This window comes from Alcaligenes sp. Lyrl_28 (genome assembly GCF_051948705.1).
In the GTDB taxonomy this organism is placed as follows: Bacteria; Pseudomonadota; Gammaproteobacteria; order Burkholderiales; family Burkholderiaceae_B; genus Alcaligenes; species Alcaligenes ammonioxydans.
The window spans coordinates 401424-596847 of sequence record NZ_JAYJLG010000003.1; the positions used below are offsets into that span (position 1 = coordinate 401424).

At 55.9% G+C, this 195424-nt stretch carries 208 protein-coding genes, 2 tRNA genes, 2 pseudogenes and 2 riboswitches (1 of these 214 running past the window's edge); of the genes and pseudogenes, 140 read left to right on the forward strand and 72 right to left on the reverse strand.

From position 1 onward, the window contains the following. Positions 1–3104, reverse strand: partial view of a TonB-dependent receptor domain-containing protein gene (locus VF694_RS09555; protein WP_301607303.1) — the 5' portion only. It extends 64 nt beyond the left edge of the window; 3104 of the gene's 3168 nt are visible here — the first part of the coding sequence; its start codon is at positions 3102–3104; its stop codon lies beyond the left edge, outside the window. A 316-nt stretch (positions 3105–3420) separates the two neighbouring features. Next, positions 3421–4398, reverse strand: coding sequence for a helix-turn-helix domain-containing protein (locus VF694_RS09560; protein WP_003801269.1), 978 nt, complete (start codon positions 4396–4398; stop codon positions 3421–3423). A gap of 176 nt (positions 4399–4574) precedes the next feature. Between VF694_RS09560 and VF694_RS09565 the strand changes: the two genes are divergently transcribed. The 10 genes from VF694_RS09565 (at position 4575) to VF694_RS09610 (ending at position 15931) form a co-directional block, all read left to right on the forward strand. Beyond that, on the forward strand, positions 4575–5609 hold the full coding sequence (locus VF694_RS09565; RefSeq protein WP_440164183.1) for a class I SAM-dependent methyltransferase: 1035 nt from the start codon (positions 4575–4577) through the stop codon (positions 5607–5609). Between the two features lie 5 nt (positions 5610–5614). Next, complete coding sequence (locus tag VF694_RS09570) at positions 5615–6850, forward strand: MFS transporter (protein ID WP_440164184.1); 1236 nt, start codon at positions 5615–5617, stop codon at positions 6848–6850. Positions 6851–7010: 160 nt separating this feature from the next. Continuing rightward, the gene (moeB, locus tag VF694_RS09575; RefSeq protein ID WP_003801264.1) at positions 7011–8183 is read left to right on the forward strand and encodes a molybdopterin-synthase adenylyltransferase MoeB; all 1173 of its coding nucleotides are present in this window, start codon (positions 7011–7013) and stop codon (positions 8181–8183) included. A gap of 19 nt (positions 8184–8202) precedes the next feature. Beyond that, complete coding sequence (locus tag VF694_RS09580; RefSeq protein ID WP_003801262.1) at positions 8203–8610, forward strand: Mov34/MPN/PAD-1 family protein; 408 nt, start codon at positions 8203–8205, stop codon at positions 8608–8610. Between the two features lie 73 nt (positions 8611–8683). Further along, entirely contained in the window at positions 8684–8956 is a 273-nt protein-coding gene (locus VF694_RS09585; RefSeq protein WP_003801260.1) for a MoaD/ThiS family protein, read from the forward strand. Between the two features lie 83 nt (positions 8957–9039). Next, positions 9040–10851: a CoA transferase gene (locus tag VF694_RS09590; RefSeq protein ID WP_440164186.1), complete on the forward strand. Its 1812-nt coding sequence runs from the start codon at positions 9040–9042 to the stop codon at positions 10849–10851. Further along, the gene (locus VF694_RS09595; RefSeq protein WP_440164187.1) at positions 10848–12509 is read left to right on the forward strand and encodes an AMP-binding protein; all 1662 of its coding nucleotides are present in this window, start codon (positions 10848–10850) and stop codon (positions 12507–12509) included. The genes VF694_RS09590 and VF694_RS09595 overlap by 4 nt, the downstream gene beginning before the upstream one ends. Next, positions 12506–13699: an acyl-CoA dehydrogenase family protein gene (locus VF694_RS09600; protein WP_003801254.1), complete on the forward strand. Its 1194-nt coding sequence runs from the start codon at positions 12506–12508 to the stop codon at positions 13697–13699. Before VF694_RS09595 ends, VF694_RS09600 begins: the two co-directional genes overlap by 4 nt. Continuing rightward, positions 13696–14886 (forward strand): MFS transporter, encoded by a 1191-nt coding sequence (locus tag VF694_RS09605; protein ID WP_202801529.1) that lies wholly within the window; start codon positions 13696–13698, stop codon positions 14884–14886. The genes VF694_RS09600 and VF694_RS09605 overlap by 4 nt, the downstream gene beginning before the upstream one ends. 4 nt (positions 14887–14890) lie before the next feature. After that, the gene (locus tag VF694_RS09610) at positions 14891–15931 is read left to right on the forward strand and encodes a hypothetical protein (RefSeq protein ID WP_440164189.1); all 1041 of its coding nucleotides are present in this window, start codon (positions 14891–14893) and stop codon (positions 15929–15931) included. Between the two features lie 207 nt (positions 15932–16138). Here VF694_RS09610 and VF694_RS09615 read toward each other — a convergent pair whose 3' ends face one another. Beyond that, the gene (locus VF694_RS09615; RefSeq protein WP_003801247.1) at positions 16139–16513 is read right to left on the reverse strand and encodes a DsrE family protein; all 375 of its coding nucleotides are present in this window, start codon (positions 16511–16513) and stop codon (positions 16139–16141) included. Between the two features lie 22 nt (positions 16514–16535). After that, the gene (locus tag VF694_RS09620; RefSeq protein ID WP_131071645.1) at positions 16536–16880 is read right to left on the reverse strand and encodes a carboxymuconolactone decarboxylase family protein; all 345 of its coding nucleotides are present in this window, start codon (positions 16878–16880) and stop codon (positions 16536–16538) included. 117 nt (positions 16881–16997) lie between these two features. Between VF694_RS09620 and VF694_RS09625 the strand changes: the two genes are divergently transcribed. The 4 genes from VF694_RS09625 (at position 16998) to VF694_RS09640 (ending at position 18533) form a co-directional block, all read left to right on the forward strand. Next, positions 16998–17309: an ArsR/SmtB family transcription factor gene (locus tag VF694_RS09625; RefSeq protein ID WP_003801242.1), complete on the forward strand. Its 312-nt coding sequence runs from the start codon at positions 16998–17000 to the stop codon at positions 17307–17309. 98 nt (positions 17310–17407) lie between these two features. Next, positions 17408–17605 carry a YgaP family membrane protein gene (locus tag VF694_RS09630; protein ID WP_003801241.1) on the forward strand — a complete coding sequence of 66 codons (198 nt, stop codon included), beginning with the start codon at positions 17408–17410 and terminating at the stop codon, positions 17603–17605. 198 nt (positions 17606–17803) lie between these two features. Continuing rightward, entirely contained in the window at positions 17804–18352 is a 549-nt protein-coding gene (locus tag VF694_RS09635) for a zeta toxin family protein (protein ID WP_440164192.1), read from the forward strand. Further along, the gene (locus tag VF694_RS09640; RefSeq protein WP_003801236.1) at positions 18345–18533 is read left to right on the forward strand and encodes a hypothetical protein; all 189 of its coding nucleotides are present in this window, start codon (positions 18345–18347) and stop codon (positions 18531–18533) included. Before VF694_RS09635 ends, VF694_RS09640 begins: the two co-directional genes overlap by 8 nt. Before the next feature lie 67 nt (positions 18534–18600). Here VF694_RS09640 and VF694_RS09645 read toward each other — a convergent pair whose 3' ends face one another. Beyond that, a complete protein-coding gene (locus VF694_RS09645) occupies positions 18601–19473 on the reverse strand; it encodes a LysR family transcriptional regulator (protein ID WP_059317717.1) in 873 nt (290 codons plus the stop codon). 143 nt (positions 19474–19616) lie between these two features. Here VF694_RS09645 and VF694_RS09650 point away from each other — a divergent pair, with 143 nt between their 5' ends. From VF694_RS09650 to VF694_RS09705, 12 genes are all read left to right on the forward strand, one after another. Beyond that, positions 19617–20792 carry a muconate/chloromuconate family cycloisomerase gene (locus tag VF694_RS09650; RefSeq protein ID WP_193353489.1) on the forward strand — a complete coding sequence of 392 codons (1176 nt, stop codon included), beginning with the start codon at positions 19617–19619 and terminating at the stop codon, positions 20790–20792. Positions 20793–20860: 68 nt separating this feature from the next. Continuing rightward, positions 20861–21796, forward strand: coding sequence for a catechol 1,2-dioxygenase (gene catA / locus VF694_RS09655; RefSeq protein ID WP_003801229.1), 936 nt, complete (start codon positions 20861–20863; stop codon positions 21794–21796). 124 nt (positions 21797–21920) lie between these two features. Then, a complete protein-coding gene (locus VF694_RS09660) occupies positions 21921–22616 on the forward strand; it encodes a 3-oxoacid CoA-transferase subunit A (RefSeq protein WP_003801226.1) in 696 nt (231 codons plus the stop codon). Then, positions 22613–23311 carry a 3-oxoacid CoA-transferase subunit B gene (locus VF694_RS09665; RefSeq protein ID WP_003801224.1) on the forward strand — a complete coding sequence of 233 codons (699 nt, stop codon included), beginning with the start codon at positions 22613–22615 and terminating at the stop codon, positions 23309–23311. Before VF694_RS09660 ends, VF694_RS09665 begins: the two co-directional genes overlap by 4 nt. Next, positions 23308–24111: a 3-oxoadipate enol-lactonase gene (gene pcaD / locus VF694_RS09670; RefSeq protein WP_219235958.1), complete on the forward strand. Its 804-nt coding sequence runs from the start codon at positions 23308–23310 to the stop codon at positions 24109–24111. Before VF694_RS09665 ends, pcaD begins: the two co-directional genes overlap by 4 nt. Positions 24112–24144: 33 nt before the next feature. After that, positions 24145–24420 (forward strand): muconolactone Delta-isomerase, encoded by a 276-nt coding sequence (catC, locus tag VF694_RS09675; RefSeq protein WP_003801221.1) that lies wholly within the window; start codon positions 24145–24147, stop codon positions 24418–24420. 288 nt (positions 24421–24708) lie between these two features. Further along, positions 24709–25890 carry a benzoate/H(+) symporter BenE family transporter gene (locus VF694_RS09680; RefSeq protein WP_440164194.1) on the forward strand — a complete coding sequence of 394 codons (1182 nt, stop codon included), beginning with the start codon at positions 24709–24711 and terminating at the stop codon, positions 25888–25890. Next, entirely contained in the window at positions 25887–27149 is a 1263-nt protein-coding gene (locus VF694_RS09685) for a GTPase (protein ID WP_440164195.1), read from the forward strand. The genes VF694_RS09680 and VF694_RS09685 overlap by 4 nt, the downstream gene beginning before the upstream one ends. After that, positions 27149–28690 carry a dynamin family protein gene (locus VF694_RS09690; RefSeq protein ID WP_440164197.1) on the forward strand — a complete coding sequence of 514 codons (1542 nt, stop codon included), beginning with the start codon at positions 27149–27151 and terminating at the stop codon, positions 28688–28690. Before VF694_RS09685 ends, VF694_RS09690 begins: the two co-directional genes overlap by 1 nt. A 365-nt stretch (positions 28691–29055) precedes the next feature. After that, positions 29056–29898, forward strand: coding sequence for a ZIP family metal transporter (locus VF694_RS09695; protein WP_426345843.1), 843 nt, complete (start codon positions 29056–29058; stop codon positions 29896–29898). A gap of 291 nt (positions 29899–30189) precedes the next feature. After that, the gene (locus VF694_RS09700) at positions 30190–30804 is read left to right on the forward strand and encodes an ABC transporter ATP-binding protein (protein WP_059317711.1); all 615 of its coding nucleotides are present in this window, start codon (positions 30190–30192) and stop codon (positions 30802–30804) included. 201 nt (positions 30805–31005) lie between these two features. Then, positions 31006–32115, forward strand: coding sequence for a class II histone deacetylase (locus VF694_RS09705; RefSeq protein WP_131071656.1), 1110 nt, complete (start codon positions 31006–31008; stop codon positions 32113–32115). A gap of 42 nt (positions 32116–32157) precedes the next feature. Here the strand turns inward: VF694_RS09705 and VF694_RS09710 are convergent, their stop codons facing one another. The 7 genes from VF694_RS09710 to VF694_RS09740 form a co-directional block, all read right to left on the reverse strand. Further along, positions 32158–33093, reverse strand: a complete 936-nt coding sequence (locus tag VF694_RS09710; RefSeq protein ID WP_131071657.1) for a helix-turn-helix transcriptional regulator — start codon at positions 33091–33093, stop codon at positions 32158–32160. Between the two features lie 249 nt (positions 33094–33342). Further along, positions 33343–33954, reverse strand: coding sequence for a superoxide dismutase (locus VF694_RS09715; RefSeq protein ID WP_440164199.1), 612 nt, complete (start codon positions 33952–33954; stop codon positions 33343–33345). Between the two features lie 54 nt (positions 33955–34008). Further along, positions 34009–34488 (reverse strand): hypothetical protein, encoded by a 480-nt coding sequence (locus VF694_RS09720; RefSeq protein ID WP_440164201.1) that lies wholly within the window; start codon positions 34486–34488, stop codon positions 34009–34011. A gap of 298 nt (positions 34489–34786) precedes the next feature. Then, positions 34787–36220, reverse strand: a complete 1434-nt coding sequence (locus VF694_RS09725) for a hypothetical protein (protein ID WP_426345756.1) — start codon at positions 36218–36220, stop codon at positions 34787–34789. 243 nt (positions 36221–36463) lie between these two features. Then, entirely contained in the window at positions 36464–38425 is a 1962-nt protein-coding gene (locus tag VF694_RS09730; RefSeq protein ID WP_440164203.1) for a PIG-L family deacetylase, read from the reverse strand. Between the two features lie 132 nt (positions 38426–38557). After that, entirely contained in the window at positions 38558–39721 is a 1164-nt protein-coding gene (locus tag VF694_RS09735; protein WP_003801197.1) for an NnrS family protein, read from the reverse strand. Positions 39722–39798: 77 nt separating this feature from the next. Further along, positions 39799–40278, reverse strand: a complete 480-nt coding sequence (locus VF694_RS09740) for a MarR family winged helix-turn-helix transcriptional regulator (protein WP_003801195.1) — start codon at positions 40276–40278, stop codon at positions 39799–39801. 411 nt (positions 40279–40689) lie between these two features. Here VF694_RS09740 and VF694_RS09745 point away from each other — a divergent pair, with 411 nt between their 5' ends. Both VF694_RS09745 and VF694_RS09750 read left to right on the forward strand, forming a co-directional pair. Continuing rightward, on the forward strand, positions 40690–41829 hold the full coding sequence (locus VF694_RS09745; RefSeq protein ID WP_003801194.1) for an FAD-dependent monooxygenase: 1140 nt from the start codon (positions 40690–40692) through the stop codon (positions 41827–41829). A 277-nt stretch (positions 41830–42106) separates the two neighbouring features. Further along, positions 42107–43423 carry an MFS transporter gene (locus tag VF694_RS09750; RefSeq protein WP_003801191.1) on the forward strand — a complete coding sequence of 439 codons (1317 nt, stop codon included), beginning with the start codon at positions 42107–42109 and terminating at the stop codon, positions 43421–43423. 138 nt (positions 43424–43561) lie between these two features. Here the strand turns inward: VF694_RS09750 and VF694_RS09755 are convergent, their stop codons facing one another. After that, positions 43562–43831, reverse strand: a complete 270-nt coding sequence (locus VF694_RS09755; protein WP_003801188.1) for a hypothetical protein — start codon at positions 43829–43831, stop codon at positions 43562–43564. Further along, positions 43828–44631: a YggS family pyridoxal phosphate-dependent enzyme gene (locus VF694_RS09760; protein ID WP_003801186.1), complete on the reverse strand. Its 804-nt coding sequence runs from the start codon at positions 44629–44631 to the stop codon at positions 43828–43830. The genes VF694_RS09755 and VF694_RS09760 overlap by 4 nt, the downstream gene beginning before the upstream one ends. Positions 44632–44708: 77 nt before the next feature. Here VF694_RS09760 and VF694_RS09765 point away from each other — a divergent pair, with 77 nt between their 5' ends. Next, positions 44709–46016 (forward strand): aminotransferase class I/II-fold pyridoxal phosphate-dependent enzyme, encoded by a 1308-nt coding sequence (locus tag VF694_RS09765; RefSeq protein ID WP_003801184.1) that lies wholly within the window; start codon positions 44709–44711, stop codon positions 46014–46016. 71 nt (positions 46017–46087) lie between these two features. Here the strand turns inward: VF694_RS09765 and VF694_RS09770 are convergent, their stop codons facing one another. Continuing rightward, on the reverse strand, positions 46088–46990 hold the full coding sequence (locus VF694_RS09770; protein ID WP_440164204.1) for a DMT family transporter: 903 nt from the start codon (positions 46988–46990) through the stop codon (positions 46088–46090). Positions 46991–47074: 84 nt separating this feature from the next. On the opposite strand from VF694_RS09770, the gene VF694_RS09775 reads away from it, so the two are divergent. The 3 genes and pseudogenes from VF694_RS09775 to VF694_RS09785 all read left to right on the forward strand — a co-directional run. Beyond that, positions 47075–47590, forward strand: coding sequence for a MarR family winged helix-turn-helix transcriptional regulator (locus VF694_RS09775; protein ID WP_240208754.1), 516 nt, complete (start codon positions 47075–47077; stop codon positions 47588–47590). Between the two features lie 39 nt (positions 47591–47629). Next, positions 47630–49297, forward strand: a complete 1668-nt coding sequence (locus VF694_RS09780) for a VRR-NUC domain-containing protein (protein WP_440164206.1) — start codon at positions 47630–47632, stop codon at positions 49295–49297. Positions 49298–50094: 797 nt separating this feature from the next. Continuing rightward, positions 50095–51471: pseudogene (locus VF694_RS09785) on the forward strand (ATP-dependent DNA helicase); the annotation flags it as partial. Here VF694_RS09785 and VF694_RS09790 read toward each other — a convergent pair. The 10 genes from VF694_RS09790 to VF694_RS09835 form a co-directional block, all read right to left on the reverse strand. After that, positions 51416–52777: a D-amino acid dehydrogenase gene (locus VF694_RS09790; RefSeq protein WP_440164208.1), complete on the reverse strand. Its 1362-nt coding sequence runs from the start codon at positions 52775–52777 to the stop codon at positions 51416–51418. The pseudogene VF694_RS09785 and the gene VF694_RS09790 overlap by 56 nt on opposite strands. A gap of 49 nt (positions 52778–52826) precedes the next feature. After that, positions 52827–52907: riboswitch (glycine riboswitch) on the reverse strand. Between the two features lie 4 nt (positions 52908–52911). After that, positions 52912–52999, reverse strand: a riboswitch (glycine riboswitch). Positions 53000–53090: 91 nt separating this feature from the next. Next, the gene (locus tag VF694_RS09795; RefSeq protein WP_415302307.1) at positions 53091–54161 is read right to left on the reverse strand and encodes an ABC transporter ATP-binding protein; all 1071 of its coding nucleotides are present in this window, start codon (positions 54159–54161) and stop codon (positions 53091–53093) included. Beyond that, the gene (locus VF694_RS09800; protein ID WP_301607333.1) at positions 54158–55924 is read right to left on the reverse strand and encodes an ABC transporter permease; all 1767 of its coding nucleotides are present in this window, start codon (positions 55922–55924) and stop codon (positions 54158–54160) included. Before VF694_RS09800 ends, VF694_RS09795 begins: the two co-directional genes overlap by 4 nt. Before the next feature lie 70 nt (positions 55925–55994). Next, positions 55995–57080: an ABC transporter substrate-binding protein gene (locus VF694_RS09805; RefSeq protein WP_003801165.1), complete on the reverse strand. Its 1086-nt coding sequence runs from the start codon at positions 57078–57080 to the stop codon at positions 55995–55997. Positions 57081–57195: 115 nt separating this feature from the next. Next, positions 57196–59709 (reverse strand): sensor histidine kinase, encoded by a 2514-nt coding sequence (locus tag VF694_RS09810; protein WP_440164210.1) that lies wholly within the window; start codon positions 59707–59709, stop codon positions 57196–57198. Beyond that, complete coding sequence (locus VF694_RS09815) at positions 59709–60383, reverse strand: response regulator transcription factor (RefSeq protein ID WP_440164211.1); 675 nt, start codon at positions 60381–60383, stop codon at positions 59709–59711. Before VF694_RS09815 ends, VF694_RS09810 begins: the two co-directional genes overlap by 1 nt. Before the next feature lie 81 nt (positions 60384–60464). Continuing rightward, positions 60465–62123, reverse strand: coding sequence for an L-aspartate oxidase (gene nadB, locus VF694_RS09820; RefSeq protein ID WP_440164212.1), 1659 nt, complete (start codon positions 62121–62123; stop codon positions 60465–60467). Then, positions 62123–63256, reverse strand: coding sequence for a quinolinate synthase NadA (nadA, locus tag VF694_RS09825; protein ID WP_440164213.1), 1134 nt, complete (start codon positions 63254–63256; stop codon positions 62123–62125). The genes nadB and nadA overlap by 1 nt, the downstream gene beginning before the upstream one ends. A gap of 198 nt (positions 63257–63454) precedes the next feature. Continuing rightward, positions 63455–64501, reverse strand: coding sequence for an NADP(H)-dependent aldo-keto reductase (locus VF694_RS09830; protein WP_059317702.1), 1047 nt, complete (start codon positions 64499–64501; stop codon positions 63455–63457). Between the two features lie 71 nt (positions 64502–64572). Further along, entirely contained in the window at positions 64573–65067 is a 495-nt protein-coding gene (locus VF694_RS09835; protein WP_440164214.1) for a YkgJ family cysteine cluster protein, read from the reverse strand. A gap of 381 nt (positions 65068–65448) precedes the next feature. Here VF694_RS09835 and VF694_RS09840 point away from each other — a divergent pair. Next, a tRNA-Val gene (locus tag VF694_RS09840) sits at positions 65449–65525 on the forward strand. Between the two features lie 160 nt (positions 65526–65685). Here the strand turns inward: VF694_RS09840 and VF694_RS09845 are convergent. Both VF694_RS09845 and VF694_RS09850 read right to left on the reverse strand, forming a co-directional pair. Next, positions 65686–66906: a tyrosine-type recombinase/integrase gene (locus tag VF694_RS09845; protein WP_440164215.1), complete on the reverse strand. Its 1221-nt coding sequence runs from the start codon at positions 66904–66906 to the stop codon at positions 65686–65688. 16 nt (positions 66907–66922) lie between these two features. Next, positions 66923–67147, reverse strand: a complete 225-nt coding sequence (locus VF694_RS09850) for a helix-turn-helix transcriptional regulator (protein ID WP_440164216.1) — start codon at positions 67145–67147, stop codon at positions 66923–66925. A 431-nt stretch (positions 67148–67578) separates the two neighbouring features. Between VF694_RS09850 and VF694_RS09855 the strand changes: the two genes are divergently transcribed. Beyond that, entirely contained in the window at positions 67579–67725 is a 147-nt protein-coding gene (locus VF694_RS09855; RefSeq protein ID WP_155274651.1) for a hypothetical protein, read from the forward strand. Positions 67726–67790: 65 nt separating this feature from the next. Beyond that, on the forward strand, positions 67791–68153 hold the full coding sequence (locus VF694_RS09860; protein ID WP_123794725.1) for a hypothetical protein: 363 nt from the start codon (positions 67791–67793) through the stop codon (positions 68151–68153). Between the two features lie 81 nt (positions 68154–68234). On the opposite strand, the gene VF694_RS09865 is transcribed toward VF694_RS09860, so the two are convergent. Both VF694_RS09865 and VF694_RS09870 read right to left on the reverse strand, forming a co-directional pair. Next, a complete protein-coding gene (locus tag VF694_RS09865) occupies positions 68235–68867 on the reverse strand; it encodes an adenylosuccinate synthase (RefSeq protein ID WP_440164217.1) in 633 nt (210 codons plus the stop codon). 527 nt (positions 68868–69394) lie between these two features. Continuing rightward, complete coding sequence (locus tag VF694_RS09870; RefSeq protein WP_440164218.1) at positions 69395–70294, reverse strand: recombination-associated protein RdgC; 900 nt, start codon at positions 70292–70294, stop codon at positions 69395–69397. A gap of 50 nt (positions 70295–70344) precedes the next feature. On the opposite strand from VF694_RS09870, the gene VF694_RS09875 reads away from it, so the two are divergent. Further along, positions 70345–70962, forward strand: a complete 618-nt coding sequence (locus VF694_RS09875) for a hypothetical protein (RefSeq protein WP_440164219.1) — start codon at positions 70345–70347, stop codon at positions 70960–70962. Positions 70963–71282: 320 nt separating this feature from the next. Here VF694_RS09875 and ssb read toward each other — a convergent pair. The 6 genes and pseudogenes from ssb to VF694_RS09905 form a co-directional block, all read right to left on the reverse strand. Further along, positions 71283–71627: pseudogene (gene ssb, locus VF694_RS09880) on the reverse strand (single-stranded DNA-binding protein); the annotation flags it as partial. Continuing rightward, complete coding sequence (locus VF694_RS09885) at positions 71628–72263, reverse strand: lambda exonuclease family protein (RefSeq protein ID WP_440164221.1); 636 nt, start codon at positions 72261–72263, stop codon at positions 71628–71630. Further along, positions 72263–73027 carry an ERF family protein gene (locus tag VF694_RS09890; protein WP_440164222.1) on the reverse strand — a complete coding sequence of 255 codons (765 nt, stop codon included), beginning with the start codon at positions 73025–73027 and terminating at the stop codon, positions 72263–72265. The genes VF694_RS09885 and VF694_RS09890 overlap by 1 nt, the downstream gene beginning before the upstream one ends. A gap of 7 nt (positions 73028–73034) precedes the next feature. Next, positions 73035–74102: a hypothetical protein gene (locus tag VF694_RS09895; protein WP_440164224.1), complete on the reverse strand. Its 1068-nt coding sequence runs from the start codon at positions 74100–74102 to the stop codon at positions 73035–73037. Positions 74103–74281: 179 nt separating this feature from the next. Continuing rightward, positions 74282–74551 carry a hypothetical protein gene (locus VF694_RS09900; protein ID WP_440164225.1) on the reverse strand — a complete coding sequence of 90 codons (270 nt, stop codon included), beginning with the start codon at positions 74549–74551 and terminating at the stop codon, positions 74282–74284. Positions 74552–74642: 91 nt separating this feature from the next. Further along, entirely contained in the window at positions 74643–75002 is a 360-nt protein-coding gene (locus VF694_RS09905) for a hypothetical protein (RefSeq protein ID WP_440164227.1), read from the reverse strand. A 1082-nt stretch (positions 75003–76084) separates the two neighbouring features. On the opposite strand from VF694_RS09905, the gene VF694_RS09910 reads away from it, so the two are divergent. Further along, complete coding sequence (locus tag VF694_RS09910; RefSeq protein ID WP_440164229.1) at positions 76085–76495, forward strand: hypothetical protein; 411 nt, start codon at positions 76085–76087, stop codon at positions 76493–76495. Beyond that, a complete protein-coding gene (locus VF694_RS09915) occupies positions 76488–76832 on the forward strand; it encodes a hypothetical protein (protein ID WP_440150269.1) in 345 nt (114 codons plus the stop codon). Before VF694_RS09910 ends, VF694_RS09915 begins: the two co-directional genes overlap by 8 nt. A 571-nt stretch (positions 76833–77403) precedes the next feature. Here the strand turns inward: VF694_RS09915 and VF694_RS09920 are convergent. Then, complete coding sequence (locus VF694_RS09920; RefSeq protein WP_440164230.1) at positions 77404–77535, reverse strand: hypothetical protein; 132 nt, start codon at positions 77533–77535, stop codon at positions 77404–77406. 271 nt (positions 77536–77806) lie between these two features. Here VF694_RS09920 and VF694_RS09925 point away from each other — a divergent pair, with 271 nt between their 5' ends. Both VF694_RS09925 and VF694_RS09930 read left to right on the forward strand, forming a co-directional pair. After that, positions 77807–78112 carry a DNA-binding protein gene (locus VF694_RS09925; RefSeq protein ID WP_252605327.1) on the forward strand — a complete coding sequence of 102 codons (306 nt, stop codon included), beginning with the start codon at positions 77807–77809 and terminating at the stop codon, positions 78110–78112. After that, entirely contained in the window at positions 78112–78435 is a 324-nt protein-coding gene (locus VF694_RS09930) for a BrnA antitoxin family protein (protein ID WP_042480141.1), read from the forward strand. Before VF694_RS09925 ends, VF694_RS09930 begins: the two co-directional genes overlap by 1 nt. A gap of 548 nt (positions 78436–78983) precedes the next feature. Here VF694_RS09930 and VF694_RS09935 read toward each other — a convergent pair. The 3 genes from VF694_RS09935 to VF694_RS09945 all read right to left on the reverse strand — a co-directional run bounded on the left by VF694_RS09935 (position 78984) and on the right by VF694_RS09945 (position 81230). Continuing rightward, a complete protein-coding gene (locus VF694_RS09935; RefSeq protein ID WP_427973702.1) occupies positions 78984–80108 on the reverse strand; it encodes a helix-turn-helix domain-containing protein in 1125 nt (374 codons plus the stop codon). After that, positions 80095–80796: a hypothetical protein gene (locus VF694_RS09940; protein WP_427973705.1), complete on the reverse strand. Its 702-nt coding sequence runs from the start codon at positions 80794–80796 to the stop codon at positions 80095–80097. Before VF694_RS09940 ends, VF694_RS09935 begins: the two co-directional genes overlap by 14 nt. A 179-nt stretch (positions 80797–80975) precedes the next feature. Beyond that, the gene (locus VF694_RS09945; protein ID WP_440164232.1) at positions 80976–81230 is read right to left on the reverse strand and encodes a hypothetical protein; all 255 of its coding nucleotides are present in this window, start codon (positions 81228–81230) and stop codon (positions 80976–80978) included. A gap of 249 nt (positions 81231–81479) precedes the next feature. Between VF694_RS09945 and VF694_RS09950 the strand changes: the two genes are divergently transcribed. Next, complete coding sequence (locus tag VF694_RS09950) at positions 81480–81743, forward strand: transcriptional regulator (RefSeq protein ID WP_440164233.1); 264 nt, start codon at positions 81480–81482, stop codon at positions 81741–81743. Positions 81744–81806: 63 nt separating this feature from the next. Further along, positions 81807–82073 carry a hypothetical protein gene (locus VF694_RS09955; protein WP_440164234.1) on the forward strand — a complete coding sequence of 89 codons (267 nt, stop codon included), beginning with the start codon at positions 81807–81809 and terminating at the stop codon, positions 82071–82073. Between the two features lie 243 nt (positions 82074–82316). Here VF694_RS09955 and VF694_RS09960 read toward each other — a convergent pair whose 3' ends face one another. Beyond that, on the reverse strand, positions 82317–82481 hold the full coding sequence (locus tag VF694_RS09960; protein ID WP_207874322.1) for a hypothetical protein: 165 nt from the start codon (positions 82479–82481) through the stop codon (positions 82317–82319). Positions 82482–82514: 33 nt separating this feature from the next. Between VF694_RS09960 and VF694_RS09965 the strand changes: the two genes are divergently transcribed. The 6 genes from VF694_RS09965 to VF694_RS09990 all read left to right on the forward strand — a co-directional run bounded on the left by VF694_RS09965 (position 82515) and on the right by VF694_RS09990 (position 85953). Continuing rightward, positions 82515–82826: a CII family transcriptional regulator gene (locus VF694_RS09965; protein ID WP_153229998.1), complete on the forward strand. Its 312-nt coding sequence runs from the start codon at positions 82515–82517 to the stop codon at positions 82824–82826. Between the two features lies 1 nt (position 82827). Then, positions 82828–83259: a hypothetical protein gene (locus VF694_RS09970; protein WP_440164236.1), complete on the forward strand. Its 432-nt coding sequence runs from the start codon at positions 82828–82830 to the stop codon at positions 83257–83259. 373 nt (positions 83260–83632) lie between these two features. Next, a complete protein-coding gene (locus tag VF694_RS09975) occupies positions 83633–84460 on the forward strand; it encodes a hypothetical protein (RefSeq protein ID WP_440164237.1) in 828 nt (275 codons plus the stop codon). After that, a complete protein-coding gene (locus tag VF694_RS09980) occupies positions 84444–85112 on the forward strand; it encodes a hypothetical protein (protein WP_440164238.1) in 669 nt (222 codons plus the stop codon). The genes VF694_RS09975 and VF694_RS09980 overlap by 17 nt, the downstream gene beginning before the upstream one ends. Beyond that, complete coding sequence (locus tag VF694_RS09985; protein WP_440164240.1) at positions 85109–85444, forward strand: DUF1064 domain-containing protein; 336 nt, start codon at positions 85109–85111, stop codon at positions 85442–85444. Before VF694_RS09980 ends, VF694_RS09985 begins: the two co-directional genes overlap by 4 nt. Positions 85445–85593: 149 nt before the next feature. Then, positions 85594–85953, forward strand: a complete 360-nt coding sequence (locus VF694_RS09990; protein ID WP_257113422.1) for a hypothetical protein — start codon at positions 85594–85596, stop codon at positions 85951–85953. A gap of 350 nt (positions 85954–86303) precedes the next feature. Here the strand turns inward: VF694_RS09990 and VF694_RS09995 are convergent, their stop codons facing one another. Then, positions 86304–86684, reverse strand: a complete 381-nt coding sequence (locus VF694_RS09995) for a hypothetical protein (RefSeq protein WP_440164242.1) — start codon at positions 86682–86684, stop codon at positions 86304–86306. 170 nt (positions 86685–86854) lie between these two features. Here VF694_RS09995 and VF694_RS10000 point away from each other — a divergent pair, with 170 nt between their 5' ends. The 17 genes from VF694_RS10000 to VF694_RS10080 all read left to right on the forward strand — a co-directional run bounded on the left by VF694_RS10000 (position 86855) and on the right by VF694_RS10080 (position 98675). After that, positions 86855–87481: a putative metallopeptidase gene (locus VF694_RS10000; RefSeq protein WP_440164244.1), complete on the forward strand. Its 627-nt coding sequence runs from the start codon at positions 86855–86857 to the stop codon at positions 87479–87481. 30 nt (positions 87482–87511) lie between these two features. Beyond that, on the forward strand, positions 87512–87985 hold the full coding sequence (locus VF694_RS10005; protein WP_440164245.1) for a DUF2280 domain-containing protein: 474 nt from the start codon (positions 87512–87514) through the stop codon (positions 87983–87985). Then, positions 87975–89462, forward strand: a complete 1488-nt coding sequence (locus VF694_RS10010) for a phage terminase large subunit (protein ID WP_440164247.1) — start codon at positions 87975–87977, stop codon at positions 89460–89462. Before VF694_RS10005 ends, VF694_RS10010 begins: the two co-directional genes overlap by 11 nt. Then, complete coding sequence (locus VF694_RS10015) at positions 89463–89687, forward strand: hypothetical protein (protein WP_207307411.1); 225 nt, start codon at positions 89463–89465, stop codon at positions 89685–89687. Further along, a complete protein-coding gene (locus tag VF694_RS10020; RefSeq protein WP_440164248.1) occupies positions 89684–91054 on the forward strand; it encodes an anti-CBASS protein Acb1 family protein in 1371 nt (456 codons plus the stop codon). Before VF694_RS10015 ends, VF694_RS10020 begins: the two co-directional genes overlap by 4 nt. After that, positions 91017–91946 carry a phage minor head protein gene (locus tag VF694_RS10025; RefSeq protein ID WP_440164249.1) on the forward strand — a complete coding sequence of 310 codons (930 nt, stop codon included), beginning with the start codon at positions 91017–91019 and terminating at the stop codon, positions 91944–91946. The genes VF694_RS10020 and VF694_RS10025 overlap by 38 nt, the downstream gene beginning before the upstream one ends. Further along, the gene (locus VF694_RS10030; protein ID WP_440164251.1) at positions 91924–93237 is read left to right on the forward strand and encodes a hypothetical protein; all 1314 of its coding nucleotides are present in this window, start codon (positions 91924–91926) and stop codon (positions 93235–93237) included. Before VF694_RS10025 ends, VF694_RS10030 begins: the two co-directional genes overlap by 23 nt. A gap of 3 nt (positions 93238–93240) precedes the next feature. Then, positions 93241–93684 carry a gp53 minor capsid family protein gene (locus tag VF694_RS10035; protein ID WP_219236042.1) on the forward strand — a complete coding sequence of 148 codons (444 nt, stop codon included), beginning with the start codon at positions 93241–93243 and terminating at the stop codon, positions 93682–93684. Between the two features lie 15 nt (positions 93685–93699). Continuing rightward, complete coding sequence (locus VF694_RS10040) at positions 93700–94791, forward strand: major capsid protein (RefSeq protein ID WP_440164253.1); 1092 nt, start codon at positions 93700–93702, stop codon at positions 94789–94791. Between the two features lie 10 nt (positions 94792–94801). Next, a complete protein-coding gene (locus VF694_RS10045) occupies positions 94802–95170 on the forward strand; it encodes a hypothetical protein (RefSeq protein WP_440164255.1) in 369 nt (122 codons plus the stop codon). A gap of 156 nt (positions 95171–95326) precedes the next feature. After that, on the forward strand, positions 95327–95827 hold the full coding sequence (locus VF694_RS10050; protein WP_125277541.1) for a BRO family protein: 501 nt from the start codon (positions 95327–95329) through the stop codon (positions 95825–95827). A 36-nt stretch (positions 95828–95863) separates the two neighbouring features. Further along, positions 95864–96265 (forward strand): DUF7370 family protein, encoded by a 402-nt coding sequence (locus VF694_RS10055; RefSeq protein ID WP_440164257.1) that lies wholly within the window; start codon positions 95864–95866, stop codon positions 96263–96265. After that, entirely contained in the window at positions 96265–96582 is a 318-nt protein-coding gene (locus tag VF694_RS10060; RefSeq protein ID WP_440164259.1) for a hypothetical protein, read from the forward strand. Before VF694_RS10055 ends, VF694_RS10060 begins: the two co-directional genes overlap by 1 nt. 35 nt (positions 96583–96617) lie before the next feature. Further along, the gene (locus tag VF694_RS10065) at positions 96618–96989 is read left to right on the forward strand and encodes a hypothetical protein (RefSeq protein ID WP_440164262.1); all 372 of its coding nucleotides are present in this window, start codon (positions 96618–96620) and stop codon (positions 96987–96989) included. After that, complete coding sequence (locus tag VF694_RS10070) at positions 96967–97341, forward strand: phage tail termination protein (RefSeq protein WP_219236053.1); 375 nt, start codon at positions 96967–96969, stop codon at positions 97339–97341. Before VF694_RS10065 ends, VF694_RS10070 begins: the two co-directional genes overlap by 23 nt. Before the next feature lie 9 nt (positions 97342–97350). Then, positions 97351–98094 (forward strand): Ig-like domain-containing protein, encoded by a 744-nt coding sequence (locus VF694_RS10075; protein ID WP_440164263.1) that lies wholly within the window; start codon positions 97351–97353, stop codon positions 98092–98094. Then, positions 98091–98675: a DUF6246 family protein gene (locus VF694_RS10080; RefSeq protein WP_440164264.1), complete on the forward strand. Its 585-nt coding sequence runs from the start codon at positions 98091–98093 to the stop codon at positions 98673–98675. The genes VF694_RS10075 and VF694_RS10080 overlap by 4 nt, the downstream gene beginning before the upstream one ends. Here VF694_RS10080 and VF694_RS10085 read toward each other — a convergent pair. Beyond that, positions 98672–99331 carry a hypothetical protein gene (locus VF694_RS10085; protein ID WP_440164266.1) on the reverse strand — a complete coding sequence of 220 codons (660 nt, stop codon included), beginning with the start codon at positions 99329–99331 and terminating at the stop codon, positions 98672–98674. The two genes, VF694_RS10080 and VF694_RS10085, sit on opposite strands and share 4 nt — an antisense overlap. Positions 99332–99391: 60 nt before the next feature. Between VF694_RS10085 and VF694_RS10090 the strand changes: the two genes are divergently transcribed. Next, entirely contained in the window at positions 99392–102496 is a 3105-nt protein-coding gene (locus tag VF694_RS10090; RefSeq protein ID WP_440164267.1) for a tape measure protein, read from the forward strand. Between the two features lie 15 nt (positions 102497–102511). Here VF694_RS10090 and VF694_RS10095 read toward each other — a convergent pair whose 3' ends face one another. Next, the gene (locus tag VF694_RS10095; protein ID WP_125277533.1) at positions 102512–102781 is read right to left on the reverse strand and encodes a hypothetical protein; all 270 of its coding nucleotides are present in this window, start codon (positions 102779–102781) and stop codon (positions 102512–102514) included. A 60-nt stretch (positions 102782–102841) separates the two neighbouring features. Here VF694_RS10095 and VF694_RS10100 point away from each other — a divergent pair, with 60 nt between their 5' ends. The 9 genes from VF694_RS10100 to VF694_RS10140 all read left to right on the forward strand — a co-directional run bounded on the left by VF694_RS10100 (position 102842) and on the right by VF694_RS10140 (position 109602). Next, positions 102842–103306 carry a hypothetical protein gene (locus tag VF694_RS10100; protein ID WP_131071737.1) on the forward strand — a complete coding sequence of 155 codons (465 nt, stop codon included), beginning with the start codon at positions 102842–102844 and terminating at the stop codon, positions 103304–103306. Beyond that, a complete protein-coding gene (locus VF694_RS10105) occupies positions 103303–103785 on the forward strand; it encodes a DUF1833 family protein (protein WP_219236063.1) in 483 nt (160 codons plus the stop codon). Before VF694_RS10100 ends, VF694_RS10105 begins: the two co-directional genes overlap by 4 nt. Further along, positions 103776–104186 (forward strand): hypothetical protein, encoded by a 411-nt coding sequence (locus VF694_RS10110; protein WP_440164269.1) that lies wholly within the window; start codon positions 103776–103778, stop codon positions 104184–104186. Before VF694_RS10105 ends, VF694_RS10110 begins: the two co-directional genes overlap by 10 nt. 73 nt (positions 104187–104259) lie before the next feature. Next, a complete protein-coding gene (locus VF694_RS10115; RefSeq protein WP_440164270.1) occupies positions 104260–106884 on the forward strand; it encodes a host specificity factor TipJ family phage tail protein in 2625 nt (874 codons plus the stop codon). Next, the gene (locus tag VF694_RS10120) at positions 106859–108358 is read left to right on the forward strand and encodes a hypothetical protein (protein ID WP_440164272.1); all 1500 of its coding nucleotides are present in this window, start codon (positions 106859–106861) and stop codon (positions 108356–108358) included. Before VF694_RS10115 ends, VF694_RS10120 begins: the two co-directional genes overlap by 26 nt. Positions 108359–108431: 73 nt before the next feature. Then, positions 108432–108689, forward strand: a complete 258-nt coding sequence (locus tag VF694_RS10125; RefSeq protein WP_440164274.1) for a hypothetical protein — start codon at positions 108432–108434, stop codon at positions 108687–108689. Beyond that, positions 108673–109134 (forward strand): lysozyme, encoded by a 462-nt coding sequence (locus tag VF694_RS10130; RefSeq protein ID WP_440164276.1) that lies wholly within the window; start codon positions 108673–108675, stop codon positions 109132–109134. The genes VF694_RS10125 and VF694_RS10130 overlap by 17 nt, the downstream gene beginning before the upstream one ends. Beyond that, the gene (locus tag VF694_RS10135) at positions 109110–109463 is read left to right on the forward strand and encodes a hypothetical protein (RefSeq protein ID WP_440164278.1); all 354 of its coding nucleotides are present in this window, start codon (positions 109110–109112) and stop codon (positions 109461–109463) included. Before VF694_RS10130 ends, VF694_RS10135 begins: the two co-directional genes overlap by 25 nt. Further along, a complete protein-coding gene (locus VF694_RS10140) occupies positions 109429–109602 on the forward strand; it encodes a hypothetical protein (RefSeq protein ID WP_440164281.1) in 174 nt (57 codons plus the stop codon). The genes VF694_RS10135 and VF694_RS10140 overlap by 35 nt, the downstream gene beginning before the upstream one ends. Here the strand turns inward: VF694_RS10140 and VF694_RS10145 are convergent. Then, positions 109580–110368, reverse strand: coding sequence for a hypothetical protein (locus VF694_RS10145; protein ID WP_440164282.1), 789 nt, complete (start codon positions 110366–110368; stop codon positions 109580–109582). The genes VF694_RS10140 and VF694_RS10145 overlap by 23 nt on opposite strands. Positions 110369–110538: 170 nt before the next feature. Between VF694_RS10145 and VF694_RS10150 the strand changes: the two genes are divergently transcribed. The 3 genes from VF694_RS10150 to VF694_RS10160 all read left to right on the forward strand — a co-directional run bounded on the left by VF694_RS10150 (position 110539) and on the right by VF694_RS10160 (position 112432). After that, the gene (locus VF694_RS10150) at positions 110539–110649 is read left to right on the forward strand and encodes a DUF2514 family protein (protein WP_440164328.1); all 111 of its coding nucleotides are present in this window, start codon (positions 110539–110541) and stop codon (positions 110647–110649) included. Positions 110650–110967: 318 nt separating this feature from the next. Continuing rightward, a complete protein-coding gene (locus tag VF694_RS10155) occupies positions 110968–111672 on the forward strand; it encodes a hypothetical protein (RefSeq protein WP_440164285.1) in 705 nt (234 codons plus the stop codon). A gap of 436 nt (positions 111673–112108) precedes the next feature. After that, positions 112109–112432 (forward strand): hypothetical protein, encoded by a 324-nt coding sequence (locus VF694_RS10160; RefSeq protein ID WP_440164286.1) that lies wholly within the window; start codon positions 112109–112111, stop codon positions 112430–112432. A gap of 370 nt (positions 112433–112802) precedes the next feature. Here VF694_RS10160 and VF694_RS10165 read toward each other — a convergent pair whose 3' ends face one another. Next, entirely contained in the window at positions 112803–113255 is a 453-nt protein-coding gene (locus tag VF694_RS10165; protein WP_429644055.1) for a tyrosine-type recombinase/integrase, read from the reverse strand. A gap of 471 nt (positions 113256–113726) precedes the next feature. Between VF694_RS10165 and VF694_RS10170 the strand changes: the two genes are divergently transcribed. Further along, a complete protein-coding gene (locus VF694_RS10170; protein ID WP_003800472.1) occupies positions 113727–113936 on the forward strand; it encodes a cold-shock protein in 210 nt (69 codons plus the stop codon). Between the two features lie 996 nt (positions 113937–114932). Here VF694_RS10170 and trhA read toward each other — a convergent pair. Then, positions 114933–115553, reverse strand: a complete 621-nt coding sequence (gene trhA, locus VF694_RS10175) for a PAQR family membrane homeostasis protein TrhA (protein WP_003800468.1) — start codon at positions 115551–115553, stop codon at positions 114933–114935. Positions 115554–115961: 408 nt separating this feature from the next. On the opposite strand from trhA, the gene VF694_RS10180 reads away from it, so the two are divergent. Then, positions 115962–116135, forward strand: coding sequence for a YegP family protein (locus VF694_RS10180; RefSeq protein ID WP_003800466.1), 174 nt, complete (start codon positions 115962–115964; stop codon positions 116133–116135). Positions 116136–116372: 237 nt separating this feature from the next. Here VF694_RS10180 and VF694_RS10185 read toward each other — a convergent pair whose 3' ends face one another. Next, entirely contained in the window at positions 116373–117386 is a 1014-nt protein-coding gene (locus VF694_RS10185; RefSeq protein WP_131071669.1) for an Lrp/AsnC family transcriptional regulator, read from the reverse strand. A 78-nt stretch (positions 117387–117464) separates the two neighbouring features. On the opposite strand from VF694_RS10185, the gene VF694_RS10190 reads away from it, so the two are divergent. Both VF694_RS10190 and VF694_RS10195 read left to right on the forward strand, forming a co-directional pair. After that, on the forward strand, positions 117465–118769 hold the full coding sequence (locus VF694_RS10190; RefSeq protein WP_003800463.1) for an MFS transporter: 1305 nt from the start codon (positions 117465–117467) through the stop codon (positions 118767–118769). A 79-nt stretch (positions 118770–118848) separates the two neighbouring features. Then, entirely contained in the window at positions 118849–120276 is a 1428-nt protein-coding gene (locus VF694_RS10195) for an amidase (protein ID WP_131071671.1), read from the forward strand. 197 nt (positions 120277–120473) lie between these two features. Here VF694_RS10195 and VF694_RS10200 read toward each other — a convergent pair whose 3' ends face one another. Beyond that, complete coding sequence (locus VF694_RS10200; protein WP_039943113.1) at positions 120474–120878, reverse strand: RidA family protein; 405 nt, start codon at positions 120876–120878, stop codon at positions 120474–120476. Between the two features lie 236 nt (positions 120879–121114). Between VF694_RS10200 and VF694_RS10205 the strand changes: the two genes are divergently transcribed. The 6 genes from VF694_RS10205 (at position 121115) to VF694_RS10230 (ending at position 125445) form a co-directional block, all read left to right on the forward strand. Then, entirely contained in the window at positions 121115–121534 is a 420-nt protein-coding gene (locus VF694_RS10205) for a GFA family protein (RefSeq protein WP_240208743.1), read from the forward strand. A gap of 125 nt (positions 121535–121659) precedes the next feature. Beyond that, positions 121660–122199 carry a lipocalin family protein gene (locus VF694_RS10210; protein ID WP_003800454.1) on the forward strand — a complete coding sequence of 180 codons (540 nt, stop codon included), beginning with the start codon at positions 121660–121662 and terminating at the stop codon, positions 122197–122199. A 170-nt stretch (positions 122200–122369) separates the two neighbouring features. Continuing rightward, positions 122370–123179: an ABC transporter substrate-binding protein gene (locus VF694_RS10215; RefSeq protein ID WP_003800452.1), complete on the forward strand. Its 810-nt coding sequence runs from the start codon at positions 122370–122372 to the stop codon at positions 123177–123179. Between the two features lie 102 nt (positions 123180–123281). Next, positions 123282–124016 (forward strand): amino acid ABC transporter permease, encoded by a 735-nt coding sequence (locus VF694_RS10220; protein WP_440164288.1) that lies wholly within the window; start codon positions 123282–123284, stop codon positions 124014–124016. Continuing rightward, positions 124016–124714, forward strand: coding sequence for an amino acid ABC transporter permease (locus VF694_RS10225; RefSeq protein WP_003800448.1), 699 nt, complete (start codon positions 124016–124018; stop codon positions 124712–124714). Before VF694_RS10220 ends, VF694_RS10225 begins: the two co-directional genes overlap by 1 nt. After that, the gene (locus VF694_RS10230) at positions 124711–125445 is read left to right on the forward strand and encodes an amino acid ABC transporter ATP-binding protein (protein WP_003800446.1); all 735 of its coding nucleotides are present in this window, start codon (positions 124711–124713) and stop codon (positions 125443–125445) included. The genes VF694_RS10225 and VF694_RS10230 overlap by 4 nt, the downstream gene beginning before the upstream one ends. A 192-nt stretch (positions 125446–125637) precedes the next feature. On the opposite strand, the gene VF694_RS10235 is transcribed toward VF694_RS10230, so the two are convergent. Next, positions 125638–125910, reverse strand: a complete 273-nt coding sequence (locus VF694_RS10235; RefSeq protein ID WP_003800445.1) for a hypothetical protein — start codon at positions 125908–125910, stop codon at positions 125638–125640. Between the two features lie 215 nt (positions 125911–126125). Between VF694_RS10235 and VF694_RS10240 the strand changes: the two genes are divergently transcribed. Then, on the forward strand, positions 126126–126722 hold the full coding sequence (locus VF694_RS10240) for an HD domain-containing protein (protein WP_301607353.1): 597 nt from the start codon (positions 126126–126128) through the stop codon (positions 126720–126722). Positions 126723–126776: 54 nt separating this feature from the next. On the opposite strand, the gene VF694_RS10245 is transcribed toward VF694_RS10240, so the two are convergent. Then, the gene (locus VF694_RS10245) at positions 126777–128480 is read right to left on the reverse strand and encodes a sigma-54-dependent Fis family transcriptional regulator (RefSeq protein WP_301607355.1); all 1704 of its coding nucleotides are present in this window, start codon (positions 128478–128480) and stop codon (positions 126777–126779) included. 351 nt (positions 128481–128831) lie between these two features. Here VF694_RS10245 and VF694_RS10250 point away from each other — a divergent pair, with 351 nt between their 5' ends. The 6 genes from VF694_RS10250 to VF694_RS10275 all read left to right on the forward strand — a co-directional run bounded on the left by VF694_RS10250 (position 128832) and on the right by VF694_RS10275 (position 133437). Then, a complete protein-coding gene (locus VF694_RS10250; RefSeq protein WP_009454452.1) occupies positions 128832–129104 on the forward strand; it encodes a phenol hydroxylase subunit in 273 nt (90 codons plus the stop codon). A 23-nt stretch (positions 129105–129127) separates the two neighbouring features. After that, positions 129128–130135, forward strand: a complete 1008-nt coding sequence (locus tag VF694_RS10255; protein ID WP_003800439.1) for an aromatic/alkene monooxygenase hydroxylase subunit beta — start codon at positions 129128–129130, stop codon at positions 130133–130135. Further along, complete coding sequence (locus VF694_RS10260) at positions 130135–130407, forward strand: MmoB/DmpM family protein (protein WP_003800437.1); 273 nt, start codon at positions 130135–130137, stop codon at positions 130405–130407. The genes VF694_RS10255 and VF694_RS10260 overlap by 1 nt, the downstream gene beginning before the upstream one ends. A gap of 18 nt (positions 130408–130425) precedes the next feature. Beyond that, a complete protein-coding gene (locus VF694_RS10265; RefSeq protein WP_003800435.1) occupies positions 130426–131931 on the forward strand; it encodes an aromatic/alkene/methane monooxygenase hydroxylase/oxygenase subunit alpha in 1506 nt (501 codons plus the stop codon). 66 nt (positions 131932–131997) lie between these two features. Next, positions 131998–132360 (forward strand): phenol hydroxylase subunit P4, encoded by a 363-nt coding sequence (locus VF694_RS10270; protein ID WP_003800433.1) that lies wholly within the window; start codon positions 131998–132000, stop codon positions 132358–132360. A gap of 15 nt (positions 132361–132375) precedes the next feature. After that, positions 132376–133437, forward strand: coding sequence for an NADH:ubiquinone reductase (Na(+)-transporting) subunit F (locus VF694_RS10275; protein ID WP_003800431.1), 1062 nt, complete (start codon positions 132376–132378; stop codon positions 133435–133437). A 16-nt stretch (positions 133438–133453) separates the two neighbouring features. Here VF694_RS10275 and VF694_RS10280 read toward each other — a convergent pair whose 3' ends face one another. The 3 genes from VF694_RS10280 to VF694_RS10290 all read right to left on the reverse strand — a co-directional run bounded on the left by VF694_RS10280 (position 133454) and on the right by VF694_RS10290 (position 135586). Continuing rightward, positions 133454–133795 (reverse strand): SRPBCC family protein, encoded by a 342-nt coding sequence (locus VF694_RS10280; protein WP_153008881.1) that lies wholly within the window; start codon positions 133793–133795, stop codon positions 133454–133456. A gap of 193 nt (positions 133796–133988) precedes the next feature. Continuing rightward, positions 133989–134396 carry a PaaI family thioesterase gene (locus tag VF694_RS10285; RefSeq protein WP_003800427.1) on the reverse strand — a complete coding sequence of 136 codons (408 nt, stop codon included), beginning with the start codon at positions 134394–134396 and terminating at the stop codon, positions 133989–133991. A 257-nt stretch (positions 134397–134653) separates the two neighbouring features. Continuing rightward, positions 134654–135586 carry a LysR family transcriptional regulator gene (locus tag VF694_RS10290; RefSeq protein ID WP_003800426.1) on the reverse strand — a complete coding sequence of 311 codons (933 nt, stop codon included), beginning with the start codon at positions 135584–135586 and terminating at the stop codon, positions 134654–134656. Between the two features lie 449 nt (positions 135587–136035). On the opposite strand from VF694_RS10290, the gene VF694_RS10295 reads away from it, so the two are divergent. The 7 genes from VF694_RS10295 to VF694_RS10325 all read left to right on the forward strand — a co-directional run bounded on the left by VF694_RS10295 (position 136036) and on the right by VF694_RS10325 (position 143039). Further along, complete coding sequence (locus tag VF694_RS10295; RefSeq protein ID WP_003800424.1) at positions 136036–137388, forward strand: Rieske 2Fe-2S domain-containing protein; 1353 nt, start codon at positions 136036–136038, stop codon at positions 137386–137388. 3 nt (positions 137389–137391) lie between these two features. Then, a complete protein-coding gene (gene benB / locus VF694_RS10300) occupies positions 137392–137880 on the forward strand; it encodes a benzoate 1,2-dioxygenase small subunit (RefSeq protein ID WP_003800422.1) in 489 nt (162 codons plus the stop codon). A gap of 13 nt (positions 137881–137893) precedes the next feature. Next, entirely contained in the window at positions 137894–138907 is a 1014-nt protein-coding gene (gene benC, locus VF694_RS10305; protein ID WP_440164291.1) for a benzoate 1,2-dioxygenase electron transfer component BenC, read from the forward strand. 59 nt (positions 138908–138966) lie between these two features. Beyond that, positions 138967–139737 carry a 1,6-dihydroxycyclohexa-2,4-diene-1-carboxylate dehydrogenase gene (locus tag VF694_RS10310; protein WP_003800416.1) on the forward strand — a complete coding sequence of 257 codons (771 nt, stop codon included), beginning with the start codon at positions 138967–138969 and terminating at the stop codon, positions 139735–139737. Positions 139738–139807: 70 nt separating this feature from the next. Continuing rightward, positions 139808–141142 (forward strand): MFS transporter, encoded by a 1335-nt coding sequence (locus VF694_RS10315; protein ID WP_003800414.1) that lies wholly within the window; start codon positions 139808–139810, stop codon positions 141140–141142. Positions 141143–141356: 214 nt separating this feature from the next. Continuing rightward, positions 141357–141977, forward strand: a complete 621-nt coding sequence (locus VF694_RS10320; RefSeq protein ID WP_003800412.1) for a LysE family translocator — start codon at positions 141357–141359, stop codon at positions 141975–141977. Positions 141978–142730: 753 nt separating this feature from the next. Next, positions 142731–143039 carry a hypothetical protein gene (locus VF694_RS10325; protein ID WP_131071681.1) on the forward strand — a complete coding sequence of 103 codons (309 nt, stop codon included), beginning with the start codon at positions 142731–142733 and terminating at the stop codon, positions 143037–143039. Between the two features lie 373 nt (positions 143040–143412). Here VF694_RS10325 and VF694_RS10330 read toward each other — a convergent pair whose 3' ends face one another. Further along, the gene (locus VF694_RS10330) at positions 143413–143742 is read right to left on the reverse strand and encodes a DHCW motif cupin fold protein (RefSeq protein ID WP_003800408.1); all 330 of its coding nucleotides are present in this window, start codon (positions 143740–143742) and stop codon (positions 143413–143415) included. Positions 143743–143913: 171 nt separating this feature from the next. Between VF694_RS10330 and VF694_RS10335 the strand changes: the two genes are divergently transcribed. The 7 genes from VF694_RS10335 to VF694_RS10365 all read left to right on the forward strand — a co-directional run bounded on the left by VF694_RS10335 (position 143914) and on the right by VF694_RS10365 (position 148021). Next, positions 143914–144093, forward strand: coding sequence for a hypothetical protein (locus VF694_RS10335; RefSeq protein WP_059317685.1), 180 nt, complete (start codon positions 143914–143916; stop codon positions 144091–144093). 186 nt (positions 144094–144279) lie between these two features. Further along, positions 144280–144870, forward strand: a complete 591-nt coding sequence (locus VF694_RS10340; RefSeq protein ID WP_235587628.1) for a hypothetical protein — start codon at positions 144280–144282, stop codon at positions 144868–144870. 215 nt (positions 144871–145085) lie between these two features. Next, entirely contained in the window at positions 145086–146012 is a 927-nt protein-coding gene (locus tag VF694_RS10345; protein WP_003800403.1) for an SPFH domain-containing protein, read from the forward strand. 23 nt (positions 146013–146035) lie between these two features. After that, a complete protein-coding gene (locus VF694_RS10350; RefSeq protein ID WP_003800402.1) occupies positions 146036–146488 on the forward strand; it encodes an NfeD family protein in 453 nt (150 codons plus the stop codon). A 14-nt stretch (positions 146489–146502) separates the two neighbouring features. Next, positions 146503–147267 (forward strand): class I SAM-dependent methyltransferase, encoded by a 765-nt coding sequence (locus tag VF694_RS10355; RefSeq protein ID WP_100214776.1) that lies wholly within the window; start codon positions 146503–146505, stop codon positions 147265–147267. Next, the gene (locus tag VF694_RS10360) at positions 147242–147736 is read left to right on the forward strand and encodes a WG repeat-containing protein (protein WP_336579560.1); all 495 of its coding nucleotides are present in this window, start codon (positions 147242–147244) and stop codon (positions 147734–147736) included. The genes VF694_RS10355 and VF694_RS10360 overlap by 26 nt, the downstream gene beginning before the upstream one ends. A 45-nt stretch (positions 147737–147781) precedes the next feature. After that, positions 147782–148021 (forward strand): putative hemolysin, encoded by a 240-nt coding sequence (locus VF694_RS10365; RefSeq protein ID WP_003800396.1) that lies wholly within the window; start codon positions 147782–147784, stop codon positions 148019–148021. Between the two features lie 154 nt (positions 148022–148175). Here VF694_RS10365 and VF694_RS10370 read toward each other — a convergent pair whose 3' ends face one another. Continuing rightward, a complete protein-coding gene (locus tag VF694_RS10370) occupies positions 148176–148469 on the reverse strand; it encodes a hypothetical protein (RefSeq protein WP_003800394.1) in 294 nt (97 codons plus the stop codon). A gap of 250 nt (positions 148470–148719) precedes the next feature. Here VF694_RS10370 and VF694_RS10375 point away from each other — a divergent pair, with 250 nt between their 5' ends. From VF694_RS10375 to VF694_RS10475, 21 genes are all read left to right on the forward strand, one after another. Continuing rightward, on the forward strand, positions 148720–149658 hold the full coding sequence (locus VF694_RS10375; protein ID WP_157784334.1) for a carbohydrate kinase family protein: 939 nt from the start codon (positions 148720–148722) through the stop codon (positions 149656–149658). Positions 149659–149694: 36 nt separating this feature from the next. Further along, complete coding sequence (locus VF694_RS10380; protein WP_039943019.1) at positions 149695–149874, forward strand: hypothetical protein; 180 nt, start codon at positions 149695–149697, stop codon at positions 149872–149874. A gap of 580 nt (positions 149875–150454) precedes the next feature. Next, positions 150455–150700, forward strand: coding sequence for a putative hemolysin (locus VF694_RS10385; RefSeq protein ID WP_003800390.1), 246 nt, complete (start codon positions 150455–150457; stop codon positions 150698–150700). Between the two features lie 230 nt (positions 150701–150930). Then, entirely contained in the window at positions 150931–152853 is a 1923-nt protein-coding gene (gene thrS, locus VF694_RS10390) for a threonine--tRNA ligase (RefSeq protein WP_059317680.1), read from the forward strand. Between the two features lie 46 nt (positions 152854–152899). Further along, complete coding sequence (infC, locus tag VF694_RS10395) at positions 152900–153424, forward strand: translation initiation factor IF-3 (RefSeq protein ID WP_080584954.1); 525 nt, start codon at positions 152900–152902, stop codon at positions 153422–153424. A gap of 128 nt (positions 153425–153552) precedes the next feature. Next, entirely contained in the window at positions 153553–154515 is a 963-nt protein-coding gene (gene gshB / locus VF694_RS10400; RefSeq protein WP_059317679.1) for a glutathione synthase, read from the forward strand. After that, a complete protein-coding gene (locus tag VF694_RS10405; RefSeq protein WP_003800383.1) occupies positions 154512–154919 on the forward strand; it encodes a PTS sugar transporter subunit IIA in 408 nt (135 codons plus the stop codon). Before gshB ends, VF694_RS10405 begins: the two co-directional genes overlap by 4 nt. A 36-nt stretch (positions 154920–154955) precedes the next feature. Continuing rightward, positions 154956–155225, forward strand: a complete 270-nt coding sequence (locus VF694_RS10410; RefSeq protein WP_003800381.1) for an HPr family phosphocarrier protein — start codon at positions 154956–154958, stop codon at positions 155223–155225. Between the two features lie 60 nt (positions 155226–155285). Then, positions 155286–156998, forward strand: a complete 1713-nt coding sequence (ptsP, locus tag VF694_RS10415; RefSeq protein ID WP_193353485.1) for a phosphoenolpyruvate--protein phosphotransferase — start codon at positions 155286–155288, stop codon at positions 156996–156998. A 319-nt stretch (positions 156999–157317) separates the two neighbouring features. Continuing rightward, complete coding sequence (locus VF694_RS10420) at positions 157318–157806, forward strand: hypothetical protein (protein ID WP_003800375.1); 489 nt, start codon at positions 157318–157320, stop codon at positions 157804–157806. 106 nt (positions 157807–157912) lie between these two features. Next, a complete protein-coding gene (locus VF694_RS10425; protein WP_003800374.1) occupies positions 157913–158203 on the forward strand; it encodes an accessory factor UbiK family protein in 291 nt (96 codons plus the stop codon). A gap of 87 nt (positions 158204–158290) precedes the next feature. Then, the gene (locus tag VF694_RS10430; RefSeq protein ID WP_440164331.1) at positions 158291–159445 is read left to right on the forward strand and encodes an MFS transporter; all 1155 of its coding nucleotides are present in this window, start codon (positions 158291–158293) and stop codon (positions 159443–159445) included. Between the two features lie 94 nt (positions 159446–159539). Further along, positions 159540–160217 carry a pentapeptide repeat-containing protein gene (locus tag VF694_RS10435; RefSeq protein WP_440164296.1) on the forward strand — a complete coding sequence of 226 codons (678 nt, stop codon included), beginning with the start codon at positions 159540–159542 and terminating at the stop codon, positions 160215–160217. 108 nt (positions 160218–160325) lie between these two features. Further along, on the forward strand, positions 160326–161849 hold the full coding sequence (locus tag VF694_RS10440) for a YifB family Mg chelatase-like AAA ATPase (protein WP_415302321.1): 1524 nt from the start codon (positions 160326–160328) through the stop codon (positions 161847–161849). A gap of 449 nt (positions 161850–162298) precedes the next feature. Continuing rightward, positions 162299–162496 carry a 50S ribosomal protein L35 gene (gene rpmI, locus VF694_RS10445; RefSeq protein ID WP_003800367.1) on the forward strand — a complete coding sequence of 66 codons (198 nt, stop codon included), beginning with the start codon at positions 162299–162301 and terminating at the stop codon, positions 162494–162496. A gap of 16 nt (positions 162497–162512) precedes the next feature. Continuing rightward, positions 162513–162872: a 50S ribosomal protein L20 gene (gene rplT, locus VF694_RS10450; protein WP_003800365.1), complete on the forward strand. Its 360-nt coding sequence runs from the start codon at positions 162513–162515 to the stop codon at positions 162870–162872. A gap of 70 nt (positions 162873–162942) precedes the next feature. Then, positions 162943–163965 (forward strand): phenylalanine--tRNA ligase subunit alpha, encoded by a 1023-nt coding sequence (gene pheS / locus VF694_RS10455; RefSeq protein WP_003800363.1) that lies wholly within the window; start codon positions 162943–162945, stop codon positions 163963–163965. A 77-nt stretch (positions 163966–164042) separates the two neighbouring features. Continuing rightward, positions 164043–166448, forward strand: a complete 2406-nt coding sequence (gene pheT, locus VF694_RS10460) for a phenylalanine--tRNA ligase subunit beta (protein ID WP_440164298.1) — start codon at positions 164043–164045, stop codon at positions 166446–166448. Between the two features lie 9 nt (positions 166449–166457). Continuing rightward, the gene (locus VF694_RS10465; protein ID WP_003800359.1) at positions 166458–166781 is read left to right on the forward strand and encodes an integration host factor subunit alpha; all 324 of its coding nucleotides are present in this window, start codon (positions 166458–166460) and stop codon (positions 166779–166781) included. Positions 166782–166858: 77 nt separating this feature from the next. Further along, entirely contained in the window at positions 166859–167263 is a 405-nt protein-coding gene (locus VF694_RS10470) for a MerR family transcriptional regulator (protein WP_003800357.1), read from the forward strand. A gap of 66 nt (positions 167264–167329) precedes the next feature. Next, on the forward strand, positions 167330–168142 hold the full coding sequence (locus VF694_RS10475) for a ferritin-like domain-containing protein (RefSeq protein WP_003800356.1): 813 nt from the start codon (positions 167330–167332) through the stop codon (positions 168140–168142). Here VF694_RS10475 and VF694_RS10480 read toward each other — a convergent pair. After that, the gene (locus tag VF694_RS10480) at positions 168117–169811 is read right to left on the reverse strand and encodes an anti-sigma factor domain-containing protein (RefSeq protein ID WP_301607389.1); all 1695 of its coding nucleotides are present in this window, start codon (positions 169809–169811) and stop codon (positions 168117–168119) included. The genes VF694_RS10475 and VF694_RS10480 overlap by 26 nt on opposite strands. 513 nt (positions 169812–170324) lie before the next feature. Here VF694_RS10480 and VF694_RS10485 point away from each other — a divergent pair. Genes VF694_RS10485 through sufT form a run of 8 tightly spaced genes read left to right on the forward strand, consistent with a single transcriptional unit; the run spans position 170325 to position 178476 of the window. Continuing rightward, entirely contained in the window at positions 170325–172106 is a 1782-nt protein-coding gene (locus VF694_RS10485; RefSeq protein WP_059317672.1) for an ABCB family ABC transporter ATP-binding protein/permease, read from the forward strand. A 60-nt stretch (positions 172107–172166) separates the two neighbouring features. Continuing rightward, on the forward strand, positions 172167–172661 hold the full coding sequence (locus VF694_RS10490) for an SUF system Fe-S cluster assembly regulator (protein ID WP_003800349.1): 495 nt from the start codon (positions 172167–172169) through the stop codon (positions 172659–172661). Continuing rightward, positions 172658–174106: a Fe-S cluster assembly protein SufB gene (sufB, locus tag VF694_RS10495; protein WP_003800345.1), complete on the forward strand. Its 1449-nt coding sequence runs from the start codon at positions 172658–172660 to the stop codon at positions 174104–174106. The genes VF694_RS10490 and sufB overlap by 4 nt, the downstream gene beginning before the upstream one ends. Before the next feature lie 13 nt (positions 174107–174119). Next, a complete protein-coding gene (gene sufC / locus VF694_RS10500) occupies positions 174120–174899 on the forward strand; it encodes a Fe-S cluster assembly ATPase SufC (RefSeq protein ID WP_440164299.1) in 780 nt (259 codons plus the stop codon). Further along, a complete protein-coding gene (gene sufD / locus VF694_RS10505; protein WP_003800341.1) occupies positions 174896–176203 on the forward strand; it encodes a Fe-S cluster assembly protein SufD in 1308 nt (435 codons plus the stop codon). Before sufC ends, sufD begins: the two co-directional genes overlap by 4 nt. Further along, positions 176200–177447, forward strand: coding sequence for a cysteine desulfurase (locus tag VF694_RS10510; RefSeq protein WP_003800337.1), 1248 nt, complete (start codon positions 176200–176202; stop codon positions 177445–177447). The genes sufD and VF694_RS10510 overlap by 4 nt, the downstream gene beginning before the upstream one ends. Continuing rightward, positions 177448–177900, forward strand: a complete 453-nt coding sequence (gene sufU / locus VF694_RS10515; protein ID WP_003800334.1) for a Fe-S cluster assembly sulfur transfer protein SufU — start codon at positions 177448–177450, stop codon at positions 177898–177900. Between the two features lie 15 nt (positions 177901–177915). Continuing rightward, positions 177916–178476 (forward strand): putative Fe-S cluster assembly protein SufT, encoded by a 561-nt coding sequence (sufT, locus tag VF694_RS10520; RefSeq protein ID WP_003800332.1) that lies wholly within the window; start codon positions 177916–177918, stop codon positions 178474–178476. Positions 178477–178493: 17 nt separating this feature from the next. Here the strand turns inward: sufT and VF694_RS10525 are convergent, their stop codons facing one another. The 9 genes from VF694_RS10525 to pgaA all read right to left on the reverse strand — a co-directional run bounded on the left by VF694_RS10525 (position 178494) and on the right by pgaA (position 189251). Continuing rightward, positions 178494–179258, reverse strand: coding sequence for a response regulator transcription factor (locus VF694_RS10525; RefSeq protein WP_440164300.1), 765 nt, complete (start codon positions 179256–179258; stop codon positions 178494–178496). A 388-nt stretch (positions 179259–179646) separates the two neighbouring features. Continuing rightward, positions 179647–180756 carry a curlin-associated protein gene (locus VF694_RS10530; RefSeq protein ID WP_440164302.1) on the reverse strand — a complete coding sequence of 370 codons (1110 nt, stop codon included), beginning with the start codon at positions 180754–180756 and terminating at the stop codon, positions 179647–179649. Between the two features lie 89 nt (positions 180757–180845). After that, on the reverse strand, positions 180846–181814 hold the full coding sequence (locus VF694_RS10535; protein ID WP_003800327.1) for a CsgG/HfaB family protein: 969 nt from the start codon (positions 181812–181814) through the stop codon (positions 180846–180848). Continuing rightward, complete coding sequence (locus tag VF694_RS10540) at positions 181811–182245, reverse strand: curli assembly protein CsgF (protein ID WP_003800325.1); 435 nt, start codon at positions 182243–182245, stop codon at positions 181811–181813. Before VF694_RS10540 ends, VF694_RS10535 begins: the two co-directional genes overlap by 4 nt. A 15-nt stretch (positions 182246–182260) precedes the next feature. Then, positions 182261–182746: a curli production assembly/transport protein CsgE gene (locus VF694_RS10545; RefSeq protein WP_440164305.1), complete on the reverse strand. Its 486-nt coding sequence runs from the start codon at positions 182744–182746 to the stop codon at positions 182261–182263. Between the two features lie 136 nt (positions 182747–182882). Next, positions 182883–183416, reverse strand: a complete 534-nt coding sequence (gene pgaD / locus VF694_RS10550) for a poly-beta-1,6-N-acetyl-D-glucosamine biosynthesis protein PgaD (RefSeq protein WP_440164306.1) — start codon at positions 183414–183416, stop codon at positions 182883–182885. Then, on the reverse strand, positions 183413–184741 hold the full coding sequence (gene pgaC / locus VF694_RS10555) for a poly-beta-1,6-N-acetyl-D-glucosamine synthase (protein WP_003800319.1): 1329 nt from the start codon (positions 184739–184741) through the stop codon (positions 183413–183415). The genes pgaD and pgaC overlap by 4 nt, the downstream gene beginning before the upstream one ends. Then, complete coding sequence (gene pgaB / locus VF694_RS10560; RefSeq protein ID WP_003800317.1) at positions 184734–186755, reverse strand: poly-beta-1,6-N-acetyl-D-glucosamine N-deacetylase PgaB; 2022 nt, start codon at positions 186753–186755, stop codon at positions 184734–184736. The genes pgaC and pgaB overlap by 8 nt, the downstream gene beginning before the upstream one ends. A 12-nt stretch (positions 186756–186767) precedes the next feature. Beyond that, positions 186768–189251, reverse strand: coding sequence for a poly-beta-1,6 N-acetyl-D-glucosamine export porin PgaA (gene pgaA, locus VF694_RS10565; protein WP_003800315.1), 2484 nt, complete (start codon positions 189249–189251; stop codon positions 186768–186770). A 219-nt stretch (positions 189252–189470) separates the two neighbouring features. On the opposite strand from pgaA, the gene VF694_RS10570 reads away from it, so the two are divergent. Continuing rightward, positions 189471–189547 (forward strand) — tRNA-Pro (locus VF694_RS10570). 76 nt (positions 189548–189623) lie between these two features. Here VF694_RS10570 and VF694_RS10575 read toward each other — a convergent pair. From VF694_RS10575 to VF694_RS10605, 7 genes are all read right to left on the reverse strand, one after another. Continuing rightward, on the reverse strand, positions 189624–190775 hold the full coding sequence (locus VF694_RS10575; protein ID WP_301607402.1) for a tyrosine-type recombinase/integrase: 1152 nt from the start codon (positions 190773–190775) through the stop codon (positions 189624–189626). Positions 190776–191092: 317 nt separating this feature from the next. Then, positions 191093–191290: a hypothetical protein gene (locus VF694_RS10580; RefSeq protein ID WP_301607404.1), complete on the reverse strand. Its 198-nt coding sequence runs from the start codon at positions 191288–191290 to the stop codon at positions 191093–191095. Positions 191291–191301: 11 nt separating this feature from the next. Further along, complete coding sequence (locus VF694_RS10585; protein ID WP_440164309.1) at positions 191302–191484, reverse strand: DUF1382 family protein; 183 nt, start codon at positions 191482–191484, stop codon at positions 191302–191304. Between the two features lie 526 nt (positions 191485–192010). After that, positions 192011–192157: a hypothetical protein gene (locus VF694_RS10590; protein ID WP_301607408.1), complete on the reverse strand. Its 147-nt coding sequence runs from the start codon at positions 192155–192157 to the stop codon at positions 192011–192013. Further along, on the reverse strand, positions 192154–192606 hold the full coding sequence (locus VF694_RS10595) for a class I SAM-dependent methyltransferase (protein ID WP_301607477.1): 453 nt from the start codon (positions 192604–192606) through the stop codon (positions 192154–192156). Before VF694_RS10595 ends, VF694_RS10590 begins: the two co-directional genes overlap by 4 nt. A 38-nt stretch (positions 192607–192644) precedes the next feature. Further along, positions 192645–192860: a hypothetical protein gene (locus tag VF694_RS10600; protein ID WP_301607410.1), complete on the reverse strand. Its 216-nt coding sequence runs from the start codon at positions 192858–192860 to the stop codon at positions 192645–192647. Continuing rightward, positions 192857–194533: a DNA cytosine methyltransferase gene (locus VF694_RS10605; RefSeq protein ID WP_440164312.1), complete on the reverse strand. Its 1677-nt coding sequence runs from the start codon at positions 194531–194533 to the stop codon at positions 192857–192859. Before VF694_RS10605 ends, VF694_RS10600 begins: the two co-directional genes overlap by 4 nt. Positions 194534–194697: 164 nt before the next feature. Here VF694_RS10605 and VF694_RS10610 point away from each other — a divergent pair, with 164 nt between their 5' ends. Beyond that, positions 194698–195294, forward strand: a complete 597-nt coding sequence (locus VF694_RS10610) for a hypothetical protein (RefSeq protein WP_301607411.1) — start codon at positions 194698–194700, stop codon at positions 195292–195294. The last annotated feature ends 130 nt before the right edge of the window (positions 195295–195424 follow it).

Consider the following 195424-nt stretch of genomic DNA (forward strand, 5'->3'; position numbering starts at 1 on the left):
ATGGGGTCCAGGTAGTACTGATTGGTTAGATTGCTGATCGCCACGTCTACATTCAGGTTCTTCTGCACCTGATAGCTGGCGTAAGCATCAAAGACCAGAATGGGGTTCCAGTAGTTCGCTCTATTCAAGCCCCAGCCCAGGCCAAAATGGGCTTCATCTTTGTTTTTCGCAGCGCTGTGATATACCGCACGTGCTCCGAGCAGTAGTTTCTTTTCCAGCAAGCGTGCACCGACATCCAGGTTCAGGGAGTACTGCGGTTGCAGACTGGTTCTGGCAAAGGTGCGAGGGAAGCCTCCATCAACGCAGGCAGGAATGGTGTTGCTTCCTGCGGCTCCAGGGATGGGCATAAACGTCTGGGCGTAGTCGGCGTCGCAGAGCTGCTGCTTTAAGCGGTATGTGCCGCCAAAGTTCGCAAAGTATTTACCGCTATCCACGCGAGCTTGCAGTTCAATACCGGACATCTTTTTCTCGTCAAACTGCACGGTATTGAAGTCCCAGTCCCGGTCTATATAGTCTTTGATCCGGTTGTTGAAGTAATTGATCTTGACGTCTGCATATTCCAGGCTTGGGAAGTAGCTGCTCAGATTGTGGACATAGCCGATTTCCCAGTTGTAGGCATGTTCAGGACGAGTAGCTGCCCCGGTCGAGCGTTTGCTGCCGCCAGCCAAGGCCATGGAGGACTCGAACAGGCTTGGAAAGCGTACAAATTCGTTGTAACGGGCATAAAGACGAATATCGTCTGTAATGAAGGCTGTCAGCCCAATGTGAGGAACCCAAGCATGGCCTTTTTGTTTTTTGGGTTTTTCCCATTTATTGGGTATTTCAGATTCGTCTTGATATACCGGCTTGCGATTGTTGGGTGAAGCAATATATTTATCGACGGGACCCGTATGGCCTTGAGCATCCGTAACTTGTTCTGTGACGTCGATCGAGCCATTGGTAAATGGGTTGTTGGCTGTGAAGCCTTTGTGCGTTGTTCCAGACGGAACATAGATATCTTCATTGGTGTAGCGATACCCGTTAATCTTTCCGCGTTGAAGCTGGTCACGCATGAACTCTTCTGGAGGGATCAGGGGGCCGTCAACCATGCTTGGATCGAAGTCGTACATGGTTTGCCAGTCTTCTTTGTATTGTTCATACAAAGGGGTCAGGTTTTGAATAATCTTGTTCTCAACCGAAGCAGCTTCCTGATCAGTCATCAGGCGTTGAACCTGGTAGTTATAGCCTTTCAGGGCAGGCTGAATAGCCCAGTCTTTATGCTGCTGACTACGCATTTCGGCCAGCTTGTCGTCGTATGACCAGTAGTCGCTATAGCGTGCACCAGCATTCACCTGAAGCCAGTCCACAGGCCGCCAGTCGAAGTTAAAACCAAAATTCCATTGCTGGCGGGTGCCTGACCGAGGCCCCATATGGTTCACACCCCAGGTCAGTTCGTTCAGGTTCTCGAGCTTCTCCGAAGCGTCGTGCTGCTTGAGTTTTTCTCGTGTGAAATCAGCCGATAAGCTCAGATCCAGAGTTGGATGCAAAGTCATGGCGTTGCTAAGGTTCAGCCCACTACGCCTATGGTCGGTAATTTGCAAAGCTCTGGGGATGATGTTGAAACGCCCATCTGTATTGGGTAGCTTTTCTGGAGCGGTAGGCGGTACCCAAGCGCATTCAGAGCCGTTTGTGCCCAGGACATGGCAATTTGTGTAGTTATCCCAGTCACCATCGCGTCCGTTGTTCAAGCCCTGGCCTTGGATCCCATAAATGATGTCGCCATTCTGATGACGCTCACTATCGCTTTGGGTAATCCAGGCTCCGGCCTTCAAGTTGATGAAACGACTGCCTTCGGGGTTCCAGGAGTAGTTCAGGTTCCAGGTGTTTTGTTTGACCTTGCTATACGGGTTTTCGGTTTGGAGGATATTTTTTTCGTCATAGCCATCCAGGGCGTGGATGGCCCAGACCACGTTCCATGGCACGTTTTCGCCAAAGGTATGGTTGCTGCGCATGTAGCTCATATCGATGGCTTGATCATGAGGGAGGCGCAAAGTGCCTTTCAGCAGCGTGGTTTCCAGTTCGCTGGATGTGTTCAGAACTTCTTCACCAGGACGGTAGTACTTGGCGATGTAACTTACTCTGGGGAAGGAGTACGACGGGTTGTAGTCGCTATTTGCGTCCTCTCGCCAGGTGTCGTTCTCGTACTTGTCACTCCCTTTTTTACCGCTGTAATAGTTGCCGCGACTGCGGTAGCTGTAGGCGGCCAACAGGTCAAAATTTTCCTGTTGTGTGGCGATGGCCAGGCGATAGGAGTGGTCTTCAAAGTTGAAGTTCTTGCCGCTATTCCCGACTTTCGGCATACGGTCTGGCGAGATGTTGTCAGGTAAAACAACACTATTTGTGCCACCTTTATGAAAGGTTGCCCCCGGAATATCGCGATAGTCCTTTCCGAATATCCCAAAAGCCCGCTCATTCGGCTTGGTCGAATTCGTCGCCGTTTCCGCCTTCAGCTCAATCCCGAAGCTCTCGCCCGGTTTGACAATATCCTCCACCTGCAGAGTACGGATCTGCACCGATCCGCCAATCCCGCTGGCCCCTGACGTTGCCGACACGCCTTTTTCCACCAGAATGCTGCTGATCATATTGGGATCAACATAGTTGCGGTTGGCGACCCCCGCCGGTCCCAGCCAGACTGATGTGGCCTGTTCCGTGCCGTCAATCGTCAGTGGAATGCGGCCTTCACCCTGGATACCGCGAATGTTCGGGTCCAGGGCGCCGCTATTACGCGAGTCTCCCGCATAAACACCATTCAGGCCCTTGAACAAGTCCCCCACGGAGCTGCCCTTGTACAGCTCGATTTCCTCCTTGCCGGCGTACACATTGGAGACGTCTTTCTCGAATACATCGGTTTTGCCGGCCTCATCGCGGGTTTCACGTACGACGGTAATGGTGTCCAGACGAGTGGCTCTGTCCGTGTCTTCCTGGCTCTCGTCCTGACGGGAGGAGGGTGGGGCGCTGCCCACGCTTTGGGCCTGTGTCTGCCCGGTCCAGGAGGCCAGAATCAAGGCATACACCAGCGGCTTGAGCGCGTGTTTTTTGTGTAGGGGGGAAAGGGTAGCGGACATAGAACGAACCAGGGCTCCGTGTAAAAAATAACAATCTGTCGTGGGGAAAGGCTCCCGTTTGATGGCCAGGCTCACCCCTTGTCTCAAAAGGTGGAGAATGGCACGGGGATATTATTCCTATTAATGAGAATAATTATCACTTAGATTGATATGTAGGACGGAGCAATTCCTATGCAGGACCGGAAATCCGCTGCAATTGCAGGAATTTGTCAAAGCAGAAGGGGAACTTTTTAGAGAGAGGGCCGCAGGGAGCAGCCCGAAAAGAAGGGTGGGCCTCTATGAATGCAGAGGCCGAAAACAGCGGAATTACAAAGGTTTAGGCGCGCTTGTTGCCAAAAATGGATTTGGGTGAGCGGCCAAAGTAGCGCGTAAAGGCGACGGAAAAGTTATTGGGGTATTTGTAGCCGACTTGCCAGGCGGCCTGGGCTACTTGTTGGCCGGACTCCAGCAAGGTATAGGCTTTGCGCATACGCAGTTCCAGCAGCAGGCCGATGGGCGTGTTGTCGTACAGATAGCGAAAACCTTCTTTAAGTTTGTGCTCGTTAATGCCCACCGTCGTGGCCAGATACTCCACCGTGATTGGCTGGTCCAGTTGCGAGCTGAGCAAATCGCGTGCTCGTTCAACCCGCTGAATATCATCCACCGACAGCGGGGCGCTGTTGGGGGCGTCGGGCGGAGCCAGGCGGTTGAACTGCTCGGCCAGCAAGCTTAGCGCATGGATTTGCAGGTTCAGCCTGTGGTTATGAATGGGCTGCTCCGGGGTGCACGGCTGCATATAGCGTGCCAGTGCCGCCGCATGGGCCATGGTGGCCTGGCTGCTGGCATGAAAGGACAGACGATGCAGTCCCACGCAATCCATCAACTGGGTGGCGCGTTCCGGGCCCACGTATTTGTTCAAGGCCGCCTCGCTGATGACCAGCCGTAATTGCGATACGGACTGGTCTTCTTGATAGTGGCGTTCCCCCCGCAGGGATCGGAAAGCCGTCACCGTGGTATGGCCTGCCTTGAACAGCAGATCTGAACTCTCCCGACCCTGATAGGCCGACTGTCCTTGCAGACCCACGGTTACCACAATGACACGGCCCGCATGGGGGCCGTTGCTTTCTTCAACCAGCGATCGGCTGGGGTGATAGTGCAAACGGCCCAACAAAAAACCTTGTTCCAGTTCCACGCATTCGGAATAGCAGTGGCCCAGTTCTTCGGGTAGTTGCAGCCGGACTCGGCCATCGCTCAGAGCGCGGCATGACCTGGGTTCATCCGTGGTTAAGCGATAGCCAAATTTGCGCGTGCTCATCATTTCTCCTGCTAAAAGCGCCTCGCATATGAATTGCTCCGTTCAGCATAGATCTTAATGCAAATAATTCTCATTAAATATATATCATTTCTAGCTGTGATGGCAGAGGGAAGGGCCATTGTGGAATTCACGGAGGTAAAAAAACAGTGCTGGATCGATCGCTAGGAGAAGTCGTTTTGTCGGAGCAATTGCTGGAGTCGCATGCTCTGCAAGCCTGTTGGGACGCGCAATTGGCGGGTTTAAGTGCAGATGCCTTGAATCTGGCTTTGGGATATGGCGTGTTTGCGCATCTGGATAAGTTTATCGCTGCTGAGGAACTTGCGCTTGTGCTCAAGTGGGACGCCGACAACACCGCCTACCTGCTGGAGTTGCTTTGGAGTCTGGAGCTGCTGGAGTGTCAGTGGACCTGTCCGCGACGCTATCGCAGCCTGCCGCAAACGGCGCGTTATCTGAATCCGGGTTCGGCGCAATATTGTGGCGATGCCTTGCTGTTTCGGCATGGCGTCTTGCGCCAGGTGGGCAATCAGCTCGATGAGCTGCTGCGTAATGGCAAATCGCCTCCAGCGGATCCGGCATTGATTCAGCAAGGCTGGGCAGCGGCGGCACGTTCGCAAATTGCCCAGGAGCAAACGGCGGTCACGGCCGAGGTGGCCTGTGAGATTTTTGGGGCCGTGCCGGAGTTCTGGCAGGCGCAACGTCTGCTGGATTTGGGTGGTGGGCCAGGATTGGTAGCCATCGCCTTGGCGCAACAGCAGCAGGACTTGAATGCCGTGGTATTCGAGTACGAAGCGGCGGCGGCTGTCGCTCAGCAAAAAATTCTTGATGCCGGTCTGGAAGCGCGTGTCAGCACCTTGGCCGGTGATCTGCTGGTGGACGATTTCGGGTCGGATTACGACCTGATCTGGTGCTCCTCCGTGCTGCATTTTGTGCCGGACATCCCCGTTTTGCTGGCCCGTCTGTATCGTGCGCTGCGCCCCGGTGGGGTGCTGGTGTGCTGTCACGCCGAAGTACATACCGAGGTCAGCAAGGCCAAACGGATTTTGCATTACTACCTGCATATGCGTATGCAAGGCCGCCATGTGTTGCCGGAAGGGCAGTTGGCCCAGTTGCTGGAGCAAGCCGGATTTGATGATGTTCAGCAGTTTGATGAGGTGCGCTTTCCGGTTGCGCCCGTCACTGCATTGATTGCGCGCAAGGCGTGTAAAGGGTGATGACAATGAAGACGTGGAAAGCGTGGGGGGCGCAGCTGCTGTTTGGCTGGATGAATCTGGTGCTGGCCGTCCCCAGTATTTACCTGATGCTGGGCATGCCCCTGGTGATGCGCCAGCATGGCTGGTCCGGCACCGAGATAGGCTTGTTCCAGTTGGCGGCCTTGCCCGCTATTTTCAAGCTGGTGCTGGCCATGCCGGTGCAGCGTGTCCGCCTGGGTGGCGGGCATTTTGTGCACTGGCTGTGGTTGATGGCGGTGTTATTGCTGGCTTTGTATGTAGGCATAGGCCGCGAGAATCTGATTGATCAGCGGACCCTGCTGTTTGCCCTGACCTTCGCCATCAGCATTGTGGCGACCTGGATGGACATCCCCTTGAATGCCTTGGCGGTGCAATACCTGCCGCGCGAGGAACAGTTGCGTGCGGGCAGTATTCGTTCTGCCGCCTTGTTTCTGGGCGCGATTGTCGGGGCGGGCGTGATGGTGCTGGTGCAGGCCCGCTGGGGTTGGCAGGCACCGTTTGCCTTGATGGGCCTGGGGCTGGTCATTGGTTGTTTGCCCTTTGCCTTTTTGCGTTCCAAAGCCGGTTTGCAAGCGGCCGAGGCCGAGCAGGCGCCCCCCGGTTTTGTTGCCGATTGGGTCAGCTTTTTCGGGCAGGAGGGAGCCAAGCAATGGACCAGCTTGCTACTGACCAGTTTTCCCTTTATTGGCGCTGTCTGGTTTTACCTGAAACCCTTGATGCTGGACCAGGGCATGCCCTTGGAAGAAGTGGCCTGGACGGTAGGTATTGCCGGGGGCATTACGGGTGCCGTGTTCAGCCTGATTGGTGGTCGTTTGGCCTCATTGCTGGGTGCCGCACGCGCCATTCCGATTTATCTGCTGGCGGCCTTGCTGTCCCTGATTCTGCTGATGGTCTCGGTCTGGGCCAAGCTGGGCCCGGTGTGGCTGATCAGCAGTGCCCTGTTGATTGCAGCCAGCATGGGGGCGGTGTCGGCCTTGCTCTTTGGACTGACCATGTTCTTTACCCGTAGACAGCGCAATGCCTCGGACTACGGTTTGCAATCGACCATCTTCACCTTGGCCCGTATGGCCGTCCCCATTGTCGCTGGCATCTTGCTGGACCGCTTCGGTCAGCTTGTCATGCTGGGCGTGCTCACCCTGGGTGTTCTGTTCGCCTTTGTACTGGCCTGGCGCGTGCGCCACAGCGTTGGTGCCAGCACCGAAGTTTTGCTGCGTAGTCAGTAAGTCAGGGCCTGAAAACGCCAGCGCACACAGCTGGCGTTGGCGTTCATCGTTTTTGCTCCGTCTCGCATAGAAATTAGAACCCAAAGGCTATTGTGTCATTTTCAGTCATATTTGAGAATAAGTCTTGTTCGTATTCACATGTATTTAACCAGGAGTCATTATGACCTTGCCCCCCTTAGTTGAGCCCGGTGAGCCTTTAAGCCGCGAAGAGCTTAACCGTTATAGCCGTCACCTCTTGATTCCCAATGTGGGCATGGAAGGTCAGCGCCGCATCAAAAATGCCAAAGTGCTGGTTATCGGAGCAGGGGGCCTGGGTTCGCCCACCTTGCTGTACTTGGCCGCAGCCGGGGTGGGCACACTGGGCATCATCGACTTTGACCGGGTGGATGAATCCAATCTGCAGCGCCAGATCATTCACACCGTAGATAGCATTGACGAGCTGAAAGTGGAAAGCGCCAAGCGTGCGATTCACAAGCTCAACCCCCACATCAAGGTAGAAACGTATACCGACAGGTTGGAACCGGACATGGCGGTCGAGCTGTTCTCGCGCTACGACCTGATTCTGGATGGCACCGACAACTTTGCGACCCGCTATCTGGTCAATGACGCGTGCATGCTGGCCGATAAACCCTATGTCTGGGGTTCGATCTTCCGCTTTGAAGGCCAGGTCTCGGTGTTCTGGGAAAACGCACCTGGTGGCATAGGCTTGAACTACCGCGACCTGTACCCCGAACCCCCACCACCCGAGCTGGCTCCTTCTTGCGCGCAGGGCGGTGTGTTTGGTGTCTTGTGCGCCTCGATTGCCTCCATCATGTCCACCGAAGCCATCAAGCTGATTACCGGCATTGGCGATCCTTTGATCGGCCGTCTGATCGCTTACGACGCACTGGATATGTGCTACCGCGAACTGCCCATCCGTCGCCTGCCCAATCGCAAGCCCGTGACCGAGCTGGGCGATTACCAAACCTTCTGCGGCCTGAATCCACCGGCTGATGCCATGGCCATCCCCGTGCCTGTTATGACCGTGCTGGAGCTGAAAGAGCGATTGGACCAAGAACAGGCCCCCGTCCTGGTGGATGTGCGCGATCCCAATGAATGGGAAATCGTGAACATTCCTGGCGCGATTCTGATGCCCAAATCTCCCACGGTAGCCGCCGAGATTCTGGCTGCCTTTGGTCCGAATGCGGATCTGGTGATCTCGTGCCGCTCCGGTGCGCGCTCCAGGACCGTGTGCGAAGAGCTGATCAAGTTGAATGCCCCCAAGGTGCGCAATCTGGAAGGCGGCGTACTGGCCTGGGTGGAGCAGGTCGCTCCCGAATTGGCGTCTTACTAAGTTCGGGAGGGAGTACATCATGGCCTTGCAGATTCGTCGTTCTGCTCTGGAGCAAGTTCTGAATCATGCCAAGCAGGATCATCCCATCGAGGCATGCGGACTGATTGCCGCCCAGGAGGGCTCGCTGGTGGCCGAACGCGTGCTGCCCATGCAAAACCGGGCGGCCTCGGAGGTGTTTTATCAGTTCGATTCGCGCGAGCAATTTCAGGTCTACCGCCGTCTGGATGAGGACGATCAGGAGTGTTGCGTGATCTACCACTCGCATACCGCCAGCCAGGCTTTTCCCAGCAAGGACGACATTGATTTTGCGGGCCATCCCGAACTGCATTACCTGATCGTGTCCACCTGGGACCAAGCCACCGTGCCGGTTCGATCCTTCCGGATTATCGATGGCGGTGTGACCGAAGAAACCATTGTGATTGTCTAGGGAACAGCGTCGCTCCCCCAAGGGAGCGTGCGTCCCGGCCGTTGGAAACCACTATTTCAAAGGAGTTTTAAGCATGTCCATTTCAGTCTCTATCCCGACCTTGCTGCGTCCACTGACGAACGGCGAGAAGAAAGTCCAGGCCCAGGGCGCTTCGGTAGGCGAAGTGATCGAGCATCTTGAAGGTCAGTTTCCCGGCATCAAGGCACGCCTGATGAGCGGCGAAGACCTACATCGTTTCGTGAACATTTACGTGAACGAAGAGGACATCCGTTTCAGTGATGGCCTGAAGACCGCCACCCGTGCTGGCGACAGCCTGACCGTACTGCCTGCCGTAGCAGGGGGCTAAGACCGTCTGGTCTGGATTTTCATGGTGCAAGTGCTGGTTTCTGCAATCAGCACTTGGCGTGCGCATCACTCTGGTTTGGAACTATGTCTGAATTACTACATGGCTGCGGATTACGTTGGCAGATGGGCTCACCGCCCCCGTATTGGCCGGGCTTGCCCGCTGCCTTGAGCCGTCAGGCCCGATTGCTGGGTTTGTCCGAGCAAGCCGCAGGCCAGCAAGACGAAGCAGCATTCAGCCTGCATTCGCCTGATTTTGGAACGATTAGCACGCGTCTGGAAACCGAGGCAGGTGGCATGACGCAAGCCGCGATCAGCGAGCTGAGCATGCAGGCCGCCAGCGGTATCTTGTCCGTGCATGGACGCTCCAGTGGCCCGTCGGGTACGCTGGGTCTGGATTATCTGGCTGTACTCAGTTCAGCCATGGGCTTGCAGGCGACCTTGGCAGCCGCCTTGGGCCAGTTGCGTGGCGGACGTTTCTCCACGGTGTCGGTCTCACCCTTGGGTTGTGGCTTGCTCAGTATCGGACAGTATCTGGCCGGGGCAACGGCGGCTCAGGACCCCGAGCAGTTACTGGCAGGCAGTGACGATCCCGGCTTGCGGCCACCCTTTATGTCGCAGGACGGTGTGGTCTTTGAACTGGAAACGCTGGACCCCCGACCCTGGCGCGCCTTTTGGGAAGCGGTGGGTGTACCGGCTGATCTGGCGGGTCAGGCCTGGAAAGCGTTTCTGCTGCGCTATGCCAAGGCGGTGTGCCCCATGCCAGCGGCGTGTTTAAGCAGTCTGCAAGCCCTGAACTTTGCCCGTTTGCAGGAACTGGCCTTGCAGACCGGCATGGCCATCTTGCCGGTACGCACACCGGCTCAACGCCAGACTGATAGTGATTACGCGGCCTTGGCCGGTCTGTGGCAGCACCAGACTCATGCCTCGCCCGGGTCATTGCGCACCTTGCCGTCCAACGCCGATTTACCCCTGCGCGGTTTGCGGGTGGTGGAGTCCTGCCGCCGGATTCAAGGGCCTATTGCCGGTCATTTGCTGGCGCTGCTGGGGGCGGAGGTGATTCGTCTGGAACCGCCCGGTGGTGATCCCTTGCGTGCCATGCCGCCGTGCGTGGATGGCTGCTCGGTGCGCTTTGATGCGCTCAATCAATTCAAGACGGTGCAGGAAGTGGACATCAAGTCGGCTCAAGGCCGCCAGGCCATTTACGAGCTGGTGAGCGAGTCCGATGTGTTCCTGCATAACTGGGCACCGGGCAAGGCGGCCGAGCTGCAACTGGATGCCCAGGACCTGCACGCGGTGCGCCCGGATCTGGTCTACGCCTATGCGGGCGGTTGGGGCCAGGAGCAAGTGGACGCGCCGGGGACGGACTTCACGGTGCAAGCCTGGTCGGGCATTGCTCACACCATTTCTCAAACCTCGGATGCACGGGGCGGGTCTTTGTTTACGGTGCTGGATGTGCTGGGCGGGGTGATGGCCGCGCTGGGTATCAGTGCCGCCTTGCTGCGCCGGGGCCTGAGCGGGTCGGGCTTGCGGGTAGACAGCTCCTTGCTGGCCACGGCCGATCATCTGGCCCAGGCCGTTTCACCCATCAGTAAAACCGGCGTGTCGGCGGTGTTCCAGACGGGCGAGGACTTCATGGTCATCGACTGTCAGGATCAGACGCATCTGCATGCCTTGGCCGGGTGGTTGAATGTGTCGCCCGATGCCGTCTGGACGGTCTTGCCGGATCGTCTTCTGTCCCAGTCCGCCCTGAGCCTGGAAGCGCAACTGGATGTGCTGGGCATACCGGCCCGCCGTGTCCATAGCAATCTGGCGCAACTGCGTGCTGATCCACGCCTGGCGTCCCATTTTCATGACAAGGGCTATTCGTCTGTTAATTCTCCCTGGAGGTTTTTATGAATCACGCTGGCATCATCGATCTGGTCCCTGCGTCATTGCGCCAACGCTGGATAGAGGACGGTACCTACCCGAACAAGCCGGTCTTTACGCTGTTCGCGGAAAAAGCCCAGGCTCATCCGGACAAGCTGGCTGTGCTCTCGCCGGAGGGCAATATCAGCTATAGCGCCTTGATGGACGCGGCTCTGCGTCTGGCAGGCAGCTTGCGTCGCGCAGGGATTATGGTGGGCGACGTGGTGGCGTATCAGCTCAGCAACCATTGGGTTTGCTGCGCCATTGATCTGGCCGCCGCTGCTTTGGGGGCGATTGTGGCGCCTTTCCCACCCGGACGGGGCAAGCTGGATATTCAGTCGCTGGTGCGTCGTTGCGATGCACGGGCGGTGATTGTGCCGCATGAATATGCAGGCATTGATTTGTGCGAAGTGATCGAGTCCTTGCGTCCTACGCTGCTGTCCTTGCGTGTCCTGATCGTGCAAGGCCCATCGCGTCCAGGCTGGATGACTTTGGATTCCCTGTTCGAGGGCGAGCCTTTGGCCTTGTCCGAATTGCCGGTGGTGTCCCCCAATTCGCCCGTGCGTTTGCTGGTGTCCTCGGGCACCGAGTCCGAGCCCAAGCTAGTGGCCTACTCGCATAATGCGCTGGTGGGCGGGCGTGGTCGATTCCTGCAACGCGTTTCCCCCAATGATGTGGAGTTCCGCGGCATGTATCTGGTGCCGCTGGGTTCTTCATTTGGCTCTACGGCCACCTTCGGCGTGCTGTGCTGGTTGGGTGGTTCTTTGGTGGTCTTGCCCAAGTTTGATGTGCCTAGTGCGATTGCCGCCATCAATGCCTTCAAACCCAGCTTTATTCTGGGCGTGCCCACCATGTTCCAGCGTATTGCGGCAGCACCTGAACTGGAGAAGGCCGATAAAGCCAGCTTGCGCGGTTTGATTGTGGGCGGTTCAGTCATTGACGAAGCCACGGTACGCCGTTGCGTGGAAGCGTTTAAGTGCGGCTTTATCAGCCTGTACGGCTCGGCCGATGGGGTGAACTGCCACAACACGCTGGATGATCCTATCGAAGTGGTCTCGAGCAGTGTAGGGACCCCCAATCCGCAAGTGTGCGAGATTCGCCTGATTGACGATGAGGGTGCCGAAGTGCCGCAAGGCGAAGTAGGCGAAATCACCGCACGTGGTCCCTTGAGCCCCATGCAATATGTGAACGCCCCGGAACTGGATGCCCAGTATCGGGACGAGCAGGGTTGGGTGAAAACGGGCGATCTGGGTTACATCAATGCCCAAGGGCAGTTGGTGCTGGCTGGTCGCAAGAAAGACATCATCATTCGTGGTGGTGCGAACATCAGCCCGGTGCAAATTGAAGGTCTGGTCATGGCTCACCCGGATGTGGTTACCGTGGCGTGCGTGCCGGTCCCCGATGCGGATCTGGGTCAGCGTATTTGCCTGTGCGTAACGGTGCGTGAAGGCGTGCCGCGTTTCTCCCTGAAAGAGATTACCGACTTCTTGCGTGAGCAGGGTCTGGAAGTGAACAAGCTGCCCGAGTATCTGCGCTTTTACCGCAGCTTGCCGCTGACGCCTGCGGGCAAGATCGACAAGCGCGCCTTGGCTGCCGATGCGGCTGCATTGGGTTCCGGGGCCAAGACTGCAGCGGGGATAGCAGCATGAGCCACCTTGCCATCTCCAGCGCGGCCTTGAGCCGCAAGCTGCGGCAGTTTGTGGATACCGAGATCATTCCTAACGAGGGCATTCTGGCTCAGGGGGACAATCTGGCCCGCGAGCTGACCCTGGACCTGACACGCCGCGCTCAACAGGCGAGTTTGTTCGGCAGTTTCTACCCCATGCATCGCGGCGGTCGGATCGCCAGTTTGGTCGAATACTTGCCCGTGGCTGAACAGGAAGGACGCTCCGAATATGGCCCCGGTATTTTCGGGGCAGATGCCACGCTGGATGCGTATATGTTAAGCCATCATGGCTCAGCCAGCGTCAAACAGCGCTTCTTGACCCCCTTGCTCAAGGGGGATGCGGTGTCCAGCTACGCCATGTCCGAGCCGGACAGCATTGGTTCGATTCCGGCCACCATGCAATGTCAGGCTCGCCTGAAAGACGGGCAATGGCATGTGAATGGCCGCAAGTGGTTTATTTGCCGGGCGCAACTGGCTAGCTTCACGACCGTGGTGGCGCGCAGCGCGGACGGTCCCGTGAATGAGTCCTTGTCCATGGTGATCGTGCCCACGGATGCGGCGGGCTTTAAAGTCGTGCGTCCCTTGCCGTTGCTGGGACGTTATCAGGGGCAAAACGAGCTGCTGTTCAACAATGTGACCGTGCCGGAGGACTATGTTCTGGGCAGCGCCGGGCAGGGCATTGCCCTGATGCAAAAGCGCCTGGCTTTGGGCCGTATCTTGCGATCCGTGCAATGGCTGGGACTGGCACAACGCAGCTTTGAAATCATGTGCGAGCGCATTCATTCGGAACGTGGAGAGCTGGCCCGTTTGGCAGACAAGCAACTGGTTCGGGCACGGGTCTATCAGGTGTACCGCGCCATCACCTCGGCTCGCTGCTTGCTGCGTGAAGCCGCCGTCAAGTTCGATGCGGGCTTGCCCAATTCCGTGGAGGTGAATGTAGCCAAGCTGGCAGCGTCGGACGCAGTCAGCGAGGCGGCAGATTCCGCTATCCAGATCATGGGGGCCGAAGGGCTGGCCGATTGGAGCCCCTTGTCCGGCATTTACCGGGCAGCGCGTACCACGCATATTCTGGATGGGGCGGACGATGCCTTGATCAGCACGGTCGGCAAACACTTGCTGCAAGCCCACTACGCCATTCAGGAGACGGCAGACATGAACAAGGCAGTCGCATGATGCTATCGACACGGGCAAGTCGTTCTCCCTGGGTGCTGGCCAGTCTGATGACTCTGGCGATGGGTATGCCCATGATGGTGTTTTATGCCATCGGCGTCCTGGGCCCGCAAATCATTCAGGATCTGGGCATCTCGCGCGAGCAACTGGGTTGGTTGACCACCAGCACCTTTGGTCTGGCTGCCTTGCTCTCGCCGTGGGCGGGGGCTTTGGTGCAGCGCATGGGCAATCGGCAAGGTTTGTTTTTGCTGTTCCTGCTGGTGGCCATGTCCTTTAGTTTGATCGCGGTGTTGCCGGGTTTCTGGGGTGTGCTGACGGCTCTGCTCTTGTGCGGCTTGGCGCAGTCCTTGGCGAACCCGGTGACTAATCAGGCCATTGCCCAGTTGGTACCGGCAGAGCGCAAGGCCGGGTTGGTCGGTATCAAGCAGTCCGGCGTGCAGGCTTCGGCTTTGCTGGCCGGTCTGGTCTTGCCCACCCTGGCCTACAAGCTGGGGTGGCGGGGAGCGTTTGTGGTGTGGGTGCCCGCCATGCTGTGCCTGTCCTACTTTGCCTTGCAGCTTTTGCCAGCCAGAGCCAGCACCGCAGCTGGCAGCATGTCCTGGCGCTTGCCCTGGCCCAGCCAACAGCTTTGGCTGTTGATGGCCATTCAGCTGTGCGCGGGTCTGGTGCTGTCGTCTTTCATCACTTTTCTGGGCGTTTTTGCGCAGCAGCTGGGCCTGTCGCCGTACTGGATAGGGATGCTGGTCAGTGGCTTTGGGGTGATGGGGATTGTGTCCCGAGTGCTCTTGACGCCTATTGCCGCCCGCTTTGGTGATGAAACCTTGTTGCTGGGCATCCTGTTTGTCATCCCGATTGTGGCTTTGTTGCTGATGATGATGGCCGCGCCGGACAGGCTCTGGCCCTTGGGAGCCGGGGTGCTGGCCATTGGCCTGACCCTGGTTGCGACCAATGCCATTGCCATGAGCATGTTGCTGCGAGATGCCCGCTTTGGGGCACCGGCTCGTACGGCAGGGCTGTTGTCCGTCGGGTTCTTTGGCGGCTTTGCCTTTGGCCCGCCACTGTTTGGCGTGTTGCTGCGCTCGCCCGAAGGCTTTGCTGCTGCCTGGCCTTTTTTGATGGGCATTCTGGTGTGCGCCAGCTTGTTGTGCCTGATTCTGTACCAGGTTCGTCGTATGGCAAAAGGGGAATGATGGGATGTCTGTAGATGTATTGGGATCAGACAGCATAGCGTCCATCTTTGCGAATATGGACCAGGTTGCCGAGCAATGTGGGGAGCAGTTTCCCTTGTTCAGGCAGCCCTCGTCCGAGCAATGGACCTTGTCGCGACGTGGCTCCTGGTTGGGAGGGTTCTGGGCAGGGTTGTGGTGGCGACGCGCTTTGATCAGCGGTCAGGAGCAGGATAGGGAACAGGCGCTGAACTGGAGCCAGAAGCTGCAAGTCTGGCTGGAAGAGCCCAGCATCAATCGCAGCTTTGTGTTCTGGTATGGCTCTGGCCTGGGCAGCATCTGGCATGGGGATAGAGAGGCCGAAGCCAATGTCGATCAGGCTGCACAAGCTCTGCTGAACAGCTTTGATGCTTCCAGCGGCTTCTGGCCCTTGGGTTCCGGGATGGGGGGCGGGGAAGCGGGCAATCACATGTTGAATGTGGATGCTCTGGCTCCTACGCTCTTGGTGCTGGATGCGCAAGGCGGGCCGGTGGCGCGTCAGTTTGGGCAATGGCATGTGGATGCCTGCCTGCGTTACTTGCAAAAGCGTAGCGGAGCCTGGCGGGATACGGTCTTGCTACGCGGGAACGATGTACTGGCCGAGCAGGGCGCTGAAACCTGGCAACGAGGGCAGGCCTGGGCCATGTTGGGCATGGCAACCGCAACGCGCTTGTATGACAGAAAGTCCTATGCTCAAGCAGCCCTGAATGCCTGCCGATATTGGCACGAGCGTTGGGGGAAGTTTGCGAATGGCTTTTTGACGCAAGAGTCCCCACTGAGCCCGGTAGACCGTTCAGCCTGGGCGATTGCTTCTTTGGCAATGTACGAGCTGTGGCAGATTCTGCCGGAACAACAATGGCTGCACGAGCAATCGCGCTTGTATCTGGATGCCTTGCTGACCCCTGAGTTAAGTGAAACAGGGCGTTTTGTGGGGCATCTTTATAAAGTTGCGCCGGGGCAGTCGGAGTTAGTGGAGTCGGCTTGCGCCAGCTTCTTTTTACTGGAGGCTTTGCTGGCGCATTTGGCTTGATAGACGGATAGGTCGCTTGCTTGCCCCTTGCGTGATTGCGGGGGGCCGCGATATCGATGGTGTACGTTTCTTTGTGTAAGGCCGGTCCAGAAAACGAGGGTGCCACGTACGATTGCCCTACGTGATATCGATATCCTGTCTTCAAGAAAGAACAGGCCAAAACACAGAATGGGTTTTGGCCTGCGTTGCATTGGACGATGCGGTGGGTCAGGAAATCTGTAAAGACCCGGTCGCACCCATCAGCAGGTCGATCACATCCGGTGCGGTAATAATCTCAAAACGCGGGTCCATTTGCTCGGCGCTCAGGCCGTTATGCAGCATGCAGGACTTGCACACGGCCACGCGCCCACCTTGCTCCAGATACTTCTTTAATAGATCTGCGGCCGGTTCAAAGGGCGCGCCAATATGGATAGGTTCGGCGGCACCGGGTACTCCCAGGGCGACCCCTTCAGCCATCAGAATCAGGCAGGCGCTATGTCCTTTCTGAACGGCATTGAGCGCCATGGTCAGAGCCACGGTCACTTTGTCGGGATTGCCCTGTGCATGAAATAGCGTCGATACGAAAGCAGCGGGTTTAGGCATTACCGTTCTCCTGGTTTATGGTTCAAGACTTGAACTCATTGAAAGCCGCCACCGCATTGGCGGCATACATGACAGAGGGACCACCGCCCATGTAAATCGCTACCCCCAGTGCTTCATGGACTTCTTCCAGACTGGCATTCATCTGCGCCAGTGCCTTGCTATGAAAGCCTATGCATCCTTCGCAGCGGGTGGCCACACCAATAGCCAAGGCGATCAGTTCTTTGGTTTTGGCATCAACAACCCCGCCTGCCATGGCCGCCTTGCCCAGGTCTCCAAAGCCTTTCATGACCTCGGGCTGTGTCTGACGCAACTGGGCCAGATTGCCGGAAATGGTGTGGGTCAACTGCTTGTAGCTGGTTTCACTCATGGGTCACTCCTTTGGGATGGAAGAAAAGAAAAATGCCGTCCTTAATGACTTCTTTAATTGAGTATATGCTAAATTAAGTATTAACTAAATTAACAAGTCTGAAACCTTCGCAAAACCATGATCCAACGCAAATCCGACATTGAGCTTTTGCAAGAGAGCGCGCAACAAGCTGCTGCCCTGTTGCAGGCTGTTGGCAACCCTAAGCGCTTGGTCATCTTGTGTTTGTTAATTCAGCAAGGCGAGATGAGTGTGGGCGCCTTGAACGAGATGGTGGCACTTAGCCCATCGGCTTTGTCACAGCATCTTGCTCGGATGCGGCAGGAGGGCTTGGTCAGCTATAGACGACAGGCCCAGACGCTGTACTACCGAATTGAAGACCCGAATGTCGCCAGACTGATTGGCACCCTGAAAGATATTTTCTGTCCCTGAGCCTGTAGGCGGCAGAAAACAGGGCGGGTGACAATGCCCGTTACGCAGGTCATTGCCCGCCGCGTTTTTTCTTGTTTCTTGTGTTGAAAGGATGAGCCATGAAAAGCAATGTAGGTGGTTTGGATCGTATCGCTCGTATCGTTGTCGGGCTGGTGTTGATCGTCCTGGCAGTGACCAACGTGATTGGTTGGTGGGGCTGGCTGGGTCTGATTCCGCTCATTACGGGTCTGGTGGGGTTTTGCCCGTTGTACACCATGCTTGGCCTAAAGAGCTGCCCCTTGAAAAAACGCCCCTAAATCAAGTGCGGCGTGCGCTGAACGAAAGGTCGCTTCGCCGGCTTTTCTGAAGAGGGGCTGCTGCCTTCGGAAAGCCGGCCCGCCGCACTGAAACCGGGTTTATTGCTGCCGGGCAGGCTGCGCCGGGGGCTTCCGGCTGGCCTTTTCGCCAATCTATGATACAAATCTAATCAATGAGGACATTGTTTAGGTGTATTTATGTCTGGCAACATCGCTGAGACGGGCAAGAGCAAAAAGATTTTGATCATTGCTGGCCCGAACGGGGCAGGCAAGACGACGTTTGCGCGCTCTTTCCTTCCAGTTGAGGCGGAGGTGCCACGTTTTATCAATGCCGACCTGATCGCGGCCGGCTTATCGCCGTTTGCGCCAGAGAGTGCTGCCATCAAAGCTGGACGCCTGATGCTCGACGAGCTCAAAGAAGCGGTTCGTCGGGGCGAGAGTTTTGCGCTGGAGACAACCTTGTCCGGCCAGGCGTATGTCCGCCATATTCAACAGTGGCAGGCACTCGGTTATAGAGTCAGTCTGTATTTTTTAAGTCTGCCCGATGCGGAGATGGCGATCGCACGGGTGGCAGAACGGGTTCGGCAAGGTGGACATAACATTCCCGAAGCCGTCATTCGTCGCCGCTTTGCGGCTGGCATGAAGAACTTCCTGCATCATTATCGGGACACCGTGGATGACTGGGTTTTATACGATAACGCGGGCAGTGTGCCAGTCTTGCTGGAGTGGGGAGAGAAAGATGAATAAAGAAGATATTTCCAAAGCAAAAAATCCGGACTTGCGGGCTTCCTTGGCCGCCTTGGAACGCGCTGCACAGTCGGCCCGTTTTGTGGCCATACAAACCAATACCTCGGTGGTGCTGGTGGAGAACGGCAAAATGATCAAGCTGTCGGCAGAGCAACTGCGGCAGGAAGTCTGCAAGCGCTAAGGGGGCTAGCGCTTATCGCCGTTCTAGTGAGCTTGAGCCCTATTGTTTGACCGAGCGTGGCCATCTTTTACATGTCGGCCACCAGGCTTTTGATCGCCTCGATATACCAGGCCTGATCATTCATCCTGTGCGTCAGAATAATCGGTGAGGTCGCCTGCGCTTCTTCGATCAAGCGATAGTGCAGATCGTTGCGCAGGCGTGCCGAAGTAGGAATCAGGCACAGTCCCGAATCGGCAGCCACCAGCCCCAAGGCGGCTTGAATTTCCCCCGCTTCATAGACTTCAGCCGGACGCACGCTGTGGTCGTGTAGCAGGTGCAGCACGTGATCGGCAAAGCTGGGCCTGGGCTCTTTGGGATAGACAATCAACTTTTGCCCTTGCACTTTTTTCAAGCTCACAGCCTTGTCCGAACTGGCCAGATCCGAGCTGGGGGGAATGGCCAGGGCCAGTTGCTCTTCCCGCAACACCGTTCTTTGCACGGACGCATCATTGAGCCGTATTCGACCGAACCCCACATCAATCCGTCCTGACTTCAAGGCCTCCAGTTGCTGCATGGATGTCAGCTCCACGGTTTGCAAGTCGACTTCCGGGTACTGATGGCGCAGTTTGCGCATTAGCGCGGGCAGGCCGCCATACAGGGTGGAGGCGACAAAGCCAATCGACAGGGTTTGGCGCTGATTCAGCCCGATCTGCCGAGTGGTGTGTACGAGTTGGTCCACCCGGCTCAGAATCTGCAAGGACTGTTCATAAAACACCCGCCCCGCCTCCGTCAGCCGCAGAGGTCGGGAATTGCGCAGCAGCAAGGTCACACCCAGCTCTTCTTCCAACAGTTGGATCTGTCGGCTCAGCGGTGGCTGGGCCATGTGCAGGCGTTCGGACGCCCGGGTGAAGTTGCGGGTTTCGGCTACAGCGACAAAGTACTTGAGTTGGCGTAGATCCATAAGGGAAAACCATACCTGGGCTGGATTGATGAAGTTTAGATTCTTGATTTTTAATATTTATATCAGAAACTATACCTGTAAGGTATGGAACTAGACCTATTTAGTCTTGGAAAGAGCAGGGCTGATTCGTGTTCAATCAAGACATGGAACACACGCAATCTTCTCAACTATTAGCAGCGCCGGCCCTGATCGAGCGGGTGGAGACTTTGCTGCTGGATCTGCCCACGATCCGACCTCATCAATTGGCGATGACGACCATGCAAGGCCAGACCTTGATGCTGGTGCGTTTGTATTGCTCGGACGGTTCGGTGGGGGTGGGCGAGGGTACGACCATCGGTGGTCTGGCCTATGGCGCGGAATCGCCCGAGGGTATGAAGCTGGCCATCGACACCTATTTCACCCCTTTGCTGCTGGGAGCCAATGCCAATGCGGTGCCGGCCATCATGGCTCGTCTGAACACGGCGATTCAGGACAACCGTTTTGCCAAGAGTGCGGTGGAAACGGCGCTGTTTGATGCCCTGGGCAAGCGTGCCGGTCTGCCGGTTTCGCACCTGCTGGGCGGCCGCATGCGCGACAGCCTGCCTGTTGCCTGGACACTGGCGTCGGGTGACACCGCCAAGGACATTGATGAGGCCGAGCGCATGTTGGCCCAGGCACGTCACCGTATTTTCAAACTCAAAATTGGTCGTCGTCCCGTCAAGGATGATGTGGCGCACGTGGCTGCCATCAAGAAGGCGTTGGGCGATCGCGCCGAAGTGCGTGTGGACGTGAACATGGCCTGGAGCCCCTTGCAGGCTCAGCATGGTTTGGCTGGTCTGGTGGATGCAGCTTGCTCCTTGGTGGAGCAGCCGGTACGACGCGCCGAGGCGATGGCTGAGCTGAAAGGCCGCTTTCCGATTGCTTTGATGGCCGATGAGTCCCTGACTGGCCCGGCCTCGGCCTTTGCGCTGGCACGCGACGGTGCAGCGGATGTGTTTGCAATCAAGATTGAACAGTCTGGCGGTTTGCGGGCTGCCCTGCAGGTTGCAGCCATTGCTGAAGCAGCGGGGATTGAGCTGTATGGCGGCACGATGCTGGAAGGGGCGATCGGCACGATTGCGGCGGCTCATGTGTTTGCCACCGTCAACCAGTTGCAGTGGGGCACGGAGTTGTTCGGGCCTTTGCTCTTGACCGAGGAAATTCTGGCAGAGCCACTCAAATACAGCAATTTTGAATTACAGATACCTCAAGGGCCGGGTTTGGGTATCGTACTGGACGAGGATCGTGTCCAGTATTTCCGTCGCGACAGGACACACGTCAGTGTTGGCTCGGCTGCCTAGGCGCATCGGCAAGCCAGTCGTAGCGGCGTTGCTGGGAACACTTTTTTCAGGATATTAGGAGACACAGAATGAGCGTTAAGATTTTCGATACCCCCGATGTACAGGACTTCCTGCGTTTGGCCTCGGGCCTGGATCAGCCCGGTGGCAATCCACGCGTCAAGCAGATCATGCACCGCATCATCAGCGATCTGTTCAAGACCATTGAAGATCTGGAAATCACCAACGACGAATACTGGGCGGCGATCGCCTATCTAAACCGTCTGGGCACCGCCAGCGAAGCGGGCCTGTTGTCCCCCGGTCTGGGCTTTGACCGTTTCCTGGACATGCGCATGGACGCGCTGGACAAGGAACTGGGTCTGGACAACGGGACCCCCCGTACCATTGAAGGCCCCTTGTACGTGTCGGGCGCTCCGGTGGAGCACGGTTTTGCCCGTCTGGACGACGGTTCCGATACCGCGGGTGAAACCCTGATCATGCATGGTGTGGTCGCGGGTGCGGATGGCAAGCCAATTGCGGGTGCCCAGGTTGAAGTCTGGCACGCCAACACGAAGGGCTTTTACTCCCACTTTGACCCCACTGGCGAGCAACAAGCTTTTAATATGCGTCGCACCATCATTACCGATGAGAATGGTCGCTACAAATTCCAGAGCATTGTGCCCAAGGGTTACGGCTGTCCTCCCGATGGCCCAACCCAAGGCTTGCTCAACGAGCTGGGCCGTCACGGCAACCGTCCTGCGCATATTCACTTCTTTGTGACGGCTCCCGGCCACCGTAAACTGACCACGCAGATCAATATTGATGGCGATCCGCTGGTGTACGACGACTTTGCCTATGCCACCCGTGAAGGTCTGGTTCCGCCCCTGACCGAGCAGACGGACCCCGCCCGCATCGCGGCTGAAAACCTGGATGGTCCTTTTGCAGAGATCGTGTTTGATATTGCCTTGACCCCGCTGGTCGACGGCAAGGACAACCAGATTGTGAATCGCCCGCGTCTGGCCGCCTAAGTTCTGCATCAGTCCAGCGCCCGCGTTTACTTGTTAAACGGGGCGTTGGGCTGATTTGTTTTTGCTGTGCCTGACGTCAGGGCTGAGCCCATCCGTAGCGTCAGCGCTTTATACGGAGAACGGAGTGATCGATAAACAGGTAAGCAGTGTTGCACAGGCTTTGCATGATGTGCAGGACGGCGCCACGATTCTGGTCGGTGGTTTTGGAACGGCTGGCATACCCACGGAGCTGATCGACGGTTTGATCGAGCAAGGCGCTCGCGACCTGACCATCGTCAACAATAATGCAGGTAACGGCGATGTGGGGCTGGCGGCCTTACTCAAGACTGGCCGGGTCCGCAAGATTATCTGCAGCTTTCCCCGTCAGGCAGACTCCTGGGTATTTGATGATCTGTATCGCAGTGGCAAGATCGAGCTGGAGCTGGTGCCGCAGGGCAATCTGGCCGAACGGTTGCGCGCTGCTGGTGCAGGCATCGGCGGCTTTTTTTGCCCTACAGGCTATGGTACGGAATTGGCCAATGGCAAGGAAACACGTTTGATCAACGGACGCTGGCATGTCTATGAAGAGCCCATTCACGGCGATGTCGCCCTGATTAAGGCCGAACGGGGAGACCGTTGGGGGAATTTGACTTACCGCATGGCGGCGCGCAACTTCGGTCCGGTCATGGCGACGGCGGCGCGCACTACGATTGCCAGTGTGTTCGAGCTGGTTGAGCTGGGTCAGCTGGACCCTGAAACCATCGTGACGCCGGGCATTCATGTGCGTCGCGTCGTGGTGGTGCCGCGCAGTCGCACAGAAGCAGGCGGGTTCAAGGCATGAATGGACAGAGCATGAAAGAGGACAGCATGACACTCAGTTATCAACGTCGCAGCAAAGATGAATTGGCGCAGCGCGTCGCCCGGGACATTCATGACGGTGCCTATGTGAATCTGGGTATTGGCATGCCGACGTTGGTCGCCAATCATTTGCCCGCCGGCGTGGAAGTCGTTTTGCACAGTGAGAACGGTATTTTGGGCATGGGCCCGGCACCGGCTGCCGGTCAGGAGGATTACGACCTGATCAATGCGGGCAAGCAGGCGGTGACTCTCCTGCCCGGGGGCGCATTTTTCCATCATGCCGACAGTTTCGGCATGATGCGGGGCGGTCACCTGGATATTTGTGTGCTGGGTGCTTTCCAGGTGTCGGCCACGGGTGATCTGGCCAATTGGAGTACCGGCGAACCGGGCGCGATCCCAGCGGTCGGCGGTGCCATGGACCTGGCGATTGGCGCCAAACAGACTTGGGTCATGATGGATGTGTTGACCAAGCAAGGTGCGAGCAAGCTGGTGGAGCATTGCACCTATCCCCTGACGGGGCTTGCCTGCGTCAAACGCGTTTACACCGATCTGGCTACCTTGGCCTGCACGCCGGACGGTTTGCAGTTGATCGATCTGGTGCCCGGTTTGACCCATGACGCTCTGGAGGAAATGATTGGTTTGCCCATCGCCCCAGCTGCGCGGGAAGAAGAGCAATGACAGGCAGCACTGGCATCTTGAATACCGCCCAGGGCAGGTTCCGCGTCAGCGTGCAGGGCGATCCGCTGGCTCCGGCCCTGATTCTGAGCAACTCCCTGGGTACCACACACGAGATGTGGGACCCACAGGTGGCAGGTTTCGCCCAGTCTTATCGCCTGATTCGTTATGACACTCGTGGTCATGGCGGCAGCCCGGTGACTCCTGGCCCATACCGTTTCAAGGATTTGGGGCGTGATGTGCTGGCGATTCTGGATGCGCTGGATATTGAACGCGCTGCGTTTTGCGGCCTGTCCATGGGGGGGCACACCGGTTTATGGATGGGGGTGAATGCGCCGGAGCGCTTGAATGCGTTGATCGTGTGCAACAGTGCGGCCAAGATTGGTACCGCCCAAGCCTGGCAGGAACGCGCCGAGGCGTTGCGTCAAGGCGGTGCCGCTCAGATGCGTACCTTGGCCGATTCGGCGCCGTCGCGCTGGTTCGGTGAGGCCTTCATCCAGCAATCGCCGCAGTTGGTCAAAGCCATGCAGGACGCACTGGCCAAGCTGGACCCCCTGGGTTATGCCGCTTGCTGTGATGCCTTGGCCGAGTCGGATCTGCGTGATCAGATCAGCCGTATTGCGGCACCGACGTTACTGGTCGCGGGCCAGTGGGACCCGGTTACAACGGTTGCCGATGCCCAGGCCATGCAAGCCCGTATTCCTGGTTCCACCGTGGCGGTCGTACCGGCCTCGCATCTGTCCAACCTGGAAGCGCCCGAAGCCTTCGAGCGTGCCGTACTGAATTTTTTAGCCCAGGCCTAAGTGCCCGAGCGCTTGTTTTTAGAAAGGAACACCATGCTTTATCTGGTACACATGATTGTTGATATCCCTGACTCCCTGCCGGCCGAAGAGGCTGCTCGCATCAAGGCCGAAGAAAAAGCCTACTCGCAGGATCTGCAACGTTCTGGCAAGTGGCCGCATATCTGGCGTGTGGTGGGTCAGTACGCCAACTACAGCGTGTTCGATGTAGAGAGCAATGAAGAGCTGCACAATCTGCTCAGTGCCTTGCCCTTGTTCCCCTATATGCAGATCAACGTGACACCCTTGGCCACCCACCCGTCGGCCATTTAAAACCTGACTGTCCTATACGGCTCAGAATATGGCTGCCTTGCGGACACCTTGCTGGTCCGGAGGCGGCCAGCGATAAGAAGCATGCCCGTGCCATACTTTTGCCCTGTGCCCTGCTGTGGGGGGTGACCACAAGAAGATCTTCCGCGTGGTGCTTTGGGCTTGCGGTCGCTTGGCAGGGCGTGTGTTCCTGGGGACGGGCCAATAAAAAAAAAACCAGGCTGCGATCCCAGCACGGCCTAGGGCCGTGTCCGTTGACTATGCTGATAACCCGTCTGGGGAGACAAAACGATGGGATTGAAAACTGGTTCGGCATCCGTTTGGGTGGCGGGGTTTTTGTCGGTCTTGATTGCCTATGCCGGACCCTTGCTGATCTTTATCCAGGCCGCACAGGTCGGACGAATTGCCCAGGCAGAGCTGATTTCCTGGGTTTGGGCCATTTCCATAGGTGCCGGCCTGAGCGGCTTGGTCCTGAGTGCGTGGTTAAAGCTGCCCATTATTACCGCCTGGTCTGCACCGGGCACGGCCTTGCTGTTGACCCTGTTTCCCGGCATCACCATGCCCGAAGTGGTGGGCGCGTATCTCAGCGCCGCCCTGATTATCGTCCTGATTGGTTTGAGCGGTGGCTTTGAGGAGATTCTCTCTTTTATTCCTAAAGGAATCGCCGCCGGCATGATGGCCGGTATTTTGTTGCAGTTCGGGCTGGCGACGTTCCAGGCCAGTGGCGAAATGCCCGCTATCGTGCTGGTGATGGTGGCGGTGTATGTGCTGGGCAAACGCCTCTTGCCGCGTTATGCGATTGTCCTGGTGGCCTTGTCGGGATTCGGGATGGCAATGCTCAGCGGGCAGGTGCAACTGGACGCTTTTGAGTTGGCGCTGGCCAGCCCGGTCTGGATCAGTCCCGCATTCAATATCGCGACCCTGCTCAGTCTGACCTTGCCCCTGGTGCTGGTCAGTTTGACAGGCCAGTACCTGCCCGGCATGGCGGTACTGCAATTGGCCGGCTATCCCACACCGTCACGCCCCATTCTTGTCGGCACGGGTTTGGCCTCGATAGGGATGGCCTGCTTTGGCGGCATCACCACCGTGTTGTCCTCGATTACTGCGGCCTTGTGTACTGGCAAGGACGCCCATCCCGATCCAGGCAGGCGTTATATGGCCGGTGTCGCCAATGGCGTGTTTTATCTTTTGGGCGGCACCTTTGCCGGCTCAATTGTGTATTTGTTTACTGCCTTACCCGCCTCGCTGATCGCGGCGCTGGCCGGTCTGGCACTGATTGGAGCCATTGTGGCCAATATGCGGGTAATGACCAGTGAGGATGCTTATATCGAGCCGTCTGTCATTACGTTTTTGACAAGCGCTTCGGGCATGAGTCTGTTTGGGCTGGGTGCCGCCTTTTGGGGCGTGGTCTTTGGCCTGCTGGCCTATTGGGTGCTGGGCTCTGGCAAAAATGAGAAAAGGAAGAGACTATGAATCAGTTGGCAGTATCCCTCGATCATGTCTGGGACGCCGTGTTGGCCGTGCTGCCGCAGCGCCGCTGGGACCTGGACCGTCTGCGCGTCCTCCTCCAAAAAGAGGTGCCGCCCACCGTGACCGTGGTCGGCAAATACAGTCACGGCAAAAGCCGTTTGCTCAATGAGTTGATGGGCAGCGATATTTTCAATGTGGCCGACCGTCGCGAAACGATTTCGCTGGCCGAGCATGTGCATGAAGGTGTGCGCTGGTTGGACGCACCGGGTCTGTACGCAGACGTGGCCTTGCAAGATGATGCGCTGGCTCGCGAGGCGCTGGGTTTGGAGGCTGATATCCGCCTCTTTGTCCACGCAGCCAAAGAAGGTGAGCTGGACGCGTTGGAAAGCAGCTTGTTGCAGGAGCTGGCCGCAGATCACCAGCGTTCGCGGCGTCAGACTCTGCTGGTGATCAGCCAGATCGACCAATTGGCCGACGAGCAGCAGCAAGAGAAAGTGCTTGATTCGATTGCACAGCAATGCCCAGGCTGCTTGCTGCACCCCGTCTCCAGCACCCGTTATCGTCAGGGCCGCGACGGTGGCAAGCCGCGCATGCTGGAGAAAAGTGGCATTCCGGCTTTGCAGGCTTCTTTGGAAGCCGCCTTGAAGCGTGTGCCGCAAGCCCGCGAGTTCGAGCGTGACGCCTTGCTGACCGAGCTGACGCAAGAATTGAGCGCCTTGCAGCAGATGCAAGAGCAAAGTCTGCACAGCCTGCAGCAGACGCAAAGGCAGCAGCATATTGATTTTGTTGAGGGTTTGCGCAAGGTTCTGGAAGGCATCGAGAAGGATCTGGAACCGCTGGTCAATGCCGCAGGGGTGGACCATTCGCTGGTGCCGGATACGGCCGAATTCGGCTTCAAGATGACAGCGGGCAAGCAAGAGCGTGCCCGGTTGCAGATCGCCTATTCGCGTGCGTGTATTGCGATCAATGGTCATCTGGTGGAATACGGTGCCGTGGGTTTACCCGCAGCGCAACGGACCTCGGTGCGCAGTATGGACACCGTCATGATTGCGGTGATGGGTGTGTCGGTGAAGTACCGTGCCGATCTGCGCCGCATCTTCTGCGAGCAGGCCGGGCGCGACAAACTGGTCCAGGATTTCACGCATTATTTTGAGATTTCGGAGGGCCGCAGGGCGTTGGAAGCACAGATCGAGACAAGCCAGAAACAGCTTCAGCAGACCCGCCAGGCTCTGGAGGAATTGGCGCTCTTGGAGGGTGTCTGATGTCAGCGGAAAGTATCCTTATCCGGGCAATCGCCGATCTGCAGCCTGCCTGCCAGGAAAGTCAGCCCGCTATTACCAGAATGGAACAGTGGTTGACGGAATTGGAGCAAACCACCTTGACCCAGGTCTTGTCCGACACTGGATTGCATGAGCAGGGAACTTTGGCGCGCGCGGTCGGGCATTTGAACCAGCAGCTACAGGAACACCGGGCAGGCTGGGCGACCTCGTGGACTGCGTTGATACCAGCGCAAGAGCTGGCTGAGCGTTTCCGCGACCGTATCATGCTGCTGGTATTCGGCTCCTTTAATGCCGGGAAGAGTTCCTTGTGCAACTTTCTTGCCGAGCGGTTTCGCCGTCATGGACAGCGTGTGGATTTTTTTCGTTTGGAAAAGGGGCAGTTGCAGACCATGCCCGAGGGTTTTCAGGAAGGCGCTACAGAAACCACCGTGGCCTTGCAAGGCGTTTGTCTAGGCGACAAGCTGGTCTTGCTCGATACCCCCGGCCTGCATTCGGTCAATGCCCATAACGCGGCGTTGACACAGCAGTTTCTGGAAAGCACGGATGCGCTTTTGTGGCTGAGCAGTTCCAGTGCGCCGGGGCAAGTTCATGAGCTGGAGGATCTGCGGGTGGAATTGCGCCGCAACAAGCCTTTGCTGCCTGTAATTACCCGCAGTGATCGCATTGAGGAAGATGAGATCGACGACGAGATTGTCAAAGTGCTTTGCAACAAGACAGCTGATAATCGTCAACTGCAAGAAGAGGACGTCATGACGCGGGCAGCGCAGGCCCTGAGCCATTGGGGGCTGGACAGGGATGTGCTCAAACCGGCTGTGTCCCTGTCTGTTCACATGGCGCGCAGCCAACAGGATGAAGAGCAGGGGTTGGAGCAGGCGGGGTTTGCACGTTTATACGTGGCACTGCAAAACATGCTGGATCCCGCTTTGGCCTACAAGCGACGCAAACCTGCTGAACTGCAATTACATCATCTAGAAGAGGCTATTCTGGAGCCCTTGACGGTGGGGATGGAACAGGCCGCTGCCCGACTGCATCAACGTATCCAAGAGCAAAGGCTTGTTTTGCAGGATGCCGTACACCTATTGGCCGAAGGTAGCTGGCGGCGGGTGGTGCCCCAATTGCCTGCAGTGCTTGAACAACATGCGGCCCAGCAAGATGTGGCCGCCGTGCGTAACGATCTCGCCCAGAATCTGGGCAAGGAATTTGCCGAGTTAAGCCGGACTGCCCTGGCGAACTTTCAGCTGTCGCAGCCAGACTTGCCGACGCTGAATCTGCCTGCTCATATAGGCTATGACGTTTTCCAGGAGCCGGGGGGAGGGCAGGCGCCACTGATCGACTACAACCGCCTGTACATCAGCTTGAGTGAGGCGGTGATGAATAGCGCCCAAGAGAGGGCGGTACAGGTGGTGGAGCAGGCTGAACAACGCCTGGAGCAGCTCACGCAGGAGCTGATTCAATTGGAAAACGCCGTGGCTGAGCGGGTCCAGGCCTTGGAGGCGATCAAACAGGATGTACAAACTGCGTGAGGCAGCATTAATTCGGTTTAGCATCGCACTATAAAGTACAAAAAGCAGGCTGGATTGCCATCCAGCCCCACGCTGATCGCATCGATTGTGGTTTATTTGTTGAAGTGCTAATGAGAATTGTTATCGTTTCTATTTTTGTATTTTAAATCGCAGATGAAGTCGCTATGATGGTTGATACGGCATCCATGCCTTTGCAGGAGCGGTTTTGCAGCTCTTTGCGTCTGTCAGAGGCATACCTGGATGGCGTCATTTTCTGGGGGTGCATGGCGATGAAACTGAAATCAAGTCTCTATTTTTCGCCCAATAAGGGAATATCGCCGAACTGGCGCCAACACTTGCGCCTGTGGGTTGGACTCATCATTTCCATGGGGGGCGTCTGGGCGATCTGTCATCAGTTCTGGTTGTACGCGCAAGATCACCCGGTGGTTTTACAGGCCCTGGTAGGAGGCTCCATCGCGGCACTGGCTACGGCGCTAGGCACCATACCCGTCATGTTTTCTCAAACCATGTCGCAGCGCACGCAAGATACGCTGTATGGTTTTGGGGCGGGGGTGATGTTGGCTGCCTGTGCCTTTTCGCTGGTTTTGCCGGGGCTGGAAGCGGCAAAGCAACAGCAGGTGTTTGGCCCTGGCGCCTGGGGGGCGGGTTTGGCTGTCGGCTTGTCAATCCTGCTGGGCGCTGCTGCTTTAATGCTGCTGGATCGTATCCTGCCTCATGAGCATTTCATCAAGGGGCGTGAAGGTTCGAGCCGCTCCTCCTCGGCTACCATGCGTCGAGCTTGGCTGTTTGTCATCGCCATTACCTTGCACAACTTCCCGGAAGGCTTGGCGATTGGGGTGGGATATGTAGGTAATGAAGGCGTACGTGCCAATGCCTTGGCCACAGGGATTGCCATTCAGGACGTGCCTGAAGGGCTGGTGGTAGCGCTGGCTTTGCTGGCGGCGGGATACAGCCGTACGTTTGCGGTGGTTCTAGGCATGGCCAGCGGTCTGGTTGAGCCCTTAGGGGCGGTGCTCGGTGCCGTTGCTGTCAGCAGTTCGCTGATGCTGCTGCCTTTTGGTTTAGGCTTTGCCGCCGGTGCCATGCTGTTTGTCATCAGTCATGAAATTATTCCGGAATCACACCGACAAGGGCATGAAAGCTTTGCAACCGGCGGTCTGATGATAGGTTTTGTCTTGATGATGTTGCTGGATACTGCATTGGCTTAGGTGTGGCCATGCGGGAAAAAATAGCCTGAACAAGCCGGCCTTGATTCAGGCTATTTTCTGGCTTTGGCTACAGAGCTGAGCATGGCGGTCCGCCCCGCTTTTGTTCGACACGGCCCTTGCCCCATAGCCGGTGACTCCCGCATGACCAAGGCACGGCAGGCAGTCCAAACAGCCGCCCATAAAGCCCTATACTAAAGCCCCTGTTCGGGGTAGTGCCCGACTTGTTTTTCATCCCGCCCCGTCAGCGCATCTTGTAACTGTCCGGGCGCTTCTTTGGCAGTGATTTCCAGCATGCTACGCATAGACAATCTCAGTAAAAACTATGGTGACTATCCCGTTTTCAAGGGACTGACTCATACATTTCAGCCAGGCTGCGTGGCGCTCTGTGAAGAAGACAGTACCGGCAAGTCCACCTTGCTGAACATCATCGCTGGCTTGCTCGAACCAGATACGGGGGAAGTGTGGGTAGATGGGCATTCGCTAATGAAAGCCCCCCGACGAGCACGCGCCCGCATGGCGTATGTGCCCGACAACTGCATGTTGTTTCCGTCTCAGACTGGCCGAGCGCTGCTGGAGCAAATCGCCACAGAAAAGCAGACCCACGTGGATGACACTGTACTGGATCTGGCCTGTCGCTTGGGCTTGGAACCGCACCTGGACAAGCGCTTTGAGCAGATGTCGACCGGAACGCGGCGCAAGGTGTTTCTGACGGCGGCCGCCTTAGGTGACCCGGCTGTAATCATTGCTGATGGCCCGAGCAATGGCCTGGATATGCAGGCTCGTGCTGCCTTGGCTGAACAGTTTCAGATCTGGTCACACGATCGTGTTGTGCTGTTCGCCAGCTACGATGCCGAGTTGGTTGAGGCATGCAGCGCAAGAATAATCAATGTTGCAGAGCTGGTTTAAGCCTTGGCCATTGCGCGTCGTCTATACATACATCAGCTCAACGAGAGAGGCAGAAATCACCCACGGCAAACGAGTGTCCTCTGCCTTTTTTGCCGTGAGGGCTGTCTGATCAGTTTATAAATTCGGCAATCCTACGGATTCGTTCTGTTGTCTAAATCCCTACTATGGTTGTGCCACACAAACCAAAATAAAGGAGACGACATGGCAACAGGATACATCTGGAATACGCTTTACGGCTGGGTGGATACTGGTACGGGCAGTCTTGCATCGGCCAATCTGGGAGCTCGTTTACAGCCGATCAGCCACCACCTGGCTCATCCTGATACGAAGCGCCGCTTTCACGAACTGGTTTGCGCCTCCGGTCAAATTGATCATCTGACCAGCATCCAGGCCAAGCCGGCACGCGACAAGGATATTTTGCGTGTTCATACGGCCGAGCATCTGGAAAACATGAAACGCGTCAGCGCCTTGCCCACCGGGGGCGACACGGGGGACGGTATTACCACCATGGGCAATGGCGGGCTGGAAATTGCCATGCTGTCTGCGGGTGGCGCCATTGAGCTGGTCAAGAAAGTGGTCAGCCGTGAAGTCAGCAACGGCTATGCGCTGGTCAATCCTCCCGGCCACCATGCACCCCGTGCCGGGGCAATGGGTTTTTGCATTTTCAATAATACCTCGGTAGCGGCGGCCTATGCCCGCGAGGAGCTGGGTCTGGATCGTGTCGCGATTCTGGATTGGGACGTGCACCACGGGAATGGTACGCAGGATATCTGGTGGAATGATCCTTCTGTTCTGACCATTTCCCTGCACCAGCATCTGTGCTTCCCGGCCAATAGCGGCTTCACGACTGAGCGCGGTGAGGGTGAAGGCCTGGGCTACAACTTGAACATCCCCCTGCCTCCTGGCGGCGGGAATGCCGCTTACCTTTATGCTATGGAGAAAGTGGTGCTGCCTGCGCTGCGGAGCTACAAGCCGCAGCTGATTATCGTGGGCTCGGGTTTTGATGCCAGCATGATGGACCCCTTGGCGCGCATGATGGTGACAGCGTCCGGTTTCCGCCAGATGGCGCGTCAAATCATTGACTGTGCCGAAGAGGTTTGTGAAGGCCGTATCGCTTTTGTGCAGGAAGGGGGTTACAGCCCACATTACTTGCCATTTTGCGGCCAGGCCGTGATTGAAGAACTGACCGGGGTACGCACGCTGGCTGATCCTTACGCGGAGTTCCTGGGAGGGATGGGCGGCGACACGCTCTTGGATGCGGAGCGCGCTAGCGTGGATGAAGCCGCAACCTTGTTGAGTGGACTGCGTTAATTCCTGAAGTGCCTGGCTGGACCGGCATCCCGGACTGCTTCTTTAGTGGCACAGTCCGGGCACCGCCGCCAGGATCGCACCCTGTGCATCCGGCACATACCAGTGATTCAGAGCCGCTTTAACAGCGGCTTCGGTGCGTCTGGTAATGCCCAGCTTGCGCAGCAAGGACGTAACATGCGAATGGACGGTGCGCTCACTCAGAAACAGCTTGGCGGCGATTTCCCGATCGGTGTGGCCCGTAAGCAGCCAGCTCAGTACCTGCATTTCCTTTGCGCTCAGACCACCAGGCAAATCAGCGGGCACCAGTCGCAGCAGCACATCTCCTTTCGGAAAGCGCTGTGCCTGTAAACGGTAGCTTTGTCTGCCTTCCAGCCAGAAAGCCTGCAGCGTGGAGGTTTGCCGATCCATGAATGACAGGGCTTTGAACAGCGTACCGCTGATTGCGTTCGCCTGTGCTTGCATATCCTCGCGCACGACCAGCCCGCCGGCCTGGGGTACCAGATGCAAAATGGTGCCTTGGTGCCAGGCCATATTCTGCATGGCCTCCTCCAGCAAGACCTTGGCGCCCAGGGCCAGTGTGCGAACGTGGCGATTGAAGCTTCCTGCTTGTTGAGAGGAGAAGTGAATCATCCCCAAATAGGAATCTCCACGCTGCAACTCGACCGTCATCCCATCCTGAAACCCGCCACGCAGCAAGGCATCGGTATAGATGGCGGTGCTGCGAAAAGGAGGATTCATGGCGTCCGAGCATTCTGAAATGGAGGGTGGTAGCAAATCGTGGGGAGAGGCTTGGGCTGTGAAGCCTGGTGCATAGATCTGCGGAAAACCCGTCCCCAAGGCAGAGGCACAGTTCAGGTTATAGCCTTCGCAATGCAATTCCAGATGCGTACGGCTTTGCGGCGCGCACCCCAGAAGTTGCACCGCATCGAAGTGAAACAGAGAACGCAGGGATTGAATACGATCGCAGAGACTCAACATGTGGGGGCCTGAGGACGGGTGTGATAAGGGTGCTGATAATTAACATAGCGTTTGATGATGGTGAGCGCAATCGGGCCAAACCCAGACTCGACGTCAGCCTTATGTAGGGCTGGGTTCACAACGCAAAAACCCTCCAAAGGCGGAGGGTTGCGTGCAACAAGAGCCACGCCAAAGCGCTTGGTGCCAGCTTTCGTTGAATAGGAAGATAGGGGGATGAGGGGCTGGAAAATGACAAACAGTAAACCCGTTTTATGTAAGGGCTTCCAAATATCTTCTTAGCACTTCGGGCCAATTGATCACTTGAAAGAAAGCCGCAATGTATTCGGGCCGTCGATTTTGATACTTCAGATAGTAGGCGTGTTCCCACACGTCCAGACCCAGAATGGGCGTGTTGCCGTGCATCAGCGGGCTGTCCTGATTGCCGGTGCTCTCCACCACCAGTTTCTTTTCGGGTGTCACACTCAGCCAGGCCCAGCCACTGCCAAAACGTGAAATCGCCGCTTTGGTAAAGGCATCCTTGAAGTGCGCGAAGCTACCCAGATCCCGGTCTATCGCATGCGCCAGAACCTTGGGAAGGGTGGTGTCGGCATCGGGTGTCATGACGGTCCAGAATAGGCTGTGATTGGCGTGACCGCCTCCATTGTTGCGCACGATATTGCGCAGGGGTTCAGGCACGGTATCCAGGCCGGCTATCAGTTGATCAATAGGCGGGTAGGGCAGCTTGGCCGCCTCCAGTGCTGCATTCAGATTATTGATATAGGTCTGATGATGTTTGCTGTAGTGAATCTCCATGGTCTGGGTGTCGATATGCGGCTCCAGAGCATGGTAGGGATAAGGCAGGGCAGGTAAGGTGTAAGGCAAAACGCACTCCTCGATAAACCCCAGGTCAGTCGCATGTGGGGGACACCATGAAACTTAATGAGAAAAAGAGCGCTCCTGCGGGCTGACCGCCCCCAAGAACAGGGCAGAGCAGGTCGCGACATGATGGGGATAGCGACGTGCATAGCGCGCCAGCTCGGCATACGTGCGTCGGCTATGTTGCCAGGCAGCCATGCGCCAGTCATCAGCCAGGTGGGTGTTGGCTGTGGCGCAGCACAAGGTTTCATGCGCGGTGCACAGGTGCAGACCCTGCTCGTCGCTTTGACCCAGCTGTTCGCAGGCATCGGCCAGATTCAAATGGGCAATGACCCAGGCGGCAATGGTGGCGTCAGCTCCATCCGAAGCATTAAACAGCAGGGGCCGGACAGACGCGCGAGCTTGTTGATAGTGCGCCAGGGCGTTGGTGTAATTTCGAGACTGGAAGGCCAGGTTTCCCTGTGCAATCCAATGGCGCCAGCAGGCCAGTTCGTCGCGCTGGCTCAGGGCGTGGTGGGGCGGTTGAACGGGTGTCTGCATGCGGGGCTCCTGCTAAAAGGGCGGTGCATCAATAATGAAATTAATGATAATGATTTGCATTTATAATTACAAGAAAAACAGTGAGCAAATCGTAAGCAGACCAAACGGGAAAAACCGGTACGCGAGAGGAGGAAAGCTGGGGTTGAGAGGATAACGGTAAATAGCAGGCCCTGTAGCGATGTGGCAAGTTCGGGGCACTTCAGGTAGGTGCTCCTGAGCAGGCCCAGGCCGTTATCCATATAAAAAAGGCTGAAAGTCCGGAAACTTTCAGCCTTGATGCTAGCGTGTCAGTCCGCTCTTAAAGACGTTGCACTGACAGCTCATACTCCATGTCTTGCTCATAGCTGCCCAATGACATGGCTTTCACTTCGTATTCGCCCACTTCCAGTTGTACCTCCAGACGAGCGTTCATATCGCCACCGCTATCGTCATCTTCGGCTACGGTTTGGCCGTCTTTGCGCAGGACCAGGTAGGTATCAAAGATTGGTGAGGTCATGTCGATTACGTAGCGGCCAGCCTGACGCACATTCAACTGGTAGCTGTCGCTGGTAATGCCCTGCAGCATGAGGGCCTGACGAGGCTCACCCACGAGCAAAAGGCCACCACCCGCATTGGCAGGAACCTCATCGGCCGTGGCCGACAAGGTAAACAGCCCAGCCTGGGAGGAGCCCGAAATCTTGACCTGATGCTCGCCTGCGGCCAGTACCCCACGCACCCGTTGCTGACCGGCTTCATCGCCGTACTGGCTGGCGGTGCTGGAGTCTACTTCCAACGAAGCCTGGAAGCCTTGGGCATCCATTTGCACTGTAACCAGCTTGGGTTCGGACAGGGTGAAGCTGTAGGTCTGAGTCTCACCGGTAAACAGACCCGTTTTGCCTTCACCGTCCAGGCTCAGGCTATCGCCGTTTTTCAGCTCAATCTCGCCCGTCATCTCTTCTGGTTTGATTTCCAGCGAGAAGCCGCCCTGGAAGTTCTGCGAGCCCATGGCCGAGCTGGCCTGAACAATGTAGTCGCCCGCTTTCAGGTACATCTGCAAACGTGCATCGGTACCACCAGCGCTGTCATCGTCCGACGCCAGCTCCATGCCGCGGCGATCCATCAGCTTCAGATAGGCATCCAGGCTGCTTTGCTCGGCTTTCATGGCCAGGCTGTACAAACCATCCTTGTCGATAGTCAAACGGTAACGCTTCTGACCGCCCAGAGCCCAATCGTGAATGGTCTGGTCGGCGCTCAGTGGCTCGCCGGTATAGGCTTTCAAAGTGTCTACGGTAACCTGGAAGGGGCCATACGAGCTGGTATTGAAACCGCTCACAACGACTTGGTAGGTGTCGTTGAAGTCTGCCTTGAAGCCCAGCGTGGTGGTTTGGCCCTTGGTTTCGCTGTCGGGGCAGTCTTCACAACGCTGGCTGCGAGTCACCAGTTCGCCATTGCGCAGGACGCTGATCTGTGGGCGCAGAGGGCCGCTGACGCTGATCTTGATAATCTGGCCGGCTTCGGCCTTTACATCAAACAGGCTGCTCCGTACGCCATCGCTCAGATTCAAGAAGCTCTTGCTGGTCAGTTCGCCCGAGACGGATTGGCCCAGGGTCAAGGCTTGGGCGGCTAGCGTCGTGCTGGCAGAGCTGACTGGTTTGTCGATGGCGGGGGACGATACGTTTTTGGCGTAATAAATGGCGCCACCTGCGCCCACGAGTACACCCAGCAGGGCAGCAAATAAGGTAGTTGGCTTCATGATCTCTGAAGAGTAGCTAAAGAAAGGGGCGCCGGTACGCCGGCAAGCGTTAGCGGGCGATTGTACTGGAGCTGAACGAGCAGGCGCATGCCATTGCAACAAAGTGCTACTGCAACGCGTAAAAGTTCGCCTGCCTGCTCGAGCTGCGGATCAGTCACGGGGTTCGCTCGCTGGTTCAGCGGCTTGCCCAAGCTTGCCATAGCATATCCGTATTTTGTTACGTTTTAAGGGCGCTACGGGCACTTACGGTTGCACGTAGGCTTGGGTAATGAAGGCCGGGGCCTCGCTAAAGGATCGTCCACCCGCGGGAGGAGGCGCTTGAGTCAAGGCCACCTGCACCCATTTGCCCGCACGTCGTTCCAGCAGACGGTAGCGTTGTTGGGGGCCAGGGGGGCGGTTGGCCAGATAAAGCGTACGCCCCAGTCGGTAAAGCACCGGCTGGGAGGCCGAGTGTTTGTCTACTTCTACCACCTGTCCTTCATCGAGCAAGACAATTGCGCCACCGGGTTGTTGCTGGAGGGCGACCACGACCTGTTCTTGCTCGCCCAGACTCAGCGCGGGACGACCCACATAGGTCAAACCCAGATTTTCAGGCTTGCCCCAGTTGTGCTCGCCCGCCGACTGGACCAGGCGCTGCAAACGCTGGCTTTGCCGATCGCGCAGGTACAGCTCAATTTTGCCTTGCGCATTCACAATCGTTGCCAGGCCTCCGCTGACCGGCGCCACTGGAATGGCCTGCCAGGCGTGCCATTGGGTGTCGTTGCGCTGGACGATCTGAAAAAGTTGGCCCTGCTGGTTGCTGGCAAATACATGTGCCCGTCCCTGAGAGTCCACGCTCAGGGCGGCAGGATAGGTGGCTTGGTCCAGAGGTGGAAGCGCTTTCCAACTGCCCCAGGCATGATCGGTTGGACGAACCGTGCTCCAGTAAAAGCGTCCGTCGGTAGCCATGGCCAAGGCCTGGCCTCCTTGTGGACTGACGATAGGGGTGTGCAAGACCCGAGGGCCAGGGAGTTTTTGCCAGGCCAGCCAATCATCGTCATCTTCAGATCGGCTCACCCATACCTGCCCTGTTGCGTCACGGGCTAACAGCCCGGCGCTGCCGTCTGCATAATGAAAGACACTCAAGGCGTCGGCGGTGCGCCCACCCAAGGTGAACCAGCGCTGTTGCTGGACATCCCACTGGTTGATGGCGTCGTTTTGTTCACCGGAGACGAAAAAATGCAGGCCTCCGGAGCGGTCAGCCAGGAGACTGGCAGGGTAGTCCGCCCGGCTGGTGTAGTAACTGCGTTGCACCCAGGCAGCCGCCGGCCCAGCCGGTTCCTGACACACTGCCGGGCCTTTGCAGGCATGTCGGTCATGCCAGGCATAGCGCCTGAAAATCTCGGTTTTGCTACGGATTTCGTTCAAGGTCAGGTTGGCGGCCTGCTCCTGAATGGGGTAATCCACATAACCAATTTGCGCGTAATTACCCGGCGCCGCCAGCATGGCTTCGCGAACCAGACGGGCGCTGGCAATATGGTCTGGGTGGCCATGGCCGGTACAACGCCAGCAAAGTTGGGTGTAAGGAACCGGATTGGTGTCATCCAGATAGCGGATGCTCGTGGGTTGATAAAGTCGTATCAGGGCAGCCAGCGTTTGAACCAATTGTTCGCGATTGAACGTTTGTTGGGGGCTGTCCAAGGTCTGGACGGTTTGTCCGGGTTCGGATTCTGCCCGGCTCAAGGGGGTCAGGCTTCCCCATCCCGGTCCTAACCAGGGGTCTTGCAGTCGTAAATGACTGAGCTGAATGCCGGGGCGGGACCGCAAAGTAAATTGCGCGATCGAGGCACTGCCGACCATCAGGCGGGTTTGCTGCCACTCATTGACCGCACCAGCCATATAGGCATAGGCCGCGCGTACCCCCTGTTCGCGGCTGTACATGTATTCCAGTCCGCCTTTGCGTTCGCTGGCGGTCAGGTATAGAACCTGCATACAGGCACCGGCCTGGATATTGCTGGACAGGTCCGGATTCATGAATAGCAGATCGTCGTCCATATGGCCGACCACCACCAGATCCCGGCTGCCGTGACAGGCATCGGCGGCCAGGACGGAAAGCGGCAGAACGAAGGCACACAGCCCGGCAAACAGGGAGCGTATCAAGACAGAGCAAGCCAGACTGGCAAGAGACATGGGTGTTGGGAGCGCGGAGTAAACAAGGATCAGCATGATCCGTCCCGCGTTGTTGGCAGAGTGCGCGAACAACGTGCCTGCTTAGTATAAGCAGGCACGGTCAGACAGAAAATAAAGATACATAGCCCCAGGAGCTTGGGGCGGTAAAGTGTGGCGCTGGCGCTGCGATCAGTTCAGTCTGGGGCGAATCAGCATTGGGGCAAATTGATGCAGGTAGTTCAACATGGCCAGAATCCAGCACAGGCCGGCAAGGTGCAGCAAGGGCAGGCTCCAGCTACTGGGAATCAAGGCCAGCAGGCGCAACACGCAGGCGGCGATCAGGAAAGCATAGCTCAGTACAACTTTGGGCGTGGCGCGCAGGGGGCGGCCCAGATGGCCTAGGGCGGTGCGGGTCAGCATGCCGATGATCATGACGCTAAACCCTGCCAGGCCCACAATATGCACAGGCCAGGCGGCGCGTGCAATCCAGCCTGCCTCATAGGCGGCAGCACTGAGCAGGCCGAGCGCCAAGCCTGCATAGCCCAGATACAGAATCCAAAGCAGGGGGGTATGACGGCTGGCCCAAGGCTGCCAACGTATCCACTGGTAGCAGGCGATCAGCCCCAAGGCCGCCAGTGTCAGGGCCAGCGGCAGGCGCCATGGGGTCAGCGACAGGCCGATGGCAAGGGCGCTCAGCCCCATTTGCCAGTGTCCGCTGCGAGTTTGAGCCGGCAGGCTCAGGCCCGGTAAAGCGCGCATGGCAAAAAAGGGAATGATGCGGCGGGCGATCAGCAGGGTAATCAGCCCCATGGTCCAGAATCCACTGTAGAAGTAGGGCATGGGGTCATGCCCTTGCATCAGGCTGTACATGAACAGGCTATGGCTCAGGCCCAAAGCCAGCATGGCCACGGGAATACCGTAATTACGCTTGTTGCGCGCGATCAGGATCACACGGGCCAGCTCGGCAGCGGCAATGGCGAAAAATAGGGCGTCGAGTAGCAGGGCTGCCAGCAGGCCATTGGGAAGCAACAGGCTGAAGCGGGCCAGAATCCAGATCAAACACAAGGCGCCCAGGGAGGGGCCCCGCAGGGTAGCCTGTCCTGTCCAGGTGGCACTGGCCGTTAGCAGAAAGCCGACGGCGATGGTGCCGATAAAGGCCCAGAGCATTTCGTGGGCATGCCAGTACAAGGAAGGAATGGCGGTGTTGGATAGCCAGGCGGGTGTGTAGAGCCAGAGCGCAATGCTGGCAGCACCCCATAAGGTGGCTAAAAGGTAAAGGGGGCGAAATCCCAATTCCAGAAAAGCGCGCCATTGCGGACGGGTAGAGGCGGGGGAGGCAGTCAGAGGTATCATGGCAGATCAGTTGAAAGATGTATTTTAAATATATCTTAAAGGCCGAATAAAACCTAGTCTCTTGACGATAGGCGGCCTTATTCTTTGTCGCTCATATCAAGCGTGCTGTCTATCATTTTTCGCAGCAAATAGACGATCGCCACGCGTTCGGCGGGGTTCAGATTGCCCATGGTCAGTTCGCTAATCGTGTGGGCTCGTGGAATAACGCGATCGAGCAGTGCCAGGCCATCCTGGGTCAGTTCCACAATCACTTTGCGTCGATCATCTTTATCGGGTGCCAGTTCAATCAGGCCCCGCGATTTCAGTCGCTGAATAATGCCTCGTATGGTCGCCTGGTCTACCGCAGTGGCCTCGACCAGTTCGGTTTGCGAGCTCGGCCCGTGGTCGCGCAGGGCGCACAACGTCACGAACTGAATGGCCGTCAACTGACTGTCACCGACGTAATGTTGAAAGATGGCCGTGTGCCGTTGACCTGCCTTGCGCAGCAGGTGGCCGATCTGTTCAGTGACATCGTAGGACAAGGTTTGGGGCTCGGAGGCCGGGGAGCTAGGCTGCATAATCTTTCTGTCTTTTTGTGGAGTGGGCAGGCCGGGGTATGACAACGGGGCCAGTATACCTGTCCCGAGATGGAGCAAGGCCTGATCCAGATCAGTTATTTTGAGCTTGAAGCATACGTCTTTCTAGGGTGTGCATGGCAATAAATAAGTCTACACACTGTTAAATTCAAAAATTTCATAAACTGTAGACTTAAGTTTTTGAGACGGTGCTTGTGGTTAATTTTTATTTATAAGTTATTGATTTTTTATTGTTAAATGATTTTTTTCTCCCATATTTCGCGCGGCTGTTTTTGCATGAAAGTAGGTATAAACCCTAGCAGCTTCCTATGTTTTCATGCTTAAACTTAGTGTGTACACTACGAAAAACATGTGGTGAGCACTTTTTGTGAGTGCCGTGATTTGGAGCTAACGATGGAAAAGACAGTCAAGATTGCGATTGTAGGGGCCGGTCTTGGCGGAGCCGCTGCGGCGACTCTGTTGCAGCAGGCCGGCTTTGAGGTGGAAGTATTTGAACAGGCGCCGGAATTCTCGCGTTTGGGTGCCGGTATTCACGTGGGGCCCAACGTGATGAAGATTTTCCGTCGCATGGGTCTGGAAAAGGCGCTCGATGAGATGGGCTCGCACCCTGATTTCTGGTTCAGCCGAGATGGTGAGACAGGCGATTATCTGTCGCGTATCCCTTTGGGCGACTTTGCACGGAAAGAATACGGGGCTTCCTACATCACCGTGCACCGCGGCGATATGCACGCCTTGCAGATCGACAGCATCAAACCGGGCACCGTTCATTTTGGCAAGCGCTTGCAAAATCTGGTGGACCGTGGCGATGACGTGTTGCTGGAGTTTGCCGATGGCACCAGCGTGACGGCCGACATTGTGATTGGTGCCGATGGCATTCACTCCAAGATTCGCGAAACCTTGCTGGGGGTGGAAGATCCGATTTACAGCGGCTGGGTGGCACACCGTGCCCTGATCCGTGGCGAGAATCTGGCCCGCTTTGCCGATGAGTTCGAGGACTGTGTGAAGTGGTGGACAGAGGATCGTCACATGATGGTGTACTACACCACCGGCAAGCGTGATGAATACTATTTTGTGACGGGCGTGCCACATCCTGCCTGGGATTTTCAGGGCGCGTACGTAGACAGCTCGCAAGAAGAGATGCTGGCCGCATTTGAGGGCTATCATTCCACGGTTCAGAATTTGATCAAATCAACCGAGAGCATTACCAAGTGGCCCTTGCGCAACCGCAATCCCTTGCCGTTGTGGAGCCGTGGCCGTCTGGTAATGCTGGGCGATGCCTGCCACCCCATGAAGCCGCATATGGCGCAAGGCGCGTGCATGGCGATTGAAGATGCCGCCATGTTGACCCGCTGCCTGCAAGAGACCGGTTTGTCGGACTTTCGCACGGCCTTCGAGTTGTATGAGCTCAACCGCAAAGAGCGTGCCACTCGCGTTCAGTCGGTCTCCAATGCCAATACGTTCCTGCGTACCCAGGAAGACCCGGCCTGGGTGTATGGCTACGACTTGTACGGTCAGGACCTCAAATCCAGCTAAACGGCATGCTGCGCCAAATACGGGAGCGATCCGGATTTGGCGCAGCCTGATCGGATCGGGTCCCGCTGTTGTAAACCCGCTGCTCTCGCCCAAGCGAGTCAGAGGCCATGACAAGCGGGAATCACGGTTGATCCTTCATTCTTTATCTGTAAACAGTCTGCAGCCCAATGGGGGGAATGCGGACGTGTTCAGGGCCCTGCTGTGTTCTGTCAGGCGCTGTTCTTAGGCAGTTTTCTGGTTCACCAGGCATACCAATAATTATCTGGAGATATACAAGGTGCATTCATCCATCCCAAGTCCTACGGCGGTGCCTGCCGGCCGGGACGGTAACGAAGATCTCTACAAGAAGATCGTCTGGCGTCTGATCCCCTTTCTGTGTTTTTGTTATTTGGCGGCGTATCTGGACCGGATCAACGTCGGTTTTGCCAAGCTGCAGATGCTCGATCATCTGCAGTGGAGTGAAACTGCGTACGGCCTGGGAGCGGGCCTGTTTTTCCTGGGCTACATTCTGTTTGAGGTGCCCAGCAACCTCATTCTGGAGCGGGTGGGTGCCAAGTTGTGGATTGCCCGCATCATGATCACCTGGGGCATCTTGTCGGGCCTGACCATGTTTGTCACCACGCCTACGCAGTTCTATATTCTGCGCTTTGTGCTGGGGGCGGCGGAGGCCGGTTTCCTGCCAGGTGTACTGTACTACCTGACCTTGTGGTTTCCCACCTATCGGCGGGGCAAGATCATTGCCTTGTTCATGATCGGTTTGCCCTTGTCCAGTGTGATTGGCGGTCCTTTGTCCGGTTGGATCATTGGTCATTTTGATCACATGAACGGCTGGCGCGGCTGGCAGTGGCTGTTTTTGCTGGAAGCCATTCCCAGTGTGCTGCTTGGCATTCTGACGTTCTGGGCCTTGCCTAACAATTATCAGTCCGCCCAGTGGCTCAATAACGAAGAGAAATCCCGCCTCGCTGCGGACCTGGCGGCCGATGACGCAGAGGGCAAAGGCGTCAAGCACAGCTTCAAGGACGGCTTTTTCAACCTGAAAGTGTGGATGCTGGGTGGAATCGATTTTTCCATTTTGTTGGGGACGTACTCCATCAGTTTCTGGATGCCGTCTTTTATTCGTGCTGCCGGTGTGCAGGACCCCTTCCAGATTGGCCTGATGACTGCGATTCCGTCTTTGGCCGGCGTGGTCGGCATGCTGATGATCGGTGCCAGCTCAGACCGTCGCCGTGAACGTCGTTGGCACTTGATTGTGCCGCTGACCATTGGCGCGATAGCGCTGGTTGTCAGTACCTTTGTTGCGCATCACGCCTGGTTGACCGTATTGGCCTTTACGGTTGCTTCGGCGGTGATTATGGGTGCGGTCCCTGTGTTCTTCAGCCTGCCGGCTACCTTTCTGAAAGGCACGGCCGCTGCAACGGGTTTTGCCTTGGCTTGCTCTCTGGCCAATATTGCGGGTCTGGTCAGTAATTCCCTGATTGGCTGGGTGACGGATCTGACCGGTTCCGGTAGCGCCGCCTTGTGGCTGTTTGCCGGCAGCTTGATGGTAAGTTGTTTGCTGGCCTTTGCCTTGCCGGCCAAACAGGTGAATCGTTAAGTCTTAGTTGGGTCTGATAGTCTGAAACACAAAAAACATACCCGGCTGCTGGCCGGGTATGTTTTTTTTTGAGGCAGCGGGTAAGCGCCACAGGGTTGCACACGTGTGATGGGCTTGTGGCCCGGCCACGGGCTGGGTTCAGGCGGTCACCTTGCTGCCTTGTTGCAGCCAGGCCTGCAGATCGACCGTTTCGTACAGTACCTGCGCGCTCAGGACACGCAGACCGTGCGGGCCGCTATCGAGTATGCGATGTTCGCCTTTGGCTTGTTGCAGCTCCAGCTCGGTGTCTGGCAGCGTCATCAAGTGTCGGGCTACGGCCAACAGTTGTTCGGGAGGGCAGCAGGGGCTGGATTCAAAGTGACCGATTTCCCTGCCGTTTTGACGAATGATCAGGCGTAGTGGGTTCATGATGTTGTTGCCGTATCAGAGACGGGCCAGTAAAAGTTATTGGGCGTGGCGCGTGCGCCAAAAATAGCTTGTCCGACGCGCACAATGGTTGAGCCTTCGGAGATGGCGACTTCGTAGTCGCCTGACATGCCCATGGAGAGCTCGTGCATGTTTTCGGCATGCGGGATGTCGTTGCGTAATTGATCGCGCAAGTTGCGCAGCAGCGCAAAGCAGGGGCGCACCCGTTCAGGATCGGCGTCCATCAGGGCCAGGGTCATCAGACCTTTGACCTTCAGGGCGGAAAACTGTGGTAATTCGCGCACAAATGCGTGAACGTCTTGCGGCGGCAAACCGAATTTGCTGTCCTCGTTGGAGGTGTTCACCTGTACAAAGACATCCAGACTGCGGCCTTCGATTTGCAGGCGACGATCCAGCGCCTCGGCGGTCTTGAGCTTGTCCAGTGCGTGAAATTCGCGCGCAAAGCGTGCAACCGACTTGGCTTTATTGCTTTGCAGGTGTCCAATAACAGCCCATTCCAGATCCGGCAGTTCCTCGCGCAGGGCCTCGTACTTGCCTTCGGCCTCTTGCACCTTGTTCTCGCCCAGCAGGCGGCAGCCGGCTTGATACGCCAGACGAATGCGGTCAATCCCGAAGGTTTTGCTGACAGTGAGCAAGCGGACATCGCCGGGAGCACGTCCGTACCGCACGCAGGCAGCATCAATTCGTTGTTGTACCAGGGCAATGCGTTCCCGAAATGCCTCTACACTGGTGGAGGTGGGATAATGCTCGGTGTGAAGTAGATCAGGGGCGGATTCGGACATGGCGCACCAGTAAGGAAGAAAAAAAAGATAAACTCGACCCTGCGGGTCGCGCATAAACTATTATGTCATAGGTCAAAATGAATATCCAGGGAAGCAATGCGAAGGAACTTTTCGATGATATCCGTCAGCAGGTGGCGCTGGGGCGGATAGCGCCGGGTCAGATCCTGCCGCCGGTGCGCGAGTTGGCTCAGACACTGGGACTGAACCGGAACACGGTTGCCCTGGCCTACAAGCGCCTGGTGTCTGCGGGCGTGGCCGATGCGCAAGGTCGTCGTGGTACGCGCATTCGCGAGGCGATCCGGGAGCTGGCGCGGGAAGGGCACGGAGCCAGTTCTGCCTTGCAGGATCTGGCCAGCGGAAACCCGGCGCTGGAATACCTACCGGCTCCGACTCAGTTGGTGGCCGGGGTGCGAGGTCAGACTCAGGCCCTGTATGGCGCCGATCCCCTGGTGCCGGAGCTGCGCGCAGTGTGTCAGCAGGTATTTCATAAAGATACGCCCCCGGAAACCGACTACCACGTCAGCTACGGCGCGGTGGATGCCATAGAGCGTTTGCTACAGGCTTTCCTGCTGGCGGGCGACAAGGTTGGCATTGAGGACCCAGGCTATTTGAACAGCATCAATTCCGTTCATACGCTCGGCTACAAACCAGTCGGTATTGAGGTCGACAGTGAGGGCATGGTGCCAGCCTCACTGGAGGCAGCATTGGCCGACGGCCTGCGTGCCTTGATCTTGACGCCGCGGGCTCACAATCCCACTGGGTGTTCGCTTAGTCGTACCCGGGCCAAGCAGATTGAGCAGATCCTGAAGCAGTATCCTGAGCTGTTGCTGATGATTGATGACCATTTCTGGATGCTGGCCAGCAGTCCTTACCGGAATGTGATTCCCGCCGAGCACTTGCGTTGGGCCTTGATCCGTTCTGTCTCCAAGGGACTGGGGCCTGATTTGCGGGTGGCCCTGGTGGCGTCTGACCTGCAAACCAGCGAACGCTTGTCACAACGCCTGGCGTCGGGGGCGCAATGGGTGAGTCACCTCTTGCAGCAAATGGTGGTACACGGCTTGACGGACGCCCAGATCAAGGCTCAGACCCGCGCCGCCCAGGCTGCCTACGTACAGGCCCGGGCCGACCTGATGCAGGCCTTGAAAAAGCAGGGCATTCCGTTCTGGGATAGCGAAGAAGGGTTCAACCTATGGATACCCCTGGACCGGGAAGCCGAGCCTGTGCTGGCCGGGCTGGCCGCGCGTGGCTGGTTGGTTCGCTCGGGCCAGGTTTTCGGGGTGAGCCATCCAGCCCAAGGCTTGCGCGTCAGCTTTGCGAGTTTGAATGCGAAAGATGCGCAACGTTTTGCCGCTGATCTGGCACAGGTTCTGAAAGAGCGGTACTAGTCACTATCTTGCCGCTTCCGGCGAAGTGGCAAGATGGTGAACTCGTTGCAGTGCGCCCATGGCTGGTTTTACTAAGGGGCGCTTTTTTTACGTCCCTCAGAGCGTGGGGCAGGCGGACTATTGCTGATCCATTGGACCGCCAGCACGCTGCCCATCACCAACACCATGCCCAGCAGGCTGGTGCCAGTCATGGCCTGACCCAGAATCAGCCACCCCAGTATCACGGCGGTCAAGGGGCTGAGCAGCCCCAGGGACGACACCGCCACCGATGGCAGGACTGCAATCCCTCGGAACCACAAGGTGTAGGCCAGTAGCGCGCCGACCAGACACAGGTAGAGATAGCCGCTGATCTGCATCATGCTCAGGGAACCATCCAAAGGTGGGTCCAGCCATAAGGCCAGGGGAGCGAGCATCAATCCGCCCAACATCAGTTGCCAGGCCGTGAACGCCAATATTGGCATGCTGCTTCGCCAGCGATGCGACAGATAGGTGCCCAGTGCCATACACAAAGCCCCGACAATCGCCGCAAGCATGCCCCACGCGTCCCACTGACTGTGCGGCGAGAGCAGCAAAATACCCATGCCCACGATGCCAAGCACACAAGCGACTAAAGCCAGGCTGATCGGACGCTTGCCTTCCAGCGCCCAGGCTAGCGCAATGACCACCAAGGGTTGAGCGGCGCCCACAACGGCAGCCAGCCCGCCCGGCAGGCGATAGGCAGCCACAAACAAAAGCGCCTGAAAAGCGCCGATATTCAAGGCGGCCAAAATCAGGGTCCGCCCCCATTCCCCTTGGGCGGGCATGCGCCGACTCCATAACAGCAGGATCGCACCGGCTGGAAAACAGCGTAGGAATGCGGCGATAAAAGGGCGATCCGCCGGCAGGATTTCGGTAGTCACAATATAGGTGGAGCCCCAAATGGCCGGGCCCAGTGCGGTCAGTGCCGTCACCAGCCAGAGAGAAAGTCGGGTCATGGTTAATTGTCTTGATATCGAGATAAACGCCAGTGTAGGGACGTTTTATCTTAATATCAAGATAAATGTTTTTACCGAGAAATCATGAGCACTAGCGAAGAACAGGATGCCGTCGACCTGATTATCAAGCAATGGCGTGAGCAACGGCCCGACCTGCAGAATCTGGATGCAATGGCTCTGCTTGGACGCATGACCCGCTGCTTTCAACTGGTTCAAAAGCAAATGGGCGAAAACTTTCGTCGTCATGGTTTGCAACTGGGTGAGTTTGACGTGCTGGCCAGTTTGCGCCGTTCCGGCCCGCCCTACACCTTGGCGCCCACGGCTTTGTTTTCCTCACTGATGGTCAGCTCGGGCACGATGACACACCGTTTGCACGGTCTGGAAAAGCAGGGCCTGATCGAGCGTATCGCCGACCCTGAGGATGCCCGTCGCAGTCTGGTACGGTTGAGTCCGGCTGGGCTGGCCTGTGTGGACGCGGTGGTAGTGGACCATCTGGCCAACGAGGAAAATCTGCTGCAAGGTCTGGATGCGACGCAGCGACAACGCCTGGACGGTTTGCTGCGTGACTGGATGCGTTTGTTGGAGTCGCGCCCGGCGTAAAGGAATGCTAAAGTAGCTGGATATATACACAGCCTGCTTATGATTTCGCCCGAGCTTCCTCCGTTTTATTACCTGCATAATTTCCACCAGGTATTGCAGTGGGTCCAGCATGTCAGTGCCGACTTGCTGGAGCCCGAACATGTCCAGTGCGACCATGCTTTTGCGCAAGCGTCTCAGTCTGCGCAAGCACTGTTGGTGCGATTGTTGATGCGCAAAGGCCCGGTGTTTCGTATCGACAAGCTTCGTTATGCCGAAATCGAAGATCTGGAGGCCGCTGTGCAGGAACTGGCCGCCTGCAAACTCATAGAAACCGATCCTGTGCTGGATCTGGATACCCTGTTTGCCGTGCATACCATGCCTGAATTGCGTCGTATGTTTCATGATCTGCCCGCCGCCGGCCGCAAGTCGGATTATCAGCAATGGATAGCTCGGACCCAGGGTGAGCAGGAGCGGCCTTTTTTGCAATGGTGCGCGCGGCCAGAACTGCGGGCTCCCTTGCTGCGTTTGTCAGCGGCCGTGGTGCATTGGGCGCAGCGGCTGCAACTGTTGTTCTTTGGCAATCATTACCAGGATTGGTCCGAGTTCGTATTAAGTGATCTGGGCCTGTATCGTTACGAGGCTGTGGCGCTGGATCAAGGCAGTCGAGCGTTCCGGCACCAGGAGGACGTGCGTCTGTATGAAACCCTGTCTGAACTGCGTGATGCACCGGACGAGGCCGATCTTGAGCACTGGACAGAGCGCTTTGCCGCGGTGCAAAGGATTCAGACGGACAGTGACTGGTTGCGGCGACGCAAGGCAAAAACCGTGTTTCAGCTGGGCCAGCAAGCCGAGCGACAACACTGGTGGTCACTGGCCGAGCAGGCCTACGCGCAGACCCGCTGGCCGGGCGCGCGTTATCGTCAATTACGGGTGTTGGAGCGGCAGGAAAAGCAAGAGGATGCCTGGCCCTTGTTTTGCCAGGCCTGGGAGCAACCCGAAAGTGAGGGTGAGGCACAGAAATTACGACGTATGCTGCCGCGTCTGCGTCGTAAGTTGGCGCTAGAGGCACCTCCCACTGCCCCATCCGGCAAACCGGCGAGCCGTACACAACGCAGCGACCTGGTGCTGCCTGATGATGGCACTCGGGTCGAAGTGCAGGTTCTGTCCCATTGGAACAGCCCTCTGGCACCGGTCTTTTATGTAGAAAACACTTTGTTTCCGGCCTTACTGGGTTTGCTCGGCTGGGATGCCATTTACGCCCCTTTGCCTGGGGCTTTCTTTCATCCCTATCAGGCCTGTCCGGCCGATTGGGGGAGCCCGGATTTCGTGTCCCGCAGGCAGAACTTGTTTGATCAGTCTTTAAGCGTGCTGAACGGTACAGACTATAAAACCGTGATCTGGCAACGCTGGCAGGAAAAGCGCGGCATACAGTGTCCCTTGCTGATTTGGCCCGCCTTGGATGAATCCTTGATTGGGCAGGCTTTGCACTGCATTCCCGCCCAGCATTTGCAGCTCGTGTTCACGCGTATCTTGCAGGATTGGCGGGATAACCGTGCCGGCCTGCCGGATTTGGTGCGTTTCATGCCCGCCCAGCAAAGCTACGAGCTGATAGAAGTAAAAGGGCCCGGAGATCGTTTGCAAGATAACCAACGGCGCTGGTTAAGCTATTTCGAGCAGCACGCCATCCCCGCGCGTGTCTGCTATGTGACCCGGCCTGAGGCGTCATGAAAGCCTGGACGGTAGGCGTACGAGCCTTATGCGAATTTACCGCCCGCAGCGGGGATCTGGACTTGCGCTTTACGCCTGCGGCGACGGCACAGGAAGGCATTCTAGGCCATCAGCAGTTAACGCTGCGTCGCCCCGAGCACTATGAAGCCGAAGTACCGCTGTCATATGAGATGGAAGGGCTCTTGGTGCGTGGCCGAGCCGATGGATTTGATCCCGTCAGCAATTGCCTGGAAGAGCTGAAAACCTATCGTGGTGCTTTTGATGCCATCCCCGAGCACCATAGACGACTGCATCAGGCGCAAGCCAAGGTCTATGCTGCCATGTTGTGCCAGGAACGCGATTTGCCGGGGATGACAGTCAGCGTGGTGTATTACCACGTAGATAAGCACAAAGAGACCAGCATTTCCGAGTATCTGGAGCGCGCGGACCTGTGGGCCTTTTTTGAGCAGCAATGTCGCGCATATGTAGCGTGGGGGCAGCAGGAGCAAAAACACAGGCTGGCGCGCGATCAAGCTTGTACTGCTCTGCAATTTCCCTTTGAACAGTTTCGTGCGGGTCAGCGGCAACTGGCTGTAGCTGCGTTCCGGGCGCAGCGCGATGCACAGTGCCTGTTAGCGCAAGCCCCCACGGGTATTGGCAAAACCTTGGCAGTCGTATTCCCGGGCCTGAAAGCCATGCCCGAGGCTGGTCTGGACAAGCTGTTTTATCTGACGGCTAAAAACTCGGGCCGGCAAATGGCGCTGGACGCCTTGCAGCGCTTAAGTCCGGATGGTGGGGGCGCGTGGCGGGTGCTGGAAATGGTGGCCCGCGACAAGCAGTGTCCCCATCCGGATAAAGCCTGCCATGGCCAATCCTGTCCCTTGGCCGAAGGCTTTTACGACCGGCTTCCCGCGGCCCGTCAGCAAGCTCTGGAGCAGCCCATGCTAACTAGCCAGCGCCTGCAGCAAGTGGCTAGCGAACACCAGGTCTGCCCCTATTACTTGAGCCAGGAAATGCTGCGTTGGGCGGACGCCATTGTGGGCGACTACAACTATTTTTTCGACTCACATGCGGTGCTCTATAGCCAGACCCTGGCCCAGCAATGGCGCAGCGCGATCTTGGTGGACGAGGCGCACAATCTGGTAGAACGTGCTCGTTCCATGTATTCCGCGTCCTTCTCGCAAGTGCAGTTGCGCATGGCACGTAAAGCCGCGCCTTCGGCCTTGAAGCGTCATTTCGCTCCATTGACTCGCTTGATGGAGGACCTGATACCCGAGGAAGGCGGTGACCAATGGGGGCTGGAAAAAATCCCGGAGGACTTGCTGGAGCAGTGCGAGTATCTGGCTGCCCGTTTAGGGGCCTATGTAGCGGAGAATCCCCTGCCGCAAGACAGCCCCTTGCTGCTGTTTTATTTCGAGCTACTGTATTTTGTGGACCTGGCCGGGCAGTTCGGCTCGCATTCCTTGTTTGATATTTTGGCGCAGCGCGATGGTGTACTTCTGAACCTGCGCAATATCGTGCCTGCTCCCTTTCTGGCCGAACGCTACGGCGATGCGCACGGCGTGGTGCTGTTCTCCGGCACGTTGAATCCTTCGCAGTTTTATCGTGATGTCTTGGGGCTGCCGCCCAGTACGGCAGAGTTGAACGTAGCATCTCCTTATCGAGCCGAGCAGTTGCGGGTACGTCAATATGCCGGTTTGTCCACGCGTTATGCCGACCGGGCGCAAAGCCTGAGCGGGGTGTGCGATATTGTCGGGCAGGCCTATCAGGAGCAGCCGGGCAACTATCTCTTGTTTTTGAGCAGCTTTGATTATCTGGAGCAGGTCAGCCAGGCCTTGCAGGAGCGCTGGCCGGATATGCCGCTTTGGCATCAGCAACCGGGTATGAGCGATCAGCAAAGAACGCAGTTTCTGGACCGCTTTACGCTGGACGGCAAGGGAGTGGGTTTGGCAGTGCTGGGGGGGGCGTTTTCAGAAGGGGTAGATTTACCCGGTAAACGCTTGATCGGTGCTTTTATTGCCACTTTGGGTTTGCCGCAATTCAACCCGGCCAATGAGTCGGTGCGGCAAGTCATGGCCCGGCTCTTTGGGGAGCGGCGGGCCTATGACTATACCTATCTGTATCCGGGACTACGCAAGATTACACAGGCCGCGGGTCGTGTGATTCGCGATGAACAGGATCAAGGCTTTGTGTATCTGCTGGACGAACGTTATGGGCAGCGGCGGGTGCAGCAGTTGTTGCCGGACTGGTGGCAAATTGAGCAGGTGCGGACTGACGCTCGTTCTGGGCAATCACCTCGGTAATGATCTGCGCAGTGGCGGCGGACAGGGTCCAGCCCAGGTGACCGTGGCCGGTGTTGTAGTACACGCCAGGACGGCTGCCCGCTTTTACGCGCGGCATCATGTCCGGCATCATGGGGCGCAAACCTGCCCACGGTACGACACGGTCGGTAGCCGCGTCGTGGAAGTTGCGACGTGTCCAGTTGGTCAGCGGGGCGATGCGATCGGCGCGTATGTCTTTGTTGGACCCGTTGTATTCCGCGGTGCCGGCCACACGCAGGCGGTCTTTGCCCAGGCGGCTGGTCACAATCTTGGCCTCTTCGTCCAGCAAACTGACCCAGGGGGCTGCATGTTGGGCTTCGGGCGTATCCAGGTACACCGAGATGGAGTAGCCCTTGACGGGATAAATATTGATGTAGTCGCCCAGCATACGGGCCAGGTGGCGGCTGCCTACGCCAGCGCACACGACCAGGGAGTCCACGGACAGCGTATGGGTGTGGGCATCTGCACCTTCGCCGGTACGGAGCTGGATACGGTGCGGTGGGCCGCAATCAATACCCAGGACTTCGGTATCCTGCAGAAACCTCACGCCGCGCTTGGCGCACGCATCGGCCAAGCCGCGGGTGTATTTGTGAATATCGCCGGTGGCGTCCGAGGGCGTGAAGAAACCGCCGTAATAGGTGCCTTGCAGAGCAGGTTCGATCTGATGGATTTCTTCGTTGGTAACGGTACGGCGTTCCAGACCGCCTTTTTGCAGTAGCTGGCTGACTTTTTTGCCAGACTCAAAGCCGCCGGGCGTGTGGTAAATATGCAAAATGCCGCGCTGCTCCAGGTCGAAATCAATATTTTCGTCCTTGGCCCACTGATACAAGTTTTCGCGAGCGGCAATGGCCAGCTTGACGGTCTCGATCGTGTTGCGCTCGTAACCGGAAATTGCCCCCACAAATTGGCCCATCCAGCTGTATTTGTGCCAGCTTGGCTTGGGGTTGAAGAGCAGTGGAGCGTCCTTGCGCATCATCCATTTCAAGCCTTTGAAAATGGTGCTGCGGCTGTTCCAGACCTCGGCATTGCAGGCGGAAAGCTGCCCGCCATTGGCAAAAGAAGTTTCCATCGCGGGGTAGCGAAGGCGGTCAATAACGGTGACTTGATAGCCCTTCAGACTAAGGGCGTAGGCGGTGGTGATTCCGGAAATACCGGCACCAATGACGGCAATATGCGACATAACAGGGCTCCTGACAGGTGAATTACCACCGAGTAGTGGCAATACCCCATCTGTCCTGTGACCTGAGAGTTTATCCAACCTGTGCATCTGGCTGGGCTCCTTCGGTGGGCGTCAAACGCCGCTCTCCAGAGTGTCGGGCTGGTACGATCCTTTTGCCTGAGAGATTCCGGGGTGGTTGCTCCGTCGGCGCCTGACTGAACAGGTCTCTTTCATACCGCCTGTAGTGACGCGACTACAGTAGCCGCGCTTACAAAAGTTTGCAATCAGGGTAAACCGGGAGCTGTGGGGGGGGCTCCCGGTTTGGAGCGATGGATCAGGAGGGGTAAATCCACAGTTTGGAGGGCGGCAATTGCAGATGATGCACGCCACTGGGCAGTGGTTCAGGTCCGAAAGCTCGCAGTGTGCCGGCAGTCGGGTCGGCCATGCGGAAAACGTGCTCCCACTTGTCGCCCAGATACATGCTGGTGGATAGCTGCAGTGGCAGCGTATCGGGGCCGGGCTGCGCATTCAGTTGCACTTGTTCGACGCGAATCACGGCGGTGGCGTGCTGGCCGGCGCTCAGGGGAGCGGCGGCATGGCCCCATAACTCCCAACCAGGGCCGCTAAGCCGAGTTTGTTGATCGCGTTGCTCGGTAACCTTGCCTTGCAGACGATTGTTCGAGCCCATGAACTCGGCGGTGTACAGGGTCTTGGGATTGCTGTAGACCTCTTGCGGGGTACCTTGTTGCTCGATTTCGCCACCATTCAGCAACAGGATCCGGTCCGAAATCGCCATGGCCTCCGCCTGGTCATGGGTTACCATCAAAGCGGACAGGCCCATTTTCACAATCAGTTCGCGCAGGAACACGCGGGCCTCTTCACGCAGCTTAGCATCCAGGTTGGACAGTGGCTCATCCAGCAAGATGACCGGGGGGTTGTAAATCAGCGCACGGGCAATGGCCACACGCTGCTGTTGCCCTCCAGACAGTTGGCTGGGGTAGCGCTCGCCCAGGCCTTTCAACCCCAATTGATCCAAAATGGCGTCCACCTTTTGGCGGCTTTGCGCCTTGGAGGTTTTGCGCAGCGTGAGCGGATAAGCCACATTGTCCTGCACGGTCATGTGTGGCCACAAGGCATAGGACTGGAAAACCAGGCCCAGATTGCGCGCCTCGGCGGGCAGGTCGATACGGTTTTGCGAGTCGTACAGCACGTTCTCATTGATGGCGATACGCCCTTGGGAGGGCTGTTCGAGCCCGGCAACCGCACGCAGCAAGGTGGTTTTGCCACTACCCGAGGCCCCCAGCAGGGAAACCACCTCACCTTTGTTCAGGCTCATGGACACGCCTTTCAGAACCGGGTTGCGGTCGTAGGCCAGATGAATGTTGTCTACAGTCAGCTCGGTCATCGTAGTTTTACTCCGAAGCGCAATGCGATGGTCAGGCCAATGACCACCAGAACGATATTGATAAAAGACAGGGCAGCTACAATGTCGATGGCGCCGGTCGCCCACAGTGAAACCAGCATGGAGCCAATGGTTTCCGTGCCCGGTGTGAGCAGGTACACGCCGGTAGAGTATTCCCGCTCAAAAATCAGGAACATCAATAACCAGGACCCGATCAGGCCGAACTTTGCCAGTGGTAAGGTGATTTGACGTGTTACCTGACCGGGACGCGCTCCCGTGCTGCGGGCGGCTTCTTCCAGCTCCGGACCCACTTGTAAAAGGGTGGAGGAGATCAGACGCAAGCCGTAAGCCATCCAGACCACGCTGTAGGCCAGCCAGACGCTGAAGATGGTGCTGCGCAGGGCGCGCAGCGGACTGACGAGCGTGCCTTGCAACCATTCCGCCATGGGCAGGACCGACAAGTAGCCGTTTTCCAGGGACTGATCCAGCCACATGGGCACGAACAGGAACATCCACAAAAAGGCCAGACCCGCCAGTAGACCGGGGACGGCACGGGGTACCAGAACGCTGTAGTCCAGAAAGCGGGTGATGCCGTCTGGCTTGCGGTGCATGGCCAGGCCAATGAAGGTGTAGCAGATGACGGCCAAGGCGCCGCCAAATACACCAATCGCCACTGAGTTCAGAATGGCGCGCAGCAGATTGGCTTGCCCAAACACTTGCCGGAAGGCATCCAGGGAGAGCACGTCCATCAGCGAGACGCCAATCCCCCAGTTGGACACAAAGGCGCGCAAGACTACGCCCACCACCGGGACAATGACGGTGAAGAACAACCACAGACCGACCAGTGTTGCAGCTGCCCAGCGCCAGCGACCCAGCGGCAAGGCACGCGCCTGGGAGGCTTTGCCCTTGACGGTTACGAAGCGGTTGGCGGTGCGCATCAGACGGCGTTGCAGCATCACGAGCGGGATAGTCATGGCTATCAGGACGACTGCCACAGCCGCCATCAGGTGGTAGGACGGAATGCCGAGCTTGTTGGTGAGCTTGTATAGATAGGTGGCCAGTACCAGGTGGCCTTCAGGGTCGCCGAGCACCAGCACCAGACCAAATACTTCCAGCCCCAGAAAAAAGAGCAGAACGCAGGCGTACAGGATGGCGGGACGCACCATGGGCAGGCTGACCGAGCGCATGACCTGCCAGGGGCTGGCACCGGCGCTGCGGGCGGCTTCTTCCACATCCGAGCCCATGCTGCGCAAGGCCGAGGAAATGTACAGATAGGCGTGGGGAACGTGCGTCAGACCGGCAATGATGACAATGCTGGTGAAGGAGTAAATGTTCCAGGGGACAAAGCCGATCAGCTCCAGCGTCCAGGTGGAGAAGAAACCGACGGGTCCGGCGGCAACAATATAGCCAAAGCCCAGCACCATGGGCGAGACGAAAATCGGGACCAGAATGAGCGGTTCAATCCAGGTACGGCCGGGTAAATCGGTACGTACCATCAGGAAGGCCAGGATGCCGCCCAAAGGAATCGAAATACCGGCCAGGCCAAAGGCCATGATGAAACCGCTCCCCAGTGCTTTGTAAAAGTCCGGGTCGTCGAAGATGAAACGGAAAGCATCCAGCCCCAGAGACTTGTCAGTCGCAAAAAAGGGGGCCGATAGCAGGCTTTGGATGATGATCAGGCTAAGCGGCACATAAATGGCCAATGCCGTGATCAGAACAACGACATGGCGTGGCCAGGCCTGCCACCGAAGGCGTAAGGCTTGCATGATAAGGATTCCAGGCGGTAAAAGGCAGGGTGACGGCCGAGGCCGTCACCCGGTTCACAGACGAGGTGTCTTATTTATTGGCCGCAGCGCGCCATTGCTTGATGAAGTCCAGGCGTTCCTTTTGCTTCAGGAAGTCCAGCAGCGACGAATCCACCGGGATGGGGGTCAGTTCTACCCCTGCCAATTTCTTGGTCAGGCCATCCACATCGTTGTCGCCTTCCACGTCAGAGCGGATCGAGGCCAGCTCGGATTGGTTCGCCAGAACATCCTGTCCGTCCTTGGATAACATGTAGTCCAGAAAGACACGGGCGGCATGGGGGTGCTGGGCCTTGTTGCTGATGAACGCCACGCGTGACAGGACCAGGGTGTAGTCCGAGGGGTACACAATCCCGATGGCTTTATCCTTGGCGGCGCGGGTCTCCGCATATGAACCCAGCAGGTTGTAGCCAATCAGGTTTTCACCCGAGCTGACGCGCTCCATCATGGTGCCCGTCGAGGACTGCAGCACCAGATTGGCTGAACCTACGCCTTTGATGAAATCCCAGTAGCTCTGGCCTTTCTTGCTGTCTTGAGCGGCCAGCATATAGCCTACTGCAGATTTTTCAATGTCGTAGGTAGTGACCTTGTTGCGAAAGCGGTCCTTGTCGCTTTCCACCAGCCTGGCCAGTTCTGCATGCGTCTTGGGTGCTTCTTCAGGCTTGATAAGACGGTTGTTGTAGATGAATACCGTCGGCTCGTAAGTGGTGCCAAACGCCTTGTTTTCCCATACGGCCCAACTGGGCAGGGCAGGGACTTCAGGGGAGTCGTAGCGGGCTGCGTAGTCGGTGGCCAGGCGCATAGCCGAGTCCATGGAGGAGCTCCACACAAGGTCGCCACTGTGGCTGCCCGAAGCCTGTTCGCTGATGTAGCGGTTGTACAGCTCGGTGCTGTTCATGTCGTGGTATTCGACTTTGATCTTGGGGTGGGCGGCCTCAAACGCGGCAATGAGCGGTGCGGCGGCTTTGGTGTCCGTGGTCGAGTAGACAATAACCTTGCCTTCTTTGTCCGCTGCTTGAGTCTGGTCGTCCTGAGCCCAGGCCGCTTGTCCGGCCAGCAGGCTGGCACTGAGTGACAGGGCGAGCAGGCTCAGGCGCTTAGGGGGGGTAAATGCTGACATTCGAGTCTCCTTGTTGTCAGAGTCCCGTCCTGTTGCGGGACTTCTTGGGTGATCGGTGTCATTGCATTGTCTGGACTCTAGCTGTCAGCATCCTGTCATTGGGGATGGGAAGGGGCTAGGGTCCTGCCGGCGTGTCGGTGACCAGACGTCGCCAGTTCTGCAGAAAACGGTGGCGGCGGGTGGGGTCCAGGCCCACTAACAAAGAGGGATTGAGAATAAGCGGTTGAATAATTCCAATTGATTGATTTTCAATGGTTTTTGTGAGCCAGCTGCCCGTTTCCACGGCGTTGAGCGAGCCTAATCCGGCTGGGCCGGCGAGGGTTTGTTGGCCTTGGGGAGAGAGCAGGTAATCAATGAAAGCAGCGGCTAGATCGGGACGGCGAGCTTGTTTATGAATCAGGGCGCTGCGGGTAAACACTGACACATAATCGCTGGGTACGACGATGGCAATGTCCGAGCCTGCTTTTTGCCGAGCCAGGGCATACGAGCCTAGTACGTTGTAGGCGACATCCAGGGTGCCATTGTCCAGATCATCCAAAATGGCACCGGTATTGGCATACAGACGGGTGCCGACACGGCCCAGGGCATTGGCCAAGCCCCAGAACGTGGAAGAGGTGCGTTCGTCGTATAGTGCAAACAGGTAGCCCACGCCACTGATCTGAATGTCATAGGTGCCCACCCGGCCCCTCAGACTGCCCTGGTTACGCTCCAGCAGCTTAAGCAGCGCTTCGCGGGAGGCCGGCAGCTCGTACGGCAAACGAGCCGGTGCGTAGGCGATGACGGCCGGCTCCAGCGTGAAGCCAAACACCTCATTGCGCCAACGTGCCCAGCCGGGCATGGTCTGGGTCAGACTGGATATGTGCGCACGAGCATAGCCGTCGTTCGCCAGTTTGACCTGCATGTCCGCGGCCGAGCTGATCAGCAGATCCGTTTCAGGCAGGCTGTCTTGAGTGGTGTGCCGATACAGCGCGGTGGAATCCATCTCGTGATAAAGAATGCGTACGTGAGGCTGGATACGCTGAAAGTCCTGTACGAGCACTTCAAACAGTTCGGTGTCGGTAGGGCCAGCAATCACCAGCAAGGCCTGATCTTCCGGTCCAGGTGTACGGGGGGAGCGAGCCGGGTAGTCGTGACTGCGAATGCCCATATCGGGTTCCGCGGCGCTGGCGAGGGCGAAGGCTGGCTGGGGCTGGGCCAACATGCCCGTCATGATCAACGCTGCGATGAGCAGGGTCAGGGGGGGCGAGGGTCGGGGACTCTGGTAAAGGGTGGGGATTTCGATGCGGACTGTCAGACCCTGCGGGGTATGGTCACGCAAGAGCAACGTGCCTTGATGCGCTTGTACCACGGTGCGCACGATAGACAGCCCCAGGCCCGAACCGGGCCGCCCCTGGCTGCTGGGACCACGCTGAAAACGCTCCAGCAAACGGGTTTTGTCATCGTCACTGATGCCTGGGCCCAGGTCGGACACATCAAACACCACCCAACCGTTCGGGCGGGTGTAGATTCGCACGGACACAGGCTCGTCGCTGTAGAGCATGGCGTTGTGGATCACATTGCGCAGCATCTCCCGCAAGGACACATGGTCGCCCAGGATTTGTGCTCGTCGAGCCGAGGGCGTGAGGTGAATGTACAGCCGGTGGGCCCGGTCGGGATCGACCCGGCCCTGGATTTCCTGAATCAACGGGGCCACATCTAAAGGCCGCATGGTGCTGCGGTCCAGGCGGTGGCTGACGGTGGCGTCCATCAGTAACTGGTTCAACAAATGGGTGGCATGCGTAGTGTTGTTCAGAATCCGTCGCAGGCGTGGCCTTAGGGTGTCAGAGCCTGGCTCATCCATCGCGAGCTGGGTTTGCAGATGGACTGCCGCCAAGGGAGTGCGAATCTGATGGGCCGCATCGGCCACCAGATTGTTCAGAGTACCAACCGCTGTTTGCAGACGCTGCATGAAGGCATTGAGGGTATCGACCAGACGTCGAATCTCTTTGGGTACCGGCGTGTCGATGGGCTGCAAATTGTCATGGGAGCGTTCTCGCAGTGCTGTTTCCAATTCGGCCAAGGGGGCGAACGCACGCCGAATCCCCAGGCTGGTAATCATCAGGGCCAGCAGCATCAGACCGGTCAGGGACAGGGTGCTGCGACCCAGCAACTCATCGGCCAGCGCTTGTCGGGTGCCCAGGGTTTCAGCAACGCGGATGGTGATCCAGCCACGGCCCAGTGAATGCTGGCCTGTCAGCAAGCGTCCGATCGTGGCGACACGCACGGCAGTGCCGTGATAGGAAATGGTGTCGTAGCGCGGTTCGGAACTGGTGGCCAGCGGCAGGTTGTCTCCCAAGTCTGGATAGCCGGAAATCAGGCTATTGGCCGAGCGTACGCTGTAAAAAATATGTTCCTGTTCGGACAGCATGGCCATCGCCGAATAGGGCAGCTCCAAGGAAAGTTCACCCTCGTCAATTTGAATGGCATTGGCAATAGTCAGGGCGGCGGCGTTCAGGAGCCTGTCATAGGCGGAGTCGGCGGCACGCTGGGCATATTGTCGCGATGCCAGACCTAATGCCAGTAAGGCAGCGGCCAGCAAGCATACGGCCAGCGCCAGTACACGCTGCTGGATAGACAGGGTGCGGCGCATTAGCGGGCATCACCCAAGCTTGCCATATAGCCGGTGCCCCGCACCGTGTCGATGCGAATGGCACTATCGCTAAGCTTGCGCCGTAGACGAGAGACATGCAGCTCCACGGCATTGGGGCTGGAGTCTTCATCGAAGTTGAACAGCTGCATCATCAACCGTTCCTTGGTGACCACTTGTCCGGCACGACTCAGGAGCAACTCCAGCAAGCAGAATTCGCGCTGGCCAAACTCCACGGTCTGATCCCGGCTATTGATGCGTCGGGCGGCGATGTCAATGCTGACGTGTCCCAACTGCCAGATTTCCGCTTGCGTGGTGGCGGGCCGCCGCATCAGGGCACGCAGCCGTGCTTCCAGCTCGCGCAGATCGAAAGGTTTGACCAGATAATCGTCTGCTCCCAGGTCCAGCATGGACACACGATCTTCGATTTCTGAACGAGCCGTCATGACCAGCACGGGCAAGCTGGGTGTTTGCTGGCGCAGATGCCGCAAAATGCTGAAACCGTCCTGATCGGGCAGCATGATGTCCAAAAGCAGGACGTCCCAGTTATCCATTTCCGGATAGCGTAGGGCCAGCTCGCCAGTGTTGACCCACTCCACGCTATGACCGCCCGCGCTGAGCCGGCTGGCGATGGCTTCTCCCAAATCCTCATTGTCTTCGACCATGAGTAATCGCATATTGCCTCCATCCAATGGGCTCCTGTTCGTCGAGAAGCCTCTTTATTTATTTTTTTATTCTATCTCATGGAACTAAGGCTTCTAGTCCAGCCGAAAATGCGCGCCCAGACTGTGAGGGCGGGCCAGAGCCGCGTGGGCCAGCAACCAGGCGGTGTCCAGGTGCAGACTGCCAATGCGATGATCGACCGTGTCGGGCAGGCGGCGACTTTGCTCTCGCCAGTCGCTCAGGGTGTGGATGGCGTGCGCCAGACCAGCTCTATTCCGAAGCAGACCGACATGCTCTTGCATCAGGTTTTGCAAGGCAGGCAGGGTGGGGAACGGGGGTGTGGGTGGGCGATGCAGTGTTCCCTTGTCTTTGCAGGTAATGTTGTTGTTGTTGTTGTTGTTGTTGTTGTTGTTGTTGTTGTTGTTGTTGTTGTTGTTGTTGTTGTTGTTGTTGTTGTTGTTGTTGTCGCGTGCGGGCGCAGGGGTGTGCGGTGATCCTGCGAAGGTCGGTGCCGTTTTTGATCTTTCGTCCTCGGGAGTCAGGGCGGAACAATGAGCGGCCCGGCTCCCTTCGATGGCCTGCGCTGCTGCCCGCCCCATGACCACGCACTCCAGCAGCGAGTTGCTGGCCAAGCGGTTCGCCCCGTGCAAACCGGTGCAGGCCACTTCCCCTATCGCATACAGACCCGGAACGCTCGTGCGACCGAACAGGTCGGTTTGAATCCCTCCACAGCTGTAATGCGCTGCCGGCGCGACAGGTATCCAGTCCTGGCGTAAATCCAGGCCGCGGCGTAAACCTTCTTCCAAGGCCCGTGGGAAATGCCGCTGCAACGTATCGGCACCCAGATGGCGCACATCCAGCCAGACGTGTGCACGGTCCTCTTGTTTCATTTGTGCTGCAATGGCTCGCGACACAATATCGCGGGGGGCCAGTTCGGCGCGGGAATCATAGTCCGGCATGAAGCGACGACCATGTGCATCCAGTAAATGGCCACCTTCACCCCGCAAGGCTTCGGTAAGCAGAAACGTCGGCCCTTGTGTGTACAGGCAGGTGGGATGGAACTGCACGAACTCCAGATCGCGGATTGCTGCGCCTATGCGCCAGGCCAAAGCCACGCCTTCACCTTTGGCGGTGTCGGGATTGGTGCTGTGGGCATACAGACTGCCGAGCCCGCCCGTGGCCAGCACCACATGGTCCGCTAGAATCGTTTCATGACGATGGGTTTGTTTGTCGTAAATATCAACCCCCGCTACACGACCGTGTTCATTCCGGCGCAAGGCCAATGCCAGGCAGTTTGTGCGTTGGAGCAGTTGTGTGGCTTGTTGTAGCTGGGGGTACAAGGCCTGCATGATGGCGTACCCACTGGCATCCGCCGCGTGCACGATACGTCGCTGGCTGTGCCCCCCTTCGCGGGTCAGGTGCAGTTGCCCGTCTGGTGTTCTGTCCAAAGGCACCTGGCGCTCCAGCAGCCACTGCACCGCTTGTGGCGCGGCTTGTAAGATGTTGCGCACAGCATCCGCATCGGAATGGTGGGCACCTGCCTGCAGGGTGTCCTCGATATGCAGCTCCACACTGTCCTGGGCGCTGAGTACGGCAGCCAGCCCCCCCAGCGCCATCGTGCTTGCGCTACACGGAGCCGCGCCACTGCTCAGCAACGTTGCCTTCATGGAGGCAGGCAGAGACAGAGCCAGACTGGTGCCAGCCAGGCCCGCCCCAATAATCAATACATCCGTCTTTGTGCTAAGGCGCGGCATCAGGCGGCCCCTACGTGCAGAAACTGCTGGCTGTGTTGGGCGAGATCAGCTCCTACACGCAGTGTTCTCTGATGAGCAGCTGCAAAGTCCATCATCCTTTGCAGGGAGCGTCGTGCGCCTTGCTGTAATGCGGGCTCGATTTGTATACCCGGGCCCGGCTCGCTCAAGCGTTGTTGCAGCGCTTGCAAACTGTTCAGCGCCATCCAGGGGCAATAGGCGCAGCTTTTGCAGGTGGCGCTTTCGCCTGCTGTAGGGGCGGCCAAAAAGGTTTTGCCTGGGGCCTGTTGACGCATGGCATGCAAAATGCCCTGATCGGTCGCCACGATAAAGGTGTCGGCAGGGTGGTTGACAGCGGCGCGCAGCAGTTGTGTGGTGGAACCAACCACATCGGCCAAGGCCACCACCGCAGCTGGCGATTCTGGATGGACCAGTACCTGAGCATGCGGATGCTCATTCATCAACGCTTTTAAGCCGTCGGCCTTGAACTCGTCGTGAACCAGACAGGAACCTTGCCAGAGCAGCATGTCCGCTCCGGTCTGCTTCTGGATGTACGCACCTAAATGACGATCGGGCGCCCACACTATTTTTTTCCCTTGCGCATGCAGATGGCGCACGATGTCCAGTGCGATCGAGGACGTGACCACCCAGTCTGCCTGAGCTTTCACCGCCGCGCCGGTATTGGCATAGACAACCACCTCCCGGTCCGGGTGAGCGGCGCAAAACTGTTTGAAGTCTTGCGGGGCGCAGCCCAGATCCAGTGAGCAGGTGGCTTGATCGTGGACGGCCAGGACCCGTTTTTCCGGACTCAGGATTTTGGCGGACTCTGCCATGAAACCCACACCGGCTACCAGGACCGTGCTGGCTTTGTGCTCTTGTCCAAAGCGAGCCATTTCCAAGGAGTCGCCCACGCAGCCCCCGGTCTCCAGCGCCAGATCCTGAATATCGGGATCGGTGTAGTAATGGGCCACCAGCACCGCATTCTGGGCCTTCAGCTCCGTGGCCAAGACTTGTTTCAAAGCCGCTTTATCGTTTTGTGACTTGATCGGGGATGGGACTTCATGCCAGCCAATCTGACGGCTTAAGGCATCCTGTGAATCGGGCTGACAGACATCAATAGGGAAACGCTGAGTCATGAGTGTCCTTGGTGCTCAAATTGAGCATAAATGATTTAAAAAAATGGCCGCGGTGAAACGTCGAGCGAAAAGGAAAATTGTTTTTTTGTTATGCTTTTTTTGAGCATAATTAAAAAATCAATGCTTCGCAAGCACAAGGACAGATTCAGTCAGAAAAAGGAGACCCCGCGTCATGACATTGAAGCGGGGCCAAGTCCCTTACGGCGCCGGATTGGGCGTGTGGTGATGAATGGCGTTGATTTTGCTGATCAGTTCATCATTGAGCTGAACATCCACGCTGGCAATGTTTTCGCGCAATTGCTCCAGGGTGGTTGCACCAATCAAGTTGCTACTGGTAAAGGCTTGCTGGTTTACCCATGCCAAAGCCAGCTGAGTCGGTGTCAGACCATATTCACGGGCTAGTTCGTTGTAGGCCAACGCGGCCTCACGAGCCCGCGGCGCGTCATAACGCGTGAATCGGTTGTACCGTGTCAAGCGACCCTTCTCGGGGCGTGCGCCGTGATCATATTTGCCGGTTAGCACACCCATCGCCAAAGGCGAATAGGCCAGAAGCCCAAGTCCTTCATAGCGACAAAATTCGGACAGGCCCTCTTCAAACACCCGGTTTAGCAGGTTGTAGGGATTCTGGATGGTGGCAATCAGAGGCAGGGACTGGGTGCGCGCCAATTCCAGAAAGCGGGAAACCCCCCAGGGCGTTTCATTGGAAACACCGATATGCCGCACCTTGCCTTGACGTACAAAGTCGTCCAGTACCGCCAGAGTTTCTTCAATAGGGACGGTGTCTTCCTCTTTCCAGGGGTAACTGCGCTGCCCAAACGTAACCGTGCTACGGTCTGGCCAGTGCAACTGGTACAGATCCAGGTAGTCGGTTTGCAGTCTACGCAGACTGTCATGCAGGGCTTGTTCCAGATTTTTGCGATCCAGGCTTGTGCTGCCATTACGGATGTGTCCGGGACGCTTGGGGTCGCGCTGCGGACCGGCAATTTTGCTGGCCAACACAATATCCTTGCGACGGCCCGTTTTCGCCAGCCAGGTACCAATATATTGCTCGGTCAAACCCTGTGTGGCTGCCATAGGAGGGACAGGGTACATTTCGGCGGTATCCACCAGATTTACCCCCAGCTCCAAGGCAAGGTCCAGTTGAGCGTGCGCCTCGGCCTCGCTGTTTTGTTCCCCGTACGTCATGGTGCCCAAACCAATCAGGCTGACGTCCAGATCTGTATTGCCCAGCTTGCGGTATTCCATCTACTTCGACTCCCGAAAACGCAGGGCCGGGCGGCCCTACAAATCGTGCATGGTAGCGTATTTACCAGACGCTATGCGGCTTCATCATGCTCGGGCAAGGCGGGCGGAGCGGGTAAGGGACGTTTGGGCAGCAGGGGCAAACCGTGCTTGGCCCGCAGACGTTGGCAGTCGACGTTGGGGCTGCCATCCAGTTCCCAGATCTGATAGTCGCGACAGGGGGTAGGGCGGTCCGGGTAAATGGCGCAATGAATGCCTGGCTGACCCAAGGTGCCCCGCAAGGCAATGCAACGACCCTCACCTTGTTCTGTGCCTTTCATGCACGCGCGCAGCGGCCCGACCTTGGTGGTCAACTCGACCGGAACGGTCCCGCCCGTCTCGCCACTTAACTCGCCACTATAGAAGGAAACCCGAAAGTGTGAGCAGCACACCCCACAGCTCAAACAGGGGTTTTCGTCGAAAATCTCATCATTGGGGGGCGTATAAAGCACCGTTTCCAGCGTTGTTTCTTGAACGCCAGGCAAGTCAAGCAAAGTAGTGGGGGTAGGCGGGAGAGAAGAGCAAGTCATGTGCGTGGATGTCCCGTAGTAGCCGCAAATTCGGTTCAGATCAGATCGCTTATCTGCAGGCGTAAAGCATTTATTTTATTTTTGCGCGAAGAACTTGAATAGAAAAATCGTGTATACCCCCAGGGGCGTGATGCTGAGGCGAGACAGAATCGATGTATCCATATGTATCTGGTGATGAATTGAGCAGAAAACGCCTAAAATTTTTTGGAACGATAGGTTTTCGTTTTATTCTAAGTAAAACAATGGCTTAGAGCTTATTCTGGGGATTTTGATGCGTTCGAGCGGATAGGTGGAGAAAAAAATAAGGGATTTTTTATGGAAAAACGCAAAATAGTGTTGACAGCCTCATAGGGAAGATCTATTATTTCATTTCTTCACCGCAGGCGGTTAGCTCAGTTGGTTAGAGCGCTACGTTGACATCGTAGAGGTCGCTGGTTCGAATCCAGTACTGCCTACCAGAATACATGCACACAGCTCCAAGCTGTGCCAAGAAAAGCCTCAAAGATCAATGCTTTGGGGCTTTTTTGTTGCCCAGCGTTCCAAGCTGCGCCAAGCCAGTCCCAGAGCGTTTGGGGGTATGGATGGGGGTATGGTGTAACAGGAATGGGGGTATGGAAATTACGCGGCTTTTTCAAGCTGCTCGTCCAGATAATCCGACCACCATTGCATCAGTTTTTTACGCTCCTCCAGGTACATGGCATGGTTGTATGCGCGGCGCACTTTGTTTCTGTCGCGATGGGCCAGTTGCCGTTCAATGGCGTCAGGGCGAAAGCCACTGTGCTCATTCATGATGGTGGAGGCTAGCCCGCGGAAACCGTGCCCTGTTTGCAGCTTCTCATAGCCCATGATTTTTAATGCACGGTTCATGGTGTCACTGCTCATCACAGCACCACGGCGATTATGGACATTGGGAAACAGGTACTGAAAGTGTCCCGAGTGCTGTCGCAAGCTTTCCAAGATCGCAAGGGCTTGGGTTGAAAGCGGCACGATATGGTCGGGCGCGCTCTGCTTTTGTGCCAGGCGTCCCTTCATGCGCTCGCCCGGTATCAGCCACAAGGCATTCTTCCAATCGATCTCGCTCCACTGTGCCCAGCGCAGTTCGTTTGTGCGTGGGAAGGTGCGCATCATCAGTTTGATGGCCAGTCGCGTCTCCGGTCTGCCGTGATAGCGCTCAACGCTGGCGAGTAGGGCGGGGAGATCCGTTTCTGCAACATGCGGAAAATGCTCTACTGGTGGGCGCTCCTGCAAAAACTGCCGTAGCCCTTGGGTGATGTCGTTTTGAATTAATCCAGTACCGCAGCCGTATCGGAAGACCATGCCGACCGCTTCCAACACCCGAGCAGCCATCTCTAGCGCGCCGCGCTGTTCCACTTGCTGCACCAGTTCCAGTACAGCTTTTCCAGTCACGCTGGACATGGAGCGCTGGCCGATATGAGGGTGCACGTTTGCAGCAAGAGCATTCGAGATCCGCGTAAAGTAGCCTTCACTCCATACCGGCCGTCGAGTTTCCAGCCATTCGTCTGCGACCGCCTTGAACGTGATACCCATTGTCGCCGGCGGGGGCGCCTCGCCAGGGTCAAGGCCTTCCGATAGCCGGGCCTTGGCCTTTTCGCGCTGCTCTCGGGCGGCAGCAAGACCTATCTCCGGGTAAGAGCCAAAGGTCAGTATGTTTTCTTTCCCGGTCACGGGATGCCGATACTTCAATCTCCAGCGCTTTGAGCCGGAGGGTAGCAGCTCAAGGTACAAACCACCGCCGTCAAAAAGGCGGCTCTTGCCGCCCTTGCTGAATTTTGCTGCTTTGCACTTTGAGTCCGTCAGCGGTGGAATCTTCTTTGCCATGTCTTTAGGTTTCCTCTTATTTATAGGAGTCGGGGTTGTTGAGCCAAGCAAGGATGTCTTCGCCTTTCCAGGCTGTGCAGGCTCTGCTTACCAGCTTGGCGGCCGGTGCCTTCCCGGCAAGTACTCTTTTGCGCCAGGTCTCGCGGCTAAACGGGATGCGGTCGGCAAACTCGTCCCACCGGTACAGGCCTTCGGGGTGGATGGTGGGGGTGCTTTTTTGAGAGGATTGGGTGCTATTCATTGCTGTCCTTTCATGAAGGTGGTGATCCAGTGGGGCGAGCACGACGGCCGCTGGAGCGATGAAAATCGCGTCGTACTCGCACAAGGGGTTGAAAGTGGACGGGGGCGGTTGGCGGATGTGGATGGCTGTCTTGCGTTAAGTTCTTGCTAGCATCCTATTGATACAAAATTAGTGGAGAGAGACTGTGGATTCCGCCTTATGCACACTGAATAATCGGGTTTACGATGCTGCTGAGTTTGCTCGCCTTAACCCAACGGACCTCGAAAGCCGCCGCCGAGCTTTGATTTGCAGCTCTTGCGGTCATGAGGCTTTTTTCAGAAGCGCTTCAGTGTCCGGTCGTGGCCCTTGCTTTGGTGCTCGACCCCATGGGCCCGACTGTCCTGAGGCTACAGTTGACGCGGGAGTCTGGGGAGTAGGAGGCGCTGAGCAGAATGAGCCAATATTTAATGCAGCGGATAGGATTGTTATTGATCTGCCTGCTGCCGATGGCGAGCGTGCTGACAATGATGTGGGTGGAGCAGAGCATCGTAGACGTGGCGCAGGGCGTGGCTTTGGAGCTGATGGTGGAGTGGGTGTAAATACAACCCATCGTCGTTTAAGCAGCTTGCTCCGCAGACTGAATCAGAACCCCGAGTTCCAGTCTATGGATACCATCATTACGCCTCCTGGTGGTTATGCTCAAACCACGGTTCGTGATTTCTTTGTGCGGTTTGAAAGTGCTCGCGAAAGAGCAATTGGTCAATTTAGTGGGCTGTGGGGCATGATTACTGATGCGTCATATGACCATGGAGGTTCTTTATGGCTAAATACAGGAGGACGTAGTCAAATTAGCTTCGTGATCGATCAACCATTGGTTAATGCATTCTTGCTACGCCTCCGAGTTGACAATATCGAGGCTCTTTCCGGAGCTCAAGCTCTGGTCCTTGCCACTGCCTCTGAATCCGGACGAGGTAAAATTTTTGCTTCGATTGGGGATCTCCGGTTTGCCGCTTTCTCTTTAGCGTAGAGGATTGGTTCGCTTCGTTATCCGTTGCAGGTTGAACGCTTCTTTGCGGGGTAAACCGCGCCTGGTTGTGTGGGTGGGTGTTCATTGGGTGGTGTTCCATTCTTTCAATCGGATGGCTGTTAGCTCGGCCTGCAGGTCTCGGAGCTGGCGGGCGCGGTCGTCAGCGATACGCGCGATCCGCTGTCGCTCTGTATTGGCTTCGCGTATCCAGCGGTTCATTTGGTCGGCATCGCCTACACGGGACAGCAGCTTTATCAGCAAAAAGCGCTCGCGCTCCTCGTTGGCGTTCTGCCGCCAAGCGCTAAAGACGTCTTTCATGGCGTCATATCCCAGGGTTACGCCGGTTGCCGCGCCGCACCTGATCTTGATATGGCTGCGTTGGTTGACCCACAGCAAGCCCCAGCCTTCCGGTAAATCCTCAATATCGATTAGCCCCTCTGGGCACATGAAGTAGCGCCAGTGGCCCATTCCTCTTTCTTTCCGGTGGGGCTTTGCTTTGTCAGCAAGGAAGTCGGAGCGGCTTACTTTGCACTCGACAACTACGCTGCCAACGTTCGGGGTAGCAATGCGAAATCCGATGGCGTCTGGTATTTCTCCGTCCCAGCCACTGCGGGCCTCGCTTACAGCCACATTGCAGCCATGGCCATTCTGGGAGTGAGGGCGTTTGAGCCACTTCACGGCCAAATCGCACAGGCTCTCGTGTGTGTGAGTCATGGCCTGCTGTCCTCCTGGTGTGCAGCAACAATAGCGGCCATTTCCTCAGGCGTTGGATGGCGTACTTCGCCACATGTTTGGCACTCCATGCGAGTGGCCTCAACCGGATAGGTGCGTCTTGGCTCCCAGATATGCTGGCCATCATTCAAGCAATCAGCCTTTTCGGGCTCAAAGTAGAAGCTGATGGACGTTGTGAAAGTGAAGTGCTTTCCGCATGATCGGCAGTGATCGTGGTGCAGAACACCTTCTTCGTAACCGTGCCCGTCATCGTGACAAACCTCAAAAGGAGCTTCGCAGTACGGGCAATCAAAGTCGTGGCCCATGTTTAGCCTCCCATCCGTTCTCACCCCAGACCACACAGCTGTAATCAAGCTCATGGCACAGGGATGCATATCCGTTATTGAAATGACCGTGAGTGCTTGTCTTGTGCAGGAGCACGCGCACTTCTGGGTCATGGCGAAGGGTAAAAAATTGCCCCGGTTCGATGTGTCGAAGGCGGGGCAGGGGTTTGTTGCAGTAGGCGCGGCTCATGATGACCGCTCACCACCCAGCGTCACGACCAGATCGCTGATCATCTTGGCCAGCTCGGAGGTCATCAAGGTCATGTCGGCATCAAAGATTTCGTCATCGTTGACGGCTGCCACGTCCTGCTTTTCAGTCAAGATATCCAGCGGGGCAACGCGTTTGACGTCCAGCGCATCGGTCAGCACAAAGCTGATGCGATCTGCCCAGGTCATGGCCAAACGGGTGCATTGCTTGCCGGCTTCAACGTGCTTGCGCACTTCGTCAATGTCGGCGCTTTGCTTCATGTAGCGCACAACAGCACCGCTGTCGCCGGTAGAGCGCAGTTCGGCATCTTGGTCAATGCTGAAGTTGGCGGGGGCGTCATCATCAACCAGCCACGCCGTCATAGCGCCAGCGGGTGACCATTCGGTATACAGCGGCTGCACAGGGAAGGGCTCCACGCTCTTGGCCAGCAGGCCCAGGACTTCGTCGCTCTTAGCCACGGCTGCGGTATCAATTACAAACCAGTGGTTTCGTGTGTCGATCCACACAAATGTGTCGCGCTGCACAGCATGAGAGCGGGGCATCAAATCAATGATGATCTGCTCTTTGATTTCCTTCATTTGCTTGCGGCCTGGCTTGTAGCCCTGCTGCTCTTCGATTTCTCGGGCCTTCTCGCGGGCTACTTGGTTGACCACAGCGCTCGGCAGCAGCTTCTTTTCAGCCCGCATGCAGATCAGATACTGACCGTTAACCTCATGGACCAGTTCACCACCTTCACGCGGCGGCACCCAGCCCAGGCTGAGAGGTTCTTGGCTGCCGCATGGCGTGAATTGATGCTTGGCCAACATATCGGCCAGCTCTTGAGTGGACAAGGCAAATGCCGTATCCAGGCGATAGATACGCAGGTTTTTAAACCACATGGGTGTATTCCTTTCAGGATGGGCTATGCTCACGCCGTACAGATAGAGGCATGAAGCGAGGGGTTATGGGGATTAAGTGGAAAGAGGACTACGGCGCTAAAACTCAGAGGGGTTTTGGGTTGTTCGTTGGCTTTGCCGCAGGTTTAGTAGCCGCGTGGGTGTTATATGGTGTGTTTACATCATGGGGGATGGTCAAGCAGGCTTCGTTGTGGGAGATCATGACCGCCATAGGGACTGTTGGTGCCGCGCTTGGCGCCGTCTGGATTGCAGTATCAGATAGGTACAGGTCTAGACGTGCCCGGAAAATCCAATCAATCATATACGTTTGGAAAATTCACCCTCTTTTAAAAGAGTTAAATGAGTTTTTTTCCAAAACGCTATATGTGCTTGGCTCAGATGCGCTTAACCGAGACAAGTTAGCTGAAGATATCGCTAAACTGATTTCTCAGATAGAGGAGTTGGACTTTGAGGCTCTCTATGAGTACCACTACACCGTTTGTGTGAATATCTTTCAAGTAAGAAATGGGCTCAAAAATCTGCTCAATTTGCATCAAAATGCATTCCATGATGATGGAGTCATTCGGTATTCTTTCGGCTCTATGTTAAAAGCTATAAAAGACGCGCAGTTTATTATCAAAAATTACAACGGTGATCACTATCTCTTATGAGCCGAGGTTTGGCGCTTTTTTCGTTTAGTAATGGTTGATACTCGGGCCGAGAGAGCGTGACAACAGGAGAGCTGGGTGAGATTAAAGAAGAGCGATATACATACTCATGAACTCGGGGCCAAAATTGGGCTTACACCATTCGAATCGCATAATTTCATTTGTGAGAAAGAAGAGTTTGTCGATGGGAGTGGCTGGCGGGCTCATTTCGTTATAAATACGCCTGAAGAGATAAAGAAAAGGGTTTTCAGACAAGGCCAGGCTGAGTCGTGGGTGGATATTCCAAACGAATAGATTCAAACTCTCTAGCCATCATCGCGTATACCACTGACGTCTTTGCCGCCCAGCATTTGCATTTGCTCGGCGATGATTTCTGTGGTGAAACGCTCCTGACCGTCCTGGCCTGTCCATTTACGGGTGCGCAGACGACCTTCTACGTAAACGGGATGGCCTTTGCGCAGGTATTCGCCCGCGATTTCAGCCAGACGGTTGTAGAACACCACACGGTGCCATTCCACTTCCTCGCGCTTCTCGCCGGAGGTACGGTCTTTCCACTGCGAAGTCGTGGCAATGGAAATATTGCAGATGGCCGAGCCTTCTGCGCTGTAGCGTACTTCTGGGTCGCGGCCAAGATTGCCCACCAGAATGACTTTGTTGACTGAGGCCATTTATGCAGCCTCCAGCAGGGCGTCCCGCAGTTCGTGCTGATACTTGGTGACTGTCCGCTCGAACTCCATCAGGTCAGACTCCAGCGATTCGATCTGGTTGTCGTCGCGCTCGATGCGGATGATCTTCATGCGGCCCAGGTCATGAACCCATAAGACCAGGTCCACCCATTTGCGGCCGAGCAACCACATTGCGCCATTGCACTGGTCTACGTAGGCGGCAATGTCACCGTTCACAAAGGCGGTGAACAGGGTGTCGCTGCTGACCATCGTCTTGATTTCAATGATCCCGTCATCGCCTACCAAACCGTCTACGCTGACCCCAAACAGGCGGTCCGGTGTCGTGATGAAACCGGCCTCGTCAACGATGTGGCCTGTCTTACGCTCATAAACAGCGCGGGCGTAGGGCTCTTGTTCAGTGCCCAGACGCATGGCACCGTTCACAAAGACCTGCATGGGTTCGCCGCCTTCACGCTCTCGGGCCACATCCATGGCGTAGTCCAGGCATTTCTTGGATGGGGTACCGCTTTTCAGGCGGTCGCGGCAGTCTTTGAAACGGCTGCCGGTGATGACGCCTTTGCGGGCTTGGAGCCATTCCGGTGTACCTTGTTCTGCGGTGTGAATGATTAAGCCTTCCATTATTGAGCCTCCGTGAGCGTCTTTTTCTTGTCCGAGACAGCCTTTTTGAAGGCGTTGTAGTCAGCAAGGTTGTTGGTTGCGTAGATGATGTTGCCGCCTTCCTGCCAGATGGTTTCCAACCGTTCCAGCGTTTTGGCTTTGGCCACTTCACTGATCCACTCGTCGCGCAGGTCTGCGCTGATCTTCGAGTTCGCGCTGCCCAGCCCGTCATCGTCGTCGCCTTTTTCAGAAACGCCAGTAATGGCCTTGAGGGTGTGGCGCTGCAGGTAAGTGACGGTGGATGCGATGGCCTGGATGTTGTTCTTGCTTCCGCTTTGGTCCGCATTGGCTTCAAGGGACACAGAATCGGTATGACCCTGGCGGTGTTTGAGAATGCAGGTTACGCGGATCAGGTCTTTCTCCTGATGGGTTTTCCAGCTCCAGGCGAAGCCATGTTTTGAAAGGGCAGGGCCGACCGCTTCGACCACATCGGAAAGCTCTGCGTGCTTGTAGTGGGTGCGTCCGTTCTTCCCGGTGAAGTCGACCGTTTTGCGTTTGATGATTTCGACAGCCTCGGACTTGAATAAGGCCAAGGCATCGTTGAAGGCCTTTTCGGCCTCGCGCTCTTCCCAGCGTTGCTGCAGGTTCATCATCTGCTCCACCTGGTCGAGCGTGGCGCCTTGTTTCATGGCGGCCATCATCATGCCCATGGGGGAGTTGGCAGGCACTTGATCTGCTGGCGCAGTAAGGTCGCGCTGGGGAGCTTCAATAATTTCTGTGCTCATGGTGTCCTCAATATTGAATCTTCACTGCCGGGATCAGGCCTTTGGCGATCAGAATGACGGCCTGCTTGGCACACTCGTCGGGCAAGCCGTTTTCGATGAATGCAGCCAGGGCGGCGTTGTTAATGCTGGCTTTATGCGCTTTGTCCTCTTCGCGGCGGCGCTGCTCGGCCTCTTCGGCTGCCTTTTCGTCGGCTTGGCGTTTGATTTCGGCCTGACGGGCAGCCTCAGCGGCTTGCTTGGCCCGTTCGACCGATGCGAGACGTTCAGCTTCGGCCTGTTCTTCGGCGCGGCGCTGGCGTTCGGCGGCGTCCTTGGCGTCCTGCTCGGCCTTGACCTGGGCGGCTTTCGCGTCCGCCTCACGCTTGGCGGCTGCATCGCGCTCAGCTTGGGATTTGGCTTCCGCGTCGACTCGGGCTTTGTCTGCCGCTTGGCGAGCAATCTCAGCTTCGCGGTCTTTCTGCTCCTGCTCGGCCTGCTTGCGTCGTAGCTCGGCCAGTTCCGCCTGCTCAGCTTCGTACTTCTGGCGATCAGCTAAGGCTGTGTTCAGGATTTCCAGTGCCTTGGCCTTGACCCGGTGAGCCTCTGCCTCAAATTCTTCCCAAGACTCGCCAATTACCTCGGCCTCTACCGATTTGATGCGCAGGCGAAGTGCGTCCGAATTAAGAGCACCAACCTCTCGCGCTTGAGACGCCATGCTCTCCAAGCAGTTCCTGTGCATTGCAATCCGGTTGGCCTCTGCTTCCTCCCATTCCGTCAACGGCTTGCGGACCTCGTCGCGTAGCGAGTCCATCTTGGCGTTCCAGTCCCGGCGCTGTGCGTCGATCTGTTTCGGCACTTCTTTGTATTTCGCCGACAGCGCGGCACCCATCTTTTCAACAGCCGTCTTTGTACGCGTTACCTTGTAGGCGTCAGCGGCGCAGGCTTCACGGTCCTTGCGGATCTTCATGTCGTACACCGTGCCGCTGACCTTCTCGCGCACCTGTTCGACATAGTGATCCAAGCCGCCAGGTGTGGTGAATGTTGCCAGCGCCGTGTCTTCCGATGGCAGCTCAATCAGTTCTGTGGATTCGTTCATGTCATGCTCCAATCGCTCGGGCCGCCAGAGTCGGGCCGAAAAAAAGCAGTCCGGAGACTGCTATGGCAATGAGTAGGGTGAGGGGCCAGCCCCAGGGCGGGGTGCTGCTATTTGGTGCGTAGCATCCCTGGCCATCGAATGGGTTACGGCGGTGAGTGCGGGGGAAGCCGGGGTTTTGGCTATGAGGCATCTGCTCTTCTCCCATATAAAGCGATCTGAACTGCGTCATAGGCTGACTCGTAGACCTTCCCGTGCTCCTCAGTGGCGTGAGCCAGTGCAAGCACTGCGACGCGCAAGGCTTTTTTGAGCCGCTCAATCTCAGCCTCTTTGCTGTTGCGTTCATTCAGCGCTTGGTTGGCCCGTTCATAAAACTGCCGCCGGGATAGCTCGTCTTTCATCGCCATTTCGTAGGGCATTTGAATGACTGCGTTCAGCATGATGTCACTCATGGCTGCCTCCAGATACTAAGAACGCCCTCAATTCCGAGTGCGATAAAGAAAGCGGCGCAGCAAAAGAGCGTCGCGAAGATGAAAAACTCGATCAGCACGGCAGCGCCTCCAGTTCTTGCTGGGTCATGCAGTTATGCGTGGTGTCTGCCCAGTCGCCTATGATTCGTTCGCGTTCGGTGCGTAGGGTAGGGCGCAGGCTTTCATCATCAAGCGCAGCAAGCAGCTTGGCGGAATAATCAAAACCTGCCGAGCTGGACACCAGAAGCGCATTCTCCATTTCCTCGATCAGCCCTATGCGGCTTACTTTTTGAGGAATCGATTGCAGGGTCCAGGCGATGTTTACGTACAGTGTTTTGCCGTACAGGCAGTTGCGGATCTGCTCCGAGATATAGGCGCGGCGGCGCTCCGCCAGCTGGTGCGCGCATACCTCGCGTTCTGCGATAGCGTTCATGTTTAGCTCCGGGGGGATTGCGCCGCATCCGGCGCCATTGAAAGGGGAGAGGGTTAGCTTGTGGCCACCACCTTCACGTCCGGTGCGCACCGGAGCGGTATTGGTGAAGTCCCAGAGTTCTATGCCCTCTAGTCGCAGCACTCCCGCCGCCCATGGCGTGGGCGGGGCTGATTTAGAATTGGTTGAGGGAGTGGGAATGCTGCGGCTGGAGGGTGCGCGCTCTTGGGCTTTTGTCCTATTCGCTGAGCTTGGGAGCCTTAATGATCAAGTACTGTTATGATCGCCTCGCTCGAATTGCTTTTTCTTTATTAGGGTGTTGTTGAATGCTTACTAGAATTTTTGGATCAGTACGACGTGAGTATTTGCTTAGGGCTTACGTCATAGGCTTAGCTTTTTTTGCCCTTTTCGTCTTCATGGATTACCAGGCAGGCTGGCCTGATGGTTTTTTTTGGAAACGAACATTCCCAGGCTTAATTTGCTTGGCACTGTTCCCATTCTCAAAGCTTGTTTATGACGAGTTAAAACGTTTTGTACTTGGCGACAACGTTTTTTTTCTGAACGCCATAGTGATGCTCATAGCTAAGTTAATCATTAATTTCGCCTTGTTTCTGTGTGCTTGGTTTGTTGCACCTCTGGGCATTGCTTACTTGTGGTACGTGTCTAGATCGCGTGCATAGTTTCCTGATCATCAAGGCGGGCAGGGCTTGATACCTGCTGGAATGAATGGGGAGTTACCGCCCCTTGTGCTATGCCGCCAGAATTTCGGGACCGTCTTCTGGCTTCTTCGCCCCTGGCTGGCACTCGGGTGTCATTCCTACGTTTCGCACGTCTAACCGTGCCGCCGCCTTGATGATGCCCCTCATAAGAAGGGCTGCCTGGACCTCGCTACCTCTTGCGACGAGTCATGCAGGCGTTGATGGGTCTTTGTCATGCTTGCCCGGAAAGTCGCTGGGCCAGCGCATTGGTTTGTCCTGCTGTTCCATGTCTATCTCCTATTTATCCGTCAAACTCTCCGCCATACCTGGCTATCAGTAAGGCTGAGGTAATCTATTCAGTCCTGTAACCGACTAAGGGCATAAACGATGGAAACGTTCACGATAGTGATGACAGTGCTGATGGCTATTAGCGCGCTTGGCCAGTTAGCAATAAGCATTGCAATGTTGAGCAAAAGCAAAAGAAGAGCTATCACGAACTGGATGGCGTGGCGTTTCGATCTTTTTTGTCTGATTTTTCTACTGGCGTTTAGCTCGTACGGAATACTAGTCTTTGCTTTCAAAGAAGACCCCCAAAAAATGGATTACTACAATATGGCTGCAAGCTTAGGAGGTTTAGCGATGGCCTACGCAACCATGTTGTGTATGTATCTTGTTCGTTATGCACATCGGATCGAAACTCGCTTGAACTATGTGGAATATTATTTAAGACATTTATCTTGGACCTCAGAAGACGAGGAAGATGATCCAAGAGACTGCAATGGAGGCGGCAATGAGTAAGCGTCGTGGATCGATTAACCTTAAAGATGTGGAAATGCAGCGATTAAGGCGAGCCTGGGAGCAAGCAAGAGAAGGAAAGCCAGACGCAAAAGAACTTCTCCTTAAAGTTTTGCTAGCTCATAAATCGGTGGATTCTTTTGTGCGCCATTGGACTGATCTCAAAACAATGCCATTACCGAAGAAAAGCGAAGAAGAAATACTGGATGACCTTGTTATGCAGAGCTTGAGAGAAAAAAGCCCACCTACAGCCTGGTCTCGAGGGGCAGAGGCTTTTATCTCTGGGTCGCCTAAGCCGGTATCCGGCGGCCTTCCATCTTTGGGGAAAAGAGCAAAATAAGCTTTAGTAGGCCGCCTAAATAAAGAATGCCTACCAAAGCGGCCGCGTGAGAGGCCCTTTGATTTACTGGCGTGCTACTCCCGAATATCTCGGCTCACGCTCTCGGGTTCCGTAAATGCTGCGGTACGGTTTCCTGACCGTCCCCTACCAACTTCATCAGGGGAGCGCCGGACCCCACGCCTGTTAAAGGCCTCGCGCCAATCGTGGGAATGTATCTATCCGGTTTTTTCTGCCGTCTTTTTGCCAGGGCATACGCAGCACGTCTCCCTCTGTTCACCAGGCGCACCTACACCTCACGGCAGTGCGCAGCGTCTTTCGTGTGCCGTTATTCACCAATCCATAGGACTGGTGTGGACCACACTGCTGATTTTTAAAGAGCCCTGCCGTAGCAGTCGCAGCCTTTGCTGCTGGCGCTCTCTGTACCGTTACTTACCGTGGCTTTGCCTAAAGGTGTTCTGCGGTTTTGGTGAAGCGTTGATTGAATACTAGCATTGCTAGTAAATTAAAGTCAATAGCAACGCTATTTAATTTGTGGTTTAAAACCCGCCATAGGCGGGCATATGTGGCGCTGTTAGCGTAGGTTGGATAGGGCGCTGGTCAAGTCATCCGCCAGTTCAATAGCGAGTTCCAGCAAGCTGGGGTGCAGCCCGACAACTAATACAGGGATGAGCTCAGCTAATTGGGCAGAACGTTTTCGGGCCATTTCGGCATCCTCCAGCGATAGGCCGAGAGGCCGCGCTGGTGGTTTATCGGTATTACTCGTCATATCGCAATGCTCTTCTCTTACAAGTGGGCGTTTTAGATACGCGCTCTGATTCGTGGAAGCTACGTGGAGCGCATCAATATGGCGGGGCAGGGGGATAGTTATACTGTATATCTATACAGTAATTTGGGTCAAGAAGAAGGGGGTTGTGTTGTTAGGTGACTAGATAGATAGTCCTTGTTTTCTTATTTGTTTGGGGGTACAATAAATTATGCGAACCGTTATAGAAACTCCCACATTTCAGAAGCAAGCCGAGGCGGTTTGGAGCCGCGAAGAGCGTCATGCCTTTATTGACTGGATTGCAGAAAACCCAGATGCTGGGGATGTAATTCAAGGCGCTGACGGCGCTCGTAAGGTTCGTTGGAAGCGGGCAGGAAGTGGCAAGAGCGGTGGTGCGCGTGTAATTTATTTCCACCTTGTTGATGACGAGGTGGTATTGCTGATCATGGTGTATACCAAAGCTGTTCGTGAAACGGTATCAGCCAAAGAGATTAAGCACACACGGAGGAAATCGTGATGACTTTGAAAAAACTGGATGTGGATAAGGTGGTGGCAGCTATTGAGGCTGACGCTGGTCAGGCGCTGCCCGGTCTGCGTGAGTCGCTGGCTGAAGCCAAGGCAGATCAGTTTGCCCAATCCCATACGCCGGAGCAGATTACAGCGCGGCGGCGTGGTCGCCCAGTAGGTAGCAAGCAGGCTGTGACCAAAGAGGCCGTTAAAATCCGTCTAGATGCAGACGTTTTGGCGGCATTGCGTGCCAGCGGTGATGGCTGGCAGACTCGGATCAATGATACCTTGAGGGCGTCATTGGCTCTCAGCGGCTCACTGAATGAGGCATGAGTACCCGCTGACTCAGGCATAGAACAACAAAAAAGCCCCGTGTAGGGGCTTTGTCGTATAGGCTCGTTACGTGAGCTGACGTATCAGAACGGAAGGCCGGGGAATCGGTCTTTTAGCTGTCGGATAAGTTTTTGCCGGGTCGATACCATTTGTTTTGTATATGTTTGATGGCTTTCGACTGTTCGGCGAGCGGGCTCGCGCAACGGAGAAGTGTGTAGTGGGCTGCGACTAGCCTGGTTAAGTTTTTCGTAGATAGTAATACCTTCTGTATGACTTCAAATTACCGCTGCAGCCTGGAAATGGAGGTTTTCCTCAGCAATGATGTGGCGTGGAATTTGAAGGGTAGTGAGGTAGCGAGATTGCCACCTTTGAATGAGATCAGTCTCATTGTACCAGTATGGGCTTTTCGCCCCTTTAAGCATAGAAGTGCTTTGTAACGCTTCCTGGGGCATAGGGGTGTCAGGGCCTGGTCTGGACCAAACAAGAAAGCCCCGGGAGGGGCTTTGGTGTATTTGGGTGCACGGGGCCTGTATTATATGGGCCACCCCTTAAGCTACACTTTTTAGTTTGAAAGGGATGACCTTTGGCTCTAAAGGCTGAAAGTCTGAGGTAGGCATTTCCATTAAGTGGGATAGCTCATTTAGTGGTAGTGCCATTCGTTCAGCAAGTGTTCGTGAGTTTTCGATCCCAGAGTCGGCTAAAAACTGTAATATTTTACGCATAAGACTAGGACGTTCGGCTGCAATCTCTTTGTCCAATGGCTCGACTGTACGCATTTTGTTAATAGACAGCTGGCGAAAGATATACATTCGCTGATTCTCGCTGATTAGCTTCAAGTGATAGGCCCTTGTGACTAGGGCTTGAATCGAAACTCCCCATCGTTTTTTGAGTTCAATAAGAGCTGGCATCGCTGTTGAATAAAATTCTCTAGCAAATGAAATTTTGGGAAATAATAAAGCCATTCCCAAATAAAAAGCTTGAGACTCAATCAGCTTATGACGTTGAGGATCATTAATATCCTCCTCGGTGACGGCTCGGTGTAATAGTAGATGAGCCAATTCGTGAGCAACATCAAGCCTCCCTCGCGCCCAAGGGGCATCGCTGTTAACGATGACCACAGGTTTTTCCTCTCTCCATGCGGAAAGCCCGTCCAAGCGGGCGGCCAAAGGGACACGGACCACCAAGACACCGTTATTTTCAAGCAACAAGGTCAAATTCGATATTGGCCCATCCCCGAGCCCCCAAAATCGACGAGTTTTTTCCGCTAAATCTTCCAAATCGTCTTTAGATAGAGACTCAAATTCAAGGTCAGAAAAATCAGGCAGATTTGGCAGAGGTAATTCCACCTGCGAAAGAAGACCCTCAGCTAGTTCTGCTAACCAGTGTTCATAAACAGCCGCTTTGGCGCGCTCTCGTTTCGTTGCAGAGCTTAATTTACGAAAATTTAAGGGGCCTTGGCGTACGGGTGCATCATCAGTGCGGAGAAAAAAAGCAATGGGGAATTGAAGGGCGCGACTTAACTGCCCCATGGTTTCTGCTCCGGGGGCCTTTCTATTGTTTTCGAACAGAGAGATAGCTTGGCGCGAGACCCCTACAAGAGCGGCTGTCTCACCTAAAGTCAGTCCTCGAAACTCTCTTGCCTCACGTAGCCGCTCGCCACTAAATTGTGCCATTTCCTTCTTCGCCTTTTTTCGTACGCAACAGTCGCTCGATGATGTTGTCATCGATTTCTTCTACGGGGGCGTCTGTCATACTCGTTGTTACTGCCAGGGGCTCTACATACAAGAGTGATGCCCCGTCTGCACTGGGAACCTGAATGCCTAAAAAGTCAGGTACTTTACCATTCCCGCCGTGCACAATGTGAGCTAGGCAAACCTGCGGTAGAGAAAGGGTATTACTGTCGCTTTCAAGGTCAGGGAAGAGTGACAAATTCAGGCTTTGGGTGAGCTTTTGGCGGAACTGCGCTGTGCGAGGCGTCTGATTCAGGCCGTCTACAGCGTTCGCGATTAAGATGACTTTGTCCCCATGTAACTTGACGTGCTGGCAGTTTCTAGCCTGATTCCAATCCACCGTGGCCTTCATGCCTGCCAAATGGGCTATACCGTTCAAATAGTAATCAACAATAACTCGCTTTAAATACGGTCTGACATCAGCTCCTATACATGCCATGAGCTCAGGGAGCTCATTTTGATACTTGTCACATGTTGCATAGGCTCTAGCCATAGCGCCAGAAATCAAAGTTCTAGTGGTTTCCGGAACGGCACGGCGCAGCAAAGTTTCATATGGAGATGGCATAGGGATAAATTCAGGTCTAGGTTGTGATAAACCGATTTTACATTTAACCTTTGTTTTGTCAACCAAAAGACAGTATAAAGGGAGTGATGGGGTGGCCCCATCCAATGGGGGCGGGAGCAGCGAATCGAGTAGAGACGATTAAAACTAGATTAGCCAAAAAATAAGGAGCCAAATGGCCCCTTGTCTCTTCCTGCTCAGTCCTTCTTACGTACAGCCTCCATGGGCTGGGTCACGTTTCCAGTCATTCACTTGCTCTCGTCTTTCTTCACGTCCAGGCCGAGTTGGGCGGCAGCATTCAGAACTGACTTTTCCAATTTGGTCCTGGCGCTATTGTCTAGGGCTTGGATTTTTCGCTCATCAAGCAAATCGAATGGCCAAGCAGCTCCGTCTTCGCTATCGCCGGTCCACATCTCTGCTGCCTTAATCGTCTGAGCGATCGAAGGGCTGAAGTCTTCGATATTTACGCCCAGACCAGACGCAAACCCCTTGGCCGCTTTCATATTCAAGGGCCTTCTGCCGTTCAAGTACTGCCACACAGCCCCCTGGTTGCCTATATCAAAGCGAGCCCCGAACTCCGCTTGTGAGAGAGACGTGCGTTCGTTGTATAGGCGTTTCAGACGCGCAGCGTCGTCTTGCGGGGTTTGGGACAGGGGTTTGCGTGTTTGCATTGGCGAAATATAGCAACGCTATTAATACGTGCAACTAGCATAGCTATTGATTCAATTTAATAGCGATGCTAGTATTTGCTCATGAACCCTATTGCTCACTACCTAAATGCGACTGGCCTGACTCAGGCTGAGTTCGCTCGGAGGATTGGCGTAAGCCAGTCTCAGGTCTATCAATTCCTGAACGATATCCGCCCAGTATCTGAAAAGGTTTGCGTGCGTATAGAGGAAAGGACGAATGGAAAGCTAAGCCGGAAGCATCTGCGGCCTCATGACTGGGCTGATATTTGGCCAGAGCTTAGGAAGTCTCCTCGTTGCCAGTTGGAAAAGGAGCGCGCCAATGTGTGATCCAGAAAAGCGAGAGCCGATACCCATCGGCCCGACTGACGTAATTACGAAAGGAGAGATCTGATGCTTAGCCAGCCACGCGGGGCGGTAATCGCCTCTTTGCAACTGACCGTCACGGACGAGTCCAGCCTGCGTGTTGATCTTGCGTTTCCGGGCGCCACCGCTGAAGCCAATCTGCTGGCTGAGCGTTTGTGCGGGGCGCTCAGCCAAGCAGCCGCTACTGTTTTGACGGATCTCGCTCCCATGTTTCTTCGTGCCCGCACGACTCGCAGCGCATGTGATCAAGCTTTAGCCCAGCAAAAGCGAACTCTGGATGATCCTCTGTGCTGACGACCTTCATTGTTCGTTCGTCGCACATAGGGCAGGGCTGCCCGGTTTTCGGACCGAGCTTCGCTTCAAGTGCGGCTACCCGCTTTTGCAAAGCCTCTACCTCGTTGGGTAGAGCGGTCAAGCGTTTCCAGACGGGTATGCGCTCCAAGGCTTTCATTACGTCTTCAAGTATGCCCACGGCCAATTCCTTTCAAAAAGTTTAGTTACACGCATCTCTAAGCATAGCTGATTGGAGTTGGCCACTTAATGCAGTTCATGAGTAGGGCAGGCGGGTTCATCTAGTTCCCGCGTGTCCTGCTCATCACACAGACGCGCAAACAGTTGCATGACGGTTTGCTGCGTTGGTTCTTCAAAAGTGCGCCGGGCGATGTCTTCTGCCTGGGTCAAGATTTTCTCGGTTTCGGTCATTTGATTGGCCCTTGTTTTATTTGGATGTATTCGATGAACACAGAAACAGTATCGGGCGAGCGGCGCGAAAGCACACGCAAGAACGGTGCACGGATTCAAGCACTGATCATGAGCCGACTTGCAGAGGTAACGCAGGCCCGTGCATCGGCTTGCATCGGCGTGGACCCAAGCACGGTAAGCCGCTGGGTGAAGGATGACCTGGAGTCAATCTGTCTTCTGTTGGCTTCGTTGGGTTTTCAGGTTTCTCGAACCACATCGATGGTGGTTGATCGGGACGAGCTCAAGTTTATGAAGCGCGTTGTGGCCAAGTACTTCATTGCTGAGCTTGAGCGAGAAGAGGACTGACATGCAAATCGTGAACAGCGACGAATCCCTGCAGCGCTTCATGGGCGATCTGAGGAATCAGTACCAGGCCCACCGCTACTTGCGGATTTCTATCAAGACCGGCAAGGCCCGCACATTGCCCCAGAACGACATTACTCATGTCTGGTACGGGCAGATAGCGCGGGAACTCCCCGAGGACGACGCCCTAGGCTGGCGCTGCTACTGCAAGCTGCACCATGGTGTGCCGATCATGCGCGCCGAGGATGAAGAGTTCCGCGGCATGTACGACGCGGTAATCAAGGGCCGCACCTACGAAGAGAAGCTCCTGATGATGAAGTACCTGCCGGTCACATCTCTGATGAGCCGCCGGCAGTTGAGTGCGTACGCCGAGGCTGTGCAGACTGATTTTCGCGATCGTGGCGTGTTTCTGGAGTTTCCGGAGGCGTCTTCATGAGAGCCTGGAACAGCACATTCAAAGCGCCGGCAAAGCCGATGGCGCGAAGCCCCTGGAAGAAGCGGGCGCCTAAGCGGCGGCCGGGCCGACACGACCAAGCAGCCCTGGACGCCTGCCGAGGGCAGCCGTGCTTCTTGGCTATCGACTGGGTATGCCTGGGGCCAGCCGGCTTCGACACGGTAGTCCCATGTCACAGCAACCAGGCCCGCCACGGCAAAGCTACGGGTCGCAAGGCCGACGACATTTACACCGTTCCAGGCTGCATGGCCTGCCATCGGTTCATTGATCAATCTGGCGCGCCCAAGGAGCTGAAGTTTTTGCTCTGGGATGCTGCCTATGCCCGTTGGGCGCCTATTCGAGATGGAGGGGTGGCATGAGCACGTCTATGCCGTGGTTCCGTATGTACACGGACTTTTTGAACGACCCAAAGATGATCGCCCTGGCTTTTGAAGACCAGCGCCACTTTATCGGCGTGCTGGCTCTGAAGAGCGACGGCGCGCTGGACCAGGACTGCCAGCCCGACTTGCTCGATCGCATCGTGGCGCAGCGTCTGTGGATTGATCACGCCATCATCCGCGAGGTAAAGAAGCGCCTGATGGCTGCCGGCCTGATCGACGCTGCTTGGCAGCCCTTGGCCTGGGATCGCCGCCAGTCTCGCTCGGACAGCAGCGCTGAGCGTACCCGTAAGTATCGGGAAAAGCTCAAGATTCAATCTGGTGACGCTGCCAGTGACGGTGATGTGACGTCACAGAAACGTCACAGTGACGGCCTAGATATAGATAAAGAAGAAGATATAGAAACAGATAAAGAACAAAAAACAAAACCGCGTGCACGCGCTGGCGCGCCTGCTATCGATTTTTCATCCTGGCCAGTTGAGCCCAGCCCGGAAGTGGTGGCCGACTACCTGCGCCACCGGAAAGAAATCAAGGCCCCGCTGACGCAGACCGCTGCGAACCGGCTGGGGACGGAGGCGCGTCGAGCCATGGCCATGGGCTACAGCGTTGACGACTTCCTGGCCGAGTGCATGCTGCGCGGCTGGCGTGGCGGCAAGGCTGAATGGCTTGAGCAGCGGGCGGCACCGGCTTCTGCCGGACGTGCGCCGACGCAGGCCCAGCGCAATGCCGACTGGACCGCACGGTTGTGGCAGGGCGCCCAGCCGGTTGAAAAAGACATGGGGGTGATTGATGCAACTGCAAACTGACCGCCAGCCTATGCCAATGGCGTGGGTCGACCGACTATTCATGCGCCTGTCCGTGATGTACGGCCAGCAGTTCGCGGCGCAATGGGCGAGCGTAGACGAGCAAGCCATGAAGGCCGCCTGGGCGCAGGACCTTGCTGGCTTCTCGGGCGAAGAAATCGCCGCAGGTGTGGAGGCGTGCAAGAGCCGCCGATACGTGCCAAACCTGCCCGAGTTCATGATGCTGTGCCGTCCGGCTCTAGATCCAGTGACCGCTCACGCGGAGGCCGTTCTGGGCATGCAGGACCGCAAGCGCGGAGAGCAGGGCGAGTGGTCGCACCCAGCGGTGTACTGGGCAGCTGTGAGAGTTGGCGCCCATGACCTGCTGAACCAAAGCTTTTCTGTGATCCGCGCTCGCTGGGAGAAAGAACTGCGTGAGAGTTTCACCAAGGGGGCATGGGAGCCTGTGCCAGCTCCGAGCTTGGCGTTGCCTGCGCCTGGCGCTGATGTGACTTGTAATGCAGAGGCTCAGAAGAAGATCGAAGCCATTGCCGCGCAATCACAGAAGCCCCGGAAGGATTCCAAAGGCTGGGCCCGAAAGATTCTGGACAACCAGAAAGGCCGCTCCCCAGCTGTGCTGGCCATGGCCCGAGCTGCATTGTCGGAGGCAGCATGAAGCGCAAGTACGGAAACCGCAAGATGGTCATCGATGGCCACACCTTCGATTCAAAGAGAGAAGCCGCCCGATACGGAGTGCTCAAACTGCTGGAGCGTACAGGGACGATCACCGACCTAGAGCTGCAGCCCCGTTTCGAACTGATCCCTAAGCAGCGCCGTGACGATGGAAGGCCCGAAAGAGCGTGTGAGTACGTTGCGGACTTTCGATACACGGACACTCGCACCGGCCAGACCGTAATCGAGGACGCCAAGGGCATGCGCACGCGGGACTACATCGTAAAGCGCAAGCTCATGCTCCAGGTCCATGGCATTTCTGTGAGGGAGGTTTGATATGTCATACCCAAGCTGGATGTACCAAGACCCGTCCAAACACGTGGACTTCGTTCGCCGGAAGCGGCAAGAGCACCAGGAGCGGCAGCCAGAGGCAAAGCGAGAGCGAGCGCGGGAAGGACTCAAAGCATTATTCGGGGAGGGCAGCCATGCAAAAACTGACCGGCGATGATTTGATCTGGAACTGGGCCCGCTGGTGCTGGTCGGGCGAGACGGTCGGGAACATGGAGCGGTACGTACCCTGGGAGGACGATTACCGCCCGATCAACCAAGACCACGCCCAGGCTGTGGATGCCTTGTACCAGCGCCTGCCGCGATACCAGGCCATGGTGGTGCAGGCCGAGTACACCCGCAAGAACTCGCACTTTGGCAACTTATCGGCATCCGAGCGCCTGGTGGTGGCTCGCCGGTGGATTCGCCAGATAACAGGAGCCATCTTGCGGGACGAGGATTACAAACGGCACCTGGAAGGATTCAGGGCCAAGGTAGAAAAGGAGGTGTTGCAGTGAAGTATGCGTCGGAGGTGATTGATCTGCTGGCGGCGTATCCGGGCCGAGAGTTTAGGATGGCTCAGATTGTGCGGCACGTTACCAGGGCAATGCCCGTGTCGGATGTGGAACGGCATGCTGTCCGAAAAGGTGTAGAGCGTGTTCTTCGCAGTCTTTGCGCTTCTGGCCAGGTGGAACAAACGAAGGAAGGGCCAACGTCTGCCTATTACTCGTGGTGTCGCAGTCTGCGACATGGAGTTAATGCAAACTGCGACGTTAGTTGCGACAATAGGCCTGTACAGTTGCGCCCATAAGATTTGAGCAGGCCCGCCGATCTTGCGATGGGCGGGCCTGTTAAATATATCTGGTGCTTAGATCGATTGTTCGTGGAAGTCCTCTTCGGCGCCTTCCTCCGATTCCTCACAGTCGAATTCTAAGACGTCAGGAAAAGCGTACTCGCCAGACTTAATGTCCGCGCGAAGACGGTGGTATCCAATGGCGTTAATGGAAGGCGTAGATTTCTCACGGACAAAAGTCAGAGCGTTTTTGATGTCCGTCGCCAAGCCAGTGACAGAAACTGGGTTGTTATTTGGGAAGAGATCGTATCCCTGCTGAATTGAAGCTGCTACAGCGAAGATGTCGGAAGGGGAAAAATTTTCACCATGGTCGATCTCGGTTTTCCGAATCTCTCGGGCTAACGCCAAGAGGCTGTTGTCAAGATGAGCGCCTGTAATGAGGCTTTCGTTAGGCAAAGTAGTCCCCTTTATAAGTTAGTGTAGTTTATGACTCGAGAAATCCAAATTGGGGCGATACACGAGAAATCAAGATAAGGGTTTCTACCTGTATATCAGAGGATGTGGGGCAGGTTTGACCGCATTTGTATGAGGTGCTCACGAAGCCTGGCTCATAGTGGGGGACGGCAATGATCCTTTTAGCAAGACCCTGCTCGCCTGATGATTTGGTTGGCGAGGACGCGCAACTGTTTCTAACGCTAAGACCCGCGCCAGAAATCGGCGAGTGGGTACAGCGAAACATCCTAGCTGATGACGGCCCCATCCATAACCCAGACCACTCCCATCTGATTGATGCTGATCTGTGTTTCCTGTGGGCATCAACAGCTTTCACAAAGCAAGGCCGCTCGGTTCTGGGGCAGTGTGAGCAAGTAATGTTCCGCGCAGGCGGGTGGCAGAAGGCCCGCCAAGAGCAACAGATGCGTGAATGGTTCGGCTATGTGCCGCAATTCATCATTACCCTGGCAGCCGATTACTGCTCCCAGTGCAGCGACATCGAGTTCTGTGCATTGGTTGAGCATGAGTTGATGCACATTGGCCAGCAGAGGGATGAATTCGGATCACCCAAGTTCGATAAAGAAGGATTCCCCAAGCTCTGCATGGTCGGTCACGACGTGGAAGAGTTCATTGGGGTGGTTCAGCGCTACGGCGCATCTCAAGATGTGCAGCGGCTGATTGACGCCGCCAAGGCAGGCCCATCAGTGGCAAGAGCCAACATCGCACATGCATGCGGCACCTGCTTAAAGGTTGCCGCCTAACATAGACACAGACTAGACGGATTTCACATTATGGCAAAGCTCAGTGAGGCCGCGCAGCGCTTCATTGTGCAAGCGCTTGCGTGCTACGACACGCCTACTCAAGTTGCAGAGGCGGTCAAGGAAGAGTTTGGTATCGACGTTCCACGCAACCAGGTGGGCCAGTACGACCCGACAAAGGTATCTGGCCGTCAGTTATCGAAGAAGTGGAGCGACCTGCTCCACGACACGCGGGAGCGGTTCCGTAAGGAAGTGGCAGAGATCCCGATTGCTGATCAGGCCTTCCGACTGCGCCAGCTTCACCGTATGGCAAACGAGGCGATGCGCCGTAAGAACATCGTCCTGGCTGCTTCCTTGATGGAGCAGGCGGCCAAGGAAATGGGCGGCATGTTCACCAACAAGCGGGAGCTGAGCGGCCCAGGCGGGAAGCCCATGGAACATAGAACGGTGGTGGTCGATGAAAAATCAGTCGCTGCCGCCGTCTCAGCACTTGAAGATGAGTACTGATGTTGAGCCTGATGTCCTGCGCCAAGTAGCAAAGGTCCGTTGTCAGGACGAGGGGCTTTTCTTTGCCCGGTACTTCTTCAAGCAGCGCACCGGTGGAAAGATGATCGTGGCCCCGCACCATAAGGTGATCCAGCAAACGCTTGATCGTGTGGTGGCTGGTGAGATTACACGCCTGATCATCAATGTCCCCCCTGGGTACACCAAGACTGAGCTGGCCACGATCAATATGATCGGGCGCGGCCTGGCGCTGAACAATCGCGCCCGGTTCATGCACCTGTCTTACTCGCACAATCTGGCGCTACTGAACTCAAGTACGGCGCGGGGCATTGTTAAGTCTCAGGCTTATCAAAGCATGTGGCCCATGATGCTGCGCGACGACGCGGACAGCAAGGCTATGTGGTGGACTGAGCATGGCGGTGGCGTATATGCGTCGTCCGCTGCCGGTCAGGTCACTGGCTTTCGAGCCGGGCACATGGAGCCAGGCTGGCAGGGGGCGTTGATCATTGATGATCCGGTCAAGCCTGATGATGCATACAGCGATACGGTGCGCGGCGGCATTAACGACCGATTCAACGAAACGATCAAATCCCGACTGGCGATTGAAACCACGCCGATGATTGTGATCATGCAGCGGATTCACTACCAAGACCTGAGCGGCTACTTGCTGCGTGGTGGGTCTGGGGAGAAGTGGCACCACCTGAATCTGCCTGTGATCATCGACAACAGCTTGCCGTACCCAGAAGAGAATACGCACGGCATCCCGATTGACCATGGCCTACCCGATGGCTGGCTCTGGCCCTTCAAGCACAACGAATCACACCGGACCGCGCTGTTTTCGCATCGACGAACGGCAGAGGCGCAGTATATGCAGCGCCCACGTCGATTCAATGCCGAGGGGGCGCTGTGGACTGAGGCGCTGATTACAGCAGCCCATGCTCTACAGATCCGGTATGAGCTTGTGCGCACGGTGGTGGCGGTTGACCCGGCCACGACTGCGAGTGACGAAAGCGACGAGACCGGCATTGTGGCGGCCAGCTCCTACGGGGCAGGCGACAACCGCCAGTATTCGGTAGATGGTGACTACAGCGGCAAGTACAGCCCGAATGGTTGGGCTCAGAAGGCCATCGGTGCTTACGAGCAGCACAATGCCGACGCTATCGTCATCGAGACGAACCAGGGCGGCGATATGGCTGAGTCCACGCTGCGTAATGCAGGATTTAAGGGCCGCATCGTCCGCGTCCATGCCAGCAAGGGCAAGTTCGCCCGAGCTGAGCCTATCTCAGCACTCTACGAGCAGGGCCGGGTGGCGCATAAAGGTGCTCTGTACCTGCTAGAAAACCAACTTATGGAATATGTGCCAGCAACGGCCAAGAAATCGCCTGACAGGCTTGACGCCATGGTCTGGGCGCTGACTGAGCTGGGCGGCACACAAGCCGTGGGCCTGATGATTCCAAAGCGCCTACTTCAAGGCAGATAAATGGCAATTTTTAATGTTTCAGCGCGAGACGGCAGCGTTTCGCTGGTTATCCGTGCACGCTGCATGTCCTGTGCGCGGCAATTGGCGGCTGATCGGTCGCCTGTGCATGAAAAGCGCTTGTGGCGTGATCCTGAGATGTCCAGTGTTGAACTGGTCGACCATCCGGAGCGCCTGGGCTATTTCAGCGAAGGCATGAACGGAATACTTAAGCGGATTACGACATGACGGTAAGCAATCTACAACTGGCGGTGAATCATGCTATGCATGACGCCGCGTTGGCGCGTGCCCGCATGAACCTGCTCAATCCTTTGGGCATGGGACTGGACGATAAGCGGGTTGCTGCCTGGTGTGAGTACGGCTTTAAGCAGAACCTGGACTTCCACGACTTCTACAAGCTCTATCGTCGAAATGGCTTGGCCAGCGGCGCGGTAGAGAAGCTAGCAGGGACTTGCTGGAAAACAAATCCTTGGGTGATCGAAGGTGACGAAGAGGATGAGTCCCGCAAAGAGACGGGCTGGGAAACGAAAGCGAAGCGAGTTTTAGCGGCCCGGTTGTGGCGTCGCTTTCGTGAGGCTGATGCCCGGCGCTTGGTGGGCCGGTACTCGGGTCTTGTTTTGCGAGTCAAGGACAGCGGCAAATGGCATGAACCAGTCAAGGGCGGCTCCAAGGCCCTTGTCGATGTGGTGCCGGTGTGGGCCGCAACGCTACGGGTATCAGAGTGGGATACCGATCTGTCATCAGAGAATTACGGCAAGCCCAAGTTCTGGAGCTATGTAGAGCAGAGCACAAACGGACAACCTGGGCGGAACATCAAGATTCACCCTGACCGCGTGTTCATCCTGGGTGACTACTCCGGTGACGCCATCGGCTTTCTGGAGCCTGTCTATAACAACTTCGTGTCGCTGGAAAAGGTAGAGGGCGGCTCGGGTGAGTCATTCCTGAAGAATGCAGCCCGCCAGCTCAACGTCAATTTCGACAAAGAGATCGACTTCAATAATCTTGCCTCGATGTACGGCGTGTCTGTCAATGATTTGCAGGAGCGCTTCAACGAGGTCGCGAAAGAGGTTAACCGGGGCAACGATGTGCTGCTGCCGACGCAGGGAGCGACGGTAACCCCGTTGGTCTCAGCGGTCCCAGACCCAGGGCCAACCTACAACATCAACCTGCAGACCATTTCAGCCGGCCTGGATATTCCAAGCCGCGTACTGGTCGGCAATCAACAGGGCGAACGCGCCAGCACCGAAGACCTGAAGTTTTTCTATGCGCGCTGCCAGTCACGCCGCATGGATCTGTCTTTTGAGATCGAGGATCTGGTTGACCACTTGGTGCGCATTGGCGTGCTTGATGCCACGGGCGAAAAGACAGTGATGTGGGATGACCTCATAGAGCAGACCTTTGCCGAGCGGCTGGATAACGCCGCCAAAATGAGCACGATCAACCAGACCGCTTTGGCGACGGGCGAGGAAGTGTTCAGCAACGACGAGATACGGGTTGCTGGTGGCTTTGACCCTAAAGACAGCGAGCCGTTAGAGGAAGGCGACGATAAGGACGAGGATGGCGACGAAACCAAAACCCCCGATCCTACCCCGTGACCTGCGTGACCCTACTGGCGTAGATGCGCTGGAGCGGCGTGCAATGCGCGACTTCAATGTGCGCATCAAGAAGGTAGCCAAGGCCTACCGCGCCGCGCTCGATGAAATACCGGCAGAGCCAGTGGTTAACCGGCGCTATCAGTTCCGGCTGGATACGTATCTGTTACGCACCTTGCTGGCCAGGCTGGATGCCATCGTTGCCGAGATCCTGCTGGAAGGGGGCGACGAGAACATCTGGCTCTTTGACCGGTACGTGGAGGTAGCCGCTACACGTGGCACGGCCCAGGTGTTCGCCAACCTGTCTCAGCAGTCCGCAGCGTACAGGGGCGGGCGCATCTCATTGCAAGAGATTCTACGCAGTGAGCCGCATCGCCGCCGTATGGCATTGCTTAGTGCTCGGGTAGCCGAAGAAATGAAGGGCGTTGTCGGCGACGTGAAGTCAAACATGACTCGGGTGCTGACTGAGGGGATAGGGCGCGGCCTGAATCCCCGAGAGGTAGCGAAGAACCTGACCGCCCAGGCCGGTATCGAGACACGGCGGGCGCATCGGGTTGCACGCACTGAAATCACCACAGCGCTCAGGCGTGCCAAGTGGGACGAGGCCAGCGATGCCGAGCAGGACTACGGCCTGCAAACCAAAGAGCTCCACTTGTCAGCACTGAGTCCCACAACGCGGGCCACCCATGCGGCCCGGCACGGAAAGCTATTCACGCGGGACCAGGTGCAGGACTGGTGGAGTCAAGACGGAAACTCAGTCAACTGCAAGTGCACGACAGTGAGCGTGATGGTCGATGACGATGGGAAACCTGTTGTGCCTTCGATCATTCAACGTGCGCAACAAGCAAAAACCAATATGGAGAAACGAGGCTATGCCTGGTCAGACACAGAATAGCGGGCCGATGCAGGTCAATGTGACCACGCAGGTCAACAGCCAGCAGATCCGTAAGATCACTCACAACGGACGAGAGCATTGGGTTTTGCCCAGCTACACGTTACCTGCCAACGTGATCATGAACGGCGGCTTGTACCCGGCCAGCGAGATCGATGCCCACTATCAGGGGCTGGAAGGAACGCTAGCACCGCTGGGCCATCCGCAAGTGGATGGTCAGTTCGTGTCGGCATTCAGTCCCGAGGGCATCAATGTCGGCCATGTGGGCGCATTCAACCGCAACGTGAAGAAATCCGGCAACCGCGTCTACCTGGAAAAGTGGGTGGATGTGGAGGTTGCTCAGCGCACCGAGGAAGGTCGGGCGTTGCTTGAGCGCGTCGAAGCTTTGGAGCGAGGTGACGATGTGCCGCCAATTCACACCAGCGTAGCGGTGTTCCTTGAGCGCCTGCAGGCCAACGAAGAGCAACAGGCGGCAGGGGCCCAGTGGGTCGCCAAGATCAAGAGCATGGACCATGACGCCATCCTGATGGATGAGGTGGGGGCGGCTACGCCGGAGCAGGGCGTTGGCCTCATGGTTAATGCAGATCAGGCCAAACCCTTGCAGGCCAATTCGGGCGCACTGGTGGGCGAATCGTTCCGTGAAAAGGAACAGCGCCTAGATCGCGCTGCCAAAGAGCGCTTTGCTCAGGGCACCGACGAATACGCCTGGGTGGCAGACTTCACCGACAGCCAGGCGGTGATCGTTCGCAATGGTGGCCAGGCCGAGGTCTATGGCTACAAGACCGAAGCCGGAAAGGTCGTCTTTGACGATACCGGCGCCACCGTGGTGCGCCAGGAATCCTGGGTCGCCATGGTCGCCAACAGTTTCAAGAAAGCAAAAGACAAGATTTTTTCCCCGCAGGCCCGGCCTGCAGTCAACATACAGGAGGGCGAAATGCCTCTGACTCCCGAAGAAAAGGCCGAGCTGACCAGCGATATCAGTAAAGTCGTAACTGCCAATATTGGCCAAGCCGTGGCCGACGCCATCAAGCCGGTTTCCGATGCCGTGACGGCACTGCAGGCCAACCACAAGGAACTGGCCGATCAGCTGACCGCCAATGCCAAGGCCGAAGAAGCCGAGAAGCGCAAAGCCGTGGCGGCCGCGCATGGCGATATTGTCGCCAACGCCTTGTCGGGCGAAGCCCTGGACGCCATGCACAAGTCCCTGGGCACTGCTGCGCCGCTGGGCGCCGGCCACATCCAGGCCAATAGCAACGCGCTGACTGCTGATGTCACCGCACTGCCGCAGGAGTAAGCCATGAGCCGCTACCGCCGCATCAATATCGACGGCAAGTCCGTCACCGAAACCCGTGTGGCTGCCGCTGCGCTGCTGCCTGGCACGTTCGCTGTGATCGATGCCAATGACAAGTTTGCCCAGGCTGTCGCAGCCGTGGGTCGGGTCTACGTCATCAACAGCGCCTATCACCAAGGTCTGGGCATTCGTGACGTTGTGCCTGCAGGCGATTCTGCCGTGGGTGACTACGTTGAAGAAGGCCGCGAGCTGGCCGTGCTTTGTCCGGCTGGTACCTACAAGAAGGACTCGCCCATCAAGGTCGGCGCCAATGGTCAGGGTGCCATCGCCACCAGCGACACCGACACCGTGATCGGCTACAGCCAGGATGAAGCGGTGATCACCTCCGGCCAGACCGACTTTATCCGCGTACGCATGCGTGTGGGCACTGTGGCTGCGCCAGCACCCTAAACAGGAGAACAAGACATGTTTCTGACTCAAGCCGCGATTGCGGCCAATCCCCGGCTGCTGGGCCATTTCCAGGCACTGCAGGCCAACCGCAATATCTGGAACAACCAAGACGCTGCGCTGATCCAGGCCAACCGCGCCGTCATGACGCCTGAAATGCTGCAGGCCAACGCGCTGGCGGGCCTGGGCCGCGAATTTTGGCAGGAGGTGGACCGCCAGATCGTCACCTTCCGTGACCAAGAAACCGGCATGGAAATCGTCAATGACCTGCTGGCCGTGCAAACGGTGCTGGACATTGGCAAGACCGTGAAGTCGTACAACATCGCTGGCGATATCGCTGATGATGTGTCGATCAGCATCGACGGCCAGGCTCCGTACTCGTTTGATCACACCGAATACGATAACGACGGCGACCCGGTGCCAATCTTCACTGCAGGTTACGGGGTGAACTGGCGCCATGATGCTGGCCTGCGTACCGCTGGGATTGACCTGGTGCTGGACTCCCAGGCCGCTAAGTTGCGCAAGTTCTATAAGAGTATCGTCAGCTATGTGCTGAGCGGTTCCGAGCGAATCCGTGTGGATGGCAAACCCGGTCAAGGCCTGAAGAACCATCGCAATACGGTCAAGTTGAACCTGGGCAGTGGTGTCGGTGGTGCGAACATCGATCTGACCACGGCTACGCCGCAGCAGATCATCGAGTTCTTCACCAAGGGCGCATTCGCTCAAGCAGCGCGCAACAACAAGGTCGAGGCCTACGATGTGCTGTGGGTGTCGCCCGAGATTTGGGCGAATCTGTCGCAGCCGTACCTGATTCAACTTGGTACTGGTGGCGGCACCGTTGCTGGCTCCGTTCTGGATGCGGTCAAGAGCTTCATTCCTGCCCGCTCGATTCGCCAGACGTTTGCATTGTCCGGCAACGAGTTCATCGCTTATCAGCGCCGTCAAGACGTTGTTTCGCCTCTGGTCGGTATGGCCGTCGGCACCGTGCCGCTTTTGCGCCTGCGCCCGCAGGACAACCACAACTTCCAGATCATGTCGGCCATGGGCTTGCAGATCAAGCGTGACGGCGACGGTAAGTCCGGCGTGCTGTACGGCGCTGACCTGGACTAAGGGGATGGGGATGGCTAAATATCAAGTCGTTCGTGCTTGGCACGGGGTAATCGTTGGTCAGGTAGTAGAGATGGAGAAGGTACACCCATCTCTCAAGGCCAACGTCATCCCATTGACTCAAGTTGCGCCAGCCTCCGATGAGGCCGGCGATCTCCTAAAGCAGGCCCAAGCGGAGATTGATGCGATGCGCGAACGTGCCCAAGCTGAGCTTGCGCAACGCGTGGAAGAAGCCAAGCAGGAGGCCCAGGCCGAGGCTGACCGCATCATCGGTGAAGCAACCGCCGAAGCTGAGCGTATCAAGCAAGAAGCACAGCAGAAGGCCGGGGAGTTGACCCCAGCAACGCCGGATGCGGGTAGCAAGCAGACCAAAGCCAAGTAACCGCCATCCAGGCGGTTTTTTTATGCCCGTCTGTTCGGGCAGGCGCTTCCAAGCAGCCTTAAATCGGTAGGTGCCGAGCCTGAGAGGGTGGAAGAGCTTTGAAAAGTCCGGGGCTGCCCATTGCGGGCGGCCCTTTTCTTTTCGGAGAACGAAACGATGAAAGAACTGATGTTCCAAAACCAAACCATTCGTCTGATTGAGAAAGACGGAAAGCACTGGGCCAGCGCAGCAGATATAGCGCGGGCGCTGGGGTACAGCCGCGCTGACTCTGTGACGCGCTTGTATGACAAATATCGGGCGGAGTTCTCGGAGTCGATGACGCAGATTGTCGAGACCACCAATCCGGTGTTCTCGGACAACTTGGTCATGCGGTCGCGAGTATTCAGCCTTCGTGGAGCCCATCTGATTGGCATGTTTTCCCGCACAAGCAAAGCACAGGCATTTCGGCGCTGGGTCCTTGATGTGCTGGAGCAGCACCAAGCCGCACCATCACTCATTCAGGAGTGGTTTGAGGCCAAGGCTGCACTCGATGCGCAAGACCGATTTGCCAGCCTGTGCGGCCGAGGGTTGAGCGAACATAAACGCCGCAAGCCGCCCTTGGTAACGCGGGTGAATCAAATATCTGAACAAATGCAGCCATCGCTGCAATTGAACTGACCCGGCCAAGCGCCGGGTTTTCTTTTTGGGGGTTACATGATTACCGCTGAGCAAGCCCAGCAATATCTGGCCAGTCAAGGGATCAGCAAAGTCCCTGATTTCATCTTGGCCGCCTGGATTGAACTGGTAAACAGCATCCAAGGGTGCCTAGACGAGCATTACACGCCAGCGGTAGCGCTGCTGATCCAGTCCTATCTGTTGGCCCTCATGGCTTACGGGCAAGGGGATAAGTACATCAGTAGCCAAACTGGCCCGAGCGGCGCGTCCCGCTCCTTCCGGTATCAAGGCTTTGCCGACCGGTGGCGCGGGATGCTTGGGTTGCTGCGCGGCCTAGATAAACATGGCTGCGCTACTGGGCTGATTCCGCCTGATCCTACAGTCCAGGCTCATGGTGGCCTGTGGATTGCCAAGGGTGGCTGTCATTCTGGGGGGCGTTGATGAGCGAAACAGCTAACTGGAGCTATACCAACACCGCCACCGTGAAGCCCTATATAGGCACGGACGAGTGGGGCGGCAGCAAATACGGTGAGCCATACGAGATCGCCTGCACATGGGCGGCTAAGTCGGAACAAATGCGGGACTCGCTGGGCGCGGAGTTCGTCACGCGCAATCAGATCTACACCGAGGACAAACGGCCGCGCTTTCTGGATCTGATTCAACTCAATGGCTCGACTGAATGGCAGGAAATCCGAGCAGTAACAGGCTGGGATATGTTTTTCTTTGAAGAAGAGCCTGACTTCTTATTGGTGACGTGATGGCAGTCCGGGGAATCAAGCAGGTTAAGAACAACATGCGCAAGCTCCAGGCCGAGATCCAAGGGCGCAGGACGGAGGCTGCCGTGTACGCGGTCCTGTCTCAAGGGGGGGCGGCGGCTGCCACGATGACGCCGGTAGATACCGGTACGTTGATTAACAGCCATTTCGTGGAAATCAAAGCTGACGGCGACAAGGTGACAGGCCGAAACGGCTACAGCGCTGAGTATGCCGCTGCTGTCCATTCAGCGCCTGGTGTGCTCAAAGGCCAAGACCGTCCTGGAAACCAGGGCCAGTATTGGGACCCGAACGGCGAACCTCACTTCTTGACGGCAGGCTTCGACCAGATCGCCGCTGACGTGCCGCGCATTTTAAGGAACGCATACCGTGCTTTTGATCGACGTTCGTAACTGGGTAGTGGCGGCTCTGCCAGCAGATTACTTGGCAATGTTCTCATGGGTCGAATCATCCAGACCCGAGGATGCCGCCAGCCGCTACTGCATCGTCCAGCAAACAGGCGGAGCTGGACCCGTTGTTGAAACCCGCTATCCACGATTTCGCGTGGTGCTGCTGGGTAAGCGCAACGACCGCAGCGACGCGCAGAAGGTCATGACAGACACCGAGGTGCTGCTACAGGCCGCAATGGGCGATGCCGTGCCATGCGGTGCCGCCAGTATCCGAGCAATTACCGAGCCAGTCGGCCCGGGGTTCACCACAGAAAACCGGGCGTGGGCTCAGGTTGATTTTGAGATCATTATTTAGGAGGGCCTGATGGCTACCTGCAAGAATCAGAAATTTGTTGGCCGTGTGGCCATTTTGGAATATGCCATTGGTTGTGGCGATGTGATGCCCGCCGCGGCAGACTGGAAACGCTTGGGCGCCATGCGCGCCAAAGAGCTAACTATCGAATGGGAAACCACCGATGCGACGGCTGATGACTCCATTGGCGCATTGCGTGAGAACCTAGCCACGTTCCAGACCCTGAGCGTATCTGGCGATGGCGTGCTGAAAGTAGCCGGTACCGGTGCTGCTGCCTTGATCGCGCTGACCAAGCACGTCATTAAGCCAGAAGCAACGGGCGGTGAGCCAGTGGCCTGGATTCGTCTGACGTTCCCAGACCTGACGTTCACCTTCTTTGCCATCGTGACGAATATGTCGCGCTCTGCGCCTTATGACGATGTGGCTACCTATTCGTTTGAGGCCAGTGCAACGGCCAGTGACTTCGGCTTGATGGTGGAAGATACGCCAGATCCTGACGCTCCAGCCGTGGATACGGTGGTGGTTACCCCAGCCACTGCCAGCATTGCCGAAGGCGCAACCCGTCAACTGGCCGCTGCGATCACGCCCACCGGTGCGGCCCAAGGTGTTATTTGGTCGTCCTCGGATACCGACACAGCAACTGTCTCCCAGACCGGGATGGTCACCGCCGTAGCCGCCGGTACCGCAACGATCACAGCAACCAGCACGGCAGACTCGGCTAAGAAGGGAGAGTGCGCGGTTACGGTGACCGCATGATGATCCTTACGGATGTCGGTGAAGTCGGCGTCCATGTGGGCGATCGGGTGCATATCCTGCGCCCGTCGCTCTATGCCATGTCGCAACTGGGCGAACCGCGGGAAATCGTGGAGCTCTACGCCGCGGTCATGGGCGAGAATCCGACGCTAGCCGATTCGCTGGCCGTGGTGTTCGCCTGCTCCGAGGATGATCTGTCCGATGTGTTTGGGGCCTGGGTAGAGCAGGGGGATAAGTCGCACTACCAATCCGGCCAGGTTGAGCCGGAAACCATTGTGCTTCTGGCGCGCTGCCTACTGAAGCACGGTGTCACTGGAGCGCTGCCGGAACTGCCCAGGCCGGCAGATCAGGAACCCGAGTATGCGCAGGAGTTTGACGCCCGGGCGCATGTATCCATGGCCATGGCCCACCTTGGCGTCTCGGAGCGCGACGCTTGGCAGATGACTATGACAAGTCTCGTGGGAGCTCTGCGGGCCAAGTTCCCGCCTACGCAGAGCGACGCGCCAGGGGCAAGGGCGCCGAGCAAGACAGAAATGGAGGAAGCGCTGGCCTGGCATGACAAGGTTGTCGCAATGCGAGGCTAAATGTCATCTGTCTCTCGCCATTCAGTTTCGACCTGAGCATAGGCGTCGGGATTAAACCGTGGGCATAGGAGTTTGTTATGTGCTACGCCTGCCGCATGAATCTGGTCAGGGATGCTTGCTGGATGTCCACGCTCGATTTTCATATCGCGTAGCAACAATCTACAGGGAAAAGCGAAGCGACGAATACCGACTGTTTTGGTCTTTATTGGGCGGCTTCCTTCTACGATGGAGACTATGTTCCGCATAGAAGGAGGCGCTTCCGGGTCGTCGATTATTGAAACGCAGTGAGCTAATGGGTTGCGGCATTGTGCTGATTGTATGAAGCAGTTGAGTGTTTCAGTGACTTCATACCAGCGTTTTGCACGCACGCCATTGGAGAATATCATCACCCCCTTCCACTCTCCGACGCGCTGAATCAGGGCAACAGCGGTCTGTGCGTCTTTGGTGGTTTTGTCAAATAGAGCAATGTTCATCAAGGTATCGCCGATATTGGCCACCTTGAATTGACTTGCGTGCTGCGCCAAAGAAAGTGCTGCTGAATAGTTCTTGGAAGTGCTTTTTGGAAACGCGACCATCACCATGTAATTCATTGATTCGCTGGTCGGATCTACAGCTATTGGTTGCGTATTTGAAATAGTTAGTTCTAGTTTTGTCATGCGAATCTCCTGGCCATTGCCCAGTGATGTTAATACGAATTTTGTGATGGAGTCGAAATAATGGCCGGCGAGAATGTGGGCACGATTTATTTCACCGTAGAAGCCGAAACGAGCAAGCTGATAAACGGGACGCAGGCTGCGGATTCCAGCCTTGATAGACTTGAGCGCCAGTTTGGAAAAACGGATAAGGCAGCTGGCGAGGCCAACTTCACGATGACCAAGACGGCGGCTGCCGTGCGAGGTCTCGGGCGCGATGCAGATGGAGCCTCATCATCCCTGGGGGGGCTGGGCAAGGTTCTGGGTGGGTTGTTGACTCTGCAGGGTGTCAACAATCTGATCCAGATGGCCGAAGGCTACAACGAAATGGCCGAGCGCGTGCGTATGGCATCTGCGAGTGTTGCCGAGTACGAGATGGTACAGCGGCGGCTGCTGGCGACCGCCAATGGCACATATCGTTCATTGGCAGAAGCCCAAGAAATCTATATTCGCACCGCAGATTCCCTGCGCACGATGGGATATTCCGCAAGCGAATCGTTAGATATCACAGACAGCCTGAGCTACGCTTTTGTGCGAAGCGCGACGAGCGCAGATCGTGCACAGATCGCGATGGGTGCTTTTTCTCGATCCTTATCTAAGGGACGGGTCGACTCAGATGCGTGGGAAATGCTGCTGATCAGTATCCCGTCGCTAGCTCAAGACATGGCTACGGCTCTCGGGAAGACCAGTGAAGAAATTCGGAAAATGGGAGCGGAGGGCAAGCTCACGACCGATCAGCTCGCCGAGGGATTCCGAAAGGCTTTGAGTGTAAATAAGGCTGCTGCTGACGGGATGGCAGTCACGGTCCGAGACGCGTTTACGTCGATGCGCAATAACTTGACTGCCTATGTAGGTGAAGCCAACCAGGCTAGTGGCGCGACTAGCGTCATGTCTGCAGCGATTGTAGGCTTGGGCGAGAACATCGACGTAATCGTTAAATCACTCATGACTGCTGGGGCAGGTGCTTTGGCTCTGTACATTGCTCGGACTGGGGCTGCGGCCTTGTCCAGCGCCCAAGCCATGTTGGCAGCACGGGCAGAAGCAGCGGAGAACCTGCGGCTTGCTCAAGCTCGCACTGTTGCCACACAGGCTGCCCTGGCCCACGCACAGGCTAACGCAGGCTTGACTGGGACCTTTGCGGCCCTCACTTCGGCAGAGAATGCGAACAGAGCGGCCACTACTGCTTTGGTCGCCGCGCAGCGAGCTGCTGCTAGCACAGGGGCTACTCTGTTAGGCATCCTGGGCGGGCCGGTAGGGATTATTGGCTTAGTAGCGTCCGCTGCTGCCGGCATGTATCTGTTTAGCGATAGTGCCAATACCGCCAAAATCGACTTGGCGGGAATGGGTGACACGCTGGAGGATGTGAAGAAAAAAATATCCGAATTGTCGGAGTCCCAGCGAAAATTAGCCGAGCAGTCGGCTCAGCTTGACCTGGACGCGGCAGTCCGCAAACTGGGCGAAGCATTCGATAGCCTGGCGCGTGGGTCACTGGCCGATGGCACACGGGCGGTAGCAAAATGGAGAGCCGAGAACACGGACGGTATTGCTGAAGTTATCGAATCGGCCAAGCGTGGAGAAATATCCTACCAGGAGCTGGATTCCGCTCTGCTGGAGATGGTTGAGTCCTACGCACAGGTAAATGGCCGGTCGCGGGAATGGGTCAGTCAGATGACCGAGCAAATCGCCACGACAGCGAAAACCGCGCTTGAGGCGGAGAATGCACGCCAGAAGCTCGATCTGGTAGCAGAGGCAAATCGGCAGGTCGCTGCTGCGGCGCGAGACGCTGCGGCCGGCACTCGAGAGCTTAGCAGCGCCATGAATGACGCTCAGACAGATGACTACCTGAAGCGTTTACAGGAGCGCCGCCAAGCGATTGAAGACGATGGCAGCGCAACTAAAGCGGCAGAACGATACATATCAAGTCTGAAAGACGTATCTGAAGAGCGGATTCAGCAAATACGGCAAGAGGCTACAGAGATTGACCGCTTGAATGCGGCTAAGCGCGCAAAAACCGCGGCTACAAAGGCGGAATCAGAGGGGGAGCGTAAGGCCAAACAAGCCGCCGAAGAGCGCCGCCGGGCCGACGAGGCGAACATTGAGACATTGGATCGGCTGGGGCAAGCGCTGTACTTCGCTGGTCTTCAAGGGGAGGCGCTGGCGGTTGCACAGGCGCGCGCGTCACTGAATCAATTCGCCACGCCAGAACAGGTAGAACAAGGTGAGGCGATGGCAAGGGCGCTGTTCAATATTCAGCAGATCGAACAGCAGCGGCAGAAATTCGGCAGCGGGCAGCAAGCCGACCAGTACATCATGGGCAACGTCCAACCTCTGTCCGGGGGCGCGTTCGACGACCAGTATGCTCGATATGAGGCTGAGGCTGAAGCCGAGCAGAAGCGGTATGACGATCAGTTGGAGCGTTTACGCCAAGCTCGTGAACTGCAGATCGAGACAAAGCGATCCTATGATGAGCTGGAGCAAGAGGCGGCTAAGCAGCATGCAGACCGAATGGCTCAGATTGAGCAGGCGAAAAATCATGTGATGTTGGCTTCGGCGAGCGATGCGTTTGGCGCTTTGGCTGGCGTGATGAAGCAGTCTCAAGGTGAGCAGTCAGGGATCTATAAAGCGATGTTTGCGGCTTCCAAGGCTTTTGCTATCGCAGATGCTACGGTCAATGCTTACAGCGCAATCTCGAAGGCATGGAACTCTGCTCCGTTTCCAGCAAACCTTGGGGCAGTTGCGGCAACGACGCCTCAAGTTATGTCGGTAGTGTCGGCAATCAGTGGCGCTAGCTATAGTGGCCGCCAATACGGCGGTCCCACACAGCCAGGCAAGATGTACCGCATCAACGAGAACGGGGCGCCAGAGGTATTCAATGCGGCAAATGGTCAGCAATTTATGTTGCCCAATACCCGTGGCCATGTCGTGAGCAACAAGGACGCCACCACAAACGAAAGCAATGGCGTTTCAGTTGTCGTGAATGTTCATAATGCTCCGCCAGGAACGCAAGTGGAACAACAGCGATCTGATAAAGAGCTGATTATTGATGTGATGATTGAGGATGTCGCCACTGGCGGAAGGTTTACTGAAGCAGGATCATCTATGTTGGGCTGGCGGAGGCAGGGAAGGTGAGCAGTTGGGGTTTGGTTATTTTTCGCCTTGGTGTTTTTTGACAGAGGATGCTGTGGCGTCAAGCAGTGCAGAGATCCTTTCAAATGGTAGCCCGGTAGCTGTTCCCCCAAATCCGTATGTATCGGACATTGCTTCAGACATTTTTTTGAATGCTGACGCCACACCTTCGATGCTAATTCTGCCTTCGTCGCAAATGGCATTTACAAGCAAGTACGTTGCCATTTCGAGACCTTTCGATTGGTCTTCTAATTCTTTAATGCGTTCTTCCAATGATTTTTCAGACATGCGTATCTCCGTAATTAGAAAAGGCTCTGTTGATGTTATAGCAAAGGAACGTTAACCGGGATGATAGAAACCAACATTGATTTCCCTGCAGGTCTCCCGAATGGACTACGGGCAGACCACCAGGCCAACCATGTTCAACCGTTCCAGCGTACGACCATGGCTGATGGACGGGCACGGCAGCGCCGTCGTTTTAGTTCTGTGCCCAGCATGCAGACCTTTACCTGGATCTTTAAAGCCAATGAAGCCGCGCTATTTGAGGCGTGGTTTCGGGACGCCATTAAAGACGGGGCAGAGTGGTTCAACATCAAGCGGCTGACGCCGTTGGGCATGTCCGTACTAGTGTGCCGCTTCTCCAGTATGTACCGCGGGCCTGTGCTGCTTGGCGTGGATCGCTGGCAGTTTTCTGCGGAGCTGGAGGTATGGGAGCGTCCTCTGATGCCGGTCGGTTGGGGCGAGTTCCCCGAGTTTGTTCTTGGGTCGAGCATCATCGATGTTGCACTTAATCGGGAGTGGCCAGAAGCATGAGTATTTTAGAAATTGTGTATGCCAGCGCTCCGATGGATGCGATGCTGCTTTATACGCTGGAAGTGTCCGCGCCCGGTGTCACCCCGGTGCGGATCGTTCAGGGGTATGAGGATCGGATGCTGGGGGTTGATGGCCAACTGGTGCTGTTTGAAGCGGCGGCCGTCGAGTTGTCGCTGCCGTCGCGTAACGCCTCTGGCCAGCAGACTTTGCGGTTTGCTATTGCCGGGGCCAATGACCGCATTCGGCCTATTGTCGATGCGATGCTTGAATCCGGACAGATGGTGACGCTGACAAGCCGGACGTACTTGGCCAGCGATATTACGGCGCCGGCCGAGCGGCCGTATGTCATGACTGTGCTGAGCGGGCAGTTTGAAAACGGCGCGTTTGTTGCTGAGGCCAGTTACTACGACCTGCTCAATACTGCCTGGCCGCGAGAGCGTTATACGGCAGAGACGGCACCGGGGATTCAATGGCTATGACGATTGATGACTTTCTGCGTACACGGTACAAGCCGTTTGGCCGTACCGTTCCGGAGCTGGACTGCTGGGGGTTGGTCAGGTTGGCCAGAGCTTCGCTGTTCGGCAGGCCCATGCTGCCCAGCTATTCGGAAACAGACCCAGACGATAAAGCGGGCCTGACCATGGCGGCCAGCGAAGTGCGGGAGCAGGGTGGGTTCAAGGAAGTGCAGCCCAGTTCAGGCGCTATTGCAACCGGCTGGCGCGCACGGCTTTGTGTCCATGTCGGGCTTGTCGTAGAGGCAGACGGCAGACTTTGGGTGCTGGAGACGGATGTCGGCACGGGCCCAACGCTCACCAAGATTAACGCTTTTGAGGCCCGCTATACGCGGGTTGTTTTTTATGACAATCAGAGTCTTTCTTAGCGGGACGTGTGAGCAGCCCTGCGAGACGCACGAATGGACCGGCACTTTAGCCGGTTTTTTTGCGTCTAAAGGCTTGACGTATACGCTGGCCGAGCTGCCCAAGTCGCACGTGACGGTCAATGGCCAGCCGCTTCCGATGCTCGAGTGGGCGGATCGTCACCTGGCTGCTGATGATGACGTGGAAATGCGTCTGATACAGCATGGCGGCGTGTTCTCGGGTTTGGGCAAGTTACTGGGCAGCATCTTCAACTTTGCCTTTGGATGGCTGATGCCAAAGAGCGGGAGCCAGAACTACGGCTCCCCGGAGCAGGGCCAGCGTCTTGAGACGACTTCAGCCAAGGCCAACCAGGCGAAGCTGGGTGATGTCGTGCCGGAGCTGGCTGGCCGTTTTCGTCGATTCCCTGATTATTTGACGCCACCACGCCGACGCTTCGTTAACTGGAGGGAGCAGTGGCTGGAGTTCCATGCGTGTATCGGCCCTGGTCAGTACCAGATCAATGATGCGGACGTGAAAGTAGGCGATACGCCGTTTTCTGCTTTGGGCGCTGACGGCTCCTATGCCATTTACGGTCCAGGGGCCGATCTTTCTGGCACATCCACACATGAGCACTGGCACACAGTCCCGGCAGTCGGCGGCACGTCGTCGGGTACAGCAGGTCTGGAAATGTCCACGGAGATGGCGAATCGCGAGAACACGCAGCCTGCGAGTTACTCGTTTGATGGGAACTATATCTGGCGCTCATCGGAAAGTGAGTTTCCCTCTGGATGGGGGGCGGGCACGCTGGTTAGTATTTCACTGCCGTTAACTTACTCTGTGACGCGAGAGGGGACGGTCCTGAATATACGTAATCGCTTTTACGGGCAGTTCAAGCATGTGATGCCATTGTCGGGCGCGGAGGTCACAATGCGCATCGGCAGTGGGCCTGCTATAGCGCTTGTGGTGGTTGCCAGTGGCCTGGATGCTCACGGTACAGGCTGGATTGAGTTGCGGTTGCAGCCCTCTGATACGGAGATCCCTGGGACGCTAGGGCCATGGTACAACGCGCTCGAGCCCGGTGAGTACGTCCTCACATTCGCTTTGCATCCTTCCCGCCAGTGGTACGTTGAGCAATACTCGCCGCATCAAATAGTAGTGTGGCGATTATTGCCAAATGGGTTAAATGATCCGGCTTGGCTTGGTTTTCCCTCCCTGACGAGCAGTGGCGCGGTAGTGAGTTACGAGGGAGGCACCGTCTATGGCGAGTGGAGCAGCGAGTTTGTGGCTACGCCAGCCAAAGAGACAACGACAGCTCTTGAAATCGACTTCTTTTTTCCAAACGGCTTAGGGTACGTACGCGAGAACGGTGATGTTACGGATCAGGGGGTGGGTATTGAAATACAGTACCGCAATGCAGATGGTGGACCGCGTGCGACGATCAGCAAGTGGTACGAAAACTGGACGCTGGATCAGATCGGTGTGACTGAGCACATCAGTGTTCCCCAGATGCGGCCGGCTGTACGGGTTCGCCGTGTAGGGGCGAGCGCCACGTCAACGCAGGTCAAAGACACCATCCAGTGGTATGGCCTAAAAAGCCGTCTGCGGACGCGAACAAGTTACCCGCGTTGGACCACGATGGCGGCCAAGCTGCGAGTCGGTGGACGGCTCGGCGCACAATCGGAGAACCAGATTAATGTGGTGGCCACGCGAATCCTGCCAGTTCTGCAAAGTGACGGCACTTGGTCGTCACCGCAGCCGACGCGGGACATCTCTGCATTTGCTCGCTATATCACCGGCTCAATTGGTTACTCGGACCTGAATCTGGATGCCGACGAGCTGAGGCGCTTGGATGCAATTTGGAAGACTAGGGGCGAAACGCTCGACCATGTGTATGACCTAACAACGGCTCAAGATGCCCTGAAACTTGCTTTCCGGGCCGGGTTCTCTGAGTTGACTGTATCGCACGGCCTGATTCGTCCGGTTCGCGATGATGTGCGCACGCAGTTCGAGCAAAGCTACTCAACGCTGAACATGACCAAGCCATTGCGTGAAAGCGTGAGTCCTCGTAAGCCCATGGACCCGGACGGGGTGGAGGTCGAGTACATCGACGCGGAGACCTGGACGTCAATGACGGTGAAGTGCTTATTGCCAGGGGATCAGGGGTTCAAGCTGGAGAAATTGAAACTCGACGGCGTGACAGACCGGGTCCGGGCCTGGCGAATCGGTATGCGCCGACGCCGGGAGCAGGCCTATCGAAACCGTGAGTACAGCTTTGGCACAGAAATGGACGCTTTCAACAGTGAGTACCTGTCTTATGTGCCGCTGTTTGATGATGAGCCAGGCAATGCGCAGATGGGCCTGCTGATTGATATCAGTCCTGCATCTGGTGGAGTATTGCTGCGCATCAGTGAGCCTTTGCGCTGGGTTGCCGGTGCGTCGCATTCTGTGGGCTACCGGACGCCAGATGGCAAGTTCATCGGTCCGTTCGTGGCGTCTCCAGGGCCTGATAATTACTCGATCATTGCCGACATTCCGCAGCCTTGGCCAGAGGTCAGCCTGAAACAGGAGCTGCCGCACATCTACTTTGGTCTGACGGCTGACTGGATAAAGCCAGCTCTGATTACGAACATCCAGGCCCGAGGCACAGACGCTACTGATGTGACTGCAGCAAATTACGACGTGCGTGTGTACGCAGATGACAACAACAATCCGCCGGATTGACACCGGCACCAGCATCAATCAACCCGCTTCGGCGGGTTTTTTATGGGCGTTTGATATGACGACATATAAAACCGGCAACCCGCTGGGCAGCCCTGCGCCCCAGGATTTGTTCGATAACTCGCAAAACCTTGATCATCGAGAAAACGACACCGAGAAAGAAATCTGGCCGGATCGCTTTGGCAGAGATCGGCTGACCTGGTATGGCATTGAGCGTAAAGCAGAGCGTCAACGTGATGTATTGGAGAGCAGATTTGACAACTTTCTGAGGAGTTCAGGTTATCAAGACGTTGGGGTGTACCGCCAGGGGCTGGAGATCACTGAGCGAAACCAGATTTTCTGGCGTGACGGGGAGTTATATCGTGCCGGCGCATCGTTAACTCTGCCGTACACGACAACAGGCGAATGGGCGGTAGAAGGTGGCTATTTTGTTGCGGTGGGGGATGCAGCCCTACGGCAAAGCCTTGCAGATGCGGATGGGCTTGAAAACGGTGCGCAACTAGTGGGCTTTAAGGATGAGTTCAATCAAAAGTGGAAAGTCTCTGATCTGCTAAGACAATTTGGCCCAACCTATATTCAGTTTGGGGCGATTCGTCAGGCAGTACAAGGCGGTGGATGGCGCTTTATTAGCGACATCGATCATCGGCCGCGTGGTTTCTCCGGTCAGCCAGCCGTAGATAGCAATGGCGATATTATCGTTAATTTTGATCGGGGCTTTCCGAAAGTAGGTGGGCTGCTTGTCTGTCCCGACGAGACGCTCGCACTTTTCGGAATTACCGTTGGTGCCTCTGTGGGGCTAGACTTTGCCGCGATTTCGATGAGCAAGGACATGTCTTTGATCGTCAATCTGGGCGATAAGACGATCGACGCTGAGACCTACTTTAGGCCCCGCGTGTCCATTGCGGAAAATAGCGACGGAACATTCACGATCACACACCCGCCCGTCCCAAGTGGCTTTGAAGCGCCAGTTATGAGTCCGAGTTTTGTCGGAAATGTCGATGCGCGAATTGTTGATTTCACATCGACAACAATCACCATTGCACCCACTGTTCCTCTGAATGGGAGTGTAGTGTTTGACGGCTCGAATTGGAATGTCGTCACAGCTGCAAAAGTGAAGCCGACACTGTCATTCAATGCAGGCGTACTGACAGTCACTCACCAGCCTATTTCGGCTGCTCAAGAAAAGTTTGCGCTCATCTCCCCAAGGAAGTCGAATGTGCCAATCAGTATCTCAGCGGGCACACAGCAAGGGCTGAACAGCTTTTCGGTGGAGTTCCGCAACCCGACTACGGGGCAACTGCTCTCGGTTGTGCCGCCTGGCGCAGGTTTTTTCTATCAACGGGATGTGAGTGTGATAGCGGAACAAGGAAGCGGGACATTCTCGATTAAAAGAGGGTCGGTCAAACTCAACGCTGAAGATGTCTTTCTTGAGAACGCAAATTTGTGGATTCTGGGGATGCAGATAGTCGAACCTTAGCAGTAGTTTTTGTAAGCCGCCTAAGCGGTTTTTTTACGTCTGCTGCTTTTGCAGCGCTTCACGGGAGACAGCCATGCCGACCGTACATACGAAGGGGAAGAAACCGATGCTGCACAACGATGGAGCACATCTGCCGATTACCACCGGCTCAGCATTACTGATCTACAAGTGGACGCTGCAAGAGTTCGTGTTGCTGCTTTGGGCAGCATATGTGCTGATTCTTATTGTGATCAAGCTACCAGACTTCTTGCGGTCGGCAGCCCGTTTGGTTGGTGGTCTGCAGCGTGCCTGGGGGAGCTTCAAGGAGTGGAAACGTGGATCTAAAAACTAAGATCGGCACAGGAGTAATTGCAGCGACTATTGGCTTGGTCGCCGCTTGGGAGGGGCGCTCGCTCGTTGCCTACGCCGACCCTGTAGGGATACCGACTATCTGCGAGGGATACACGCACGGCGTCAAGTTGGGCGATGTGGCCACACCGGCCCAGTGTGATGCGCTGACCGAGCAGGAGGTGCGTAAGGCGCTGGCAGTTGTGGACGGTTCGACGCCTGGCCAACTGCCCGACGGCGTACGCGTTGCGCTGGCTAGCTTCGTCTACAACGTCGGGCCCGGCGCCTACGGCGGCTCTACTTTGCTACGCCGGCTGCGTGCCGGGGATCTGAAAGCAGCTTGCAATGAGCTGCCACGTTGGGTGTATGCCGGTGGCAAGAAACTGCGCGGGTTGGAGCGGCGCCGTCAAGCGGAGAGGAAGATATGTATATCAGGTCTGGATTTGTGAGTGTCGCTGCAGGTGTGGCCGTGTCGGCGGCGGCTTGGGCGGGATTGCTGATCTATGGCGGAATCCAGTACAGAAAAGGGCAGGCTGACTGCCAAACCGCTCAGTACGTTGCCGATCTCAGGGCGTTCCGTGAAGAGTCAGAACGTCTAACACTTATTTCTACTGAGCTACAGGGGCAGATAAATCTTCTAAGTTCCGTTAAACCTACAGTTATAGAGAGGTATACCCGTGTTGAAGTTGAAAAACCTTTACCCGCTGATTGCCGTATTGATCCTGAGCGGTTGCGGCGCATCAATGAAGGGATTCGCGCGGCCAACACTACCCGCTAACTTATCAGAGCCTTGCCCACCAATACCTGAGCTAGATACAGAGTCGTGGGATGCATTGAACAAGGCTTACATTGATCTGGCGTTCTCGTATGGTGAGTGCGAGATGCGACGGAAAGCTATTGTTGAGGTTTTTGGTTGATTTCGCTAGTTCGTGTATTTTGTTTTTCGAGGAATCTAATTAAGGGTCTCTCCCAACCGCCAGGTGGTTGTCCTTGCTTGCCCAAAACGAACGCATGATCTTCGTCTTTGTATATAGCTAAGTTTTGTTGAGCTGACCATATAAAGTGTCTCTCGGAAACGGCCAACGGGTCGCCAAGAATCAGCTCTATATGATTTTGTAAAAAATCAGGGCCAACGTCGGTGCTGTATCGAGCGCTGTACCGTATTTGGTAGATTGGATTGTCGTCCTTCTCGAAAAAATAGAATGCTACATTGCTGAAGTATGGATGCTCCACTTTTGCACTCCAATATCCATCCATTTTTTCTAATTGTGCATCAGGGTATTTTTGAGAAACAAGATGTATGCTTTGCCCAACCTTAACTTTTCCAAATTCGATGGGGTAGGGGCTTCCGTTAAAGAACAAGTTGCCAATTTTGTATTCGTTAAGTGTAGTTGTCGTTTTTATTAACTCGCTATTAACCTGATTTAGTTTTTCTTCGAATTTTTTTGTAGTGGCACTATTCAGCGTCCCAGCTTGCCTTAGCTGCTGCTCCAAATCAAATTTCTGATTGGTTAATAAGTCAATCCCTCTGCGTAGCTCCTCGATTTTGAAATCCCGTGCAGCCATTTGAGCAGGGAGTAGCACCTCTTTATATAGCAAGACGGATAGTCCAATGGTGCCGGCAACAGCAACAGCAGCGACATATACTGGGTGCTCGTGCCAGCTTTTGGATAAGGGTGTCATAGGAAGTTGGTGAATGATAAGGGGAATTCGATGCTTATTTTATCGTAAACTACGTGATTTTTCTTTTTATTGGCTAAATAGTCTTACCTTGTATAGGAGTCCATATGGCGCCACGACTTCTGGTGCAGTAGTTAATCGGAGAGAACTCAACACTATCAGAATTTGCCGAGCTGCTTGGAGGGCTTGATGAAATGGCGGAGGCCTACGCAGCAGAGGCTGATAGACGCCGAGTAGCTGGACTGGCATGCGAGGCTGTCTACGAAACTGCCCTGGGTAGGTAGCTACTGCGTGCCACTCAGCGGTTTTTTTAGTGGCGCTCTGATGCTGAGATAGGCGCCACTCCAACTCGACGGGTGCGCTATGTGGAAAAGGAGGCCATCACTTGGAAGCAGTTGTGTCGATAGTAAAATAGTCGCCATCTAACGTGGCTGCATAACGTTGTTGGTGTAAGCCTGCCACCCAACTCGTCTGATAGCTTTCGCGTGCACTGTCATTTGGCAGGCTTTTGGGTTCGAGCAGGTCTACCAATAAAGTTCTAAGTAGAATAGCGACGAGATGACAATAATGTAATCCTAATACAACCATCAAAAGGTAGTTCCGTGCGTGACATACTTAGCAAGTACATCAAAGGCAGTCAGTTTGTTGTGTTCTGTGTTTTTGTTCCTTTATTGTGGCTTGGGTTTGCATATGAATACTCATACTTCAAGCAGCTCGGTTTGGAATCTAATGACTATCTTGGGGCGCGACATTACTTTTATGCGGGTGCCTCTCAGATCATTCCGTTTTTCCTTATTCTATTTTTTTGTGGCTCCATAAGACGATTTTTCTCGAATGATATCCATAAGGATATCTCAAGGGATATGGTCGATGCTGTAAAAAAAACTGGCTTTAAATCTAACATAAATTTTTTTCGTTTTACAATCATCTTTACCTTTGCTTTTTGGGTGTTGAGTTTTGTTTGTTTTAGTAAAGACTGGCTTCCGGGCATGATGGGCGTAACGTGGTGGTTGGTTCTTTGGAATCTCATGGCGTTTTTCTCGGCGCTGCTGACGGGGGAAAAGCACACTCATTTAACGCTGACTATTGTTTTTGTCATTGCGATTACAATAACATTATCCGCAAGTGGCATCCTTTACGCTAGGCATGCTTTGCATGCGGACGCTAAGCCATTCCGCAATGATTATGTCTTAATTGAGCGGGATGGCGATAAGTTCAAGGTGTCCACCAAGTCGCTGTCCATCCCGATTCCCTATGTTGATAAGCTTCTTGATATGGTGTTCGGAAAGGGTTATAGCGCCCACTAAAGGCCGAAAATGGAAATGTCAGCGGCTTGAATGACCGCTTTCGAGAGCTCTCGGCTATGACGGCTTCTGGCCGATTGTAGTCAAAAAGTCAGATAGCCTGGTTCTGTTGGCCTCGCCCGTGAGCCGCGGGCGGGCGATTACGACTCTTTGAAGGCCTTGGTTTTAGATCATGGGCTGGTGGCCTATGGGACTTGCACAGCGCGACGTCGGGAGACGCTGGGGGCCTGGAATGCGGGTTTGATAGCAGGATATGTTGAAGCGCGAGGACATTCACTAGATTCTTCTAGGGTATAACCTGGGGTGAGATATCAACTGGACTATGATTTTATGCACGTTGCATGAGGGTGAATAGATATTCAAATGCGCGCTTAATGGTAGAGTGGTACACAGAGTAATAAAATATCTCAAATTATCCCTGCTTATAGCCTGAGGTTGTGTGAAAAAAATTATTGTGTTGTCGTTCTTCGGTCTGCTGGGAGTAGTGGCCCAGGTGCATGCGGTTTCTGACGCTGATATCGATAAGCTCACGACCTATGCAACGGTATTGGGTAGGGCTACAGCCTGTGGCGTAGATGTGGAAAGAGAATCGGCGCGTGTAGGAAAATGGATGGACAAGCGCCTCTCTAAAAGTGATCAGCAGACTTATCTCCCCATTTTTTTGGTGGGTGCCCGTATGGCGGCGCAAGACCAAGCAAGCGGTGAAAGCCCGGAATCATGTAGTAGCGTTGTGAGAACGTTTAATTCCTTCACTTGGCCGTAGAAGGCCTGTTCATGGGGTAGGTGACGCTACGGTTATGGCCTGAGGCTATGTGCGATGTGGGCCACCTTTAACCTTTCGATGGGTGATTTCTCCGCTGATGGGAGTATTCTCATTTTTGGGGGCATGGATGGGGGTATGTAGCCTGATCTTGAAAGAGGAAGCCTAGGCATAACAACAGCCTATCGAAACACCCCCGTTCCAGTACTGCCTACCAGAATACATACACACAGCTCCAAGCTGTGCCAAGGAAAGCCCCAAAGATCAATGCTTTGGGGCTTTTTTGTTGCTCAGCGTTCCAAGCTGCGCCAAGCCCCGCCGAGGTATTTTGGCGGCATCAATGGGGGTATGGACGAAACGAATGGTGTCATGGCTATTTTGGCGCTTCCCCCAGCTGTTCATCCAAGTAGTCCGACCACCACTGCATCAGATCATGGCGCTCTGTCATGTGTTGAGCATGGTCGTAGGCACGGCGTATCTTATTGCGATCACGGTGTGCCAGCTGACGCTTAATCACCTCTGAGCGAAAACCGCTTTGCTCGTTCATGATGGTGGAAGCCAAGCCACGAAAGCCCTGGCCCGTCTGCAGGCCGCCAAATCCCATAATCTTTAAAGCCCGGTTCATCGTCTCGCTGCTGATAGGCGTAGAGCGAGGATTGTGCACACCCGGAAAGAGAAACGCATGCCGGCCGGATAGGCTGTACAGCGAATCAAGAATTTGTAGGCTTTGGCGGGACAGGGGCACCAGGTGATCCGCGGCGCTTTGTTTTTGAATCAGCCGGCCTTTCATGCGCTCGGCGGGGATGGTCCATAAGGCGTTGGCCATATCGAATTCTTCCCAGCGCGCCCATTGCCGCTCGCTCGTGGGTGGGGTGGGGCTGTAATTAAATGAGGGAGCAGCGGGTGGGCTTCGCAATATAGGCGCTGTTACGCTCAGCCACAGCCCGTGTGCGCATGGACTGTGCACTGCAAGCGCTGTCATGCATAACCCCGTGAGGTTTGCGCCGCGTCAGGCTCCATTGAAAGGCAAGAGGCTTAGCCTGTGCCTGTCGCTGCATCTACGCGTAGGCCGTGACCGCCATGTCCGGGGATCTAATCCTATCGTTCGCGGTACTCTCGTTGCTCATGACAAGGCAGTTTTGATATTGAAATGCTTGAGGGAGTGGGAAGGCGGTGGCTGCAGAGCCAAGATTGAACGCGGTTTGGCTATTTAGTTTGTAACAGCGCTATCTATATCTCTGAATAAGGTCCATAGTGTGTTCAGGGAGATTTTTCCCTTGAACAATTAGGACATACATTGAAAACAGAAATTGGTATCGTGAAGTGGTTCAACAACGAAAAAGGCTTCGGCTTCATCGCACCGGAAAGTGGCGGTAAAGACCTCTTCGCACACCACAGTGAAATTCAGGGTACTGGGTTTAAATCTCTCGAAGAGAATCAGCGAGTTTCTTTCGTTGCAGGCGCTGGCCAAAAAGGCCCTTGCGCTACCCAGATCCAAATCGTTTGATCCCCTGCTTGCCTTCTTAGGCAAGTGTTGAGTTGATCGGTTAAGGCCGGACCCTTTGAAACATTGGGTTCGGCCTTTTCGTATGCAAGTGCCCCTTGCCCTCATCCAGGCATGGTCCGCGACGATGCATCGGCGTCCCTGACCCTCTGTCAATGAGGGTGTTTCTGGCAGAGACGACGCTGTGAGCATGATAGGGAAGGGCATGACAAGCTGGTTCTCAACCTCCATCCATACACGCCTCTTGTTGAAATAGACGCGCTGTTGGTAGCTTCAACGCCTAGCGTTGAGAATAAGGTAACGGCGCAGTGGTTGGTGATAGAATCGCGCATTTAATAATGTCAAATAGTCAAATAATGAGAAAATAAATGCACTAACACTAGGTGCCATCGCTTGTAGCATGTTGATCGGTAGCGCCCACGCTCAGACGAGGGTGTCCTGTGAGCAGGAAGTGAGAGAGGTCAACCAGTTTCTCTCAGAGCAAGGGATGCCGGTCATCAATGACGTGAAGGCGCTTGTCCATGTGCTTCGCCAAATAAAGCAGTACGAAAGGCTTCCTCCTCAGTACCTGACAAGTAACGAAGCAAGGAGACTGGGGTGGTCTGGGAAGGCTTCAGACAGTCTGTGGGGGCTTAGGGCAATCAATCAGAAATTGATAGGAGGGGACGCTTTCAGAGGCCCAGGCTTGCCCGCTAATGTGCAGTGGCTCAGTGCTGACCTGGATGTGTCGCGAGGCTATCGCGGTAATAAGCGCTTGATTTACAGTCCCGAAAGCCCGATAAGCTTTATCAGCGTTGATAACTATCGGAATTTTGTTGGGTTATCTCCCTGTCATTAAAGCGATTGTGTTTGTCAGGTTGCTATGAGGGGCCTTGTAGGACAAGCGTGGCGCTGATCATTATCAGCGTCGAAGCAGAGCTACCCATGGGGAGCCGCTTGGGTAGGCCAGCGCTTCGTACAAGCGCCTGATCATCAGGGAGTGGTTGGCTGGAGTTGGCTTTACATCACCACGTATTGGGATATGGCCAGGAAATGTGCTGCACTGCCCGCCAGTACAAATAAATGCCAAATGCCGTGCCAATGTCGGAAGCGCTCGTCAAACACGAAAAAAACAATGCCGGCAGTATAAATTGCCCCTCCTGCCGCCAACCAGGAAAAGCCCTGTGAGCCCAGACTGGATGCCAGGGGCTCCAGCGCCAGCAAGACAATCCAGCCCATAAGAGCGTAAATGACCAGCGACAAGACGCGTGCTGGCGAACGTGGACGGATATCCTGAAGGATACCGATGAGAGCCAGACCCCAGACCACGCCGAACAGACTCCATCCCCAAGGTCCTCGCAGCGTTACCAGGCAAAAGGGGGTATAACTTCCCGCAATCAGCAAATAGATGGAAAAGTGGTCCATCTTGCGAAATACGCGTTTGGCTCGTCCCTGGAAGCAGTGGTACAGCGTGGAGATCAGGTAAAGCAGGACAAGCGTAGTGCCATAGATGGCTGTGCTGGTAATGCGCCAAGGGTCGCCCGTAAAGCTTGCCATGACCAGCAGCCAGGAGACACCGCCGATGGCCAGAACCGCGCCGATCAAATGTGACCAGGCATTGAATCGTTCACCGTAATACATGATTCCCTCTTCTCTCCGAACACAGGGCAGGCACAATGGAAGACTGTTGCCGAAAGGGAAAAGCTTAGTGCATCGCTTCGAAGCCCGTATTGGTGTTGATCAAGTCCGCGCAATACCTGGGGCATGAACCGCCGTGTTTTTTAATTTCTTGCCGTACGGCGCCGTTTTTGGCGATCGTGCTGTTTTTGTGTTGGCTCCAAGCTTATTCCCTTACGGAAATGGGGCTCGTGCGGTGTCCGCATACTCCGTCAGGTTTAAAGTGGACGCCGTGTCTCCTAGCCTAGCGCTGTGGCCTGTTTGGCTAACCCGACAAGGCGATGCTGTCAGGTAAACCCCAATGTCTGCTGAACCTGTCTGGCCCTAGGATAGCAGCAGCGCAATGTGCGTTTTTACTCTGGGAGGGTCATCATGAAATTTGTGCTTTACAAGGACAAAGGGGGTGAATGGCGCTGGCGGTTCAAGGCGGCAAACGGCAATATTATTTGCGTCAGCTCGGAAGGCTATACCAGTAAGCAGAGTGCTCAAAACAGTATTGAGTCGGTCAAGAAAGGAATACCGGATGCGCCAGTTGTGGAGGAATAGATAGGGGCCCTTGTTGCCCCTTCTTCGTTCAGTCGGGAACGTGGACGAGAGCTCAGCCCGCCTGTCCGTGTGTCTTTTTATCTTGGGCCTTGCCATTACGCCGTCGCCTGGCGGAGGCTTCCTGCAACGGCGGTGCAGACAGGTACGGTGTGTGAACAGAGTCGTCGCCGCCTGCCATTGGGCAGGCTCATGGCTTGGACGAGAGAAACAGGACGGCGCGGTCAACACGCCGTTCTGTCATTCGTGCTCCATTTTTTGTTCTTGGGCGTTATCTTGGCTGCGTACGATGCCGCAGCGCTTGTGGGCCTGCATGACCACAGCCACGTTGCTGTTGAGCACGCCTTCTATTTCCCCCAGCCGACGCGTCACTACATCCCAAAGCTGGAGGCTGTCGCGGCACAGCACGTGCCAGAAAAGTTGGGAAGGGCCACTGGTGCCAAAGAGACAACGGGTATTGGGGTCCTGGGCCAGGTGTGCTGCCAGCGTATTGACCGCCTGAGGGCGCACTTGTATCGAAACCACAGCTTCAACCGGAAAGCCTACCAAAGCGGGCTCCACTTCGACCCGGAAAGACAGCGCTTTACGCTCTACCAGATGCTGTAAAAGCCGTTGCGCGGTCGGTTCGCTTACGCCAGCCTGCTCGGCCAAATCGGCCAGGCTGGCCCGACCATCCCTTTTTAACCCATTCGCGATTCGGTGTTCGGCTTCGGTCAGTGCCAGGGGAGCGTGCGTGGAGTGGCTGTCGGTCGTGTCTGCTGGCTTGGCCTGTATGCGCCACTGACCTGCCCGTCGAAACGAGCGTAGTACCAGGCGTGCATCGACATGCTCGACGCCGGGCATGCAGGGAAGGCTGCGGGTCACCAGTTCGGGCATGTCTGCCTCATCGGCAAGTGTCAGTTCGGCCATCAAGTCTGCGGAGCCTGCCAAGGTGACCACCAATTGGCAGTTTTCCATTTGGGCCAGTTTTTCGGCCACGAAAGGAACTTGTCCGGCATGACAGCGCATCCAGGCATGCAAGACCACCCCCTTGCCAGTGGTCAACGGGTCGGTTTCGGCAATGACGCGCAGGGCGCCTGTTTCCAAAAGGCGCTTGATCCGTCTTCCCACTGTACGTTCGGCGATGCCGGCGGCCGCGCCGAGCTCTCGCCAGGAGGCGCGTGGCTCTGCCTGCAAGGCAATCAGGCAGGCCAGATCGGTGTCATCGAGAGTGGGTAGCAAGGGTTTACCCTTGCTTGACGTGACCATATTCATCTAATTAACCTTCTTCAATTGCTAAAAAATAAACTTTTTAAACCTGTTTTGACCAAAAATAAACAAATTGAGGAATTCATGAGCACTCCCTCTCTACGTCCGAGCGCCCCGACAGGAGTGGACCCCGTTCCGGTTTCGCGCGTTCGCACCATTGTGGCAGGTAGTGTAGGCAACGCGGTTGAATGGTTCGATTGGACCATTTACGCCTCCTTCGCTATCTTTTTTTCCAGTCAGTTCTTTCCTGAAGGAAATGAAACCACGGCACTGCTGGCCAGCTTTGGTATTTTTGCAGTGGGTTTTTTCATGCGTCCCATCGGCGGCTGGCTGCTTGGTATCTTCTCCGACCGTTACGGACGCAAAGCCGCTTTAGGACTGACTATCCTGATGATGGCCGGAGGGTCGCTTATTATCGCAGTAACCCCGACCTATGCGGCAATCGGTTTGGCGGCTCCTCTTTTATTGACCCTTGCCCGTCTGTTGCAAGGTCTGTCTTTGGGAGGAGAGTATGCCTCGGCAACAACTTTTCTGACCGAGATGGCGCCGCCCCATCGCCGCGGTTTTTACTCCAGCTTTGTTTTCTTCAGTGCGGCGGTCGGCATCCTTGCGGCTTCGGCCGTAGGGTGGGTGCTGACGACCTGGTTGACGCGTGCGGAAATGGCCGCCTGGGGTTGGCGTATTCCGTTTCTGCTGGGGGCATTGGGCGGGGTAGTGGGTCTGTGGATTCGACGCTCGATTCCCGAGACCGAGGCTTTTTCCGAAAGCAAGAAAGCAGGGGTTGAAAAGCAGCCTTTGCGCACGTTGCTGCGTGATTACCCCAGAGAAGTGCTGCGCATTATCGGTTTTTCCGTGCTGACAACCTTTGCGTTCTATATTTTTGTCGCCTATGTGCCGACCTATGCCATCCGCCATGTGCAGGCCGATCCCAAGGTTGCATTTGCCGCCAATACTGTGGCCTTGATTGTGTTCATGGTGGTCCAGCCCTTGTTCGGTGCCTTGTCCGATCGGATCGGACGCAAACCACAATTAATCGTTTTTGCGGCCGGGTACCTGTTCTTCTTTTATCCGCTGATGAGCACGTTGGGCCCGTCTTTCGGTTCTATTTTGCTGGTGGAGCTGTTTGGTCTGGTCCTGTACGCCATGTATACCTCGATCGGCCCAGCGATTATGTCTGAGCAGTTCCCGACCAGCGTCCGGGCGGTTGGCATCGGTGCCCCCTATAACCTGATGGTGGCTTTGTTGGGAGGCACGACGCCTTATCTGTTGACCTGGTTGCAAAGCAATGGCCTGGAACGATGGTTCTTTTACTATGTGTTGGCTGGCGCGCTAATTACCTTGGTCACCTTTATACGTATGCCCGAGACAGTCGGACAAAAATTGCGCTGATCGCGCCTGTTTAGCCCGGTGTCTGGCCGGGTAGTAGACACAGCCCGCGATGCGGGCTGTGTGATTTTCAGGAAACCCCATGTTGAAACAAGATGTCGCCCTTCATTTTCGAGATGCTCTGGAGATTGGGCAGGAGATTCGGCAGGGCCGCTTAAGCGCCCGCCAGGTTGCCACGTATTTTCTGGATCGTATCGAGCGTGCAGCCGAGCTCAATGCCTTTAGTGTCATCACGGCCGAACGCGCCCTGGCCCAGGCGGACGCGGCCGATCGTTTGCTGGCGGCGGGCATTGTGCTGGGACCCTTCCATGGTGTGCCCGTGGCTGTCAAGGACAGTGTGCAATGGGAGGGTACCGAGGCGACTCTCGGTTCGCAAAGCCGGGGCGGCAAGCTTAGTACCGAGACGGCAGTTGTCCTGCGCTCCTTGATGGCGCACGGCTTGGTGGTGCTGGGCAAAACCCGGATGACCGAGTTCGCCTTTGGCTTATCCGGGCAGAATCCTAGCCAGGGCACGGCGCGCAATCCCTGGGATGCGGTCGTCGCGCGTGCTCCGGGGGGCTCCTCCAGTGGCAGTGGGGTGGCGGTAGCGGCTGGTCTGGTGCCGATGGCCATGGGGGGCGATACGGGCGGCTCAGTACGTGCTCCTGCCACACTTAATGGCCTTGTCGGTTACAAGCCTTCGACGGGCGTGATCAGTTGTGCAGGCAGCTTGCCTTTGTCTGCGACCCTGGATGTTCTGGGACCCATCGCGCGCAGTGTGGCCGATGCCCGTCAAGTGACGGCGCTGTTGGCAGGCCCGGACATTGCCGATCCTTCGACGCTGGCGTTGCCTGCCGGGTGTGTGGCGGCCTTGCGCGCACCTGTTGCGCCGATACAGGGTTCGATTGCCGTGCTGGATGAGACGGACTGGCCCGCGACGTTGGACCGTGACACACAAACGAGCTGGCATTCCACGCTGGAGCGCTTGCAGGAGGCAGGCGTATCACTGCAGACCTGGGCACCGCCGCCGGATTGTTCTTTTGCCCGACTGGCTGAAGATAATTCGATTGTGCTCGCTTACGAGGCCTATCAATATTACGGTGAGCTCGCTGCCGATCCTCGACACGACCTGTGGTCAGTGGTGCGGGAACGCATCCTGGCGGGGGGGCGGATTGATAGAGCGGCTTATGAAGCGGCTTTGCAACGACGCACAACCGATATGCAGGCGTTTGCGCAGGCGATGCATGGCTTTGCAGCGTTACTGATGCCCGCCTGCGATCAGGTGGCTCAGCCGCTCGATCCTGAAGATGTACGGCATGCTGGTTTGGGCCGCTTGCTGCGCCCCGGCAATTTTTTGGGAGCAGCCGCTATTTCTCTGCCCACCGGGCTGGATGGGCACGGTTTACCTACAGGCATTCAATTAATGACTCCGCGGGGACGTGATGCGGGTTTGCTCGATTGTGCGCACGGGGTTGAACACGCGCTTGGCCGACTTTCCCGCCATCCGGATTTGACGGCGTGGGGGCTGTAAAAAAAACTGCTTGAGCCCGCCTGCAGCTCTTTGGGTGCTCCCCGTTCCCCACTCAGGGCGCAGGCTCTGTTTTCAGTAGTGCCCTTAGCAGGGTGAGCCTACACACAGGCTCTGGAGACAGAGAGCAAAAAAAAGACCTCGGTTCGATACCAGGTCTTTTTTTGCGCTCAGCATTTAAAAATGCATAGTGCGCGCGATCAGTCCAGCATGGCCTCTGCTTCAATCTCAATCAGCCATTCGCGTCGGGCCAGGCCGTTGATCAGAATCCAGGAGGAAGGGGGGGGATTGACCGGAAAGCGTTTCAATAATGCGGCGGCAATCTCATCCTGCTCTTGGGGTGAACTGGCATCTTCCCGAATAAAAATTCGCAGCATGATTACCTGATCGATCCGGCCGCCCGCTTCGGCCAGAACCAGTTCTATATTGTCCAGAGCGGCTTCTGTCTGTTCACGCATACCACCGCTGACGGTTTGTTCCTGGGCGTTGACGCCTACTTGCCCGGACAACATGACACGGCGTTGGCCGGTGACAACCAAGCCTTGGCTGAAACCGTATTGCAGAGAATTGAATACGGTGGAGGGGTTAATAGCGCTTTTAGTCATCTTCATCAATACATAAAAAGTCAGTTGAGGCGGTGTGTTCACACGCCATCCTCCTACCTTGGGGCTGCCTGGTAGAAGACAAGGGCTGTGTGGAAAATAGATACCGGCCCGGGCAGGGATTCACCAAGAGGGCTCACAAGACTGGAGGCGTAGTGCGGAGACACCTTACATCGAGTTTCCCTTGTTCGACCGCGCAGCCGCTAGAATGAGTTCACGTCCTAGCCACGGAGGCGTTTATGACGAGTGATCAAACCCGGATTCAGGGCACGTGTTTGTGTGCTGCGGTGTCAATCAGTATTGCGCAGCCCAGCCCGACAATCAGTGCTTGCCATTGCAGTATCTGTCGAAACTGGACGGGAGGCCCGTTCTTTTCATTAGAGACGCATGAGAGCCCTGTCATTGAGGGGAAAGAGCATGTCAGGTCTTATGCTTCCTCGGAATGGGCGCGGCGTAGTTTTTGCGCTGTCTGCGGCACGCATTTATTCTATGAGCTCAAGGCAGGTGGCTTTCATGCTATTTCGGCCGGCCTGTTCAAAGAGAGCGGGCAATGGCCGTTTGAACTGCAGGTTTTTATCGATGAGAAACCAGATAATTATCAGTTTGCCAATCCAACACGGCAGATGACCGGCGAGGAGGTGGTGAAGCTGTTTTCCTGATTGTTTGCGCTGTCCTGGCAGTCGGGTCTGGAAGCCGGCTGCTCGCCCTGCCCGGGCAGCGCTGTGAAAATCGTAAGAGAAGGTCGGCGGAAATAGTCTTTGATTCGTGTTCAAGGGGAGTTCTGATGAAAAAAATTATGGTGCTATCACTATCTGTCACCTTAGCGGCCTGCGCCACCTCGCAGGCGGACCTGGCGACACAGAAAGACGTGGACTTGAACCAGTACATGGGTACCTGGTATGAGCAGGCACGGTTGCCCAACAGTTTTCAGCGTGAGTGTGTCGGGGACGTGCAGGCCAATTATGTGATGGCGGCAGACAAAACCATCACGGTCACCAATCGCTGTCAGGGTAGCGATGGTCAGGTCAAAGAAGCGGTGGGGCAGGGCAGGCTGGCCAGTAGCGTTAATCCAGCTGATCCGGCGGTGCTGGAGGTGCGCTTTGCTCCGAAATGGTTGTCCTGGCTCCCGATGGTCTGGGGGGATTATTGGATCATGAAGCTGGAAGGAGACTATCAGTATTCTCTGGTTGGAACTCCAGACCGGAAATATCTGTGGGTTTTGTCCCGAGACAAGCAGGCTGACCCCAAGACGGTGAGCCAGTTGCTGGACTATGCGGCATCACAGGGTTTTGCCGTGCAAAAGGTGATTCCGACGAATCAATAGTCGCCTTTTAAGGGGCGGGGGCGCCGCAGCAGCACAGTTTTGCCTCTCTCCTTACATGTTTTGGTTATAAGCATGGGGAGATTTGATCGTTTTGAAAGGCTGACGGCTGTGGTCGAATGGCACGACGGTATGTATCGGACGTGCCATTTTTTTTACGGAATGTTTTTATTATGAAGTCGTTTTTAAGCATTGCCGCAACCCTTACCCTGGCGTTGGTGGCTGGAGTGGCCCAGGCTGATCGTCTGGATGACATCAAGAAAACGGGTGTCTTGAAAGTCGCGTCTTTCGACAGCAATCCACCGTTTGGTTTTGTGGATCAGAAGTCCCGTCAGATCACGGGTCTGGATGTGGATTTTGCTCAGGCTCTGGCGGACAAGCTGGGCGTGAAGCTGGAAGTTTTGCCGACCAACCCAGCCAATCGTGTGCCGCTGCTGACGTCCAATAAAGTGGATCTGGTTCTGGCCAACTTTACGATTACCGAAGAGCGCGCCAAACAGGTTGATTTCAGCATTCCGTACTTTGCATCGGGTCAGCAGTTCTTGGCCAAGAAAGGCGTCTTGTCCTCGCCCGAGCAATTGAACTCGCTGCGTATTGGTGTCGACAAAGGCACAGTCAATGAGATCGTCCTGCGTGAAAAATACCCCCAGGCCAAGCTGGTTGCCTATGACGATACGCCTTTCGCCTTTACCGCCTTGCGTAACGGCAATGTGCAGGCTATCACACAGGATGGCCCCAAGCTGATCGGCCTGTTGGCCAATGTGCCGGACAAGGAAAACTATGAAATCCCGGCCTTTAGCATTTCCGAGGACTTGATCGGTATTGGTATCCCCAAAGGCGAGACAGCACTGAAGTCCTTTGTGGATGAAACCTTGCTGGAGCTGGAAGCCCAGGGCAAGGCACAAGCCATTTATGACGTTTGGTTTGGTCCTCAATCCAAAACACCGCTGGAGCGTTTGTACCGCATCGGTCAGCAACAGTAAGTCGCCACGTGCTTGCAGGCCAGCCTCGCATGTTCAGGCTGGCCTTTTCCTGTTTGTGTTTTTAACAGCGGGATCGGTTGATCCTGCTTTTTGGTGTTTGCTATGCCGTCTTCTGATTTCTGGCTGGCACCCCACTATGTGGGCTGGTTGCTGCAAGGGTTCTGGGTCACGATTCAGCTCTCTTTAATCGTTTCCTTCGCTGCAACTGTTTTGGGTTTTTTGGTGTGTATTGCCAGGCTCTCGTCATTTGCCTGGCTGGCCTGGCCGGTGCGTGCCTACCTTAGCTTGTTCCGTAATACGCCCTTGTTGGTGCAACTGTTCTTCTGGTATTTCGGTGCCTCCGCGCTGATGCCCCCGGAGCTGGTTCAATGGCTGAACACCCAGCATGTCTTGCAACTGGTTTTGTTTGATGTGCAGTGGCCCAGTTTTGAGATGTTGGCCGCCTTTGTGGGGCTGACGCTCTACACCACAGCGTTTGTTGCGGAAGAATTTCGCTCCGGCGTGCGCGCGGTGCGCAAGTGGCAATGGGCCGCTGCGGCCTCCCTGGGCATGTCATCCATGCAGGTCTGGCGCTATGTGGTGATGCCGCAAGCCTTGCGCAATACCTTTCCTTCGCTGATCGGGCAGTACATGAATGTCATCAAGAACACCTCGCTGACCATGGCCATTGGTTTGGCAGAGCTGTCTTATGCCTCCCGTCAGGTGGAAACCGAAACCTTCAAGACCTTCCAGTCCTTTGGGATTGCCACGCTGTTGTATGTCTTGCTGGTCATGCTGGTTGAGGTGGGTGGGCAATGGTTGCAACGCCATCGTCTGCAAGTGCGAGGTGGGCTGTAATGAACTTCGATGTAATCCATGAGAACCTCCTGTACTTCCTGGTGGGGGCGTATCCGCACGGCCCTTTAGGAGGGGCAGCCCTGACGCTCTTGTTAAGCGTGCTCTCGGCAAGCCTGTCTGCCATTTTGGGTTTGGTGTTCGGAGTGGCGTTGGTGTTGACGCGTGGTGTAGCGCATACCGCTTTGCTGCTGTTTCTGGGCTTTTTTCGCGCCGTGCCCGTGATCATGCTGATTTTCTGGGTGTATTTTTTGCTGCCCATTCTGTTCAAGGTGGATGTGCCGGGTTTGTTTACCGTGGTCTGCGCCTTGTCCTTGATTGGCGGTGCGTATCTGGCGCACTCGGTGTATGCGGGCATCAGCAGCTTGCCGGCGGGGCAATGGCAAGCGGGCAAGGCCCTGGGGCTGAAAACTGCCCAAATCATGACGTCCATCATCCTGCCGCAAGCTTTGCCGGTAATGCTGCCTTCTTTTATTAATCAGTGGGTTGCCTTGATCAAGGACACGTCGCTGGCCTATGTCATTGGCGTAGCGGAATTGTCTTTCGTGGCCACTCAGGTCAGTAACCGGGTCATGGTGCACCCCACTGAAATCTTCTTGTTTGTCGGGTTGATGTACTACGTGATTTGCGCAACGCTGGAGTTGATCGCGAACCGGGTGGCCCGACGTTATGACAAACATCTGCGACTGGATGGCAAATGATCCGTATCGATAGTGTTTCCAAGTGGTATGGCACATTTCAGGTGCTCAAGGACTGTACGGCCAAGGTGGACCGGCAGGAAGTCGTGGTGGTGTGCGGGCCTTCGGGCTCTGGCAAGTCCACCTTGTTGAAAACCGTCAATGGTCTGGAACCGTTTCAGCAGGGCGCGATTGTTGTGGATGGGATTTGCGTCGGTGACCCGGCAACGAATCTGCCAGACTTGCGCAGCCGGGTCGGGATGGTGTTTCAGAACTTTGAGCTTTTTCCGCATTTGAGTGTCATGGCCAATCTGACCTTGGCACAGCGTAAAGTGCTGGGCAGGGATCGTGATGAAGCGAACGAGCGGGCCTTGCTGTATCTGGATCGGGTGGGCCTGAAAGCGCTGGCCGATCGTTATCCGGCCAGTTTGTCGGGCGGGCAGCAACAGCGTGTCGCGATTGCGCGGGCGCTGTGCATGGACCCGGTCTGCATGCTGTTTGACGAGCCCACCTCCGCATTGGACCCGGAGATGGTCAATGAGGTGCTGGACGTGATGGTCAGCTTGGCGCAGGAGGGCATGACCATGATGTGCGTCACCCATGAGATGGGCTTTGCCCGCAAGGTAGCCGATCGGATGGTTTTCATGGATCAGGGCCAGATTCTGGAGGACGTGCCCACGGATGTGTTCTTTGGTGATTTGGCAGGTCGGCCACAGCGAGTGCAAACCTTTTTGTCCAAGGAACTGCGCTTGTAGCTGGTTGTGGTGCACGGCAGCCAGTTGCTTGATTGCCGAGCCGAGCCGTGCCGAGCCCAGAGTCCGTCACCAAAAAAAAGCCCGCCTGTGGAAAAATGGGCGGGCTTTTTTACGGGCGAACAAACCAGGCTTGGTGAAACAGGGCGAATGACGTGCGTGCCCGGCCTGGAGTGGATCGCGATGTACTCAGAACTACTGAGCGGCGGTGTCAAACGATTGCAGTAGGGATTCTGAGGCCAGTACGGCGCGGCGTGCCTGTTCATGCTGATCATGCAGGGCCAGATAACGTGCTTCGGCTTCGTCGCCTCGCGCTACATCCCCTTTGTAGGAATGCTCTACGTAGTTTGCGTACCAGATGGACTCGGCTACGGTCATACCGACAAACACTTCATTGTTGTCCTGATCGTTCGTCAGGGCTCGGATACCCGATAAATACGCCCGTTCACGGGGCTGAAATTCCAACATAAGACTCCTTAGATAAGCCTCCATTGTAGTAGGTAGAGGAAATCAGGCTAGATCTCGTGCAATCCGCTCGACCAAAGCAAGGAATGAGGCCCTTTGTTGAGGAAACGAGCATTGGCGATTTGTTATGACGGAGCAACGATAGACTCTTTGTTTTGTTGCCCCGCAGCCTGCCTTATAGTGACCGCTTCCTGGCCACGAACTCAGCGTTAACTTATATGGATAGACAGAAACTCGAATCACGCCTGGTTTTTCTCGAAGAGGCGGAACGGCTCAAGAGTGTATTGCGTAGTGGACATACGTCGACCGGGCGCCCTGAGAGCACGGCGGAGCACTCCTGGCGCTTGTGCTTGATGGCCATGCTGTTTCAGGATGAGCTCGGTGATCTGGATATGCTTAAAGTCTTGAAAATCTGTCTGGTCCACGATTTGGGCGAGGCCTTGCACGGCGATATTCCCGCCATTGAAAAAGATCAGCATCCTGATAAGAGCGAGCAGGAGCGTGCGGATATGGCTTATCTGACCCGCCACCTGGATGCGACGGCCCAGGCCGGCATTCTGGGCTTGTGGGAAGAGTACGAAAATGCCAGTTCAGCCGAAGCACGTATGGTGAAGGCACTGGACAAGCTGGAAACGATTTTGCAACACACACAGGGGCGCAATCCGCAGGACTTTGATTACGGCTTCAACCTGACTTACGGTGAGAAATACACGGCTATAAGGCCGTTTCTGGCCCGCTTACGCCAGATTCTTGACGAGAAAACCCGTGCTCGCATGGATGAGCGGGCAGGGGATGCGGACAAGGCTGGTGCTTAAACGTCAATGAGCGCTCACACAGGGCCCGAGCCTTGTAAAAAGGCACTGGACTCGTCAAGCGGGCATCGTCACTTTTTTCAAGCGATAGGCCAATGCAGGCCGGGTCAATCCCAGTCTGCGGGCAGCTTCCGATATATTTCCGTTTGTCTTTTTTAGGGTCAGTTGAATGATCTGTTCCTCCAGCTCGTCCAGATTGAAGGGCGTTTCCAGCAAACTCTCCAGATACTGCGTCTGATTCGCGCTCAGACAGGATTCCTTGGCCATAAAGCCTTGCGTATTCAAACTGCTCAGATACTGCAAGGCACTTTTTTGCTGGGGGAACAGGTGGTGGGTTTCGATTTCGTGGTTGTGCTCGGTCAGGATGACACCACGCTCGATCATGTTTTCGAATTCGCGGATATTGCCCGGCCAGTCGTACTGCATCAGCAGTTCCCGGCTGCGGTCGCTCACTCCCAGCACGTGCTTTTTGTACATGCTGGAGTATTTGTTCAGGAAATATTCGGTCAGCAGCGGGATGTCTTCTTTGCGCTCACGCAGCGGCGGAATGTGGATGGGAAAGACATTCAGGCGGTAGTACAAGTCGGCGCGAAAACTGCCTTTTTGAACCGCCTCGGCCAAATCCTCGTTGGTTGCTGCCACTACACGCACGTCGATGTGACGGGTATTTTCATCCCCGACGCGCTCTAGCTCCTGTTCCTGCAGGACCCGGAGCAGGGCAGCTTGAGACCTTGGTGACAGTTCCACAATCTCGTCCAGAAACAGGGTGCCGCCTTGAGCGCGTTCGAAGCGGCCTGGGCGGGACTTGTGGGCGCCCGTGTAGGCCCCTTTTTCCACACCAAACAGCTCTGACTCAATCAGTTCTGGCGGGATGGAGGCACAGTTCACGGCGATGAAGGGCTGATCAGCCCGGTCGCTGGCCGCGTGCAGGCCGCGTGCGAAGGCTTCTTTCCCCACGCCGGTTTCTCCCAGCAGCAGCACGGAGACTTTGCTTTGCGCCGCTTTCTCCAGCAAATGACAGGCGGCCTGGTAAGCCGCCGACTGGCCGATGGAGTTGGGCAAGGTGAAGTGGGCACTGGAGCGTTTGAACTCCTGCTCACGTAACTTCACCAGCTCGCATCGCAAGGCAAACAATTCGTCCTGAACCGGGTCGGGCAGCATGAAGCGGTCAATTTCGGGGTCGTCATGCTCCCATTCTTCGGCGGGTTTGCCTACGATTTTGCAGTGACTGTGGCCCATGGCCGCGCATTGGGTTTCTTTGTAGATGATGCTCTTGCCCATATAAAAGCTGGTGTAGCCGCTCGCATAGCCGAGCAGGCTCCAACAGACGGGCTCGCTGGACTGGCCGTGCTCTTTCTGGTGATTGCTGACTTCATAGGAGTCAAACCAGTCAAATTCGCCGTAATACTGGCCAGCATCGCGGTCAAAGGTCAGGGCGGTAGGTACCACTTTGACCATGCCGCGAATGGTGTGCATTTGCGGCCCCGCCAGAAAGGTCTCTTTCAGCGACAGGTCCGGGCGCACTTTCTGGGACACCTCAGCATCTTTCATGCCCGCGTGGTAGCCAAAGCGCATCAGAAAGTATTTGGCGCGCTCGCTGCCTAAAGAGGCAATCAGCTCTTTGCGCAACTGACCAAAACCGCTGGCGTGCAGCAAGAGCATGCGCTGCTCGCCAAACCATATTTTGCCTTCCCGCGCATCAAAACGAATGGCGTCGATCAGGTCCTGACTTAATGGCAGTGTGAGTTCAGTAGCCCCCATGGCTGTCTCCATCCTGTGATTTCTTATTGTGGTTTTGAGTGTTCTAAAACCAGTATGCCGCCTGTCTTTCTAGTGGCTCAAGGAAAACATAATAGTGTCCAGAGGACGGATAAAACGGATTTTTCTAAGGTTTTACCCTAACTCAGCATTTGATGAAAAAGGCGCTAAGCACTTGATCAAATGATCAATTTTCCTGCTGCGGACCCGTCTCAGACCGCATTCCTTCTAGGCCGGGTTTCAGCTATCTCTTTAATCCTAAAGGGTTAAATCCTTCAAATTTAAAGTTGGCACGCGGTTTGCTATGAACAGGCTGTGGACACTCATGCAACAGCTTGATCAGGAGGAGAACAGATGTCAGACACGAGCTTGCCCACTTTGACAAAGTACGTACGCGTACGCAGTCCGGCCAACGCCCGTTTTGTGGAATTTGATTTTGCCATCGGCCAGCCGGACCTGTTTGTGGAACTGGTCATGCCCCCGGCGGCGTTTGAGCAGTTTTGTCTGCAAAACAATGTCCAGCCCATGAGCGATGAGCAAATGCGGGTCAATGACGAGAACGAAGAGAAATGGCGTTTTGGTTATGACACTTTGGTCGGCAACAGTCGTCAGGCTGAAGCCCAGTAGGTTTTATTCAGGAGAACAAGAGGATGACATTAGAAATTAAAACGGCCAGTTTGCAGCCCGTGAGGCAAACCTTTGCCAACGTGGCCCGCCGCTTTGGCGAAAAACCGGCCACGCGCTACCAGGAAGCCACCTACGACGCCCAGGCGACGGCCAACTTCCATTATCGGCCTCTGTGGATGCCGGACAAGACCCTGAACGACCCCACACACACCGCCATTCAAATGAAAGACTGGTATGTGTTCCGTGACCCGCGTCAGTTTTATTACGGGGCGTATGTCCAGAACCGTGCCCGCATGCAGGAGTCGGCGGAAACCAATTACGGTTTTTTTGAAAAGCGCGAGCTGGCTCAGTATCTGAGCGAGGACGTCAAAGCCAAGGTCACCCGCTTGCTGCTGCCTGTGCGTCACATTGAGCAAACTGCCAACCTGAACTTCATGTCGGGCTCGGCCTACGGGTATGGCACCACCATTACCCAAGCCTGTCTCTATGCCGGGATGGATTCGCTGGGTATGGCGCAATACGTCTCCCGTATGGGGCTGCTGATCGATGGCAATAGTGCCGATTCCCTGAGCCAAGCCAAAGAGGCCTGGATGCAGGATGCGGCCTGGCAAGGTCTGCGCGCCTTATGCGAGAAAACGTTGGTCCAGAAAGACTGGTTTGAACTGCTGCTGGTGCAGTCCCTGCTGGTCAATAGCGTGGTGCATCAGGGGGTGTATCAAGCTCTGGTGGCGGATCTGGCCAAGGAAGGCGGCCGCGATCTGGATATGCTGCTGGAGTTCATGTTGGAGTGCCATAAAGACCTGTCCAATTGGAGCGATAGCGTCTTCAAGATTGCCGTTGCCGAAGGCGAGGAAAACAAGCAGCAACTGCAAACCTGGCTCAATCAGTGGCTGCCTCAAGTACACGCCGCCTTCATGCCATACCTTAAGGCGGCCTTTGCCGAGCAGGCTGATCAGGTCTGGGAACAGGCGCAGGAAACCATTGCCAAACGCGTCACGAAAGCAGGCCTGAGCCTGGGTGGAGAAGCCTGATGACATCCAAGGTTTATATCGGCCTGCAAGACAACGACATGTCGCGCTACATCGTCGAGGCCATCGAGGAAGACAACCCGGACGCGACGGTGATTTATCAGCCAGCCATGATCCGTATTGAGTGTGTGGGTCAGTTGACCGTCAAGCGCGAGACCGTGGAAGAAAAGTATGGGCAGCAATGGGACATGCAGGAGCTGCATCTGAATCTGATCACCTTGGGTGGCAACGTGGATGAAGATGAGGACCGCTTGTTTTTGCACTGGAACAGCTAAATCGGAAAAGGGGGCAATATGGCCACGAAAAAACTAAATATCAAAGACAAATATCGCTATTTGACTCGTGATCTGGACTGGGAATTCAGCTACCAGGATCGCAAGGACGCCTTCCCCTATGAGGAGTTCGAAGGCATCAAGATTACGGATTGGTCCAAATGGGAAGATCCGTTCCGTCTGACCATGGACGCGTATTGGAAGTACCAGGCCGAAAAAGAAAAGAAGCTGTATGCCATTTTTGATGCTTTTGCGCAGAACAATGGCCAGATGAATATTTCCGATCCGCGTTACCTGAACGCGATCAAGGTGTTCCTGACGGCAGTGACCCCGCTGGAATACCAGGCTTACCAGGGCTATTCCCATGTGGGCCGTCAGTTCAGCGGCATCGGCGCCCGTATTGCGTGCCAGATGCAGTCGATTGATGAACTGCGTCACGTCCAGACGCAGGTCCACGCCATGAGCCATTACAACAAGTTTTTCAATGGCTTTCAGGACTGGAGCCATATGCATGACCGGGTCTGGTACCTGTCCGTGCCCAAGTCCTTTTTTGAAGATGCCCGCTCGGCCGGACCCTTCGAGTTTTTGCTGGCGATCAGCTTCTCCTTTGAGTACGTGCTGACCAACCTGCTGTTTGTGCCTTTTATGTCGGGCGCAGCCTATAACGGCGATATGGCGACGGTGACCTTCGGTTTCAGCTCGCAGTCTGACGAAGCTCGACACATGACGCTGGGGCTGGAAGTGATCAAGTTCTTGCTGGAACAGCACGAGGACAACGTGCCTATCGTTCAGCAGTGGATTGATAAATGGTTCTGGCGTGGCACCCGCCTGCTCTCCGTGGTGGCCATGATGATGGACTACATGTTGCCCAACAAGGTCATGTCCTGGAAAGAAGCGTGGGAAGTGTATTTTGAACAGGCCGGCGGTGCTCTGTTCAAGGACCTGGCCCGTTACGGCATTCGCATGCCCAAGTACAGCGACGTGATCGAGAAAGAAAAAGAGCACATTTCGCATCAGGCCTGGTGGATTTTTTACAACTTCGGTCACGCGGCCGGTTTTCACACCTGGATTCCCAGCGACGAGGAGCTGGATTGGTTAAGTGCCAAGTATCCCGACACCTTCGACAAGTATTACCGCCCGCGTTGGGAGATGGCCAAGAAGATGGAAGCAGAAGGCAAGCGTTTTTACTCCAGCGGTCTGCCACAGCTGTGCCAGGTGTGTCAGGTGCCCATGACCTTTACCGACATGGAAAAACCGGACGAGATTACCTATCGACAAAGCCTTTATCAGGGTGAGCGTTACCACACTTGCTCGGACGGTTGCCGCGATATTTTCGAGCACGAGCCTGAAAAGTACATCCAGGCCTGGCTGCCGGTGAACCAGATCCTGCAAGGCGGCTGCGGTGGCCCCGAGCTCGAGAAGATCCTGAGCGATTACTACCGGCTGAACGTGGGTGTCGACAATATGGACTTCAAGGGCTCGGTGGATGAAACGCGCTGGAATGAATGGAAAGGAGTGACGGCCTAGTCACGCGAGAAAAAAGGCAGCGCTCCCGGTGGGTGCTGCCACTACCTATAAAAATTGGAGATCAATATGGCAGTTACTGCGATTACCCCGGATTATCAAGGCTACGCGCGCGACCAGCGCTCCCACTATGGCGACAGCATGTTGCTGTACATCGGCTGGGATGAGCATCTGTTGTTCTGCTCGGCCAAGGCCTTTCTGGTTCAAGCTGACATGACCGTGTCGCAACTGATCCAGCAACTGATGCCCGCTGGCTTTGCCCAGCACCCTGACTTCGAGCAGATCGAATGGAGCAAGGTGCAATGGAATCTGAATGGTCAGGCGGTGGACCTCAAGCCTGATGGCACTCTGGGTGAACAAGGCTTCGATCACAAATCCTTGTTGCGTTTCAAAACCCCGGGCCTGAATGGCTACAAGGGCACGGGCGTATAAGAGGCGGAGGCAGCAATGACGTATCAGGTAACCGTAGAACCCACAGGTGATGTGGTCGAGGTGGAAGACGGACAAACCTTGTTGGACGCTGCGTTGCGACAAGGGGTTTGGTTGCCTTTTGCCTGTGGACATGGCACATGTGGCACCTGCAAGGTGCAGGTTCTGGAAGGCTATGCGGACGCAGGGGATGCGTCCAGTTTTGCCCTGATGGATTCGGAGCGCGATGAAGGCAAGTTGCTGGCCTGTTGCTGTCTGCCCGAATCCGATATGGTCATCGAGGCCGATATTGATGTAGACCCGGATTTTCAGGGGCTGCCCGTGGAGGACTATCAGGGCAAGGTCGTCCTGATTGAAGACTTGTCGCCCACCATCAAGCATATCCGTCTGGAATTGGATCGCCCGATGGCGTTCCAGGCCGGGCAGTACATCAACTTGCATGTGCCGTCCATCGACAGCACCCGTGCTTTCTCGATTGCGAATCCGCCGTCCATGAGCGGCATCGTTGATTTGCATGTGCGCAAGGTGGAAGGGGGAGCCGGCACCACCTGGCTGCACGAGGAGCTGCAAGTGGGACAGAGCCTGGATGTGTCTGGCCCCTACGGGCAGTTCTTTGTGCGCAAGTCCGATCCGCAAGGCGCGATCTTCATTGCCGGAGGCTCGGGGCTGTCCAGTCCCGAGTCCATGATTATGGACTTGCTGGAGCAGGGCGATACCCGCCCGATTTACCTGTTCCAGGGAGCGCGCAATAAAGCCGAGCTGTATCACGCCGATTACTTCTATCAGCTAGCTGAAAAGCATGACAATTTTCACTACATTCCGGCCTTGAATGCCCCCTTGCCGGAAGATGCCTGGGAAGGGTTTGTAGGCTTTGTACACGAGGCAGTGGGGCAGTTCTTTGAGCAACGCTGTTCAGGCAACAAAGCCTATTTGTGTGGCCCGCCACCCATGATCGAAGCGGCGATCTCCACCTTGATGCAAAGCCGCCTTTTTGAGCGTGACATTCACATGGAGCAGTTTCTGACAGCGGCAGATGGGGCGAGCGGCAAGGTGCGCTCGGCCTTGTTCAAGCGTATTTAAGGGCGGGGGATTTCCATCAGTCGGGCCCTTTGGCAATGAAAGGACCCGACTGGTGCGCCATGATCGCATTTTCAATAGTTTGTTGAAATATGGCGAGCAGCCCCTCTTCGAGCCCTAGTGTGTGCATGGGATTGCCTCCCTGTACCCAACCCCGCTGCAGGCCTTCCACGCCTTCGGCTCTGGCGAAATCCTTTCCATCGAATACGACATCACTCGTATAACTGAAGCATTTTTCCAATGCCTTGATACCCGCTTCTCCATGAAATTGGGTTAGTCGATACAGCATTTCATGTGTCCAGATTGTTCGATTCGGTGCCTCAGGACAGAACAGATTAATGGCCACGTAATCTGGGCGCATAATAAAAAAGCGTGCGAGAAAAGAGAGTAGTAAAGCGATGCAAAATCCAGAATACGTCGCTGGTCCGCCTGCACAGGCGCTGTTTTCTGAAAGTTGCTTCGCGCCGTATTATCTGTCCCTTTATACCGGGCTATCGCTGTTCGCCGAGTCCTAGTATGAAGCCAAGCTTTTTGGGGGAGTCAGTTCAAGGGGTTTAAGTGGCCGGAACCACGGTTCCCTGTGCCAGCGCGCATAGTTTTTGGGACTCGCCATCAATGGCGTAAACCTCGCATTGGCAAACGGCCAAGCGCTTTCCTGTGCTACGTGCTTGCGCCTGGGCGACCAAACGAGTGCCAATCGCTGGCCGGATGTAATTGATTTTAAATTCTACGGTTAACGCGTTTCCGCCCAGTGCAAGCCCCCCAGCAAAAGTGATGGCATTGTCCGCCAGGTAACTGATCGCGCCACCATGAACAAATCCATGTTGCTGTTTGTGATGATCCTGAACAGCGAGTGCCAGTTCGGCGCTGTCGTGAGAGCATGTCACCAGCTCCGCGCCGATGAATTGGCTAAAGGGTTGTGATTGAAATATTTTTAACGCAAATGCTTTTATATCGTCCATTGATAAGCACCTTTGCCGAAAATACGGCGTTAGGTTTTTCGCAGTGTTTTTGAGAGAAGTTTTTATTTATTATGTTAGCAAGATGATAAACCGGGATATTCAGTCGAAAACCGTAATTTTTTTTCTTGAAACTGTATTACGGTTTTATGCCAATTTTTCAAAATTCATTTATCTTTCATTTTGAACGACGCCCTATATTATTTAAACTAAATAATATAGGGCGATAATATGGCATCTATTGGAAATCGTCGCGCTATTCAGGCAGGACCGTTGCTTAAAGCACTGTGCCCTGGAATGAGCCAGGGCGGTTTTTCTGCATACATCTCTTCGATAAACGCATGCATCTGGGCGATATACCAGGAGTTGTCGTTTTTTCTGTGGCTGAAAATAATGGGCGAGGTCACTTTCTCGTCGTCAATCAGCCGGTAAACCAGATCGCTGCGTATCTGAGCGGCCGAGGGAATCAGACACAAACCCACGCCCCCGGCAACCAGTCCCATTGCGGTTTGCAGCTCCTTCACCTCATGTACTTCAGTGGGGAAAATAGCATTGTCATGCAGGATATTGAGCACATGATCGGCAAAGCTGGGGCGCGGAGATTTGGGATAAACGATGAAGGCGTGATCGGCAATGACCTGTAAAGACACGGGGCCCCGATCCCTGGCCAGTTCAATGGTGGGCGGGATGGCCAGAACCAGACGTTCTTCACGCAAAACGGTACGACATACGGCGCTGTCGTGAATGCGCACGCGGCCAAAAGCCACATCAATGCGCCCGGCACGCAAGGCGGCTATCTGCTGGCTGGAGGTGAGCTCCAGAAAGTGAAAACGAATGTCGGGGTAGGCGTGACGGAACTTCTGGATCAGGATAGGCAAGCCGCCGTACAAGGTGGAGGCCACAAAGCCAATCGACAGTTGCGGGCGTTGGTTCAGCCCGACTTCGGTGGTTGCGGTCTTCATGGCTTCCACCCGATTGAGCAGTTGGAGCGACTGCTCGTAGAAGATTCGGCCGGCCTCGGTCAGTTGTAAGGGTCGGCTTTCTCGTGAGAGCAGCAGGACATTAAGCTCCTGTTCCAGTAACTGGATCTGCCGGCTCAGTGCGGGCTGAGCGATGTGCAGTTGTTCGGCAGCGCGTGTGAAATTGCGTGCTTTGGCGACCGCAACAAAGTAGCGGATTTGTTTCAAGTCCATATGCTTTGCCTGTGGCCCAGATCCAAAAAACCCGATTCAATATATCACCTATCTCGACCATCCAAGCTTCAAGCTTATGCTCCTATACGTCTAGGGTTAACGATAGGTTTTGGTGTTGGTGATATATAGGCTATTGATTTTAATAATAAAAAAACAAACTATCGAATTTTGATATAGAGCGGAAACGATATGGTATTGGAAGCCTGAGTCCACCCGGACTGTAATGAAAGTCATGCAGAACAGCCCTTGGTGTCAATCTAGCGGGCTGAGCGTCAGCCGCCCGACAGCGTTCCAGTCGGGTGTGAAACAGGCTCGGTGCAGACTCACTTGCACGCTGTCATGAGCCTGCCGGATTTCGATCCGGCGCGATTTCTCTTTTTATCACGCGTGCTTGCTATGTCTCTCGGGGCATGGGCAGGGACGGCTGCAACTCTCATAAAGGCCACATCATGTCAGTCCTTATGGATAAAACCAAAGATATCAGACACTTGCTGGATACTGCCCTGGAAGAAAACAAAGAATCCGGCGTGTACCGCTGTCGTCGTGACATCTTCACGAACCCTGATTTGTTCGAGCTGGAGATGAAACATATTTTTGAAGGTAATTGGGTCTATCTGGCCCATGAAAGTCAGCTGCCCGAGGTCAATGACTACTTCACGACTTATATCGGACGCCAACCTGTGTTTCTGACACGCGGCAAAGATGGCGGACTGAATGCGTTCATCAATGCCTGCGCGCATCGTGGGGCCATGCTGTGCCGTCGCAAGCACGGCAACAAGGGCAGTTTTACCTGTCCTTTTCATGGCTGGACTTTCAATAACAGCGGCAAGCTGCTCAAGGTGAAAGATGAGAAAAGCACCCAGTATCCCGAGCAGTTCAATAGCAATGGCTCCCATGACCTGACGCGGGTGGCGCGTTTTGAGAACTATCGCGGTTTTCTGTTCGGCAGCCTGAATCCGGATGTGGTGTCCCTGGATGACTATCTGGGTGAAACCAAAGTCATTATCGACCAGATCGTGGACCAGGCCCCGGAGGGGCTGGAAGTGCTGCGCGGCAACTCTTCCTACATGTACGACGGCAACTGGAAGCTGCAGATGGAAAACGGCGCTGACGGCTATCACGTGAGCAGCGTGCACTGGAATTACGCAGCCACGATGGGTCGTCGCAAAGAGGGTGGGACGCAAGCGGTGGATGCGAATGGCTGGAGCAAAAGCCTGGGCGGTGTGTATGGCTTTGATTACGGCCATATTCTGCTGTGGACCAAGACCATGAATCCAACCGTGCGTCCGGTCTATGAGCATCGCGAGGAACTGAAACAGCGTTTGGGCGAGAAACGAGCCGAGCTCATCGTTAACCAGACACGTAATCTGTGTTTATACCCGAACGTATATCTGATGGACCAGTTCTCCACTCAGATTCGGGTAACGCGCCCGATCAGCGTGGACAAGACAGAGGTCACGATCTATTGCTTTGCTCCCAAAGGCGAGAGTGCCGAGCAGCGTGCGATCCGTATCCGTCAATACGAGGACTTTTTTAACGTGTCGGGCATGGGAACGGCGGACGATCTGGAAGAGTTCCGCGCCTGTCAGGAGGGCTATGCCGGTTTGGCAGCCCCCTGGAATGATTTGAGCCGAGGCGCTCCCTTGTGGGTGGAAGGGCCGGATGACAATGCCACCGCCATGGGCATGAAGCCCTTGATCAGCGGCGGGCGTAGCGAGGATGAAGGCTTATTTGTCTGCCAGCACGAGTACTGGGCCAAGACCATGAGCCAGGCGTTGCAAGCAGAAAACGGGGAGGTCTAAGCCATGAACGCAAGCTATCACTCTATTTGCGCTTTCCTGTATCGCGAAGCCCGCTTGCTGGATGATCGCCAGTGGGATGAATGGCTGGAATGCTATAGCCCCAACGCCCAGTACTGGATGCCTTGCTGGGATGATGATGATCAATTGACCGAAGACCCGCATAGCGAGATTTCCTTGATCTTTTATCCCAACCGCAACGGTCTGGAAGATCGGGTGTTCCGCATCAAGACCGAGCGTTCTGGCGCCTCCACGCCCGAGCCACGTACTGCTCACATGCTGAGCAATATTGAGATTCTGGCCGAGCGCGACGGGCAGGTGGACGTTCGCTATAACTTTTTAACGCTGAACCATCGCTATCGCGTGACAGATCAGTTCTTTGGCACGATTTACCTGACCTTGTCGCCTCAGGAGCAGGGCTGGGTGATCGAGCAAAAGAAGGTAGTGCTCAAGAATGACTACATCCGTCAAGTGATTGATGTGTATCACATTTAAAGCGGGGAACGTCGTGAATAGCTATCGTATTGCGCTGAATTTTGAGGACGGCGTCACCCGTTTTGTGGACTGTGGTGAACACGAAAAAGTACTGGATGCCGCGTATCGCCATCAGATCAATCTGCCTATGGATTGTTCGGACGGAGTGTGTGGCACTTGTAAGTGCCAGGCTGAAAGTGGGGAGTATGAGCAGGGCGACGACTATATCGAAGATGCCCTGACGCAGGAAGAAGCGGACAAAGGTTTGGTGCTGACTTGCCAGATGATTCCCAAATCAGACTGCGTGATTACCGTGCCGATTTCATCGGGTGTGTGCAAGACCGCCGTGGCCAAGTGGCAGGGGCAGGTATCGGAATGCCGTCAGTATGAGGACGCGGCTTACGAGCTGAAGATTGATGCGGCCGACAAAGCCTTGCCGTTTCTGCCGGGGCAGTACGTGAATATCACGGTGCCCGGCGGGCAGGCGCATCGCTCCTATTCCTTCAGCTCTGCGCCGGGCGAGTCGCGTTTGAGCTTCTTGATCAAGCAGGTTCCGGGTGGCCTGATGAGTTCCTGGCTGGCTGCACAGCCGCTAGGACAGCAGGTAGAAATGACTGGTCCTTTAGGCAGTTTTTATCTGCGGCAGGTAACTCGTCCCTTGCTGTTTCTGGCCGGCGGAACGGGCCTGGCGCCGTTTTTATCCATGCTTGAAGCATTGGTCCGGCAAGGCTGTACGCAGCCTGTGCATCTGGTCTATGGCGTCACCCGTGATCAGGATCTGGTGATGCTGGCAGAGCTGGAGTCCTATACCCAGCGATTGCCGGGATTCAGTTACACCACCTGCGTGGTGGACCCGAAATCCCGCCACGAGCGCAAAGGCTACGTTACCCAGCATTTGGATTTGGCACATTGGCATGAGGGGCAGGTGGATGTTTACCTGTGCGGGCCGCCGCCCATGGTGGACGCAGTCAGCCAGTTCATTGATGCGCAAGCCCATGCTCCCGCGAATTTTTACTACGAAAAATTCATTACCAGCCAAGCAATGTAGGCAGGCAGCGCCTCCTTTGCGGGGCGTCCTGTGCTGCTTGACCCTTACAAGGAAAAATCATGACTGCGCCTGCGCGTTTTTATCAAAAAGTGGCCATTGTGACGGGTGCGGCCCAAGGTATTGGCCGTCGCGTTGCCGAGCGCCTGCAGGCCGAAGGGGCCTGGGTGCTGGCAGTCGATCGCTCGGAGCTGGTGCGGGAACTGGCCTGCGAGTCGGTCTTGACGCTGGAAGCGGATCTGGAAAGCGTTGAAGGTGCTCAGGCCGCGGCCCGGGCGGCGCTGGATAAGTGGGGGCGTATTGATATTTTGATCAATAACGTCGGAGGAACGATCTGGACGCGTCCTTATGAGCATTACACACCCGGGCAGATTGAGGCCGAGATCCGTCGCTCCCTGTTTCCAACGCTGTGGTCCTGTCATGCCGTTTTACCCAGCATGCAAGCGCAGGGTAGCGGGGCCATTGTGAATGTGTCCTCGATTGCCACCCGCAGCATCAACCGCGTGCCTTATGCCGCAGCCAAAGGCGGGGTCAATGCCTTGACCGCCTCATTGGCTTTTGAGAATGCCCAGCGCGGCATTCGGGTCAATGCCGTCTCGCCCGGTGGGACCGAGGCACCGCCACGGCGCATTCCCCGCAATACCCAGAATCACGAAGATCCTCAAGAAGCGATCTGGTATCAGCAGATTGTGGATCAGACCGTAGCGAGCAGTTTGATGAAGCGTTACGGCAGCCTGGATGAGCAGGCTGCCAGCATTTTGTTTTTGGCCTCGGACGAGGCTTCGTACATTACCGGCACTGTCTTGCCAGTAGGAGGTGGCGACCAGGGCTGATCAAGCGATGCGTGCGGCTTGTAGAGCGAATGGCATCAAGACAGAAACTCCATATTGGGGGAGACAAATCATGAAAACAATAGAAGTGAATGAAGTCATTGAGCAGGCCCGTTTTGGATCTTATCACTGGCTGGTGATGAGCCTGTGTGCGTTGCTGCTGGTGTTTGATGGCTATGACCTGTTCATTTATGGCGTGGTCTTGCCGGTGCTGATGGACGAGTGGAATCTGACTCCGGTACAGGCTGGTGCCTTGGGCAGCTACGCCTTGTTTGGCATGATGTTCGGCGCGTTTGTGTTCGGGCCCCTGGCTGATCGGATTGGCCGCAAAAAGGGGGTCACCCTTTGCTTTACCTTGTTCAGTCTGGCCACATTTTTCAATGGTTTTGCATCCTCACCGACCGAGTTTGGTGTGTATCGCTTTCTGGCTGGCTTGGGCTGCGGGGGCTTGATGCCCAATGCCGTGGCCTTGATGAATGAGTATTCGCCCAAGCGGTCGCGCAGCACCTTGGTGGCGATCATGTTCAGTGGCTATTCATTGGGTGGCCTTTTGTCGGCGGCGATCGGCATCTATATGCTGCCGCGCTTTGGCTGGCAGTCCATGTTTTTCTGTGCGGCCATACCGTTGTTGCTGCTGCCTTTGATTGTCTGGAAACTGCCCGAGTCGCTGGCGTTTCTGATGCGCCAGGGACAAGAAGACAAGGCACGGGCGATTGTGCAGAAACTGGCGCCGGAAATGGAGGTGTCAAAGCAGACAGTGTTGACCTTGAATGAGCCGAAAAAAGCGGGCGTGCCTATGCTGGATCTGCTCAAAGATGGGCGTTTGCTGGGCACCTTGATGATCTGGCTAGCGTTTTTCTGCTGTTTGCTGATGGTTTATGCACTGGGTTCCTGGTTGCCTAAACTGATGGCCAATGCCGGTTACAGCCTGGGCTCCAGCCTGTCTTTCTTGGTGGCGCTGAATCTGGGGGGGATGTTCGGTGCCATTTTGGGCGGCTGGCTGGGAGATCGGTTCAGCTTGCCCAAGGTGGTGGCATGGTTCTTTCTGGTGTCAGCGGTCTCAATTACGCTGCTGGGTTTCAAAAGCCCGACTTTGCTCCTGTATTTGCTGATCGTGATCGCCGGGGCGACGACGATAGGCACGCAAATTCTGCTGTATGCGAATGCGGCGCAATTCTACCCGCTGTCCATGCGTTCCACGGGTCTGGGCTGGGCGTCGGGAGTGGGGCGTCTGGGTGCGATTGCAGGACCTTTTCTGGGGGGGACTCTGATGGCAGCCAACTTGCCCTTGCAAATGAATTTTATGGCTTTTGCGGTACCGGGCGTTCTTGCCATGCTGGCCTTTCTCGTGTTTTTGGCCTCGTTGCGCAGTAGTTCGCGGCTAGCCATGAATGCCGTAGCAGGTTAGTTCTGAGGGTTTGCCAGGCCGTTCCTAAAACGGCCTTCCTGGTCGCTATCGGCTGGCAGCCTGTTGGATTGGGGGAGCGTCGTTATACTTACTTGTGCTAACAGGTCCTCTTTCAAGGGGGCGCCGGTATCAGGTTTGAACCCGTCTTTGTCAGTCCACCAATGCCAGCACTTCCGAAGGAAGTGCTGGCATTGTCTATGGAGTCCGTCCCATCATGAATGCCAGTAGTGTCTTGCTGTTTCTGCCCGCCTGCTTTGCCTTGAACATGGCTTTTGGGCCCAATAATCTCTTGTCCATGACCGTGGGTGCCAAGCAGGGGGTGTCTACGGCCCTGGTCGCGGCTATGGGACGCCTGCTTGCTTTCGCGATCATGATTGTGGTGGCAGCGCTGGGGATGGGAAGCTTGCTGATGGTCTCTGAAACGGCGTTTACCGTCGTCAAGTTTGTCGGCGCGGCCTACCTCATCTGGCTGGGCATCAAGCTTTTGCGTGCCAATGGCAGGGCATCCACAGAGCAGCTAGAGCTGGGCAAAACGGATATCCGGGGGCTGGCACGTCAGGAGTTTTTGGTGGCGATTGGCAACCCTAAGGCAATCCTGATCTTTACGGCCTTTTTTCCACAGTTTGTGGACATGAATAATTACTGGACCAGTTTTATGATTCAGGGCGTGATTTTCTTGTTGCTGGAGGTGATTGCGATCGCCGCCTACGCGTATGTGGGTACGCGGCTGTCCGGGGTGCTGCAGCATGCGCAGGGGCTGCGTTGGGTGAATCGTATCAGTGGCAGCATGATGATTGGCTTTGGTTTGATCCTTGCCATGGCCAGACGTTCATAACATCTGCATTGAGCTTGGCCAAGAAAGCGCTCGCACGAGCGCTTTTTTTTCCTTTTTACATCCTTATCCCTACACTCTTGTTTTTTTGACTGTTTTTGGTTTGCAGAGAAAATATGCAAACAAACAAACAAACAGACTGACAGGGCAACGCGCGGCCCCTGTTTTTTCCTGGATGTGCATTGATGCAGGGAAAACACTAGGTAGTATGAAAGACGCTTGCGATTTGGTTTCTTTTTGATAGGATGAAAATTCGTTCTACGCTTTCACTATTAACCAAGCAGCAGGAGGTGAGGATGAACGATATACCGATGAACTGGCCCGGTGATTTTCCGAATAAACACGATTCACTATAAACACTCATTAAAAACGGAGTCTTTTGCCCGCCAGGCCGCCTTTGGGCGGCTTTTTTTATGCATGCTGTTATTTTGCATAAAGATCATTTTATCTGCTGTGGCTATTTTCGAGTTGTTTTCTGGGCTTCTATGGATCGCGCTTTAATGCGTTTTATTTCAAGCAATGGTTGGGTCTCCGTATTTATCAGTAATCACCGTTGCAGTGTCTGAGTGGAAACAGCGGCCTCAGCTCATCCCCTCGGTCATCGACGAACCGGTGCCTGTCACCTGGGCCAGTAGCAAAGGCATTAAACAGCTCAGGCATCTCTGTGCGGCCATTAACTTGTAAGATAGCGCCTGAGGGAATGGACCAAGGCGTTTGGCCCTGGTTTGTTAAGCGTGGATGTGGGCAAAGGGTGTAATGAATAATTCAAATCGGGCCTATATGAGCGATCTGCTTAGTGTCGCTTCCTGGATGACCGGCCTGGGAGCGGCTTTTGTGGGGTTTGTTTACTTGCTGTCCTTTCCCTGGGATTGGGTCGTACCGGCCGCGATTGGTCTGGAAGTGGTCTTGTTGGTCATCGCCATAAGAATGGAGTTTTCAGCCAGACAAGTGAGTGGAGCCGCGGGCTGGGCAACGTTTGGATTCGTGTTCGGACACATCTGGATATTTGCGGCGGCACTGGTTCTGCGAGGCATCGTGTTGCTGGGGCAATGGGCGTTGGCTTAAGTCAGGCCGTCCCAGCCTTGGGTTGCTCGCCCGCATGTTCCTACAAGGCAGTCATCAATTCAGCCTGGCGGTCAGGTCGGCGAGGAAGGCAAACATCGGCCCCGGTCTAGCCTACGTTCGCGATGGGCGCGTTGGTAAACCAGCGCCCAAGGCAGGCTGCCAATACCCGTTGCGGTTTCCCTGATATCTGTCATCAGACTCGTGGTGACAAAAACTTTTTTACCGGGATTGAAGTGGGGCTAGAACGGGCCTACGATCAGCGTACCCCCATGTCGCTGATGCCCTGCATCAAGATGTCCGGCAGAACAGCGGCCAATACGATCGGCACACTGGCGGTCATCTCGCAGTCCTCCAACGTCGCGAGTAACAGGCCTTAATCCACAATGTAGAGTTTGGCGCCTGTCTGGGTGGAGGAACGATGTGGCTCGGCATTATCAGCCACATGGTAGGACTGCCCCGCCCTTAACGTGAAGCGGCGCCCGTCTTGCAGCTCGGTGTCCAATTCGCCCTCCAGACACAGCAGCATATGGCCTTTGACACACCAGTGATCGGCCAGGTAACCGGGGCTGTATTCCACCATGCGTACACGAATGGGGCCAAACTGCTGGGTACGCCACAGGGCCATGCCGGTTTCGCCTTTGTGCTCTGTAGGGTTAATGTCGGACCAGTTGACGGTGCAAAAAGGTAAGTTCTGAATATCCATGTGTGTGGCTCCTTAAAGAGGAATGAGGTTCATACTAGGCCTGTTCGAAAGATTTGGTTTGCTCCCTTACGAATTTTGCCTGATACGGACGATTTCAATTTAGAAATTTGCTGATGTCACAAGTGCAGGGAGGCGAGGAATACTCGCGCTTAACAAGGGCACGACACGCTTTTGACGATTTTCAGCAGCCTGGGGCAGAAAAACTATCAGCTGGCGGGCAAAGCAGACGAGCGTTGCGTCTTGGTTTATACCAATCGCAGCGCCACGCCTTATGAAATCATCACCATGGTAGATGGTCTGGATGTTTTGTCGGGCAAGCCGGGCAGCCGCAGCTCTAAGGCTGATCTCTAGCAGGCTGGGACCGTCTTGCGGATCGAGCGCCTTCCGTCTCTTCGTCAACAGAGCCGTCAGTGTTCGATGAGGGGACGCAGGACAATCGCGTAAATGTCAGAGCTCATAGCGGGAAAGTACGCGCTTGGAGCCCCGAAACGACTCTGTTAATGTGGGCCAGGATTTGTCACTTTGCAAGGACAAGCCATGCCGCCAGAGTTGATCCACCCCGAGCATTTTGTCCACGTTCGCATCATTATCGGTATGGTGCTGGGGATCAGCATTTCCCGTCTGATTGTGGGCGTCTCCGAGTTCATTCAGCATCCCAAAGCCAAACGCATCTACCCCATTCATATGGGGTGGGTGCTGTACCTGTTTCTGACGATTATCCATTTTTGGTGGTATGAGTTCAGCCTGGTCAAAGTGCAAGTCTGGTCCTTTCCGCTGTATTTTTTCCTGATTCTGTATACCTGCGTGTTTGCCATCATGGCCTCCTTGCTCTTTCCTTCCAGCCTGCAGGAGTATCGGGGCTTTGAGGATTACTTCCAGACTCGGCGGCGTTCGTTCTACGGTATTTTTGTACTCATCCAGATCATGGATTTGATCGACACTGCCATCAAGGGAGAGGCCTATTTTCTCAGTCTGGGACTGGAGTATCCCTTGCAGCAAACGGTATTTATCGTCATGGGGTTGATCGCGATGGTCGTGCCCAGCCAACGTTACCAGGCCGCTTTAGTTGTGTTGACGCTGCTTTATAAAGGGCTGTGGATTTTCCGCTTGTACGACATTTTGAATTAATGCCGCTCAGTGGTGTCGACCCGCTTCCTGTGTGTCCAAGGCAGAATTTTTTCCGCGTCCACCTGTTTTACGCGTGCTGGCCTGTTTGTCGGGTTTGATAACGTGGCTGGATGCCGTCAACGGAAAGGGCCGCGCAATGACGTTCTTTCGCTGAGCTGTCATTGAGGCTGGGCTAGAATTGCTTTTTCAGCTTTGTTCTTGGAGAGGGTGACGACATGAGTGGCTCCTTTACCTTTGTAGTGATGTTGGCGTTTTTGGCGGTGGTCGTGGTGATGGCCGGAGTCAAAGTAGTGCCTCAGGGGCAGCAATGGACGGTGGAACGCTTTGGTCGCTATACCCGTACGCTGACGCCGGGCCTGTCTTTATTGGTTCCGTTTATGGACCGTGTCGGCAGAAAACTCAAAATGATGGAATCCGTGCTGGATGTGCCGTCGCAAAACGTGATTTCTCGCGATAACGTGGCCGTTACCGCCGATGGTGTGGTGTTTTATCGCATCGACAATGCGGCTCAGGCAGCCTATGAAATTGATCACCTGGAAATGGCGATTGTGAATCTGACCACCACCAACCTGCGTTCGGTTCTGGGTTCGATGGAACTGGATCACATGCTGTCCAATCGCGAAGTGATCAACGATCGCCTGCTGGCAGCGGTGGATGCAGCGACGACACCTTGGGGCGTGAAAGTGACACGTGTTGAGATTCGTGACTTGAACATGGCGCCGGAATTGCAGGAAGCCATGAATTTGCAAATGACGGCGGAACGTCATCGCCGTGCGGTAGTGACCAAGGCCAGCGGGCAGAAAGAAGCCGAGGTCCTGCAGGCTGAAGGGGAAAAGCAGGCTGCTGTGCTGCGTGCCGAGGGTGAAAAGCAGTCGGCAATTCTACGGGCCGAGGCGCGTGAGCGTGAGGCCGAGGCGGAAGCGCGTGCCACCCGCGAGGTATCGGAGGCAATCAAAAGTGGGGACGTACAGGCTTTGCAGTACTTTGTGGGCCTGAAGTATGTGGAAGCGTTGCGGGACGTAGGCAATGGCCCCAATAGCAAGCTGGTATTGATGCCGTTGGAGGCCAGCGGCATCACCGGTGCCGTCGCCGGCGTCGCAGAGCTGTTAAAGTCCACCGCTGGTCACTCGGGCCAGGGTTAAGCGCAGGGCGGAAGGAGGTGATCGTGGCGTTTATTTTCGATTCCTTTTGGATATGGTTGGTATCAGGCCTTGTCCTGATTGCCGCCGAGGTTGTCATCTCCGGCGTCTATCTGCTTTGGCTGGGGTTGGGGGCTCTGACCGTGGGCTTGTTTTCAGCCGCCTGGCCCCATGCTCCCGTGTGGTTGCAATGGGTGATTTTGGCGCTTGCGATGATTGGCTGGGTGGTCGTGGGCGTACGGTGGCAACGGCGCAGCCGGGCGAATCAACCCGACATGCTCAACACTGGCTTGAGTGCCTATGTCGGGGCGCGTGCGCAGGTGAGCGAAGGTTTTGTGAATGGCCGAGGTCGTATTCGGCTTAACGATAGTTATTACAGTGCTACCGCGAGCCAGAGTCTGGAGCAGGGCGCTGTCGTAGTGGTCTTGGCGGTGGAAGGCGCTGAAATGCGTGTTCAGGCTGTTGAGCAGCATAAATAGGTACATGTAGAACCATGATGAATAATCGCTATGGAAAGTTGGCTTCCTTGGTGTATCACCTGGACAAGCCGGTAGGACGTTCTTTTGGAGATGTTGAGTATTATCTGGAGCGCTTGCGCGGTGTAAGCGGACCTGTTCTGGAGCCGGCAGTCGGTACAGGTCGCATGCTCATCCCCTTGTTACAGGCCGGGCTCGATGTCAGTGGCTTTGATATCTCTCAGGAAATGCTGGATTACTGCCAGCGAGAGCTGGAGCTTCGCTCCTTGACGGCGCGACTGGAGTTGGCGGGGTTTACGGATTACCGCGTCGATCGTCCTGTGGAGGCGATTGTGGTGCCGGCCGGCTCTTTTCAACTGCTGGACTCCTTTGAGCAGGGTTTGCTGGCCTTGCGCCGTTTTCATGCCAGTTTGAAGGTGGGTGGACGTTTATTGCTGGATCTGGACCCGGTGGCCGCTATTGTCAATGTGCAGCCCGGTTTGCGGACTTGGTCGGCCCCGCCACACGGCTTGATTACCCTCAATGCGACCCCCTTGGAAAAGGATTATTGCGCGCAGCTTACGCGGGAAATGCATCGCTATGAGCTCTGGGAACATGGTGTTTTGCTGGAAACCCAGCTGGAGCAGTTTTCGCTGCGCTGGTGGGGGGTACAGGAGATGCGGATGGCGCTGGAGCAGGTCGGCTTTACCGAGATAAGCGTATCAGGTGGCTACCAGTATGGAAAAACGCCGCAGGACACTGACGGAATCATCTCGTTTGAAGCATACAAGCGCCAGGACTGAAATGCCGCTGTGCATGGCGGGGGCGATTTGTACTATCGTCCGTCGCGTGCAGGCAGGCCTGCGGGCAGAAGGGCTATTCTGGATTCAAGCCTTGTTTCTGCTTTTGACCTTCACGTTTGGTACGTCTGCATACAGTCAGCGCCTGATTCAAGATGAGCACGGCTGGGTTTATGTGAATCATCGCGGTGAAGCGCTGTTGCGACCCTTTATTTACGATAATGGCCCGGATTATTTCGAAGAAGGTTTGGCGCGTTTTGTGCATGACGGGAAGATGGGCTTTCACGACGAGGCCCTAAGGATCTGGGTCCCCGCCCGCTATGATTTTGCCTTTCCTTTTGTGAATGGCAAGGCTCAGGTTGGTATGGATTGTCACCGGGTGTCGGACGGAGAGCATCGTTCGGTGTACTGCCAGCATTGGGACAGCATTGTCCACCCCGTGTCAGGCTCAACCTTTGCGCCCGACCATTAGACGTTGCGCAGTACACTGCACGGCAGAACTTATCCGGAGAACATGATGAAAAAATGGGGAATCCTGGGACTGGTCAGCGTCTTGTCCGCCTGTGCAAATCAGCCAGCCAACCCGCCTGCCCTCGGTATGGCCAATCCCGCTTCGGCCTATTGTGTGGAAAAAGGAGGGCGCCTCGATATAGTGCAGACGGCGGCAGGGCAAGTGGGTATGTGTACCTTGCCTGATGGCAGCGTGATTGAAGAATGGGAATTGATGCGCCGGGACCATCCATCGCCGCAATCGTAATGTTTGATATTAAAAAGCCAGCAAATTGCTGGCTTTTATGTTTTTGATATCAAATGTGTGGCCTGACTTGGGGGCAAGCCTGTTTGTAGTGATGCGCCGCGTTCCAGCCGTGCTTCATCGCTTGAATTGCCCGGGTGTCGTAAATGGCCGTGGGTCAGCGCTCAATACGAACTTCAAAATACGCTTCTGATTCACCCAAATCACGAAAACCATCGCTCATGGCGCGCGTGGCGGCAGCGATCCATTTCTTGGCCAAGGCAATATCTTCTCCAGACAATTCGGTCTCTGCGGTTTCTTCCGCCAGTTGCCAGGCACGGTAGGCCTGGACCACGGCCTCTGGGCCTTGCATGACTTTTTCTAAGCTGCGGCGAAATCGCTCCTCAGCCTCGCGGCGGCCGCGTTCAGTGATATCGGAAGGAGCGTCGTGCAAAGTGATGGTATAGGACATGATGCTTCTTTTTTGCTGTATGGATGAACAGTAATTTAGCACGACTTTTTATCTTGGGCTAGATTTTTATGCGTCAGTCTACGCCATGAAAGCAAGCTGGTTTTATGGCTCTGGGCATGGCCGGTTGGGGTGGCGCCAGCAGCGGACTGAAAGCGCAGATCTGATTTTCTATCCTGGACCAAGAGAGGCCGCGGCTGGGTATACTGCTCCAGGCAGATTGGCGCTTTCTTATTCATGGCCGAGGTATACGGTGCAGCTTGTAGCAATTGGCAGTATTACCCTTGATATTGTGGTTTCAGGTATGCCGGCCGAGCTGGCGCGTGGTGACAAGCAGGAGGTGGGATCAATTGATCTGTATCCTGGCGGAGGCGCACTCAATGCGACAGCGAGTTTTATGGGCCAAGGCGAGACGGTCAGACTCGTGGGAGCGTTGGGCCGGGACGGCCTGGGTGCTCGTTTGCATGAGCATCTTGAACAATTAGGGGTGGCAGTCGGCAGTATCCAGTTCTGTCCCGATCAGCCAACCGGTAAAGCGATCGTTCTGGTCGAGCCGTCTGGTAGTGCGTCAGTATTGGCCCGTCGTGGGGCGAATGCCTGTTTGCGTGTGCAGGCGCAAGATCTGCTGGCCGATCTGGTTTATGTAGCCCCCTTGGCGCTGCAACCGATGGAAAGCCTGGCACAGGCTTTGTCTGGAAAAAGTGCCAATTCAAGTTGTTTGGTAGTCAACCCCAGTGTGGCCTGCTTACAGCATCAGGGTCAGGGGTTCAGGCAGGTTTATGCGCAGGCCGATGTGTTGGGCCTGAATGCCGTGGAGGCTCAAATGCTGGCCGGTGTTCAAGGCGCCGATATTCAACTGGACCTGTCGGTTCAGCACGCCTGTGCGCTGGCCAGCCGCCTGCAACATCATGCGCAACAAGCCTTGTTGATTACCTTGGGGGCACAGGGAGCTGTCTTGCTGTTCCAGGGGCAGCATTACGTACAGCCTGCTTGCAAGGTGACAGTGTGTTCTACCGTCGGAGCGGGCGATGCGTTTCTGTCCAGCTTTGCCTTGGCATGGAAACGTGGCGTAGGGCCGACTCGCGCCCTGACAGTGGCCAGTCAGGCCGCGGCAATGCGCTTGGAACAATGGGCCGCCAATGCGTTTCCTCCTCTGCTGGGAGAGGATGACAATGAAAGTCCTGTGCCCTAAATGGGATAACAGTTCATTTGATCGCGGGGAGGGGATATGGCAGCCATCGTCATTATTGTTAGCCTGTATCTGCTGGTAACGCTATTGTTGGGTGTGACTCTGCGTTATACCCGCCCGAACAGCTGGAAGCGGGATACGGGTTTGTTGATGGTCACGCCTTTGGCGGTGCCGCTAGCCTATGCTGTCTACTCTCTGCTGACTGGATGGGGGCCCTGATATCCCTCTGGTTTGAAAGCCTGTTGGCGTCCTTTAAGCAGGTATACGCCGTTTATGCCGCAGAAGTAAGTTGATGTTGCTTAATACAAGTCGTTGTGTCGTTCCTGTGCCGGAACTTGACAATCGTTGACTTCATGTTCGGAGCCTAGCCCGCTACCATAGTCCTAAGCTTGTTGTAAGTTGGACTTTGGGATGTACGCCATGATTAATGCCTCGAATCTGATCGATTATGTACCTGTGGTATTAATGCTGGCCGGCTGCGGTATTTTAGGTTTCATTCTCCTGTCTTTCTGGCTGCATCGTACGTAAGCCAGGCCTGACGCTGTTGCGTCTTGTCATAACCTGTCTCTTTTCAGGCATGATTTCAGCGCCTTTTTTGACTGAAGGTGTTGCTTTTGCTGCACGCTTGGCTGTGCCCGCTTTTCGTGCTGGACAAGTGTAGTAAGCTATTTCCACGATCTGTTTCGCGACTGGCGCACTCCGATTTTCGATCCCGCGCGTCGTAGCGATTGCCTGGACAGTCCCCATCTCGGAGGACATCTCAGACATCGGCAACCTTCAGATCAAGGAGAAGGAAATCATGTTTTTCCGCTTAGTTTCTGCCTGTGCAGGGTCTTTGATGCTGTCGGCATGTGCCAACTCTCCCCAAACCGTGGCCAAGCCTGTTGCCCAGACGAATCTGGCATCCTCTTTTTGTCAGCGCATGGGTGGGCAAACCATTGTTCATGAAAGCGAGAGTGGCGCTTATGGAACCTGTTTGATGAAAGATGGGTCGGAGTCGGAGGAGTGGGCGTTTTACCGTAGCTGGTATCCCCGTATGGATTGAATTCTTTTCCGAATGTGGTTTTTGTAGCGATACCGCATCGCGACGGCGGGGAAGGTGATAAACTTATCCAATCAAATGTGTTATTTGGGAAGCAGAATCTTATGAACTCAACGCGAACTACCCGTCGGCAAGTCTAGCCGTGGCCGCGTAGCGTTTCGTTTGCTTTTCAAGAACGTTCAATTCAAAAGCGCGGCTTTTTCAAGGCCGCGTTTTTTATTTCAGGAAGTGTTATGGTCCGAATCACACTGCCCGATGGCTCCCAGCGAGAGTTTGAGGGCCCGGTTTCCGTCAGCGAAGTGGCGAACTCGATTGGTACTGGCCTGGGCCGCGCGGCCCTGGCGGGTCGTGTCAGCACGCCAGGCACCGAGTCGCGGCTGGTGGATACCTCGTATGTGATTGACCAGGACAGCAATCTGGCCATCATTACCGCCAAGGACGCAGACGGCCTGGAGGTGATTCGTCACTCCACCGCTCACTTGTTGGCTTACGCGGTCAAGAGCTTGTTTCCAGACGCGCAGGTCACCATTGGCCCGGTGATCGACAATGGCTTTTACTACGACTTTTCCTACAAGCGTGCTTTCACGCCCGAGGACCTGGAAGCCATTGAAAAGAAAATGGCTGAACTGGCCAAGAAGGACGAAGTGGTCACCCGTGAGGAGTGGCTGCGTGACGATGCGGTCGAGTTCTTCAAAAGCATTGGTGAGGACTACAAGGCAGAAATCATTGCCTCCATCCCGTCCAACGAGCCCATCAGTCTGTATCGCGAGGGCGAGTTCATCGACTTGTGCCGTGGGCCGCACGTCCCATCGACGGGCAAGCTGAAAGTCTTCAAGCTGATGAAAGTCGCAGGGGCTTACTGGCGCGGTGACAGCAACAATGAAATGCTGCAGCGCATTTACGGTACGGCCTGGGCGAGCAAGGAAGACCAGCAAGCCTATCTGACCATGCTGGAGGAGGCCGAGCGCCGCGACCACCGCAAGCTGGGGCGCGAACTGGACCTGTTCCACTTCCAGGAAGAAGCCCCCGGTCTGATTTTCTGGCACCCCAAAGGCTGGGTCATCTGGCAACAGGTCGAGCAATACATTCGTCGCGTGTATCAGGACAATGGTTATCAGGAAGTGAAAGCGCCGCAGATTCTGGATCTGTCGCTGTGGAAGAAAACAGGTCACTGGGATAACTATGCTGAAAATATGTTCACGACCGAGTCGGAGAATCGCGTTTATGGCCTAAAGCCCATGAACTGCCCCGGCCACGTGCAGATTTTCAATTCAGGTCTGCATTCCTACCGTGAGCTGCCTATTCGTTATGGCGAGTTCGGTCAGTGCCACCGTAATGAACCGTCGGGCGCCTTGCACGGCATGATGCGGGTGCGCGGATTTACACAAGACGACGGCCACATTTTCTGTACGGAAGACCAGTTGCAGGACGAATGCGCGGCGTTTACAGCCCAGTTGCAAGCGGTGTATGCGGACTTTGGCTTTACCGAGATTTTGTACAAGGTCGCTACTCGCCCTGAAAAGCGCATTGGTGATGATGCCGTCTGGGACAAGGCTGAGCAAGCCCTGATCGAGAGCTTGCGTCGTACCGGTTGCGAGTTCGAGATTTCGGAAGGCGAGGGGGCGTTTTACGGTCCGAAGATCGAGTACACCCTGAAAGACGCGATTGGCCGTCACTGGCAGTGCGGTACCATTCAGGTGGACTTCTCCATGCCCGCCCGTCTCGGGGCCGAGTATGTGGATGCTCAGGACCAGCGACGCGTGCCTGTTATGTTGCACCGTGCTATTTTGGGGTCGTTTGAGCGCTTTATTGGCATGTTGATTGAAAACCATGCCGGCGCCTTGCCTGCCTGGCTGGCGCCAGAGCACGTGGTGGTATGCTGCATTTCAGAAAGTTCGGCTGATTATGCCCAGTCCGTCGCCCAAAATCTGAAGAAAATGGGATTTCGTGCCTCCTCTGATTTGCGCGGTGAAAAAATCACTCGTAAAATCCGTGAGCACAGTATGCAAAAAGTGCCCTATATTCTGGTCGTGGGTGAAAAAGAGCGTGAGAACGGTGCCGTTGCCGTACGTGCACGCGGTGGCGTGGACTTGGGCGTCATGCCGGTAGCCGATTTTTCAGCACGATTGAAACAAGAGATCGATAGCCGTCAGTAAAACAGGAACGCTATCGTTTTTATCGACATTTTTAGGAGTTTTCGACATCGCAACCGAGAAAAAACATCGCATCAATGGTGAAATTCGTATTCCAGAGGTGCGACTCATTGGAGTCGAGGGTGAGCAGCTAGGTATCGTCAAGGTACCTGACGCCTTGGCTATGGCAGAACAGCACGATGTGGATCTGGTGGAAATCGCCCCTGCGGCTGTGCCACCGGTGTGCCGCTTGATGGATTACGGCAAGTTCCGCTATCAGGAGCAAAAACGCCAACAGGAAGCCAAGGCCAAGCAAAAAATCATTCAGATCAAGGAAGTCAAATTCCGTCCCGGAACGGATGAAGGCGACTACCAGGTCAAGCTGCGCAACGTGAAACGTTTTATTGACGATGGCGACAAGGTTAAGGTGACTTTGCGTTTCCGTGGTCGTGAGATGGCTCACCAGGAATTGGGGATGCGCGTGCTGGAGCGGATTCGCGACGAAGTCAGCGAAATCTGTCAGGTTGAAGCGATGCCCAAGCTGGAAGGCCGTCAAATGGTCATGGTTCTGGCGCCTCGCAAGAAAGCGTCCTGATCGTTTTGCGCGATACTGCCTGGGCCTGCCCAGGAGCATTATGCGTTGCCCGATTCGCTCCCAAGTAGCGAGTCGGGCACAATCGCCTTTGCAGCTGGTTTGCAAAGGCGTTTTTCTCTAGGTGTGACATGCACGTTCTATTCATCATTGATCCCTTGCCCAGCCTGTCGGCTTACAAGGATTCCTCCGTTGCCATGATGCGTGCATTCCTGGCGCGTGGTCATCGCGTCAGCGTGACCTTGCAGTCTGATCTGTATATCGCCCAAAGCCGGGTTCGTACGCGCAGCCAGGCTGTCAGCATTGCTGCGGATGCCGATTTGCGTGCACCTGCGTGGTGGAGTCATCCCGAACAGGCCATCGAGCAGGAGCTCAATGCCTTTGACGCAGTGATCATGCGCAAGGACCCGCCTTTCGATATGGAGTACGCCTATTCCACGCACCTGCTCAGTTTTGCGCAGGAGCAAGGGGCCAAGGTCTTCAATTCAGGGGCAGCTATTCGCAATCACCCTGAAAAACTCGCCATTACCGAATTTCCACAGTTCACACCGCCTACCCTGGTCACCCGTGATATGGGTCGCTTGCGCGCCTTTCACCAAGAGCATCAAGATGTGATCGTCAAACCGCTGGACGGTATGGGCGGCATGGGTATTTTCCGTTTGCAGGATCCCGAACCCAACCTGGGTGCCATCCTGGAAACGCTGACTGCCAATGGTACGCAAACCATTATGGCGCAGCGCTACATTCCGGAGATCGTCAAGGGGGATAAGCGCATCCTCATTATTGACGGCGAGCCTGTGCCTTACGCCCTGGCCCGTATCCCTCTGGCTGGCGAAACGCGTGGCAATCTGGCGGCCGGTGGTCGCGGGGTTGCTCAGCCCTTGTCCGAGCATGACTGGCACATTGCCCGCACCTTGGGACCGGTGCTGGCGGCCCGTGGTTTGCTGCTGATCGGCCTGGATGTGATTGGTGACTACGTCACGGAAATCAATGTGACCAGCCCAACCTGTTTTGTCGAAATTACCGAGCAGACAGGCTTTGATGTGGCACAGCGCTTTGTCCAGGCTGTCGAGAAAGCGACGGGACGCGCGTGATCCGCCTAGCCTTGATTATGCATGAGCCCCTGGCCAGTGCGTTTGCCAGTTGCGCCGAGCACGTTCTGGGCGAGAAGCCCGATCTGTTTGTCTTTGATATTCAGGCGGACGAATGCACGGACACGGCGGTAGAGCGCTTGCTGGGGCAATTACACACGCAGGCGCCAGATGCCGTGGCGACCTTGATTCTGTGTGATCTGTATGGCGCCACTCCGTTTAATGTGGCGCGCCGGGTCCAGCAGGCTTTACAGGATCAGGGACAGGGCGCCTATTTATTGACCGGCACCAATATGTGCATGGTATTGAAAGCTTTGACCGAGCGACGCGACAATCCGGAGCAATTCGCTCAGGATGTCATGGCAGGCGCATTGCGTGGCATTGTTCACGCCGACTGCCATTGCTGATTTTGAATTTTCACTTTCATTTTTCCAGTTGCCTCTATGCCCAGCGTATCCATCACGATCAGTAATAAATTAGGTCTTCATGCACGGGCAGCGGCCAAGCTTACGCAATTGGCCGGCCGTTACAGCAGTGAGATTTTTATCGCACGTGGCTCTCAGCGTGTGAATGCAAAAAGTATTATGGGTGTCATGATGCTGGCCGCCGGAATGGGCGTCACGGTGGTGGTTGATGCCCAGGGCGATGACGCCGATCAGGCCCTGAATGATATCCAGGCGTTGTTTGACGCCAAGTTTGGTGAAAACGAATAAGGAACCACACCGGTCATGAATAGTGCTGCTGCTCGAACCCCCGCGTCTGATTTGTCCGCGATGTTTACCGCTCAAGGTCAAGCAGTCGGCAAGGGGTACGCCATTGCCAAGGCGGTGGTGATGAGCGCAGCTGCCTTGGAAGTTCCTCATTACCGGATTGCCGCCGAGGACGTGGATTCCGAATGTCAGCGTTTGCTGAGCGCCATGGCCGGTACGCGTGATGAACTGCGCACCATGGTGGACCAGTTGCCGGTGGATGCGCCGCGCGAGCTGGCGCCTATTTTGACGGTGCACAGCCTCTTGCTGGACGACCCCATGTTGACGCAGCAAACCTGTGCCATCATTGCCGAGCGTCACTACAACGCCGAATGGGCCTTGACCTCGCAGGGCCAGATGCTGGTCGAACAGTTTTCGCAGATGGAAGATGAATATCTGCGTGAGCGTGGTGCCGATGTGCGTCAGGTGATTGAACGGGTGCTGCGTGTCCTGGCTGGCAAACCCGCCATGCTGCCCGGCTTTGCCGCCGCTCACGAAGAGCCGCTGATTGTCGTGGCGCGTGATATTTCGCCTGCGGATATGTTGCGTTTGCGGGGAGGCCATTTTGCCGCCTTCCTGACTGATCTTGGCGGGCCGACCTCTCACACAGCCATTGTGGCTCGTAGTCTGGGCGTTCCGGCCGTTGTGGGTCTGGGCAGTTTTCGTAGTTTGATCCGCGATGGGGACTATCTGATTGTGGACGGCTTTTCAGGCGCCGTCATAGTGAATCCCTCCGAGCAGGTTCTGAGCGAATACCGGGAGCGGCAGGAAGCCTATCTCCGTGAACGTGCCGAGCTCCAGGCGCTGCTGGACGCCCCTGCGATGACTCTGGATGGTATTAATGTACGGCTCGAAGCCAATATCGAACTTCCCGAGGAGGCCGAGCTTGCCTTGAAAGCGGGCGCCGATGGCATTGGTTTGTTCCGTAGTGAGTTTTTGTTCATGGGGCGCACGGATTTGCCTTCTGAGCAGGAGCAGTATGAGGCGTATTCCCGCGTGGTCAAAGCCATGCAGGGCAAAGTTGTCACGATCCGCACACTGGATATTGGCGCCGACAAGACCTTGGATGGGGACGCGACGGTGGCGACCAATCCTGCCTTGGGCTTGCGCGCCATTCGCTACTGCCTGGATCGACCAGAAATGTTTGCCACGCAGTTGCGGGCCTTGTTACGTGCCAGCCAGCATGGGCAGATTCGTATCCTGATTCCCATGATCTCGTCCATGAACGAGGTGTACGCCAGCCGGCAGGCCATTGAAGCGGCTGCCCGCGAACTGGAGAAATCCGGCACGCCGTTTGCACGTAATTATTTGCTGGGGGCCATGGTGGAAGTGCCCGCCATTGCCATTGCCATCGAACCTTTCGTGCAGGAGCTCGATTTCCTGTCGATCGGTACCAACGACCTGATTCAGTATGTGTTGGCCGTCGATCGGGGCGATGCTGAAGTGGCCAATTTGTACGACCCCATGCACCCCGCTGTTTTGCGTTTGATTGCGCATACGATCAACGCCGCTGACCGCGCCGGCAAGCCAGTGGCTATCTGCGGCGAGATGGCCGGCGATGCTTCCGTGACCCGGATGCTGCTCGGGCTGGGTCTGAAAGAATTCTCCATGCATCCGCAGCAATTGCTGGATGTCAAAAAGGAAGTGCGTCTATCGCATTCCAACGCATTGCGTGTGAAAGTGGCCAGTGCCTTGAACCGCGCCGAGCGCATCGATTTGGCCACCTTAGCTGCCTAAGTAGTTGAAAATAGGTCTATTTAATTTGGTAAATATGTAACAAACCCCGGCTGTGATCCTATGAGGGATTCTATTTGTAACAGCGCATCAAAGCCGAGCTAGTCGCTAGGTGCTTGTTGTTAAAGGGTTTGTCATCCCGCTTGCACGATATCGTCAGATTCATTGAAATCAGGATTTACACTAATAGATTGGTCTGTGTGCCCAGCACCGATAGAATGGCTCTTAGGGGAGTTGTAACAGACCCAAGGCCGAGCTGGCAGTCGCAACAGATCTCGGCCCATTCTATCTAGCGACCTTGGAATAGTAGGAAGGAAATCTTATGAAACTGACTCGTGCTCATTTTGCTGTCATGGCCGCTGCTGCTTCGATGACTCTGCTGGCTGCGTGTTCCAAAGAGGACGATAAAGCCGCTACGAGTGCACCACCTGCTCCTGTTGCTGCTCCACAATCGACAGCGCCTGCCACCACTCCACCTGCACCAGAGGCTGACAAGACCTTGGAGCAGAGAACGGAAGAGCTGAAGAAGGATGCGGATAAAGTTGCTGAAGACGTCAAAAAAGACGCAGAGAAGCAGGAAGAAAACGCCAAGGAAAATCTCCATAACCTGAAGGAAGACGCCAAGGCAGCGGGTGATGCAGTTGCTGAGAAAGCCGTTGAGGCTAAAGATGCCATGGCCGACGCTGCCAGCCGTACAGGCGATGCCATTAAAGAAGGTGCTGCCAAAGCGGACAGCGCTATTCAGAGCAAGCTGGGCAATGGCGTAGATTCCTCGCCTTCTACTGTGCCTTCTGAACAGTCCAAGCCTTAAGGTTTGAATTAATCGGTCGCTTTTGCGGCCAGATGCAAAAAGCGGGTGCCTTCGGTACCCGCTTTTTCTATACTGCTGTTAGTGTCACTAATTTCAGGAGAGGACCATGATTAATCGTAGCGAGTGGCTGGAAGATCTGCAAAAAAATGTCTCGGAGCTGATCGCCAAAAGCCCGGCTGCCGATATTGAGCGCAATGTTAAAGCCTTTATGGGACAGGCTTTCAATCGCATGGACCTGGTGACTCGTGAAGAGTTCGATACCTACAAGTTGATGCTCGAACGCGCTCTGGCTCGTGTGGCCGCTTTGGAAACCCGCTTGCAAGCCCTTGAAGGACGTCAGGCACCGGTAGTCCAGGACAAGGGCGAGGTCCCTGAGCAAGCGGACAGCCAAGGCTGATTACGGCATTTGAATCCTACCGTCAGGCCTGGGGGCACACCATTGGCCAGCCCCTTTTTTACTGCTGTTTTTCTGGTCGTGACCGGGGTGTGCGCCGCATTGCATGTGTGGAAGGTACCCCCGGCTTTGCCTTTTATGCAGCGGGAATTGGGGATGGACTTGGTGCAGTCCGGCTTCTTGCTGGCCAGTGTGCAAATGGCCGGCATGTTGCTCGGGCTGTGCATTGGTCTGATTTCCGAGAAGATTGGTCTGCGCCGCTGCATTGTGACGGGGCTGGGTATTTTGTCTCTGGCTTCGCTGCTGGGCTCTCTGTCCGACCATAGCACGCCGGTATTGCTCGGTCGCATGATCGAAGGCTGTGGCTTTCTGATGGTGGTGTTGCCCATCCCGGCCCTGATTAAACGTATTACGGTTGCGGCACGCTTGAGCCGAGTCATGGGTTGGTGGGGGTGTTATATGCCTGCCGGCGCGGTCTTGATGCTGTGGGCGGGCGCTGCCTGGCTGGCAGTGGGCTCCTGGCGCACCTTGTGGGTGGTTCTAGGCATACTGACAGCCATCTTTATGGTTTTGACCTTTCTTCTTGTGCCCCCCGATTCTCAGACTCAAGCCAAGCGTGCAGTGCAGCACACTGTGGCGCTTCGCTGGTCCAGTCTGTTGCGCACGACCTTAAGCTCGGGCCAGGTTTGGTTGCTGGCTTTGGCCTTTGGCGTGTACGCGGCGCAATGGGCGGCAGTCGTGGGTTTTATGCCCACTATTTATAACCAGGCAGAGATAGCAGTCGGTACCGCCGGTTTGCTGACGGCCTCGATTGCTGCGGGGAATGTTATCGGCAATCTGGGGGCAGGGCGCTGTTTGCATGCGGGTATCCCGCCTCATAGATTGCTGCAAGCAGGCTACCTGGGCATGATTGCGTGTGCGGTCCTTGCGTTTGGACTGACACAAAATTTGGTGGTTCAGTTTGTCGCCATCCTGGTGTTCTCGATTGTGGGCGGCTTGATTCCCGCGACTTTGTTTTTTCTGGCCGTCACGGCCGCGCCTTCCCCGGAGACGACGTCCACGTCGGTGGGCTGGGTGCAGCAATGCTCTTCACTGGGTCAATTTGTAGGGCCGCCTGTCGTGGCTTCAGTCGTGCATATGTTGGGCGGGTGGCAGTGGGCGTGGGTCGCGACAGTCAGCTTTGCAATTTTGGGTTTGATCATTGCCTGGCGTCTGTCCCGATTGGGTTTGCCTGGCAGCCGTTAAGTTTTGCTCTGATCAAGGTCAGATTGCATGATGCAGATAGTCAAGGGGCCCGTGCCGTCAGGCGGGCTCTGTTTTTTTTTGAGGGGAAGGCAGCATGCTCGTCAGTAACGTCCAGATCACAAGAGATGAGTTGGCCGATCTGGTGGCCGGCGCCCATGCGTCTTTGAGTTTTGAGAACTGTATTTTTGATGATGAGGACCTGTCGGGGCTGGAGCTGGAAGGTTTGCTGTTTTCGGGTTGCAGTTTTTTGAGAACCTGCTTTACACGAGCCCATTTGCAAGACACGGTCTGGCAGCGTTGCAAGCTGAGTCAGTCAGATTTCAGCTTGGCGGACCTTAGTTCGGCCCGTTTTAGGGCTTGTGATCTGCACGTGAGCAAGTGGCTAGGCACTCGGATTGCCTCCTTGCAAATCGAGGACTCCAAGTTGAGCGCTGCGGTTTTCAACGAAACCCGTGGTTTGGACCTGAGGCTGCGTGAGTGCAAGCTAGTGGGTGCTACGTTGCGCGCGATTAGTTGCCGCAAGCAAAATCTGGTGCAACTGGATTTCTCCGATGCGGACCTCGGTGGCTGCGATTTCCAGGATGCCGTCTTTGAGGGCGGCAGTTTGCGCGGGGCCAGCCTGCGTGGGACCTGCTTTAAGGGGGCAGATTTGCGCAGTGTGGAGTTGGGCAGTATTAGCTTTTATGACTTGAACCACTCTTTTCAAGGTGCGTGTCTGTCGGTGGAACAGGCGGTCGGGCTAGTCAGTTCCATGGGGGTGCGGGTGCAGTAGGGGCAGCGTTGCGTACAAGTACGCAGTGATCAAGTCAGAGCCGCCATCTGGCACTTTCTTCCTTGGCTGGGCAAGCTATCTGTTTGCCTCAGGATAGGGGAAAGGTCTATGTCCTTGGCCGTGTTGAACAGTTGTGCCTTGTCGGGCCTGGATGTAATCGATGTGCGGGTTGAGGCGCATGTCGCTCCGGGCTTGCCCGCTTTTCATATTGTTGGTTTGCCGGATGCTGGTATCCGGGAAAGTCGGGAGCGAATACGTGCCGCTTTGCAAGCCAGCGGTTTTGATTTTCCCGCTGCCCGACTGACAATCAATCTGGCTCCGGCCGATCTGCCCAAAGATTCGGGGCGCTTTGATCTACCGGTGGCGTTGGCAATTTTGCTGGCCAGCGGCCAGCTTAGCCGCTGTGATGATGGACAGCGTGAGCAGGCGATTACGGGTTTGGAGCGCTATGTCATGGCCGGTGAGCTGTCCTTGACGGGCGCAGTGGTTCCTGTTCAAGGCGCGCTGACGATTGCGTTGGGAATGGCGCGGCGGCATCCAGCGCCTTGTTTGCTTTTGCCAAGACACAGCGCGGAGGTGGCGGCCCATGTGCCGGAACTGCAGGTTCGAGGTGTGGCGAGCCTGGCCGAGGCAGCCGCTTATCTGCGGGGTGATAAAGAGCTTGAGCCAGCTTTGGCTCAGCCCTGGCCAGAGGAGCACACTTACGATCCGTCGCTTTGCCTGTCTGATGTACGTGGACAGCCTTTGGCCTGTCGTGCTTTGGAAGTAGCAGCGGCCGGTGGTCACAGCCTTTTGTTGAACGGCTCGCCGGGTGTAGGAAAAACCATGTTGGCTCAACGTCTGCCCGGCCTGTTGCCCGATCTGGATCGCTATGCCCAACTCGAAGTGGCGGCCTTGTACTCTTTTGTTCAGGAGCGGGATTTTTACAGCCGACGCCCTCCGTTTCGTGCCCCGCATCACAGTGTGTCTACGCCAGCCCTGATTGGCGGGGGCAGCCGCCCCCGGCCGGGGGAGGTTTCTCTGGCGCACCAGGGCGTGCTGTTTCTAGATGAGCTGCCCGAGTTCAGCCGACGTTCACTGGAGGCGCTGCGCGAGCCCCTGGAGCAAGGCTGCGTACATATCTCCCGTGCACAGAAGCAGGCGGTCTTTCCGGCCCAATTTCAATTAGTGGCCGCGATGAACCCTTGTCCATGTGGCTGGGCGGCCAGTCGGCATCGGGCATGCCGTTGCTCGCCCGCTCAACGAGAACAATATCGGCAACGTTTGTCCGGCCCCATGTTGGACAGGATTGATCTCTTGGTCACCTTGAGCGAGTCCGGGGCGCAGAGCGATCATGAAGCGACGCCATCCGCTCAGGTCAGGTTACGCGTGCAGGAGGCGATCGAAAGGCAAGTGAGGCGTCAGGCGGTGCGCAATGCCCGCTTGCCGGTGTCGGGCTTGAAAGCGCATGTCGGCCTGTCTGCAGATGCCATGGCTTTGCTGAGCAGCGCGCGCAAGCGCTGGCATTGGTCGGAAAGAGTGCAGGGCAGGGTGCTGCGAGTGGCGCGTACGATTGCGGATCTGGCGGGCGTGGACCAGCTGACCCGCTCCCATATTGCGGAGGCGCTACAGTTCCGCCCGGATTTACCTTAAGCCTGCTGGGCTACAAGAAGACCGTGATGGCGGTTGAACATGGACGGGTGCCGCCGCTTCAAGGACGATGTGGAAAATTCCCGAAGGGGGCGGTTCGCTGACGTTCGCACTGGGCGGATAGGGGGAGAACGAATAACCCTGTTTGTTTACAGGCCAGCTCTACAGACACATGAGCACCGTGTCGGGCCGTGATACGGTGTTGCTGGGTAGACAGTGGGTGTGGCAGGGACTGGTTTTATTGAGGGCCTGTCAGCAACGACCTGGCTATAAAAAACCGGGGTCTGTCTGGACAATTTTCCAGGAATCATCCTATAATCAAGAGCTTTTCCCCTGTTTGGATTTGTTCTTGCAGCGGGCAAAGAAAAAAATAAGTGCCTGTTTTGGGTCATACAAGTGCGTGCCAGTTTCTTTGGCGGCCACCCGCAGACACAAATTAGTCGAGTAATTTCATGCCTAAAATGAAAACCAAAAAAAGCGCTTCCAAGCGCTTTGTGGTTCGTGGTAGCGGTTCCATCAAGCGGGGCCAAGCGTTCAAGCGTCACATTCTGACCAAGAAGACGACCAAGAACAAACGTCAGTTGCGCGGTGCCGTCGAGGTTCATAAAGCCGACGTCGCTTCCGTAAAAGCAATGATGCCTTTCGCTTGATTAGGGAGAATCGAACATGTCACGAGTAAAACGCGGTGTTAACGCACGCGCACGCCACAAGAAAGTCATTGCCCAGGCCAAAGGTTTTCGCGGTCGTCGCGGTAATGTATTCCGTATAGCCAAACAGGCTGTCATGAAGGCAGGTCAGTATGCCTACCGTGACCGCCGTAACAAGAAACGTGTATTCCGCTCGCTGTGGATTACCCGTATCAACGCAGCTTGCCGCGAACTGGACATGAGCTACAGCCAGTTTATCGCCGGCCTGAACAAAGCCTCCATCGCTTTGGACCGTAAGGTTCTGGCTGACTTGGCTGTTAAAGACAAGGCAGGTTTTGCTGCTATTGTTGCACAGGCTAAGAACGCTCTGGCTGCTTAAGCGGTATCTGACTGTATAGTTCACAAACGGGGCCTTTGGGGCTCCGTTTGTTTTTGGAAAGTAACACGCCATGACTTCCTCCCACGACGATCTGATCGCCCAGGCTCGGGCCTTGTTTGAGCAGTCTCAGGACGCCGCCTCGCTGGAAAACGCCAAAGCCCGCTTTTTGGGCAAACAAGGTGCCATCACCGCCTTGATGAAAGGCCTTGCCCAGATGGAGCCGGAGCAGAAAAAAGCAGCAGGCGCCAGCATTAATGTGCTCAAGCGCGAAATTGAGGATTTGCTCAATGATCGTCGTGCTGCCTTGGCGGCAGAACAATTGAACCAACGTCTGGCTCAAGAACAGATTGATGTGACTCTGCCTGGCCGTGGACGGGGCACCGGCGGCATCCATCCGGTCATCCAGACCTGGCAGCGAGTCGAGGCCATTTTCCGCTCTATCGGTTTTGATGTGGCGGACGGCCCTGAAATCGAAAATGACTGGACCAATTTTACCGCTCTGAACAATCCAGAGAATCACCCGGCCCGCTCAATGCAGGATACGTTCTATATCGATATGAACGACGAGCAGGGTCTGCCTTATTTGCTGCGCACACACACCAGCCCCATGCAGGTGCGATACGCGCGTATGAACCAGGCCCCGATCAAGGTTATTGCCCCTGGGCGCACTTATCGCGTTGACAGTGATGCCACTCACTCGCCCATGTTCCATCAGGTCGAAGGCTTGTGGATTGCCGAGGATATTTCCTTTGCGGATCTGAAAGGCGTCTACACGAATTTTCTGCGCGCTTTTTTTGAAAGCGACGATCTGGTCGTGCGTTTTCGACCTTCTTTTTTCCCCTTTACCGAGCCATCCGCCGAGATTGACATGATGTTCTCCTCCGGTCCCAATAAGGGCCGTTGGCTGGAAATCTCGGGCTCCGGGCAGGTTCACCCGCAAGTGGTGCGCAATTTCGGTTTGGACCCAGAGCGTTACATTGGTTTCGCTTTTGGTTCCGGGCTGGAGCGCCTGACTATGTTGCGCTATGGTGTTAACGATTTACGCCAGTTCTTTGAAGGCGATCTGCGCTTTCTGAAGCAATTCAATCGTTGATTCCTGTTTCGCGCCGCTGGGCCTGACAGGCCCGGTCGGTTCCGGTATACGCCGTTTTACGTCTCCATCTTTGCATCATGTTATTTTCCGAATCGTGGCTGCGCCGCTTTGTGAATCCCAAACTGGGAACTGAAGAACTGGGTCATCAACTGACGATGGCTGGCCTGGAGGTTGAAGAAATTCAAGCCGCCGCGCCAGCGTTCGAGAATGTTGTCGTTGGCTTTATTGCCGAGATTGCCCCTCATCCCGACGCTGACCGCCTGCGCGTGTGCCAGGTCGATGACGGCTCGGGCAAGCTGCTGCAGATTGTGTGCGGTGCCCCCAATGCGGCTCAAGGCATCAAGATCCCGGTCGCTCGTGTTGGCGCAACGCTGCCTGGTGGCATGAAAATTGGCCCGGTCAAAATGCGTGGTGTGGAATCCGCCGGCATGTTGTGCTCGGGTCGCGAGCTGGGTCTGTCGCAAGATCACGATGGTTTGCTGGTACTGGATACGGACGCACCCGTGGGGCAAAGCCTGCGTGAGCTGCTGGATCTGGACGACCAGATTATCGAATTGAAATTGACGCCTAACCGTGCGGACTGCCTGTCCGTACTGGGCGTGGCGCGTGAAGTGGCCGCTCTGACGGGCGAACCATTGACACTGCCCGACTTCACTCCTGTTCCTGTCACGATTGAAGATCGCGTTTCCGTTACCGTGAAAGACGCTGATCTGTGTGGCCGTTTTGCCGGTCGTGTGATTCGTGGCGTCAATGCGCGTGCGAAAACCCCGGACTGGATGAAAACCCGTCTGGAGCGTAGTGGCCAGCGTTCGATCTCTGCTTTGGTGGACATCTCCAATTACGTCATGCTGGAGCTGGGCCGTCCTACGCACGTGTTCGATTTGCAGCACGTACAGTCTGGCCTGGAAGTGCGTTGGGCACGTAAAGGCGAACAACTGGGGCTGCTGAGCGGTTTGAACGTCGAGCTGGATACCGATGTTGGCGTGATCGCGGTTAACGATGTAGTGCAAAGCATGGCCGGTATCATGGGCGGCGAACAAAGTGCCGTCACGCTGGACACGACAGATGTGTATCTGGAAGGGGCTTTCTGGTGGCCGGAAGCCATCATGGGCCGTGCCCGTCGCTATAAATTTTCATCGGACGCCAGCCATCGTTTTGAGCGGGGCGTGGACTTTGATTCCATTACCCAGCATCTGGAGCGCACCACCGCCTTGATACTGGAAATTTGTGGTGGTCAGGCTGGCCCCCTGGATGACCAGATTGTGGCCCTGCCGGAGCGCAAGCCTGTCGCCATGCGTCTGGAGCGCTGTCGTCGTGTGCTGGGCATCGCTTTGGAGCAGGATCAGGTCGAGAGCATCTTTACCCGCCTGGGCCTGAGCTTTTCGGTCGCCGACGGTGTGTTTACCGTCACGCCGCCCAGCTACCGTTTCGACTTGACGATCGAAGAGGATCTGATCGAGGAAGTCGCTCGTATTTATGGCTTTGAAAATATCCCTGATCTTCCTCCAGTCGCCGCAGCCCACATGCGCGTTCCTGAGGAAGCCCTGCGCGGTCCGCATGCCTTGCGTGCTGTCATGGCGGGGCAGGACTACCAGGAAGTCATCAATTTTTCCTTTGTGCAAGAGTCCTGGGAAAAAGGGATCAACGGGCAGGCTGACCCGATTCGCTTGCTCAATCCGATTGCCAGTCAGTTGGCTGTCATGCGCACCAGTTTGATCCCTGGTTTGTTGGCCAATATCGAACACAATGCCAACCGCCGGCAGTCTCGTGTGCGGGTTTTTGAATTTGGTCGTGTTTTCCTGCGGGATGCTTCGCAAGAAAATGGCGCATTGACAGTGGCCGGCATCCATCAGCCGAACCGCATTGCGGCGGCGGCCTGGGGTTCTGTCGTGAGTGAGCAATGGGGCCAAGCCGACCGCCCTGTGGATTTCTTTGATGTCAAACGGGACCTGGAGACCTTGCTGGGTCAACGGGCTGCTCACGTACGGTTTGAACCTGAAGTTCATCCGGCCTTGCATCCTGGTCGTAGCGCCAGTGTGAAGCTGGAGGGTAAAACCATAGGCTGGATTGGTGAAGTCCATCCCCAGTGGTTGGGTGAGTTTGGTCTGAACCAGGCCCCGGTGGTTTTTGAGGTGGATGTCGAGGCGATTTCGCGTGATGACGTGGTGCATGCCCAGGAGATCTCCAAGCAGCCCGTGGTGCAGCGTGATCTGGCAGTTTGGGTCAATAAAGACGTATCCTATCAAGCGGTGCTGGATACGCTCAATCAAGTGCGCCGCAGCGTAGCATCCGCGGCAATTGTCAAAGACATTCAGTTGTTTGACGTCTGGCGTGACAAGAACGATGCGTCGGAAAAGAGTCTGGCCATTCGTTTCTGGCTGCAGGACAGCGCAAGCACGCTGGATGATGAGCGTGTCGAGCAATGCCTGGAAGCATTGCTGGCGGCACTGGTATCCGCGCATGGTGCACGGGCACGGGCATAAGGAGACACAATGAACGTAGAGCGTACTTTGACCAAAGCGGACCTGGCAGAACTCTTGTTTGAACGTGTTGGTTTGAATAAGCGGGAAGCCAAAGATATCGTGGATACCTTCTTTGCTGAGATCCGCGATTCCCTGGCCGACGGTGTAGAGGTCAAGTTGTCCGGTTTCGGTAATTTTCAGGTGCGGGATAAACCCCCGCGTCCTGGTCGCAACCCCAAGACGGGTGAGGTCATTCCTATTTCGGCGCGCCGGGTGGTGACTTTTCATGCCAGTCAAAAGCTCAAGAGTGTCGTTGAAGGCGCACCGGTGGCGCCCGAGGATGAGCGGGACTAAATCCTGGTACGTTTGCGTACAGTTTTGCCTGACTGAACGTGTAAAATCATTCCTATTGTCGATGAGCATCAGTGGCCATGAGCACAAACGAAAAAACGGCGACCTTGCCTCCTATCCCTGCCAAGCGTTATTTCACCATCGGTGAAGTCAGCGAGCTTTGTCTGGTCAAGCCCCATGTCTTGCGTTACTGGGAGCAGGAATTTACACAGCTAAAGCCTGTCAAGCGACGTGGTAACCGACGTTATTACCAGCACCATGAAGTGCTGTTGATTCGCCGGATTCGCGGCTTGCTGTACGACGAGGGCTTTACCATCAGCGGCGCACGCAATCGTCTGGGCGATGGTCCGGATATGCCGTTTGACCAGGAAGCGGCGGTACGTCTGACCGGTCAGGAGATGCAAGCCCTGCGCACCAATCTGGGACAGATCCAGGCGATGCTGGATCAGGCCCTGGCCATGACAGACCCGGGCTCTGCCCAGTAATTCCGGATTGTCGGTGGGAAGGAAGGTCGGCCTGGGTGCCGGCCTTTTTTCATGGAAGGATGAACAGTGAATCTACGTCGTCGAGCTCTACAAGCCCTGGTGGTGCAAGAACCGGCTGCCAAGCTGGCTGCCGTTCGAGCCATTCCCCCTGGTTTGCCTGTTGGGGCGCATGAGCATCTGGATGAGCCACCTGGTGTGCCCGGAAGGCCGCCCGGCTTACGTTTTGTCAGTCCTCAACAGGTGCCCAGGCGCTCAGTACACACCCTTCAGGGGCGTGCGGCCTTATTGCACTCCCTGGCGCATATTGAATTCAATGCCATTAACCTGGCTTTGGACGTGTTATGGCGTTACCCCGGCTTGCCAGATTCGTTTTACGCGGGCTGGTTGCAAGTTGCGGTGGAAGAGGCTTTGCACTTTGAGTTGTTAAACGATCATTTGCAAACCTTGGGGGTCCGCTACGGCGATTTGCCTGTCCATGATGGCCTGTGGGAGATGGCAGAGCGAACCCGCTTCGATTTGCTGGCACGGCTGGCCTTGGTGCCTCGAACTCTGGAGGCGCGCGGTCTGGACGCGTGTCCGGTGGTCCACAGCAAGCTGCTGGAGGCCGGCGACCAGAAGGCCGCGTCCATTATTGCCATCATCTTGCGTGATGAGGTGGGGCATGTGGCCTTGGGGAACTACTGGTATCGCAAAGTCTGCCAGGAGCAGGGTTTATCCGATTTCGATACCTATGGTGTACTGGCGCAGCATTACCGCGCCCCGCGCCTGCGGGGGCCGTTCAATCGTAAAGCCCGCCTGGAGGCGGGCTTTACGGCAGCGGAGATTGATGAGCTGGAACGCCTGGATACGGCGTTCAGGAGCGCGTTGCCGACGAGCTAGCCTCCTTGTTGCTGATAGGCAGATTGTCCAATTGTCCAAAACTGACAATGCGGCCTATATAAAGGACGGGGCCTTCCGGCGCGCCGCTATTGGAGCCTCCCTCGGCTTCCAGCGTCATTTCAAAAATCTGTTCGTCTTCGACCGTGCCGATCAAGGCAGCGGGGACGGTGATGGGACGATTGGGGTCGATCAAACCCAGGGAGCGGATTTGTGTCCCACGGGGCGTGTGAGTCCATAACTGCACGGATTGGGTGGCTTTAACTTCGGTATTGACCTTGGGCACCAGCAGGACATTTCCTTGCGGGTCCACTGTCGCAATCCAGGCAGGCGTCGAGGATTGGCCGGGAGCTTGTAGGATCGCTGCCTGACGTGGCTTCATTTCAATGACATTGACCGGTGGTTCCGAATTCATGTTCATGAACAGGGCAATGGCCAAACCTAGTATTACGACAACGGCCAAACCACCGAGCAGCAGGGGCAAGGGCATTGCAAAGCCACGCGCTTTTTTTCCTTCCTCTGCGGCCTCGGGTGCCGGTTTTTTCTCGCTGGTCAGGCTGGGGGGCACTTCGCTGTTGGCAGGTTTTTTCTTGTCCCCTTTTCTGGGCGGCGCGACAGGGGGCAAGTCGGGCGTGGGAATCATCGATTTGGCTGCAGGGTCAGCGTCGGCGCGCAACAAAGTGGGAAAGGGAGGAGCATGCTCCTCGGCCTTGTCAGTGGCGCTTGTGCTGTCTGCGGACCAGCGTGGTTCATTACGAATGGCTGGCTTGGCTGTGCCGTCAATCGCATCGCTGGTCTTGATGCTGGGTTCCTGACGTTCTGTTTTAGCTGCTGTGCTGTTCGCTGCCGCGATAGCCCCTGCGCCGCCACCTGGCGACGCAGGAACTTCCTTCTCGGGGCTAATCGGGCTGCCTGCCTGACGGCGTGCGGCAGGCGGCGGCAACCCTAAGGTATGGTGGATGTGCGCCAGACTGGTGGGGGCTGGGACGGTAGGGGTCAGACAATCCACCAGCTCCAGCCAGGCCTGCTCCCAGGCCAATGCCAGACGAGCGGCCTGATCATTTTGCTGCATCAGCGTGTGCGCCTGCGCCAATTCATGCTGACTAAGCAAGCCCAATGTGTATTCGCCAATCATGACGGCATGGCGCGGGTCGTTGGCATTGCCTTCATTGATTAAAGGGGTGAGCTGTTGCAGACCATGCTGAACCACGGCGCGCAACTGAGCGGGGGATCGATTCAGTTGAGGGCCTAATTGCTCATAGCTGTTGCCATGCAAATAGGCATGAATCATGGCGCGTTGACTGGTACCGTCCAGTTTCCCCAGGGCGGGAATGAATCGTTGTCCTGACTGAGGCTTAATGGCGGGCAAAGCGTAACTGCTATCCCCACTTTGCGTACGCTGGCGTAAACGGGCCAGCAATCTGAAACGCAGAATGCTATAAATCCAGGCACGGCCCTCACCCAGATCGGGGTCGTAGCCTGCGGCATTTTTCCACAACAGGACAAAGCTGTCGCGCAGAACCTCTTCAGCATCAATGCGGCGACCCAAAACGGCCTGGCCCAAAGCCAGCATCAAGGGTGCTTCCTGGTCGTACAGCACATCCAGCGCCTGGCTGTCCTGTGCGGCTAACTGATCCAGGGAAGAAGAATACGAGAAAGAAGAAGACGGCATGGATGACTTTTGCACGGTAAAGGAATTTATAAGCCAGTTGCCCGTGTCTCAGGCGCCATTCTGATCGGATGGGTACCCGTTTCGGACAAGCAGGTATTGTATGCCTTTCGCAGAAGGCCGGAAGGTAACAAAGTGCTGGATTGCCAGCATTTTCATTGCAATGGCAGAGATGTCGGGAATGGGGCGCCAATCCTGTGCATTCGTTCCACCGGGCTGCTGGATGCACAGCACTTTTTGGAGCAATGTGGCTTGAAACAAGCACGCCGGCGTTAGGGTCTTGGTGTAGGAGTCAGGTGCCCGGAGCTATACTTGATGATTGCCTGACGCCTGCTCATCTGGCAGGAAAAGTAGGCGGCTAATCGTTTTGTTGTATTCGTATCAAGGACAGCTCAGGAGTCTGGCTGTGTGTGGACTGGGCATGCTACCAGTTTGACCTTGATTTCAGCTTTGTGCTGCAACCTCTTTTGAACCTGTCCGCTGTTCTTTGGCCTTTTGCTACTGAACGCGACTCTATTGCGTGTGCCTCCTCGTCCTGAAGTGCTTGATGGTGTCTCCGGTGGTTTGAGCACCCTGAAATCTCTATTTCCTTACGTTTGGCGTTTCAAAACCCGCGTGGTTGTGGCCTTGGCCTGCCTGATTCTGGCGAAAGTGGCCACCGTCCTGATGCCCATCTACTTAAAGCAGGTCATCGATGCTTTGAGTCTGCCGGCTACGGCGCTGATGCTGCCTGTGGCGGCGCTGCTCGGATATGGGGCGGTGCGGCTGGCCTCCAGTGCCTTGGGGGAAATCCGCGATGCCCTGTTTGCACGGGTAACGCAAGGCGCAGTTCGCCTGATTGCCAATAATGTCTTTCGGCATCTGCTGGATCTGTCACTGCGTTTTCATACCGAGCGCCAGACGGGTGGGTTAAGCCGGGATATTGAGCGGGGCACCAAGGGCGTCAGCTTTTTGCTCAATTTTCTGGTTTTCAATATTTTGCCCACCCTGCTGGAAATCGCCCTGGTGTGCGGCATTTTGCTCTGGCGCTATGACTGGACCTTTGCGGCCGTCACCTTGGGAACCATTGCGACTTATATTGTCTTTACCCTGCTGGTCACGGAGCGGCGCATGCGTTATCGGCGCACCATGAATGATCTGGACAGCCGTGCCAACTCCCGTGCCATTGATGCTTTGCTCAACTATGAAACCGTGAAGTATTTTGGCAACGAGGAATATGAAATCAATCGTTATGACCAGAATATGGGTCAGTGGGTGCAGGCTGCCGTCCGTAATCAGGTATCGCTGAACCTGCTCAATATCGGCCAAGCCTCAATCATCAGCATTGGCGTTACCGCTTTGTTGTTCATGTCTGCGCAAGGGGTGTTGGCCGGATCCATGACGGTAGGGGATGTGGTGTTGGTCTCGGCCTTTCTGACTCAGCTGTACGCACCGCTGAATTTTCTGGGATTTGTATATCGCGAGATCAAGAACTCCCTGGCGGACATGGAGCGTTTGTTCTCCTTGCTGCGCCGCAAGCAGGAGGTGACGGACGCACCCAATGCCCAAGAGTTGTCCTGTACGCAGGCCAGTGTGCGTTTTGAGAACGTCAGTTTTGCCTACGATAAGCGTCGCACGGTTATCCAGAACCTGAGTTTCGAGATTCCGGCAGGCAAGACGGTGGCCGTGGTGGGGGCTTCAGGGGCGGGCAAGTCCACCTTGTCGCGTCTGTTGTTTCGTTTTTACGATGTGACAGCCGGGCGGATTCTGTTTAATGACCGCGCGCTAAACGAGTGGACACAGGAGAGTCTGCGTCGCCATATTGGTATCGTTCCGCAAGACACGGTGCTGTTTAACGATACGATTTTGCACAATATTGCGTATGGTCGTCCCGATGCCAGCAAGGAGCAGATTGTTGCCGCTGCCCGTGCTGCCAGTATTCATGACTTTATTCAAAGCCTGCCGGATGGCTACGAGACCGTGGTGGGCGAGCGTGGACTGAAGTTGTCCGGGGGTGAGAAACAGCGCGTGGCGATTGCTCGTACCTTGCTGAAAAACCCGCCGGTGCTGATCCTGGATGAAGCGACCAGTGCGCTGGATACGCGTACGGAGCGGGCCATTCAGGCCGAACTCAATGAGATCGCCCGTGACCGTACCACCTTGATCATTGCCCACCGCCTGTCCACGATTACGGATGCAGATCTGATCCTGGTTCTGGAGCGTGGCCAGATCGTGGAGCAGGGCACGCACAACGAACTTTTAGCCCTGGATGGCGCCTATGCTCGTATGTGGAATATCCAGCAAAGTCTGCAGGGATAATTTGACCATATAGTACCAAAGCAGTACTATATAGTTCTACGACCTGTTCAGAGAGAAGGAATGCTGCGAATCAGTAAAATCATTGATTACGGCACTTTGGTGCTGACACACATGGCTGGCGATCCAGACCGTGTGTTCAGTGCGTCTGACTTGGCCGCCATCCTGGGTTTGGGCCAACCAACTGTCAGCAAGGTGCTTAAACTGCTGGGCCAGCATGAACTGGTAATCAGTAGTCGAGGCGCACGCGGAGGGTATGTGTTGGGCCGCCCCGCCAAACAGATAAGTGTAGCGCAGATTATTGATGCACTGGAAGATCAGCCCTTTGGCTTGACTGAATGTGTTGCCACTCCTGGAGCCTGTTCCGTGGAGTCAGACTGCCACATACGCAGTAACTGGCAGCGTATCAACGATATTGTCCGGCGTACCTTGGAAGAGGTCAGTGTTGCAGACATGATACGCGTGCCCGTTAACGAGTTTCCCCTGACACACAAGCCGGGTCCCGAATTGAAAAACAGAAACAAGGCGAACACCTCCAACGTGGAGTTAACCGAATGAGTACCGTCAACGAACATCTGGACACCTTCCTCGATCGTGATTACGAGGCAGGCTTTGTCACCGACATCGAGTCTGAAACCATACCGAAAGGTTTGAACGAAGACGTCATCCGTTTCCTGTCCGCGAAAAAACGCGAACCGGAGTTCATGCTGGAATGGCGCCTGGCTGCTTACCGCCAGTGGCTGACCATGAAGTACCCCAAGTGGTCGATTGTGGAGTACCCGCCAATCGACTTTCAGGACATCAGTTACTACTCCGCGCCCAAAAGCAAGGCCGATGGTCCCAAGAGCCTGGATGAGGTCGATCCTGAACTGTTGCGCACCTATGAAAAACTGGGTGTGCCCCTGCACGAACGCGCACGTCTGGCCGGTGTGGCCGTTGACGCCGTGTTTGACTCGGTCTCGGTGGCCACCACCTTCCGCAAAGAACTGGAAGAAGTGGGCGTGATCTTCTGTTCCTTTTCCGAAGCGGTACGTGAATACCCGGAACTGGTCAAAAAGTACCTGGGCACGGTGGTCCCTCCCAGCGACAACTTCTATGCCGCACTGAACTCGGCTGTGTTCTCTGATGGTTCCTTTGTGTACATCCCCAAAGGGGTGCGCTGCCCCATGGAGCTGTCCACTTATTTCCGTATCAATGCCCGCGACACCGGCCAGTTCGAGCGCACCTTGATCATTGCGGAAGAGGGCGCGTCGGTCAGTTACCTGGAAGGCTGTACGGCGCCGATGCGCGATGAAAACCAATTGCACGCTGCGGTCGTGGAGCTGGTCGCGTTGGACGACGCCAAGATCAAGTACTCGACCGTGCAAAACTGGTACCCCGGTGACAAGGACGGCGTAGGCGGTATTTACAACTTCGTCACCAAGCGTGGCGAATGCCGTGGCGCACGTTCGCACATCTCCTGGACGCAGGTTGAAACCGGCTCGGCCATTACCTGGAAATACCCCAGCGTGGTGCTGCGTGGCGATGACTCCCAAGGGGAGTTCTACTCGGTCGCCCTGAGCAATCACCGTCAGCAAGCGGACACCGGCACCAAGATGATCCATATGGGGCGCAATACCCGCAGCACGATTATCTCCAAGGGGATTTCGGCCGGCCAGGGCATCAATACCTATCGTGGTTTGGTGCGGATTACTCCCAAGGCAGAGAACGCCCGCAATTACACTCAGTGTGATTCGCTGCTGATTGGCAAGCGCTGCGCTGCGCATACCTTCCCAACCATGGAAGTGCAGAATCCCAGTGCCAGTGTGGAACACGAGGCGACGGCTTCGCGTATTGGAGAGGATCAGCTCTTTTATGCCATGCAGCGCGGCCTGACAGCCGAAGACGCCGTCTCCATGATCGTGAACGGCTTTTGTAAAGAAGTGATTAAAGAATTGCCCATGGAGTTTGCGGTCGAAGCACAGAATTTGCTCGGCGTCAGCTTGGAAGGCAGTGTAGGTTAAGGAGAATAATGAAATGCTGACGATTAAAGATTTGCGCGCTTCGGTTGAAGATAAACCTATCCTTAAAGGCCTGAACCTGGAAATCAAACCCGGTGAAGTTCACGCCATCATGGGTCCGAACGGCTCGGGCAAGAGCACCTTGTCCCAGGTTCTGGCGGGTCGTGAAGACTACACCGTGGAAGGTGGTTCGGTTGATTGGCTGGGTCAAGACCTGCTGGAAATGAAGATTGAAGACCGCGCCCGTTCCGGTCTGTTCCTGGCATTCCAGTACCCCATCGAAATTCCCGGTGTGTCCAACGCCTATTTCCTGCGTGCTTCGGTGAACGCCGTGCGTCGTCATCAGGGTCTGCCCGAGCTGGACGTCATGGACTTCCTCAAGCGCGTGAAAGAGGAAATGAAGATTGTAGGTATGCGTGAAGAGTTTCTGTACCGCTCGGTGAACGAAGGCTTTTCCGGCGGTGAAAAGAAACGCAATGAAGTTCTGCAAATGAGTCTGCTGGAACCCAAGCTGGCCATTCTGGACGAAACCGACTCCGGTCTGGATATTGACGCTTTGCGCGTGGTTGCTGACGGCGTGAACCGTCTGCGTTCCCCCGAGCGTTCCTTGCTGGTGATCACTCACTACCAACGTCTGTTGGATTACATCGTGCCTGACTTTGTGCACGTTTTGGCCGGTGGCAAGATCATTCGTTCCGGTGGCCGTGAGTTGGCCCTGGAACTGGAAGAGCGTGGCTACGGCTGGGTGCTGGAACAAGCAGAGGCCGAACAGAAAGCCAAGGGAGCTGCGGTATGAGTCTGCCGGATTGGGTCAACAGCTTTGCCGCTCAGGCTGCACAAGCATCTGGAGCCGGTCTGCCATGGCTAAGCGCTGTGCGTCAGCGTGCGCTGGAGCGTTTCGAACAAGAAGGCTGGCCAACCACACGCATTGAAGCCTGGCATCACACCTCCTTGGCTTTGCTGGAACAACAAAGCTTTGCGCCACGCAAATCAGCATCGGCAGCGGAGCTGGTGGCGTCGGTGCGCCAACAAGAGGACGGGTACTTCCTGGTCTTTGTGGATGGTCACTACGATGCGGCGCTGTCGCACCTGGACGAATTGCCCGCTGGTGTGCGTTTGGCTTCGCTCAGCGCCTGTCTGGAGCGCGATGCAGATTGGTTGCAGCAGGCTTACGGTGATGAGTCCCAGGGCGCTTCGACCGCAGCCTTGAACCTGGCCTTGGCTCAGGATGGTGCCGCCTTGCATATCGCCGCTGGCAAGCACCTGGAGCAACCGGTCCATTTGGTTTTTGTTCGCACCCAAGGGGGCAGCGCCAGCTTCACACGTAACCTGATTTCTCTGGAGTCGGGTGCCAGTGCAACGGTGGTTGAGCACTACGTAGGTCAGGACGGCATGGATGCGTCCTTGAGCAGCGTCGTGACTCGTCTGAACGTGGCTCCAGATGCCAATCTGACGCACATGAAGTTGCAGCAGGAAGCGCTGCAAGACTTTCACCTGGCGGCCATCGATGTGCAGCAAGGTCGCGGCTCGGTATTCAATTCGCACTCGCTGTCCTTCGGTGCCCGTATTGCCCGTAATGATATTGCTACCGTTTTCAACGGCGAGCGTTGCGAAACCTTGTTTAACGGCTTGTACTTTGTGGATGGTCGTCGTCATGTCGACCACAACACACTGATTGACCATGCCCAGCCCAACTGCCAAAGTCGTGAGTTCTACCGCGGTATTCTGGCAGACACCGCCCGCGGTGTGTTCAGTGGTCGTGTGCTGGTGGGCAAGGGTGCCGATGGTACGGATTCGGTACAGCGTTCGGACAGCTTGCTCTTGTCCAAGATGGCGCGGGCAGATTCCCGCCCCGAGCTGGAAATCTACGCTGACGACGTCAAGTGTGCTCACGGGGCCACGGTGGGCCAACTGGATGCCGATAGCCTGTTCTATCTGCGCTCGCGAGGCATGAGCATGGAAGATGCCCGCAATATGCTGATTTATGCATTTGCCGCCCAGTCCTTGGAGCGCATTGCGTCTGAAAGCCTGCGTAGCCGTGCCACTGTCGGTATTAATGCGTTGTTGCCGGGCGGGCTCGCCCTTGGAGATCTTGCATGAATGCGCCTATGCCCGTAACTGCTGCTGGTTTGCTGAATCACCGCGAGGATTTTCCCATCCTAGCCCGCCCGATCCGGGGGCAACGTTTGTCCTATCTGGATAACGGTGCGACGACGCAAAAGCCGCGTTCGGTCATTGAGGCCGAGGCGCGATTCTATGAGCAGTCCAATGCGAATATCCATCGGGGTGTGCATTGGCTGTCTCAACATGCTACTGAGCTGTACGATCAGGCCAGAAGTACAGTGCGGGCATTTCTGAATGCCGCGCGTGATGAAGAGATTGTATTTACGCGTGGCACCACGGAATCCATTAATCTGGTCGCCTACAGTTGGGGCATGGATAACTTGAAAGCAGGCGACGAGATCTTGCTGACAGGTCTGGAGCATCACTCCAACATCGTGCCCTGGCAGTTGGTTGCCCAGCGTACCGGCGCCATCATCCGCGTGGTGCCCGTGCTGGACAATGGTGAACTGGATCAGGAAGCATTCCAGCAACTGCTCAATGAGAAAACCCGCCTGCTGGCCGTGGTCCATGTCTCCAATGCGCTGGGGACGATTAACCCCATTGCTGAAATGACGCGTCAGGCCCATGCGGTCGGCGCCAAGGTGCTGGTGGATGGTGCCCAGTCCGTCCCCCACGGTGTGGTGGACGTGCAAGCCCTGGATGCCGATTTTTATACATTTTCAGCTCACAAGCTTTACGGGCCAACCGGCATGGGCGCCTTGTATGTGCGCTACGACATTTTGGACAGCATGTCACCCTGGATGGGTGGCGGTGACATGATCACCACTGTCAGCTTTGAAAAAAGCAATTACGCGCCCGTGCCGCAGCGTTTTGAAGCGGGGACGCCCAATATCGCTGGTGCCATTACCATGGCTGCCGCCATCGATTATTTGATGCGTATTGGCATGCAGCGTATTGCCGACCACGAAGCACTGCTGCTGGATTACGCCACCGAAGCCTTGCTGGCCATGCCTGGCATTCGCATTATCGGGACGGCGGAACACAAGGCCGGGATTGTGTCTTTCCTGGTTGACGGTATTCATCCGCACGACCTGGGTACTATCCTGGATATGGATGGGGTAGCAGTGCGTGCCGGTCACCACTGTGCCATGCCTTTGATGACGCGGTTTGGCATCCCGGGTACGGCGCGTGCTTCTTTTGCCCTGTACAACGATTACGCTGATATTGATGCTTTGCTGGGCAGCCTGCGCAAAGCGCAAAAACTATTTGGAGTTGGCTAAATGAGCCAGGATTTCAACGGGCTGCGCGAGCTTTACCAAGAGGTCATTTTCGACCACAACCGTAGCCCGCGTAACTTTGAAGTAATAGAAAATGCCAGCCATTTCGCCAATGGCCACAACCCTTTGTGCGGGGATCAGCTGGCGGTGTATGCCGTTGTCGAAGACGGCATTGTGCAGAAAGTCAGCTTTGTGGGTCATGGCTGTGCCATTTCCAAGGCGTCGGCGTCCTTGATGACCGAAGCTGTTAAAGGTCTGACTCTGGCTGAGTTTGAGTCGCTCTTTCAAGATATGCATGCCATGCTGACAGAGGCTCATCCAGATCGGGACCTGGGCAAGCTGGAAGTGTTATCGGGTGTGCGTGAATTTCCTGCACGGGTTAAATGTGCCACGTTGGCCTGGCATACCCTGCACAACGCCATCAATCAGGCCAAAGAAACCGCGCAAACGGAATAAAGGCGCAAGCAAGCCATGAGTTACTTTGAACGACATGATGTGCTGGTCAGTCGGGACTGCCCGGCAGTGAGCATTCCTTACGGCGCTCCCGTCACCATCGAGGCGGGGTGTACGGCGACGATTACCCAGAAGCTGGGTGGTAGTTATACCGTCATGGTGGAAGGCAATCTTTACCGGATTGAGGGCGTCGATGCCGATGCCTTGGGTTTTGAGTCTCAGGACAAGCCTGAGGTCTTTGTCCCTGAACTGCCGCTGAGTGAAAAAACCATTGAAGATGCCGCCTGGATTGTACTGTCCAGTGTGTACGATCCCGAGATTCCGGTTGATATCGTCAATCTGGGACTGGTGTATGCCTGTCACGTGACTAAGACGGGGCCCGAAACCTTTTCCATTACGATGGAAATGACGTTGACAGCCCCCGGCTGCGGAATGGGGACCATGATTGCGGACGAGGCGCGCTACAAGCTGGAAACGATTCAGGGTGTCGAGAAAGCCGCGGTTGATCTTGTCTGGGACCCGCCGTGGAGTCGTGAGCGAATGAGCGAATCTGCCCGTTTGCAACTGGGTATGTTGTAATTTTGAAAAGCCTGCGATTAGCAGGCTTTTTCGATGTGGGTGTTGGGCATTCCTAGCCTGGCCCCTTTGGAGACCGCTCGATAGACAGCCTCGTTGCGGTTGTGTACGTTCATTCGCATATACAGGGTTTCGGCATGTGCCTTGGCGGTGGCCGACGAAATATTCAGCTGTCGGGCCACGCCCTTGATGGTCATGCCACGAGCCAATAGCACAAGCACCTCGTACTGGCGAGGCGTCAGACCCAGTAGCCGTGCTTCGTCAAGAGGGTCGATTTCTCGATTGGCGGGTGGCCAGCGTTCAGGTTCGTAGGATGTAATCAGCCTGTCGGGCTCTGCTTTAAAGGGCAATGGATTCGCTGGCTGGAGGACTGGTGTGGCCATTACCGTTGTTTGACGCTGGGGCGCAGGCGATGGAAAACAGGAGCCGCCGGCCAGCACGAGATTGATGGACGCCGCCATCAATTCTGGTGTGGCGGTCTTGAGTAAATGCCCCATGACGCCGGCAGGCATGTCCTGAATCGCCGGTAAGGCGTAGTGGGATTCGGCCATCAAGAGTACGGCGCTTGGCTGCAGACTGCGGTGTACATCAGCTAGCAGCTTCAGACAGGCCTCGGCGGAAGGTACCGACAATAGCAGCAACTCACAACGTCGTGTTTGCAGACCTGTCTCCATTGACTCGTAGTCCATGCTGAGCAGTTCCGCGCTGGGCAGAGTGTCTGCCAGCAGTCGTATGATACCTAACCTGAATAAGGTGTGTGGTTCCACGACGATAATTGTTGTCATTTTGTATCTCCCTCACTGCGTATATAGGCTCTATGTCATTGTGTTGAATAAGCCTTTTGTTGGGTTGCATGTGTCATTTTCTTTGGTAGTTATGTGTGTTTTCGTTTCTCTATACCCGTTGTGCGGCCTAATTATCCGGCGGCGAGTCGCACTCAGGGCTGACGAATTATTTGAAATTGTTAAAAATGTTTTGTATTTGTCAAAACTTGATGTTTTAAATGTCATTCTGTGCCGAAAAGCGCGGATTGGCTATTTGAATAGCCTTATAAATTCGGGTTACTCCTACGCTCCATAACCCTTAAATCCCTTACGTATCAATGATTTGAGGGTTGTCAGCGGCGCCTACTATATAACATATTGCCGCTGACAGGTGGCTTACATTAGCCGGTTAATGCTGGTTGACATACGCATTGTTGAAATTACCCGTCTGGGTGACCGTGCTGTTGTGGTTCAGGCCGCTTTGCACCACTTGGGTGCGATTGCCCCAACCGTTCTGCGTGACCGATGAGTCCAGGTTGAAACCGACCTGGGTAACCACGGCCTGGTTATAGCCGCCGCCCTGGCTGATGTAGGAATCGTTGCCGATCCCTGCTTGGGAGTTGTAGGCGTCATTACCCAAGCCACTTTGGATGATGTTGCTATCGTTGCTGTAGCCGGTCTGTTCAGTGACAGCTTTGTTATGCGAGCCGCTCTGGACAATACTGGCATGCAGGCGATCCGAATTGCCCCACCACGTACCAGTTTGGCTGATGGTGGCATCATTCTTGTGGCCGCCACCCTGGACGATAGAGGCGTTCGAGTTGGAGACATTCCATTGATCGATCACGCCGTTGTCGTACTTGCCGCTATCGGTGATGCTGGCCGTCGAGCCCGTGCTTTTATATTGATTGATGTATGCATCCCCTTTGTATCCCGACTGGGTAATGAAGGCGTTGACATTGCTGCTGTTGTTTTGCTCGATGACCGAGTCGTTGCGCTCGCCGCTGTCGTTGATGACAGCCAGTGCGTCACGGGTTCGGTATTGATTGACATAGGCGTCGCCCATTTGCCCCGTTTGGTTTACCCAGGCTTGGTCACCGGCGCTGCGGACTTGTTCCACAACCGCCTTGTTATCCGAGCGCAATTGCTTGATGCCGATTTGCGACCCATTGGCCTCCCATTGGCTGGCGAAAGCGTCGTTGCGATTGCGCGATTGAGTGATGGTGATCGTGGAGTTGCCGCCGCTGCGGCTTTGTTCCACCACGGCCTTGTTGTCGTTGCCGTTGATGACCTTCACGGTAGTGCGAACCGTACCGTTGTCCCACTGATTGATGTAGTCGTCGTTGCGGTCTCCCTTCACGTCGATGCTCGCGTTGGCGTTGGTGTTGTGGTTTTGAAGAACTACACCTTTATTAAAGCTGCCGGTCTGCGTCACGGTGGCGTTGTCAGCCAGCGCCAGTGTGGGCAGGGCCAGCGCGGTGCCCAGGGCAATAGCCAATGTGGACAGTTTGCCGTTCATATACTTCTCCTCAGTGCATGTCGAAGACCGTTGTCAGGAAAGAGAGCGGTGGCCGGTCTTCTCGGAACCACCGCGCTGTCTGCTCGTGTTCAACTGCCGGAGACGGGGGCGGTCTGCACCTCATCACTTGTGGCAGTATTGGCTTGCGCGGCTTGAGGATCGACCACAGAGGCCTGGGTGCGCAGGTTGCGGTAAGTTTCGTTTTGCTTCATGTAGTTCTGCACGATGGGGTTGTTACGGTCAGCCTCGTTTTGCAGGCGCCATTGACCTTCCCTCATGCCTTGCACGATCAGATGCACAACCGCCGATTCAATTGCCTCTTTGACCGATAGCTGAGCCGGTTCGTTGTTGGTCACCCCGGCCTCGATTTCCAGCAGGTCTTTGAAGTTCACGAACTTGTAGACGCTAGGGCGGATTTCGTAGGAAAAGATGGTCTTGGTGGTGGACACGCTTTGCAAAATGTTGCCGGTGCGTACATCAATGGCGCGTAGGTTGACTGTGACTTGGTCGACCCGATACTGGGTAGACAGGCCTACGCCTAGAAAGCGTGCGCCCGCGCCGCCGGTGCGCACATTGCTTTCATAGGAGATGATGCCTCCGTCCATCATGATTTCGGCCGGGGCCAGCGGGGGGATATTAATGGCGGTGCGTTGGCCGTTTTCTTGCGATCCGTCCAGGGCGCGCACGATGCGCCGCTCGGTCAGCAGTTCCTGTAAGCTTTCGCGCTCGACCGGAGTGAACCAACGCGAATCACGCAAGGCTTTGACCAGTAGGGCAGCGGCTCCCTGGGTGACTGAGGTGGAAAAGGAGCTGTCCGGATTGGGCTTGTATTGGCCAGTCTGGTCACGAAACCCATAGACGGCCACGGTCAGGCGCTGCGCGGGCGCTGGCAGCTCCAGCAGATCGTGCGTGGCTGGCGAGGCGGGCGTCAGGTAGGCGGAACTTTTGACGTCGGCCGGGGTGGAAGGCATGGCACAGGCCGCCAGGGCCGAAGCCATGGCCAGCACGCCTAGCAGGCGCGCTGGGCGGGCGTTCAGGATGGTCAACGGGCTCATCATGGCTGCATCACCCGGAAAGTAGTGGAAGCGCCGGTGATCCGGTCCGTGGTGGTGATCGTCAGTGCTCCGCCGCCGACATCAACGACGCTGACCGTAAAGCTGCCGGTCTCGAAGGTGCCCGGTACAAATTTTCCATTGCTGTCCACAAACTGGGAGGATGCGGCCGAGGCCAGACGGCTGAGTACCGAGCGCTCCAACTGATCGTTGAAGTCCTGGAAGGGGGTGCGCTGCTCAAAGGTCGAACTCAGGTCTTCGGCTGCTGGGTCCGTGTGCTTGTTGGTGACCTGGGCCGAGTTCAGTAGCCACTGCCCATTGAGCGGGCTGCCGCCGAAATTCGGATTGACAGGGGTATAGATCAGTTCGGTCGCATGGACGGGGGCAAATAGCGAACCGGCCAGCAGAGCGGAGGCAAGGGGCAGGAAAGTCTTCACGTTATGTCTCTCTTATTAAAGTTCGTCCGGTGCAAGGTCCGGGTTGTTGGTCAGTACGCGTTCGATTTCGCTTTTATTGACGTTTTCCAAAACCAGATCTACGGCTCGCTCACTGGTCTTTTTTGTGCCGGAGCGCGCGGGTGCGAGAAAAGCGTGATACATGCGCTGGCGGCGGTATTCGACCCAGATTTCGCTACCCCAGCGGGCCGACGGTCGTTCCACCACCGTCAAGGTGAAAGGACTGGCACCGCTGAGCTCGCGCCAGCGATTGCTGAAGTAGCGGTAAAAGTCGTGCCCTTGCACCGTTACGGTGCGGTTGATGACGATGCCCGAGAGCGGATCGTCAAACAGGTTCTTGCGTACCACTTCAGCCTGCTGGATGGCTTCCATGAAGTTGGCCGGTTTGGGCTTGCCGGTGCCTTTGCCAGGTTGTGCTTCGCTGCTGCTCATAACACACAGCATTGCCAGCAGCACGGCCCCTTGTTGGTATGGTTTTGTCATTGCAGCACCTCTTGTTCCTTCGCCTTACGGCTTGATACATCGGCGTTACTGACTATGGTAGAGATGGTCACCTGCATTTACATGAGCCGCATTCCCTAGGCTGTTTACCCTTGCGCAGGGCTGTCTGGCATCGGTACTACTGATTCGGCGTAGGCTGTTTGGAGTAAGCGCGAGGATGAAAGATCAGCGGTGCCAGCGGTTTTTCGTCGCGGGTACCGGTGGTCTGCTGCATGGGCAGCGGATGGGCTGCCTCCACATGCTGTACCGCGCCGTCCTGGGCGTTGTAGAGGACGACGATGCGGCTGTGGCGCACGGTATCGATCTGCTCGGGGTCAAAGTGCGGCAAGGGAGGCTGCTTGGCGCGATGCGAGCGGCTGCGGTGACGGTACAGGGCCTGACGAAGGCGGCGCTGCTGGCGCTGATGCCGCCGCCAGCGTGACCAGGCCAGCAGCAGCAAACCGTTGGTCAGTAAAACCGCCCCGTAGAATAGAAAGGTGGCCAGGGTCGGGAAGATCGGGTCCAGCTGTTTGTAGCCGGCTTTGTCCATGGAGTGATTGATCAATAGGAGCAAGCCTTTGGCGATCAGGTAACTGAAGGCGAACCAGCCGGCGATGGTCAGCAGACGGTCTATCCAGCGAGTGATGGGATGGCGTTGGGTCGTAATGATCATGACAGCTCCTTGATGCCCCGGTCAGGGCTGCTCCAGCGGGCGCGTTTGCGACGCAGGCGTAGCATGACCATGGGAAAACTCCACAGTGTGGTTAAGAAATTGATCAGCCAGTACACAAATGGGTACCAGATGATCCAGAACATGGTCAGGGGCAGATCGGGCTCGTAACGGCGGTCGATCCAGATGCTGATGGCAAATTGCAGCAGGCACATGCCGGCCAGTACCATACCCGTGAACGAGGGCGGGAAAAGGCCGTCGATCTGGGTTGCAGCGGGCAAGGGGAGCATGAGCCCAAGCAACCAGACCAGCATCGCCACGCCCAGGGCGAAACTCCATAAAGTCGAGCACAGGTATTCCAGACTGAGCGGCCACATGCCGCGATTTTCCCAGCGCAGCACCTGCGGGGTGTATTTCAGGAAAGTTTCCGCACCGCCCTGAGCCCAGCGCAAACGTTGCTTGAACAGGCCCTTCAGTGTTTCGGGCATCAGTACCCAGCACAGTGCGCGTGGCTCATAGAACACCTGCCAGCCGGCCAACTGCAACTTCCAGGTCACATCGATGTCTTCGGTGATCATGTCCAGACTCCAGTAGTCCACTTCCTCCAGGGCCTGGCGACGAAAGCCTGCGATCACCCCAGAAATCGTGAAGATCTTTCCGTAGACGCGCTGCGTGCGTTTGATCAGCCCGATGATCGAGGAGAATTCGCCTACCTGGATGCGGCCAATCAGGGTAGAGCGCGTGCGGATGCGCGGATTGCCGGTAGTGGCACCGACCTGCGGGTGGCGCAGCATGGGGGCGACCAGGTAATTGACGCCTTCCGGGTCCAGGTAAGCATCCCCATCTATACATACGAAGTAATCGCCGCTAGCGCTCATGGCGCCCATGCGCAGGGCCAGGGCCTTGCCTTGGTTCTGGGCCAGGTGAACAACGCGTAGCTTGTCGTGCTCCTCGCTCAGTGCGTTGAGCACTTGGGCGGTCTGGTCGCTAGAGCCGTCGTTGATGGCGATGACTTCGATGTTGGGATAGACCTGGTTCAGCGCGGACAGAATGGTATGGCGGGCGTTGGCCTGTTCGTTAAAGCAGGGGATCAGGATGCTAACCAGCGGCATACCTTCCAGTGCGGGTGGGGCGTGTGGTTTATAGGTCCAGCGGCGTTCGTGCTGGAACCAGAAGATCAAGCCACCGCCTATCCATATGCCCGACATGAACAGCGGGTACATGAAGATGAAGTAGAGCAGCAGGTGGCTCGTCAGGGCGACGGTGATTCCCAGAGGGATCCCGACGATCAGGCACAGGGCCAATAGGGCGATCAGTCGTTCAATCATTTTTTGTTGGATACCAGTCAATCGTGATTTCCGGACGAATCACGTTCATCTTGGGCTGATTGTTGACAAAGTCGTCTGGGTAATAGCCGACATGTCGCGCCCCTCTTGCTGTCAGTGCATTGAGCCAGCCGGCCACCAGGCGGGAGTCCAGAGGACGGGGTGGCTGATCTTGGCCGGGCCAATCTACGGATTGCACTTCAAACACGGTGCGGCGCAAGCCCTCTGGGTGGCTGGCTACCTGATCGACCAGCTCGTTTAGCCAGGACACGGCATGCTGATCGTGGATGCCTTCCATGCGGGGCATGGCCATCACGGCAGTCCAGTCGTAGGCTTGCAGAAAATCGTTCAGGTTCTGTGCGAACCACTGTTCGCTGTGAGGTTGCAGAACCGGCAGGGCGTACATATTGCGGGCCGTACTGATCTGTGGGCCGCGCTGTTTGCGCACCCGATCAGCCAGTTCCTGGGTCAGGTCGATCAGGGTTTGGGATTTAAAGCGCGTCCAGCGCTCAAACTGCTCGGGATTGGCGCGTATCACTCCTATGTCCCTGCCAAAACCAGCTTTTTCGTAGGCGTCCAGGGCGACGGGTGAGGCATCTTCAAAGTCGGTCAGTGTGGCATCGTCATGGAATACGACGCCAAAGAAGATAGCGCTGCGTCCCAGGTCTTCATACAGATCGCCCATGATCTGGTGAGTGCGCGGGTCAAAGGGGGACAGGCGGCGGTAGCCTTGTGCTGGCAGGGAAGGCGGGCTGCCGTCGGCACGCCATTGCAGTACGTGTTGCGCCGGCTCGGCCGTCTCGATGGCCAGCACGGGCATCCATGCAAAGACATTGACATGGGCGCGCGAACTTAATTGCCAGGCCGCACGGTTGAACAGGTCGGCGCGCATGGGCAGGTGGCGGTTGGGGAAGTAAACCGCGCGCACCAGGCCATCGCCTGTGGGGTCGGCGAAGGCTTGCAGATAGACACTGCGTGGTTTCAGGTCTGCTATACGTTGCACCAGGGCGCTCAAGTTGCGTTCCATCTGCGCCGGATCGGGGTCATACACATAATCCAGATCCACATGGACGACGCGTTCGGCCTGACGGTCTTCACGGGCAGTGATAAAGCCTGCAAAGGTGCTGATGTCCGGGTCGTTATCCACTAGATAGCGCGGCATATTCATCAGGTCGTGGACGTTGGCCACGCCGTCGGTCAGCGTCAGGGCCATCTGATAGCCTTCTTGCTCCAGAATTTGCAGGCCCAGACCACTGATCCGGCCGTAGGGCCAGACCCAGACGCGCGGCGTCTTGCCAGCGTGCTGTTTGACCCGGGCGCTGATAGCCCGCACGTCCTCGCGAAAGCGGGCGGTGTACTCGGCATCGGTCTCGTAGCGTTTCTGATCGGTCAGATAGCGATGCGCGGCAGCCACCGGCTGAACATTGCCTTGTGGGTTGGCGATGGCACCGTAATGCATGTTTTGGGTGTGCGCGCCGATTTCCACTAAACCGGAGTTGGCCATTTCGTTGACCTGCGCCCAGTGCAAAAAGCGCGAGCGTTCGGTGGAAAGTCCGCCGAAGTCCACTTTTTCGTTGTCGGGGGTGTCCAGCCATTTGCCGACCGGGGCCAGCAGCGCAGGCCAGTGATAGGCTTTGAGCAGCGGGAACACGCGGGTATAGAAGCTTTGGTAACCGTCGTCAAACGACAGCAGCACCGCCTTTTCAGGAAGAGGCTCCACACCGAGGCGAGCGCGCATAATTTGCTCCACGCTGACCGGCACATAGTCGTTCTCCTGTAACCAGGAAAACTGCTGTCGAAGGTGCTCGGTGCTCACGCTTAGATAAGCCTGATTGGGGTCGCGGTCTTCGACATCGTGATAGGCGATGATGAGCAGTTCATCGTTGCGCCAGGGCTGTTCCTGTTGTTCAAGGCGACGCTGCTCGGGCGGCACATACAGGGCAGGCGGGCTAGTGCTGCAGGCGGATAAAAGGGCGCTGAAGGCTACTATCAGAAGGGGCAGGATTCGTGTGCTCATTGTCGTGGCCGCTTAGAATTTGATCTTGAGTTCAACCATGCCGCTGTACTGCTGTTCCCGCTGGCCGTCATAGGGGCGGGACAGGGCCTGCAGGCGCAGGCCGACTTCCAGATCGCGGTCGTGCTGGTAGTTCAGTTCGTAGGCGACGGAACCTACGGCGCCACTGCCATAGCCGCTTTGGTGATGTAGGCCCACACCCAGTGTCAGGGCTTGGGTCAGGCGCTCGTCGTAGTGTTGGTAAATCAGGTGCTCCAGACGTAGGGCAGGCACAGCCATATATTCGCGTCGTGGGCTGTAGTAGGGTCTGTCTTCGTCTTTGTTGGCGGAAGCCCATAGTTCCAGCTGGGCGTCGGCCTTGAGGCGCGGGCGGGTGTAGATGCGTTGGTTACCGGTGATCTGCAGGCTCTGACGTACGTTGTCGTCAGAGAATTTAGTCCCGGTGTAGGCGGCTTGCACCCACTGTTCGGGGCCGTTTTGCCAGCGCAGCCGTACTTGTCCCTGGTTGGCCGTGATGCCTGCGTCCAGAGCGCGATTCGGAATATCCAGGGTACGGTAATCCAGGGTGCCGCCGATGCTCCAGTGATCATTCAGCTCGTGATCGACCTGCAGGCTGGCCCCCATTTTGTTGCCCTGGCCCGCGTTCTGGTTGTTGATCATTAATTGCGACTGCCAGTCGCGGCCGCGGTACTCCAGACCGGCTCCCTGCCAGAACACGTTGTGGCCAAGCTCGTCGTTGGTATCCAGATGCCCGGCCAGGGCGGTGACGCGCCAGTTGTAGTCGATGGGGGCGCTGTACCATTGCGCCTCAGTGCGTATGCCGTCATTGCCCGAGACATCGCCCCCGTTGCTCTTTTCAAAACCGCTGCGCAAAATCAGTTCGTTCTTGCGGTAGGTTTGCCAGTCTTTGTCCAGTTCGGTGACCCGCATATTGGTGGGGTAGTGCGCTTTTGCATACGCTAATAGTTCTTCGGCCTGGCGGTATTCGTGCAGGTCCATGGCGGTCTGGGCCTGGCTGATGATGACGTCTTCTTGACGCGGAGCGTAGGTTTCGGCGATCTTCAGATTGCGTTCCGCCGCCCTTGGCATGCTCGATATGCGCTGAACGTCGGCTAGCGGCACGCGCAGGTTGACGTTACTCGGTGCCTTCGCACTGGCCTGGGCCAGATTTTCGCGTGCGTCCTTGAGCAAACCCGTATAGGTATAGAGCGAGTTTTTTAAAATCAAGGTGTCGGTATAGCCCGGATTGGGCTGGGCGATGGGATTGCCGCGTAACCAGCGAGTGGCGGGCATGTCTTTCTCCATGCGCTCGGCCAGTGCCAGTGCCTGGTCTTCGCGGCCAGATTCCAGCAAGGAAAAGGCTAATCCGGTTTGATAGCGTGTGCGTGTTTTTTCGTCCAGCGAGGGTTCGGCCAACGCCCGCTCGTAGCTGGACACAGCTTGTTCGGGGTGGCGGGCGCGCAGTTGCAGTGCTCCTAGCGAGGCGTAAGCATAGCTCGGATATTGGGCCGCCCGTTCGGGGGCAATGTCCACTGTCGAGGGGGCGTCTTCGCGTGCGTCCACAGCAATCAGGCGGTCGCCACGAATGCGGCGTGCGAAAGCGGGATTGCCCAGAAAGCTACCGCTGTCAGCCAGCCTGTCTTGCAACGCGATGGCTCGGTTGGCAATCACAAAGCGTTCGGTCAGTGTGCGTGTGGGCTGGGGCGATAGCCGGGTCAATTCGGCAGCATAGTCGGCCTGACGGTCAGCCATGTCTGCGTTCGAGAAGATGCCGGGATGCTGTGTTTGCCATTCCATCGCCTGACGATGTAGGCCGGCGGCATGCAGGGACTGGTCATAATCCCGGATGACATCGATTTTGTCGGGCTGGACAGCCAGGGTATCCTGGCTGACGCGCAGGGCGTCGTAGTTCTGGCCGGCAGCGCGGTAGATGTAGCTGCGGGTCAGCAGGTAATTGGTATTTTCACGTGTGGCCGGCCTCAGTTGCTGGGTGCAGCTCAAGGCCTGGGCAGTCAGGCCGGCATCGGCCAGGCTCATACACAGGCCCATGGTGAAGGCCGTTTGCTGTGGAAAGCGCCGCACTCCTTCCCGATACAGGGTTTGGGCGGGAGCCCATTGGCGCGTATCTTTGTGGGCGCGCGCGACCAACAGCAGAACATCGGCCGGCAAAAGCTGCTTGGTCGGCCAGTTTTCGTACAGACGGATGACCTCTTGCGGCTGACCTGCCCAGGCATGAATGCGCATCAGATCAAGCTGGGCACGCATCTCTTGTGGATGTTGTTGCTGGTACTGCTGCAAGCCGACGATGGCAGATTGATATTGGCCTTGGCGTGCCTGTTTGATCCAGTCCTCATAGGAGGCGGCATGCAGGCTATTGTTACACGCGGTCAGGACGAGCAGGGTTAAGGAATCCAGCCCACACCGGCGCAAAAACGAAGTTTTGGCTGGAAAGAGGCCGACGTTTTGCAGAGCACGTCTTTTTAGTGAACGCCTGGACACTTCTCTTCCCCTTGTTATTTGTATATACTTCGGCCCACTGTTCGTTATTGAGCGGTCAGAAGGGTCTTGAGGGGTATCCTAGGAGTCTGGGTCTCTGGCAGTAATTGGCCTTTTGATGTAAACCATCTGGTTTTTTGTAGTAAGCCACTCGGCCTAAGCAAAACCTTTTTCAAAAAAAGCTTGCACAACAGAAAAAACAGGGTTATAGTTTAATTCTTTCGGGGCGTAGCGCAGCCTGGTAGCGCACTTGCATGGGGTGCAAGGGGTCGAAGGTTCAAATCCTTCCGTTCCGACCATATTTATCAAGGGCTTACAGCATTATTGTTGTAAGCCCTTGTTCGTTATTGTGGGGATTTTGTGGGGATTCGTTTTTCACCCATTCCCCCGTCTGCGCAGTAGCGTGATTACCGGTGCTTCTTCGGCACTGTGGGCAAGTTTCTCAACTTCGGTCAGTAGCTTGGACAAATCAGCGGCTGAATAATGGGTGGTGATTGAACCATTCGTATGACCCAGCAGAACCTGCCTGTCTTCCAAATGTGTTCCCGCAGCACGCAACCGTCTGCCGAATGTGTGCTTCAGATCATGCACTCGTACAGTGCTGAAACTGGCATTCGCAGGGCGTTTATATAAATCCTCCCATTTTTGAGCTGCACGCCGCCTGGCTGCGCGCCATCCCGAGGCGTTCATGCGAGCCATAGGACCTCCCTTGTACGGAAAAACCCATACGGGGTCTTGTCCACGCTGGCTCGAAATAATGGAACGGGCGACGCTATTCAAAACAACCAGCCTGTCCTCGCCGTTCTTGACGCCCGATGTTTCAAATCGACCACCAAAATCAGCCGGTATAAGGAATACGCTTATGCCAAGCTCCGGTACAGGTATTTCCCAGTCCCACTGCAGCTTGCAGACCTCTTGCTCCCGGCATCCGGTATTAACTTTGAAGAGCGCCATCGCTTTAAGATGTGGCGCCAGCTCCGAGAACAGCAGATCCTGCTCTTTCCAGTCGAGTGGGTAGGGCGTGCGCGCTGTTTTCTTCTCGTCCAGCATTTCAATTAGCGGTACGCTGTCCAGCCAAGGGCGGTTTTGTTCGTCTCGCCATTTTCTGGCGCATAGATTCAAGACACGGACAGCGCGCTGGAGAGCGATGTTGATCGTCCGGTTGCTGGCGGTTTCACGGCGGTCCTTAATGTATGCCTCAAAGCTTGAGTGCTTGATTTCATTGATGGGCATGTCACCAATGTACTTGTCGAGTTGCCCAAGGTAGGTAGCCGTGTGCCAGGCAGACGGCTGATCAGCGTACTCATTCAAGTACCGTGTGGCAGCCTGCCTAAAGGTGGGATAGCTCCGGGCCCCGTACACCACCTGCTTGCGAATTTCCTCAAGTTTATAGATTAGGAACGTCTGCGCTTCTGCGTGGTCGCCCGTGCCCGTGCTGCAGCGAAGGCGTCCAAATCCCGCGATCTGCTTGTCAACGTGCCATACGCCACCACGCTTGAAGAGCCCTGGGATACTTTTCTTTGCCATGTCTTTTGCGTTTCTTCCATTGGTTTTGTGCTGTTTTTGCCTTTGGATTGCTTGTATTGGTCTGCCCAACGATCAAGCTCAAGGCGGTCGAATGCTATACCACGAGCGCCGATAGGTATTTCAGTGATGAAAGGGCGCACGTCGCGGTCGAATACGGCACGGCACATGCCAAGATATGCGTGTGCTTTGCTAGCGCGCAGAAAACGGGCTGTCTGCATCTTTTGGCCTCCTTCGGATTGGGTGTTAAAAACCCGGCGCAAGGCCGGGTGGGTTCCATTCTTTAACAGTCACGGCGTGCATGGCCGTGATTGTTTCGGTCACTTGGCTGGCTCCTTTGCGATCAGCTTCACGCGCACTTTGCGGTGCTTAGACTTGGGATTTCGCGAGAACCATAGAGCCAGCAAGTAGACGACGGCTACCCCCATCGTGAACCCAAGCCCAGGCAAAAATCCGTCAAGGAACTTGTTGAGCATCACCAGCCACTGAAGCTCGTAGTCGAATGCGGTGGATATCATTGTTTTGCCTCCTACTCATCAGCAGGCGCTGAGTCACTCAACAACCCGGCCAGCCTGCTGACCTGTTGGGCCAGTAGAGCCACTCTGTCCTGCTCATTTAAAATGGGCATCACCACAAAATCGACGCCTGCCTTTGCCAGGTCCTGCGCTGTAATCAACGACTTCCGAAGATCAGCGGGGGCTGCTCTTTTCATGCCTGCTCCCTACGGGCTGCGTCGATAGCGGCGTCCCATTCTGCAGCGGTCGGGCGCCTGCTCACTCCTACGCTTGTTGGTAGGTTGTCAGCCACCAAGCGGATAAAGTCGTCCTCAGCGGTTTTCCCCGTGATCAGCGCGTCGCGTCATGCTCGGTACCGCTCCGCATCTACCGTGTCGGCGTCCTGCTGCGCCCGCAAGGTGTCAATCTCCTTACGCAGCGCTGCAATCTCTGCATCTCTCGCTGGGATACCTGCCATCACATCATCGAGCGTTTGCTGTGTGAGTGCTTGGCCAGGTTGCCCAGCAAGCGCGGTTGCTCGGCTGTGGGCCTGTTCAGGAGTATTTCCGTAAACTCTCGCCAGAACTTCCTCTCCATCCTCACCAATCCTTAGCTGTACCCACCACCCGCTAAGGCCTGGGTACTCGTCCTGATTCATTGTTGGTAGTCTGCCGACGCGAATCTTGCCAAGCTCGTGCGCTATTGGCCCCGTCCGTCCCGGGGCATTCGCTTTTTTATCTGTACTCATCGACGTTTCTCCTTCAATTGCGGGTAGTTCGGGTTGGGGGCGGCTTTCGAGGTCACCGGGATGAATGCGCGTGTGCCGTAGACCTGTGCAGCTCGTTGCAGGTTGAACGCCTCTTGCGGGGTAGAGCGGGCTTGGGTGTTCATGACTGTCCTTTCATGAAAGTGATCCAGTGAGTCTTGTTTAGTCGGCCTGAGCGGTAGCCGTACAGTGGCTGCTGGTCGGTGCAGGCCAGGATCTCGCTGACGGGGATCTGAACCTCGTTCCATTTGAAGTTCAGGGTTCCATGGAGGCGAAGCACCCGGAAGCATTCAGCAAACCCTTTGGCCAGATCGTTGCGCCAGTCGTCGCCCAGCTTCCCGTACTTGGCCGCCATCCAGCTTCGGCGGCCCGCACGCACGAGGTGAGGCGGGTCAAACACGACGTGATAAAAGGATTCGTCGGGGAAGGGCATGTTTCGGAAATCAAACCGGATATCGGGATGGATGTGGATGGCTCGGGTCCCGTCATCACGGTGTGAGCGGTCTGTAACGATGATTGATTCGTGACGTTGGTCACCAAAAAGGCAGCGCTGGTCTTGTTGGTTGAACCACATCATGCGACCACCACAGCAGGGGTCTAAAACAGTAGCCGTCATTCTCTGGCTTCCCATCCGTTCTCACCCCAGACCACACAGCTGTACTCAAGCTCATGGCACAGGGATGCATACCCGTTATTGAAATGACCGTGCGTGCGTGTCTTGTGCAGGAGCACGCGCACTTCCGGGTCATGGCGAAGGGTAAAAAATTGCCCCGGTTCGATGTGTCGAAGGCGGGGCAGGGGTTTGTTGCTGTAGGCGCTTTGTGTCATGCGACTTTCTCCCGAGGGGAGATCTGCTGATCGGAGTAGTTGACTTGGACCAGAGCATGGGCAAGGGGTGGGCAGACGCTGTTACCGCACATGCGGACTTGCGCCGTCTTGGTAAGTGGGCTGCCGTCAGGCTTCTGATCGATGATGTACGAGTCAGGAAAGCCCTGGGCGCGGTAGAGCTCGCGTGGTGTCAGCATGCGTAGGCCAATATCTACGATCTGGTAGTCAATGCCGTGGACTGTTACCAGCCCGAAGCGGTCACGGGTCGGGATTGTGTGCAGAGGCTCGCGCAAGCTCACCTCGTCCTGCTCATTCCCGTAGTACTTCACCAGGAAAGCGCGAACCTCACCCACATGGCCACCGCCAGCGGTCAATGTCGGCATGGGTTCATTATGGCTCTGGCCGAATTGGTTATTACGCAGCTTCACCAGGTGGCTTGTCACCAGACCTGCAGGGCAGCCGGACGCCGTCACGGTATTCAGTGGTTGCTCAACATCGCGGATGCCGTGGCTGAACCGTTTGCCACCTGCTTTGCCTTCGCCATGCCCCATATGGATAAGGTTGGCCGTAATCAGGCTGTGGTGATCCACACTTGTGACGGTCCCGAGAGGGTCTTGCAGGTCGCTGCCCACCACTCCGGTGTAATGCTTGGCCAAGAATGCGGCCACAACGGCATGCTTCTGCGAGGCGACGATAGTGCCCAACGGCTTTTCCAGGCCTGGAACACGCGGCGCTTGCCCTGGTCGTTCCCCGTATCCGGTTTGGATCAGGGTGGGTACAACCAGCGCATGATGACCACCCGTTGTTACCGTTCGCAGCGGTTCATCAATACCGGCCCCGGGATGACCGGTTGTATTGGTGACGATAAACGGGTTGGCAGACTCCACCACATACCGCATCACACCCTTTGCAATGCGTCGGCATGTTGCATCTGCCAGTGGGCGCTTAATCCCCAGAGCTCGACCTTCCTCTTTCGTGAGAAAAATACTTGGGCATGGGATGGACCAGTCGATGATGCCCGATGCAGGGCGCCAGGCCTGCTGGCCCTTGGCTGGTTTGGCAAAGTGCGTCTGCTGCGGCCACACAATAGGCAGGCCATCACACCGAGCCACCATAAAGAAACGTTTCCGGATGGTGGGGGCGCCATAGTCGCAGGCCCTCAGCTCCTTGTATTCCAAGCGGTAGCCGAGCACGCGAAGCTGCTCTTTCCAGAGCTGGAATGTTTGGCCCTTCCGTTCAGGGCAGGGCATACCGTCATCAGTCAGCGGCCCCCAAGTCTGAAACTCTTCCACATTCTCAAGGATGATCACGCGGGGGCGCACGGCCTTCGCCCATTTGACGACGACCCAGGCCAGTCCCCGGATTCGCTTTGATACCGGCTTGCCGCCTTTGGCTTTGCTGAAATGCTTGCAGTCAGGGCTGGCCCACAGCAGGCCAACAGGCCGCCCGCGAGTGGCAACGAGTGGATTGATCTCAAACACATCACTGATATAGTGCTCAGTCTGAGGGTGGTTGATGGTGTGCAGGGCAATGGCTTCTGGGTCATGGTTGACGGCGATATCAACGTGTCGTCCCAGGGCTTGCTCCAGTCCGGTGGATGCGCCACCACCGCCCGCGAAAAGATCGACCGTGATCTCCGAGGCGATGGGCAACAAAAACTGCTTGGTGGTCATGGGTTGATCCTAGAAAAGAAAAACCCCGTTGAGTGAATCAAACGGGGTTATGGGGTGTTGCTGTATTCGTGATGCTTCATAGAGGAGGCATCCTATGTTTTAGCCATAGAGGTTCGGCTATGATCCTTGCGTATATAGGCAATAGAAATTGTGTGGAGGTCATAGTGAAAGGCGAAAAGTCTTTTCGTTTTTGTTCGGAAGGTAATTTAATTCTTGCGTTGATAGTTGGAGTCGGGGTGGGTGTGGGGTTGGGTTGGTTTACCTTCCCCTACCTCTTTCCTCTATTCCAGAACTCCGGACTGGCCGCATGGGTGCAAGCGCTTGGTTCTATCGGCGCAATTGTCGCAGCGATATTCATTATGAAGCATCAGTCCAAGGTGCAGATGGAAGAGCGGAGGCAAGAAAAAAAGATTTTTTTGGAGACTGTCTCCGGTCTTATGGAGGGCATACAGACTAGACTGATTGCGGCTAAGTATAAGAAACTAGTGGCCTCAGATGATGAAACTTGGAACGCCTTTGAAATTGATCTATCTTGCCTAGAGGTTACAAACATGGAGATGTTTGAGTCGAAGGCTTTATTAGACGCCTTTATAAAGTCAAGGGCGAGCCTGAATTTAATAGTCAAATTTAAATTTCTTCATAAAGACGCTGTTCAATTTCCTGTGATTATGAGGAATTTGGTTAAAAAGACGGATGAGGCTGTGCTTGAGTTTTTGCAGGAAAGTGAAGTTGTAAAAAACTCAATAGAGCATCGCCGATAGTGACCGTAGATACGAAGGCTTCTAAACCGCGTGGATCTGCTCCTTGCAAGATGGTTTAAGCTGACTACAGTCAATGATTTGGATAGGGGGGGAGCATGGACTTATTAGAAGCCGCTAAAAATCAAGTCCT

Bases quoted from the DNA above. Each gene is read 5' to 3' on its own strand.
- VF694_RS09560 (WP_003801269.1), bottom strand. From the start codon at position 4,398: ATGAGCACGCGCAAATTTGGCTATCGCTTAACCACGGATGAACCCAGG.
- VF694_RS09570 (WP_440164184.1), top strand. From the start codon at position 5,615: ATGAAGACGTGGAAAGCGTGGGGGGCGCAGCTGCTGTTTGGCTGGATG.
- moeB (WP_003801264.1), top strand. From the start codon at position 7,011: ATGACCTTGCCCCCCTTAGTTGAGCCCGGTGAGCCTTTAAGCCGCGAA.
- VF694_RS09580 (WP_003801262.1), top strand. From the start codon at position 8,203: ATGGCCTTGCAGATTCGTCGTTCTGCTCTGGAGCAAGTTCTGAATCAT.
- VF694_RS09585 (WP_003801260.1), top strand. From the start codon at position 8,684: ATGTCCATTTCAGTCTCTATCCCGACCTTGCTGCGTCCACTGACGAAC.
- VF694_RS09590 (WP_440164186.1), top strand. From the start codon at position 9,040: ATGTCTGAATTACTACATGGCTGCGGATTACGTTGGCAGATGGGCTCA.
- VF694_RS09595 (WP_440164187.1), top strand. From the start codon at position 10,848: ATGAATCACGCTGGCATCATCGATCTGGTCCCTGCGTCATTGCGCCAA.
- VF694_RS09600 (WP_003801254.1), top strand. From the start codon at position 12,506: ATGAGCCACCTTGCCATCTCCAGCGCGGCCTTGAGCCGCAAGCTGCGG.
- VF694_RS09605 (WP_202801529.1), top strand. From the start codon at position 13,696: ATGATGCTATCGACACGGGCAAGTCGTTCTCCCTGGGTGCTGGCCAGT.
- VF694_RS09610 (WP_440164189.1), top strand. From the start codon at position 14,891: ATGTCTGTAGATGTATTGGGATCAGACAGCATAGCGTCCATCTTTGCG.
- VF694_RS09615 (WP_003801247.1), bottom strand. From the start codon at position 16,513: ATGCCTAAACCCGCTGCTTTCGTATCGACGCTATTTCATGCACAGGGC.
- VF694_RS09620 (WP_131071645.1), bottom strand. From the start codon at position 16,880: ATGAGTGAAACCAGCTACAAGCAGTTGACCCACACCATTTCCGGCAAT.
- VF694_RS09625 (WP_003801242.1), top strand. From the start codon at position 16,998: ATGATCCAACGCAAATCCGACATTGAGCTTTTGCAAGAGAGCGCGCAA.
- VF694_RS09630 (WP_003801241.1), top strand. From the start codon at position 17,408: ATGAAAAGCAATGTAGGTGGTTTGGATCGTATCGCTCGTATCGTTGTC.
- VF694_RS09635 (WP_440164192.1), top strand. From the start codon at position 17,804: ATGTCTGGCAACATCGCTGAGACGGGCAAGAGCAAAAAGATTTTGATC.
- VF694_RS09640 (WP_003801236.1), top strand. From the start codon at position 18,345: ATGAATAAAGAAGATATTTCCAAAGCAAAAAATCCGGACTTGCGGGCT.
- VF694_RS09645 (WP_059317717.1), bottom strand. From the start codon at position 19,473: ATGGATCTACGCCAACTCAAGTACTTTGTCGCTGTAGCCGAAACCCGC.
- VF694_RS09650 (WP_193353489.1), top strand. From the start codon at position 19,617: ATGGAACACACGCAATCTTCTCAACTATTAGCAGCGCCGGCCCTGATC.
- catA (WP_003801229.1), top strand. From the start codon at position 20,861: ATGAGCGTTAAGATTTTCGATACCCCCGATGTACAGGACTTCCTGCGT.
- VF694_RS09665 (WP_003801224.1), top strand. From the start codon at position 22,613: ATGAATGGACAGAGCATGAAAGAGGACAGCATGACACTCAGTTATCAA.
- pcaD (WP_219235958.1), top strand. From the start codon at position 23,308: ATGACAGGCAGCACTGGCATCTTGAATACCGCCCAGGGCAGGTTCCGC.
- catC (WP_003801221.1), top strand. From the start codon at position 24,145: ATGCTTTATCTGGTACACATGATTGTTGATATCCCTGACTCCCTGCCG.
- VF694_RS09680 (WP_440164194.1), top strand. From the start codon at position 24,709: ATGGGATTGAAAACTGGTTCGGCATCCGTTTGGGTGGCGGGGTTTTTG.
- VF694_RS09685 (WP_440164195.1), top strand. From the start codon at position 25,887: ATGAATCAGTTGGCAGTATCCCTCGATCATGTCTGGGACGCCGTGTTG.
- VF694_RS09690 (WP_440164197.1), top strand. From the start codon at position 27,149: ATGTCAGCGGAAAGTATCCTTATCCGGGCAATCGCCGATCTGCAGCCT.
- VF694_RS09695 (WP_426345843.1), top strand. From the start codon at position 29,056: ATGGGGGGCGTCTGGGCGATCTGTCATCAGTTCTGGTTGTACGCGCAA.
- VF694_RS09700 (WP_059317711.1), top strand. From the start codon at position 30,190: ATGCTACGCATAGACAATCTCAGTAAAAACTATGGTGACTATCCCGTT.
- VF694_RS09705 (WP_131071656.1), top strand. From the start codon at position 31,006: ATGGCAACAGGATACATCTGGAATACGCTTTACGGCTGGGTGGATACT.
- VF694_RS09710 (WP_131071657.1), bottom strand. From the start codon at position 33,093: ATGTTGAGTCTCTGCGATCGTATTCAATCCCTGCGTTCTCTGTTTCAC.
- VF694_RS09720 (WP_440164201.1), bottom strand. From the start codon at position 34,488: ATGCAGACACCCGTTCAACCGCCCCACCACGCCCTGAGCCAGCGCGAC.
- VF694_RS09725 (WP_426345756.1), bottom strand. From the start codon at position 36,220: ATGAAGCCAACTACCTTATTTGCTGCCCTGCTGGGTGTACTCGTGGGC.
- VF694_RS09730 (WP_440164203.1), bottom strand. From the start codon at position 38,425: ATGCTGATCCTTGTTTACTCCGCGCTCCCAACACCCATGTCTCTTGCC.
- VF694_RS09735 (WP_003801197.1), bottom strand. From the start codon at position 39,721: ATGATACCTCTGACTGCCTCCCCCGCCTCTACCCGTCCGCAATGGCGC.
- VF694_RS09740 (WP_003801195.1), bottom strand. From the start codon at position 40,278: ATGCAGCCTAGCTCCCCGGCCTCCGAGCCCCAAACCTTGTCCTACGAT.
- VF694_RS09745 (WP_003801194.1), top strand. From the start codon at position 40,690: ATGGAAAAGACAGTCAAGATTGCGATTGTAGGGGCCGGTCTTGGCGGA.
- VF694_RS09755 (WP_003801188.1), bottom strand. From the start codon at position 43,831: ATGAACCCACTACGCCTGATCATTCGTCAAAACGGCAGGGAAATCGGT.
- VF694_RS09760 (WP_003801186.1), bottom strand. From the start codon at position 44,631: ATGTCCGAATCCGCCCCTGATCTACTTCACACCGAGCATTATCCCACC.
- VF694_RS09765 (WP_003801184.1), top strand. From the start codon at position 44,709: ATGAATATCCAGGGAAGCAATGCGAAGGAACTTTTCGATGATATCCGT.
- VF694_RS09770 (WP_440164204.1), bottom strand. From the start codon at position 46,990: ATGACCCGACTTTCTCTCTGGCTGGTGACGGCACTGACCGCACTGGGC.
- VF694_RS09775 (WP_240208754.1), top strand. From the start codon at position 47,075: ATGAGCACTAGCGAAGAACAGGATGCCGTCGACCTGATTATCAAGCAA.
- VF694_RS09780 (WP_440164206.1), top strand. From the start codon at position 47,630: ATGATTTCGCCCGAGCTTCCTCCGTTTTATTACCTGCATAATTTCCAC.
- VF694_RS09790 (WP_440164208.1), bottom strand. From the start codon at position 52,777: ATGTCGCATATTGCCGTCATTGGTGCCGGTATTTCCGGAATCACCACC.
- VF694_RS09795 (WP_415302307.1), bottom strand. From the start codon at position 54,161: ATGACCGAGCTGACTGTAGACAACATTCATCTGGCCTACGACCGCAAC.
- VF694_RS09800 (WP_301607333.1), bottom strand. From the start codon at position 55,924: ATGCAAGCCTTACGCCTTCGGTGGCAGGCCTGGCCACGCCATGTCGTT.
- VF694_RS09805 (WP_003801165.1), bottom strand. From the start codon at position 57,080: ATGTCAGCATTTACCCCCCCTAAGCGCCTGAGCCTGCTCGCCCTGTCA.
- VF694_RS09810 (WP_440164210.1), bottom strand. From the start codon at position 59,709: ATGCGCCGCACCCTGTCTATCCAGCAGCGTGTACTGGCGCTGGCCGTA.
- VF694_RS09815 (WP_440164211.1), bottom strand. From the start codon at position 60,383: ATGCGATTACTCATGGTCGAAGACAATGAGGATTTGGGAGAAGCCATC.
- nadB (WP_440164212.1), bottom strand. From the start codon at position 62,123: ATGCCGCGCCTTAGCACAAAGACGGATGTATTGATTATTGGGGCGGGC.
- nadA (WP_440164213.1), bottom strand. From the start codon at position 63,256: ATGACTCAGCGTTTCCCTATTGATGTCTGTCAGCCCGATTCACAGGAT.
- VF694_RS09830 (WP_059317702.1), bottom strand. From the start codon at position 64,501: ATGGAATACCGCAAGCTGGGCAATACAGATCTGGACGTCAGCCTGATT.
- VF694_RS09835 (WP_440164214.1), bottom strand. From the start codon at position 65,067: ATGACTTGCTCTTCTCTCCCGCCTACCCCCACTACTTTGCTTGACTTG.
- VF694_RS09845 (WP_440164215.1), bottom strand. From the start codon at position 66,906: ATGGCAAAGAAGATTCCACCGCTGACGGACTCAAAGTGCAAAGCAGCA.
- VF694_RS09850 (WP_440164216.1), bottom strand. From the start codon at position 67,147: ATGAATAGCACCCAATCCTCTCAAAAAAGCACCCCCACCATCCACCCC.
- VF694_RS09855 (WP_155274651.1), top strand. From the start codon at position 67,579: ATGAGCCAATATTTAATGCAGCGGATAGGATTGTTATTGATCTGCCTG.
- VF694_RS09860 (WP_123794725.1), top strand. From the start codon at position 67,791: ATGGATACCATCATTACGCCTCCTGGTGGTTATGCTCAAACCACGGTT.
- VF694_RS09865 (WP_440164217.1), bottom strand. From the start codon at position 68,867: ATGACTCACACACACGAGAGCCTGTGCGATTTGGCCGTGAAGTGGCTC.
- VF694_RS09870 (WP_440164218.1), bottom strand. From the start codon at position 70,294: ATGTGGTTTAAAAACCTGCGTATCTATCGCCTGGATACGGCATTTGCC.
- VF694_RS09875 (WP_440164219.1), top strand. From the start codon at position 70,345: ATGAAGCGAGGGGTTATGGGGATTAAGTGGAAAGAGGACTACGGCGCT.
- VF694_RS09885 (WP_440164221.1), bottom strand. From the start codon at position 72,263: ATGGAAGGCTTAATCATTCACACCGCAGAACAAGGTACACCGGAATGG.
- VF694_RS09890 (WP_440164222.1), bottom strand. From the start codon at position 73,027: ATGAGCACAGAAATTATTGAAGCTCCCCAGCGCGACCTTACTGCGCCA.
- VF694_RS09895 (WP_440164224.1), bottom strand. From the start codon at position 74,102: ATGAACGAATCCACAGAACTGATTGAGCTGCCATCGGAAGACACGGCG.
- VF694_RS09900 (WP_440164225.1), bottom strand. From the start codon at position 74,551: ATGAGTGACATCATGCTGAACGCAGTCATTCAAATGCCCTACGAAATG.
- VF694_RS09905 (WP_440164227.1), bottom strand. From the start codon at position 75,002: ATGAACGCTATCGCAGAACGCGAGGTATGCGCGCACCAGCTGGCGGAG.
- VF694_RS09910 (WP_440164229.1), top strand. From the start codon at position 76,085: ATGGAAACGTTCACGATAGTGATGACAGTGCTGATGGCTATTAGCGCG.
- VF694_RS09915 (WP_440150269.1), top strand. From the start codon at position 76,488: ATGAGTAAGCGTCGTGGATCGATTAACCTTAAAGATGTGGAAATGCAG.
- VF694_RS09920 (WP_440164230.1), bottom strand. From the start codon at position 77,535: ATGGCCCGAAAACGTTCTGCCCAATTAGCTGAGCTCATCCCTGTATTA.
- VF694_RS09925 (WP_252605327.1), top strand. From the start codon at position 77,807: ATGCGAACCGTTATAGAAACTCCCACATTTCAGAAGCAAGCCGAGGCG.
- VF694_RS09930 (WP_042480141.1), top strand. From the start codon at position 78,112: ATGACTTTGAAAAAACTGGATGTGGATAAGGTGGTGGCAGCTATTGAG.
- VF694_RS09935 (WP_427973702.1), bottom strand. From the start codon at position 80,108: ATGGCACAATTTAGTGGCGAGCGGCTACGTGAGGCAAGAGAGTTTCGA.
- VF694_RS09945 (WP_440164232.1), bottom strand. From the start codon at position 81,230: ATGAAAGCGGCCAAGGGGTTTGCGTCTGGTCTGGGCGTAAATATCGAA.
- VF694_RS09950 (WP_440164233.1), top strand. From the start codon at position 81,480: ATGAACCCTATTGCTCACTACCTAAATGCGACTGGCCTGACTCAGGCT.
- VF694_RS09955 (WP_440164234.1), top strand. From the start codon at position 81,807: ATGCTTAGCCAGCCACGCGGGGCGGTAATCGCCTCTTTGCAACTGACC.
- VF694_RS09960 (WP_207874322.1), bottom strand. From the start codon at position 82,481: ATGACCGAAACCGAGAAAATCTTGACCCAGGCAGAAGACATCGCCCGG.
- VF694_RS09965 (WP_153229998.1), top strand. From the start codon at position 82,515: ATGAACACAGAAACAGTATCGGGCGAGCGGCGCGAAAGCACACGCAAG.
- VF694_RS09970 (WP_440164236.1), top strand. From the start codon at position 82,828: ATGCAAATCGTGAACAGCGACGAATCCCTGCAGCGCTTCATGGGCGAT.
- VF694_RS09975 (WP_440164237.1), top strand. From the start codon at position 83,633: ATGAGCACGTCTATGCCGTGGTTCCGTATGTACACGGACTTTTTGAAC.
- VF694_RS09980 (WP_440164238.1), top strand. From the start codon at position 84,444: ATGCAACTGCAAACTGACCGCCAGCCTATGCCAATGGCGTGGGTCGAC.
- VF694_RS09985 (WP_440164240.1), top strand. From the start codon at position 85,109: ATGAAGCGCAAGTACGGAAACCGCAAGATGGTCATCGATGGCCACACC.
- VF694_RS09990 (WP_257113422.1), top strand. From the start codon at position 85,594: ATGCAAAAACTGACCGGCGATGATTTGATCTGGAACTGGGCCCGCTGG.
- VF694_RS10000 (WP_440164244.1), top strand. From the start codon at position 86,855: ATGATCCTTTTAGCAAGACCCTGCTCGCCTGATGATTTGGTTGGCGAG.
- VF694_RS10005 (WP_440164245.1), top strand. From the start codon at position 87,512: ATGGCAAAGCTCAGTGAGGCCGCGCAGCGCTTCATTGTGCAAGCGCTT.
- VF694_RS10010 (WP_440164247.1), top strand. From the start codon at position 87,975: ATGAGTACTGATGTTGAGCCTGATGTCCTGCGCCAAGTAGCAAAGGTC.
- VF694_RS10015 (WP_207307411.1), top strand. From the start codon at position 89,463: ATGGCAATTTTTAATGTTTCAGCGCGAGACGGCAGCGTTTCGCTGGTT.
- VF694_RS10020 (WP_440164248.1), top strand. From the start codon at position 89,684: ATGACGGTAAGCAATCTACAACTGGCGGTGAATCATGCTATGCATGAC.
- VF694_RS10025 (WP_440164249.1), top strand. From the start codon at position 91,017: ATGGCGACGAAACCAAAACCCCCGATCCTACCCCGTGACCTGCGTGAC.
- VF694_RS10030 (WP_440164251.1), top strand. From the start codon at position 91,924: ATGCCTGGTCAGACACAGAATAGCGGGCCGATGCAGGTCAATGTGACC.
- VF694_RS10035 (WP_219236042.1), top strand. From the start codon at position 93,241: ATGAGCCGCTACCGCCGCATCAATATCGACGGCAAGTCCGTCACCGAA.
- VF694_RS10040 (WP_440164253.1), top strand. From the start codon at position 93,700: ATGTTTCTGACTCAAGCCGCGATTGCGGCCAATCCCCGGCTGCTGGGC.
- VF694_RS10045 (WP_440164255.1), top strand. From the start codon at position 94,802: ATGGCTAAATATCAAGTCGTTCGTGCTTGGCACGGGGTAATCGTTGGT.
- VF694_RS10050 (WP_125277541.1), top strand. From the start codon at position 95,327: ATGAAAGAACTGATGTTCCAAAACCAAACCATTCGTCTGATTGAGAAA.
- VF694_RS10055 (WP_440164257.1), top strand. From the start codon at position 95,864: ATGATTACCGCTGAGCAAGCCCAGCAATATCTGGCCAGTCAAGGGATC.
- VF694_RS10060 (WP_440164259.1), top strand. From the start codon at position 96,265: ATGAGCGAAACAGCTAACTGGAGCTATACCAACACCGCCACCGTGAAG.
- VF694_RS10065 (WP_440164262.1), top strand. From the start codon at position 96,618: ATGCGCAAGCTCCAGGCCGAGATCCAAGGGCGCAGGACGGAGGCTGCC.
- VF694_RS10075 (WP_440164263.1), top strand. From the start codon at position 97,351: ATGGCTACCTGCAAGAATCAGAAATTTGTTGGCCGTGTGGCCATTTTG.
- VF694_RS10080 (WP_440164264.1), top strand. From the start codon at position 98,091: ATGATGATCCTTACGGATGTCGGTGAAGTCGGCGTCCATGTGGGCGAT.
- VF694_RS10085 (WP_440164266.1), bottom strand. From the start codon at position 99,331: ATGACAAAACTAGAACTAACTATTTCAAATACGCAACCAATAGCTGTA.
- VF694_RS10090 (WP_440164267.1), top strand. From the start codon at position 99,392: ATGGCCGGCGAGAATGTGGGCACGATTTATTTCACCGTAGAAGCCGAA.
- VF694_RS10095 (WP_125277533.1), bottom strand. From the start codon at position 102,781: ATGTCTGAAAAATCATTGGAAGAACGCATTAAAGAATTAGAAGACCAA.
- VF694_RS10100 (WP_131071737.1), top strand. From the start codon at position 102,842: ATGATAGAAACCAACATTGATTTCCCTGCAGGTCTCCCGAATGGACTA.
- VF694_RS10105 (WP_219236063.1), top strand. From the start codon at position 103,303: ATGAGTATTTTAGAAATTGTGTATGCCAGCGCTCCGATGGATGCGATG.
- VF694_RS10110 (WP_440164269.1), top strand. From the start codon at position 103,776: ATGGCTATGACGATTGATGACTTTCTGCGTACACGGTACAAGCCGTTT.
- VF694_RS10120 (WP_440164272.1), top strand. From the start codon at position 106,859: ATGACAACAACAATCCGCCGGATTGACACCGGCACCAGCATCAATCAA.
- VF694_RS10125 (WP_440164274.1), top strand. From the start codon at position 108,432: ATGCCGACCGTACATACGAAGGGGAAGAAACCGATGCTGCACAACGAT.
- VF694_RS10135 (WP_440164278.1), top strand. From the start codon at position 109,110: ATGTATATCAGGTCTGGATTTGTGAGTGTCGCTGCAGGTGTGGCCGTG.
- VF694_RS10140 (WP_440164281.1), top strand. From the start codon at position 109,429: ATGAAGGGATTCGCGCGGCCAACACTACCCGCTAACTTATCAGAGCCT.
- VF694_RS10145 (WP_440164282.1), bottom strand. From the start codon at position 110,368: ATGACACCCTTATCCAAAAGCTGGCACGAGCACCCAGTATATGTCGCT.
- VF694_RS10165 (WP_429644055.1), bottom strand. From the start codon at position 113,255: ATGGCCAACGCCTTATGGACCATCCCCGCCGAGCGCATGAAAGGCCGG.
- trhA (WP_003800468.1), bottom strand. From the start codon at position 115,553: ATGTATTACGGTGAACGATTCAATGCCTGGTCACATTTGATCGGCGCG.
- VF694_RS10180 (WP_003800466.1), top strand. From the start codon at position 115,962: ATGAAATTTGTGCTTTACAAGGACAAAGGGGGTGAATGGCGCTGGCGG.
- VF694_RS10185 (WP_131071669.1), bottom strand. From the start codon at position 117,386: ATGAATATGGTCACGTCAAGCAAGGGTAAACCCTTGCTACCCACTCTC.
- VF694_RS10190 (WP_003800463.1), top strand. From the start codon at position 117,465: ATGAGCACTCCCTCTCTACGTCCGAGCGCCCCGACAGGAGTGGACCCC.
- VF694_RS10195 (WP_131071671.1), top strand. From the start codon at position 118,849: ATGTTGAAACAAGATGTCGCCCTTCATTTTCGAGATGCTCTGGAGATT.
- VF694_RS10200 (WP_039943113.1), bottom strand. From the start codon at position 120,878: ATGACTAAAAGCGCTATTAACCCCTCCACCGTATTCAATTCTCTGCAA.
- VF694_RS10205 (WP_240208743.1), top strand. From the start codon at position 121,115: ATGACGAGTGATCAAACCCGGATTCAGGGCACGTGTTTGTGTGCTGCG.
- VF694_RS10210 (WP_003800454.1), top strand. From the start codon at position 121,660: ATGAAAAAAATTATGGTGCTATCACTATCTGTCACCTTAGCGGCCTGC.
- VF694_RS10215 (WP_003800452.1), top strand. From the start codon at position 122,370: ATGAAGTCGTTTTTAAGCATTGCCGCAACCCTTACCCTGGCGTTGGTG.
- VF694_RS10220 (WP_440164288.1), top strand. From the start codon at position 123,282: ATGCCGTCTTCTGATTTCTGGCTGGCACCCCACTATGTGGGCTGGTTG.
- VF694_RS10225 (WP_003800448.1), top strand. From the start codon at position 124,016: ATGAACTTCGATGTAATCCATGAGAACCTCCTGTACTTCCTGGTGGGG.
- VF694_RS10230 (WP_003800446.1), top strand. From the start codon at position 124,711: ATGATCCGTATCGATAGTGTTTCCAAGTGGTATGGCACATTTCAGGTG.
- VF694_RS10235 (WP_003800445.1), bottom strand. From the start codon at position 125,910: ATGTTGGAATTTCAGCCCCGTGAACGGGCGTATTTATCGGGTATCCGA.
- VF694_RS10240 (WP_301607353.1), top strand. From the start codon at position 126,126: ATGGATAGACAGAAACTCGAATCACGCCTGGTTTTTCTCGAAGAGGCG.
- VF694_RS10245 (WP_301607355.1), bottom strand. From the start codon at position 128,480: ATGGGGGCTACTGAACTCACACTGCCATTAAGTCAGGACCTGATCGAC.
- VF694_RS10250 (WP_009454452.1), top strand. From the start codon at position 128,832: ATGTCAGACACGAGCTTGCCCACTTTGACAAAGTACGTACGCGTACGC.
- VF694_RS10255 (WP_003800439.1), top strand. From the start codon at position 129,128: ATGACATTAGAAATTAAAACGGCCAGTTTGCAGCCCGTGAGGCAAACC.
- VF694_RS10260 (WP_003800437.1), top strand. From the start codon at position 130,135: ATGACATCCAAGGTTTATATCGGCCTGCAAGACAACGACATGTCGCGC.
- VF694_RS10265 (WP_003800435.1), top strand. From the start codon at position 130,426: ATGGCCACGAAAAAACTAAATATCAAAGACAAATATCGCTATTTGACT.
- VF694_RS10270 (WP_003800433.1), top strand. From the start codon at position 131,998: ATGGCAGTTACTGCGATTACCCCGGATTATCAAGGCTACGCGCGCGAC.
- VF694_RS10275 (WP_003800431.1), top strand. From the start codon at position 132,376: ATGACGTATCAGGTAACCGTAGAACCCACAGGTGATGTGGTCGAGGTG.
- VF694_RS10280 (WP_153008881.1), bottom strand. From the start codon at position 133,795: ATGCGCCCAGATTACGTGGCCATTAATCTGTTCTGTCCTGAGGCACCG.
- VF694_RS10285 (WP_003800427.1), bottom strand. From the start codon at position 134,396: ATGGACGATATAAAAGCATTTGCGTTAAAAATATTTCAATCACAACCC.
- VF694_RS10290 (WP_003800426.1), bottom strand. From the start codon at position 135,586: ATGGACTTGAAACAAATCCGCTACTTTGTTGCGGTCGCCAAAGCACGC.
- VF694_RS10295 (WP_003800424.1), top strand. From the start codon at position 136,036: ATGTCAGTCCTTATGGATAAAACCAAAGATATCAGACACTTGCTGGAT.
- benB (WP_003800422.1), top strand. From the start codon at position 137,392: ATGAACGCAAGCTATCACTCTATTTGCGCTTTCCTGTATCGCGAAGCC.
- VF694_RS10310 (WP_003800416.1), top strand. From the start codon at position 138,967: ATGACTGCGCCTGCGCGTTTTTATCAAAAAGTGGCCATTGTGACGGGT.
- VF694_RS10315 (WP_003800414.1), top strand. From the start codon at position 139,808: ATGAAAACAATAGAAGTGAATGAAGTCATTGAGCAGGCCCGTTTTGGA.
- VF694_RS10320 (WP_003800412.1), top strand. From the start codon at position 141,357: ATGAATGCCAGTAGTGTCTTGCTGTTTCTGCCCGCCTGCTTTGCCTTG.
- VF694_RS10325 (WP_131071681.1), top strand. From the start codon at position 142,731: ATGAATAATTCAAATCGGGCCTATATGAGCGATCTGCTTAGTGTCGCT.
- VF694_RS10330 (WP_003800408.1), bottom strand. From the start codon at position 143,742: ATGGATATTCAGAACTTACCTTTTTGCACCGTCAACTGGTCCGACATT.
- VF694_RS10340 (WP_235587628.1), top strand. From the start codon at position 144,280: ATGCCGCCAGAGTTGATCCACCCCGAGCATTTTGTCCACGTTCGCATC.
- VF694_RS10345 (WP_003800403.1), top strand. From the start codon at position 145,086: ATGAGTGGCTCCTTTACCTTTGTAGTGATGTTGGCGTTTTTGGCGGTG.
- VF694_RS10355 (WP_100214776.1), top strand. From the start codon at position 146,503: ATGATGAATAATCGCTATGGAAAGTTGGCTTCCTTGGTGTATCACCTG.
- VF694_RS10365 (WP_003800396.1), top strand. From the start codon at position 147,782: ATGAAAAAATGGGGAATCCTGGGACTGGTCAGCGTCTTGTCCGCCTGT.
- VF694_RS10370 (WP_003800394.1), bottom strand. From the start codon at position 148,469: ATGTCCTATACCATCACTTTGCACGACGCTCCTTCCGATATCACTGAA.
- VF694_RS10380 (WP_039943019.1), top strand. From the start codon at position 149,695: ATGGCAGCCATCGTCATTATTGTTAGCCTGTATCTGCTGGTAACGCTA.
- VF694_RS10385 (WP_003800390.1), top strand. From the start codon at position 150,455: ATGTTTTTCCGCTTAGTTTCTGCCTGTGCAGGGTCTTTGATGCTGTCG.
- thrS (WP_059317680.1), top strand. From the start codon at position 150,931: ATGGTCCGAATCACACTGCCCGATGGCTCCCAGCGAGAGTTTGAGGGC.
- gshB (WP_059317679.1), top strand. From the start codon at position 153,553: ATGCACGTTCTATTCATCATTGATCCCTTGCCCAGCCTGTCGGCTTAC.
- VF694_RS10410 (WP_003800381.1), top strand. From the start codon at position 154,956: ATGCCCAGCGTATCCATCACGATCAGTAATAAATTAGGTCTTCATGCA.
- ptsP (WP_193353485.1), top strand. From the start codon at position 155,286: ATGTTTACCGCTCAAGGTCAAGCAGTCGGCAAGGGGTACGCCATTGCC.
- VF694_RS10420 (WP_003800375.1), top strand. From the start codon at position 157,318: ATGAAACTGACTCGTGCTCATTTTGCTGTCATGGCCGCTGCTGCTTCG.
- VF694_RS10425 (WP_003800374.1), top strand. From the start codon at position 157,913: ATGATTAATCGTAGCGAGTGGCTGGAAGATCTGCAAAAAAATGTCTCG.
- VF694_RS10435 (WP_440164296.1), top strand. From the start codon at position 159,540: ATGCTCGTCAGTAACGTCCAGATCACAAGAGATGAGTTGGCCGATCTG.
- VF694_RS10440 (WP_415302321.1), top strand. From the start codon at position 160,326: ATGTCCTTGGCCGTGTTGAACAGTTGTGCCTTGTCGGGCCTGGATGTA.
- rpmI (WP_003800367.1), top strand. From the start codon at position 162,299: ATGCCTAAAATGAAAACCAAAAAAAGCGCTTCCAAGCGCTTTGTGGTT.
- rplT (WP_003800365.1), top strand. From the start codon at position 162,513: ATGTCACGAGTAAAACGCGGTGTTAACGCACGCGCACGCCACAAGAAA.
- pheS (WP_003800363.1), top strand. From the start codon at position 162,943: ATGACTTCCTCCCACGACGATCTGATCGCCCAGGCTCGGGCCTTGTTT.
- pheT (WP_440164298.1), top strand. From the start codon at position 164,043: ATGTTATTTTCCGAATCGTGGCTGCGCCGCTTTGTGAATCCCAAACTG.
- VF694_RS10465 (WP_003800359.1), top strand. From the start codon at position 166,458: ATGAACGTAGAGCGTACTTTGACCAAAGCGGACCTGGCAGAACTCTTG.
- VF694_RS10470 (WP_003800357.1), top strand. From the start codon at position 166,859: ATGAGCACAAACGAAAAAACGGCGACCTTGCCTCCTATCCCTGCCAAG.
- VF694_RS10480 (WP_301607389.1), bottom strand. From the start codon at position 169,811: ATGCCGTCTTCTTCTTTCTCGTATTCTTCTTCCCTGGATCAGTTAGCC.
- VF694_RS10490 (WP_003800349.1), top strand. From the start codon at position 172,167: ATGCTGCGAATCAGTAAAATCATTGATTACGGCACTTTGGTGCTGACA.
- sufB (WP_003800345.1), top strand. From the start codon at position 172,658: ATGAGTACCGTCAACGAACATCTGGACACCTTCCTCGATCGTGATTAC.
- sufC (WP_440164299.1), top strand. From the start codon at position 174,120: ATGCTGACGATTAAAGATTTGCGCGCTTCGGTTGAAGATAAACCTATC.
- sufD (WP_003800341.1), top strand. From the start codon at position 174,896: ATGAGTCTGCCGGATTGGGTCAACAGCTTTGCCGCTCAGGCTGCACAA.
- VF694_RS10510 (WP_003800337.1), top strand. From the start codon at position 176,200: ATGAATGCGCCTATGCCCGTAACTGCTGCTGGTTTGCTGAATCACCGC.
- sufU (WP_003800334.1), top strand. From the start codon at position 177,448: ATGAGCCAGGATTTCAACGGGCTGCGCGAGCTTTACCAAGAGGTCATT.
- sufT (WP_003800332.1), top strand. From the start codon at position 177,916: ATGAGTTACTTTGAACGACATGATGTGCTGGTCAGTCGGGACTGCCCG.
- VF694_RS10525 (WP_440164300.1), bottom strand. From the start codon at position 179,258: ATGACAACAATTATCGTCGTGGAACCACACACCTTATTCAGGTTAGGT.
- VF694_RS10530 (WP_440164302.1), bottom strand. From the start codon at position 180,756: ATGAACGGCAAACTGTCCACATTGGCTATTGCCCTGGGCACCGCGCTG.
- VF694_RS10535 (WP_003800327.1), bottom strand. From the start codon at position 181,814: ATGATGAGCCCGTTGACCATCCTGAACGCCCGCCCAGCGCGCCTGCTA.
- VF694_RS10545 (WP_440164305.1), bottom strand. From the start codon at position 182,746: ATGACAAAACCATACCAACAAGGGGCCGTGCTGCTGGCAATGCTGTGT.
- pgaD (WP_440164306.1), bottom strand. From the start codon at position 183,416: ATGATCATTACGACCCAACGCCATCCCATCACTCGCTGGATAGACCGT.
- pgaC (WP_003800319.1), bottom strand. From the start codon at position 184,741: ATGATTGAACGACTGATCGCCCTATTGGCCCTGTGCCTGATCGTCGGG.
- pgaB (WP_003800317.1), bottom strand. From the start codon at position 186,755: ATGAGCACACGAATCCTGCCCCTTCTGATAGTAGCCTTCAGCGCCCTT.
- VF694_RS10575 (WP_301607402.1), bottom strand. From the start codon at position 190,775: ATGGCAAAGAAAAGTATCCCAGGGCTCTTCAAGCGTGGTGGCGTATGG.
- VF694_RS10580 (WP_301607404.1), bottom strand. From the start codon at position 191,290: ATGATATCCACCGCATTCGACTACGAGCTTCAGTGGCTGGTGATGCTC.
- VF694_RS10585 (WP_440164309.1), bottom strand. From the start codon at position 191,484: ATGAAAAGAGCAGCCCCCGCTGATCTTCGGAAGTCGTTGATTACAGCG.
- VF694_RS10590 (WP_301607408.1), bottom strand. From the start codon at position 192,157: ATGAACACCCAAGCCCGCTCTACCCCGCAAGAGGCGTTCAACCTGCAA.
- VF694_RS10595 (WP_301607477.1), bottom strand. From the start codon at position 192,606: ATGTGGTTCAACCAACAAGACCAGCGCTGCCTTTTTGGTGACCAACGT.
- VF694_RS10600 (WP_301607410.1), bottom strand. From the start codon at position 192,860: ATGACACAAAGCGCCTACAGCAACAAACCCCTGCCCCGCCTTCGACAC.
- VF694_RS10605 (WP_440164312.1), bottom strand. From the start codon at position 194,533: ATGACCACCAAGCAGTTTTTGTTGCCCATCGCCTCGGAGATCACGGTC.